Here is a 179,515-nt window from a genome sequence, read left to right on the forward strand (position 1 = left end):
GAGGTGCATGATTATTAAAGAGCAACAAATCAATGAGCAAATTCGCGACAAACAAGTTAGACTAATCGGAGAAGATGGAGAGCAACTTGGTATAATGTCCAGCAAAGATGCTTATGCAATGGCAGTTGAAAAACAACTCGACTTAGTTAAAATATCTCCAAACTCAACTCCCCCAGTATGTAAAATAATGGATTTCGGAAAATACAGATATGAACTAGCTAAAAAAGAAAAAGAGAGCAAGAAAAAACAAAAAGTTATGTCTGTAAAGGAAATAAGACTTAGACCAGCTATAGATACCCACGATTTAAATACAAAGGCAAATATGGCGATTAAGTTCTTATCAGGAGGAGACAAAGTCAAAATATCAGTAAGATATAGAGGCAGAGAGTTAGGACACAAAGAACTAGGTTTTGAAGTAATGGATGATTTCTTGAAAATCATAGCAGAGTATGTCTCGCCGCCATCCAAACCTAAAATGGAGGGTAATTCCTTGGTACTTACGGTAGAACCTATTAAAAAATAAACTGCAAAGATTTTTATAAAATTGGAGGAAAAAACAATGCCAAAAATGAAGACTCATAGAGGAGCAGCAAAGAGATTTAAAATCACAGGCACAGGCAAAATCAAAAGAAACAAAGCGTACAAATCTCATATATTGACTAAAAAATCTCAAAAGAGAAAAAGAAACCTAAGAAAAGCTACCATAATGTCTAAAGGCGATACTAGCCGTATTACACAGCTATTACCTTACAAGTAAAAAATAGTCGGATAAAAGGAGAATAAAAAATGGCAAGAGTTAAAAAAGCACTTAATGCAAAGAAAAAACATAAAAAGATATTAAAATTAGCTAAAGGTTTCAAGGGAGCTAGGTCTAAATTATTCAGAACAGCCAACCAGTTTGTAATGAAAGCCTTAGCTCACTCTTATGTAGGTAGAAAACAAAAGAAGAGAAACTTCAGAGCTATGTGGATTGCAAGAATAAATGCAGGTACAAGGCAATACGGCATGAGCTATTCTACATTCATGCACGGACTAAAATTATCCAACATAGACATCAACAGAAAAATGCTTTCTGAAATGGCTATAGCAGACCCAAAGGGCTTTGAAGCATTAGTAAACACATCTAAAAAAGCACTTAACAAATAAATATGATTAATCAAAAATTAAAGCTAATTTTAACTTTTAACAGTTAAAATTAGCTTTTTTTAATAAGTAAAATCAAGCTGATGATTGATATGGCTCTATAAAGTGATATAAATTTATAGTATGAACATTTATACTAATTTACTTTGAAAATTGTAGCATATATCTTGAAAAGAAATTCATGCTACTACCTTAGTTTAATTAGAGAAATTGTTAGTGACTTAAATAAAATAGACTACAAATATATTCTAAGTATTCATGAAATTATAAAAGGGTTAAAAAAATAGTAATTTTTAGTTTAAAATTACAACAATTATGAATTGCTTAATATGAAAAGACATAAAACATAAAAAAATTTTTTTATTTAAATCAAAGGGGCTGTGGAAGTGAGCGAAAAAATGCTTACTTCTCCTAGTCCCTTTGAGAATTATTGTAATATTTAGATTATCTAAAATTTAACAGTTACTACTATACGTTATTTTCTGTTACATTTGCAAGTAGTATTTGTATCTTCTATATATTAAAATTTTTTAACTTTCATAGTTTTTTTATTGTCAAACTGGGGTTTGCAACAGCACAAAAATCAGATTTAGTAATCTACGAAACCCTATAGTGACCGATAATTTTGCCCCACATTTCAAGAATATCTTCTTCATAATTTGCCTGATAAGGTGAAGAATGGTGCAGCACAAAGGGTATTCCCCTTTTATTTCGGTTATTGGATATAATTCCGATGTGATTTTTCCATATTACAATATCTCCGGCGTGCCATTGGTCTATTATATTATAATCTGTTGTTAAAGGTATTGCGTTATTAGCAAAGTATACTTTTAGATTGACTACTCGCCTAAAATCTATATTCTTATCTATAGTATCAATATTATACATATCAGGGTGTAGCCTGATATCAGCGTCCACTAACTCTCGTAAATCATATCCAGCTCCTAGTAAAGCATTTGCTACCACATCCGTGCAGACACCATACTCATCATCAGGATAGCCGGACGCATAATACTTGCTTTTATATTTGGGTTTACGCTCCAAATATTTGCGGGAGGATAATAAAATATCGCTTTGGTCATCGATACCGTCATTATCCATATCTATAGCACTTTTATATGGCTGTATATTAAAGTATTCGGTGCTATACATCTTGTGAGGGATATAATTAAATCTATAAGAGATAAATAAAACTATTAGCATTAAGGCAATGCAGAAAAATACTATTTTCTTTTTTGGTCTTTTTCGTTTCATAGTAGTAATTCCTTATTTTAAATATTTATTTTGAGAATTTTAAAACAATTATAACATTGATATAGATATTTTAACAAGCGTAAACGTGGGGCAGAAAATTCAAAAAAGTTAAGTCCTATTTGTCATAGACATTTCTTATCCAATTGCTACCAATGTCACAATACAGCAAATAAGTATCATTTCATTTTGTTTACATGAGTTAATTCCTAAGTAAAGTATGTTATAATATAAGTACGTTTTTTAAAATAAAAATTCTATATTAAAGAGTCAAGCTTTTGGTATTAGAGCAGGATTATTTAATCAAAAAAATTAGTCAGCTTGTGTAGGCTAAATGAAAAAAGGCCGAATTTTTTAAATAATATTAAAACACGATAAAATACTTAAATTTTAATTGTAGTTAATTACAACTGAACCCAGCTTGCATCTACAGCTTGATTTTAAAATGTCGCAAGTAATAGGTATTATTGAGAAAGTTAAATAAATAGGGAATATAAAATGGAACAAAATAAACAATTTACCCATCTTCACTTACATACTCCATATTCACTTTTAGATGGCTTTACAAAAATAGACAAGGTGTTGGACAAGGCGAAAGAGCTGGGTATGACAGCGTGTGCCATCACAGACCATGGTGTGATGTTTGGTGCAGTTGAGTTTTATAAAAAAGCTAAAGCAAGAGGTATCAAACCGATAATTGGCTGCGAGGTTTACACTGCGAATAGGACTATAGCAGACAAGGAGTCCATAGATGGAAAATCAGGACATCTGATTTTGCTTGCAAAAAATAAAACAGGCTACCAAAACTTAATAAAATTAGTCTCCATCAGCTATACCCATGGATTTTATCGCAAGCCAAGAGTAGATATGGAGCTGTTAAAAAAATACAGTGATGGACTTATAGCATTATCGGCTTGCCTTGCAGGTGATGTGCAGCAGCTACTGTTGCAAGGAGAGTTTGGCAGAGCTACAAAAAAAGCTCAGGAATTTGAAGAAATTTTTGGGCATGACAATTTTTACCTTGAAATGCAGGACCATGGCATAGAGGACCAAAAAAGAGTTAATCTATTTTTGCGTGAAATATCAAAGCAAACAGGTATACCACTAGTAATAACAAATGACGTGCACTATACAGACAAGCAAGATTATAAATCTCACGACATACTGCTATGCATACAAACACGCAAAAAGTTATCCGATACCGACAGGATGAGATTTCAGACCAACGAATTTTATTTCAAATCCAGACAGGAAATGGAAGAAATTTTTCCAAAGGATTTAGAGGCACTGGACAATACAAATAAAATTGCTGATATGTGTAATTTTGATTTTGAATTCCACACATATCATTTACCAAAATACGATGTGCCGTATGGATTAAGTGCAAAGGAATATTTGCAAAAGCTATGTGACGAGGGCATCAATAAAAGATATGAGGTTGTAGACGAAAAAATAAGGCAAAGGCTGGACTATGAGCTGTCTGTCATAGATAATATGGGGTACAACGAATATTTCTTAATAGTGTGGGATTTTATCAACTATGCCAAGAAAAATAAGATACCGGTAGGTCCGGGCAGAGGCTCTGCGGCTGGCTCAATAGTCGCTTACAGTTTGGAGATTACGGACATTAATCCATTGCAATACGATTTGCTTTTTGAAAGATTTTTAAATCCTGAGCGTATATCAATGCCGGATATTGACGTTGACTTTTGCTATGAAAGACGTGAAGAAGTAATCGACTACGTTAAGCAAAAGTATGGAGTTGACCATGTATCACAGATAATTACCTTTGGTACATTAAAATCAAAAGCGGCTATAAAAGATTGTGCAAGGGTCATGGATTTTAGCTACGAGCTTGGCGATAGCTTGTCAAAAATGATTCCATCTCAAAATAATATTCCTGTAAGCATAGACGAGGCTCTTTCTATGAATAAGGACTTCAAAAAAAGATATGAGACCGAGTCACAGGTAAAACAGTTAATTGACACAGCAAAGACAATAGAAGATTTACCAAGACACGCCTCCACTCATGCAGCGGGAGTGCTTATAGCAGGAGAGCCGGTAGACAATTTTGTACCTCTTTTTGCACAGCAGGACAACGTAGTGGCTCAATTTGACATGAATACGCTGGAGGAGCTTGGACTTTTAAAAATGGACTTCTTAGGATTAAGAACTCTTACAGTAATAAACGATGCGATATTAGATATAAAACAGCGTAGGAATATAGATATAGATTTGCAAAAAATAGATTACGAGGATCAAAAGGTATTTGAAAATATATCAAATGGAAATACCTTAGGAGTATTTCAATTAGAGGCAACTGGTGTAAAAAACTATTTTAAGCAGTTAAGACCAACCCATATTGAGGATATCATCGCAGGAACATCTATTTACAGACCAGGCCCAATGATGTTCAAGGACGTTTATATTGAAAATAAAAAAAATCCGAACTCAATAAAATATCATCATGAAAAATTAAAACCGATATTAAAAGAAAGCTATGGAGTTTTAATCTATCAAGAGCAGGTAATGAGGATAGTTAGAGATTTAGCAGGATATTCCTTTGCAGGTGCGGACTTAGTTCGTCGTGCCATGTCTAAGAAAAAAATGGAGACAATGCAAAAGGAAAGGCAAAAGTTTATCTATGGTGATGAAAAAGAGTGTATAAAGGGTTGTATAGCCAACGGTGTAGACGAAAAAACTGCAAACAAAATTTTTGATGAAATGATTGATTTTGCAAAATATGCCTTCAACAAGTCCCATGCTGCCGCCTATGCCACAGTAGCCTTTCAGACAGCCTATTTAAAGACGTATTATATGCCTGAGTATATGGCTGCACTGATGACATCATATATAGGTGGTACTGAAAGTGAGAAAAAAATCGTACCTTGCAAGCTGGACTGCGAAGAAAATGATATAAAAATATTGACACCGGACATCAATTTTTCAGCAGACAGGTTTGTTGTGCAAGGCGATAATGCAATCAGGTTTCCATTAAGTGCAATAAAAGGAGTTGGCTCTGAGGCAGCAAAACTTATTGCCAAGGAGAGAATAGAAAACGGGCTTTATAAGTCCTTTGAAGATATGGCAAGGAGACTGGACTCCGGCATACTCAACAAAAGAGTAATAGAGGCACTTATTAAATCAGGTAGCCTTGACAGCATTTCCTATACAAGAGCAGATGTGATGGCTCATTATGAGGACATACTAGCATCTGTAAATTCGGACAAAAGAAACAGCATAAAAGGACAGATAAATTTTTTCAACACAGACAAGCTGGCAGATTTTGTGTTTGAAGAAAAACCGAAAATCAACGAATTTAGAAAAGAAATTTTACTTGCTCAAGAAAAAGAAAGCTTAGGATTTTACATCAGCGGCAGCCCTCTTGATAAATATAAAGCTGTAAGAAAAAGATTTGCTAATACAAACACATTAAATATAGATAAAATCGGAAAAGACGAAGAAGAAGTAGATTTTAGAAATATAAAAACAGAAAAGCAAAAACTGATAGCCATGGTAACAGAAGTAAAAGTAATAACAGACAAAAATGGAAATGACATGGCATTTGTAAAAGTATCCGATGAATTTTCCGTACTGGAAATGACAGTTTTTTCAAGTTTATATAAAAATGTAAGAGACTTACTAAAAAAAGATGAAATAATCTATATTGAGGGTAAAGTAAGTGTAGGCTACGGCAACAATGATGGAAATCAGCTACTTGCAGATGTGATAAAAAGTGCAGACGAGCTAAGCCCGATGCTTAAAATATATGTGAGAGTAAAAGATTTTTCTACATCCTTTGAAGTGAGAAAAGTGGAAAGATTTTTCCATTATAGCGGAGATACAAATCTTATATTTTACGATGAAAAAACAAAAATGACCTACACCAAAGAAGGTCAAAACGTATATTACAATGATGAGCTACTTGAGCAGCTTAAAGAAATTTGTGGAAAAGAAAATGTTAAAGTAGTTTAAAATCATTTTAGCTGATGATTAAGGGAGAATTATGAAGAAATTTTTGACTTGTCTTACTGTAGTAGGAGTTATGCTAAGCACTACAGCTTATGGTGAAGTAGACCCAAGTATTCAAGATATTAACAACATGGTAAATCAAAAGGAACAATCTGAGCTTACCAAGCTCCAAACAGATAAAAATAATACAGCTCAAAAAAAAGCTGAAAAAGAAGATATAGAGGCAAGAAAAGATGCCAAGATAACACCGCAAGTGCAAGGTAAAAGCATACTGCAAAATGTGGCAAACACAGCCTATATAGTATCATTAGAGTCTCAGAGCAAGCAAGAGTTACAGATGCTATATGACAGAGGCTTTAGACTTTTTGAAATAAGTGTGTCTGCTACATCTGACTCACAAGTGGTTTTAGCCAAGAATTTTGACTTTTATTTCAAAGAATTTTACGGACTTACAACGGGAAGACCGACCATTGACCAATATTTTTCATACAAAATGCTAAACAGCCAGTCTCAAATGAGCATAGGAGATATCAACCAGTTTTTAAATGCTTATCCGGATGCAAGATTTTTTGTAAAAAGTGATGACCAAGCGGTTGATAATATACAACTGCTAAATGGTTTATCAATAAAAAATAAGGATAAAATTATCCCTGAAATAACTAAGGTATTAAACCCTTATCAGAGCTTTGACAACGTGGCATTAGTAGATTTAAAAGGTGAAAACGACATATACAGCTATGTAGTCAACAACAAAACAAAAGATATATTTCTTTTTTACAAAAATTATGTACCATCTGAAACAGAAAAAAAGCATATGCAAAGCAAAAACGTCAAAATGTATATGACAAATGACATAAATAACGCTACAGTATCAAAGGTTGCACCTACAGGACAGTTTTATACAGCAAGTCAGGCACTTAGTCTAGCTCTTGAGCCGGTAAATCAAGTAGCACCGACTATATATAAAAGACCACAAATCACAAATGATAGATATGTTGCCCATGCAGGCGGAGAAATAGCCGGACTGATAGGCACAAACAGCTATCAGTCATTAACAGAAAACTATAAAAAAGGTGCAAGAATTTTTGAGCTGGATTTTGATTTAACTACAGACAATCACATAGTTGCTGTCCATGACTGGGGTACATTTGCCAAGCTTGCTCAAAGAAGAATGGGAAATTTGTATTTAAGCCTTGAAGAATTTAAAAGCCAAAATCTATTATACGCCCTTAAACAAATGACAATTGAAGATGTCTTAGAGTTTTTAAAGACACATAAGGCTGCATATATAGTTACTGATGTAAAAGGTGATATAGAAGCTCTAAAAGCAATAGCTGAGAAATCAGGAGATTTAAAAAACAGATTTATACCGCAAATTTATAGCACTGACCAGTATCAAGATGTTAAAAACTATGGCTTTGATAACATAATCTTTACATTATACAGGACTAATATGAGCGACTATAATGTAATAGATTTTGCAAAAAGAAATGATTTATATGCTGTAACCATGGACAATACTTACAGAGCAGCAACAAAGCTGCCTATGTTACTTTCGTCCATGGGGCAAAGAGTATATTTCCATACAGAAAATGACGATATGAAAACTATAAGCGATTTTGAGTCAAACCAAGCATACGGAGTATATTCGGACACCATATTGACAGATGACATACTAAGGGCAAATCTGGCTGTTAATACTAATTACCAAGCACTGCTACAAAAAAGGCAGGAGGAACAAGCAGAACAAGCAAATAAACAACAGCTGCAACAGGCTGCATCTAAGCAAGCTAAAAATCCCCAAAATGAAGTTGCCCCTGCCAATATATTTTAGTACAGTAAGCATTTAATATATTTTTACAAAATATAGTAAGGACTGGAAACTTGATAAAAGTAGATTTAAAAGAATTAAAAAAATATCAGCAGGTGCCAAAGATTAACTTTTATCCAATTAAAAGAAAAGACAATCTAGTGTATTTGGTTAAAAAATTAGAAATAGGCACTGGAGAAATCATAACTGATGGCATTTACAGATATGACATAAAAATAAAATCACTAAACAGAATAGACTACGGAGAGCACACAAAAAATCCACATAAATACGAAATGTTTGTGCCTGCCGATATGCAGAGTATAAATATTATAGATGACCAAGATTATCTAGTCTACAGCATAGTTAAAAGAGACGACAAGGATAAGGATTATCAGAGTTTAAAATTTTATACCTTAGATTTTACTGATTATAGGCAGGAGCTGGTCTTTTCGATAAAATTTTCTGCATATGAATACTTTTTCGATGGATTTACCATACTCACACCAAAGTATATATTAGCTGATATAATTAACGCTATGGGAGAAAATCTGCTTGATTACACAAAAGAATATTTAATAGACATAAAAAATACATCAATCACTGAAGTGCAGGATTATAAGCTGAAATATTCTATGGGAATGTTACAGATATCGCCCAACGAAAAATATGTAATATCAGAGGAATTTTATATGCCTGAGGAGGATGAAACCCTGCTACTCACAAACACAGAGTATGAGATTGATGATGAATATGAGATGCAGATGTTTGGGGAGCAGCTTAATCAATACCAAAATTCCATAAAAGCGATAGAAATAGAAAAATTTTTTGAGCAAAATGACACCGCAAAGATTGAATTTTTAGACTTGGACTCAATCCAAGAAGAGGGTATAATTAGAGTAATCCACACCAGCAAAAGCTACGTCTATTATAAAAAGACCAAGCACCAAAGCGTGTTAAAAAACAGCAGAGATTTTAAGGATAAGGTGCTTTTTGGCAAGGAAGAAATATTTAAATTAAATAAAAATAACTTAAAAATAGAATTTTTTACCGCACTTGAAATCGGTGTAGATTTATTTTTTGACCAAGACGAGGCATTTAAGGTTTACAAAGACCAAAGAAAAGTCCTTGTAAGAAACGTAGCAACAGGGCTTAAAGTTGCAGAGTTTACAAGAGATATAAACGAAGACGTAGTAGATTTTTATGAAAAAAGATACCTGCACTTAGTAAACACAGTTACAAATAAAGAAAAGCTAATAGACTCTACAAATGGTATACAACTCAGGGCAGAAGAATTAGAAGTATTTGATGGAATAGTTTTTTATCAATAGGTGAAAAATGCAGACTTTGACCGGTAAATTACAACAGTTAATATATGAGTCCGATGACAGTAGCTATGCTGTAGCAATATTTTTAGCTGATGGAGAAGAAATAACTGTCGTTGGCACGCTGGCTGGTACAAACATAGGTGAAAATCTTGAGCTTACAGGAGAATATACAAATCATTCATTGTACGGCAAGCAGTTTAAAATTTCGTCATATGCTCCAGCGAAAATTGAAGACGAAAAAGCCATAGTAGAGTATTTGTCCTCAGGAGTAATTTCATCCATTGGTGCAAAATTTGCAGAAAAAATAGTAGAAAAATTTGGCAAAAACACCTTCCATATAATAGAAAAAGAACCCGAAAGATTACTTGAAATAGAGGGCATAGGCTCAAAAAAATTAGAAAAAATAATAAAAACCTACAATCAAAACATAGCCGTCAGAAATGTGATAATTAGCCTTTCAAAATATGGGATATCTGCAAATTTAGCTGTAAAACTTTACAACGTGTATAAAGAAAACACTCTTGAGGTCTTATATCAAAATCCATATGTGTTATGCAAAGACGTAAGAGGCATAAGCTTTAGAAAAGCAGACGAAATAGCAAAAAAACTTGGCACAGACCTAAACTCAAAGCAAAGAAAGTATCAGGCAATACTTTTTTGCCTAGAGGAGGCAAGCTACAACGGACATACTTATGTATATTTTAAAAATTTAGCGACAGAACTCAAAAATTTAATAGGCTATGATGATGAGCAAGAGCTTTACGAAATAATAATAGACCTTTGCGGCAAAAAGCTACTAACAGTTTCAGGTGATGTATCAGAGCTAAAGGTTTATCTATATTATTTAGCACAGGCGGAAACCCAAGTTGCAGCAAGACTAATAAAATTAATCACCGGCGAAAAAAAATTTACTACATCAGATAAATCAGACGAAATAATAAAAAAAGAAGTGGGACAAAGCATAATAGAATATTCCGAAGAACAGATTTCCTGCGTTTATAAGGCTGTAGAAAACAATGTGCTAATTATCACAGGAGGACCGGGTACAGGAAAGACGACTACATTATTTTTGTTACTCACAGTCTTTGAAAAGCTGGGCAAAAAAATAAAACTGTGTGCACCAACAGGCAAAGCCTCAAAAAGAATGACTGAAACAACCGGTAAGGAGTCCAGTACGATACATAGACTACTTGAGGTAGGATTTTCAGAGGACAGCGACACAGAAATTTTTGGGAAAAACGAAGACGAGCCAATTGACGCAGATGTGATTATAGTTGACGAAGTGTCAATGGTAGACATCAGACTTATGCAAAGCTTGTTGGATGCAGTAAAAGATGGCACACATCTTGTATTAGTAGGGGATAAAGACCAGTTGCCATCGGTTGGAGCAGGAAATGTACTAAAAAATGTTTTGGATTCAAATATTATTCCATATATAAAATTAGAAAAAATATTTAGACAAGCACAAAAAAGCGGGATAATTGTAAATGCTCACAGGGTAAATAACGGAGATTATCCAATAGTGTCAAAGGAGTTTGACGATTTTTTCATAATGCAAAGAAGTGACATGAACAGTGCAAGAGACTTGGTAGTAGAGCTGGCGTCTAAGAGATTGCCTGAGTATTATAGCATAACACCTCAAGAAATCCAAGTAATTGCACCAATGAAAAAAGGAGCACTCGGCACTTTTGAGCTAAATAATTTATTACAAGATTCGATAAACCCATTTACCCCATTTAAAGGACAATACAAGGATAAATACAGGACATTTAGAGTGGGAGACAGAATAATTCACATAAAAAACAATTACGAAAAAGAGTGGCAGACCGACGACACAAAGGGCAATGGCATATTTAACGGCGAAACCGGCACAATAAAATTAATCGACAAACAAAATTCATTTCTTACAGTAGAATTTGACGATGGCAAAAGTTCTTACTATGATTTTGACGAGCTGGGAGAAATCCAGTTGGCATATGCTCTGACAGTACATAAATCCCAAGGTTCTGAATATAAAGCGGTAATCTTGCCAATACTAGGCGTAGCACCGATGCTCCTCACAAGAAAAATCTTGTATACAGCCATGACAAGAGCAAAAAAATTATTAGTAATAGTAAGCGACCAAAGAAATATAAAAAAGATGGTGGATAACATCTACGAAGAAAAAAGAAATACATCACTGGAAGAAAAATTAAAAATGTTTGATAAGTTTACAGAATAATACTACACTTTCTTATGCAAGTTAGTATAAAAAAGGATTGGCTACAGAAAAAATTTTTCTGCATCCAATCCTTTTGGTTTAGTTTGCGTTAAATACATATTTATCTAATCTATCCATAGCATCTTTTACTAAGCTATGTGGTAGGGCTAGGTTTAATCTTATTGTGTCCGGATTTAAAAAGTCTCTGCCGTCTTGCCAAATTATACCATAATTTACGCCAAGGTTTAAAAGTTCATCCAGTGTCATATTATGTTTTTGTAGCCACTTACTTACATCAAGATATACTAAATAAGTAGCCTCAGGTAATTGTAGTTTTACTCCATCAAAATGCTCGTTTATATAATCGTATACATAATTTACGTTGTTTGATAAGGCTTGTCTAAGCTCGCACATCCATTCATGACCTTCTTCATTGTAGCCGCCAATCAGTGCTGAAACTGAAAGTACATTAGGTTTATTGTAATAGCAAAGGGAGCTTTGTTTTAATAATTTATCACTAAGTGTTTTGTTGTAGACTATGTGATATGCTCCGACCAATCCTGCTAGGTTAAAGGTTTTTGATGGGGCATAAAAGGATACTGTCCTCATTTTTGCATCTTCGTTTATGCTTTGTGCCGGTGTAAATTTGTTGTCATTTATGACTAAATCTGACCAAATACAGTCCTCTATTACAGTTACGTCATATTTTTTATAGATTTCGTAGGCTTTTTCTATTTCTTCTTTAGTCCATGCTCTGCCTGCCGGATTGTGAGGGTTGCAAAAAACTGCGGTATGGATATTTTTTTCTTTTATTTTTGTCTCCATATCTTCATAATCCATTCTCCATATGCCGTCACTATCTATATAAAGTGGTGAATGAACTAGATTAAATCCGCTGTTTTTAAGTGATTTTGTAAAGCCTAGATAGGTTGGCTTGTGGATTAATATGTCACTGCCTGATGCTCCTGATATATTTGCTACTGCTACAACTCCACCTAGTACGCCGTTTTCATAGCCGATATTTTCTTTTTGGAGTTTTACACCGTTATTTTTTGACTGCCAGTTAATAATTGCGTCAAAATATTCATCAGGAAGGTTAAAGTATCCATAAAGCGGATGCTCTGTTCTTTTGATTATTTCTCTTGGAATAGATGGCACTGTCTCAAAATTCATGTCTGCTATCCACATTGGGATTTTTGTAAAAGCTTTGTTTACTGTTGCATTTGGGATTGGAATTTCATCAATTGCTCTTGTATGGGTTGAACTTCTGTCTATTATTTTATCAAAATCATATTTTAGCTGCATTGTGTCACCTCTTATAAATTCATTTTTTTATGCGGATAGCGGTTGGACCATCAGCACCGCCGATTATGCCTATGGAAGATGCCTCATCCGGTATATTGCCACCAGTGGTTAATTTAAACATAAACTGAGCACCTATTTTTTTAGAATTATCTACCAATTCAGTTTTAAATTTTTCGTAAGATTTTTCGTCCATTTTTAATAAGTCTTGAGGATTTTCCGGAGCAGTAATCTCAGGAGACTCTATTCCCACAAATATTTCTCCGGAAAAGTCCATTAATTTGTACCCATCTACTTCTACTGGAATTTGTTCAAATTTAGCTCTAAAGGCTTTTCCTGTTTTTATTTCGCTGAGATTTATGTCATAAGATTTTGAATTTTTTACATTTTTAATAGTTATTACATCGCCGGTGTTGGTGATTTCATTTACAGGTTTTACGTTTTTGAGTGCATCTGCGGCTGCGTGTTCATTGGATAAAATGTTTATAGTCTTGAGGTCTTTTGTGTTTTGCATTTCTATTACGTTTGCAGATTGTTCGTTTTCATCGGTAGCTATGATTGCGATTTTGTCAGTTGTGTTTAATTTTCCGGCTAGATAGATTTTTATGTCACTATTTTCCTCTTCGTTGTTAAATATTACTCCTATTAATTTTTTATCCTCAATGAGGACTGTAGAAGTTACGGTTTCGGGTAAATCCATTGAGTTAATCTGCTCTTTTTGGCTATCTGTTTCTGATTTAAAGCTGTCGTACAAGCTGTCAAATTTATCCTGCTGTACTTTAGCATTGTAGTCTACTGTTTTATTTAAAAGTGCTTTTATATCAGAGGCTTTTATAGTTAGTTCATAAGCAGTCACTTCTTTAGCTGCCCTGCCAAGAGTTGTTAAATCAGAGCTATATGTGTCTGCTACTTTAACTTTTTCAACCTTCATATTTTTAGTAAGTGTATCTATTTCTACTTTTGCATATTTTTTAAAGCCGTCTTCAAGCTCTTTGTTTGAGTTAGGTGTAGCATAAAAATCTACGCTCAAGTTTTCGTCAACCTCTGCACCTGTATTTTCTAAATCTGCTTTTGCAGGTGATGAAGCTAGGTCTTGTCCAAGTGTTTTTAGATTTAATTTTAAGGGTTTAGAGTAAAGTGACGGAGCGTTAAAGTAAAATTCATCACCGAGTGCTATCATATCTGTAGCAAAATTTACTCCGCCTAGGTCAAAATTGAAATTCATCGCTGATTTTTTTGCCTTTGGATTATTTTTGGTAATAAAGTCAATAGTTATTGGCTTGCCACCGTTTAAGTTAGCATAAGTGATGGTTAATTTTGACTGCATATCAGATACGCCAGTTTCGTATGAAGTATTGATAATGTTGCCAAATGCTATTTCCGGAGCAAAATCGTTTAATGTGTTTGTAAATTCTGTTGGCACGCCAGCTAACGCTTTTGCTATTTTGACTTTGGGATTAGATAAAAAACCAATTGCAGCGACCATTGCTCCGATGACAATTAGTGCTGCAATAATCATTAGCAGCTTTTTATTATCTTTTTTTGGAGATTTTTCTATAGTAGTTGAAAAATCGGTATTGATATTATTATTTGAAATAGGTTCTACACCATTTTTGTCATCCGGTAGATTATTGTTAATATTTTCGCTCATTCCTTCTCCTTAAATAGAATATTTTTATAATTAATGAAACAACGATATAATAAATTATAGCTGATTTTTTTTGATTTGAGCTGAATTTCTTGGATATTTTTTTGCAGTATCCTTTATTTTACTAAAAGTTACTATATAATGCTCGTTAACCTTGTCAAAAAGCTCGATTTTATCAACTTTTTCTAATTTTAGTCCAAGGACTTTTATTGCGTTTTTGGAGCTTTCAATTTCTTCTTTTGTCTTTGAGCCTTTTAATAAAATTATCTGTCCGCCAACTTTTACAAATGGGCTTACATATTCTAACAAAACCGGCATATTTGCAACAGCTCTTGATACAGAGTAGTCATATTGTTGTCTGAAATCCTCTTTATTAGATAAATCTTCAGCTCTTGAGTGAAGGGCGACAGTATTTTTTAAATTGAGCAACTCAACCATCTGATTTAAAAATACAACTCTTTTTGCAAGAGAGTCAACTAGAGTTAAATTTATATCGTCTCTTACAATTTTTAGAGGAATACCAGGAAATCCTGCACCAGTACCAATGTCTATAACACCGGAATTTTTTTTGATATTACAAACAGAAAGTAAACTTACGCTATCCAAAAAATGTTTGATAAATACATCATTTTTTTCTGTGATAGCGGTCAAGTTTACTTTTTCGTTATAGGAGACCAAATTTTCGTAGTATATTTCAAACCTTTCGTACAGGTTTTGTGTTACTTCTATATTTAAATTTTTTAAAGAATTATAAAAGCTTTCTTTTGTCATGATTTTCACTTTTTAAAATATACCAAATATTTTTTTGCGGTAGAATGGTTTTAGGTTGGAAGTGATTTCTTTACCGAAGGTCGTGTTGTATTCTAATTGGTCAAGGTAAATCTGATATAAATATGGTTTAGCGATATCAGAAATTTCTCTGAAGGTCTTTTCTTTATCGCCTTCAAAGTCAGTTACCAAAAGGTAGCTTTGAGAGCCCTCCTGCTTGATATAAGTGATATATGCCTTTGAAATATTTTGATTTTTTTCAAAATATTTTTTTAACGCATTTATCATATCAGTAGGGTATAAATCCTCTGAAAGCTTAGATACTTCAATATCATCGGTATCTTTTATGACTACCTTGTGATTTTTTTCCGGGTTCAATTTATTTTCCTTTATGTAGGTGAGCAGCTCCTTATCAATTATTATTTCATCACTACCGGGATTGATAATAAAACCGGAAAATTCACTTTCCTTATTGCATACTATTTCATATAATTCGTTAAAGCTAACTAATGTTTCTTCAAAGCCTGAGCTTTTTTGAGCAGACTCCATTTCATTTACGTCTGTGAATACAGGCAAGTAAGACTCTTGGTCTGCATTTATAGTTTTGAGCATAGTTATAGAAGATATTTTGTTATCCTCACCTTGCTCAAAATCTACCAAAACATATAAATCAGCACCTAATAATTCATCGACAAGTAGGTTTTGATTTTCTTGTGAGTTTTCAGATAAAACTTTTGTAATTACTGATTTTAGATTTTTATTTGTTATATTTTCTTTTATATTGTCTTTTCTTATCATATTTAACAGGCAGAGCCTTCTCCTTTCAGATATGGACAAATATTTTTTTCATTATACCACAAAAATGTAAAATTACAAAATCGTGACAAATTAATATTTAACATTAACAATATTGTTTTGCAATTGAATGTCTAATGATGTATAATAAAGCTTAATATAATTAAGTAATTGACTAATTATGAGGAGTTTTTATGAACGCAAAAAGAATAGTAGCAATTGTTATAGCAGTCATTGTTTTATTTATAAGTTTAGCAGTTTCTGCATTTAAACTTTCAATCAAGGCGAATGAGTGGACAAGCTTAACTAGCTTTGACAGTGCAAATTATGGCAAGGAAAAAGTCATAGAACAAGGTGATGACTTTTCAAAAATTGTAGTTATAGATATAACCGGCGTGATACAAGCTGGCAGATACCAAAATGAAATCATGGACTCTTTGGAAAAAGTAAGAAATGATGAAGATGTAAAGGGAGTAATTTTAAAAATAGACAGCCCCGGAGGGGGAGTATATGAGTCTGCACAAATATCTGATAAGATTAAGCAAATTAAATCAGAAAAAAATATACCTTTTTATGCCTCCATGGGAGCAACTTGTGCCAGTGGCGGATACTATATAGCGGCAAATTGTGACAAAATATACGCCTCAAACGAAACTCTTACAGGCTCAATAGGTGTGATAATGAGCTCACTTAATTTAAGCGGTTTATTTGAAAAATATGGCATAAAAGAAGATGTCATAAAATCCGGCACTTACAAAGATATTGGCAGCACATCAAGACAAATGACTCAAAGCGAAAGACAAATTTTACAGCAAATGGTTGACTCCTCTTACGCTGAATTTGTAAAAGTAGTGGCAGACGGCAGAAAGTTATCGCAAGATTATGTCAGGAGTATAGCAGACGGCAGAGTTTATGACGGCAGACAGGCGTTAGAAAAGAAATTGATTGATAAAATCGGTTATTATGAAACCACTTTAGAAGATATAAAAAAAGATAACAAGCTTGAAAATTCAGCTGTAGTAAATTATAACTACAGAGACTCCTTCAATGATTTGGCACAGCTTTTCAGCGGCATGGCTCAAAATATTTCAAAGGGCTCAATACAAAAAGATTTGGAAAGCGTAAAGGATGCTACAGCTACTCCTGCAAGACCTATGTATCTTTATGGAGGGAAATAAATGAGCTTTCAAAATGAAGTCGATAAATTAATAAATGCTGAGGAATATATTGTATTAAATAAGTACAACAGCTCAAATAGCTATAAATATTTTGAACAAAAAAAGTCATTTAATACTAATTCAAATTTTAAAGAAAATCAAAATACGAATTACAGAGCAAATACAAACCAAATAAGAGCAATAAAAGCAGGAGCATTTTCAAGATTAGTGGCATTTATGATAGATGCTTTGATAGGAAATCTGTTAAATGAAGTATTTACTAAATTTGTGGGGCAGGATGGATTTTTAAATGACAACTCTTGGGTAATTAGTTTTGTAATATATTTAATTTTTATAACATATATAACAAATGGACAGAGCATTGGCAAAATGGCTATGGGCATCAGAATAATCCACAAAAAAGAAAAAAAATTATCCTTTTTGACCACGCTTATTAGAGAAGGTGTGTGTATGTTCTTCCTGTTAAAATTGCCAATACTGTTCATTACACTATTGTTTAGCTCAAAAAATCATTCACTGGCAGATTATTTTTCCGATACAGAGGTTATAAAGGATAAGTATTTTGAGAAAATAAAATAAATATTAAATGTTTAAAAATGCTCCGTAGTAGAGAATAATAAAAATTTTAATACTAAAACCTGATTGAAAGTGCAGTTGTATTTTCCTTTTGGATACTTTTGTTCGCTACGCTCACAGCGTTAGCAATCCCGCTCGTCAAACACAACTACACTTTTTCAAGCATAGTGATTATTTAAATAGATAATAGTATAACTTTGAATGTGAAACGATTTTGATTAATTTTTTTATTGACAAAACCTCATTACAGGAGTAAACTCAATGTGGAAAATGTTTACATAATATTTTCCAAATAACCAAACGGGTACTGTCCGCCAGCCGGATTTTGAGCGAAAAGCACTTTGGTAAAAGGTAAATGAAGTATACTTAATCATAACTTTTACATAATTATGCGTAAAAATTTGCACATATCAGGTGACCGGGGTCCTCTATATTATACAATTAATTTATGGAGGTAGTATTATGAAGTACCAATTAAATGTTCCAACACCACATCACTTTTCTTATGCAGTTCGTGATGTACCAAATGTAACAGTTGAACAAAGAGAAAGGGCTCTTAAATCAACTCATTACAATGAATTTGCTTTTCCATCAGGAATGTTAACTGTAGATATGCTTTCTGACTCAGGCACTACAGCTATGACAAACCAACAATGGGCATCAATTTTCCTAGGCGATGAAGCCTATGGTAGAAACACCGGTTACTATGTTTTACTTGACACATTCCGTGATATATTTGAACGTGGTGGCGAAAAGAACTGGAAAAAGGTAGTAGATTTAGTTCGTACAGACTGTCGTGACGTTGAAAAAATGATGGACGAAATGTACCTTTGCGAATATGAAGGTGGCTTAATAAATGGTGGTGCTGCTCAGATGGAGCGTCCAAACGCATTTATTATCCAACAAGGTCGTGCTGCTGAGTCTGTATTAATGGAAATCGTTAAAAAAATCTTAACAGCCCGTCACCCAGGAAAAGTATTCACTATTCCTTCAAACGGACACTTTGATACTACAGAAGGTAATATCAAACAAATGGGTTCTATTCCGCGTAACCTTTACAATAAAGAATTACTATACGAAGTTCCTGAAGGTGGAAGATACGAAAAAAATCCATTCAAAGGCAACATGGATATAGAAAAACTTGAACAATTAATACAAGGCGTAGGTCCTGAAAATGTTCCACTAATCTTTACTTGTATCACTAACAACCCAATATGTGGACAACCGGTATCTATGGCTAACATCAAAGAAATAAACAGAGTAGCTCATAAATACAATATCCCACTAGTATTTGACGTAGCTAGATGGGCAGAAAACTGCTACTTCATCAAGACAAACGAAGACGGTTATGCCGATAAATCCATAGCTGAAATAGCTACAGAAATGTTCTCTTACTGCGATGCGTTCTGTATGTCAGCTAAAAAAGACGGACACGCTAACATGGGTGGTATGGTTGCATTCAGAGATAAAGGCTTATTCTGGAAAAACTTCTCTGATTTCAACGAAGATGGTACAGTAAAAACTGACGTTGGCGTATTACTAAAGGTTAAACAAATTTCTTGCTATGGTAACGACTCTTATGGTGGTATGTCAGGCAGAGATATCATGGCTCTTGCAGTTGGTCTATATGAAAGCTGCGATTTCAACTACCTAAGCGAACGTGTTGCACAATGTAACTACCTGGCAGAAGGTTTCTATAAAGCCGGTGTTAAAGGTGTAGTTCTTCCTGCCGGTGGACACGCTGTATATATCAACATGGATGAATTCTTTGATGGTAAACGTGGACATGATACTTTTGCAGGTGAAGGTTTCTCACTAGAATTAATCAGAAGATACGGCATCAGAGTGTCTGAACTTGGTGATTACTCTATGGAATATGACCTAAAAACTCCTGAACAACAAGCAGAGCTTGCTAACGTTGTAAGATTTGCTATAGACAGAAGCAGACTTTCTCAAGAACACCTTGACTACGTTATAGCTGCTGTTAAAGCATTATATGAAGATAGAGAGTCTATCCCTAATATGAAAATAGTTTGGGGACATAATCTTCCAATGCGTCACTTCCATGCTTTCCTTGAACCATATCCAAATGAAAGCAAATAATGAAGTAATCAGATAATAAGTGTTTTGATTGATACGTCTTAAACCACCAAATCTATTAGACGTATCAATCAATTACATAAATAAAGGAGGCATCATGGATAATAATAATGTTGAATTACAAAGAGATGGTTTTGCTACCAAATGGGGATTTATACTTGCCTGTATAGGTTCAGCAGTTGGTATGGGAAACATTTGGAGATTTCCTGTAATGGTTTCAAAATTTGGCGGAATGACATTCTTAATCCCTTATTTTATATTTGTTATACTTATCGGTTCTACCGGAGTAATTGAAGAATTTTCATTAGGTAGAGCAGCTAGTGCCGGTCCTGTTGGTGCTTTTGGTATGGCGATGGAAAAAAGAGGAAATAAAAAACTTGGAGAGGCTATCGGCATAATCCCAATAATCGGTTCACTGGCTCTTGCTATTGGTTATACCTGTGTAATGGGTTGGATATTCAAATATACATTTATGGCATTATCCGGCTCTATGTTTGCTATGGGTAGCGACATGGATTTAATAGGTGGAACTTTTGGTGCTACTGCCAGTGCGTGGGGTGCTAATATTTGGATAGTTATTGCCATGATTGTATCATTTGCTATTATGAGTATGGGTATCGCAGGTGGTATTGAAAAAGCCAACAAAATTATGATGCCCGCATTATTTATCCTATTTATTGCTTTAGCTATATATGTATCCATGCAGCAAGGTGCAAGTGCAGGATACAACTATATATTTACAATTGACCCAGCAGGTCTTAAAAATCCTATGGTATGGGTATTTGCTTTTGGTCAGGCATTTTTCTCACTTTCAGTTGCAGGAAATGGTTCTGTAATATATGGCTCTTATCTTTCTAAAGACGAAGATATACCTAGCTCAGCTAGAAACGTTGCGTTCTTTGATACATTAGCAGCTTTGCTTGCAGCTTTTGTTATAATTCCAGCTATAGCTGTAAGTGGAGGACAACTTGACTCAGGTGGTCCAGGGCTTATGTTTATACACCTAGTTAATGTAATGAACGGTATGCCTGGTGGAAGAATAATAGAAATGGTTTTCTATGTCTGCGTTCTTTTTGCAGGTGTAAGCTCTATAATCAACCTTTACGAAGCCCCTGTTGCTTTCTTACAGGAAAAATTTGGACTTAAAAGAATAAATGCAACAATTGTAATACACATTTTAGGAATAATTGTTGCCTTATTAATACAAGCAATAGTATCCCCTTGGATGGACGTAGTATCTATCTACATTTGTCCACTTGGAGCTCTACTTGCAGGTATAATGTTCTTCTGGGTAGCAGGAAAAGATTTTGTACTTGAACAAGTAAATATGGGTGCTAAAAAACCAATCGGCTCATGGTTTTACCCACTTGGAAAATATATATACTGTATACTAGCACTAGTTGCTCTAATTGCCGGTGCAAAGTTCGGCGGTATAGGCTAACCCTATTAAAAAAAGTTTGAATATATTAATCGCATCTTTTATAAGTAATTATAGGAGATGCGTTTTTTATGCTTAGTTGTCAAATTAAATGAAAGTCATGCAATTTTTGCAGGCTCTATAATATTAAGTGGGGGGGGTACAAAGAAAAATATAGCAAAGAAAGGAGTAATAAAAAAAGTCAAATTTAAATGAGAATAGCTGACAATTCTCATTTAGATTTGACAAAAAATTCAAAAAAAGATGCATAAATATCAATTCTGTATTATCATATTTCTTAGCACAAAAATAGAAAGGATTGATATCTATGCAAGAACATTTTAACACTTTTAGACCTGAACTTCAAGGAGTAAAAAACATCAAAACAGTTAAAAATTCAGACTCATATGATGTTTACTGCGTAAAAATCGACAAAAGCCCGCATTGCTGTGGTGTAAAACCACACGTGAAAGACTATAGAACAGTCAACATAACACTGCCTGCTCACAACAGAAAAAATTAACAGCACACGTAAAAAAACAAAGATATGTATACTATATAGTAAAAGAGTTTCATAGGATTATAGATATGAAAAAACCATTATCATTTGAAAGGAGATTGAACGGATTAATAGACAGATTGTCAAAATTAGAAACAAAGCAGTCAAAGAAGTTAAAACTGACACTGCAAAGCTGGAAACAAGAGATAGTAAACATAATAAAACACGGTATTAGCAACGGTTTTGTAGAAGGTAACAACAACAAAATAAAAGTAATAAAACGAATATCTTGTGGATTAAGGGACTATGATAATTTCAGAAAATTGATATTTTTAAGGCTCTATTGATGTTATGTCAATAAGTAGAAGTTTTTTTATCCTCCACCTATTGACAAAGAACCAAAAATCATAAAAATGCAAATCAATCATAAATAAATGGTGTAAAATTCATAAAACAGGAAAACGATCATATATAATACAGGAAAATGTTATATAATAGTCTCATAAATGAACGAAAGATTATTTTTGCTGAATTAAAGCGGATATTGCTATTACATGAGAGGCGGGCTATGAGATTTACAGGCGTGTCAAAAAACAGAAAATCTTTTAAAAGCTTGATGATGTTCGTCATGGTGCTTTGTGTAATCGTACCGATGTTTGTATCGGCAACCATTAACTACAGACTGTCATTACGGGCAAACATATATCAATACGATAAGATGACAACATCGGAAATATTAAAAGTGGATGGATTGATTCGTACATATTTTTCTTCTATTTTGAACACATCAAATTCCTATTCAAAAAATGAAATTCTGCAAAATTTAGATGATTCAATAACCACATATATTGATAAAACAGCCAACACATCTGACGGCAAGGTAAAGATGGATATAGACAAAGCAACCGGCCATGAAAAAGAGATTTGGAACTATTTCAAACAAATCGTTGACAACAATCCGGACATATTCTCACTAACCGTAGGAGTTGAGAAAAATGGCGGCATAATCATGTATCCGGAATCCGACAGAACTCCGGGATATGATTCAAGGCAAAGACAATGGTATAAAACCGGTAAGAATTCAGCTGTAGATACATCCATGACAGATGTATACATATCGTCTAACGGCAAAAAATCCATAGAGATGGTAAGCAGGATATACGACAAAGCGGGGACATTTACAGGAGTAATGACAGGTTCAGTGGTACTGGATACGATAACGGATATTATAGAGCATGAAAATATAGGAAATACAGGCAAAATAATAGTTGTAGATAAAAAAGGTATAATTGTCTCCGATCCTATTGACAAGAGTCGTGAATCCAAAAACATAGAAGCACTTGGCATAAAACAGTTAAACGACATAAACAACATTTCTTATGAAAACACCATAATTGTGGACGGCAAGATATTTCGACCTGTAAAATCATTATCGCAAGATCTTGGCTTTACGTATATAGGTGTTATGGATGAAAGCGAAGTATACGGAGAAGTTAACAGAAATACCGTTCCTGTAATAGTACTTACTGTCATCACAGTGATTTTTTCCGCAATTTTAGCCATGATTTTTTCGAAAAAGCTTACAAGTCCTATACTTGAAGTTTCACATGAGCTTGAGCTGATAGGAAACGGGGATTTTGTATACAGAGAGTTCAAAAATGACTCCAATGAGCAAACGTCAGAGATACATTCGATGATGAATTCCATATTGTCGATGAAGACAAAATTGTCGGACGTTATTAGAAATATATCCGAACACTCACAAAATACTGCAGCTACCGCACAGCAACTTACAGCAACCGCACAGTCGACATCTGATTCTGCAAATGAAGTTGAAACAGCGGTGAACAATATAGCTCAGGGAGCGACGAGTCAAGCTGAGGACACACAAAGTGCCGCAGAGTCCATAAATAAATCCGGTAATGAACTGAAAAAGATGCTGAGTATAATAAAAACACTGGAAAACTCAGTTAAATTGATTGATGATAAAAAGAATGAAGGAAATACAAGCATCAAAGAGCTTATAGAAGCTACGAACGAAAGTTCAAAATATGTACAACGTATAAGTGGAATAATAATGAAAACAAGCAACTCTGCCGAAGCGATATCAAAAGCCAGCGAAATGATTGAGTCGATATCCGACCGGACCAACCTGCTTGCACTCAATGCCGCAATAGAGGCTGCAAGAGCCGGTGAAGCCGGCAGGGGTTTTTCCGTAGTGGCTGAAGAGATAAGAAAACTTGCCGAACAATCTGCCGGATTTACAGAAGAGATAAGAAAAGTAATAGAAGATCTTAAGACAAAATCAGATGCGGCAGTGTCGGAAATAGATGTAGTAGGTGAAATAGTACAAAGACAAATCAAAAAATTAGAGGAGACATCAAGTAAGTTTGGAGAAATAGCAAAAGAGGTGGATAACAGCAAAAGCATAGTAAGAAAACTGGACGATTCATCAAAGAATATAGAAAACGAAAATGACAACGTGACAAAAGTTGTACAGAATCTGTCAGCTATAGCTCAAGAAAATGCCGCTACCACTCAGGAAGCGAGTGCAAGTGTGGACACACAGACGCAGTCCATTTCTGAGATATCCAAGGCCAGTGAGAATTTGGCTCAGATAGCAATGGACTTGCAGTCCGAGATATCGAAATTTGTACTGTAGACGCAAAAAACTTACAAAAAATAAAAGAAAATCAAGAAGATTCTCGCATTGAGATGCAATATGGATTTTTATGTAAAAGTTTTTAAACTATGTTATTTAAAATTTTTGCGGTGTGAAAATTTTTAAATAGTTATTGAAAACATTCAAATTTATCAAAGTTGGAGGAAAAATGCCGAACGTAAATGAAATAACAAGGGAACAATGGATTCTTGACTCTTTTCCAGAGTGGGGAACATGGCTCAATGAAGAAATTGAAGAAGAAATCGTAAAAGAAGGTACAGTAGCAATGTGGTGGCTCGGAAACGTGGGTCTTTGGGTAAAGACTCCGGGAGACGCCAACATAGCCATAGATTTTTGGTGCGGCAAGGGCAAGAGGACAAAAAAAGTAAAGGACATGAAAATAGGTCACCAAATGGCAAATATGTGCGGTGGCAGAAAGTTGCAACCGAACTTGAGAGCATCCGTGTTTGTAATGGATCCTTTCGCAGTAAAGAAAATCGATGCGGTTCTGGCAACACACTACCATCAGGATCACATAGATCCGAACTTTGCTGCGGCAGTGTTGCAAAATGTAAAAGAGGAGATTCCTTTTATAGGACCTCAAAAATGTGTTGACTTGTGGATACAATGGGGCGTACCTGCTGAAAGATGCAAAGTGGTAAAACCGGGAGATACTATAAAAATAAAAGACATGGAGATTGTCGCTACGGATTCCTTTGACAGAACCTGCTTAGTTACAACTGACGGATATCAGGATATAAGAGGCATTTGTCCTACCGATATGGATGAAAAAGCCGTAAACTATGTTATAAAAACTCCCGGAGGAAACATATATCATAGCGGTGACAGCCATTACTCCATATACTTTGCCAAGCACGGAAAAGACTTCGACATAGACGTGGCTTTCGGCTCATACGGAGAAAATCCTGTCGGCATACAAGACAAGATGACATCTGTGGATATTCTTAGAATGGCTGAGGCTCTAAAATGTAAGGTGGTTATACCTATACACTATGACGTTTGGACTAATTTTATGCCTGACTTGAACGAAATAAAAGTACTCTATGACATGAAAAAAGACAGACTTGAGTATAATTTTCATCCTTTCTTCTGGGAAGTCGGAGGGAAATACGTTTATCCTACAGATAAGGACAAGATATATTATCATCACGACAGAGGATTCCACGATTGCTTTGAAAATGAGCCAAACACTCCTTTCAGATCCATTCTTTAATGTAAATAGTACATCTTTGCTTAAATAATCATGTAGGATTGAACAGCTTTGCATTATTTAAGCAAAGAGTATTATAAAAAATATTGTAAGGCTGAAAAATTTACCTTAAGGAGGTGTAAAAAAATGTTAAAGGATTTTATCGAAAACAGACATTTCATATTTGCGGATTCCGTTGAAAACTGGGAAGAAGCTATCAAGCTGTCGTGCAAGCCGTTTATTGATGACGCTACTGCCGATGAGGCTTATGCTCAGGAACTTGTTGAGAGCGTAAAAAAATACGGACCGTATATAGTTTTGATGCCTGGTGTAGCATTGCCTCATTCTCAAGAGGGCAGTGGCAGTGTGCATAAGACATCTATTTCATTTATGAAGTTAAAAAATCCGGTTTCTTTTGACGAAAACGATGCTGATATGTATGCAGATTTGTTTTTTACGCTGGCATCATGTAATCACGACGAGCATTTGAAAAATATGGCAAAATTATCTGAAATGTTGTTGAATGAAGAACTCGTGGAAAAACTTCATAAAGTGAAAAATGAAGAAGATTTAAAAAAGCTATCCGATGAATTTAATATTTAAATATTTCGGATAACTGCCACAGATTAAAAGGAGGAGTTTATTATGGCAGCTTGGCAATTTTTTGTAAACAATATATTGACCAAACCTCAATATATGATAGGCTTGATAGTTCTGATAGGCTATTTGCTACTTAGAAAGCCTTGGTACGACACTCTTGGAGGTACAATAAAGGCGATAGTGGGTTATATGATTTTGTCGACAGGTTCCGGCGGTATGATAGCCACATTCAAGCCTATACTTTATGGTTTAAATGACAGATTCGGACTTAATGCGGCGGTAATCGATCCTTATTTCGGACAAAATGCCGTGCAGGCCGGTGTAGATGCCGGAGATGCCATTGTAGGCGGCAATGCGTTTTCTCAGGTAATGATACTTATGGCTATAGCTTTTGTCGCAAATATAATTTTGGTTAGATTTAACAGGATCACAAAGCTCAGAGCTGTGTTTACTACAGGTAACGTTCAGATACAGCAGGCGTCTACGGCTTTCTGGCTGATACTTTTCGCACTTCCTGTATTAAGAGACAAACCTACACACACTCTTGTAATAATGGCTATTGTGCTTGGCCTTTACTGGGCTGTAGGAAGTAACCTGCTTGTAGGATATGCTCAAAATCTGACTGACGGAGCGGGATTTTCAATAGCTCATCAGCAGATGTTCGGAGTGGCTTTGTTTACATATTTAGCTGAAAAAATGCACAAGGCTGATGAGAAAAAAGGCAAAAAAGGTGTATTCAGCAAAAAAATAGAGGATATAAGTCTTCCGGGTTGGATGTCCATATTTAACGACAACATGGTTTGTACAGGTATATTGATGCTGATATTCTTCGGTACAATATTGGCTCTTTTGGGCAAAGATTACTTTGTGTCTATTGAGCAGTTAAAACCTGAGGCAAGCTTTTTCTTTTATGTATTGACTTCCTGTCTGAGTTTTGCGGCAAATCTCGCTATATTGCAGCTTGGTGTAAGGACGTTTGTTGCTGAGCTTACCGTATCATTCCAAGGTATATCAAACGCATTCCTTCCTTCGGCAGTACCAGGTGTTGACTGTGCGGTTTCATACAGTTTCGGTTCTCCAAATGCCGTTACAATAGGTTTTTTGGCAGGAGCTACCGGACAAATTCTTGCAATTTTGACATTGATTTTAGTGGGAAGTCCTACTATAATAATAGCAGGATTTATACCTATGTTCTTTGACAATGCGACTATAGCTGTTTTTGCAAACAGCAAGGGCGGACTAAAGGCGGCTATACTGTTCCCATTCCTGGCGGGGCTTTGCCAGGTATTCGGCTCGGCATTTATAGCAACTCACGTAGGTCTTGTAAAATACGGCGGCTACTTGGGAATGTGGGACTGGTCGGTTCTTTGGTCAGGATTCACTCTTACTATGGAATTTTTAGGATTTGCAGGATTGGGCTTAGTGATAATATTCCTTGTTGTATTGCCTCAAATCCAGTATAGAAGAGATAAAGAACATTACTTCCTAATCACTGAAGATTATGAAGAGTACAAAAAACAAAAAGGCTTGATTTAACGTTTTGTAAAATTCGGGTTTTGTAATTTAAGGAGAGAAAAAATGGTAAGTATTTTAGCTTGTTGTGCAAACGGTTCAGGTACATCTTTGATGATGAAGATGACATTGGAAAAAGTTGTAAAATCATTAGATATTAAGCTTTCTAAGCAGCATCACTGCTCTTTGTCAGAGGGAAAAAACACTGCGGTCAACTACGACATAGTGCTTTGCCCGCTGAATTTTGTGGATATGTTTAAAGACGCCGAGGCAAAGGGAGTACACGTTGTAGGTTTAAAAAATGTGCTGTCCCAAAAAGAAATGGAAGAAAAACTTTTGGCTACAGGAGTCAATTTGAAATAATGGAATCAAAAAAGGCGGATGAGTATCTGCCTTTTTTGATAAGAGGTTAAGTATGAAAAGAAGCAGAAAACTTCTAAAAAAAAGAAGAAACCATATATTGGAAATTGTCGAAAAATTAGGTGATGTAAAGGTTTTGGATTTAGCTGAAAATTTAGGAGTGTCACCAATAACCATAAGAAGAGATCTGCTGTATTTGGAAGACAGAAAACTTTTGTCGAGATATTACGGCGGAGTGAAAGTAAGACAGGAAGAAAAATTAGACGAAGTAGATGAAATAGAAATCTGCAAGCAAAAAATAGCAAAATACGCAGCGAGTCTTGTAGAGGACGGAGATACTATTTTCATAAACACAAGCAGTACGGCTCTGGCTATGATAGAGTATATAACCGCAAAGGACGTAACAGTGCTGACAAATAACGGAAACGCTATAAATCATCAGAGGTCGTCATCTTTGACTATAATACTGACAGGCGGAGAGCTAAGACATATAAAAGGGACCATGGTCGGAGACCCTGCACTTGACAGTATAAACAGGACTACTGCAAAAAAATCATTCGTCGGTTGCAGCGGACTTTCGGTGGAAATAGGCATGACAACAGAGTTTTTCAATGAGGTGAAAATAAACGAGGCAATGCTCACAAGGGTGGTAGGAGAGGCGTATATTTTGGCGGATCATACTAAATTTTGTAAAAAGAGCAGTTTTACGAGTTGTCCTATCGAAAAAATAAAAAATATAATAACGGACGACCGCATAAGTGGCGAAATTATCAGACAGTACGAAGAAAAAGGAATAAAAATACATCAAGCTGAATCTTAACGCAACACTGATTTGAATTTGAACGCAAGCTCATAAAAATACGTCAGAGTTGTCTTATTTAGAGAAGCTATCGTGCTGAAAATAGGCGAGAAGTATATTAAATGGATGATTTAAGGCTGATGTTTTTATTAAAGAAGATTATTGTAAAATATAATACACAGGAGTTGATAAATTGAAAACAAATCTGATATCATCATACGAACTGGAAAAATGCTACAGCATAGCACCGATAAAAGTGCATGGCAAAAAAAATATTTTGGTTGCAGCTGAAAAAGTAAACAAGTGCATACTGTTTGATACCAAAGGCAAATATATACAGGACGTTTGGGACGGACCAGGCGGAACCATGTCTATGGTCGAGGTACCGGGCAAAGACGCCACATTTTTGGCAACACACAAATTTTACTCTCCAAATGACAGCAAGGAAGCGAAAATAGTTTTAGCCAAAAAATCGGGTGACAGCTGGGAAGTGAGAACAATCAAAGATTTGCCTTTTGTGCATAGATTTGACATCATAAAGAGCAACGGTGTATATTATATAATAGCCTGCACTATAAAATCGGATCATGAGTATAAAGAGGACTGGACTCACCCGGGCAAAATATATGTATGTGAATTGCCCGATAATTTAGACGATTACAATGAGGAAAATCAGCTTAAAATGGAGGTTATAAAAGACGGCTTAACAAGAAATCACGGCTACCTCAAAGCGGTACAAGGTGAGGACAACTACTGCCTTATAGGCTCGCAAGACGGGGTATTTAAAGTAATCCCTCCGGATACAAAAGGCGGGAATTGGAGTGTAGAAAAAATAATAGACGAGCCTACGAGTGATATGGCTCTTAGCGATTTTGACAATGACGGCGAAAAGGAGATCATAACCATAGCCCCTTTCCATGGAGAAAACATAAGAATATACAAGAAAAAATCAGGAAAATACGAAGAAGTTTACAGACCGGATTTTACTATGCCGTTTAGCCATTCCATATGGGGAGGCACAGTGTTTGGGGAAAACAAAGCCATAATAGGTCAAAGAGAAGGCAAAAGAGAAATAGTGGAGTTTTATTTTGAAAACGGAGAATACAAGACCAACGTGCTTGCAAAAGACACGGGTTCCGCAAATATATATCTCTACGAGGATGACGGTAAAAATTATATGGTATCCACAAACAGAGAGATAAATCAGATCGCTTTTTATGAGCTTATAAAGGAATGATATTATGAAAAATTACCAAATAGGTTTATACGAAAAATCAATGCCGAACGAAATGAGCCTTAGAGAAAAACTGGATACAGCCAAAAAAGCAGGCTTTGACTATTTGGAGATAAGTATAGACGAAACCGATGAAAAACTCGCAAGACTTGACAGCAGCATATCCGAGTTTAAAGAAATGTTAAACGACATCATACAGACCGACTTTCCGATTAGGTCTATGTGTCTTAGCGGACACAGAAAATATCCGCTTGGTACATCAGACAGCGAAAAAGAAAAAAGAAGTCTGGACATAATGCTGAAAGCTGTAAAACTGGCTTACGTATTGGGCATAAGGACTATACAGCTTGCAGGCTATGATGTATACTACGAAGAGTCATCGCAAGACACAAAAGACAGATTTTTGACCAATTTGCGAAAAGCGGTGGATATGGCGTCTGAATACGGAGTCATACTGGGCTTTGAAACAATGGAGACACCGTTTATGGATACTGTGCATAAGGCTATGTACTATGTAAATAAAATAGACAGTCCTTATCTTCAGGTGTATCCGGATTGCGGAAACCTCACAAATGCTTCTAAAATTTACAAGACAAGCGTTAAAGACGACATATTGTCAGGCAAGGGGCATATAGTGGCACTGCATCTTAAAGAAACATTGCCGGGCAAATATAGGGAAATTCCGTTTGGCACAGGTCATGTGGATTTTGACGAAATCATAAAGACATCTACCGACATAGGCGTCAGGAGATTTGTGACTGAGCTTTGGAAAACCGATGACAACTGGTATGACAGCATAGTTTTCGCAAGAAAGATGATGAGCGAAAAAATAGAAAAATATTTGTAAATTTATTTTTAATGAAAAAATTTTTAAAAGGAAAAAAACATGCTTGAAAATCTAAAAAAAGAAGTATTTGAGGCCAACAAACTCCTGCCTTATTACAACCTTGTAACTCTCACTTGGGGAAATGTAAGTGCGTTAGACAAAGAAAAAAAACTGATAGTAATAAAACCGAGTGGAGTAGACTATGATGAGATGAAGCCTGAGGATATGGTTGTGGTTGATTTTGACGGCAAAGTTGTAGAGGGCAGTCTAAAGCCGTCATCAGACACACCGACTCACATAGAGCTTTACAAAGCATTTAAAGATATAGGCGCGGTAGTACATACACACTCTGCGTGGGCTACATCATGGGCACAATCGGGGAGATCTATACCATGCTACGGTACGACTCATGCCGACTATATGTATGGAGCTGTACCTTGTGCAAGACCTTTGACAGATGATGAAATAAAAGAAAACTACGAAAAAAACACAGGTCTTGTTATAATAGAAACATTTAAAAACATGGATTACAATGCTGTGCCTGCTGTACTTTGCACAAATCACGGGCCGTTTGCCTGGGGAAAAACAGCTAAAAAAGCCGTGGAAAACTCAGTTGTACTTGAAGAAATAGCAAAGATGGCTTATAGAACAGAGCGTATAAACACAGATGTAAAAGAGGCGAAGCAGTCTATACTCGACAAACATTATTTCAGAAAACACGGCAAAAATGCATATTACGGTCAGTAGATTTGAAAAAACGGGAGTATACTATGGAAAAATTGAAAGTATCAAAAACAGCTTCAAAAGGCATAGCCATTGGCAAGATATACAAATATGAAAAGACTGTACTTACAGCTGATGATTATGATGTGCAAAACATTGATTCGGAAAAAGAAATATTTCAAAAAGCTGTAGGAGAAGTGTCTTCAGATTTGGAAAAATTGGCAAAGGACAGCGAAGTTTTTGAGGCTCACATACAGTTGGTACAAGATCCGATGCTGATTGACGCTGTAACAGAGAAAATAAGTGATTGTAAAAATGCTCAAATGGCTTTAAAAGACACGATAGACGAATTCGTAATGATATTTGAGAGCATGGACGATCCTTACATGAGAGGCAGGGCGGATGACGTAAAAGACATATACCAAAGGCTCCTTAGCAAAATGCAAAATGCAGTACTTAAAGACTTGTCTCAGATAAACACGCCTACAATAGTAATAGCTAAAGATTTGGCACCGTCAGACACGGCGACCATGAATTTTGAGCATATAACAGGTTTTGCCACAGAGTTTGGAGGAGTTACAAGCCACGTTTCCATAATGGCCAGGAATATGAATTTGCCTGTTTTGGTAGGAGTGCATGGACTGTTTGGCAAAGTAAAAGACGGAGATTTTGTAATTATAGATGCCGGAAACGGCGATTTAATTATAAATCCGGACGATGAAACCGTAAAAAAATATGAGCAGATCAAAAAAAATTTTGAGGAAAAAGAGCTAAGACTCAAAGAAGAGGCACATTTAGAGCCTGTAACACAAGACGGCAAGAGGGTTTTGGTGTATGCTAATGTTGGCAATGTTGAAGACGCACAAAAGGCGGTGAAAGCTCACATAGACGGCATAGGACTTTTCCGCTCGGAATTTTTGTACATGGAAAGTGATCATTTCCCGACACAAGACGAGCAGTTCGAGGCATATAAAAACGTAGTCCTTACCTGCAAAGGTGAAGTAATCATAAGAACGCTTGACATAGGAGGAGACAAAGGGCTTTCGTACTATGAATTTGACAAAGAAGAAAATCCTTTCTTAGGATTTAGAGCGATAAGGCTCTCACTATCTATGGAGGATATGTTTAAAACCCAGTTAAAAGCACTTTTAAGGGCGAGCAGTTACGGCACACTGTCTATAATGTATCCTATGATAATATCAATAGAGGAGCTTTTAAAAGCGAACGCTTTGCTTGAAGAGTGCAAAAAAGAGCTGGATAAAGAAGGTATACCTTACAGCAAAGACGTAAAAGTCGGCATGATGATGGAAACACCGGCAGGAGTAATAGAGGTGGATAACTTTGCCAAGTATGTGGACTTTTTCTCAATAGGCACAAACGACCTGACTCAGTATATACTGGCAGTGGATAGGGGAAATGAAAAAATATCTGATATGTACAATTCATTCCATCCTGCAGTGCTTCACAGCATACAAAAGATAATAGATGCAGGACACAAAGAAAACATAACTGTTGGAATGTGCGGAGAGTTCGCAAGTGATGAGAGAGCCTGCAAGATGCTGCTCGGCATGGGTTTGGATGAGTTTAGCGTGGCACACACACAGGTTTCGGCTATAAAGAGCATAATAAGACGCTCTAATTTTGAGCAGTGCAAAAAAGTATCCGAAAAAATCAGAACAGCTTACAGCCTTGCGGACGTGGAAAAAATACTCAAAGAATACAAATAATAATATAGTGATAAATTATGGCTCTATAATATTAAGTGGGGGATACGAAGAAAAATATAGCAAATAGGGGTAAAATAATGCTATCTATAGCTATTACTATGGATTTTAATTTGTTTTTATAAAATTAGCGTAATTTTATTTATTGATGTCAACTGTTTCTTATTTTATTGGAGTGGGAATTTGATTAAACTAACAGTTAATAAAACTTCATCAAAAGGTATTGCCATAGGTAAGGCATATAAATATGAAAAAAGAATGTTTATCCCTGATGCTTATAAATTAAGCTCAAAGGATGAAGAAAAAGCTAAATTTGACAGCTCTGTTGAAAAAGTTGCTCAAGATTTGTCTAAATTAGCTGAAAAAAATGATGTGTTTGAAGGACACTATCAATTAGCAATTGACCCTCAAATAAAAGAAACTGTATACTCTAAAATAGATACAGATGCTACCAACGCTGAGATATCATTAAAAAACACTATGGATGAATTTGAACAGGTGTTTTTATCCATGGACGATGACTATATGCGTCAAAGAGCAGACGATGTAAAAGATATTTATCAAAGGGTATTAGCTGCTATGCAAAATTCTTCTCTTGCAGATTTATCTAATCTTGACCAAGACTCAATCATAATCGCCAAAGACTTAGCTCCATCTGATACTGCTACTGTTGATTACAACAAGGTAATCGGATTTGCTACAGAGCTTGGCGGAGTTACTAGCCATGTATCCATAATGGCAAGGAATAAAAATCTTCCTGCCCTACTTGGTGTCGAAGATTTAATGGATAACGTTAAAAGTGGCGATACAATTATAATAGACGCAAAAGCGGGAGAAATTTTCATAAATCCTGACCAGCAAACGATAGATAAATACAAGGCTAAAAAAGAAAAACAACTGGAAATGCAGGCACAACTAGAAAAAGAAGCCCCTTTAGATGCTGTAACTAAAGATGGCAAAAGAGCATTAGTATATGCAAATGTAGGTAACGTTGATGATGTACAAAATGCAGTAAAATCATATATAGATGGTATTGGGTTATTTCGTAGCGAATTTTTATACATGGAAAGTAACGAATTTCCTAGTGAAGAAGTACAGTTTGAGGCATACAAGCAAGCCGTAGAGCTATGTAAGGGTGAAGTCATAATAAGAACGTTAGATATAGGCGGAGACAAGGAGCTTTCTTATTATGAATTTGAGCATGAAGACAATCCGTTCCTTGGCTTTAGAGCCATCAGACTAAGTTTATCCATGGAGGATATGTTTAAAACTCAATTAAGAGCAATGCTTAGAGCAAGTGCTTTTGGGAATTTATCTATAATGTATCCTATGATTGTATCAATGCAGGAGCTTGACCAAGCTAATAAATTATTGCAACAATGTAAACATGACTTAGATAACGATGGTATTGCTTACAACAAAGATATAAAAGTTGGTATGATGATAGAAACTCCATCAGCAGTGATTGAGGCAGACTCATTTGCTCAAAAAGTTGACTTCTTCTCAATCGGTACAAATGACCTCACACAATATTTACTAGCTGCTGACAGAGGAAACAAAAAGATTTCATATTTGTATGACAGCTTTAATCCGGCGGTTTTACATTCCATTCAGCACATAATTGACGTAGGGCACAAGCACAACATAATAGTTGGAATGTGCGGAGAATTTGCATCTGACGAAAGAGCCTGCAAACTACTTCTTGGCATGGGACTAGACGAATTTAGTGTTTCTCATACTCAGGTAAGTACAGTTAAACATATAATTAGAAATACAACTCTTGAGGAATGTCAAGAAATTGCAAAAAAAATCAGAAATGCCAATACTAAGGAAGAAATTGATAGTATCTTAGACTAAATAAGAAATTTATATTAATATAAAAATAAAATATATCTTAAGGAGTGACAATTTTTGAATAAACTAACAAATGAAATGGTAAACGCAGTCAGGCTTTTGTCAATAGACCAAGTACAAGCTGCAAACTCAGGACACCCCGGTGCACCAATGGGTGCAGCACCAATAACTACAGAGCTTTGGGCAAATCATATGGTCTTTAATCCGAACAACCCTGATTTTTTAAGAAGAGATAGATTTGTTTTATCAGCCGGTCACGCCTCAGCAATGCTCTACAGCTTGCTACATCTTTTCGGTTATGATTTAAGCTTAGAGGAGCTAAAAAAATTCAGACAATATGGCAGCAAAACTCCCGGACACCCTGAATATAAACATACTCCCGGCGTAGAATGCACTACAGGTCCACTAGGAGCAGGATTTGCCATGGCTGTTGGTATGGCAATGTCCGAAAGACATTTAGCAAGTGTATTTAATAAAGACGATGCAACACTAATAGACAACTATACTTATGTATATGCCGGTGACGGCTGCATGATGGAAAGTATAAATACTGAGGCTGCCTCTATTGCAGGTACAATGGGGCTTGGTAAGCTGATAGTATTTTATGATTCAAACAACATCACTATAGAAGGAAACACCGACCTTGCATTTACAGAAGATGTTTCAAAAAGATATGATGCCTATGATTGGCAGGTGCTAAAAGTCGAAGATGGCAACGACACAAATGCAATTGGTAAAGCAATTGAAGAAGCAAAAAAAGAAACCTCTAAACCAACTTTAATAATCATAAAAACTTTTATAGGTTTCGGTTGTGAAGAAAGACAAAATACTGCAAAAGCTCATGGAGAGCCACTTGGAGCTGACAATGTAAAAAAAGTCAGACAATTTTTTAAATGGTCTAGCGAAGAACCTTTCATAATACCTCAAAACATATATGACGATTATAAGAAAATAGCTGATGAAAAAATCCAAAAATGTGATGAACTGCAAAAAGAAATTGATGACTATTTCAAAAAATACCCTGAAATGAAAACTCTTTACGACAAATATTTTGGCGACAACAACTCCGATTATGTAGAAGAATTTGAAAAACTCTATGCTACAAAGCCGGAAAAAGCTATGGCTACAAGAGCAACATCAGGTGATATACTACAAAAAGTTAAAGACTTTGTGCCAAATCTTATTGGTGGCTCAGCAGATTTAGCTCCATCAAACAAATCCGTAATGGAAGGTGAAAGCTACTTCTCAAAAACAACACCAAATGGAAGAAATATTCACTACGGAGTAAGAGAGCTTGCTATGACGGGTATTTCCAACGGTATTTTCTGTTATGGAGGACTTAGAGCTTATCTTGCAACATTTTTCGTATTTTCAGATTACACAAAGCCAATGCTAAGATTGTCCTGTCTTATGAAAGCCCCAATAATTTGTATATTTACTCACGACAGCATAGGTGTCGGAGAGGACGGTGCAACACATCAGCCTATAGAACAGCTTACAGCACTTAGAGCTACACCAAATATAAATGTATTTAGACCTGCTGATTACACCGAAACTGTAGCCGCTTGGGAAACTGCAATTTTATCCAAGACAACCCCTACCCTACTAGTCTTAACTCGTCAAAACCTACCTCAGCAAAAAGGTAGCTCAATCGAGGCTTTAAACGGCGGATATATAATTTCTAACTCTGAAAAACTTGTACCTGATGGTATAATAATTGCTACAGGCTCAGAAGTTGAACTAGCTATCGAGGCTCAAAAAGAGCTTAAACAAGAAGGTATTGACGTTAGAATTGTAAGTATGCCATGCACAAATATTTTTGACAAACAGCCTGACGAATATAAAGAAAAAATATTACCAAAAGATGTTACAAAACGTCTTGCAGTAGAAGCCGGTGCAACTGATGGCTGGTGGAAATATGTAGGATTAAATGGAGATGTCATTGGTATAGACGAATTTGGTATAAGTGCCCCTGCTAAAGAAGTGTTTAAACACTTTGGTATCACCACCGAAAACGTGGTAAATAGATTTAAAAATTTAAAATAAATTTTATATAAAAATAGTCTCTCGTAAATGGGAGACTATTTTTTAGTTTATACTATAAATATTTCTTGACATAAAATAATCAAAGTGATATCATTTTAATATCAAACAATAAATATTTTAAAATTTGCTGCCTATGTATATTGAAATATTTAATAAAATCTAGCAGCATACACATTTTTTTGATTTTGAATTTAAAAGGAGACTTATCATGGAAGTTCAAAATGATGTCAAAGAAAAGATACTTTTAGAAAAAAGCAACGGTGCTTTTATGGCTATTTTTCTAATAATTACTTTTATCGCTACTATCGCAATATTTTTCTTGGGTATAAACTATGAAAGTGGATATCTAATATTATTGTCGCTCTTACTATTGCCAATCGAAATGGTTTCATTAGCAGGTTTTAAGGTATTAGGTCCACAAGAGTCATTAGTTTACACTTTATTTGGAAAATATACCGGCACATTAAAAGGCGATGGATTTTACTACATCAATCCATTTTCTACAGCCGTAAATCCAGCTGCAAAAACCGAGCTTGGGCAAAGTAGCGATGTAAAAACTTCAACTAATGTTTTATCTTCTGCTGCTAACACCACATCAGTTATAAAAAGTAAAAAAATATCCCTTAAAGTTATGACTTTAAATAACTCCAAGCAAAAAGTAAATGATGCCCTTGGTAATCCAGTTGATATTGGTGTTGCAGTGATGTGGACTGTAGTAGATACAGCAAAAGCTGTTTTTAATGTAGATAACTTTAAAGAATATCTTTCTCTACAAACAGACGCCTCTGTTAGAAATATTGTAAAGATTTACCCTTATGACGTAGCTCCAAATATAGATACTACAGGTGATGGTAATCCTGATGATGGAAGTCTTAGAAGTTCAACAACAGTAGTTGCAGAAAGAATAAAACAAGAAATACAAAATAGAGTAGATTTTGCCGGACTAAAAATACTTGATGCGAGAATAACCTATCTTTCGTACTCCCCTGAAATCGCTCAAGCTATGTTAAAAAGGCAACAAGCCGCAGCAGTAGTAGACGCAAGAGCTACCATAGTTGACGGGGCTGTAGGAATGGTTCAGATGGCACTGGAAAAAATAAAAGAAAACAAAATAGTAGATTTAGACGAAGAAAGAAAAGCCGCAATGGTTTCCAATCTTTTAGTAGTTTTATGTAGCAACAATGAAGTTTCACCAGTAGTAAATTCCGGAAGTTTATATTAAAAATTATTAAGATTACTTGCAGTTTAAGGTAAATATGATAATATATTAATGTGCAATAAAATATTAATACTAGAAAAAGTGATACTATGGCAAATAAAAAACAAATACCGCTTAGAATTTCTCAAGAGCTATTTGATGATTTAAATGCTTGGGCGCAAAGCGACTTTCGCTCAGTAAATGGACAAATAGAATATCTTTTGACCTTGTGCGTGAAAGAAAAGAAAAAAAGCGGTAAGTATGTACCTAAAAATTTTAATAATGAAAATAATGAATAGAGTATACTTTTAATATGGTATAAGACTATTACAGAAAAAATATTTCCTATCTAATATAATACTTAAAAAAATAATCACCTTGGATTTAGGATATTATTTAACCTTTTTATCACTTTTGTATATTTAATCTTATAAATAGAAAAACCGCCGGTTAAAGGAGCGTTCAGTTAGGGATTTATGGAAATCGAGTTTAACTGATAGCCTTTAAGCGGGACAAAAGAAATAACGACCATACAAGAGTAGAAATACTCCTGTGTGGTCGTTTTCTTGTGCCTAATTATATCACATACCAAAAAGTATGTGCTCTAATCATAAGTTACAGTATCTTCAGCTACAATCATTAAGGCTTGCTTTGAAGAGCAGAGGAATCAGCATAGTTCAAAACCTTAGGTGTATCTGCGGTAAATGAGCCACCAACACCAAAGAACTTCTCAAAGAATGATTTAAACTTTTCAATTATCGCCTGCTTCTTAGTAGTTCTGTCGCCACCTCCGAAACGAGATATAGGGGGCATAAGCCTATCTATATCCGTACCTGTTGTTTTGATTTCACCATCACAAAAGGCATTCTCAATGAACTTTCTTGTTTCAGCCTCTTTAAGTTTTTCTTCCTTAATAATCAAAGCAAGCTCCTCTTCTCGTTTTTCAGCCACATAATTATGCCATTCAGTCATAACATCCTCAACATCATTGATGCCAGAAATAAAGGTTTCAATAAGTGCTTTCTTGCTACGAAGCTGCGGACTGGCATCAATAGCCTTTTTGATTGTGACAAGTACTTCTTTATCTTCAAAGTGGCTGTCATGATACTTCTTAACAAGCATAAGGATATAGTCGATATTGATTTCTATCTGCTTGATAAGTTCAATTTCAAAGACAATATCATCTATGATATCTGTGCTTTCACCAGATTTTCGTCTTTCATTCCATTCATCACGCAAATCTTGATACCTGCCAAGATAATCCTGCAGGTCACGTTCACAAATCATCTCTTTACCTGAAAATTCATCAAATGCAGACAATAGATTTCTCATGCGTAGAATTGCACCAAATAACGAGATGAAGTCCTTCTGGTTCTGTTCACCTATAATCTGCGGGTCTGAAAGTGGGAATTTGGAAGTTAAGTTATCCATCATATCCATATATCCTGGATACTGCTTTCCATCAATACCTTCATAACCATAGTAGTAATCTTTGAAACCCTTCATCAGAACGATACCTCCTGCATTCTTATCACCGAAAAGGGAAATAGCAGCGTCTACTCGTTTCTGAAGATTTCTAAAGCATACAATATTACCGAAAGTCTTAATGGAATTAAGAATTCGGTTTGTTCTTGAAAATGCCTGAATAAGTCCATGCATCTTGAGGTTCTTATCTACCCACAGTGTATTTAATGTAGTGGCATCAAAACCTGTTAAGAACATATTTACAACAATAAGTAAATCAAGTTCCTTATTTTTCATACGAAGAGATACATCTTTATAATAATTTTGGAACTTGTCAGAGTCTGTCGAATAATTAGTATGGAACATCTCGTTATAATCTTTGATTGCCATGTCAAGAAAATCTCTCGATGACTGGTCAAGTGCTGATGTATCTTCTGAGTTTTCCTCATCAAGGATACCACTTGTACCTTCGTCATATTCGGCCTCATTTGCACCATAACTATAGATGGTTGCAATACGAAGTTTCTTCGTAGGATCACCCTCCATCTGCTTTTTAAATTCCTGATAATATAACTTTGCCATAGGAACAGATGCAACTGCAAAGATTGAGTTAAATCCACTTACACGCTGTTTTTGTTTAATTTCTTCTACAGCACCATTCTTGCCGGATGCAACTTCTGAAATATTGGTAAGGGTATTGTAAATATATGTTTTATCACCACGATATGTTTTCCTATCAAAGCTGTTAAGAATATATTCCGTCACAAGCTTGATACGTTCAGGAGCCATCATAGCCTTTTCGCGAGCAATATCCCATACCTGTTCATCGTCGATATCTTCATCCATATCCATTGTCTTAACATAGTCGACTCTGAATGGAAGTACATTCTTATCGTTAATAGCATCAACAATAGTATAGGTATGAAGCTGATCCCCAAAAGTCTGCTCTGTAGTAAAAAACTGAGTCTTACGGGCGCTTGCTGTATTTGCAGGAAAGATTGGTGTCCCTGTGAAACCGAATAAATGATATTTCTTAAAACTTTTTACAATAGCGGCGTGCATATCACCGAACTGACTTCTATGACATTCATCAAAGATGATTACAACGTGTTTGTTATATACTTCATGTTCTTTATTTTTCTTGATAAATGTTGCAAGCTTCTGAATAGTCGTGATGATAATGTGAGCATTGGTGTCTTCCAACTGCTTTTTAAGAATGGCAGTAGAGGTATTACTGTTAGCTGCACCTTTTTCAAAACGATCATATTCTTTCATAGTCTGGTAGTCCAAATCTTTACGATCAACTACAAAGAGAACCTTATCAATGTACGGAAGAAGTGACGCCTGTCTTGCAGTTTTAAATGATGTAAGTGTCTTACCCGATCCTGTTGTATGCCAGATATACCCGCCACCTGCAACATCGCCATATTTTTTATAGTTATTAGCTATTTCAATACGATTAAGAATACGCTCAGTTGCAGTAATCTGATATGGTCTCATTACCATAAGCATATTTTCAGAAGTGAAAATACAATACTTGGTGATTATATTAAGAATCGTATGTTTTGCAAAGAATGTTCTTGTGAAGTCAATCAAATCAGGAATAACACGATTGTTTGCATCTGCCCAGAAGGATGTAAATTCAAAACTGTTGCTTGTTTTGCCTTTCTTGGAAGTAGCAGCATTTACATCCTTTATAGCATTGAAACGAGTACTGTTAGAATAGTACTTTGTGTTAGTTCCATTTGAGATAACAAAAATCTGCGTATATTCAAACAGACCACTTACTGCCCAAAAAGAATCACGCTGATATCTACCTATTTGGTTGAAGGCCTCACGAATAGCCACTCCTCTGCGTTTTAATTCAATATGCACAAGAGGAAACCCATTTACGAGAATTGTAACATCATACCTGTTGTCGTGCCTTGCTCCGTCAGCCTTTGAAATAATATATTGATTGATTACCTGCAAAAAGTTGTTGTGAATATTTTTCTTGTCAATAAGTGTAATGTTCTTTGTACTGCCATCATCTCTTTTTAATACTTGAACATTATCCTCTTGAATTTTTCTAGTTTTTTCAATAATTCCTTCATTCTTATTTGCAATAGAATTGTTAAAGAACCTATCCCATTCAGTTTCAGAAAAACGGTAAGCATTCAACCTTTCAAGCTGATTACGAAGGTTGGTGGTCAAATCTTTTTCTGTGTGTATATGAAGATACTCGTATCCCTGCTGCGAGAGCATACGAATAAACTCTTTTTCCAGTTCAGCTTCTGACTGATAGTTGTTAGAACGTGCCTTTACAGGCTCGTATTCAGTAACAACTGTATTTTCACTTGTAGCTGCCACAATATTAAAATATGGCATACAGACACCTCCTTAAGAGATTATAACTGTTTAAAAGTTAGCAGCTTATCTCTATAAAATTCATATTGTTTTTGCCTTGCTTCTATTTCAGCAGGAAGCCCACTACTCAAGTCATTGCAGAGTGCGTCGAATCGGTCGAGGATACCTACAATGCGTTTTTGTTCCGCTAAGGATGGTACACTAATTACTGCATCACGAATATTATCATTATATAATCTTGCGATTGTTCCTCCTGTGGATGCTTTCCAAGGTTGTAACTGATAGTAATAGTACAAATAGCTATTGAGAACTAACGACTCATCATTATTGACCCATACTATGTTCGAATCTTGGAAATACGCTGGTTCACCATCAAATACAACAGTTCTTCCAATTGTTCCGGCAGCAGAAATTAGTATGTCACCCTTCTTAGGGTAAGAGTATTCCTTTTTATATTTTTCGAATGTATCTTTTGATATATAGGCATTAGGTTCTCCACCGAATGTTCCAATCTTAAAAAATGGGACATCGCCCGTGGAAGAAGTTTCAGACTTCATAATTCTCTTGCACATCGATATTTTTCCGACTGTTCCAAGAGAAATATTCACAAAACCAAATACATACTGAATAAGCTTAATTATGCTCTGTCTGTCTGTCTGTCTGTCTGTCTGTCTGTCTGTCTGTCTGTCTGTCTGTCTGTCTGTCTGTCTGTCTGTACGATTATGTTGCCGGTTTCAGCAAATGTCAATAGTAAATTGCGATAAAATTCATATTGTTTTTGCCTTGCATCAATTTCAGCAGGAAGACCGATGTTGAGGTCAGAACAGATTGCATCAAAGTTATCTAATACTTTAACTAATCTCTTTTGTGTTTCAATAGGGGGCAATGGAAGTTTAAATTTTCTAATTTTTTCCATTGGAATATTTTTCATCGAAGATGACTGAAGAAGCCTATTAATCTGTGTGTTCCAAAACTGACCACTTTGAAAATAATATCTCATATATTCTGGTATAAGTTTATCTGTAGTGGAGCGTATTAAAGCAACATTTGGTGCTAAATAATATTTATCTTCTTTGTCGATTAATGCCACTTGTCCAATTGTGCCGACATATGTAAATATCATATCTCCAATATGAAGTTTACTGCGTGACAACTTTGATAAATCACTATTATCAATATACTTTACATCGGTCAAATCCAACTTCCCGTTTTTTACATTTAATCCGCGTAATGCTATTATTTTTCCTTCATCAGAGTAATTTACATAGTTTGTAAATTCAAAACCTGCTAATTTTGTGACGGTAGCAATATCTCCTAATGTAACCATAGGAATTGAATGATGAAATTTAAGCAAATCATTTCTATAAAATTCATACTGTTTTTTTCTAGCTGTAAGCTCCGCTGTAAGCTCCGCTGTAAGCTCCGCTGTAAGCTCCGTGAAATTGTCCAGAATACGGACAATTTCACGTTGTACCTCCAATGGAGGTACGGGTATCTGTAATGCTCTGAAATCTCTACCTGTCAACTTTGGTATATTGCCATGTATTAAATGAGTTACACCTATAGTCTGTATATAATGAAACAGATATCGAAGAAGGACATCGTCAATTCCTTCAATGATATGAGCGTGATTGTTTACCCATATTTTCCCTTCTGCCCATGTTACAACTGGCGTACCTGCTTTTGTAATTACGCTTCCATCTTCGCCAACAAGGACAAATTTGCCATCAAAAATATAATCTGAAACATAATCCTGAATGCCGTTTGCACCATAATAGGGGTATTCTCCTGCCTCTCTTGCTGCTTTTGTAACGGGTTTCCTTTTTTTATCAAGAACGGTACAGCAATCTTCAAGTTTCCTATACTCCACCCCATTCGGGCATAACTCTTTAATTAATTCTTCTAATCTGCTCATGCGTCCACCTCGATTTCTGCGATGATCTTATCAATCTCATCACGAAGAATTTGCTCACGAGCGACAATTTCTTTGATTTCTGCATTAAGCTTTACAATATCAATCTTTTCTCTTGTGTCCTCTGCTTCAACATAGGTTGATACCGAAAGGTTGTAGTCATTTTCGGCAACTTCATCATAAGAAGCAAGATGAGAGATATGTTCAATTTCTTCTCGTTTTGTAAATATCTCAACAATTCTATCTATATTAGCAGGTGTCAGCTTATTATTGTTTGTGACCTTGATGCACTCGTTGCCCGCATCGATAAACAGCGTTTTATTATCTGCCTTGTTCTTTTTCATTACCATAATGCAGGTAGCAATTGAAGTTCCAAAGAAAAGGTTAGGAGGCAGCTGAATAATGCAGTCTACAAAGTTGTTATCAATCAGATATTTTCGTATTTTCTGTTCAGCTCCGCCACGGTACATAATACCCGGGAAACATACAATCGCAGCTGTTCCGTTACTCGCAAGCCATGAAAGTGAATGCATGATAAAGGCAAGGTCAGCCTTGCTCTTTGGTGCAAGAACACCTGCAGGAGCAAAACGAGGATCGTTTATGAGTAATGGATTATCATCACCTACCCATTTGATTGAGTATGGAGGATTTGAAACAATAAGTTCAAAAGGTTCATCATCCCAATGTGCCGGAGCTATAAGGGTATCTTCGCAAGCAATATTAAATTTATCAAATCCAATATCGTGTAAAAACATATTTATACGACAAAGATTATAGGTTGTAATATTGATTTCCTGTCCATAGAAACCATTACGAATCTTATCTCTACCAAGTATTTTTTCCGCCTTTAAAAGTAGCGAACCAGACCCACAGGCAGGGTCATAAACCTTATTGATTTCTGTTTTTTGGGCTGTACCAAGTCTTGTAAGAAGCTCTGATACATCAGCAGGAGTAAAAAACTCTCCACCTGATTTACCAGCATTACTTGCATACATTGTCATAAGATATTCATAAGCATCTCCAAATGCATCAATATCGTGATCCTTAACATCTCCAAGATTCATATCTGCCACACCGTCAAGAAGTTTACGAAGTTTTTCATTTCTCTTTGCAACAGTAGAGCCAAGCTTATTACTGTTTACATCAAAATCATCAAATAGACCTGCAAAGTCGGATTCTGATTCACTGCCTTTTGCAGATTCCTCTATGTGACGGAATGCCTTTTCAAGTGTTTCATTAAGATTTTCATTATCCTTGGCTTTTGCCCTTACATTACAAAAGAGTTCAGATGGAAGAATGAAAAAGCCTTTCTCTTGCACAAGGCCTTCTCTTGCCTCTTTGGCCATCTCATCAGACATCTGTGCAAAATCAAAATCAGAGTTCCCTGCTTCAATTTCTCCTTCGTTGATGTAGCTCGCAATATTTTCAGAAATATATCTATAAAACATTGTACCAAGTATATAGTTTTTGAAATCCCATCCATCTACAGCACCACGAAGCTCATCTGCGATTGCCCATATTGCTCTGTGAACTTCATCACGTTCCTGTTCTTTTTTATTATTGGTAGGCATTATCTTTTTCCCTCCACTTCAAAATCAAGCCATGCCTCTTCAACACCTGCATAATCGACATCATGTTCTAGGCAGAACTTTTTTATATTTTTCATAGCATTAAGGTTAGGCTTTGCCTTGCCACCTTCCCATCTATTCACAGTAGAAAATGACACTTTAATTTCTTTAGCAAAGTCTTGCTGCGAAAGAAAGCATCGTTGTCTAATTCTTTTAATTTCATCTGGAAATCTCATTATGCATCTCCTTGCGTAAACATTTCAATAATATAGCGTTATTATAACATATAATCATAGTTTTTACTATCTCCTAAGGCTACCTCATGTAGCTACAGGAGATTTTTATATTTTTAGTGGTTCGATTATACTCATTTCTTCGCTTATAGATACAAGGAAAAATATTTTTTCTAAAAGTGTCAGATTTGTTCATCTCCCAAGGCTACATAGTAGAAGGACAAATTCTACAAAAGTTTTTAGGGAAATTTCAAATTCATGAACTAAAAAACATAACCGCATTTGCAAGAGACCATGAAGATGAATTTGTAGACTTTGTTATGAAAAAAAGTGAAAAGGAACTGGACCAGAAGCTAAAAACTAGTCATAGAGAATCGGAACAAGCAAAATCAAGAATTAGAAAACTCGATACCATTGTTCAAAGGCTTTATGAGGATAACCTTGATGGTAAAATTTCAGATGAAAGATTTATGATTATGTCATCAGCCTATGATAAGGAGCAAGCTGAACCTACCCAGAAAATACAAGCTCTTGAAGATTTCATTTCTGAAGCTACTAAAGATAGTCTAAATGTAGAATCTTTTCTATTTTATAATCTTTATTGGAAGCGAAGTATTCAGCTAGTTGTTTAAGGCTTGTGCCATATTCACCGGTGCTGTTTGCACTACCAGGCTTTGCACCCTTTACATCCATATCTGTATGAGATTTCATAGCATCTGCCAGCATACCCTCAGTTGTTTTAGTATCGCCAAGATATTTCATAACCATAAGTGCTGCTGCGTCACCACAAGACCACTCAGTTGATTACTGATATGTCTTGAATTTTGGAAGTATTGTTAAAGTATCAGAGGATTTCATATTATAAAAATCCGGCGTCTTATAATATGGACAGTCCTTATGGTCTCCTGCAAAATCGGTGGCTCTTGCTCCACCTTTTTCTTCAATTGGCTGTGACAAAATTGTCTTTTCTTTCAGTGCAAGCTGGTTTTTACTTTTAGTTTCTCCTTGTGCAAAGGAAAGTCCTGTGAAAATTGTGGCAAATGCCAAGGTTAAAGCTAAAGTTTTCTTTTTCAATAAAGTGTTCTCCTTTAAAATATTAATTGTGAAATTTATAAATTCAATTGATTATGTCATTTTTGAAAAATATGTTAATATATTTTTAAACCCTTGTATTTATAATGAATACAAGGGTTTAAAGTTATCAAATTTCTAAATTAGAAATTTGTTTTCTCAAATGAAATTTGTATATATTGTGGATACAATTATTTTTTATAACATATGTGCTCTTAGATATTCTCCATCGTGCTTGCTTAACATAGCTATTGGGATATCAAGCACTGTCTTTGCACCATACTGATTTGCTTTTGACAATTTATATGCTGCTCTTGCAAAGGCGATATTTACTGAGGCTGTAAATTCAGGATTGCTTGTCAAGTCCAGTGAAAATCCGTATAGGCTCTTTCCCTCATTACCTGTTTGTCCAAGTCGTAGCACTTCTCCGCCATGAGGTATGCCGCTATGGTCTTTTATCATGGTCTGTTCATCAATGAAATGTACTGTTGTTTCGTAGTCTGCGAAGTAATCCGGCATAGTTTTTATTTGCCTTTCTATTTCATTTTGGTCTGATCCATTTTCTAATACGACAAATACTTCTCTTTTATGAGCGGTGTTGTTTTGATATTCAACATGATTTTTATTTTTTATTTGCTCAACCAGCTCAGTGTTAGGGATTGTATACTGCTTTGCATCTTTTACTCCTTTAATTCTTCTTACTGCGTCAGAGTGTCCTTGGCTTACACCTTTACCCCAAAACGTGTAGGTTTCACCTTGAGGAAGTACAGCTTGTGCTAAAACTCTATTGATTGAGAATAGTCCCGGGTCCCAGCCTGTGGAAATTATTGATACTTTTTTATTTTGTAAAGAAATTTCATTCATTTTGTCAAAATATGCCGGTACTTTTGCGTGGGTGTCAAAGCTGTCAACTGTATTAAAGTCTTTTGCCATTATAGGTCCTTGCTCGGGTATATCAGATTTTGAGCCTCCACACATAATTAAAACATCTATTTTATCTTTGAAATTTGCTAATTCATCTATGTGATATGCTTTTGTCTCACTTTTTACTGTACTTGGGTCTCTTCTAGTAAAAACTCCTACAAGGTTCATATCTTCAGCATTTTTAAGTCCAGTCTCTACGCCTTTGCCTAGGTTACCATATCCTAATATCGCTACATTAATCTTTTCCATAGTGTCTCCCTTTTATTACATATTTAAACAGTCATTCATATTGTAAAGTCCATTTTCTTTTTCTTGTAAAAATAGTGCTGCTTTTATTGCTCCGTTTGCAAATATTTTTTTTGATGAGGCTCTATGTGTGATTTCAAGCACTTCATCATCTCCTGCAAAGATTACAGTGTGCTCGCCTACTATATTTCCCCCTCTTATGGCAGAAATGCCGACTTCATTTTTATTTCTATTGTCATAAAAGCCGGCTCTGCCATCTAATCTTGTAAGGGAGTTTTTTCTGCCATTATTCGCTGAGTCAAAAAGCATTTTTGCTGTGCCTGATGGTGCATCTTTTTTTAAATTATGATGTTTTTCAACTATTTCTATATCAAAATCAGCAAGCATCTTAGCCATCTGCTCTACCACATATTCCATCACATTTATGCCTAAGCTCATATTGCCTGAGTAAACTATAGGTATGTTTTTGGAAATGTCCTTTATTTTTTGCTCCTGCTCCTTGGAATATCCTGTAGTGCAAACAACAGCAGGTGTATTATTTTTTATGCAATAATCCAATAATTGCTCTAAGACTACTGGTGAAGAAAAATCTATTACAGCGTCAGCTTTTTCTTTTACATCTTTAAAACTGGAATATACTGTAAAGTCTGCTTTTACCGGTCTATCTGATACTCCAGCTACTACTTCCATACCTTCTTTATTTTTTATTATGCCGGCTAAGGTTATTCCCATTTGTCCTCCAGCACCTGAAAGTAAAATTTTCATTTTTTCTCCTAAATTAAACCCAAATTTTTCATATTTTTCTTTAACAGCTCCATTGTCTCATCACTTGGCTCACAAAGGGGTAGTCTATAATAGCCTCCGTTCATTCCCATTAGATTAATGGCTGCTTTTACAGGGATTGGATTTGTCTGTGCAAAAAGTGAATTTATCATATCAAGGTATTTTAACTGCATTTGTCTTGATTTTTCTATATCTCCATCAAAAAATGCCTGACACATTTCATGTGTTTCATTTGGTAAAATATTTGCAGAAACTGATATAACTCCGTCTGCTCCCATAGAAAGCATAGGCACTGTCACATCATCATTTCCACAATATATTGCAAAATCATCCGGCAAAATATTTTTAATTTTTGCTGTGTAACCAAGATTGCCTGTCGCATCTTTTATGCCGACAATATTTTTTATTTCTGCTAATCTTTTCAAGGTTTGTGGCTGAATTTCCACTGTAGTTCTTGATGGCACTGTATATAAAATTACAGGTACTGTGGATGCCTCTGCTATGGTTTTAAAATGTCTGTATAAACCCTCTTGGTTACATTTATTATAATAAGGAGTGATTACAAGTATTGCATCAGGGTTTAAAGCTGAGGCTTTTTTCGCAAAGTCGGCAGATTCTCCTGTGTCATTGTTACCTACGCCGGCTATAAGTGGGATTTTGTGGTTTATTTTTTCTACGCAAAATTTTATTACAGCCAGTCTTTCTTCTTCTGTCATAGTAATTGCCTCACCAGTCGTGCCAATGGCAACTATGGCATCTGTCTTGTTTTGCAAATGATACTGTATTAATTTTCCAAGTGACTCAAAATCTACTGTGCCGTCCTCAAAAAATGGTGTGATTAACGCTACTGCACTACCTCTAAATATCATGGTTTCCTCCTATATTTATAAATTAAATTCATCTGCAAAGGCATTTACTAATTTATTTGATTTGCTCTCATCGACTAAATATGAAATGCTTATCTCTGATGTGGACACTTCATAAAATGGCACACTTTCCTTTGATAAAATGTCAAATGCTCTAGCTGCAACACCTACTTGATTTCTCATAGCTGAGCCGATTATTGAAACCTTGCTCAGATTTTCTTTAAATTCACAATCAAGTCCCATTTCATCTAAAACTTGTTTTGTCTTATTTTTAGAAACTAAATTGGTTGTAATTTTATAGCTGACTTCATTTTCCTCCACTATCCTGTTTATCATATCTATATTAATATCATTTTGAGCAAGTTGTTTTAGAGCCTCTGATATTCCAAATTCATTGCTACCCTTTTTAAATATCTTTACCAATAAAACATCATTCTTGTTTGAAATATTTGTAATAATATTTTGCTCCACTATATCTTCCTCCTTGATAATATTTGTCCCATTTAAATCGCCTGTGTTAAGCCCTATAAATAACGGCACGTCATACCTTAGAGCCATCTCAACACTCCTTGGTTCGATTACCTTTGCTCCAAGGTTTGCCATCTCCATAGTTTCTTGATATGAAATATAATCTATCTTTTTGGCAGTTTTTCTTATTCTTGGGTCAACTGTGTAAATTCCGTTTACATCTGTTAAAATTTCACATCTAGCTTTTAATACAGCTGCTATTGCAACTGCTGATGTGTCTGAACCTCCTCTGCCAAGTGTGGTGAAATCTCCATTTTCATTCATGCCTTGAAAACCTGTGACTACTACTATTTTCCCATCGTTCAATTCTTTTATAAGTCTATCAGTTATAACGTTACTAATCTTTGAAACTTGGTGAGAGCCGATTGTCTCAAAGCCTGCCTGAAATCCTGTTAAGGCTACTGATTTTTCTCCTATGGACTGCAAATATATGCTAAGTAGCGATGCGGATACCATCTCTCCTGTGGCAAGGAGCATATCCATTTCTCTTTCTGCTGGGTAAGCTGACAAATCATTTGCCATTTGAATTAGTCCGTTTGTAGTTTTGCCCATAGCCGATACAACTACGACTATCTGTTCGTAGTCTTTTTTTCTGTCAATTATGACTTTTGCTACAGCTTTTATTTTATCAATAGTCGCAACGCTAGAGCCTCCAAATTTAATTACCAATCTATTCATTTTTATACACCTCGTCATTTGAAACCAAGTCTTCAAAGCTCTGTCTTCTTACAGCCAACTTTGCCTTTGCATTTTTTACAAAAACAACTGCCGGTTTGCTGAGCTTGTTGTAATTAGATGCCATAGCATAAGTGTATGCCCCTGCATTTGGTATCATTAGTAAATCTCCTGCACTTGCCTTTGGCAGCATTTCATCTTTTACTAAAATATCTCCTGATTCACAACATTTGCCTGCGATTGTATATTTTGTTGTTGGCTCTTCACTGATTTTGTTTGCTATAAAAGCCTCATATTTTGCCCCATAAAGTGCCGGTCTGATGTTGTCCGTCATGCCTCCATCTACAAAGATATAATTTAAACCTGTTGAGGTAGTCTTAATGACTCCAACCTCATACAGCATAGTGATTGATTGATTTATCAGGCTTCTCCCCGGTTCTATGCTTACAGTTTCTAAATTCATATCTAAGTTTAAAAGCTTTTCTTCTATTTTTTCAGCATATCTTTGTAAAAATGTTTCTAGGTCAAAAGGTTTGTCCTCACTGGTATAATAAACTCCAAAGCCTCCGCCAAAATTCATTTCTCTAATTTTTATATTTAAATTATTTTCAATATCCTTAGCATATTTAAGCATCACTTCTACTTCAAAGAAAAAGAATTTTTCATCGTGAATTTGTGAGCCTATATGACAGTGAAATCCCTTAAAATCAATTTTTTCGTTTTTCGACAATTTTTTAATTAATTCTTTTGTTTCATCAAGATGGACACTCATACCAAATTTTGAGTCGTCTCCGCCGGTTTGTATGTATTTGTGAGTGTGAGCATCTATTGACGGATTTATCCTTAAAAGGCAGGCTTGCACTTTATTTTTTTCTTTTAAAATTTTATCTAACAGCTCGTATTCGCTTTCGTTGTCTATTACTATTGTGCCTAAATCTGCGTCTACTGCTTGCTCTAATTCACTTCTCAATTTATTATTGCCGTGAAAATACAGATTTTTAGCTTTTTCTCCAGCCTTTAATGAAATATATATTTCTCCTCCACTTACCACATCTGTGTAAAGTCCAAGGCTGTCTACAAGCCCTGCCATATAAAGATTGGTAAAGGCTTTTGAGGCATATAATATCCTTGTTTCAAATTTACTTGATTTGAAATTGTCTTTAAATACCTTTGCCCTATCTATAAAGTCCTGTTCGTCTACCACATAAAGTGGTGTACCAAAGTCTTGTTTAAGCCTTTCCAGCGAAACTGAGCCAATGGATACGTTATTTCCATCTGCTACTAAATATTTTGATGCGTTCATTTTTAATCCTTTTCAATAATATTGGTAAGTATCTACCTAAAATGGTTAGCAGGTTTGGCTTTTTTGTCTAAAAATAGGTACAAAAAAACCATAAGCATGCAAAGTTGCCTATGGAAATAACTTTGCCCAGATATGAGAAGCACTTCAAAAAAGAAAAGGACATAAATTTTTCTTTTTCGACAGTACTATGCTTATTCAACATAGTCCCAACGCCATAGACAGCATTTCGGCGGTTGTTCCTTTCAGAAAAAGCCCTACTAATAAAAACCGCGACCTCTATCTCATATCTTATATTTAATTTTTAAATAATTTCACATAATATATCACTATATACTTTTATTGTCAACAACTATTTTTTATACCTAAATTTGTTGTAGTTTTAATAAAGCTTTTTAAGCTATATCCAACTACACAGTAGCTATATTAATACTAATATCCAATTAAGCATAGATAAAAATGCGTTTGAATGTGTTTGACGAAGGAGATTGCTAGCGCTCGCCATAGGCGAAAAGCGCTCCGAGGAAAACACATTCAAAGAAAGCATTTTTATGTACAATTTTAATCGGAGTTAAGTATAAAATATTTATCGTCAAATAAAATAGTACAAAAAAGACAGCATCACTGCTGTCTACACTCTGAATTAATTATATAAATTAATTATCTATATCCGCATTATATCACAAATAATTATCAAATTGCTACATATTTTTAAAAAATTTTTAGATGCTTTTCTAATTCATTTAATTTTGCTTTTGATAGCTGTTTTCATTAGAAAATAAACCCGTATTTTTATACTGTACCATTAAATAATTAAAATAAATAAGGAGACAGCTAAACTTGAAAATAATTCTCTTTTAAATCTATCTTTTGTTTTTGCACTATCTTCTTCATCCGTATTTTTTATTTTTTGTGATAGAAACAAAGAGTATAAAAATAATGTAGCAAATAATACAAATATTATCATATAAGTAAAACCCGAAAATCCAGCAATTCCAATTTTTTTACCATTAAAGTGAAGTACCAGATATTTAACTAATAGAACCAATAAAGGTACAAGCTTTACAAGAATCAATAGCTTTTTTTCAAAAGTGCCTTTATTTTTATTGCTATTTTGAATCTTGTTCATATTTATCTAGCCTCAACTCTATATCCGCTTCCGCAGAAATCACAGCCATTCGGATACTGCCAGCTATAAATTATAACACCGTTACCATTATCAGATGACGATAAGGCTGAAACTGATATATACATCAAAAACACAGGTATTTTACTTTTTGGAATAAAGTATGAAACAGCAGAAATTAATTCGGCAGTGGTTTTTATGGCTTGGACTTGACTATGAGAAAGTTCTCCTACTTTAACCCATTCACCGTTTGGATCCATATCATACGTTCCTATGTACCCATCATAACCATGTCTGTTTGATGAAGCCAGAGATGGAATCGTTGCTAAAGTGCAAGCTAATGTTAATGCTAAAAATAAACTTACAAATTTTTTCATAATGTATGTTCCTTTGCTAAATTAAACATCAATATTCTTACCACAACATAGAACGCTTTCTTGCTCAAAATTATATACCTTATGTTAGTTAATGTCAATAGCGTTATCAACAATTTAAAAAATAATTCTTGCTATTCACATTTTCTTTTGGTATAATACCCCGTTAGGAGGTTGTATAATATGTCAAAAAGAATTTATCAAGTGCAAGAAAAGGTTCCAAATTCACTGCTATTGCCGTTAAGCGTACAGCATACATTTGCTATGTTTGGTGCGTCAGTTTTAGTTCCCCTAATTTTTAATATTGACCCGGGTGTCGTATTGCTGATGAATGGTATCGGCACTTTGTTATTTATTTTAATCACTAAAGGAAAAGCTCCTGCGTATTTAGGTTCCAGTTTCGCTTTTTTAGGACCATCGTCCATAATTATTGCGAACCAAGGTTTCGAATTTGCGCAAGGAGCTTTTGTTACAACCGGGATACTTGGCTGCGTGCTTGCTTATGTCATTTACAAGTTTGGCACTGACTGGATTGATATAGTATTGCCCCCGGCTGCTATGGGTGCTGTCGTAGCGTTAATCGGCTTTGAATTGGCAGCAGCAACAGTTCATGGCGGAGCTATCGGTGCTAACCTTATGACTGACACTGCTACAAGCAAAGACATCATAATATTTTTAGTAACTCTTGGTACGGCTGTTATCGGTTCTGTCGCATTCAAGGGATTTTTTTCTGCCATTCCTATTTTAATCGCAATCATAACAGGTTATATCACCGCATTTTGTTTTGGCATGGTGGATTTATCCGGCATTATGTCTAAAGGGTTAATTACTATCCCAACTTTTCAAATGGCAAAATTTTCATTAAATGCGTCTTTAACAATGCTACCGGTGATGCTTGTCCTTACTTCTGAGCATATAAGTCACCAAGTTGTCACTTCAAACATAGTAGGTAAAGATTTATTAAAAGACCCTGGTCTTCATAGGTCAATTTTTGCTGACAACTTTTCAACAGCTTTATCCGGTCTTGTAGGCGGTGTGCCAACTACTACCTATGGTGAAAACATCGGTGTAATGGCAATAACCGGTGTATATTCTGTGCAAGTAATAGGTGGTGCTGCAATCATTTCTATGCTGATGGCTTTTATCGGACCTCTATCCCAGCTTATCAAGAGTTTACCCGGAGATGTAATCGGTGGTGTCACTTTCCTTTTGTATGGTATGATAGGAACATCAGGCATAAGGCTATTAGTTGAAAAAAAAGTTGATTATTCAAAATCAAGCAACCTAGTATTGACTTCAATAGTTTTCGTAGCCGGTCTTTCAGGTCTGACTGTAAAATTCATGTCTATTGAGCTTAAAGGTATGGTATTAGCATCGGTTGTAGCTGTGTCTGTATCATTACTATTTTATATACTTAAAAGGCTTAACATCATTAACGAATAACCACATAAAAATATCAAATCCAGATGAAGCTTATTTGTGGGATTTTATATTTGACACAATATTTATCTTTATGTTCATATCATTTATTCAAGGTCGTCGTTTAGGAAAATCTTTATAGTCTGTATTACTAAACTCAAAAAAGGGCAGAAATATAAAATTTCTGTCCTTTTTTTATAAATTTATTTATTTTTCTTAGCTTTATCCTGCTCAATAAGTTTTTTTATTGCTTCTATACCTACTTTTATTGCACCTGAAGTGTCTTCTGTCATAGGCATAAACATTCCAGCCTTTTCACGTTCTTGATTCCAAACTACATGGAAACAAGAGCCGCAACGTACATGAAGTGCATCGGCAACTACAAATAATGCAGATGATTCCATTTCACTTGCTTTTACTCCAAGACGTTTCCAGCTTTCCCACTTATTTAATAGTTCATAATATACTGGAGATTTTTCAGGGCTGTGCTGTCCATAAAAAGCGTCTTTACATTGAACCACACCTGTATGAGTATCATAACCCATTTCTTCACTTGCAGTTTTTAATGCTAATGTTATATCAAAATTTGGTACAGCCGGATATTCTATTGGAGCGTATTCCATAGAGGTATGTTCAAAACGAATAGAGCCAGTCGCTACTACAACGTCTCCCGGTTTTACATCTAAATCTATTCCTCCGCAAGTACCAACTCTAACAAATGTATCTGCACCACATTTAACTAATTCTTCCATTGCAATTGACGCTGATGGTCCACCTATACCTGTTGAACAAACTGTGACTTTTTCTCCTAGCAGTGTACCTGTCCAAACATTGTATTCTCTGTTCATTCCTATATGAACCGGATTATCAAAGTGTTTAGCAATAGCCTCACATCGTCCAGGGTCTCCCGGCAAAAGTACATAACGTCCAACATCGCCTTTCACACACTGAATATGGTATTGTTTTTCTGTTTCTTGCATGATAATCTCTCCTTATTTAAATTAATTTTACCAATATATATTGGCTTAAAAAATATAGACTTATATAATTAACTTATTTTAAAAAAGTGTAACAAACCCTACTATCATTGCACTAAGTATACTTACAAATACACCGGACAGCATAGCTCTTAAAACCAAACGGGATAAGGTTGCTCTTTTTTCAGGGCAAAGTACCGCTATACCGGAAACACAAATGCCCAAGCTTGAAATATTTGCAAAGCCGCATAATGATATGGCACTTATCAAACCGGTTCTGTAATCAAGGCTTGCTATTTTAGGACCAAGCTCTGCAAAAGCAACAAATTCATTCAAAATCAATTTGTTTCCAAGTAGTTTTCCCTCCATTAATATTTCTTGTCCTTCTAATCCCATCAAATAACCAAATGGAGCAAAAATATATGAGAATATTTGCTCAAGGCTAATGCCTACTTTACCTAAAAACATATTTATAACTGCTACTATACCTATTATACCCACAAGTGATGCAGAAATCGCTATTACCATTTGCATACCTGTGACTGCTCCCTCAGCTATTGCATCTATAGCATTTGCGTTATTCCCTTTATTATCCATTTTAACTTCTGATATACTCTGAGGGGTTTGTGTTTGTGGTAAAACCATCTTTGAAAGCATAATACTTCCAACCGGCACTAATGCACTTGCAATCAAAAGATAATCCATAGGTATACCCAGTGCATTATATCCACCTAGTATTGATACTGACATACTACCCATACCTGATACTAATACAACCATGATTTCGCTATCAGTCATACTTTTTAAATATTTGCTCACTAGTATGGGGCTGTCTGTCTGTCCAAGAAACATATTCGCAACAGCAACAAAGCTTTCTACTTCTGTTGTTCCCATTAATTTTCCGACTGCTTTACCTATCCATTTTACTATAAAGCCTAATACTCCAATATAGTAAAGTAAGCTAACTAATGCTGAAACAAATATAATGTTGCCTAACACTTGGACTATGAAAAAATATCCAAACTTTGGATTTGTAAGGTCACCAAATACGAAAGATAATCCTGATGCTCCACAATTAATTACTGCTGTAACTCCGTCAGATAGCTTTGATATAATCTTATTACCTATAGGAACTTTTACTAAAATAATAGCTATGATAAACTGAGTTATCAATCCTTTAGCTACCATCTTCCAATCAATATTTTTTCTTTTCCAAGAAAGTATATAACATAGTGCCAATATTATCAATATGCCTAAAATATTTAATATTACTTTCATTTATTTCCTCCGCCTTGTGCTATAATTTCGTTTGCAAAGCTTTCGCCTTCGCATTTATCATTTATTCCAAGCATATCTATTATTGTTGCTGCAATATTGTTAAATCCTTTTCTTACTCCTAAATCCACTGACTTAATTTTTTTGCCCATTACAAGCAGCGGTACATATTCCCTAGTATGGTCAGTGGTTGCAGTGTATGCTGGGTCACATCCATGGTCTGCTGTTATAAATACAACATCATCATCATTAAGTTTATCCATAAATTTTGGCAAAAATGTGTCAAATTCATTTAATGCCAAAGCATAACCCTCCACATCTCTTCTGTGTCCATACAGCATATCAAAATCTACTAGGTTTATAAAACACAAACCGTTAAAATCTTTGTCAGCGTAGTGCATAGCGTGCTGTAAACCATTTGTGTTAGAAGTATTGTGAACGTGTTCAGTAGTTCCTATTCCTGCAAAAATATCATAGATTTTGCCTACTGCTATAGAATCCATTTTGCTGTCTTTTACTTTATCCAACAAAGTTTTTTGCGGTGGCTCAAGTGAATAATCATGTCTATTGGAGGTGCGTTTAAAATTATCTTTAGAATTTCCTACAAAAGGACGTGCAATAACTCTTCCAACTCCATGTTTCCCTTTTAAAATTTTGCGTGCCTTATGACAGGCGTCATATAATTCTTCCAGTGGAATTTTTTCTTCATTTGCAGCTACCTGAAAAACTGAGTCTGCTGAGGTATATACAATCCACTTGCCAGTATCTAATTGCTCCTGGCCATAATCTTTTATAACTTCAGTACCCGAATAAGGCTTATTGCAGAGCACTCCTCTTCCAGTTAATTTTTCAAATTCGTCTATTACTTCTTTTGGAAATCCATTTGGATAAGTAGGCAGAGGATTTTCTGATACTATTCCTGCAATCTCCCAATGTCCAATGGTAGTATCTTTACCCATAGATAATTCAGATAATTTTGCATAACTACCTTTTGGAAAATCTACTTTTCCTAAAAAATCAAGACCATCTATGTTGCCTAGCCCATACTCACGCATATTTGGTATATTAAGCTTTGGACAGCTTGCACATGAACGAAGTGTATTTACTCCGACATCGCCAAATTTTTCTGAGTCCGGCATTTGCCCAGCTCCACAAGAGTCTAAAACAAAAAGAAAAACTCTTTTCATATCTTTTCTCCTTTTTTAATAACTTCTATCATTTTCAAGCTTTTGACCTTTTTCCATAGCTTTAGCTATTTTAACAATTCTAGAAGTTCCCAGTCTATCAGCACCAAGAGATATAAATTTTTCCGCATCTTCTAAGCTTGATATGCCTCCAGCCGCTTTTATCTTAACGTGAGGAGCAATATTTTTGGCAAAAAGCTCAACATCTTCAAAGGTTGCTCCCCCTTTAGAAAATCCTGTAGATGTCTTTATGTAATCAGCACCTGAATTAGATACACATTTGCACAAATTTATTTTTTCATCATTTGTTAAAAGGCAAGCTTCAATTATGACCTTTAAAATTTTATTATTACAAGCCTTTTTAATTTCAGATATTTCAGAAGTTATTTCACTCCACTTTCCCTCTTTTGCCCAGCCAATGTTGATAACCATGTCAATTTCGTCAGCACCGTTTTCAACAGCGTCTTTCGCCATAAATACTTTAGCTGCTGTAGTATCGTATCCGTTTGGAAAACCTATTACTGTGCAAATAGCAAGTTTATCTTCTACATATTGTTTGGCTTGCTTTACAAATGATGCAGGTATACATACACTTGCTGTTGAATACTTGATACCATCATCACATATACTTTTTATTTCTTCCCATGTAGCTGTCTGTTCCAATAGAGTATGGTCACACTTTGATAAAATTTCTTTGAGTTCCATTATTACCTCTCCTTGCTTTAAAGCTATTATTTTGAAAATAATATGCTATAAAATATTTTAATATAATACCAAAATTTTCACTGAAAAAATAATTCAGCAAGCGATTTCATATTTTCTGATAAAAATATAATATTTTTTAAATTTAAAAACAAGGACATATGTCTCTGATTTTGATATTTTAAATTTTTTTATAAATTAGCACGCATTTAATAAAAAAAGCACGCTGTCAAATTAAAAGCGTGCTAATAAAATAAATTTATTAAATTTTCACATCGTGCTTACAATCTTTTCAACCTTTTCTTTCAATTTTAAATATTGCTCACTATTTATAAGTATATTTCGCTTGTATTTTTTTATAAGATTTTCCTCAAGAAAAAGGTTTATAACTCTAGAAATAGTTTTGGTACTAAAGCCTACCTCGTTACTAAGCTCTTGCCTTGAAAGTTTTATAAGTAGTTTACCATCTTTTGAGTCTTGTTCATATTTTTGAATAAAAATTTTCGCCATTCTTTCCGGAGCTGGCAAAAATAAATATTCTCTAGCAAGTAGTCCTTGTCTTAATAGATATTCTCCCATCATTTTTGCTTCATTCCAAATTGCCAAATTATCACTTTCCAGCCACTTTACAAATTCTTGTCTGTTTACCTTGATAGCTATACACCTATTTATGGTCTGAAGTGTCGCAAGGTATTCACTATACCCCATTAAAACTTCCATCGCTCCCATAGAATACGTCTTAGAAAATTGTGCAAAAACATATTCAACTCCATTCATACGATAGTCTATTGCCTTATAAATTCCATCAACTACATAATATATCATGTCTGCTTTGTCAAAGCTGCGAATAAATACAGTTTTTGGAGGTAGTATCTCTACACTCAAAAAATCCATAAGCCACTCAGGTGCAGTATCAAAATATTTTTTTATTTCTTCTTTTCTGTGAGGGGGAATAGTTAAAAGTATTGGATATTTTTTAATAATTTTTTCTACGTCCATAAAAATCACCTCGCCTCCCTTTGATTTTATTTAGTTTTAGCTAACTAAATTCATTACATCAATTGGTTGCGTTTTATATCTAAAGAATTTTAATTTCCACTGTAAAACCGTATGATTATTTTCGCTAATGCTATAATTAAACCCATGTACATCATAATATACATGGGTTTTAACTTTTTTAAATATATATTAGTTAAACTGGTCGTAGCTAGGGTCTTTTGCTTTTCTATCGCTGTGAACAATTGCCTCCATTGAAGAAATTATTGCTAGTTTAAATACATCTTCTTCGTTGCAGCCTCTTGAAAGGTCATTAACAGGAGCATTTAGACCTTGAAGTATCGGTCCTATAGCTTCAAATTTACCAAACCTTTGAACCATCTTGTAGCCTATATTTCCCGCTTGGATATCAGGGAATATAAATACGTTTGCGTTTCCGGCTACTGCTGAATATTCTTTTATTTTTTGTTGAGCAACTGATGGTACGAATGCAGCATCAAATTGTAATTCACCATCTACAATTAAATCAGGATATCTACTTTTTGCAATATTAACTCCCTCAACAACTTTATCTACTAGAGGGTCTTTTGCAGAACCTTTTGTAGAAAAGCTTAACATTGCAACTCTAGGAGATATACCATATTTTAAAGCTGTTTCTGCTGTTTGTTTTGCAATTTCAGCTAAATCCTCCGGTGTAGGATTGATGTTTATTGCACAATCTCCAAACACATAAAGCTCCCCGTCTCTTATCATAAGATATCCGCCTGAAACTTTTTTATACTTCTTGTCAACCTTTATGATTTGAAGTGCCGGTCTAACTGTATCCCCTGTAGTATGGATAGCTCCTGATACAAGTCCGTCAGCTCTATGTGTGTATACTAACATAGTGCCAAAATAGTTTTCATCCTTTAATAGCTCTCTTGCTGCTGCTTCGTCAAGCTTACCTTTTCTTCTTTCAACTAAAGCATTAACAAGCTCATCAATTTCTTCATAATTGTCTTTGTCAATTACTGTAAGATTGGTTGGGTCTGCTCCAATGCTTTCAGCCAAATTATAAACATCGTCTTTTTTGCCTATTACTAGTGGTTCAAGCACTCCTGAGTTTTTAAGTCTTGTTGCCGCACCAACTACTCTGACATCTGTTCCTTCCGGTAAAACTATTTTGTGTTGATATTTTCTGATTTTTCTCTGAGCTTCATAAAAAAATGAGCTTTCCATAATACCTCCTAATTTGTATCAATCTATCAAGTTTTTGATTATCATACATATCATTATAATTATACAGTATGAGCAATATTTTTCAAGGTTAATTTAAATTTTAACTTATATTTCTACAGCTCATCGACATAATTTATATGAGCCTTTATATCCTCAATTTCTTTTTCAAGTAGCTGGACTCTAAGCTCTAAATCCTTTTTGTCATAATTCTTACTTTTGTATATTTTAAGTACAATCACTAGCAATAACAAAGGAATTATAAGCATCAGCAACCCTACTATTATTGAACCTAAACTTATAAAAATTGAAGTCATAAAAATGCCTTTCTTACAAATTAAATATACAATACATTTATTATACAATACTGAGCATATAGGTTCTAAGCTCTTCTACACCGCTTTTATCTAAAGAGGATGTAGGAAACACTTTCACACTGGAGTCTGCTCCTAAAAACTTCCTTATGTCTGCTGCTGCCTTTTGAAATTTGCCTTTTGTAATTTTATCACTCTTAGTAGCTACGATTGTGACAGGTATATCGTAGTGAATACAATAATCATACATTTGCTTGTCTGTCAGTTTCGGTTCGTGTCTTATATCTACAAGCAAAAACAGATGTGTCAAATTTGTAGAGTTTTGAAAATAATCGTCCATTACCTTTCCAAAATCCTCTGTATCTTTTTTTGAAATTTTAGTAAAACCGTAACCCGGCAGGTCAACTAAATAAAATTCATCATTGATTATATAAAAATTTATTGTCCTTGTCTTGCCCGGCGTGCTGGACACTCTTGCTAAAGATTTTCTCATTAGTAGAGAATTTATAAGCGATGATTTACCCACATTTGACCTGCCTGCAAAAGCAATAGACGGCTTACCATCTTGTGGATAAAACTTGCTGGAAGTGGCTGAGGTTAAAATATCAGCAGATTTAATCATTGTTACTCCATTTCAATTTTTTAGCAATTAAATTATAAATTTATTTATTTAATTTTTCACTTTTTGAACTATTTTTAAACATATCTTTCAAAGGATATGTGCTAATAAGTGCATCAAATTTGCACGCATTTATACACTTCATACATCTTATGCAGTCCGCACTATTTGGTGTCTGATAGGTTTTTATCTCCATTGGGCAGGCTCTTTCACACTGCTTGCAAAGTGTGCATTTTTTATCATCGACTTCAAATCTAAAAAATGAAACTCTGTTAAATAATCCATACAATGCACCAAGTGGGCATATATACTTGCAAAAGGGTCTGTAATATTTTATAGATAAGAAAACAAACACCAAAAGCAAAGTTAATTTATTAAAAAATAATAATCCAATTGCATCTCTAAGACTTGTTTTTACTAACAATAGCGGAAACGATGCAAAAAATGTGCCTGATGGGCAGATAAGTTTACAAAAATATGGTGAAGAAAAACCAAATTCATTTACAAGCAAAAGTGGCATTAAAATTACAAAAACTATTAATATTACATATTTTAAATATTTTAATTTATTGTGATAAGGCATATTAAGCCTTTTTTTGACAAAGGGCAGTTTTATTTTATATAACAAATCCTGCAAAAATCCAAACGGACACATAAATCCACATATAAGCCTACCAAATAAAACTCCAAAGCCTAGCAGTGTACCCAGTATATAAAATGAAAACCTGTCTCCTAAACTTGTCAAGGAATTTTGCAGGCTGCCCAGCGGACATGAAAATAGTGCACCCGGGCATGAATAGCAATTCAGCCCTGGCACACATAGCTTTTTCAAATTTCCTTGATAAATATTTCCCTTAAAAAATCCAGCAAAATTTGCATTTGTAAGTGCACAAAATGCAGCTTGAAATTTTGTTCTAAATGATATCTTCATTATCCTATACCTATACACTCAAGGCAGATGTATATAGCCTTATTAAAAACGGGCATCATTTCGTTTGTGATTATTCCATAAATTATAAATGCTATTGAAATAAACAGAATTAAATATGATAAAAAGTATTTTTTTATTTTCATAAATTTATACCTAATTATTCAGCCTTTGATTGTGCATCTTCTATCATTTTTTCAAAAAATTTTAAATCCCTAGAGCCTTCTATATCTTCTAATATGTTTAGCTCTTTGTCTACTATCAATGTCCTTGGTACAGCGTTTAAGTCAAGTTGTGTGAGTAGCTCACTCATAGAGGTATCAAGTTGTATATGAGTGTATTGTGCTCCGGTTTTTTCTATTATTTTCTTAGCCTTAGCAATTTGGTCTTTATCATATCCATTTTGGCTCAATGTATCTATTACAATACCTACTACCTGCAAATTTTTATCTTCATAGTCATCACTTATCTTGCCCAGCTCAGGCATTTCCTGTATACAAGGTGGGCAATATGTTCCCCAAAAGTTGATTAAGGTATAGTCCTTTTGCTTGAATATATCGCTGGAGATTTTATTGCCATCAATGTCAACTGACTCAAATGTAGGAAGTTTATTTGCCGTTTCTTCTTTTGTTCCAGTCTTTGTAGAGGTGATTGCTTGTGCTGTGCTAGTTTGTGATGTTTGTGATTTATAAGCTGTTTGTCCTGAGCAGCCATAGGTCACCAAGGTAGCGGATAAAAGAATTCCAGTTAAAATTAGTTTATTAATTTTTTTCATAATTCCTCTTTGTTCATAATATACAATTTTTAAGTTTACAAGGTATCTTTATCCAATTCTAGGGTTTTTAAGCTATAAATATTTTCCACTTCTTTTGTATAGCTGCCATCTTCCTTGTGAATGAATAAAGGTTCTAACATTCTTAATTCGCTTTTGGCATTTTTGGTAAAGGAAATTAAAACCAAATTAGATGGTTTGCCAACTTTTGGGTAAACCATTTTAAGTTCCTTTGGCTCTAAAAGATATTTTCTCCCTGCCACAAAAATGTCACATAGCCTTGTAGGTCTATGTATCATAAATAATTTGCCACCATATTTTAATAGCTCTGAGGCTGTTTTCATCACATCGTCAATGGTACAGTATATCTCATTTCTTGAGATTTTTTGCATTTCATTGTCGCTGGTGAGCTTGTCCTTTTGCATATATGGTGGATTTGTCACTACTATATCAAGGCTTTGTTTTTCGATATAGTTTGTTGCTTGCTTTAAATCTACATTAAGAACCTTAACTTTATCTTGTATATTATTTAGCTCCATACTCCTTTGTGCCATCTGAGCTATTGGAGTTTGAATTTCAAGGGCATAAATTTTATTTATTTCTGATTTTTCATTTATAAGTATAGGTATTATACCCGTACCTGTGCCTAAATCTGCAATCGTACTATTTTTTTTATATTTTACAAAATTAGCCAGCAAGACTGCATCTATGCCAAAACAAAATCCACTTTTCTTTTGGATTATTTTTTTGCCGTTTAATTGCAAATCGTCTATTTGCTCGTCAGCTTTGATGAGGATATCATTATTTTGTGCCACTAATCCTCCAGCTCCTTGAGCTCATTTTCATCTATGTCATCATATGCCTTTGCAGCTTTTGCACGTTTTATTATATTTATTTCCTTTAAATCATATACTGCAAAGTCTATATCGTCCTCTTTAGAAAAGACAACTTTGACTTTTTCCTTTAATATATCTGTGTCTATTACCTTAGCCGTTCCATCAGGTGTCATGACTATTGAGTCTATTGTAGGCATCTGCTTGATTATGCCCTCATAATTTTCATTTTCATATTTTAGGCAACAAAATAATCTTCCGCATGAACCTGAAATTTTAGTAGGATTTAATGATAAATTTTGTTCTTTCGCCATTTTAATGGTAACCGGTGCAAAATCGCCCATCCATTTTTTGCAGCAAAATTCTCTGCCACAAATGCCATATCCGCCAAGTTTTTTTGCCTCATCACGAACTCCTATTTGTCTAAGCTCTATCCTTGTGCGAAATACAGAGGCTAAATCTCTGACTAAATCTCTAAAATCAACTCTACCCTCAGCTGTAAAGTAAAAAATCAGTTTGCTTTTGTCAAAGGTGTATTCACTTTCCAGCAGTTTCATATCTAGGTTATGCTCTTTAATTTTTTCTTTGCATACTTCAAGTGCATCATTTGCGTCTTTTATATTACAATTATGTCTTTGTAAATCCTCTTCGCAAGCTACCCTAATTATTGGTTTTAGGGGTGTAGCAAATTTTTCTTCGTCTATGGTTTTTTCGTCTAATACAACCGTAGCGTACTCCACGCCTCTTCCGGTTTCTACGATTACTTTTTCTCCTTTTTTAGGTGGCTTTTCAGAAAGTGTTTCAAAGTAATAAACTTTGCTCACTTTTTTAAATCTTACGCCAACTACTTTTTTCATTTATTTGCCTCCATCATGTTGAATAACATGGTTTCTACTGTCATGTTGAAATTTGCATTAGCATCTAGTTTTTTCCACGCCACTTCGGCTATATCAATTACTGATAATAGCTCATAATATCCAAATTTCCCCACAATGTCATGTATATATCTATTTTGTTTATTTGCATCAGGCAGTAGCTTTATACTTTCCTTTGCAAGAATAATATTTCTTGCTGTATCCATTATCTCGCTTATTATGTCCGATGCGTCCTCTTTTTTAGCTTTTATTTCATCAATAAAATCTATCATTTTCAATCTATCTTTTTCAATCAAGATATCAAATAATTTTCTAACTAGTGTGCTGATATCTTCTCTTTCGCATACTACAGCAACCTCTTCGTCAAAAAAGACCTTTATACATCTTGACCTAATCGTATCAAGCAAAAGTGATGAATTTTTAATTATCAAAATAAAGATTACATACTCCGGTGGCTCTTCAAGTGTCTTTAGAAAAGCATTTTGTGTAGGTATATTAAACTCTGACGCATCTTCAAAGACATATACTTTTTTGTCCTTGTAGGGTGCAATTGGTACTTCTGATGAAATTTTTCTTATTGTATCTATTTTCATCATGTCTTTTGTGATTAAGTGATAATCTGTAACCTGAGATAAATCCGATACTGAAAATATTTTTCTCGACAATCCGTCTGCAAGTTTTTTTGCGACTGATAAATCAGAGCTTTCAAATATATACGCATGGGATAGTGTATCTTCCTCAGCCTGTTCGTATAATAATTCTTTTATTTTTTCATATTTAGTCATAGCTGTTCTTTCTTCATATTCGATGTAAAATAATTATTTTACTATCATTAGATTTAATATTTTTTTATGAATTTCATCAATTCCCAGCATTTTACCATCTTTAGTGCAGTCTACCTTAGACCAGCCAAATTTTTCGCATACAAATTTAGCGTTATCGTAGACCTTTTTAAGGTAAGCCTTGTCCTGCTCGTGAATGTCCTTTGATGTACCAGCTTTTAAGTCGTCTTTTTCGTCTCTTTTTTTTAAAAGCTCGTAGGAAATTTCAAAGGGTACGTCAAGATATATCACTAAATCCGGCTTTGGTAAATGAAGTATATTAAATTCAAAATCATAAAGCCAATCTATGAATTTAGTTTTTTGTTCTACGTCTTGATATTTTCCTGCTTGATACACTATATTTGAGGTTGTATATCTGTCTGCAATAATTATGCCGCCATTTTCGTAGTGCTGTTGCAACTCTTTTTTATAGGTGGCATATCTGTCCAGTGCATAAAATGTGGAGGTGACATAAGGGTCTACATCCTCAGGTTTCTCACCAAATTCGCCATTTAAATACATTTTTACAAATGTAGCTGAAACTGAAGTATAATTTGGAAATTCGACCTTTTTTACATCTTGCTTGGACTCTAATAAATATTTGTATAACAGACCTGACTGGGTTTTTTTACCGCTAGCGTCAGAGCCTGACTCTATAACATAAAGCTTGCCCATTAAAACTCCAAAAATTTATTTTTATAAAAACAATATTTGATACAATATGTATACATTTTTTTAAGAAAATGTTAAATTAATTGACTGTAAGTTTAAATTTTGATTGAATACATTATAAATGAAATATTAATAAATGTAAAATGAAATATTCTTTATAATCATTGTATACTTTTTTGGCTTTACTTTGTGTGATATAATATTTTATAAACTTTTTTAAATATTAGGAGAACAGATGCAAAAACTTGCTCTTATTGTTGGAAAAATTATATATAAATTACTAAAGCTCACCGGTAAAAGAGGAGGCTCATTGCCTGGAAAAATAGCAATTAAAATCTGTCCGGATTTGTTAAAATATTTTACCTATCCAAAAACTACCATATTGGTAACCGGTACAAACGGTAAAACCTCCACTACAAATATGATAGCTCAAATCTTTGCTAAAACAGGTCAAAAAACTATCACTAACAGCAGAGGTGATAACATCATAAATGGTATATCCAGCCTTTTAATAAAAAATTCAGCTTTAAATTTTAAAGTAAATGCAAAGATTTTAGTTTTAGAAGTAGATGAGCTGACCCTTGCAAAATATCTACCGATGATAAACTCCAGCGATGTAGTTGTGACAAATTTTTTTAGAGACCAATTAGACCGCTCAGGTGAAATGGAAACAATAATAACGAAAATAGAATTGGCATTACAAAATTATACAGGCAGATTATTTTTAAATCAGGATGACCCAAACGTAAAAAGACTTTTGCTCAAAGCAAAGGCAAATCAAATAATAAGCTTCGGACTTGATTTAAAATCTGACAAGACACAAAAAGATGCTCAAGAGGGAAAATTTTGTCCGGTATGTAAAGCCCCTATAGTGTACGAAAGTCATGTATACTCACACTTAGGTAAATACGCTTGCAAAAATTGCGACTTCGGTTGGAGTGAGCCGGAATTTTATGCAAAAAATATAGACTTACAAAAAATGAACGTAAATGGACAAGACTACTATTTTTCCTTTGATGCCACTTATCATGTATACAATACCCTATGTGCGGTAGCTGTAGCAAAAACCTATTCTATCGAAACCGATTTAATCAATGCTGTAACAAAAAATTTTGCCCTAGGCATAGGACGCATGGAAAAAATTACTATAGCTGGACGTGCTTTACTGCTCAACCTAGTAAAAAACCCTACAGGAACTAATGAAATCATAAAATGTATAGAAAAACACCAAGGCAAAAAAGCTTTGCTACTACTTTTAAACGACAATCACGCAGATGGTACAGATGTGTCATGGATATGGGATGTCAACTTTGAAGATTTAACCGATGTAGAAAAAATTATTACAACAGGCAAGAGGTCTTATGACATGGCACTTAGGTTCAAGCTGTCACAAATTACTCAAAGCATAGACGTTAAAAACGACCACAATGACGCAATTTCTGAGCTTTTGTCCTGCAAAGACTGCGAGCTTTATGTCATATCTACTTACACCGGACTTTTTACACTTAGAGACGAGCTGTTGGCTTTTGATAAATAATTGAAAAATATTTACAATAAAAGGAATATTATGGAATTTAAATTACTACACCTTTACCACGATATAATGGACTTATACGGTGACAAAGGAAATATCAAGACATTAGAATATAGGTTAAACAAAAGAAATATAAATTTTGTCTACGAAACCTGCGGAATTGGAGAAACAAAAAACTTTTCCGACTATGACCTAATTTTCATGGGAGGCGGGGCAGATTTAGAGCAAAAAATTTTAGCTGGCGACTTATTGTCAAAAAAAACGCAGATAAAAAATGCCATGGACAAGGGAGTTAATTTTTTACTTGTTTGTGGTGGTTATCAGCTCTTTGGCTCACATTATATCAATGCCAAAGGAGAAAAGATTGATGGACTTGATTTACTTCCTTATCACACTGAAAGACCAAATGCAAATGTAAGGTGCATAGGAAACATAATTATTAATGCTAAGCTAGGTGAAAAAGAATATGAAGTAATCGGCTTTGAAAACCATTCAGGGCAAACCATATTAGACAATGATAAATATTTTGGCAAAGTCATTTCAGGCAACGGCAACACATTTAATTCAAGTGTGGAAGGTTACATGGACGAGCAGGTAGTCGGCACATATATTCATGGCTCTCTACTGCCAAAAAATCCATTACTAGCAGATTTTATAATAAAAAGAGCCTTGAGCGTAAAAAATCCATATATTATATTAAATGAACTTGACGATACAATGGAAAACATGGCAAGAGAGCAGATAAAAAGCCAAATAAATAGCTCAAAATAATTTCATATTAAAAGCTGAAAGGTCTAAAACAAAATTGTTTTAGACCTTTTTAAATACATTTAATCTTCTAATTCATCCAGTACAAAGCCTTCGTTTTCTAATACAGTTTTCATTTGCTTTGCATAGCTTGCCTCTGCTCCCCAGCTAAAATTAAACAGTCCTACTCCTCCTGCTGAGGAAACTACATCGACTATCTGCTCAACCCCATCGTCTACAACCATAACTGTTGCAGATGCCGAACTGCCATTTCTAAAAAAATATTGTTCAAATACAAAAAGTCCTATTTTAAATGAATTATTCCCTCTTAGCTTTTTAGAGACTAATTTACTTCCACTGTATTGTTCAAAAAATTTTACCAAGCTGTCAAAGTTATTGTCGCTTTTTCTTTTTAACGTAAATGTGTTATATTCCATTGTCCATACCCTTTCTACAATTATAAATTTATTACAGCTTATTTTTTCCAAACTCACCATTTATAAATGGAAGATAGGTATCTTCTTTTTCTTCTATCAATATATTTGCACTGGTCAAGTCCAATAAGTCCTGTTTTGTTTTTTCCAGTCCATCTTCTCTTAAATAGATGTCTATTGTAATATCTTGTAAATACTGCGGCGGTGCTGAAATTATTCCTTTGTTTATAATAAAATTTTGGATTTTACCAATATTATTGTAATTAAAGGCTATTTGAATTTTTTTGTATACCTTTTTTTCAACTATAGTATTTTTTTCAATCGATATTTTTGCTGTATTTGTGTAAGCTCTGACCAAACCTCCAGTACCCAGCTTAATACCACCAAAATATCTTGTCGCAACGACTAGGCAATTGGTTATGCCGATATTTAAAAGATAGTCCAGCATTGGTCTGCCCGCTGTAGATGCCGGCTCTCCATCATCGGAGGCTTTTAATATTTCAGATTTTTCTCCTATTATATAGGCATAGCAGTTGTGAGTTGCATCATAATATTTTTTCTTTATAACCTTAATTATTTCATCGGCAACTTTTTCATCATTGACGTAAAAACTACTGCCTATAAATTTTGATTTTTCGACTACAAATTCGTCTACAGCATTTCCTAATATAGTTTTATAATCTACCATGATTTTCCTTGTCCGTCTCCATTATCTTGATTTGGACGCTCTTGCATCGTAATTACTAAATCGTCTGCATCTCCAATTATGTCGACAAGACCGTCAAAATCCGTTAAGTCATCATCATCTAAAAGTCCATTGCATGAAAAAAACTGCTCTTGCTCCATTGTTTCATCATCATAAAATTTAGCAACATTTTCTTTAAGCTTTTCATTCATGTCCTCATAGTAATCGTCATATGTATCAATCGCCTCATGTGTATGGGCGTTATTGACTGTACCAAGTATTTTGTCTATAAGTTCATTTTTTTTGTCCTCTTGCATATCACTTTTGTATATGTGGCTAATGTAGGCAAATATTCTTTCTTCCAACTCATCATAATCATACCAAATCATCAAAAAAATCTCCAAAATGTTATTTTAAACTACAAAATATTTACAATTTACCCCAAGTTATTGACAAAAGTTCTCAATATTTAGATAATATAATATAGTATAATACTAAATAATTTAGGAGAATTTATGTATATTTCTTATTTGCTTTTTTCCTCCCTTATAGGAGCTATAATATATGAATATTCGGGACTAAGAGGTCTTGGTTTACTAAGAGTTTTTATTTCTTTTGTAATCATTACTATTATAAATCTTATTATATCAAATTCAAACAAAAGATACAAAAAAAATATAACAATATTTACATTATTACTAACTATTCTTGCCATTGCAAATTTAGTCAAGGTAAGATTTAATCTAGCAGAAATTAATACGCTGGACTTTACAATTATAAAAGCCGCAGGAGATGTCGCAGAGCTATTTTTAGATAAACTGCCCTTTGCAAAAATTGGCGTAGTTATTGGAATTTTTATTTTTTATCTAATTATTACAATATATACAAACAAATTTGATAAAAGCTCTGGCAATAAATCCGCAGACTACTTACAAAAAGGCTACACCAAAAGCTTCTTTTCATCAAAAAGGAAAGCTTTCATATCGATTTTTTTACTCATAGCATTTCTATTTGCATCACCATTTTTAGTGTCCTATGGCATTTATTCATCATTTTCTAATCTGATTTCATCAAGTAGAACTATTGCAGAAAATGCTTATTTTTCATCATTAAGCACAGAAAAAATCCAGCAAAATGTGACAAAGATGTATGAAAGTAGCCAATATTCTCAAATAGACACTGCCGATGAGCTGATGACAGACTATCCGTTTAATAAACAAACTGACATGGACGTAATCATACTCCAGTCTGAGTCATTTTTCGATGTAGTAAAAAATCAAAAAAATTTAGGTAAGTCAGGCATTACTTTTGACTACGATATATTAAAAAATTTCCACTACTATCAGGATAACGGCATATCAGGCGAATTGTATGTGCCTACAGTTGGCGGCGGTACTGTAAACACTGAATATGAAGTTCTAACAGGATATGGAGTAAAATATTTCTCAAGAGGAACGATGATATTTACTTCTATACTAAAAGAAAAGACCGACAGCTTGGCATATTTTTATAAAAATAATTTTGAAAATACTGAAACAATAGGTATTCATAATCATACCAAAGAGTATTGGGATAGAGATAGAGTGTATCCACTGCTTGGCATAGACAAATTTATAGATATGACTATGTTTAGCAAGGAGCAACAGCAGGATTTAGTCGGAGCATGGATGAGTGACAAAACAATCTTTGACATGATGATAAAATGTTTAGAAGAAAATCCCGATAAAAATAAATTTATGCTACCAGTAACTGTCCAAAACCATGGGCCTTACGGGCATACAGCTTTTAAAGTGAGTGCAGGCGGACTTACAGACTCTGATAAAGAGGAATTAAACAACTATTTTGGAAATCTAAAAGCCTCCGATGATTACCTAAAAGCTTTAATGGACTATATTGATGCAAGGCAAAAACCAACCATGGTAGTCTTTTATGGAGACCACAAGCCTGACCCAAGCTACGATGTCTTTAAACAGTCAGAATATTACACCAAAAATGAAAAACAAAATATGTTCAGCACAGACTATTTCATATATTTTAACAAAAGTGTAACAGACCCGAAACTACTTTCACTAAAACACAAAACTAAAAACTTATCAGCTACAGCCTTAAATAGATTTATTGAAATGCTTCTTGGTGACGAAAGCAAAGAAAGTATGTATATCTACAACTTTACAAAAAATCCGGAAAATTATTTTAATAAGTTGTATCTATTTGGTGCAAAAAACAGTGCCCATAGATTAATTTCATTACAATTGGTAAACAGATATGTAGAAAAATAAATATTTATAAAATAGTTACAGCACCTTGCTGTAACTATTTTCGTTTTGTAACTTTTTTGTCATAACTTAAAACTTACTTTTAAATAATTTTTGAGATTTTTGGTAAATACATTATTGTTTATATAATATTTTATTCTTTTTGTAATTTTTTAAAGTTTTGTATTCCAAAGTTTATAGTAAAAATCTCTTTATAATTTTACAAAATGTAATTTTTTTTAACCAAAAGTATTGACATATTTTTTAATATAATATAAAATTACAAAGTCGTAATAATCATGAAATAAATTAAATATGTTTTAAACATTTTCTAAAGTGTAAGTAACACTAAAATATATAAATAACTCATATTTACAATTTATATATAAACTAGATAATACCCAAACGGAGGAATATATAATATGCGTAAGAACTTAGTATTAGCAATGACACTTTCTATGACTTTCATAATGGTAGGAGCTGGCTCAGCTTTTGCTGAAAAAGAAACAACTGTAAGCAGTGATATAATATTCGCCCAAGAACAAATTGCAACTGAAACAGTAGGCACAGCTCAGAGCCAAGAAAACAATCAAGAAACAGATAGTCAACAAGTAGAAGTAGCTAAGACAGAAGTAAAAAATGACGAAATAAAAACTATAGACGCAGATAAAATAGATGAGCTCCTTGAAATAAATGATAAAACACCTGTTGAAGTAGAAAAAGAAGAAGTGGCAAAAGCTGCTCCAGTTATAACAGCAGATGCGTCTAAAGTAGATAAGCTTATATCAATCGCAAAAGCGCAACTTGGCAAACCTTATGTTTATGGTTCTACAGGTCCAAAAGGATTTGACTGCTCAGGTTTCACAACTTATGTATTCAGACAAATGGGAATAAGCCTTCCTAGAGTTGCCTCCTCTCAAGCCTACGGTGGTACAAGAGTAAACAAAGCAGACTTACAAAAAGGCGACTTAGTTTTCTTCAACACATACGGCGGTATATCTCACGTTGGCATATATATCGAAAACGGAACATTTATACACGCATCTTCTTATAGCGGTGGCGGTGTTAAAACAGATAACATCAACAGTAAATACTACGCCACAAGATATATTACAGCAGCAAGATATCTATAATTCAAAGGGAAGGTTTTAAAAAAATACATACTTCTGTAAAAAGAATTATGATTTAAAAAATTCTAATTTGATTGCAAAAGTCGGAGCAATTCTTCCGACTTTTATTTTATTTATAGCAATAAATTTTCAAAAATTTGTTTTTGTAATTTTGAGTAATTACTAAAATTATACTTGATTTTATGGGCAAAATATAATATAATACCAAAGGATATTTTATAACACACGAGCCTGATTTTATGCAAAAGGTTGCCACTGGTACTTGCATAGAAAAAGACGGTCTCGGAGGAAAAACCTTAAGGAGGAAATTTAATATGGCAATAGTTAGCATGAAACAGCTTTTAGAGGCTGGAGTTCACTTTGGTCATCAGACTAGAAGATGGAACCCTAAAATGGCAAGATTTATCTTTGCTGAAAGAAACGGAATTTATATAATTGATTTACAAAAAACAGTTAAAAAACTTGAAGAAGCTTACAACGCTATGAGAGAAATAGCAGAAACAGGTAAACCTATCCTTTTCGTAGGTACTAAAAAACAAGCTCAAGACGCTATCAAGGATGAGGCTCTAAGAGCAGGTATGTACTATGTAAACGAAAGATGGTTAGGCGGAATGCTTACAAATAACAAGACTATTAAGTTAAGAATTAATAGACTTTTCGCATTAGAGCAAATGCAAGAAGATGGCACATTTGACAAGTTACCTAAAAAAGAAGTAATCCATCTATTACAAGAAAAAGAAAAACTTGAAAAATATCTTGGCGGAATTAAAAATATGTCTGAGTTACCAGCAGCTATGTTCGTAATCGACCCTAAAAAGGAAAAAAATGCAGTTGCAGAGGCTAAAAAGCTTGGCATACCAGTAATAGGTGTTGTAGATACAAACTGCGACCCTGATGAACTAGATTACCCAATCCCTGGTAATGATGATGCAATAAGAGCCGTTAAGCTTATAGTTGGAGCTATGTCAGACGCTATAATCGAAGCTAAACAAGGCGTTATAGAAGAAGATAATAGCCAAGAACAAGCAGAAGAAAATCAAGAAACAACTGTAGAATAATAAAAATATATTAAAGGGTGAGGGACTTTCCCCTGCCCTTTTGTTTTATCAGTATATTATTAATAAAATTATAATCATTTAGTTTTATTATTTGAAAAAATTAAAAAGGAGATTTAAAAATGGAAATTACAGCTCAAATGGTAAAAACCCTTAGAGAAAAAACCGGTGCAGGTATGATGGACTGCAAAAAAGCTCTTACTGAAGTTGATGGAGATATGGACAAAGCAATAGACCTACTAAGAGAAAAGGGCTTATCAAAAGCAGCTAAAAAAGCTGACAGAATAGCCGCTGAAGGACTAGTAGGACTTCAAGTATCATCAGATAACAAGACAGCATCTATAGTAGAAGTAAACTCAGAAACAGACTTCGTGTCTAAAAACGAAGAATTCAAAACTTTCGTTAACGATATTGTTTCACTAATATTAGAAAAACAGCCAGCTGATATGCCTGCTTTAATGGCTGCGTCATTTAACGGTCACACAGTTCAAGATGATTTAAACGAAAAGATTTCTAAAATAGGTGAAAATCTTAGCGTAAGACGTTTTGAATTAGTAAAAGCTACAAACGGAAGAGTTATAGGCTACGTTCACGGCGGTGGAAAAATAGGTACACTTATACAATTAGATACAGACAGCACTGATGCTAAAATAGAAGAACTTGGTAAAGACATCGCAATGCAGGTTGCAGCCATGAACCCAAAATATATCAGCGATGCTGATGTAGACCAAGCTTACCTTGACCACGAAAGAGAAGTTTTAAAACAACAAGCTCTTAACGAAAACAACGAACTTCCTGAAGATAGAAGAAAGCCTGAAGAAATTGTTATGAAGATGCTTGAAGGCAGACTTAAAAAACAACTTAAAGAAGTTTGCCTACTTGACCAAGCTTTCGTAAAAGAGTCTAAAAAATCTGTTGCTGATGTAGTTAAAGAATACGAAAAAGCTCTTAACACTAAGATAACAGTAGCTAAGATGGTAAGATTTGAAGTTGGCGAAGGCATAGAAAAGAAAAACGAAGACTTTGCTGAAGAAGTAGCAAAGCAAATGGGAAACTAAGCTTATAGTTTAATTCCAATATAAAATAAAATCATTTAAGTCTCAGTCTTTTTGACTGAGGCTTTTATTTTATAAGTTTTTTTATAAATCATTTTGATTATTACAATTCATTAACAACTATATAAATATACATTTTATTGTTATATAATATATTAGAAAACATTTTTTATTTTCCAATATTTTAAGTTATATTTATGTTTTCAGCTATAAAATGTATAATAACAATAATTTGATTAATTTTAAGATTAATTCAAAAACTATTACTATCTAGGAGGATTTATGCTTTTTAAAAAATTTACAGCTGTAGCTTTGTCTGCTGCGATAGCAATGTCCATGTCAGCCGGAGTTGGCAAAGTTTACGCAAACGAAGTGAGTAACCAGTATTTTAATGAATTATCAAAAATTTCAACTTGGGGTAAGGCTACATCAAAAGACACTACTCAAATCAACTACAGTGTTAACTCTACAAAAAATCCTACAGAAAATACTTCCGGCGGATACACAATAGATACCACATCTATGGCAGACAGCAAGACTTTTGACCAGTATGTTTCCATGCAGGCAAAAAATTCAGGCAGTGCTCCGGCTATTCCTGAGATACAGTTATATTTCAACAAAGATGGTAAAATATTCGTCAATAAATCTTTAGCTGATTTTGCTATAAAGAAAACCGGCTTAACTCAACAAACCTTTAATACAGATTTTGTAGAAGTAAAAAGCAAATCTTTCTCAGAGTCATACAAAAATGCTGTAAAATCAATGAGCAGCAACTCAGAAAGCAAAAATAAAGCTATAGAATTCTTAAAAGGACTTGACCTTGGCAAAGTTGACCTAGGTTTAACAAAAGATGGCAACACCTACACAATGAAAATGAATGCTGACCAAATGGTTGACCTTATGAATTCTTATATCAAATCAATTTATAAAAACCCTGACACTATGCTTAAATTATACAAAGAAGGCTTTGGACTTGATTTAGCAAAAGTATCTAACGTTTCTGAAGAAGAAATGAAAAAATCTATGGCTCAGGCTTATGATATGTGGGTTAAAACTGTAGAACCAAAATTGCCAATAGTTAAAACCCTATTAAATGGCTCTAGCATTGAAACAAAAGAAGTATTTGACCAATACGCTAAAACATACACTGCACAATCAGATATAAAATTAAAATTAAACATTTACGAAAATATGTACGCTCTTTTATCTGATGAGGCAACTAAAGATATAAAATTAGGTAATGTAGACGAAACTTTAAGCCTTACAATAAAATCCAACTCAACTACTAAAGCTGTTGAAAAATTAGATTTAAATATACCTACAAACGCTGATGCTTATGATTTAGACGCTGCATTAAACGCAAAACAAGAAGAAATGAAAAAACAAGCTGAGGCAATGTCAAAAATAACTTATAGCGTAAATTTAAAGACTAACAAATTAGTTTTAATGACCGGTAATGGTAATACAATGGATTTTGACTTAAAAGCTGAGCTAAAAAATGGTACTTTAATGGTAGATGCAGCTACATTTAATTCTTTAACAGGAATAGAAACTAATACAAGCGAAAAAATGGTTTCTTTCAAAGATGTTATGACAACAGCCGGCTACACAGTTACATGGGATAGTTCTGCAAAAACTGCAACAGCAACAAAATAATAAAAGCTTAATTTAAGCTTTTATTGATATAATTAGCTTACCAAAAAATTTGGTAAGCTTTTTTATTTTATCCTCTAATCTATTTCAATTTATACCTAGTTATCAGCCGACAAGTAGTGTATAATATGTTTAGATTAGATTTTTTCAAATATGGGTAAATTAGATAAGTAAAGTATGTTTTAAATAAAAACACCATTCTTGAAAGGATGATTATATATGCCAAAAAATACATCAGATACAAAAAGTCTGCCTATAATCCCGCTAAGAGGTCTGACAATTTTCCCACATATGCAGGTGCATTTTGATATAGGTAGAGAAAAATCCGCCCTAGCTGTAGAAGAGTCCATCGACCAAAACATCAAAATATTTATATGCAACCAAACCGTAGGCGAAAACGATGACCCATCTACTCTTGAAGACTTTGAAAAAATAGGTACAATTTGCGAAATAAAACAAACCCTTAGACTACCAAATAATATTGTAAGAATATTAGTAGAAGGAATATCAAGAGGAGAAATTGTTGAATTTAACAATGACTCCACATTTTTTGAGGCAACAATCAGAGAGCTGCCTGACGCTGAAATAGAGCCTACAGACAATCAAAAAGCACTTATGAGGAGCATAATAGACGCTTTTGAAGAATATATCAGCATTGGCTCAAGAATAGCTCCTGAAATAGTGGTAAAACTATCAGACATAAAATACCCCGGTGAGCTTGCAGATATAGTAGCTGCAAATATGATGCTTAGCTCACAAAATAGAAAAACACTACTTGAGGACGTAGATGTAGACGAAAGATTAAAAGACTTATATCAAATCATACTAGAAGAAAACAAAATAATTGCCCTAGAAGTAAAAATCCAAAAACGTATGAGAAAAGAAATGGCTCAGCACGAAAAAGATTACTACCTAAAAGAGCAAATGAAGGCTATAAATAAAGAGCTAGGTTTTGACCAAGAAAATACCGGCTCTGTAGCTGCAAAATACAAAGAGGACTTAGCAAAATTAAAAAATGTATCGGACGAAATAAGAGAAAAAATCACAAAAGAAATAAATAAACTTGCTAATTCCCAAAGAAGCAGCCCCGACGCAGAAACCACAAGAGACTATATAGACACATTTTTCCAATTACCTTGGGATAAATCAACTAAAGAAAAAATTGACCTAGCCGCTGCACAAAAGGTACTTGATAAAGAGCACTTCGGACTGGAAAAAGTAAAAGACAGAATACTTGAATACTTGGCAGTAAGAAAAATTTCCAACAGCAAAAAAGCTCCAATACTTTGCTTAGTCGGTCCGCCTGGGGTTGGTAAAACTTCTATTGCAAAGTCAATTGCAAAGTCAGTAAATAGAAAATTTGCAAGAATTTCACTTGGCGGGGTTCGTGACGAGGCTCAAATTAGAGGACATAGAAGAACTTATATAGGAGCAATTCCGGGCAGAATAATAAATACCTTAATCAGTGCAAAGGTTAATAACCCCCTTATACTATTTGATGAAATAGATAAAACCTCCTCCGATTTTAAAGGTGACGTAGCCTCTGCTATGCTTGAAGTCCTTGACCCTGAACAAAATAAAACTTTTACAGATAACTACCTTGAGTACGAATTTGACCTGTCAAACGTAATGTTCATTACCACAGCAAACTCACTTGATACAATACCATGGGCATTAAGAGACAGAATGGAAATAATTGAGCTTTCCTCATATACAGAAGAAGAAAAATTTCAGATAGCTAAAAAATATCTATTACCAAAACAAATCAAAGAGCATAACTTTACTCCAAAATTCATCAGAATGTCTGACGAAACCCTAAGAGAAATAATTAATTCATATACAAGAGAGGCTGGAGTCAGAGGACTAGAAAAACAAATCGCAAAAATTTGCCGTAAGGTAGCCCGTAAAAAAGTGGAAAATCCTAAGCTAACTCATGTGACTGTTACTACAGAAGAATTGCCCGATTATCTTGGCAAACAAGTATTCAGATACGAAGAGGCAAATAAAAAACCTGAGGTCGGCATAGTAAGAGGTCTTGCATGGACAGCAGTAGGCGGAGATACCCTATCCATAGAAATAAACAAAATGGACGGCACAGGCAAACTTGAGCTTACAGGTCAGCTAGGCGATGTAATGAAGGAATCAGCAAAAACAGCCTTTTCCTTTGTTCGTAGTATCGCACCAAAATATAATGTAGAAAAAGATTTTTACAAAAAATATGACTTCCATATGCACATTCCCGAAGGAGCTACACCAAAAGATGGTCCATCAGCAGGAGTGACTATGGCAACAGCTATACTATCTGCCGCAGCCGATATAAGAGTGCGTGAGGACGTAGCTATGACAGGCGAAATAACCCTTAGAGGTAGAGTATTACCAATAGGCGGACTAAAAGAAAAATTACTTGCAGCTCATAGAGCAAAAATAGACAATATAGTAATACCTAAGGAAAATGAAAAAGATATTAAAGATTTGCCTGAAAATATCAGAAATCTTATGAATATAACCTTGGCAGAAACAATGCAAGACGTGCTAGATGTCGCCTTGGTAAAAGAAGATGTAATAAAAGTTACTAAAACTAAAGTAAGTCCAAGTAAAACAAAAGCAGCTCCTAAGAAAAATACACCAACTAAAACAACCGCTAGAAAAACAACTACCACTAAATAATTATTACTTTTTAATAAACTACCACATAAATAATTTTGTCTAGTAGTTTTTCATATAATATTTGACAATTTTAAAGTTTTGAGAGATACTTTTATTAATGAAGATTAAAGATACATTTTATAAAGCTTTGGGGGGAACAATGTCTAGACAAAAAAATCAAATTAGAAAAGTAAAATTCACTACTAACTTCACAAAATATGCTCAAGGTAGCGTATTGATAGAAACAGAGGACACCAAGGTAATATGCACAGCCTCAGTAGAAGAAAAAGTCCCTCCCTTTTTAAAAAATACAGGCAATGGTTGGATTAGTGCAGAATATTCAATGCTACCGTCTGCGACTAAGCAAAGAAAAATCCGTGACTCAGTAAAAGGAAAAATTGACGGCAGAAGTCAAGAAATCCAAAGATTAATCGGCAGAGCTATTAGAAATGTTGTGGATTTAACAAAGCTAGGTGAAAGAACCATATGGATAGACTGCGATGTTATCCAAGCTGATGGTGGCACTAGAACCAGCTCAATAAACGGTGCATTTGTAGCAGTAGCCTTAGCTCTTAAACATTTATATGACAAAGGCATTATCAAAGAATATCCGGTAAAATCCTTTGTGGGGGCAATCTCTGCCGGCATAGTAAATGGTGAAAGAACTCTTGACCTAAATTATTTCCAAGACAGCTCTGCTGATGTAGATATGAATATAGTTATGAATGACATTGGCGAATTTATCGAAATCCAAGGCACTGGCGAAAAAAATCCATTTTCTATGAATGATTTAAATGCCTTTTTATCACTATGTAAATCAGGCATAGACGAAATAATCCTACTACAAAAGAAAACTCTAGGAGAAGAAATAACTAATTTGATAGAAAATAACAAGCCAAAAAAGACATTTTTAATAGGCACTGCCAACAGTCACAAATTAGAAGAAATCCAAGCTATTTTAGACAAATTTGACATAGTAGCAAAAAGCCTATCCGATTTCAATCTTCAAGACGATGACGTAGAGGAAACAGGCACTACCTTTGAAGAAAATGCTCTAATAAAAGCAAGGCACTACTGCAAAGTTTCAGGCGTGCCTACTATATGCGATGATTCTGGTATAATGGTAGATGCACTAGACGGTGCACCCGGCATATATTCCAAGAGATTTACCAACGAAGAACCTAGAGACAAAAAAAATAACGAAAAGATGCTAAAACTTTTAATGGGAAAAACTTCCGATGAAAGAACGGCACAATTTGTATGTACACTGGCTTTAGTGTATCCTGATGGTTATGAACACACCTTCACAGGCATTTCAAAAGGAAAAATCGGCTTTGAAGAAAAAGGAAGTAATGGCTTTGGCTACGACCCACTATTCATCGCTGATGATGAAGTCGCAAAGGGATTGACCAACGGACAACTCTCACCTGAGCTAAAAAATAAGATTTCCCACAGGGCAAGAGCCTTAGAAAAATTAAATGAATTTTTAAAAAATAATTAGTTCTAAATTTTTACAAGGGGCTTTATGAAAACAACTATTATTTATGAAGAATATTCAGAAGATAAAGAAAGAAGATTTGTAGTATATCATAATCAAACCCGTAACTACTATGAAACATGTATACAGAAAAAAATAAGAGATGATTATATGGGTGATTATTGGTTCGATTATTATGATATAGCCAACGATTATACGCACATTGCAGATACATTTGATAGAGCTGTAGAAATAGGTAGAGAATATTTAAAATAATTATATACTCAAACTCCAGTATAATTTTCGTGTCATTAAAGCTACCAGCCTAGATAGAATACTAAAACCTAATTGAAGGTGCAGTTGTATTTTCCTTTTGGCACTTTTGTTCGCTCACAACACTAGCAATCCCGCTCATAAAACACAACTGCACTTTTTCAACTATAGTGATTTTTTAAATAGATAATAGTATAAATATGTTCAAAGTAAAAGATAGATTATTTTCTATAATTATTCTATTATTTCAAAATAAAAATCCTTGTAATCTAACTGATTGCAAGGATTTTTATTTTATTATTTTACATTTGAGTTGATTATTTTCATAAACTTTTCCGCTCCTACATGGCAGATTGGACATTCTTTTGGCGGCTGGTCTGTCTCTGATATGTAGCCACATACGGTGCATTTCCAAGCATAAACTACTTTATTATCTTCCATTTTAAACTCCTTTTCGCTCAAGCAGAGCTATATTATAAAATATTTTTACTTAAATAATATCTTTAGCAAATTAAATTATTTTTGGGCTAAATTTAGGATTTCAAAAAATTGTTTAGATTTAAGCAGATTTCTTATAATCATTATACATAAAATAATTATTTTATTCAATATTGCCCTTATACTGACATACTTTAAATTTATAGTATAATAAGGTATATTAGTATTATTTTGTATATTTCTAAATTAATCCACAAAAAAAGTGCCAATTTCTTGGCACTAAATTTTTAAAATTTACTTACGTCTGATACGATTACCAATATTTTTATCATTTTGTCCTTTGTCATCAAATGCTGCCCTACCGGAAATATCCTTTTTCTTTCTTTGCTCAAGTGTATTTCTCATCTGTGCTCTCATGCAATCAATGCACAAATTACCTCTTTCAATCAATGCTCCGCACACGCTACATTCTCTGAGCAACGTCTTGGATTTATCAAGCAGGGATATTTTGCCCTGTCTCAAAAACTCCATAATTACAGAGCGTGGTACTGTAGTGGCTTCAGATACTTCAATCGCTGACGCCCCTTGATGGTCATAAAGATATTCCCTCACGACATAATACATCTCATCGTATTCTTCTCTTTGATAATAGCCTTTCTTTTCAAAGACTTTTTCGTTTTTACTGTCGTCTTTCAGTTGTAATCTAGCTGTATATTTTTCATCCATCTAATGATTAGCTCCCTGTTATATTAGTATTTCCCTTATTAACCTCATCAGATTTCTCTTTTTCTATGTCTTGCTTATCCTTTTTGTCTTTTTCCAACTTTTCTTTATCTTTTTCCTTCAAAACATCTTCAAGCTGTTTGGCATACTTTTCTATAATTGAAAGCTTGTCGTCCTTATTTTCTAGCTTTTTATAATCTTTTGCCAATTCATCCATCGTCTTGTTAAAGGTATTGCCTGACAGCTTGTCATCGTTGGCATAAAGATTTTCTTGTTTAAAATCAGTATTGTTGATAGAATTGTTATTTTTTAGCATTGGTAAATCTACCTGACTATTTACAAGTTGTTTTAATACATTGATGTCACTACCATTTTGTGCCTGTTTGTATAGCTTTATGGCATTAATTCTTTGGTCTACATCTTTAGAGTTGTTTATTGCTCTAGTTTCCATAGTGTCAATCATGACATTGTTTATTGCTTTTGATACTTTTGCTTGCTGTTTTATATCTGCCTTATCATAGGGCACAAGGGTATTTATCTTTGATAGCTTGCCATTTCCCAAGCCCAAAGCTACCCTCTTTATTGATGAATATCTGTATAGAGCTCTTACGTCCTTGTATGATACAAAATTAACAGCACTTACTCTGCCTACTCTCATATCAGCACCTCCTGCGTGACGCTTTATATAAAAAATTTATATTAAAGAAGATTAATATTTATCAGGCTCATAAAAATCTTCTTCATAGTCATACTCAAAGTTTTTTTGATTATTTCTAAAAGATTTATTTGGTTTGCCTTTAAACTGTTTCTTTTTGCCTATAAATTCGTCGGTTTGTTCAAATTCGTAGGTTTGTTTTTTTGCCTTCTTATCGGTTCTGAATTTTAGCTTCTCAGACCTTTTTTGCTTATCAGCATTGTATGCTTCGTAGTCAATGCTTTCGTTCATTATTACGTCTTCCAATCCTTTCTATAGATAAAATCTCATATGTATACTTTGCTTAAATTATAAATCATTAATATTTTAAATGCAATAGATTTTCGTTAAATTTTGTGCTATTATTTAAATAAAAAAGTCAGGATAAATCTATGTATAAAAAAATAGAAAATATATATATTGCATCAAACTCTTCAAACAAGTCTAATAAAATCTACCCAATCATTTTTGATAAGCTCAAGCAAAGTGGCTTTAATATCCTAAGTGAATATGATTACAGCTGTGATTTAGTTGTATCTGTCGGTGGAGATGGTTCATTTTTAAGAAACGTGCATGACTTGTCCTATCCAGATTGCTATTTTATGGGTATAAATACCGGTCATTTGGGTTTCTTTCAAGCCGTAATGCCTGATAAGATTAATGAAATGATAGAAAGTATTAAAACTCATAATTTTACAGTACAAAATGTAATACCTCTTGAGGCTACAATAACCACTAAGCTTAGGGAGACGAAAATTTTTGCTATAAATGAATTCGTGATTAAAAGTAGCAAAAATAAAACTGTCCACTTAGATATATGTATCGGTGGAAAACATATAGAAAAATTTTCAGGAGACGGAATAATTGTTTCCTCCACTGTAGGTTCTACTGCATATAACTATTCTGCGTCAGGTAGTATAATTGACCCAAGTCTCACCCTACTTCAAATCACTCCTATATCTCCGTTAAACTCCAACGCTTACAGGAGCCTTACCTCCAGTATAATACTGCCATACAGCTCCACTGTAAATATTTCACCTGAAAATAGATATCAAAACTCTACTCTTGTACTTTCCGACTCTACAGACAACAGCTATGATACTTTAAAATCCATTGAAATCATATATTCCAACAATAAAATAAAATTACTCAACCTACAAGGCTATGAATTTTGGAAAAAAGTTAAAGAAAAATTCCTTTAATTTTGATTTAAGAAAAATAGATTACTATATTATATAAGATACATTTACAAAAATAATAAATATTATATAATTATCAAAATATATTTTTAACCGTCAAATTTAGTGTATATATTTAAAAATGTCTAAATGCGTTATTATTTTAATTTTTTATCAAGAGGTCTTATATGAACATACTAATTGTTGAGGACGAAGTAGCACTAGCTGATGCAATACAAGAGCTTTTAACAAAGGAAAAATATATTGTCGATGTTGTTTATGACGGTCAAACCGGCTACGATTATGCCACATCATTTAACTACGATGCAATAATCTTAGACGTAATGTTACCAAAAATGAATGGCTTTGAAGTATTAAGCAAGCTTAGGGATGAAAAAGTTGAGACACCTATTGTAATGCTAACCGCCCTTTCTCAAACTGATGATAAAATTAAAGGGCTGGACTTTGGTGCTGACGACTATATGACTAAGCCATTTGACACCAAAGAATTACTAGCAAGGTTAAGAGCAGTTACAAGGAGAAAAGGTGAGGTCGTTATTGACACACTAGATTATGGTGACATCAGTCTAAATCTTGACGAAGGAGTGCTCACAGGTCCAAAATGTTCTATGGCACTTAGATACAAAGAATTTAAAATAATGAATTTTTTGCTGTCAAGACCTAAAATGGTTGCCACAAAGGACGATATAATTGTTAACATTTGGGGCGTGGAGTCTGATATAGAAGAAAATAACGTAGAGGTCTATATATCATTTTTAAGAAAAAAACTTGCATTTCTAAAATCAAAAGTCACAATCCAAACCATCAGAAAAGTAGGCTATAAGCTAGATTATAAAGGAAAATAAAGCGGAGTATTAAATGATTAGAAAATTAAAAATAAAATTTGTAGCTATAAATATGTTTCTAGTTTTTTTAGTATTTTGCATAACCTTTTACATCATATTTTCTTTTTACTCCAAAACTTTAGAGTCCCGTAACCTAAGAGAGTTGGAAAATATCATTGATATGTCCATATCAGATTTTGTAAGAATGTCAGAGACAGACACCTCTGAGGCTAGGAGTATACAATTCACCCCTTTATTTATCGCCACAGTTGACCCGAAAGATGGAAATATCATATCTTTAATCAAGAGCAATGTCTCCATAGATGATGATGATTTAAACCATGCAGTCCAAACAGCTGTCAATAATAAAACTAACAGCGGCGAAATAAAATCGTTGAACCTAAGATTTTTAAAAAAAGCTAATCCTGAGTCTATAAAAATTTCCTTTATGGATATATCTAGAGAAACCGCCTCAAAGGCATCTTTGTTATTGGTACTATTTTTTACACTTTGCTTTGCACTATTAGCATTTTTACTGATTAGTATAATTTTGTCCTCCATAGCCTTAAAACCTGTTGCTACCACTTGGAATGCACAGAAACAATTTATTGCAGACGCCTCCCATGAACTAAAGACCCCTCTTACAGTTTTACTTGCAAATATGGACATACTAGAAAACAACAGCCAAGACACCATCAAAAACCAAGAAAAATGGATAAACGGAAGTAAACAAGTGGCTCTAAACATGAAAAATCTAATTGAGGAAATGCTGTTTCTAGCAAAATCTGACGCCGGAAAAATAAACCTTAGTTTAGAAAAAGTAGACGTCAGCGACACCTTAGTTTCCAAAATTCTATCCATGGAGGCAATTGCTTACGAAAAAAATATCTCCATGGACTATGACGATATTGAAGAAAATTTATTTACAAAGGCAGACGAAAAACAGTTATCTCAAATTTTTGCAATACTGATTGATAACGCACTTAAATATAGCTACGAAAATACAACCATAACCTACCACCTGAAAAAAGAGCAGGATAAAATAAAATTTGCCATAAATAATAAAGGCGACATCATTAGTAAAGAGGACTCAAAATATATATTTGAGAGATTTTATAGAGTGGATAAATCTAGAAGTAGAGAAAAAGGCGGCTATGGTCTTGGGCTTTCAATAGCAAAAAAAATTGCTGATGAAAACAAAATCAGAATATGGGTAGAAAGCGACAATGAAAACGGCACTACCTTTTATTTGTCAATGGCTGCAATAAAATCCTAGAAAAATTTATAGTTAACACTTTATATTAAATTTATATATCTTTATATAGTTAGCTTGAAAAAAACATTTATTAGAATTAAAATATATTAGGTGTATTTTAATTTTACATTAAATTTTATAAATACTCATACTGAATTATAAGGAGATTGCACTATATGTTCGGATTTTCAAACAAAAGCGAAAGTAATAAGCTATTTGAAAGAATAAAAAAAGGTACAGTTATACCTATGCTTATTGATTACAAGCCTTTCAAGGAAATGATAAAATATTCAATCAATCCTTCTATGCAATCCCTGATAAAATATATCGAAGATATTACAAAAGAAGAAAAAGCCAAACTTTTAGAAACTGCCAACCTGCAAAAGGAAAAGTCACGTTTTGCTGCAAAAGTATTATATCTTTCAGACCAACTAAACTCACACGGTAGCAGACACGCCGGAGAGCATCTCGATGACATAAAAGAGAAAATGATTGAAATAAATGATAAAATTGAGCAAAATCAAATCTATTTAAGTGCTCTAAGAGTAGAAAAAGAAAATTTAAATTTAGAGTTACTAAGACAAACGCTTGACTATTGCTATGAAAACATAAATCAAGACGAAAAAAATCTTAAAGCACTGCTCGATGAAATTGACAAGATAAGAACTGAATTAGAGAAAAAACGTATAGTCAGAGATACCTTACAAAAAAGAATAAACAGCACATACGGCTTTATCCATGGAGTTATGGGTGCAAAAGAAACATCAAAAATAGACGAAGAAATGTTATCTTAAAATGAATTTACAATTTTTTGGAGGGGAGTCATGGAGTATCAGTCAGATAGGTTAATCGCACAAGTAAATTTAAAAAATATACTACATAACCTAAATGAATATAAAAGAGTAATAAATAAACCAACATTAAAATATCTAGCAGTCGTAAAAGCAAACGCATATGGACACGGAGCAGTCGAAGTAGCTAAATATCTAAGCCCATATGTAGATTACTTTGCAGTCGCAACCCCTGACGAGGCTTTTGAGCTAAGAGACTCTAAACTCAAGCAACCTGTATTAATGTTAGGCTTACCCTTAGACACAGATATCGCCAAATGTGTAGAAAAAGACATCACCTTTAGCGTTGACAGCTTAGAACTGGCAAAAAAAATAAATCTCCAAGCCGAAAATTTAAATAAAACAGCATCTATACATATAGCACTAGATACAGGCATGACTAGAATAGGCTTTTTATACTACGAGAATTACATAGAAGAAATTAAAAAAATAAGTTTACTCAAAAACATTGAGGTTACAGGAGTATATACACATTTTTCAGATATCGAAAATGAAAATACAAAGTACGCTGAAAAACAACACCAAGTTTTTAACAAAATGTGTGATAATTTACAGACATCCGGGGTAAACTTAGGAATAAAGCACATGGCAAATTCAATCGCATCGTTAGTTGACGACTACACATATGATATGGTCAGGATTGGCATAGCTTTATACGGATACAATGAAAGTGACAGAAAGACTAAACAAGTCGATTTAAAACCTACACTAACGCTGATTTCTCATGTCATTGACATAAGACTAATAAAAAAAGGTAGCGATGTCGGTTACTCAAGAATATATACCACACAGCAAGACGAGTATATAGCGACTATACCCGGAGGTTATGCAGACGGTCTTTCAAGAAGTATTTCAGGTAAAGATTTTGAAGTTGTTTTTGAAGATGGAACAAAAGGCACTATAGTGGGCAAAATCTGCATGGACCAGTGCATGGTAAGAGTGCCAAAAAAAATTGAACTTGGAGATAAAGTATATATATTTGGATATGATAAAGCTTCAACTTTAAAATTAGCACAGCTTTCCTCTACTATCGTCTATGACACTTTATGTAGCATTACAAGAGTGAAACGAGTATATATTAAATAAAAAAAGCTAAGTACGGTATATCCAAATGAATTTTTTTGAGGTTTCCAATGAATGATAAAAGGCTCTATAAAAGAGGAGATATATACTATGCTGACCTTAGTCCTGTTATAGGTTCAGAGCAAGGCGGTATAAGACCGGTTGTCATAGTCCAAAATGATATCGGCAACAAATTTTCTCCTACTGTTATAATCGTAGCTATAACATCTAAATTAAATAAATCCAAACTACCAACTCACATAGACGTTAAAGCCGGCGAATTTGGACTGGAAAAAGACTCCGTAATTTTGATGGAGCAAGTCCGCACAATAGATAAAAAGAGATTAAAAGAATACATAGGGTGCGTAGATAATAAGACAATTAAAGCTATTGACCTTGCACTTAAAATAAGTTTTTCCATATAATTATTTACATTTTTCATAAACAAATTTCAATTTCTAGGAGAAAAAATGTCTTATCAAAAAGCATTATTAATTTATAATCCCAATTCAGGTAATAGAAAAATACCTAAAATTTTGGATGAAATAATAGAAATTTTAATCCAAAAAAACATACTAACCACGTCTATAAGACTTGACGACAAGCTATACAAAGACCTAAACGATATACTTAAAACCTATGAATATGATATAGTAATAGCCGCCGGAGGAGATGGCACCATAATGATGGTTGCCCAAGCTATGCTAGACAGTGATGTTAAAAAACCACTTGGAGTTTTAGGTGCCGGCACTTGTAATAACTTTGCACTAAACATAGGTATGCCGGACGACATAATGCAATCTGCCGCTATAATAGCAGAGGGCAAATCCGACTACGTTGACTATGGCTTAGCCAACGATAAACTATTTTTATCTTCAATCGCTGCCGGAGTATTTGCCCAAATATCCTTTGAAACCGGACAAGATATCAAAGAACGCATAGGTCCACTTGCGTATTATCTGCAAGGAATAACACAATTAAATACCATAAAAGTAAATGACTTTGAAATAACTGTAGATGGAGTTAAATACAACAAAAGTGCCTATCTAGTCATGGTCTTGACAGGCAGTAACGTAGGTTCAATGACCGGACTTATGGAGGATGAAATAAAAATCAAGGACGGCATATTTGAGCTATTAGTAGTAAATGAATCCAACCCAATAGATTTAGGTGAGCTTTTACTAAAAGTAATTCGTAACGAGGACATATCCAATTCCCCGTCAATTGAAGTATTTAAAGGTCATGAATTTGAAATAGATTGTAAAAACCCTGACATCGCAGTAAGTATAGATGGAGAAAAAGGCCCTGCCCTACCAATAAAAATCAAAGTACAACAAAAAGCTTTAAATGTACTAGTTGCAAAAAAACTAAAATAAACCATAAAAAGGTACAAGAATTGTATATATAATTCTTGTACCTTTTTATTTAAAGGCAATTTATAATCTAAAAAAGCCTATACCCAACAATTCGTTAAGTATAGGCTCTTTTTTACATTTAAGCTTTAAGAATTTTTAATAGATTTTCTATATTCTTCGCCATCATAGATTTTTACACTAGGATGACATTTCTTAGCAAAATCTATTATGTCCTTAGTCTGTTTGTGTTTAAAATAAAACTTTTTAGTGATATCGCCTTTTGTCACATATATTAGCTCCAAGTCAGGATTGGTCTTAGCTTTTTCATAAGTCACTGCGTCAATGTCCTTCCACTCAATTACCGTGTGACTAGAAGTAAATAACATATCATAAAATATCTCCATACCTCTAGTTGTAAAAGCGGAATATTTTTTCATCAACCTAGCTAAAATTATTAATAACCCTAAGACTATCCCTATCTTATACGGTGTAAAAATGCCACCGAATATTAAGAACGTGCCACCGACAATCGCACCCTTTTCTACCCATGGTTTTGATAAGCTCTTAATAGTTGTTACTATTTTTTTGCCTTGCAAATCTTCCCATGGCAATGTTTTTTCTTTCATATACTATTCTTTCGTAATATTATGCACTAATTTTTGGTATTCTGCCTTCTGCTCTACCTTTTTCTAAAGCTGCCATAGCAATTTTATGTTCTTCTTCAGGTGCTGCCGGTATTTTCTTGAGCATTCTAGTTTTACCTAAAAGATTAGTGTAAGAACCATCTGCCCATATAATATTTCTACCAAATAATGCAGTTATTGCAGCATAAAGCGGGTTAATCAGATTAACAAATGCAAATGGGAAGTATACGAATGGGCTCATGCCAAGTATACCACTTTGATATGCTCCGCAAGCTGTCCAAGGGAACATTACTGCCCATAATGTACCAGCATCTTCTAATGTACGAGATAACATACTTCTAGCAAGACCAAGCTCATCATATTTATCAGAATATAATGGAGCTGGAACGCCTATTCCTAAGAATTGGTCGCACATGAACGCATCACAGAATATAGAAGTAAGCATTGTAGTAATCAATAGAGCAAATACAGAATGAATTCTGTTTTTGATGTTTCCAAATAATCTTTCAACTGTACCGCATTTTTCCAATGCCCCACCATAAGCAACAGCTAGTATGATAAGATTTATAGTCCACATCTGATGGTCCATACCACCTTTTGCTAAGGCTTTATCAACAAATTCATTTCCAGTTTCAACTGTAGGACCAAAGTGAAGTATGCTGAATAGTTTATCCAAACCATTTATATGTTCTCCTATGTATTGGTCAGAAGACTGGAATACAACTGCAAACAATACACCAACTGCAACAGATGCTAAAACCCCAGGTAGACCAGGAACTCTTAGTATCATTATTATAATTATTGCTAGTATCGGCAATAATACTAATGGATTTAAGTTAAATGTTGATGAAATAGATTCTTTAATGCCTAGTGCTATAGATGGGTCGTAGTTAGATACATCTTGGTTCACACCCACTAAAAAATAAAGCACTAGCGAAATTAAAAATACAGGTCCGGTAGTAGATGTCATAGCTGCAACGTGGTCAAATAGTCCAGTATTTGCAACCGCTGATGCTAAGTTAGTAGTATCTGATAATGGAGAGAATTTATCTCCAACATATGCACCTGATATAACCATACCTGCTGTAAGAGCCGGATTAATTCCAAGACCGGAGCCTATAGTCATAAATGCAATACCGATTGTAGCAGTAGCTGTCCAAGAAGAACCGCACGCAAGACCTACTACAGCCGTAAGTATACAACCAACCGGTAAGAATAACTGAGGTGTCAATAAATCAAGTCCATAATAGATAACTGCTGGTATTGTACCGGAAATCATAAAAGATGAAACCAAAAGACCTACACAAAGTAGTATAAGTATAGCTTCCATTGTGGCATTTAGTCTTTCAAGAATACCTGCAAGAAGATAAGAAAACGGTCTGCCGCATAAAACGCCTATAGCACAAGCAACACAGATTGAAACTATCAGTGGCATATGTGCAGCATCATAATTTTCTTCTTTTTTAATACCAAAAACATAAATCATTAAGATTACCATTACAATAATCGGTATTAGGGCTTCAACCAAATTAGGTAATCTGCCCACTTTTTGTTTTTCTGACATATTTTCTTCCTTTCATTTACATATAAGTATTTTAATAAAATAAAACCTAATATGTAGAAACTTTACTGTAAGATATTTTAACTTTTTTCAGGAATATTGTCAAGCGTTTTCACAGAATATAAAATGCAGTGATTTAAACGTAGAACCAAAAAAATATTAATTTAACCTTAAAATTCTAATCATTTAATTTTCGGAAGACTTAAATCTTTTTTAAGTGCATAATATCTTATTAAAAACACAGTAGACGCTGATAAAATCATTACATAATTATTATTTAATAAGTCCATAGTTAAAATGTAAAAAATTGCTCCAGCCAATGACGCTGAGGCATATACCTCTTCTCTAAATATAAATGGAGTTATATCCGCAAATATATCTCTAAGGACTCCACCCCCAACACCGGTTAAAATGCCACAAAAAACCATCAGTGCATAATTTTTGCCATATCCTGCTACAATAACGCTGTTAATCCCTGTAACTGTAAACGCACCAAGACCGATGGCATCAAATATTGCATTGACTTTCTCAAATTTTTTTAGGGTTTTAGAATTAATAAATTCTTTATTTATATAGCATGAAATAAATATTATTAAAGAAGAAATTGCTGAAAGTAGAATGCTATCCGTATTCATAAAAGTTTTTGGCGGATGCACCCCTATAATCATATCTCTGACAATCCCACCACCTACAGCTGTAGTTATACCTAAAACCACTACCCCCATTAAATCCATATTTTTTCTGACAGCTACTAACGAACCTGAAATTGCAAATGCAAAAGTACCAATAAATTCAAGTATTAAATCCAGTTTTTCATATTCAGGTAGAATTGCATCCATTTGTTCTCCTAATCAAAAATATATTTAAATTAAAATCCAGTCCTAAGAATTTAAAATAACCAAACTAATTGCCATTACAGCCATACCTTATATAACACCATATAGTGCAGTGTGATGCTCCCCATATTTTTCAGCTGATGGTAATAGCTCATCAAAAGATATATAAATCATAATACCTGCGATTATGCAAAACACTATTCCCATAACAAAATTATTTAAAAAAGGTAAAAGAAGTAGTCCCCCTATCAAAGCACCGGCAGGCTCTGCCAAGCCTGATAAAAAAGCATACATTAAAGCCCTTTTCTTACTACCTGTAGCATAATAAATCGGCACAGAAACGCAATACCCTCAGGAATAAAGAAACATAAATCATGACACCGGCAGAAAACCCTAGTGCTGCTGAAAGAAATTTTGTATTTGTCTTATCTGCTTTTAAAAGAAATAACCCTCCAAATCCGGTAGACAAACCGGCAAAAAGTGCCAATCCAAAAGCAAGCAAAAATTGTGGTACACTATAATTCATCCTGCTCTACCTTTTCTAACTTTTCTTTATTTTCCAAAAAAGCATCCCATAAAGTTACTAAGCTCTTTAAAAACGGTACAGCCAAAAGCATACCAACCGGTCCAAAAAATCCACCACCGACTAATATAGAAAAAATGATAAATAAAGGAGATGCCCCTACAGTATTACCAAGTATAGTCGGTCCTAGATACCAGCCATCAAATTGCTGTAATATCAAAATAAATATTATGACCCAAAGTGCCTGAATAGGACTATAAAGCAACGTGATAAGTACCGCCGGTACTGCACCCATAAACGGTCCAAAGTAAGGAATCATGTTCAATACTCCGACAATTATACTTAAAAGCACAGCATACCTGATTTTTAATGCAGTAAGTCCAATAAAGCATAAAACCCCTATTATTGTCGAATCAATAAATTTGCCTACTAAAAAGCTGTAAAAATACATATTAACCTTGGAAAAATATGCCAAAATAGCCTGAGATTTTTTGTCTCCTGACAAAGCTATTATCACTTTTTTCATGTAAGAAAGTAATTTTTCCTTATCATATAGAAAATAAATTGAAACAAATGCACCTAAAATAAAATTTAACAGCCCATAAGCCAACGAAATAGTAGCCCCAAGTATAGAAGTGACAGTTAAATTTGATAAATCAACAATACTTCTAAGTATATCCTGAAGATGTGTTTTTACAACCTCTAATAAATTATAACGCACGACAATATCTTTAAAAGGCACAGAATTATAATATTTTTCAAGCTGAGAAAAATATAAAGACGACTTATTATAAAGGTCAATTATATTCTCACTAATCACAGGTATTACGAAAATCAATATAATTGCCACAATACTTGCAAAAATAATATATACTATTACTACAGACAGTATCCTATTAATACCCTTGTGCTTTTTTTCAATAAACATCATTAGAGGATTTAGAATATATGCAAAAGCTAAACCCCATACAAAAGGCATAAGAATACCCACAAACTTATTAAATTGTCCGAAAAAATATGAATAATTCTCTATCAGCTTAAACGCTACAAGACAAAGAACTATGAAAAAAAACTTTTTGAGTTCATCCTTAGAAAACAATTATTCACCTCTAGGCATAAAAGTCAAACATAAACTTTATTATATAAAAAGCATACAAAAATTAGCACGCTTGATTAAAACAGCATATTAATATATAATTAATCATCACCAATTTTAACATAAAACTATGATAATTACAATCAATAAGAGTTTAAGACTGAATATATATGAGGAAAATATGTCAAAAAAAATATTAATACTTACAGCCTCCACTGGAGGAGGTCATAACAGTGCAGCAAGAGCCATAGCCAGTGAGCTGGAAGCCCAAGGTGCAAAGCCAATTATACTAGACGCATTAAAAGATTTAGGCTATATAGGCAAATTTTTTGATGTAATAATATCACAAGGCTATGAAACATCTGCAAAATATACCCCAAAAATATATGGTAGAGCATATGACGTAGCAGATTTAAAACTAGTTAGAAAATCCTTTGACCTAAACCTTATAGTAACCTACATGGAAAAAAATATCTTAAAAATTTTAGAACATGAGCAATTAGACGAAGTCATAACCACCCATCCCTTTGCTGCAATAGCAGTATCAAATATAAAGAAAAAATATCTCAGCCAATTATCCATCACCTGCATAATAACAGACTACACCCCTCATAAATCCTATCTATCAAAGTATATAAACCGCTACATAGTAGCTCATGAAGATACATCTATGTTGATGCAAAACGAAGGCATTGATAAAAATAAAATTTATCCCTATGGAATACCTATACAAGTAAAAAATGAACCGTCCGTAGAAAAATCCGTATTAAAAAGTGCTTACAATCTAAACGATGACTTTACAGTATTAATAATGGGCGGTAGCTTTGGTGCAGGAAAAATAACCAAGACACTTAAACAAATAGAAAACCTTGATGTCAGCATAAATATAATCGTAATCTGCGGCAGAAATGAATCCCTAAAAGAAGCCCTAGACGAAAAACTAAATAATAACCCACCATTAAATAAAACGCTAGTGATTGGATTTACAGATAGGATGAACGATTTTTATAAAATAGCTGACGTAGCCATCACAAAACCTGGAGGACTTACCCTTACCGAATGTTTATACTACGAAGTACCAATGATAGTGCCATATTATATTCCCGGACAAGAAGAGGGAAATAAGGACTTCATATTAAATAATCAGCTAGGCGAAGCTCCAAGTAAGTATTATCCTTTGCCTGTATTAGTAAAAAGTTTGATGTATGATGAACATAAAATGGAAATTATAAAAAAATCCCTTAGAAAAAATAAAAAAACCGATAGTGCAAAACATATTGCACAATTAGTGCTTAGCAACTAAACACTAAGCTTGCAATTATTTAAACTAAAAGGGCACAATGCTCATGTGTTCTTTTAATTTGCATTTTTTTATTCAAAATGAATAAAAAATTTTCACAAATTTTTCATATTTTTTTATAATTTAATTTTTGGGGTACTATTTCTATGTGTAATCATAATTTTTAATAAACCTACAAGGAGATGATTTAAATTGGTTTTATTTCTAATAGGTATAGCTATCCTTATAGTAGGCGGCTATCTATACGGAAACTATGTCGACAAAGTTTTCGGACCGGATGACAGACCTACCCCAGCTAATACCAAGGCGGACGGAGTTGACTATGTAGTCATGAGGTCATGGAAAAATGAACTGGTAGAATTACTTAATATTGCAGGTACAGGGCCTGTACTCGGACCAATCCAAGGTATATTATTCGGTCCAATCGCATTCTTGACTATTCCAATCGGATGTGTGCTTGCCGGTTCTGTGCATGACTATTTTATCGGTATGATTTCAATGAGAAATGGTGGAGCTCAGATACCTAACTTAATCAATAAGTATCTTGGTCCTGGGGTCAAAAAATTTTATAACGTTGTTATAACCTTACTTTTACTATTAACTGGCGTTGTTTTTGTTTATACTCCCGGAGATTTGATTGTAGGGGATATAATGAAAAAGGATGCCTCTTCATCAATTATTTGGGTAGTTTATGGATTTATTTTTTTATACTATTTACTTGCTACTCTATTCCCAATTGATGCAATAATCGGCAGAATTTATCCGATATTTGGTGCTTTTTTGATTATTTCAGCTCTAGGAATATTCGGTGGAATTCTGCTCAGCGGTGGTGCAGGACTGCACGCTCTAACTCAAAGTCCACTACTTGGATTATTTGATATTCACCCTACCGGACAAATGTTTATCCCTGCATTTTTCATTACAGTTGCCTGTGGCATCATGTCAGGTTTTCATGGTTCTCAAGCTACTTTAATATCAAGAACTGTCGGCAACGAAAGAGAAGGAAAGAAAACTTTTTACAATATGATGCTTGCTGAAGGATTTATAGCTATGTGCTGGGCAGGCGGTGCTATAGTTTTATTTAATTTATTAGCTCAAACAAAAGGTGCAGAGGCTTTTGCTACAGGCGCAACACCTATGGTCGGTATAATCTCTAGACATTTCATGGGAAATGTTGGCGGTTTACTTGCTATAGTAGGTGTTATAGTTCTTCCTATAACCTCTGGCGATACTTGTTTTAGGTCACTAAGACTTATATTTGCAGAGCAGTTTAATATCGACCAAAGGAAGGCTAAAAACAGACTTATGCTTTCATCTTTGATATTTATACCTGCAATTTTAATATTGTTCTTTGCAAAAAGTAATAAAGGCGGATTTAATTTACTTTGGAGATATTTTGGATTTACTAACCAATTTGTAGCTGTCTTTGCTCTAGCATTTATCACTGTATATTTAAAGACACATGGAAAAAATTATCTGATGACTTTAATTCCGGGTGCTTTTTATTCATTTATAGTGATGAGCTTTATATCTCACGCTCCAATCGGCTTAAACCTAGAGTCTTTACTAGGTCTACAACAAGCCGGTGCTCCTGATGTATACTCAGTTAGCTATGTAGTAGGTATAATCTTTGCTGTGCTTTTTGTAATCGGAACATTAAAAATCGCAGATAAAAGAAAAGAACTTATACTTAAAGAGGATAAGTAACTATTTATATTTTCCTACAAAAGAGAAAGAATAGATTTTCTATTTTTTCTCTTATTTTTAGAAAATTAAAAATACACTCACGAAATAATTTTTCATGAGTGTATTTTTTTACTTTTTATTAAAATTTTAATACATTCCTGCTTTGCTATCGCTTAGATTTATAATGATATTTTTCATTTGGCTATAGTGCTCAAGCATTACCTTATGAGTTTCTCTGCCTATACCTGACTGTTTATATCCACCAAATGTAGCCCCAGCTGGGAAAGTATTGTAAGTGTTAATCCAAATACGTCCCGTCCTTATGCCTCTAGCTGTTTTTATAGCTCTCTTGATATCTTTGGTCCAAACTCCTCCTCCAAGTCCATAAACTGAGTCATTAGCCATAGCAACTACATCTTCCATGTCCTTAAATTTGATTATTGCACCAACTGGTCCGAAGATTTCTTCCTGTGCTATTCTCATTTTGTTATCTACGTCAACAAATAGTGTAGGCTGCATAAATACACCCTTGTCACATCCGTTTTCTGTGTAGGCTTTACCTCCAGTTAAAAGCTTAGCTCCTTCTTTAAGACCTATTTCTACATAATCCAAAACTTTTTTATGCTGTGATTTATTAATTTGTGCTCCAAGTTGAGTTTTTTCATCAAGTGGGTCGCCAACAACAACTTTTTCAAAAGCCTCTTTTAATTTCGCTACAAAGCTGTCATATATGCCTTCTTGCACAAATATGCGTGAGCCTGCTGAGCATACCTGACCTTGATTAAATAATATGCCAAGCTGTATTCCCTCTATAGCTTTTTCTATATCAGCATCATCATAAATTATATTTGCACTCTTTCCGCCTAGCTCTAATGTAGCAGGTATAAGATTTTCTGCTGCTGAGTGAGCTATTTCTCTGCCAACTTCTGTAGAGCCTGTAAAGGCTAATTTATCCAAGCCTTTGTGTTTTTGTAAATATTCTCCGGATTTTGAGCCTGAGCCTGTAATTACATTAAGCACACCTTTTGGCAGTACATCTTGTAATAATTCTGCCAATCTTAGCATTGTAAGTGAAGTAGAAGAAGATGGTTTAATTACAACAGTATTGCCTGCTGCAAGTGCAGGTGCAAGTTTCCATGCTGCCATCAAAAATGGGAAATTCCATGGCACTATTTGTCCTACTACCCCGATTGGTTCATGGAGTATAAGGTTCATAGTATTTTCGTCTACCATTGTAGCTGAGCCTTCCTCAGCTCTAAGTGCTCCTGCGAAATAATGGAAATGGTCTGCTGAAAGTGGCAAGTCTGCTCCCTTTGTTTCTCTGATTGGTTTCCCATTATCCATGGTTTCAATTGTAGCTAATTCTTCCAAATTATTGTAAATAATGTCACCTATTTTCCAAACTATATCAGCTCTTTCCTGCACCGATGTTTTTGACCAGCTTTCAAATGCAGTATGTGCTGCATTTACTGCTGCATCTACATCTTCTTCAGTTGCTTGTGCTATATGAGATATAACTTCACCTGTGGCAGGATTTTTAACCTCCAATGTTTCTCCACTAGAGGCTTCTTTCCACTCTCCGCCTATGAAAAGTTTATAATTTTCTTTAATATTTACTTTCATATCAGTATCCTTTCAATATAAAAAATAATACTCTGAAATCATCTTAATACAGTTATACCCTTTGTTTTACAAATTAATACAAATTTTGTATAAGTTATTTTTTTAACTAAAAAATACAATCCTCCAAATATTAATAATCTTGGAGGATTGTATAAAACTATTTTCACAAATTTTTAATTTTTAACTTGAATTTTATATGATATATTTTTTACCTTTTTTCCAACTGAATTAAAATAATCTGCTGATAAGGTTATGGACTTTCCTTTAAAATTTGTAAAGTCTACACTTGCATCATATTCTGGAAATGTGCCTTGACCTGCAAATTTGCCATTAATATAATAATCAACCTTAGAAATATCATTTTTTACATCATTTACTAAACTTGTTACTACTTCTTTATTCGGATTCATTTTCACTGATTTAATTAGCTGATAATAATTTTTGCTTTGTGTATTCATGCTTGATAAATAATATTCATCTTTTATGGCATTTTTATATGCACTCAAAGTAGGTGGGTTATCAGATAATTTATAATGTCTGATATTTCCTGCGCCAAGTTCTTGGTTATTGTCCCAATAAAATATTGCTTTTAGTCTTGGATATTTTTTCTTAGCTGATGCGTAGAAACGGCTTATCTCACGTTTAGCTAAATCAGTTGTATCCACATTGTAGGCACGTTCTGCATTAGCCATAGGTGCACCCTCAGAAATATAGATAGGTTTTTTTGCACTATAAGAATCATACACTTCTCTAAATCTATCTAGCCAAGTATTTCCCTGCCATGGCTGTTTTGATGAATTATATGGTGGATAACTTGATACTCCAACCCAATCCACATATTGGTCGCCCGGATAATAAGCATGCTCGCTAGCTATAGGCCAATCATTTGGACACCAACACATTACTACATTTGGCGCATTCTTGTGCATTATATCTGCCACTAATCTAAATTTTTCAATGTATTTTTGCGGTCCATCTTTATGCCAAGCATTTGCGTTGTCATTAAATTCATTTGCAAATCTTAGAAAAATAGGTATATCCGTATCTCTAGCGTCCTGTGCCATTTCAAGTAGTTTTTCATCATTTTGTACTTCATCTAATCCATTTTGAGGTTCTATACAAATCTGCATACCTTTACCTAGTCTTTTTGCCTCAGCATAATGAGATTTATAATGATTAAAATCGTATGAATAAGGCATATATAGCATATACATTGCATGGTCTTTGCCCATGAACTTTGGTACGTTTGTAAAATACCAGCCCCAAGAGTCTGCATTCCAATCATGCACTGCCCTGTCACCCTCTGCAAATAATCCTAAGTAAGCTCCTGTTACTGGCTCATATTTTGCTCCAGTATAATATGTATTTCCTGCAAAATTAGAAGGTCTTTTTACATACATCTCATACTCGGTATAAGTGGCTGCTGTTGAAACGCTATACCCCAATAAAATTGTTGCTACTGTAAGTGCAAGTGTAACTAGCTTTGTTTTTTTCAAAATATCCCCCCAGTTTGTGTATTATAATTAATTTATATGACTATTGTCTTATATAATTTATATTATATCATTTTAAAGGGAGTGTCAAATTTTTTGTGTAAGCTCTTTTAAATTTCTTGTAAAAACAAGTGGTAAATAAATTTAAATTGAATAGTAAACTAACTGATTAAGGCAAGAGGAGCTTGTGCTTCCTACCCTATAGGGGATGAAAATTTCTCCTCAAATTTTCCTTAAATTTCGTCTAGCATTTGCGTCAACTCATACTGTGCTGTTTTGAACCCTTTATGAACCCTTTTGCTAAATGCTCCGCTGTATTTGCTTGCATATATAAATACGTGTTTTTCCAAGGATGCTTCGTTTGTAAACTGCTGCTTACCCTTAGTTTTTCTTTTTAGTTGCTTGTTGAAATTTTCTGTTATGTTGTTGGTATATATGCTTGACCTGATTGAGCTTGGAAACAGCATAAACGTAAACAAATTATCTTTTCCTACTAGGCTTTGTTGAACTTTCGGGTATTTTTTACCCCACTTATCAAAGAATGTATTTATACTAACTTACATAAGAAAATGTAGTATTATTTTTCATTATAAATTTTTTTGTATCAGAGAGCAACACAAATTTCTTTTCAATATTTATACTATAATTTTCAAAGTAAGTTAGTATAAACTAATAAATTTGAGAAAAATACAGATATTATATAACTATAAAAAATAGATTGCAGACTCGATTTGTGTCTGCAATCTATTTTTATTCTTTATAAATAATTTATTTTTAATTATTTAGCTTACATCATTCCTGGCATTCCGCCGCCCATCGGCATAGCTGGTTGTTCTTTTTTGATTTCAGCTACTGCTACTTCTGTAGTAAGTAGTATTGATGCGATTGATGATGCGTTTTGTAGTGCTGACCTTGTGACCTTAGTAGGGTCTATGATACCTTTTTGAATCATATCTACATATTCTTCATGAAGTGCATCAAAGCCTTGGTTTGTAGCAGATTTTTTAACATTTTCTACTATTACTGCTCCTTCAAGTCCAGCATTGATAGCTATTTGTTTTAGTGGTTCTCCAAGAGCCTTGGCGATTATCTGCATACCGACTTTCACTTCAGCTGTTTCGTTTTCAAGTGCTTTTTCTACTGCTTTCATTGCTTCTATTAGAGCTACTCCACCACCAGCAACTATACCTTCTTCTACTGCTGCTCTTGTAGCGTTAAGTGCGTCTTCTATTCTCAATTTCTTTTCTTTTAATTCTGTTTCTGTAGCTGCTCCGACTTGGATTACTGCTACTCCGCCTGATAATTTTGCTAGTCTTTCTTGCAATTTTTCTTTATCAAATTCAGATGTAGTTTCTTCTATTTGATGTTTGATTTGTTCTACTCTTTCTTCTATAGCGGATTTTTCTCCTGCACCGTCAACTATTGTAGTGTTTTCTTTTGTTACTTTAACTGTTGCAGCAGAGCCTAGCATTTCCATAGTAGTTTCTTTTATGTCATAGCCTAATTCTTCAGATATTACTTTACCGCCTGTTAAGATAGCTATGTCTTGTAGCATTTCTTTTCTTCTGTCGCCAAAGCCTGGAGCTTTTACTGCTACTACGTCAAATGTTCCTCTTAATTTATTTACTACTAGTGTAGAAAGTGCTTCGCCTTCGATATCTTCTGCGATTATTACTAATTTTTTACCTTGCTGTACTATTTGTTCAAGTAGTGGTAGGATATCTTGGATTGAGCTGATTTTTTTGTCTGTGATTAAGATTAATGGGTTTTGTAGCACTGCTTCCATTTTTTCTACGTCTGTAGCCATGTAAGCTGATACATAGCCTCTGTCAAACTGCATACCCTCTACTATTTCTCCAAGGCTGGTTTCCATTGATTTAGATTCTTCTACTGTGATAACGCCATCTTTACCGACTTGGTCCATAGCATCAGCTATTAGCTTACCTACTTCTTCATCTCCTGCTGATATAGATGCTACTTGGGATATTGATTCTTTGTTTTCTATTTTTTTAGAATTGCTCTTGATGTTTTCTACGGCGATATCTACTGCTTTTTGGATACCTTTTCTAAGAAGGATTGGGTTTGAGCCTGCTGCTACGTTTTTTAGTCCCTCTCTTGTGATTGCTTGAGCAAGTACAGTAGCTGTTGTAGTACCGTCACCTGCTATGTCGTTAGTCTTTGTAGCTACTTCTTTAACTAGCTCTGCACCCATGTTTTCGTATACGTCTTCAAGTTCTATTTCTTTTGCTATTGTTACACCATCGTTAGTGATTAATGGTGCTCCAAAGCTTTTTTGTAGTATTACGTTTCTTCCTTTTGGTCCTAGTGTTACCTTTACAGCGTCTGCAAGTTTATTTACACCTTTTTCAAGGGATTTTCTAGCATCTTCAGAAAATCTTAATTCTTTTGCCATGTTATAGCCTCCAATTATTTTATTTTTTAATCAATTTTTATTTTAACGTCAATTTATTAAATTTAGCAAAAATCATATTAATAATGTTAATTTTTGTTCTTTATTGACTGGTAATCGTAAGTTTTTACTATTCTACTATTGCTAATATGTCACTTTGTCTAAGTATAGTGTATTCTTCACCTTCTAGTTTTACTTCTGTTCCTGCATATTTAGAATATAAGACTTTGTCTCCTTTTTTAACTTCCATTTTTATTTCTTTTCCGTCTACTACTCCACCAGGTCCAACTTCCATAACTTCTGCCTCTTGTGGTTGTTCCTTGGCACTACCTGTAAGTATTATGCCACCTTTTGTTTTTTCTTCTGCTTCTAATTTTTTTATTACTACTCTATCAGCTAATGGTCTAATTTTCATTTTTTCCTCCTATTTTTATTTAATTATAACCTGTTTCGATGTTAGCACTCAATTTCATAGAGTGCTAACTAAATACTATTATACATTATTTAAATTTTTTTTCAAGTATTTTTAGAATTTTTTTCTAAATTATTCAAAAAAAGATACAAATTTTTAAATCACACTTTTTTTCAATTATCTAATTTTTATATTTTATACCAAGTATCATTTTTCACATCGTCAAATACAATTAATTTTTCTTCTAATCTCAGCATCTGTTTTTTTATTGTTTGAGTTAAATAAAATATAAAAATGAGGAGAAAATTATATCCCCCTCATTTTTATTGTTCATATTCTAGTATTTACTAAAAGCTTTTTATTTCAAGCTTTTGTATCCATCATACTCTTTTAAGAAACCATATTTTAATCCTGTGTCATTGCCCTCTTTATCCGCTGCTGTTTTTACTGCAAATCTATTCAAAAACTCTCCTATTATGTCAATCAACGCTCTTAAAAATTTCAATACATGGTAAAAAATAATTCTTTGTGTTGTTTAAGATATTAGCTAATAAACTTTCAACAATCTGTGATAACTTCAAGTTAAACGATTGTTTTTGATTGTTAAAATAATATTATTTTCTTTTCTAATTGTCAATCTAATTTAATAATATTTTTTTAAACTTGCATATTATTTGAAGTAAAAAGTGCATACTAATCTAAAAATATCGAAACTTACTCAATATTTGCAAAAAGTCTCTTCATCAAATCTTTTTGTTTTTTTCTAGCTGTTTCGATATACATTATGGAGACTAAACAAACTATGCCAATTTCTTCTGATTCATAGTCATATCTTGCAGAAAACACTTCTATTAGAGAATAGTTTACATTCAAGCTTTCGCACAATTTTTTTGCATAATCATCGCTTATTTTCATGTTTGCTAAAAATGTTTCTTCGTCATCAGCTAGGTCACCGTCTGTTATTGTATTTAAATTTATTCCAAGCTTTTCAGGATTTAAAACAAGCTTATATGCTAACGCATCTTCACGTCCGGTAGCTTTTGTAATATCTGTAGCTGAAATTACGGCGTCATCTTTTGACAATGTTTGTCTTAACTGCTCACTGTCATAAACTTTTTGTGCAAATAATTGATACATTGTGTTCTCCTAAAATAGTTATTTATTAATTTAATCAAACAAGTGGGCAAACTTAGTTTGCTCCAACAAAGCATAATCTAAATCCTATTATAACATATAATGGACAAACTTTTTTGTTCGCCCATACATTTTTTTATTTTTTATATCCATTTGGGTGTGTGCTATGAAATCTCCACGCATCTGAAATAATTTTTTCCAAATCATCATATTTTAGGGTAAAGTCTAAAATATCTTTTGCCTTTTGATTAGAGGCGATTAATTTTGCTGGGTCTCCGGCTCTTCTTGGCTCTACTACTGCTGGAATTTCATATCCTGTTACTTTTCTAGCTGTTTCTATTACTTCTTTTACGCTATAGCCTTCTCCGCTGCCTAGATTTATTATGTGACTTTGGTCATTTTTTATCAAATATTGATAAGCCTTATGATGTGCACTAGCTAGGTCCATAACGTGGATATAGTCTCTTATACAAGTGCCATCTTTTGTATCATAATCGTCTCCAAAAATTGAAATGTGTTGCCTTTTTCCAAGTGGTACTTGTAAGATTAATGGGATTAAATGTGTTTCTGTGGTGTGACCTTCGCCTATTTTCCCGCTTTCATGTGCTCCGGCTGCATTAAAATATCTTAGTGACACATATTTTATACCTGAGCCTACGTCAAACCATTTCATCATTTGCTCCATAGCAAGCTTTGTCTGTCCGTATGTGTTTGTCGGCATTGGATAGACATCTTCTTTTATTGGCATCTTTTTTACATCGCCATAGGTTGCGGCGGATGAAGAAAATACTATTTTTTTCACATCATGTTTTAACATAGCGTTTAACAGCATAAGTGTACCATAAACATTGTTGTGATAATATTTAAATGGCTCAGTCATGCTTTCGCCTACTAGTGAATTTGCTGCAAAATGTATCACTGCATCGATTTTATTTTGTTCAAAAACTTCGTTTAATTTTTCGTCTCTAATATCTACTTCATAAAATTTTTCTATGTCAAGGCTCTCCTTATGCCCTGTGGCTAAATTGTCTACTGCTATTACATCTTCGCCCTGCTCTTGCAAATATTTAACTGTATGTGAGCCTATATAGCCTGCTGCTCCTGTTACTAATATACTCATAATCTACTCCATTTTTAAATAAAATTAAAATTTATTTTTTGTATATCTCTCAACCGCATCTTTTAGAACTTGTGCAGTTTCTTCAACTTTCATAGGATTTCCATGTGCAAATGCACCAGTTTGTGAGCTGGCGTTGTATTTTATAGAATTTTTGCCTCTAAGCGGAGGATAAAATTTCACATGAAATCTGTAATATTTATCTGCGTCCTTGTACTTTTGAGAATTTACCGGATACTGGTACACGCACATCATATATGGGAAATCTCTGTCGTATACAAGGTCAAATGAGCCTGTCAATGTCTTTAGAGCTTTTGCAAAGGACTTTTTCATTTTTTCATCAAAATCTGAGAATAAGCCTACATTTTTTTGGCTACAATGTATGCACCGAATGGATATTCGCAAAAAAATGGGATGTATACCGCAAAATATTCGTCTTCAAAAATCATTCTTTCGCCACATTTTTTTCGTCTGTATACATTTGGTCGAAAAGATTTTTGCCGGTTTTTTCATAATAATTTTTGGTATTTTCCAGCTCAAGTCTTAATCTAAATGGCATTTTTGAATAACCGTAGATTTGCCCATGCGGGTGAGGCATAGTAGTGCCTACTTCTTTTCCTTTGTTTTCAAATACGAAAATATATTTAATTTTTTCGTCTGCTTTCATCACATTCGTACGTTCAACCCAAAGGTCTATTAATTTTTCTATATGCTCAATACTTTGCTCGTGTAATTTGCCCGTATGTTCAGGACTGTAAAGGATTACTTCACATTTGCCATAAGACGGTGCTGTTTTGTATAGCTCACTGCCTACATTATCAGGCTCGGATGGATTTTGAGAAAGTATAGGAAAGTCGTTGTCATATTCATATACTTAGTAATCCTCAGGCACTCTTCCTGAGCCTAGGTCAAACGGACACCAGTTTTTTTGCATCTTAGGTCTGTTTGACCGGTTTGCACTTACCATTGTCCAGTCATCGAGTAGTGGGTTATATCTTAGTTCTGCCATTATTTCACCTTTTCTATAATAAATTTACATATGTAAATATATAGGATAATATATTTTAAAACTTTTATAGCTTACATTATAACAAAACTAAAAAATTACAGCTATTAAATTATTTAATAATTTGAAAAAAGTCAATATAATTAAATTTTTTGAATATTTGTTTAAATTAGGCAATTTTATCGTTTCTTTGCAAAAAAAGCCAACAGAATTTTCACTCTGTTGGCTCAAACTAACTTTTAAAATACCACATTGTTTTTATCATACACTTTAACTTTTGCCATTCCATCTTCTTTAAAAAATTCTATGTATCTATTTGGATAAACCTCTCTTACCCATCTGAGAGCTTTTTTATTTGTCGATTGCTCTATCTTATTTTGTGTATCAATGGTCATTTCTGATTAATTTTTATCTATTGCAAAAACTGGTGTTGTCATTACAAAACTAAATAATCCAAGTGCTAATAATTTTTTAAAGCTTAATTTCATTATAATGTTTCTTCCCATTTTGTCCTGATTAATTTGTTATACCTAAATTTCTTTGCAAATACAAGTTATTTTAATATTTTACCTGTAAATCAAATTTTTTTTCAATAGTAACTGTAAAATTTGGCTTTGATATGGAGCATCTACACTACTTAACTATCCAAATAAGCTACATCTGTTATTTATCTTTTTTGGTGTCCAATGTTTTTATTTCGGTATCGTTCAGTTTTTCAAGTGAGATAAGTTGTGTTCTTGCAAGCTTTCTAAGCTCTATCATTCTTTGAACTTGGCTTATTCCTTTTTCGATTAGGATTGCATTGTATGACTCCATATTGGCTAAGACTAGAAGTTCATTTAGACTTGCATAATCTCTCATATTTCCTTTTATGTTCAGATTTTCTTGTCTCCACTGTTTTGCTCTTTTGTTAAATAGGGCAACATTAAGCATATCCGCTTCTCTTGCATATTTATATGATAACTGCTCGTTGGTTAAATCAGCTAAGAGGTATTCATCATGACAAAGAGATGTAACGAATGCGATAATGCTTTACTCAGTGAATATTTTCCCAAGAAGACAGATTTGGCAAAAATATCTACATAAGATCTTATTAAAAATTTAATGGAGCTCAATAACAGACCTAGGAAGTGTCTAAATTATCAAACTCCATTTGATATATTTATGCATGAACTTAGTTTGACTTAAGTGTATCAGTATTATTTGCAATTCATCACAAATAAATACTGGATTAAGTTTTAATACCAACTCTGGTATTGAGCCAAATTTAAAAGTTTAGATTCATGATTAAAAAATTATTCAAGATTTTTTTATTTATCTTTTATTTATCTATAGATAAGATTAATAGCATTTTAAATCTTGTAATTGCAGTCACATTATGGGTTACATTTGCCGGAAATACTATTTGTTCTCCGGATTCAATCTCAACTTCTTTTTCTCCAACAAGAAGCTTTGCCTTACCCTCAAGTGCTATGACAAGAGCATCCCCGGGAGCCTTGTGTGGTTTTAGACCCTCACCTGCATCAAAAGCCATTAGAACAAGCCTAAACCCGTCTTTTGATACAAGGTCAATGTTTGCGATTCCTCCATCCACATAATCTAAATAGTCAACTAGTTTAATTTTTTTCCCCTTGTCAATGTTTTTCATTTCTTCCTCCTCTAAGTTAATTGCGATTTCTAAAAATATACTTTTTCCCCTTGCCTCTATGTCAAAAAGTTTATTTTTTTCAAAAAGTATTAGTTCGTTTTTTATGAGTTTTTCATTATTAAAGTTAATCTCGCCTTTTAAAACAGTATATAATCTTTCCTCAGCATAAAATTCAGGGGAAATGTCCGTGTTTTGGTCAAGACTCATAAGTAAGATGTGAAGATTATATAAATCTACAAGTTTCTTGCTTATAGTTTGATTGTCTTTTATGGGTATGACCTTTTCTATTGTCAATATTTTTCCCTTACTAATATTTTTCATTTTAATCACCTACTATGCTAATGGGTATTATAGTATTATATTCTTCCTTATCTTTTTTTATTTTTTCAAGTATAACCTCTACGCCAAATGCTTCTTTCATATTTCCCTTACAGATAATATCAGATGTCTTGCCTATTTTATGTCTACCATTGTGCATTAACATCAAACATTTATCTGCTACTTCAAGAGCGTGGGCTGGGTAATGAGTATTTATAATAACACTGATATTGTCTATTTTGGATAGTTTTTTGATTAATGAAATTATTTTTAGCTGATTTTTAAAATCAAGGCCACTTTCCGGCTCATCTAATATGATTAAGCTTGGATCTGAAATTAAGGCTCTGGCTATGAGAACCATCTGGAGTTCTCCTCCACTCATCACTGAACATGACTTATCTTTAAAATTTTCTATAGCTAAGCTTTTCATAAGATTTTCTGCCTTTTCATATTCTCTTGCACCCGGTTTTGCAAATGGTCCAATCTTGCTAGCAAGACCTAGAACTACCATATCTATACCAGAATATTCAAAAGAAAATGACCTTTTTTGTGGAACGTATGATATATTGGACCATAATTCCCTTCGGCTAAATGATGCAATATCCTTTCCGTCCAAATAACTTTTGCCAAATTTCCATTTTTCGAAATCACATATACATCTTATAAGGCTTGTTTTGCCAACTCCATTAGGGCCTAAAATAGATAAAACCTGACCTTGATCCAAACAAAAAGATAAATTCTTAAATAATGCATGATTTTTATAATAATGAAATCCTGCATCTTTTACTTCTAATTTAATTGAAACCACCCCCAGTTTTTCTAATTAGGCTTATGAAAATTGGAGCTCCAATAATTGCTGTAAGAACTGATATAGGTAGTTCTATTACAGAAACTGTCCTTGATAAAGCTTCTATTAGTACCATAAGACTTGCTCCTAAAGATATACTAAAAGGGAGGGTGTGGGTGTTATTTGCTCCCACCATCATCCTTGCCATGTGGGGAATTATCAAACCAATCCAACCAACTTGGCCACACATTGATATGGATGATGCAGTTATAAGTGTAGAAGCAAATATAAAAATGAGTCGGGTTTTTCTGACATTTACTCCTAAACTTTTTGCTTCATCTTCCGATAAGCTCATAACATTTAACCTGAATATCAAAAGCCTTATTAAAATAATTCCAAAAATTATTAAGGGTGCTGAAAGCATTAAGTTTCTGTAGGATGATCTTGCAAAAGAACCCATGAGCCAATAGCTAATTGCTGGCAACTTGTCTGTAGGGTCAGCTGTATATTTTAATAAGGATGCTAAGGCGTTTGTTAAGGAAGAAACTACCAGACCTGCTAAGATAAGCATTATTGTAGATGACTTAGTCCTAGTCTTGCCTATATATAGGGTTAATACAACTCCAATTAATCCAAAAACTAAAGCTAAGGCTTGGATGGATAGGGTTGAAAGTGATAGGAGTATGCCGATTACTGCCCCAAGACTTGCAGCTGAACTAACACCTAAAATATCTGGAGTTGCCAAGGGGTTTGAAAAAACCCCTTGAAAGGCAAGACCAGCAGTGGAAAGACCTGCTCCTACTAAAAGACCAGTAATAATTCTTGGTAATCTTACATTTATTATTACTGATTCAAGCATGGGGTCATAGTCCCTACCACTTAGATAAGCATTGAAAAAATCTACAATCTGTCTTATGCTTAGAGGCATTCTCCCAATAGCAAGTGCCAAAATACTGATTAATATTGGTAGACTTATTAGTATCATATATGAGTTTGCTGTTATTTTTTTATCTTTGATAAGGATTTTTTTAATCATATATCAAACATATCCTCAATTTGCTCATCGGTTAATTCATAACTATACCAAGTCTTATAATAATCTTTAATCATTGTTTTAAGGTCATAGTCTTTAAATTCTTCAGGATAGGTTGATTTTGCAAGCCAAGCTAGTACAAGCGGGCCATCCGGATTTGGGGTAAACCAATTCCACATACCAAGCTTAGTGTTATAAACTTTTTTATCCTTGACTGCTTTCATATTTGAAAAATCAATACCTTCTACTGAATTTGCAAATACATCTTTTGTTGTAATGTCAAGAAGACCGGGACCGTCAAGATACAGTATATCTGGATTCCATTGATAAATTTGTTCTACAGAAACTTTAGCAAAACCTTTTGCTTCATCAGCCAGATTTTTGACACCAATTCTCTTTAGCCAAAAATCTCCAAACACTCCCTTACCGGCAACCATTGGTACACCTTGAGTATATTTCCATAAAATCATGCCGGTTGGTTTTTTATTATCATCTATTTTTGCAATTCTTTCTTCAACATCTTTTACAATTTCTTGACCTGCTTTTATAAATTCATCTGTTTTTCCACTTTCACCAAATACATCTTCTAAGAGCTTTAACCATTGTGTGTACCTATCTATTGGATCAGCTGGACCATTTGTACCAACTGTAGCAAATCCTACACACGGAATCCCTGTCTTTTTAAGAGTTTCATAATGTTCTTTATTTGAAGCATTATAAAAAATAACATCCGGTTTAAGCTTCATTATTTCCTCAATATTTATGTCAGATTGACCTTGAACTGTATTTTGACTATCAAGAAGCTCTGGGGCTATATCCTTTAATACTGTATTTGAAATTACTTGCTTAAGAGAACCCGCATAACCAACAATATACGGAGCCTTTCCATGGTGGTAAGCCATATAAGTAGATAAAATAGGAATCTGATCTATTACTATTCTTTCAACTTTCTCCGGAACTTCTACCTTATTACCTGCATGGTCTGTGATTGCCCTAACTTTTTTATTTTCATCCTTAGTTTCTTCTGTCTTTTCTTCCCTTTTCTCAGTTTGAATCACTTCCTTGCTTTCTGATTTTTGTTCAGTTTTCGTATTGCCACAAGCAGTCATGCCTGTTAAGGCAAGCACTGCCAGACATAAAATTAATGATTTTTTTTTAATAGCTTTCATCTAATCCTCCTTTTTACTTGCTAAAACTATATATGAAATGCTTGAATTTTTAGACCTTTCTAACATTTTTGTAAATCTGTCCCTATTTTCTTCTGAATAGGCTTTTTTATAAAAATTTGCAGCCCCAACCGGTCCCTCATCTTTTATGATTGTATCTCTGTCTAAGAGAATCATCTTACCCGTTCTTTGTGAAAAAGGTCTAAAAGAATTTTCTATAAAAACTTTATTCCAATTTTCTAGGGTTAGAGGATACACATTCATGTTTGTAAATTTTGAAAGTTCCCTTCTTATATCTTCACTTTCATTTTCCACTGCAACATCATGAGTTAATAAATAACCGCCTTTTTTTAAAACCCTGTGATAATTTTTAAGAGCCTTTGCTTTTTCTTCATTTGGAAGCATGGTAAGCATTGCCTCATTAATTATTAAATCAAATGTTTCATCCTCAAAATCCAACTTTAAGGCATCCATATTTATAACTTCAATTTCTTTGTCTAAGCCTAGAAGCTTTATATTCTCTAAGGCTTGGTCTATGGCAATTTGGTCGTTGTCTATACCTATTATTTTGCATTTATATTTAGTATAAACTCTTATTAGGTTATCTCCTCTATTGCAAGCAACTTCTAAAACTTTCATATCTTTATCAATCTGTACCTGATCAAGTAACCAATCGGTCATAAGACCTCCACCTGGTCTGAGTCTTGTTCTTCCAAGCATCTTTAAAAAATCATGTCCAAAAATAATTTTACTTTTATCCATTTTCTCCTCTTCTTTCTTGATAATAATTATCATTACGTTTATAATAATAACATAGATAATTTTTATTGCAGTTGCAAAAGCAACAAAGAGGGGGATTTTATGGAAAAAATTATTGTCAAAAGTAAATTATTTTATGGTTTAGACGAAAGTACTATACACCACATACTTTCTTGTATTGATCATAAAATCTTAGTTTTTAGTAAAGGCGGATACCTATATGATTTTTCTAAGGGATTTAAGGCAGGTATAGTTTTGAAGGGAAGAATTGATTTATCTACAATAGATGATGATAAAGAAATTATAGATAGAATTTATGAAGCTTCAGATTCTTTTTCTTTGAATTTTTCCTCCCTAGATGATAGATTCATAGTCGCAAAAAAAAATTCTGAAGTTTTAGCACTTGATGTTAGCAAAATCTTTGAAAAAAATAAAAGGTCTTGTTCAAGCAGACCGATTTTTATGGAAAATATTATAAAATTGTATAATGAACAAATTTCATACTTAACTTACAAATTAGATATATATTCTAAACCTAAGATTAGGGAGAAAATTAATAAATATATAGACAAATATGGTAAAGACTCCTTATTTTCTAATAAATTATCCAGAGAGGATTTGGCAAAATTTTTAGCTTGCAATAGGTCCGCCCTTTCAAGAGAGTTATCTCTTATGAAAAAAGAGGGATTAATATAAAGGTATTACTCATAGGACTGACTAAATATAAATATTACAAAAAATCAATTCTAAGAGAATACGGATTTCATTTTAAACTCAAATGATATCTTTAGCTTTTAAATAAACAAATCCCCATATTACACTAGGTTCTTTTATCCTAAACTTGTACCCTTAAAAATTTTCTTCTGCCTTTTACTTTTTGATTGCAATATCCTTAAGTTTCGTTCTGAAATTATTATAAATGCCGGTTTTTTCCCATTTTAAAAACTCCAGGCTTAACTTTCAAAGCCTTTCAAATAGCTTTTTTGTAATATTATAAGGTCATGCATTTTTACAAAGGCACTACATTTAATTTTTATAATAGGCTGTAAAATAAAATGCGACACAAGTAGTAAATAAAACCTAAACTTGAATTGCTAAGTGTAGAAGGTATTTGATTTTTTCTAAAAATCTCGCATATGGAAATATTTAGAATAATTTTCATCCTTTAGAATCTTATCTACTTCAAATAATAAACCTATCATATAAATAAATGGGAAGCCCTACTAATCTTTCAGCAAGAACTCTCACACATGAATAAACTGCCGTCATCTGCATGGTAGCAAATTCGTCGACATTTCTACCATTTTTTGTTTTCGCAAATAAAAAAGACGATGAAGATATCTGGTTCTATACTAAACAGTGTTGATGGATAAAATCCATTGACACTATTTTTTAGTTTTTAGTGTAAAAAAATAGACATAACTTACACTTTCTCCTAAAATATAGTCATCATCAATCTAATAAGGAGTGGTTTGTTATGTCTATTAGTATTAATTCTATCAGAGATATACTACCTCCTTATAAAATTTATAATCTTTAGTTTTATTGGTATTGTTATGCTACAATAGATTTGTGACAAAAAAGTATAAAAAAAGAAAGCCAACTGATATAATAAGATTTGTAAAAAATAAAAATCAGTAAAGAGGCTTTCTTATGAATAAAAGCATAACAGAAGGAATGAAAAGACGCAAGCAAATAATAGAATATGCAATAAAAGAAAAAAATAATGCAAAAGCAGCAAGAAAATACCATGTAACAAGACAGTATGTACATTATTAGATGAAAAGATATGATGGAACAATAGAATCATTATATGGGGTTACCCGCATATATTGTTAAAAAAAATATGATATACAATAATCAAAATTATATTATAGGCTTTGTGTCAAAAATATTTGACTTGTTTACAATAGCCACTGTTTTTCAAAGTTATAATTCTTTGCATTTTTTAATTCAAGCTATAAAATGAAAATTTGTGGCAATTTTATCATTATTTTTCATTTTATATGTCTGCTATCCTATTATACAGATTATATAGCCGGTAATTTCTTATATATTTTATAATGTCCTTATTTTTATTTTAAAACCTCAACTCATTTCCGTTGAATTATAAAAAAAAATATGTTATTATTACCAAGTGAAGATTACAATGGAGGTCAAGAATGAATCATACTGATGATTTAGTTAAATTAAAATTGATAAACGGGGCATATCTATTGAATGTTTTTTCAGATACTTTAGATAATGCAAAAAATCAAATCAAAAGTAAGCTGGAATCTGATACTTTACTAAAGGATATCACCCTAAACTCCATATCAGCACCTAATCTTAGTAAGTTAGAGCAAAAGCAATTAGCTAATTTTATTACTCAAGATATTGGTATCAAATATGAACAAAAAGCTCTTGAATTAGATGCCAAATCAAGTGGCACTAAAACTAGAGCAAGAAAAAAAGCTGCCTCAGAAAATGGACAGTCTACTGAAAATTTAGATTTTAAGGTTGAAAAATCTCAGCTTTCAAAAAAATATTCTCATACTACAAAAAAGCTTGACTTAGATAAAAACGAATATGAAACTAGAATAATAAAATCCAATCTTAGGTCAGGCACGACTATCAAATATGAAGGAAATATTGTGGTCATAGGAGATGTAAATGCAGGTGCAGAGCTCACTGCAAAGGGTAGTATAATAGTGCTTGGCACTTTGAGAGGTCTTGCCATGGCGGGTTCTGATGGGGACAAGGACTCTTTAATCATTGCTCATAGCATTAAGGCTGCACAATTAAGAATAGCATCAGCTATTGCTATTCCCCCTGCATTTGAAAATAAATCCGGCTCTCAGATGGCTTTTATAGCTGATAAACAGTCAGATGCCATTGAAATTCAGCATTTAGACTAGTTTTTTACAGATGCTTATTCGCTTAATAAAAATTTAATAAATTTTGCTATTATAAATAATATTAGTAGAGTTTGTTTAATTTATATAAATTATTATCTATTAAGATATAAAAACATAAATTTTGGAGGATATATGTCTAGAGTTATAGTTATTACCTCCGGTAAAGGTGGAGTAGGTAAAACCACTTCAACAGCCAATATCGGTAGTGCCCTTGCAACACTTGGCAAAAAAACAGTAATCGTGGATGCAGATATAGGTCTTAGAAACCTTGACGTGGTAATGGGTCTTGAAAATAGAATTGTATTTGATTTAATCGATGTTATTGAAGGCAGATGTAAATTACAAAAAGCCTACATAAGAGATAAGAGATTTGAAAATTTATATCTTATACCTGCCTCTCAAACAAGAGATAAAGACGCTATATCACCTGAGCAAATGAAAAAGCTTTGCGAAGATTTAAAAGCGGAATTTGATTTTGTGCTTATAGACTGTCCCGCAGGTATTGAAAACGGATTTAAAAATGCCGTAGCCGGAGCTGATGAAGCAATTGTTGTAACCACTCCTGAGGTATCTGCTGTAAGAGATGCCGACAGAATAATAGGTATGCTTGAGGCAAATGACATTACCGACCCTAAGCTAGTTGTAAACAGAATAAGACTAGACATGGTAAAATCCGGCAATATGCTGAATGTTGAGGATATGCTGGACATACTAAGAATAGATTTACTTGGTATAGTTCCTGATGACCAAAATATAGTTATTTCTACTAACAAAGGTGAACCTGTAATTAACTATGAAAACAGTCTGGCTGCCAAGGCATACAAAAATATCGCTAGAAGAATTACTGGGGAAAAAGTAGAGTTTCTCAATATGGAAGAGCAAAAAAGTTTCCTAGACAAAGTTAAATCATTTTTTTCTAAATAGATAAGGAGTCTACCATGAATATATTTGACTTTTTCAAATCGTCTTCTGCTCCTTCCAAAGCTGTAGCAAAAGATAGATTAAAATTAGTGCTTATACATGACAGAGGCGACTTTTCTCAGGAAAAAAAGGACGCCATGAAAAAGGACTTAATTGATGTTTTAAGCAAATATGTAGAGATTGACAGCGACAACATTAAAATTGAAATTGTTAGTCAAAAGGATTCAGAGTCCGGAGAACAGCCACAAATTAGTGCAAATGTTCCATTTAAAAGTTTTGTTAAAAGGTAAGTCTAAATGGATGATTCAAACAAAGGTTTTGATAAGGGCTTAATGCTTACTGTAACTGTACTTTTTTTGATAGGTCTCTTACTCATAGCCTCTGCAATACACGTACAAGATGGAGCTAGTCCGAAAAGGCTATTTGTGCAGTCTTTTTCATTTTTAATTGGCTCAACCTTTATATATTTTTTTAAACTAATAAATTATGATGAGCTAAAAAAGTATGCCAAGCCTATTTATATTTTTTCTATCATTTCTATGCTTTTAGTATATATCCCCGGACTAGGTGTCGAAAGAGGAGGAGCTAGAGGTTGGATAGATTTAAGATTTATAGATTTTCAGCCCATAGAGATTGCAAAATTAGGCTGTATAGTAGTTTTTGCAAAATATCTTGAAAAAAATATCGGTAAGCTCAATACCTTAGCTGAGCTTTTTAAAGCCGCATTGATACCTATGCCTATAATTTTACTGCTTATGGCACAACCGGACTTTGGCGGTGCTATGGTATTTTTTTGCATAATTTTCGGTATGGTGTTTGCCGCTGGAATAGACTTAAAATTATTGTTTAAAATTGGAGCTGTATCTATTTTGCTCCTACCTATTATATATAATTATGTCTTGCCTCTAGTGTTACGACCTTATCAGATGCAAAGACTTACTTCATTTTTTTCCTCCTCCAGCTCCACTACAGATGGTGGCTACCAAGTTTTTAGGTCACTGGTTGCTATTGCCTCAGGAGGGATTTTTGGTAAAGGCCCTTTTTCAGGCTCTCAAAATAATCTTGGATTTTTATCTGTCAGTGACTCAGATTTTATTTTTGCAGTTTTAGGTGAGGAGTATGGTGTAATAGGAATGTTTATAGTAATAGCTCTTTATTTCTATATGCTATATAAAATGGTTCAGATTGCATCTACAGCTATTGACACCTATGGTAGCTTGATTGTAGTTGGTGTTTTATCCATGTTTATATACCAATTTTTACAAAATATCGGTATGGCTCTTAGCATAATGCCTGTTACAGGTCTACCGTTGCCATTTGTCAGCTACGGAGGTAGCTCCATGATGATGAGTATGCTTGCAATAGGTCTTGTGCAAAATGTAGCGACTAAGAGAAGGAGAATAAACTTCTAATTTTATGAAAATGTTTGCAATCTTTTTGTAAATATAGTATAATATATCTAGCACCAAAGAGATTTCTAGTTAAAATGCTATTATTACGGTAGCTAAAGGCAGGAAGGAGTAAGATTATGAAAATAATTTTAAGTGCGAAACAGATTAAATTATCAGACAAGCAAAAAGAAGTAATTACAAAAAAATTAGAAAGACTAGATAAATACTTCCAAAACGATGTTATCGTCAGAGCAACTGTATCTAGTAAAAAGAACCATAGCAGTATAGAGGTTACTATACCGGTGAATAAAGCCGTTATGCGTGCTGAAGCAAGTGATTACGATATGTATAGTAGCGTTGATGAAGTTGTCAGCAAGCTTGCTAAACAGCTTAGAAAATATAAGACTAGATTACAGGATAAGGGAAATGAAACTATAAGATTTGAAAATGTCGAAAACTTTGATGAGTTTGCACTTCCTGAGTCTATGGAAGAGTCCAAGATTGTAAAAAGAAAATCATTTGATTATCTTCATATGACTGAAGAAGAGGCTATTATGCAGATGGATTTGGTCGGACATAACTTCTTCATATTTAAAAACCCTGATGACAACAAGGTAAATGTCGTATATAGAAGAAACGACGGTGGCTTTGGCATAATAGAGCAGGCAGATTAACTTCGTTCTCCTTTTTTTAATTACTCAACTTTCCCACCTGAAAATTAAGCTATAACCATTGAATTTTCAGGTGGGAAAGTTGAGTTACGAATTAATATATTTAAAAGTATATAAAATTATTCAAAAAATTAGGAGGAATATTTGGAAAATAATCTAGGTAATACTAAAACTATTAGTTCTACTCCTGCGACAAAAAAACGTGGCAGCTTTACTAACAAGTTACTAATATTATTTCTTGTTATTTCAATTTTACCTTTAGCCATTATGGGCTTAATCTCAGGTAGAGTCATCACAAATAATTCAGTAGAACAGTATAATAACACTATGCAACTAAACGTTGAAAAAACAAAAACAATCATGGATAAAACTATCGCTACCTATGATGCATTAGTAACTCAAATGGCAGAAAGCTCTGAAATAAAAAGATACTACGCTAATCAAACACCTGTGGAAAATACAAGAGCTTTTTTAGCTGAAGTAAAACAAAGCGACCCTTCTATTGAAACAGCATATTTTGGTTTGCAAGATAAAAGATATCTTTTTAACATAGATGACGGTAGAACAGATTATGACCCTACTCAAAGAGGTTGGTACAAAGGAGCAGTATCTACCCCAGGAAAAGTTTATTATCTACAACCAGAAGAAGATTTTCTTACAAAAAAATTATTGATAACAGTATCAAAAACAATACAACAGGGTGAAGCAACGCTCGGAGTAGCATCAATAGATATAACATTAGAAAACATACAAACATTGTTCAAAGACATCAAGATTACTGATTCCGGTTACCTTGAAGTAATAGCTCCTAATAATATAGTTATAAGCTCCCCATTAGAAGATAGGAAAGGCAAAACATTAGACACTAATGACTATATATTATCTAAAATACAAGATTCTGAAAGTGGATTTTTTAATACTACTATTGACGGTGTACCTAAAGTATGCTATTTTACGTCAGACAACGTAAAAAATTGGAAGTATATAGGCATAGTTGACGAATCAGCTTTAAAAGAAAATTCAAATGCAGTAACTAGATTACTGATATTTATAACCATAATTTCCATTATAGCAGTTACAATTATATCACTAGTATTTAGAAAACATCTTAAAGGAATATTCGAAGAGTTAACTAGAACATTTAATATCATGGGTTCTGGAGATTTTTCTGTAAGAAGTACCATTAATTCAGATGATGAATTTGGCGAAATATCAGAAACAATAAACAACGTTTTAGAATCAGTAGGTAATGTATTTGAAAGTGTAACCTCTTCATCATCAGATTTACTGTTAAATTCAAAGGCCATGTCTACAGGTGCAGAGGAATCTTCAAAAGCAGTAGGAGAAGTATCTACCACACTTAGTGAATTTTCTGATGCCAATTCGAATCAAGCAGTTGATTTACAAGACGGAGTTTCCTCTGTAAAAGAGCTAGGCGATAAAATAGAAAATGTAAGAAGTCTGGCTATCCAAATGAAAGAAACATTTAATGAAACTCAAGACCTAAGCAAAAAAGAATCAATAAATATGAAATCAGTAGCTCAACAAAATGAGGTCTCTAAAAAACAATTCCAAAATACTGTTCAAGTTGCTGAAGATATGCAAAATTCTACAGATGAAATCAGCACTATAACAGTCACAATCAATGAAATATCATCACAGACTAACCTTTTAGCATTAAATGCTGCTATAGAAGCCGCTAGAGCAGGAGAGGCTGGCAAGGGATTTTCTGTAGTCGCAGAGGAAATAAGAAAATTAGCAGAACAAACACAAGATGCTACATCCAAGATTCAATCGTTAATAGATGATGTCATAGAAAAATCAAATGACCTTTCTCGTTCCATGCAAGAATCCGAGAAAATGATGATGGAACAAAGCGTATCTATAACAAGATCATCTAAGGCCTTTGAGGATATCACACAAGCGATTTCTAACCTAAGGGATCAAATGACAAGTTTAGAATCTTTTATGGATGAAACAAATCATCATAAAGACATAATCTCATCAAAATTTGAAAATATGTCAGCCATATCAGAAGAAGGTTATGCTTCTATAGAGGCTATCTCATCGTCAGCTGAAGAAATAAGTGCAACTATGGATGATTTTTATAAAACTGCACAAAATGTTAGGAATCTAGCTGAATACTTAAATAATAAGATAAAAACATTCAAATATTAGCAATTTTAAATGGTTCTATACTATCTTTATACTTATTCTTTAGAGGGTAGTATAGAACCAATTTTTTAGCAAATAGTATGAGAATTTTTATAAAGTAAAATCAGGAAAGGGTTATTAATGCATATAATATTTGATTTTGATAGAACCTTACATGATACCATTTGAATATATAAACCCTCTTTTTTAGAGGCTATACAATACCTAAATGATAATGGCTACGAAAAAAAAGAATTTACCGATGAACAAATTGAAGATAACCTAGGACGTACAGTCAAATAAGTTTTGGATATTTATGCCCCGGAAATTGACAAAGAAACCAGACACACTATAAGTGTAATGATTGAAAAATCTATGAATAGACAAATGGAAGAAGGTCATGCAAGATTATATAGAGGAATAAAGCAAGTATTAGAAACCTTATCAAAGGAACATACATTGCTATTTTTGTCCAACTGCCCTACTTCCTATAAAGATATGGCTAGAAAAATTTTTGCTTTTGATAAATACTTTAGTGTCTACTATTGGGCACAAAAGCATCCTCACACTCCGAAATATCAAATTTTTTCCGACTATATATTAAAAGAGCAAGGCGAACATAAATATGTAATGGTAGGCGATAGATTTCATGACATAGAGGTAGGTGTAAAAAATAATATACCTATTATTGCTTGTCTTTACGGATTTGGAAAAAAAGGCGAGCTTGATGATGCCACCTACTTTGCAAAAAAACCGCTAGATATATTAGATATTATTGACAAAATTAAAAACAATTAGTTTATTTTATAACAATGCCTTTTTCTTAAAAAGATAATTGCATTGTTATTTTTTATCTAGAAATATTTTTAAAGCCAATTAGTTTAATTTGATTATCTATATCATAAACAATCAAATCAAGTTTTTCATTGAAAAATCTATATCTTTATTACTCAACTTTCCCAGCATAAATTTCAAAACAAATTATTGATATAACTTGATTGCGAAGCAATCCAATTGCTTAATTGACTTTTTATCATTTCTGTGATTTTCTTCGGTAATTCTGTTGCTATTTCTGCAAACAAAACCATCAAACTTCTTAATGCTGTTATAAAATCCATATCTTGTATATCTTCACAGCAAACATAAAATATTTCACCTTGGCTTTTTAGGTCATTTTCATTTCTTCTAATGTATTCAACTATGATATATCTTGTAAATACAATTGTTGTATGTGCAAATATTGACATATAGTCTCTTACTTGAAATTCTGTTTCTAGTTTCATCAATGATTTGATGGCTTTAAAAAAGCATTCTATAGACCATCTATTACCGTATATCCTTACTATTTCATCGTCTGATAGCGTCATGTCTGTGCTAAGTATATACAAACATTCACTTTTCTTGTTTCTGTTTTTTACAAACACTATCTTTACTGGCATTCCATCTTTTGTAGTTACTCTAAGTGAACCTAAAATATCTGATACTTTGCTAAATCTAACTAGTTTTTGAAGCTGAGGAAGTGTATATAATTTGCCGTTGTACATATATCTTTGTTTTAGCTGTTTTACCATTCCTATTACTTCAAGACCAAAATTGCTCACCTGTTTAATCATAGGCTCATTGGTAAACCATGTGTCCATCAAGACATAATCGGCAGTTATACCGTAGTTTAGCATTTTTTAACAACTCTAATACAGATTCGGGTTTTGACAATGTACTTTGTTTCCTGATTTTATAGCCGTTAGTTCTTTTATCTAAGGTGTCATTTGCTTCTTGATAGCGATTGGACTTTTTGGAAGAAGAAAGCAAATTTAAACCAACTGGTACAAAACTATATCCATCAGTCCAGCCAAGAGTTAACATAGTGAAACCTTTTACAAATGAGTGACCGGCGTGGTCAAAAACTTTAGCGAGAAGTTCTACGTTTTTACTTCGATTTCTTTTAAACACAGAGTCATCTATTACAAACGCTTTAACTCTATCTGGTTTAGTCAAATGTGAAAAGTTAGATATTACTTTGCAACTTAGAAGTGATAAAAACTTAATCCAGTTATATGAATTGTTTGACAAGAAACGATAGTATGTGTTTTTAGAATTAGCTTTATCCTTATCTTTAGAGTTTAAAAATCTAAATAGATTCTTACCTTTGAAGGCAAGTAAAAGAAGAAAGATAAAAACATTAGAAGCAAGAATGCCACAAGACTTAGAAATATTAGAGTTACGAAGAAGTTTAGGAAGTTTCAAATTTTTAACAGCAAGAAAAAAATGTTTTGGGTATTTTCAAATTCATCATTTTGATATATCATAAGATAAGCACCTCTTTTGAGTAGTATTTTTGGTAATCTTATTATATCAAAATGTAGGTGCTTTTTTAATGTCAAGATTGATATTTTTCAATTTATTTTGTTTGAAAATTCAATGGTTATAGCTTAATTTTCAGGCGGGAAAGTTGAGTTAGTTATTATACAGAGGTCTTTTTTATAAAAAAAATCATTTTGTATCTAATATCATTTGTTGTGGTAAAGATGCTGCTTGATGGAATATTTCTTTATTTTTGCGGTGCTACACCGGCAATTATTATTTCTAACTTGTTAAAAAGTGTATTTTGTTAAATTTTTCATAATAAAAAATTGGGTTATTATTTGTTTTTGTGATTGTGTTTTTTTATTTTTATTAGTTTTTTTATCAATGTAAACTATATTTTATTAATACTAAAGGAGACTTACTATGGGATATGATGTAAGTTATCATCCTATTTCGCCTGAAGAGATGGATAAGCTATATTTTTCACAACTAAAGTTATTAAAAGAGACAGGAAAATCCAACATAAGTGAAATTGTCAAACAGAGAGATTTTAAAGGCAAAGAAGAATACGAAGATGTTATTGAAGAAAAATACATAAATGTAATGGACGCTGCGATAAAAGCTGATACAAATGAACCTTTTGAAAAAGAACACGTTTTTTATTTAGCTGTAGTACAGGGACTTTTTCATCCATATTTTTATACTAGAGGAACCGGCTTTTCTATTTTGATTGAAGATATTCCTTCAATGAAAAAATATCTAACTTCATGGCAAGATATCAAGCCAATGGAAATAGTAAATGAGGTAACAAATGGTATTGTAGAAAATTACAGTGGTGGCTGTTACATAGGCTATGATAATGTAGTCAAATTATTAGACGATTACGAAAATGATAAGGAAATAAAAAATTGCATTGATGAATATTACGAACAAAACAGCGTCACATTTATTAAAGCCTTAAATTATGCAAAAGAGCACAAGGTTGGATTGGTTGAGGCAACAGAAGTAATAGAGCCGAACCCACTTGACCTAAAAAATACTACTACTTATAGCAACCTTCTAAATTGTGACATTGAGGGTGCATTGATTTATGAGGAAACAGCATTTAACCAATTTGCTAATGCCCTTAAAAAGGAAAAAGAGCTTGGACTTGAAAAAAATGAAGAAAAGGAAGAAAATGAAAAAAAAGATAATTCTTTTGTAAAAGGGCTCAAAAATTTATTTGGAAAGCATTGATTAAAAACTATCTTTTTGATAATTATATGAATTGCCCCCTAGAGTTAGAGCAAAAATTCTAACATTAGGGGGCATTACACTTTTGTTATTTTGTATGCATGCTTATCTCTAATTAAACAGTCAAATAAAAGCGAAATAGGTTCAGCAAGTGGTTACCGGTGCTTGCCTAAGGTGAAAAGCACCCTAAATATATTATACTTTTAATTAGAAAATAATATTAGTTACGGGTTCAAATTCAGTCTATTTTTTATTTTTATCTAAACAAATCTTTTATTTTTTCAATCAGGGTTTTCTTTTGTTCGTCTTTTTCTGTTTGGGTATTGGTTTGCTCTTTGATTTGTTCATAATTTTGACTGTTTTTTGCCGGTTGTTTACGTTCTTTGCTGTTTGCCAATTCTTCTTCTTTTAGCAGTTTTTCCTGATTTTTTTGTGCAATTTTTTGTTCTTCTTGATGTCTCAAGGTTTTTTCATAATCTTTTTGTAATGCACTTTTTTCATTGGCTCTGAGCATATAGGTTTCTTGCATTGACAGTGGTTCTTTATCACTTTGTATTGGCTGATAGTCTCCGTTTTGGTCTATATACTTAGCATCTATATTATCTGCAAGCTGTGTGAGTAGATAGGTTTCTAATTTTGCTTTTATTTCTTTATCATAGATTGGGCAGGCTATTTCTATCCTTTTTTGTGTATTTCTTGTCATCAGGTCTGCTGATGAAATGTAGATTTTCATTTCATCGCCTTCGCCAAATATGTAGACTCTTGAATGTTCCAAAAATCTACCTACTATTGATACTACTCTCACATTTTCTGTATAGTCTTTCACTCCCGGTTTTATGCAGCAAATGCCTCTTATAATCATTTTTATGTCTACGCCTGCATTTGATGCTGCTGATAATTTTTGTATCAGGTCTATATCTGTAAATGAATTCATTTTGAAAAGTAGTCTGCCTTTTGAGCCTTTTGCTATTTGTTCATCTATTAAATCTGATATGGTTGACTTAAATGTGGATGGAGACTGCAACAAATGTGTATAGTTTCCGTTTGCTATGCCCATATTCATGTTGTTAAAGAAATTCAGTGCATCTTTTCCTATTTCCATATTTGATGTGATAAATGAAAAATCTGTATATAATCTTGAGGTTATTTCGTTATAATTTCCTGTACCAATTTGGGTTATATATTTTATTTCATCGTTTTTTTTGTAGGAAATCATACATATTTTTGAATGTATTTTATATTCTTCAAATCCGTAAATAATATTGCAGCCTGCGTCATAGAGTATTTCGGAGTAGTTTATATTATTTTCTTCATCAAATCTTGCCTTTAGCTCCATACATACGGTTACATCTATGCCATTTTCGGCAGCGTTGCATAGGTGCTGCACCAGCTTAGAATTTTTTGCCAATCTATATATTGTAATTTTTATAGCTATTACATTTCGATTATTTGATGCCTCTTTGATTAAATTTAAAAATACGTTTATGTCTTCATAAGGATATGCTAAGAGTACATCTTTTTTTTCTATTAGGCTAAAATAGGATTTTGTAGTCTCCGGTGGATAAGGATTGTATTGATTAAATTTTTTGTAGGTAATTCTTTCCAAAGTTTCTCTATCCAGCTTATCTTTTATTCTGTTTACAAATGACATATCCATAGGTGAGCTAAAGGTAAATATTCTATTTTTTTCTATGTCTAATTCTTTTAATAAGATTTTTTCTATACCTTGCGAAAGAGGTCTGTTGGTCTCAATTCTGACTGCTTTAAGTCTTTGACGCTGTTTTATTATCTCTTTCATGTATTTTTTATAATCGTCAAATTCATCCTTTATGTAATCTCTATCCACATAATCAAAGTTCCTTGTGACTGATACTGTGCAATAGCTTGACACTGTATAGCCTCTAAATACTTCTGCACCGTAGTGCTCTATTAGCTCATCTACAAATAGAAATTTTATTTCTCCATGGCTTGGAAAAACTACTATTTGATTTAGTTCATCAGCTATTGGTATAATACCAACGATATTTTTGCCTGCTTTACTTGCATTTAAATCAAAAAAGACATATTTTCTCAGATTGCTTAAAAATGGGAACGGGTGCGATTTATTTACTACTAGAGGAGACAAAAGTGGCTGCACCATATTTTTGAAGTAATCTTCAGCATATTTTTTTTCTAATTCATCAAGATTTTTGATTTCCAGTTTTATTATTCCGTAGGCTCTAAGCTCTTGCATTACTTTTTTGTATAGCTTATCTTTACCTGCATATATAGCTGGAAGTGATGCCATCACTGCGTCTAGTTGTTCTTTTACATTCATGCCTGTACGAGCGTCAACGACATCTTTTTTCATATTTTGCAGGTCTGCAAGTGAGCCTACTCTTATCATAAAAAATTCATCTAAATTAGTGGTGAATATTTTTATAAAATTCAATTTTTCAAAAGGCGGCATATATGTTTTCTCCGCCTTATTTAAAACTCTTTCGTTGAATTTTAGCCATGACAGCTCTCTGTTTTGCATATAATCTTTACTCATTTTTTCTCCTCAGGTATAAATTTGAATTTTGATTATATCACAATTCTTGCATCATATTTCGTATTACAAAAGTCCTTCGTTTCTGAGCTTTTCAAATACAATGCCTTCTCTTAAACCAGTTTCGCTTACTATTACTTTTTTTGCATCTAGGCTTTTTGATAGTTGATTAAATATCGTCATGCCGGGGATAAGTGTGTGGATACGCTCCGGTTTAACCTGTAGCACCATCTTTATTGCAGCTGCATCTTGGGCAAGCAGTGACGTGTATAAATTGTCTGCATCAATTGTATTAAAATGTGCACTATCTTTCATTCCATAAAGTTCTTGTGATACGTTGCCTATGGCTCTTATTGTGCCTCCTATGCCTACTATTACCTCTGTATTTCCATTTACTCCGGCGTCTTTTAGTTCTTTTTTTACTGCTTTTTGTATATCTTTTATTTCATCGTCTGTCGGGAAAATGCCTTTTACATATTGGTCATACAAGGACAATGAACCGTGTCCAAGGTTAAACATTTCTACTATTTTTTTATTTTCAAATCTGATTATTTCTGTACTACCTCCGCCAATATCCACTGTAAAGCCATGGTCTATATCGATGCTTTCAAGTATACCGTTAAATCCAAGTCTTGCCTCATCCTTTTGGTCAAGTATCTCTATATCTATGTCTAGCATTTCTTTTACATAGCTCAATACTTCTTGAGTATTTTTTATATTTCTAAGCGATGCTGTTGCAAATACAATTATTTTTTCGTGCTTTACATTATTTATAATTTTACTTAATGATTTAAGAACTCTAATTAATTTTAGTATTCCCTTATATGACAGTGTATTGTCTTGTATATAGCTTACCAAGCCGGCTGTGTTTTTTTTGCCAAAAAGCAGTTTCAGCTCACCCTTTTCATAAGTATATATATTTAACCTTATTGTATTTGAGCCAATATCTATTACACCAACATTCATTTTTACCCCTTTTGTTTATTATATATTATTACAAGATATTATTACAAGATATTATTACAAGTTTTTACTAAAGTTTCACAATTTTTATAATAAATGTAAACTTATATAAAAAATAGTAGACAATTTTATTTTTTCATTGTATACTTCTGTATGTGATTGTTTTACATTTATTTTTATTATATAGGTGATTACATGGAAACTACATTTGAAAAAAAGAAATACAAAACTAAAGATTTACTTTTATGTGCTATTTTTGCAGCTTTAATTTGTATAGGTGCTTACATAACTATACCTCTGCCACTAGTGCCAATAACTATGCAATGGTTTTTTGTAGCAATTACCGGTATGCTACTTGGTGCTAAAAGAGGTGCTGTGAGTACACTACTTTACATGATTATGGGTCTAATCGGTATGCCGGTATTTTCCGGTGGCAAAGGTGGAATAGGTACAGTTTTCTCTCCTAACTTCGGTTATATTTATGGATTTGTAATTTCAGCTCTTGTCATAGGCTTAATAATGCAAAAAAGCAAAAAAACTGTTTTGACTTATTCTATAGCTGGTCTAATTGGCTTGGCAATTACTTATGGTCTTGGTTTTATACATCTTTATATTTTTATGACAGTATTTGCCGGTAAAACTGTAGTGCTATTTGACTTATTTAAATCTGCTGTGCTTGTATTCTTGCCAAAAGATGCTCTATGCACCATACTTTGTGCCTTAGTTGCAGTTAGAATACCAAAAAATTTATTAGATTAATTTTAATTTATATACCCACTAAAAGCTCAAAATAGGCTTACATTTTAATTAATTATAATTTAATTCCAAGAGCCTCTTTGGCTAACTTATCTGCTATCTCATTATATTTCACTTTCGTATGCGACTTGACCTTGCAAAAATGCACTGTCAAGTCTTTTTTTATGCTGTCATAAAATTTTTTGTAGCCTTGGGTAAGGTGATTGTTTGTCTTCCAATCCCCCACTGCCCAGCTTTCAATGCCCATGTAGTCAAAATATATATATAATTCTTTTATACCAAGCTCCAATGCTTTTTTCATCACATACATTGAGGCACTTACTTCACCTGCCACGTTTCTCATGGACGATACTGATTTATCATCAGATGTTATAGAAAAGGTCTGTTTGTCTTTATTTGTAAAATAAATTCCTGCATAGGCAAAAGACTTGCTACTGTCATCATAACTGCCATCTATATAGGCTATCATTGTAAATTCATCTTGTATTTGTGAATATACTTCTTCATCAGAGTTATGGTAATTTTTTTCGTCTGTGGAATTGTTTTTCAAAGAATTTGATGAGCTGTCATTTCCACGATTTAAAAACTCCTCAGCCTCTTCTTTTGTCAAAAAACTTTTATATATAGCGTTTTTATAGCCTATAACACTTTTTTTACATTCATCCCACGTCAAAAATATCCCTGTGGTTCTTCCCTGCCTTACTGCATAATATTTTTTAGGCATAATTCTCCTTAATAAAATCTTTTAGTTTCTGTTTTAAAATATTCGTCCAAATTATTTGGCTTAAATACACCCTTTTCTGTTACTATTGCTTTTATAAGCTCCGGCGGCGTTATATCAAATGACGGATAAATAGCTGAAACTTTATCTAGCGTGTGCATTATCCCATTTGCACTTTTTACCTCATCGGGGTCTCTCATTTCTATTTTTATGTCGTCAAAGCCCTCTTTATCCTTGTCAGGTATACCAGTCACATAATATGGCACGTCAAAAGCATCGCACAAAAGTGCTATTTGATATGTGCCTATTTTATTTGCAATATACCCTTTTTTGGTTATAGTGTCCGCCGCAGAGGTGAATAAATTTATTTTTTCATTTTTCATTAAATAAGCTATCATATTGTCTGTTACAACAGTTGTATCAAACCCCATCTGATAAATGCAGGTAGCTGTGAGCCTTGCTCCTTGAAAGTATGGTCTTGTCTCAGCGGTAAAGACTTTTACTGTTTTATTTTGCTTTTTCAAATTTCTAAAAAGTGTGCCTATAATTGTCTCTCCAAAGCACTGGGTTAAGATTTTGTCACCGTCATTTACTATATCTGCAAGATTTTTGCCTACTATATCCATTGTTTTATATCTTCTGTTTAATGATAAAATAGTGTCCTTGGCTATTTCTTGGTCTGCTTTTTTACCCTCTTGTAAGGCGGTCTCCCACACCTTGATTGCATTTTGTGTGATTTGCTCCATTCTGTTTGCTGTGGTAGGTCTTGCATGACTTATGGTGTAAGATGCGTCATTCATAAATTCTTTTTGCTGTTCGTAGGATAACTCTTTACATTCATAGGCGGCTAGTGCCATGCCATAGGCTGCCGCCGTATATGGTCCTGCACTTTGGGTGACCATATCTTTTATTGCCTGAGCCACTTGCTTGTGGCTTTTACATTTTACAAAATTTATTTCTCTTGGATAAATTCGTCTGTCTAGTATATTTACCTCTCCGTTTTCATAGTTTGCCACATTCTCAAAACGCAGCATAAACGGCATATCGTAGTCCATATTTTTAGTTTCCATTTTTACTCCTAATTTTTATACATTTATTCTACTGCAAAAGCATATTTTTTTGTTAAAAGCTCTACTCCTACTTTAACCAGCTTTCTTTGAAATTTGGTTTTTTCTTTCATATTCTCCAGTCCGGTGAGTTCCACGACTTTACTGTCTCCAACTGACCTTCTAGTCATTTCCATTCCTGCATATTTTAAGCCATCTTTCATTATATTTTTTACATATTTCTTTTTAAATTTAGCTGTATACATTGGTATAGTTTGATTGTTTAAAAGAGCTTTATAAAGTCTTTGCGGCAATTCGTCCACAATTTTTTCCACTACTTCTCCCAAATAATTTACCATTTCATCATTATTTTTCAGCATATTATATAGGTAAGAAATGTATAAATTGCCAATTACGCAGCCCAAATCATAGCCTATAGGTCCATAAAAGGCAAACTCTGAGTCAATAACCTTTATCCCGCTTTCATTTACAAAAATTGAGCCTGTGTGTAAATCTCCATGGATTAAACTTTGGGGAAAATTCATGAATTTTTCTCTCATAATTGCCGCATTATACAAGACTTTTTCGTTTTTGCATAATGTATTTTCTACGAAATCTTCATTTCCTTTATATACAATATTCCTGTTTTTATAATTGTAATATGGTTCTGTCATCACCAAGTCCTCTGTTATATCGCACATATCAACATTGGTGAATTTCTTTATTTCTTCTTTTCTTTGCTTAGCGTCCATATATATGCTGGTTGTAGAAAAATAATTTTTTTCAAAATACTTGATTATTTCTTCAGCTAAATTTTCATAAATTTCATTATTTATCAAACAATATCTTAGATTTTTATAATCCGAAATATCTTCCATGGCTATGACGTTCATAATTTCATCAAAAAAATAAATTTCCGGAGACATTTTGCTTAAATTGTAAATATTTTTTAGTGCCTCATATTCTATATTCGTTCTAGCCTTGTCCAAAGCTCTACCCGATGACCTTAGAGTTTCTGTGCCTTGTTTTAAAATTACCGACTTATCGTCTGATTTTACCCTATAGACGTAGTTTATGTTGCCATCTCCAATTTCTTCGCAATCTAAGTCTTTACCTTCAAAAAAACTACCAAGCTTTTCTTTTGCATAGTCAATAGCTAGTTTTGCGTTCAATAGTACATAGTCATCAAACATTTTTGCCCTCACTTGTAATTTAATATTTAAAAATTTTTTCTAAGTAAAAATTTAAAATCCAAATTATAATTATTCTTTTTTCAATTATATTCACTAAATGATATTTTTTCAAGGACTATTGAATTCTAGGCGTTAATATGATATATTCTAAGAAAATAATTTTCAGATATCGTTTTCATTAAAAACTAAATATTTTATTTGTAATACATACCTTTGATACACTATATCAAAAATTATTTTGATATTTGTATATATATTTTGCATTCATTTTTATCACTACTAGGGGGTTATTATGAACAAAACTGTTGATTTAAACTCTGATTTAGGAGAAGGCTTTGGTAGTTACAAGCTAGGTCTTGATGAAGACATCATCAAACACGTTACAAGTGCTAATATTGCTTGTGGCTGGCACGCCGGAGACCCACTCATCATGCAAAAAACAATTAAAAATTGTATTGCAAACGGTGTAGGTGTCGGTGCTCATCCTTCTTATCCTGATTTATTGGGATTTGGCAGAAGAAAAATGGATATTACTCCAAGTGAGGCTGGAGCATATATCTTGTATCAAATTGGAGCTCTTGAGGCTTTCGCAAAAGAGCAAGGAACAACTTTGCAGCATTTCAAACTGCATGGTGCTTTTTACAACACTGTGTCTGCTGACCCAAAATTAGCTGAGGCTGTTGTAAATACAATTTTGAATTATAACAAGGAGCTTATTATTATGGCTCTTAGCGGCAGCTACATAGCAAAGCTTGCAAAACAAAATGGTCTTAGAGTGGCTCAAGAGGTATTTGCTGACAGAGCCTACAATGAAGATGGCTCTTTAGTAAATCGTAAGCTTGACGGTGCAGTTATTCATGATGAAAATGAAGCAATTGCTAGAACTAAAAAGATGGTTATGGAGGGCAAGGTTACAACTATAGACGGTAAGGAAATAGATATTGTAGCTGACTCTATCTGTGTCCATGGAGACAATCCTGAGGCTATTAATTTTGTAATAAAGATTAGAAAAGCTCTTGAGGATGAAGGCATAAAACTAACAAGCATCAAAAACTTTTTATAGGAGACTAATATGGAAAACGAAAAGAAAAAATCCGACCTGTCCGTTTTATTAGGTGCTGCATTCTTAATGGCTACATCTGCTATTGGACCGGGATTTCTTACTCAGACAGCTAAATTTACTTCTGAGCTTGGTCCAACAATGGGATTTGTTATATTAATCTCAGTAGTTATGTCATGGGTTGCTCAACAAAATGTATGGAGAATAATTTGTGTATCTAAAATGAAGGGGCAAGATATAGCAAATACTGTTTTACCCGGACTTGGACACTTTGTAGCAATTTTAGTTGCACTTGGAGGACTTGCATTTAATATCGGTAACATTGGTGGTGCAGGTCTTGGTATGAATGTTATATTTGGTATAGATGCTAAAATAGGTGCTGCTATATCTGCAATTATAGCTATTGCTATATTTGCATCAAAATCCGCAGGTAAAGCTATGGATAAATTAACTCAGATACTTGGTGCTTTAATGATAATAGTTATATTAGTTGTAGTGTTTATTTCTCAGCCTCCGGTTGGTGAAGCAGTATATAGAACTTTTGTTCCTGATCATTTTCCAGTGCTTGCAATAGTAACACTTGTTGGAGGTACTGTTGGTGGATATATCACATTTTCAGGTGGACATAGATTGTTAGATGCCGGAGTATCAGGAGAAGAAAATCTTGGCAAGGTTACCCGCTCTGCTACAACCGGTATGGGTGTTGCAACTATAGTCAGAATATTATTCTTCTTAGCCGTACTGGGAGTTGTTTCAAAAGGTATGCAGCTAGACCCTAAAAACCCTCCTGCCTCTGCTTTCCAATTGGCAGCCGGTACTATGGGTTATAAGTTCTTTGGTATTGTCCTTTTAGCAGCAGCAATTTCTTCAGTAGTAGGTGCTGCTTACACATCTGTTTCTTTCTTGACAAGTATGTCAAAAGCTGTCAAAGAACGTCAAAACTTATTTGTAATAGCGTTTATAACTGTTTCAACATTAATATTCATATTTATTGGTAATCCAGTAAAATTGTTAATAGTTGCAGGTTCATTAAACGGATTAATTTTACCTATAACCTTGGGTGCTATGCTACTTGCATCTAGAAATAAAAAAATTGTCGGAGATTACAAGCATCCTACTTTCTTATTAATACTTGGCGTAATAGTAGTTGTAGTTGTTGCTTATCTAGGAATTAAATCACTTTCCGGATTATCCAAATTATTTGTACCGGCAAAATAAAAAGGAGAACTTATGTATACTGAAGTTAAATATCTCCCAGCAGGTGACAGAGCCTTAGTCATGGAATTTGCAAATGAAATAGATCCTGCTGTAAACCAAAAAATTAGAGCCAGCATCAAGGCTGTAGAAAAAAGCTCTATTTCAGGTATCCAAGAAATGATACCAACCTATAGGTCTGTATTAATAATATACAACCCACTGCAAATAAAATTTGCTCAGCTGGTTGAGTCCTTAAAAAAAATACAAAGCTCAATCGGCAATGAAAAAGAAGAAACATGCATAGTTTTTGAAATACCTACAGTGTATGGTGGAGAGTATGGCCCTGATATTAATTTTGTAGCAGAGCATAATAATATAAGTGTAGAAGAAGTCATAGACATACACACATCCAAAGACTATCTCATATATATGCTGGGCTTTACCCCAGGTTTCACCTACCTTGGCGGTATGAGCGACAAAATCGAAACCCCAAGACTTGCCACTCCTAGAACAGCAATCCCTGCCGGCTCTACCGGTATAGCGGGTAAACAAACCGGTATATACCCTATACAAAGTCCGGGAGGCTGGCAATTAATAGGCAGAACCCCTGTCAAGCTATACAATCCTTACAACGAACCTCCTGTATTTATGCACGCAGGCGACTATATAAGATTTAAAAAAATAAATGAAAAAGATTTTGAAGAAATATCTAGAGAAGTAGAAAAAGGCAGTTATAAAATAGTTTCAAAAAAGGTAGGTGAGTAAAAATGTCTATAAAAATTACAAACCCAGGTATGCAAACAACACTACAAGATGCCGGCAGATGGGGTTACCAAAATGTCGGTATGACAGTTGCAGGAGCTATGGACCTTTTTGCTCTAAGATGTGCCAACATTTTAGTAGGTAATGACCAAAATGAAGCCTGCCTAGAAGTCTTGATGATGGGACCTACTATAGAATTTGACGAAGACGAAACTATTGCTGTAACCGGTGGTAATTTGTCACCAATGCTAAATGGTCAGCCAATAAATAACTGGGAATCCATAGAAGTAAAAAAAAGTGATAAATTATCTTTCAAGGGTAAAAAATCCGGACTAAGATGCTATATCGCCTTTAGTAAAACTATAGACGTACCCGTTATTATGGGAAGTAAATCTACTTTCTTGAGAGGTAACCTAGGTGGATTTGAAGGCAGAAAGCTTGCCAAAGGCGACGAATTAAAGTTAGGCAGCAAAGCTCAAGCAAAAGCAGGCAAAAAAATCGATGAAAAATATATACCTACCTATAAAAAAGAAGATACTATAAGATTTGTATTCGGACCACAAGACGATGCCTTTACCGATGAGGCAAAAGAAACTATCCAAAAAAATCCATATGCAATTACAGCAGAATCAGATAGAATGGGATATAGACTTGATGGCGAAAAAATAACCCACAAGGACTCCGCTGACATAATCTCAGACGGTATAGTCTTTGGCTCTATCCAAGTACCAAGCCATGGTAGCCCAATTGTCATGATGGGTGACAGACAAACAACCGGCGGTTATACAAAAATAGGTACAGTCATTACACCTGACCTTTCAATACTTGCACAAATGGACCCCGGTTGTAAAGTGCAGTTCAAGGCGATTTCAGTAGAAGAAGCTCAAAAAATTTATGAAGAATATGAAACTGCATTTGAACAGATAAAAAACAGCTTAGTAGAAGTTGCTCAGCCTGTCGATGCTCAGCCATCTCATGCAGAGTCTGAAAAAGCATCTCCAGTATCAGCACCAAAGGTAAATGCTCCTGCAACAAATGTGAAATTTGGAGAAAATTCATATACAACAAGCTTTAATGGTACTACTTACAATATCACTGTTAAACAAGTTTTTTAATTAAATTTTTAATTTAATTATATTTTTATTAACGTCTTAAATAATTTACACGTTTAGAGAGCGATAGCAATTTCACTTCCTAGACAAAAATCAAACCCCCGAAAAATATCTTCGTGGGTTTGATTTTTTATAATTTCTCTTTTTTAAAAAATATTTTAAAACACTAACAAATACTCACTAAAACACCGAAAATATCAAAGATAAAAATTTTCTTAAAAGACATTAAAATGAGCGAAATAGATAAAGCATCAAAATCAATAGAAAAAGAAAATCAGCTAGTTACAAGCGTAATAGAAAACCTATCGGCAATAGCACAAGAAAATGCGGCAACTACACAGCAAGCAAGTGCATCAGTAGATACACAGGTACAGTCAATAGCAGATATATCATCAGCAAGTGAAAACCTATCACAAATCTCTATGGTACTAAATGAAGAAGTATCTAAGTTTATGCTATAGGATTAAATAGCTTACATTGAAAATTTAAAACTAAAAAACCTCCTTTGCTAAACAGTAAGGGAGATTTTTTAGTTTAATTTTATATAAGTAATATTCTATTTTTACTTTCAAATAAACTCTAAGTGTTGTATAATAAATAAATATGTTTACTTTAGTTTAATAACTATTTTATATACGCAATACGCAATTTTTTTTGGAGGATTTGTTGGACAATAATATAAAACTTACACAATATTCCCAAACAGCCGGATGTGCTGCCAAAATTTCTCCACTGGATTTAGCACAAGCTTTACAGAATCTAAAAAAAATCCCAAATGAAAATCTTTTGGTAGGATTTGATACCTCCGATGACGCAGCAGTCTATAAAATAAATGATGAAACTGCAATAATACAGACCTTAGATTTTTTCACTCCTGTAGTAGATGACCCATATACCTTTGGACAAATAGCTGCTACAAACGCTTTATCAGATATATACGCTATGGGTGGAAAACCTGTGTTGGCACTTAACATTGTAGCATTCCCTACTTGCATAGGTTTTGACATACTTGGAGAAATTTTAAAAGGCGGGCAGGATAAAGTCATAGAATCCGGTGCAACTTTAGTCGGTGGGCACTCAATAGTAGACAGCGAGCCGAAATATGGTCTGTCTGTAACCGGCATATGCCATCCAAATTATATATGCAAAAATAATGCAGTAGAAGAAGGAGATTTATTAGTATTAACCAAGCCACTTGGCATAGGTATAATAAATACCGCAATAAAAGGCGGACTCGCCACAAAAGAGCAAACCGAAAATGTTACAAGGATAATGACCCATTTAAATTCATATCCACAAGAAATGATTAAAACCTGCGAAATAAAAGCTATGACAGATGTAACCGGATTTTCTTTAATGGGACATCTTAGCGAAATGGTCAATGGCTCAAATCTAAGTGCTGAAATTAAAATCGGAGACATTCCCTTCATAAAAGACTCACTTGATTATGCAAAAATGGGTATTATACCAGCTGGAGCATATAAAAACAGAGAGTTTTGTATCGACAAAATAGCTTATGAAAAAAGCCTTGGAGCAATGCCGGAATTCGATGTTATTTTTGACCCTCAGACCTCCGGCGGCTTATTAATAGCTGTAAAACAAAAACATTTAGATAGCTTGCTGTCATATCTTAAAGAAACTGCACTTACCAGCTCAATAATCGGACAAATTACAAAAAGAAAAGAAAAAAATATAATATTAATAATGTAACTTTATTTTAGGTTTAATGCCTTATATTTAATAAAGGAGGCGAAATGATAAAAACTGAAATTTACGAAGAATACTTGATGAACTCATACCCATCACCTTTTACATTGTTAGATGCTGGATTTATATTGAGATTTGGCGGTATAGAAAAGCTTACAAATTGTGTTTTCCCTCTTTATGAAAAAAACGATAAATTTTTGACGCAAAAAATTATCGAAATCGAAAATATTCTTGAAAGCTACGATTTACCGGTACTGTATAGGCTGACTTCCAGCGAAACGTATCAGCATCTAGACAGACAGCTTATATCTAGGAATTATGATAGAATTTCGTCCAGCGTGATGATGCGATGCTTACTCAAAGGCAGAAAAGACGAACTTTTTAGATTTGCTAATTTCAATGAAATTGGCATTTATACAGACCAAATGTCTGATGATTTACTTAGAGATTATTTTTACCTAAAGGATTTTGACCAACAAAGTGGAAATATTTTTACTAGCAGTATGGCTACAAACCCGTCAGAAAAATTTTTTCTAACTCTAATTGAAGAAAAAGCATTGATAGGTCAAGCCCTATGTGTAAAGCAGGATGATGTGGTTGTAATACTTGATATCGTAGTAAATCAAAAACGCAGAGGCAGTGGATACGCTACAAGACTTCTTTTAAGTGCTCTTACCTATGCCATAAGAATAAATGCACAAATAGTCTTAGCAGATGTACCAATAAAAAATGAGCCTGCATATTACACTTTTACTAATTCTAATATGTTTGAGCCTGTATATGAGGCTTATTACAGAAAAAAATAGATTTTTATGTTCACTAAAAGAACTTAAAATATACACTAAACTCATGAAAGGAGAGTATGATTTTTCATACTGACAAATATGAATTTTCAAGATATGATTTTAAAACTGCAAGCCTATTGGGCTAGCAAAGGTTGTGTCATGGTACAAGCCTATGACGAGCAAAAAGGTGCAGGTACTATGAACCCAAACACTTTTTTAAGAGCACTTGGCAAAGAGCCTTGGAGGGTTTGCTATGTAGAACCGTCAAGACGTCCAGCCGATGCAAGATACGGCGAAAACCCAAACAGACTTTATCAACATCACCAGTTTCAAGTAATACTTAAACCATCTCCAAATAATGTGCAGGAGCTTTACTTAAAATCTCTTGAACAAATTGGTATTAACCCACTTGAACACGATATAAGGTTCGTTGAAGACAACTGGGAAAACAGCACCTTCGGTGCATGGGGCTTAGGCTGGGAGGTATGGCTAGATGGTATGGAAATTACACAGTTTACATATTTCCAACAAGTTGGAGCTATAGATTGTGAAATAGAATCTGCCGAATTGACTTACGGACTAGAAAGAATCGCCCTATTTTTACAGAAAAAAGACAATGTATTTGATATAGATTATACCGACAAGATAAAATACGGTGACATATTTAAAAAAGCTGAATACGAACATTCAGTTTATTCCTTTGAGGAATCAGACACAGATATGCTTTTCAAATTATTTGATACATTTGAAAAAGAGGCTACCCGCTTAGCAGACGAAGGCTTAGTTATGCCTGCATATGACTATGTACTAAAAACTTCCCATACATTTAACCTACTTGATGCAAAAGGTGCAATCGGTGTGAGCCAAAGAGCCTCTTATATAGCTAGAGTTAGAAATATAGCCAAAAAAATTGCATCAGCCTATGTTGCTCAAAGAGAAGAAATGGGCTACCCTCTGATGGGAAAAATTGATACGGAGGTGGAATAGTCATGAAAAAAGATTTATTATTGGAATTAGGTACTGAAGAAATACCTGCAAGATTTATATCATATACAAAAAACGCAATGAAAAGTTTCTTAGAGAAAAATTTAAAAGAGCTTTTGATAGATTATGATGAAATCATTGTAAAAACTACTCCACGAAGATTTTCTATATTTATAAAAAATCTTGAAGATTCTCAACAGGAAAAAACAGAAACCCTAAAAGGACCATCTGCAAAAATAGCTTATGATGAAGCAGGTAAACCATCTAAAGCTCTTATGGGATTTTTAAACAGCAAGGGACTTACAGAATCTGATATAAAAATAGTTGACAACTACGTTACCGCTCAAAAGACCTACGAATCTAAAAAAACTGTTACCTACCTAAAAGAAATATTTGAAGAAATGATAGACTCTCTTTCTTTTGCAAAGCCAATGCGTTGGGGAGGAAACAAAATTAAATTTATTAGACCTATAAGGTGGATACTTTGCTTGTATGGTAGCGAAGTACCTGAGCTTGAAATGTTTGGACTAAAAGCAACAAACATCACAAAGGGTCATAGATTTTTAAGCCCTGCAAATATAGAAGTAACTGATATTTCCTCTTACGAAAAACAATTAGAGGACAACTTCGTAATCCTTGATGATGCAAAAAGAAAAGCGATGATAGAAAAAGGCATACATGATTTAGCAAGCTCTCTTGGTGCTAAGATTATACAAGACGATGAGCTAATGGATGAAATCAACTATATAGTAGAGTACCCTACTGCTTTATATGGTGATTTCAAAGAAGAATATTTAAAATTACCTAAAGAGGCAATCATTACACCAATGAAAGAGCACCAAAGATATTTCCCACTAGTAAAAGATGGAAAACTTATCAATAAATTTATAACAGTTAGAAACGGCGACTCTAACAAAATAGAAAACGTAAAAGAAGGCAACGAAAAAGTCCTTGATGCAAGGCTTGCCGATGCAAAATTCTTTTATGAACAAGATACTAAAAAGCCACTTGAATCTCACATAGAATCATTAAATACTATAGTTTATCACCAAAAACTTGGCACAATGCACGATAAGACTATGAGACTGGTAAACCTAGCTGCTCAATATGCCAAGCTTTCAGGAGCAGACGTAGAAAAATCAAAAAGAGCTGCCCTACTTTCCAAAGCAGATTTAACCACCTCCATGGTGTTTGAATTTACAGAGCTTCAAGGTGTAATGGGCAGATACTATGCTTTAAGTTCTAATGAAGATAAAGAAGTCGCAGATGCAATATTTGAGCATTATCTACCAAGATTTTCCGGTGAAGAAACTGCAAAATCGCCTGTAGGAGTTTGCGTGTCTTTAGCCGACAAATTTGACTCTATTTCAGGATTTTTTGCAGTAAATATCAAGCCTACCGGTTCTCAAGACCCTTATGCCCTTAGAAGAATGGCTATAGGTGCATTAAATACACTTATAAACTCAAAAATTTCAGTGCCATTAGAACAATTCGTCTCACTTGCACTTGAAAATTATTCAGGCAAAATAGAGTTTGACAAAGATAAAACAGAAACAGAAATCATGGATTTTATGAAACAAAGACTTAAAAATGCCCTATTAGAGCAAGGTCTAAACCATGATGTAATTAACAGCGTATTAGAATCTGATGAGTCCGTTGTATTTGACATTTACCAAAAAGCAAAAGTAATAGAAAACTTTGCTACAAGCTCTAATAAAGAAATATTAGACAGCTTTAACAGAGTTATAAATATTTCAAAAGACAACAAGAACGACGAAGTAAACGAAAGTTTATTTGCTGTTGATGAAGAAAAAAACTTCTACAGCACTTTAAAGACTGCAAAGGATAAATTGAGCGAAACTCTTAAAAAGAAGGATTTTGAAGGCTCGCTGAAAATTTTATCAGCTCTAAAAACACCTATTGACTTATATTTCGACACAGTAATGATAATGGATAAAGACGATAAAATTAAGCAAAACAGATTAAATACAGTAACATTTGCTAAAAATATGTTAAACGAAGTAGCAGATTTTTCAAAACTAAACCTGTAGGAGAATATTATGAAAAAAAACAAAATCGCATTAATTTTAGCGTTAAGTATTGGTCTTGGTATGTCATATGGTCCGGTGATTTCTTTTGCACAAATAGCGTCTTGGGCGAAACCATCTTACGACTATCTAAACTCTAAGAAAATTCTTCCGGTAAAGCTTAGAGATACTGATTTTTCTCAAAATATTACAAGACAAGAATTTACACAGCTTATAACTACATTTTTATTAGCAAACAAATCATACAACCTTGACGATTACTCAAAATCAATATATAAAGATGTCAATGACAAGTTTATAAACCTTGCCAGCTCTATAGGAATTACATCAGGATATACCGATGGTACTTTTAAGCCTGATTTAAGCATTACAAGAGCAGAGGCAGCAAGCATTGCATTTAGAGCAGAAAAAATTCTATCTCCAAATATATCCGGTACTACCCCTTCAGCCTTTAAAGACTATAAATTCATACAAGAATGGGCAGCTGATGCCGTAGGATATATGTCTACTAATAACATTATGTCCGGTTTCCCAGATGGTTCATTTAAGCCTTCAAATAACATCACTAGACAAGAGGCAATCGTACTTACAAAAAATTTAGCTAACAAAAAGTCAAGTACATCACTTACCAACATCTATGACTTTGTAAAAGACGATGAATATATGAAAAAAACAGAGTATGAATTCATATTCTCTAACCTGCCTAGTGGTATCAAGTTTAAGCAAGAACAGATTAAGCAAGCTGTTTTTGATACATTTAAGGAGGAAAGAGACACAATATATAAATCATTTACAGATGACGCGACTGCTAACCATTTCAACGCAAAAACATCACCTAACCTAGCTTTTGCTTATGACAGGTCTTACTATGTATTTGGTATAGAACAAAGAACTAACATCAACGGTAAAACAGAACAAAGAGTATTTATGAGCACTCTTGCAAAACAAGGCGAAACATTCACAATAGAAAAAGAAAAAGCTTATAGCTCTTGGTTTGTTATGCAATAAAAAGACAAAGCTGTAAAATAAAGTTTCATACTTTATTTTACAGCTTTATACTATTATCTATTTAAAAAATCATTATTTTTGAAAAGGCGCAGTTGTGTTTAACAGTGGGATTGCTAACGTGCGAGCATAGCGAACAAAAGTTCCCCGATGAAAATACAACTGCACTTTCAATTATCTTTTATTATTCACTCTAAATCCTATGAGATTAGGATTATTTTTTTGCAATATAATATACAATTTTTTCTAGCATAACCAAAAGAAATTATAAATTTTAAGACATTTTAATTAGAATTAAAATCATATTACTAATATACAATTCTTTATCCATAATTAATTAAAAAACTATTGACTATAACGTAGCGTGATAGCCTATAATTAGTTTTGTTAGGAGGTGACTAAAATGTATTTGATAAAGAAAGTCAGCTACATTAGTGGTGTATCGGTGCGCACTTTGCACCACTATGACGAAATTGGATTACTTTCTCCTCAAAAAAGTGAAAATGGGTATAGGTATTATTCTGACGAGGATTTATCTATATTACAAACAATACTTTTTTACAAATATCTTGGCTTTGGATTAAAAGAAATAAAATTATTGCTAAACAAAAAAGACGAAAGCCTTCTAATACATTTTAAGAAACAGCTCAAGCTTATGGAGCAAGAGCATGACAGATTACTAATGCTAATTGATACGTTAAAAAAGACAATTGACTCACAAGAAAGGGAAATAACTATGTCAATAGAACAAAAGTTTAAAGGCTTTGATTATGAATTTAATAAACAATATGAACAAGAAGCCATTGAAAAATATGGAAGAGATGTTATTGAAAAATCTAAGCTAAAGCAGAAAAATATGGAGCAGAAGATTACCGATGAATTTAACAAAATATTTTTCGCTTTTGCAGAAAACCTGAGCTTAGGAAAAGACCATGCAGCAAAAGAAAATATAGAATTAGCAAAACTATTGCATGAGCATTTATGGAAATATTCCTTTGACTGCACATTGGATATATTTTCAGCAATAGGCAAAGGCTATGTGCAAGATGAAAGATTTAAAGATAATATTGACAAATTTGGAAAAGGCACTGCTAAGTATGTATGTGACGCTATACAAGAATATGTAAGTCCTTTATTATAAAATCGATTTTATTGTTAATTTAAAAGTGCAAATATATTTTATAAAGTAGTATTAAAATATATACCACAAATAAAATATATTTGCACTAGATTTTTGGCTTTAATTAATAAATAATTTTTGCGTATTGGGGAAGTTAAGATTTTTTATTTTATTATATCTGTTCCCATATATGGTCTTAATACCTCCGGAACTGTTACTGAACCGTCCGGATTTTGATAGTTTTCTAGAATTGCGGCTACTGTTCTGCCTACTGCTAGTCCTGAGCCATTTAATGTATGAACGTATTCAGGTTTTGATGCTTTATCTCTCTTAAATCTGATGTTTGCACGTCTAGCTTGGAAATCTTCAAAGTTTGAGCAAGAAGATATTTCAACGTATTTGTTGTAGCTTGGCATCCATACTTCTATATCATATTTAAGTGCGGCTGTAAAGCCTAAGTCTCCTGAGCAAATTTTAACTACATGATAAGGTATTTTTAACAATCTTAGCATTTCTTCTGCATCATCAGTTAATGTTTCTAATTCTGCGTATGAATCTTCCGGCTTTGTAAATTTAACTAATTCTACCTTGTTAAATTGGTGTTGTCTAATTAGTCCTCTTGTGTCTCTACCTGCTGAGCCTGCTTCTGCTCTAAAGCAAGGAGTGTATGCACAATATTTTATAGTTAAATCGTCACCATTTAATACTTCGTCTCTAAATATATTAGTAACAGGTACTTCGGCTGTAGGTACTAGGAAGTAATCAAGTCCTTGAAGTTTGAACATATCTTCTTCAAATTTCGGCAATTGACCTGTGCCTATAAAACTTTGTCTGTTTGCTATAAATGGAGGCATAACTTCTGTGTAGCCTTGCTTGTCAGCGTGAACGTCCATAAAAAAGTTTATTACTGCTCTTTCAAGTCTGCATCCAAGTCCTTTGTATAAAGTAAATCTAGCTCCGGTAATTTTACCGGCTCTTTCAAAGTCAAGTATGTCAAGGTTTGTTCCTATGTCCCAGTGAGCTTTTGCGTCAAAATCAAATTTTGTAGGCTCCATGAATTTTCTGACTTCAATGTTATCTGCATCTGTAAGTCCTCTTGGTACAGATGGATTAGGCACGTTCGGTATTCTTAGCATTTTTTCATAAAGGTCATTTTTAGTCTTGTTTACAAGCTCGTCTAAGGATTTTATTCTATCTGATAAATCTTTTAGCTCGCTCATAAGCTCTGTAGTGTCTTTTCCTTCTTTTTTGTATGCAGGAATTTGTTTGCTCTTAGTATTTTGTTCATTTTTAAGAGCCTCTACTTCTTGTAATAATTCTATTCTTTTGTCGTCAAGCTCGATTACTTCGTCTAGGGAGAAGTCTTTTTCTCCTCTTTTATCCATTAATTTTAAGATTTCATCTTTTTCGGCTTTAATTCTTTTTATATCTAACATAGTTTTATCCCCGTATGATTTCTCATATGTCCCTTCTTAGAATAATAATTTACAAATTTACATTTCTTCTGGGGCAGACATATTAAATAATGCTAATGCTCCTTTTAATGCGTATGCAACGGCCTGTGTTAGGGCTAGATTGTCATTTTTCTTGTTCTCATCATCTGTAAGGATAGGTGTAGAGTGGTAGAATCTATTGAAGGCTTGAGATAAGTCAAGCATATATCTTCCAATGTGATGTGGTTCATATTTTTCTAATGCTCTTTGTAATACATCATCGTAAGATGCTAAGATTTTTACTATAGACATAGCATCAGGATTGCTGGAAAGAGATTCAAGCGTAGCTTTTGAAAAATCAGCTCCATTAGATTTTCTTAATACTGAGCAAGCCCTTGCATGAGTGTATTGTACATATGGACCAGTTTCCCCTTCAAATGAAAGTGTCTTTTCCATTGAGAACACATAGTCTTTCATACGAGAGTTTGATAGCTCTTGGAACAATACTGCACCAACACCGATTTGTACGGAAAGTTCATCTATATTTTTAAGATTTGGATTTTTTTCTTGGATTATTTCTTTTGTTTTTTCAATAGAGTTATTCAAAACATCTTCTAGGAATACAACTCTGCCTTTTCTAGTAGCAATTGTACCACTGGCAAGTGATACCATACCAAACTGGACGTGCACAATTTCTCTTGAGCCATCTTCTCTAGTGCCACGACCTAGTCTTGTCATGATTTCTTTAAGCTGTTTGAAATGTAGTGCTTGCTGAGAGGCTACTACATATAGACATTTGTAATAATCGTAAGTATCTTGTCTATATTTTGCTGCTGCAATATCACGAGTGATATAAAGCGTTGAACCGTCAGACTTGATTATAGGAGCAACACCTAGACCTACATCTTCCATGTCAACAACTTGAGCGCCTCTTGATTCTACTAGAAGATTTTTTGCTTTTAAATCCTCTACAGCTGCCGGCATTTTATCTCCGTAGAAACTTTCACCTGCCCATGAATCAAAATCTACTCCTAATAATTTATAAACCTTGTTAAATTCATTTAGAGATTCCTCTCTAAATATTTCCCAAAGTCTGTATGCCTCTTTGTCACCATCTTCCAATTTTTTAAATTCAGCTCTTGCTTGGTCCTCAAGTGATGGGTCTTTTTCAGCCTCTTCGTGGAATTTGATATAAAGAGCTAGAAGAGTTTTTATAGGCTCTTTTTTAAGCTCCTCTTCATTTCCCCAGTTCCTGTAAGCAACAATTAACTTTCCAAACTGAGTACCATAGTCGCCCAAGTGATTTATAGCTACTGTCTTATAACCCATAAATTTGTATAAGTTAAATAAGCACTGTCCTATAACGGTAGTCCTTATATGACCTATATGGAATGGTTTTGCTATGTTTGGGGAAGAATATTCAACGATTACAGTCTTGTCGTTTGGCTCACCCTTCATGTAGTTTTCTTTTTCTGTAAGCACTCTTTGTAATGTCTGCTTAACAATTACGTTATTTTCTATGAAGAAATTCAAGTATCCAGAAAGCTGTTTGATTTCTGAAATAAATTCAGGCTTGTTGATTTTTTCTGCAAGCTCTGTAGCTATTGCTTGAGGAGCTTTTTTGTATAGCTTACTCAATTTAAAGCAAGGAAATGCAAAGTCACCCATAGCTTTGTCAGGGGGCGTTTCAAGTAGAGATTCTATCTCGCTTTTTTCAAGCTCTTTTATGTTTTCGGATAAAAGAGAGGCAATTTCATGTTTAAAATCCATCATTATCTCCAAAATTAAAAATTATATATTTTTGTAACATAGAAAAAAATATATAAAAATTTTTATAATCTATATACAAAAAATATACGTCAAAATTGTTTAAAAGCTAATTAAAAGTTGACAATTATTATAGCACATACATATTTTAAAGTCAAAAAAATATGCGAATTAACAAAAAATATTTGCAAGAAATTCTACTATAAGGGGTAAATAAAAAATAGATTTTTATATGCTTTTTATAAAATTTTTCTTGACATTTTACTATTATGTTATATAATATATTACGAAGAACCTTATCAGGAGAGGTGGAGGGAAAGGCCCTACGAAACCCGGCAACCGACTTTGTAAAAAGCAAAGCACGGTGCTAATTCCTACAAGTAACTGCTTGAGAGATGAGGAAACAAAGCTGATTATTCGCCTCGTTTCCTAACGAGGCTTTTTATTTTGCAAAAATTTCTTGTATCTCGAGACTTTAAAATTATTTATATTATTTTTGGAGGGGAAAATGAGAAAATTATTTACATCTGAGTCAGTAACAGAAGGACATCCGGATAAAATTTGCGACCAAATATCTGATGCAATCTTAGACGAGGCACTAAAACAAGACCCAAATTCTAGAGTTGCTTGCGAAACTATAGCAACTACAGGACTGGTAACCGTTTTTGGCGAAATAACTACAGATGCATATATAGACATACAAAAAACAGTTAGAGAGACAATAAGAAAAATAGGCTATGACAGAGCTAAATACGGGTTTGACTGTGATACTTGTGCAGTAGTAAATGCAATTGACGAGCAATCAGCAGATATTGCACTTGGTGTAGACAGTTCACTAGAAAATAAGGCAGGAAATAAAGAGGAGGTAATCGGTGCAGGGGACCAAGGCATGATGTTTGGATTTGCTTGTGATGAAACCAAGGAGCTAATGCCGCTACCTATATCACTTGCTCAAAAATTAGCATTCAGACTAAGTGAAGTTAGGAAACAAAAACTAGTAGATTATCTAAGGCCTGACGGTAAAACTCAAGTTACTGTAGAATATGATGAAGCAGGAAATGTAAAAAGAGTTGACACAATAGTAATTTCTACACAACACGATGAAAAGGTTACAAGAGAGCAAATAGAAAAAGATATGAAAGAATTAGTGGTAAAACCTGTAGTTGATGCGAAACTAATTGACAATGATACAAAATACTTTATAAACCCAACAGGTAGATTTGTAATAGGTGGACCTCATGGAGACTCAGGGCTTACCGGCAGAAAAATAATCGTAGACACTTATGGTGGCTATGCAAGACATGGTGGCGGAGCATTCTCAGGAAAAGATGCCACAAAAGTAGACAGGTCTGCAGCATACGCAGCAAGATGGATTGCTAAAAACGTAGTAGCAGCAGGACTAGCAAAGAAATGTGAAATCCAATTGGCATACGCAATCGGTGTGGCAAATCCTGTATCAGTATTAGTAGATACATTTGGTACTGCTACAGTAGACGAGGCAAAAATCCAAAATGCAATTAAAAAGACATTTGACCTTACACCCGGCGGAATTATCAAGAGATTAGAGCTAAGAAGACCGATATTCTCAAAAACTGCAGCATACGGTCACTTCGGTAGGGAAGATGCAGACTTTACTTGGGAAAAGACAGATATGATTGATGAGCTTAAAAAGAATATGGAATAGGTATATTGATGTGTATTTAGACTAAATAATTCTTAGCAATATAACATCAGCTAAGCCCCATTTCCCAAAGAAAGAAAAAATTAAATTACAAAAATACTATACGAAAAAACTAGGCTGTAAATTCATTACGCCTAGTTTTTTGTATTATATTTAGTTTCAAGCAGACAAAAAATATTTTGCGTTATTTAAAAAGTAAGCGATGCAAAATTTCAAGATGTGATTAATAAATTAAATCAATAGACCTAAAAATATATAAGTATACAAATTTTTGTTAAAAGAAAAACTAGGGCAAACTTCATATTTCTTTGAAATTTTAATACAGCAAATAATTAAAAAATTTGATAAAATTTGTAATAAATTATAGCTTTTAAAATGTAAGTCCGTATGATATAATGAACCAAAAGAACTATAAAATTATTATGAGTTGGCGTGGTGGTATTATGCGTAAAACAAAAATAATGACATTTTTCGTTCTAATCAGTATATTGTTTGGGAGTTTTTTGGATAGCAACTCCTTTGCTGAAAGCAGAAATCAAAAAATAAGAGTAGGCTGGTTTGATGCACCTGCATTACACGCAGAGGATGAGGATGGCAGTAAGCAAGGCTACGACTATGATTATTTAGAGGCTATCAGACAATACACAAATTGGGAATATGAATTTGTAAAGGGTTCATTTTCAGATTGCTATCAGTGGCTTGCAGATGGGAAAATAGATATCGTGGGTATAGTCAACAAAAACCCTGAAAGAGAAAAGGTCTTTGCTTTTTCAGATATACCTCAAGGCACTGAATATTGTAATTTACTAACTCTAAATAAAAACGATAAATATCCATATCAGGACTACAAAAGCTTTGACGGTATGAAAATAGGTATAGAAGATGGTACATTCCAGCTTTCACTACTTGAAAATTTTGCAAAAGAAAACGGATTTACATTCAAGAAGAAAATATTTCCGGTGATGTCTGATGCAGCAAAAGCTCTTGAAAAAGGTGAAATAGATGCAATGCTGGCAAGCAATACGGATGCAGTGTCGGCATATATGTCAAAAAATGGCAATTATAAAAAGATTGCACAATTTTCTCCAACGTCATTTTATTTTGCCGTGACAAAGGGAAATACAGAGCTATTGAAAGAATTAAACAGAGCAATGATGGACTTGTATGTTTACAATCCGACATTTTCAAATGACTTATATTTCAAATATTATGGAGCGTATTATTCTGAAGAGCTTACATTTACAGATGCAGAAAAAGAATTTATAAAATCAAACCCTAGAGTATATATAATGTATGATAAAAACTGGCCACCTATAGAATACTACGACAAGAGAAATGAGACATTTAAGGGGATAACTCCGTCTACAATTGCATTGATAAACGAAATCTCCGGATTGGATATAGTGCCACTGGATTTTCAAAACAGCGTGGAAGTATTAAAAGAATTTCAAGCTGGAAAGACAAAAAATTCAATAACAGTGCTAACCTACGATTATAGCTGGGCAAATAAAAACAAAGTATCTGTCACACAGCCATTTGCAACTACGACCATAGTCAACGTGACAAAAGACAGGAAAAAAGTTCAAAAAAAGGTATCGCTTGTAAAAGTTGACTACATAACTGAAATGGTAAAAAAACACTTTCCAAATTTGCAACCGGTATACTATGATAACGTAGCACAGTGTCTACAGGCTGTTATAGATGGCAAAGTCGATTGCACATACATAAACGGCTTTCAATCAGAATACTATATGTCAAAGCCTAGATACAAAGAATTGTATTATCACACAATAGACAGCTTTAATCAGCCACTTTGCATTGGCGTATCAGAAAATGCAGATAAAGAACTTTTTTCTATACTGAGCAAATCCTTAGCCAGTATATCAAAAGAAAACCTAAACACAATCTTATTTAGAAATTCAAATAAAGAAACTGAGCTTACGCTGTATTACCTAATACAGATGCACCCTACAAAAGCAATAATTTGTGCAGGCATAATATTTACAATTTTACTAATCATAGGCTATAAGTTGACCCAAAAGGAAATAAAAAATAAAAATATGTTACTTTTGCAGTACAACAGGTACAACGAGCTTATGGACATGGTAGGAGATATCTTCTTTGAATATGAATATTGTAAAGAAAATATACAGTTTAAAAACCTACCGGACTATTTGGACGCCAGTAAATTAGCCAATAAAAATTGCAAACATGAAAAAAATAATACTTGCATATTTTACTACCTAAATCAGGGCAAAGATACGCAAGTAGACATGTATGTGCCATGTAGTGATGGCGAAAAACGCTGGTTTGAGCTGGACATAAAGGTGATAAAGGACGAGGACGGCAAGAACAGATATGCCATAGGTAAGCTGAAAAATATAGACAAGGACAAAAAAGAAAAACATCAGCTAATAGAAAATGCAACAAAGGATTTGATGACAGGACTATTAAATCAAGCATCGTTTAAGCAGATGACAATGACAGTCATTTCAAAACCCGGAACATTCATAATCATGGATATAGATAATTTTAAATATATCAACGACAATTTTGGACACGATGTAGGTGACGAGGTAATAAAACAAGTAGCTCAAATTATCAAAGAGTCATGCAGACAATACGATGTGTCAGGAAGAATTGGCGGGGACGAATTTGGACTATTCTTACTAGAGATAACTGACCAAGGACAGATAGAAAAAATTTGCGAAAGAATAAATGCAAAAGTATCAGCTATAAAGCTTGAGGATAACTTTAAAAAAGTCACTATGAGCATGGGAGCAACTATAACTACAGGAAACCAATCATATGAGGACGTGTTTAGATTTGCAGACCAACAGCTCTACAGCGTCAAAAAAAATGGCAAGGCAAGTCATCGCATAGCAAAAATTTAGTTCAGCAAATAAATTTTTAAAAATTTAATAAGTTTTTTACTTTACTGAGTTATTGAAATCTCAATTAAAGCTTCTAGTCTTTTTCTTGTATAAGTTAGAGGATTTTAAAACGGATAAAATCTCAAACGTTTTTAAACATTTATTAACTGATGCCGAAATTTGTTAAAAATTTTGTGTAGCTTGTATTATACAATAGTTCATAGCATGAACCTAAGGTTTTTATAGTTTATTGTAACGAATTAATTATATTAAAACCAAAGAGTTCATGCTATTTTTATTTTTGCTAAACCTCAACCTTTTAATCACTTATTGATAGGTTATCCATATTAAAAATCTCAATGTTTGAAAAAGTGAGGTTGTGTTTGACGTGCGGGATTGCTAACGCTGTAAAGTAGAGAATAAAAGTGCCAAAAGAAAAATACAATATCACCTTCAATTAAGTTTTATCATCAAGTGTGTTTTAATCGCATCAAGAGACTTATCGCTAATCACGTGCTCCATTTTACAAGCATCTTTTGTAGCAGTTTGTTCATCCACACCAATAGACATCAGCATTTGTGCCAGCACTGTGTGTTTTTCAAATATATTTTTAGCCTTATTATCGCCTTTTTCAGACAGCGTAATATATCCGTTTGCATCGATATTTATAAACTCCTCTTTTTTTAAAATCCCCATAGCTCTACTAACGCTAGCTTTTGAGTACTTCATATACTCTGCTATGTCGACAGAACGCACAATTGGATTTTTTCTAGACAGAATTAATATAGTTTCTAAATACATTTCACCTGATTCATTCATAAAGCATTTCACCTTTCAAAATAGTAAATTATTTCTTAATGTTTTATCACATATAATAACAAAAATCAAATTATAAATTACAATCATAAATATGATTAAAATTTATATAATAAATAAAGTCAGCGTCATTAGTGATGTTTCGATATCTAATTCGCATCACTATGACTAAAGTTAGATTACTTTACCCTCACTCAATAAAAAGTTGTAAAAGTCCTTTACAATTATGTTAATTTGTAATATAATAGTTCAGCGTGGCTGCTAGTACGTAAAGAAAATACGTTTAATTAAAGGAGGACCTACTGTGGCTAGAACCAGAGGACCTAGATTCAAAGTATCAAGAAGTTTTGGAGTAAATGTTTGTGGTCATCCAAAGGCTCTAAAAAGAGGAGCTAAACCACTTAGAAAAATTTCAGAATACGGCAAACAATTAAGAGAAAAACAAAAACTTAAAGCTTACTACGGCGTGCTTGAAAAACAATTTGCAAGATACGTTGAAAAAGCTCTAAAAGCTAAAGAAAATCCAGGTGAAAAGCTAATCCTTAGACTAGAAATGAGATTAGACAACATCGTATACCGTCTTGGTTTTGCAAACTCTATCAGACAAGCAAGACAGATGGTAAATCATGGGCATTTTCTTGTAAACGGCAATAAAATAGATATCCCATCTTACGAATTACAAGTTGGCGATTCTATCACATTAAGAGAAAAATCTAGAAGCACTCAGTTATTCAAAGATAACTTTGCTGCAAGCAACATAGTTGCTCCATACCTAGAAAAAAATATCGATGGATACACAGGTAAAGTTGCTACTCTACCTCAAAGAGAAGATATTCCTATCGAAATCACAGAATCACTTATCGTTGAGTACTACTCAAAATAAGCCAAAACAAAATCAAAGACCTGCTTGGGAGATTTTATCTTCTTTGCAGGTCTTTTTTATTGGTTCTTTGTCAACTGTTGGGGGATAGAAATTTTATATTTCTGTCCCTCACTTGTTTTTAGGCACTTTTTTATTGTGTCCTTTTTTATTTTGTTTTTTGAGCTTTTTTGCTAGTTTTGGTTCTATAATATCTGTTTTTTTTTGGGGGGGAACCCTCAACAGATATTATAGAACCTTATTTATCTTATAAAAAATTATATGATTTTACTATTTACTACATTAGCTAATTATTTCTATGCAAATTACATTCTTTCATCGTTTTTTTATTTGCATACATTAAATTATCAGCCAAAACTATAACCTTCATCAAATCATCTGATTCGCTACCGGAATAATAGGCATAACCCAAGGCAAAAGACGGCGAGTATTCTCCTCCAATCTTTTTACCGGTTTTACGCATTTCTTCTATGATTTTATCCATATCAGTTTCCTTAGGAATGTATAAAAAAGCCATGAATTCATCTCCGCCGGTTCTAAAGAGATCAGCGTCTTTTGGAAAAGAAATTTTTAAAAGTTCTGCAAAATTTTTAATCAATGTGTCGCCTGCCATATGTCCAAAGTTATCGTTCATCTTTTTCAAGTCATTTAAATCCATAGATAGCACCCAAAAAGCATTATCTCTATTAGTCTCAAGAGTCTCTTCATAAGCAGTTCTACTTCCTAATTTTGTTAGAGGATCAGATAAAGCCATTTTTTTGTATATATCTTTTTCCACACTTTTTTGTTGGACAGATAAGAAGCTTCTACTGTTGGAAAAAAGTTCTAAGGCTAGGAATATATATAAAAGTAGAGTTAAATCCCTTGTGCCAATAAAGTACTCTGTAAAAAAAGCACTAAAACTAGCAATAAATGACATACCTATCATAAGTATAGTTGATGGAACTACCTCTTTCTTTTTCGGATAATCTTCAGATTTTGTAGTGAAATAAATTATCATAACTACGAGAGCTTCCACTATCATAAGTAAAAGCGCACCCTTTAAGTAAAATCTAAATTCTTTATATCCGAGTATAACCGACCATATCATAATTAATAAATAAAAAATCGTGAAATAGAAGAATACATCTATAATGATATTTTTTCTTGGCGAAAATTTTCCACGAACAAATGAAAATAGCAGGATTGGCAACAACATAAGTGTAGTATAATCAATCACATGAAAAATTAACCTACTTCTTGGAAAGAAAAGCTGAATTGAAAAAATCTGCGGGAGTAAGTAAAATGCTAAAATAAAAGTTATAGAACCTAACCTGAAAAAACTTTTTCTGGTATATTCAATCTTACTCAAAATAGCAAGCATAAAACTTATTACTGCAATTATAAATAAGATTAAGTCAAAAATAGAAAGTGACATGTCTTTCCCTTTAAACAAAGTCATAGCTATTTTTAACGGGGAACCGACATACATTTTTTCAAAATTGTAAACATCAATATTTTTATCTTTCAATATCGGAGTAAAATCTATTGTAATATATGAAGTATCTCTATCTTCTGGCAGGTCAATTAGATTTAAAGACCATCCACCTGCTTTTATGTTGGAAAAATTTGATTCATTAAATTGATAGATAACCCTATCATTATCAAGATTCTTATCCATAACAGATACATCAAATTTTAAAAATGTAGTGAATAAAGAAAAACACTTTCTTTCTTCCACCGGCACCTTTGATAAATCTATTATCATTTTAAATTCATCAGTAGTGTATACATTTCCCGGCAGACGGATTTTCTTTTGAGTTGCATTTTTATATATAACTGTAACTTCATCTATCGCCTCTGCCTTGTCTGTATAAGGTTCTAAGGACGGAATTTTTTGCGGGGAATTATACACCATAGCACTTAGTATTAAAATACTAAAGGCTAGAAATAAAAGCACTGGATTTTTTAAATTTAGTTTCTTTATCATCTTAATTTCCTAAACTTTTATAATTAATTATAAACCAAAACTTCAAAGATGATAATCAATTAATAGTCTACAATAAAGCGAAACAATCCGGATTTGTTTATAGAAATAAATTAAAACTTCTGAACTGTCTCATAAGTTTGATTACAGCTTTCTTAATGAACAACCGATAGTGAAATGCTTTCTCATGTCATCATGGGTGACAATGTGCCAAATTCAAGTTCTACATATATAAGCTATGTAAAGATATTTTATTATCAAGTAGATTATTTTGTCAAGTGCAAAAATTATCTATTTATATAAGCCATTTGTTTGGAAAATTATGCCTGGAAAGTTTAGTTATTTAATTTTCATTTATTATAAATTTAATACCATTTTGAAACTGGATTTGTTCCAAATACAACAACAAAATATAACAAAAAATAAGCAGTATAAACAAATCCTCTTATTATTTCAATTTCTTCTTTTAGCTCTTCATACTTTTTGTTGTAATACTTTTGACGTAAAGAAAATAAAAGCTCAAAAAATAGCGTCAAAAATAAAACAACAATTTCCATAATATTTCCCTTCAAATAAATATTACAACATTGTTTATATCCTAATCTTTATTTACAAACTCTGCAACATCCTTCAAATTTTTGTTATCTGTTAAAATTGTAAGATTATCCCCAGCTTTTATCACTGTCTCACCATTTGGCACGATTTCTCCGTGCAATCTTTTTATAGAAACTATTAGTGCATTCCAAGGCAATTTTATCTCCTTTAAAGTTTTATCCACCATAAAAGAGTTGTAGCTGACTATTGAGTGATAAATCACCTTTTCATCATCGTAGTCACCGGATACAAGTTCATTATTTTCAAGCATTCTTTCTAGTAGTGACTCATATATAGGTTTACATCTTAATATTTCTGCCACTAAATATGCAACTATTGCCACAACAGCTAGACTTAAAACGTGCTCAAATGAACCTGTCATCTCAACAACCAGCATAATAGCCAGTATCGGAGAACGCACCACACTAGCCAGCATACCCGACATGGCTAATACAATAAAGTTTACAAAATAATCCTGAGAAATAAGAAAATTAAACTCAGTTGCTAAATTATAATAAACTCCACCAGTCACAGCTCCTATAACAAGAGTTGGTAAAAATATCCCACCTTGAGCCGTAGAGCCATAGCTAATCGATGTAAATAAAGTATTTAAAAGCAAAATCATCACCAAGGTAGTCACTGACACCCTATTTTCTACCAAACGCTCTATAACGCTATGACCTCCACCTAATACATAAGGGAAAGTAAAGCCAAATAAAATCGCAAACATAAACGGAATAATCGGCTTAAATTCATTTTTAATCTTCAGCCTTTTATATAAAGTTTGTATAAAAAGTAGAGTTCTATTAAAAAATACTCCAACTACTCCCACAAATATACCAAGAGCCACGATATGACCATAATCATATAACGACAGTGAATTCTCCACAGAAAACGAAAATGATGGTCTCATGCCAAAAATATTTTTACTGATAAAATCCGCTATTACACTGGCGATTATTGCAGGCACTACTACTAACGGTGAAAAGTTTTTATATACCTCTTCTAAAATAAATATTGTTCCTGAGATTGGTGCAGAAAAAGCCGCTGATAAACCGGCAGACGCTCCAGCACTGATTAGATATCTTTGTTCATTGATATCCCTTCTTAAAAATTTCGCTACCAGCTTACCCATTGCCCCACCAAGCTGTATTGACGGACCTTCTCTACCTAGAGATAAGCCACCAGCCGCAGCCAATGAACCACCTACAAATTTTGCTACGATAGTCTTTTTCTCATCCATATTGAAAACGCCCATCAGTTCGCCCTCAATTTGAGGTATACCGCTGCCACTACTTAACGGAGCATATTTTACTAACCTACCTATAATTATTCCAAATGAGCCCAACCCTAAAATTATAGATAATAAATATCCTAACGTTAATGGCTGAGAATACATATACAGGCAAGTTTTTTCCATTAAAGTCAAAAACCATCTATAAGCTACTGCAACCGTACCTGCTCCAATCCCTACTATTATCCCATCAAATACCAACGTCTTTTTGATATTTTTGTTGTTATATAAAATTTGTTCCGTATCCTGCCTCATTTTAACTCCAATATACAAATTTAAATATAATTTTTAAAACCTATAATAGTCTATGTATAAAGAATACCATATTTTGACAAAAAAATAAAATCATAGTGTAGCTTTATCTAAGTCTTAAATATTTTAAAAAATTTCTTGCATAGTGCCATTTCAAACAAATTTCAATAGACCCTTTAAATTAACCCTATAAACATTTTTTTAATAATATTTTTAAAATATATATGTTTTTTTCTAAATTAGTAAAATATATGATATAATGTATACGTTATCAAATAACTAAATACAGCCTTAATAAACAAGCTGTTTTGTTAAAATATACATTTTACAGGAGGAATTTTAAAAATGAAAAAAATAATTTCTACACCAAATGCACCCGCAGCTATCGGACCTTATTCTCAAGCTACCGCTACAGACAGCCTAATCTTCACATCAGGACAGCTACCTATCGACCCAAAAACCGGCGAGCTTGTAACTGAAATCAAAGCAGCTACAAAACAATCCCTTGAAAACTGCAAAGCAATCCTTGAACAAGAAGGCTCATCATTAGACAATGCACTTAAAGTAACAGTTTACATGAGAGATATCAATGATTTTGCAGCAATGAACGAAGTATATGGAGAATATTTCAAACAAAATTCTCCTGCACGCTCCGCCTTCCAAGTAGCCGCTCTACCTAAAAACGGTATAGTAGAAATAGAAGTAATCGCTACAAAATAGCTTTAAAAAATAAAACTTATAATTTCAAAACGCATTATATAGTTTACATATAATGCGTTTTTTTTATAATTATTTTTAAAATAATTCATATGTTTATGAACTTTATCCGATTAATCTTCGTATTTTATGTAATAATCCACATATTTTGGTATAATGTTTAAGCAATCAAAAAGAAATTTTATAAATTAATATGTGATTTAACAATTAAAGGAGAACAAATGCAAAGAATAGTTGGTACAGTATCAAGAGGATTAAGAACACCAATAATCAAACAAGGTGATGACATAGCAAGGATAGTTACAGACACAGTAATGCAGGCACAAAAACAAGGTGAGCTTGAAATAAGAGATAAGGACGTAATCGCTGTAACTGAGTCAGTAGTAGCAAGGTCTCAAGGAAACTACGCTACAACAGACGACATAGCACAGGACATAAAAAATAAATTCGGTGCAGACACCGTTGGCGTAATCTTCCCAATACTAAGCCGTAACAGGTTCTCATTAATACTTAAAGGCTTTGCAAAAGGCGTTAAAAAAGTAGTATTAATGCTAAGCTATCCTTCAGACGAAGTTGGAAATCACTTTATAACATTTGACGAACTTGACAAGCAAAATGTTGACCCATTCAAAGACGAATTTGACGAAAAGAAATTCAGAGAACTATTTAAAAATCCGGTTCACACATTTACAGGCGTAGATTATATCCAATTTTATAAAGAACTAGTTGAACAAGAAGGTGCTCAGTGCGAAATAATCTTTGCAAATGACCCTAAATCAATTTTAAAATACACAAAAAATGTAATTAACTGCGACATCCACACTAGAAAAAGAACAAAAAGAATTTTGACAAACGCTGGAGCTGAAAAAGTATTTTCCCTTGATGAAATATTAACACAAAGCATCAATGGTAGCGGCTACAACGCTGATTACGGTCTACTTGGCTCAAACAAAGCTACAGAGGACAGCCTAAAATTATTCCCAAGAGATTGCAAAGAATTAGCAGTAAAAATACAAAAAACTATAAAAGATTTAACCGGCAAAAATGTAGAAGCTATGGTATACGGCGATGGTGCATTTAAAGACCCAGTAGGAAAAATATGGGAGCTTGCAGACCCAGTCGTATCCCCAGGCTTTACTGACGGCTTAAAAGGAACTCCATCCGAAATCAAGCTAAAATATATAGCAGATAACGAATTTGCTGATTTGCAAGGCGAAGAGCTGCAAACTGCTATAGAAAAATATATCAGAGAAAAAGACTCCGACCTAGTAGGCAACATGATATCCGAAGGCACTACTCCAAGACAGCTAACAGATTTACTAGGCTCATTATCAGATTTGACATCCGGCAGTGGAGACAAAGGTACTCCGGTAATATATATACAAGGATACTTTGACAATTATACTAACTAATAATTTTTCATGTAATAAAACAGTCGCACGATTGTGCGACTGTTTTATTAAATATTCTTATTTTAACTTAAAAATGCAAATTTAAATAAAACTCCAAGTAAAAAAGAATTAACTATATTTAATGCATTATACACATATATTTCTTTCCTGTTTTTAAAAAAATACATTAACATAAAATTAACAATCAAAGTGACATACATAAACCTTTGATTTGTATATCTACTAAAATACATGCCTAATAAAAACATACTTACGAGGATTATATATTCATAAATCTTTTTTTTCACTATTAAGTCCTTTCATAAACTTTCCCTCCGTATACTTTAGTGTAACAATTTCCATACCTAAGTATAGTATAAAACCCAATTTAATCAATATATTTCATTAATAGCATTTAGTTCATAAAAATATGTATTTCATATTTACATTTTGTATAGACTTAAAAAAATAAATCATTGACAAATAAACTTCCATGCTTTACAATCGATTAATGTAGAGGCACTTTTTATCCTCTTTTTTATCAAGTGCTTGATTTTTGCTAAAAGCAAACTGCTTTTATGTTTAATTATTTTTTATTGCCTAATTATTTAATAACTCTCTTATTTTTGATAATTTTGAGCAGTTATTTTTGGCACAAAAAGGGGGTTTAATATTGGAAGAAAAGACAATAATCGAGCTAAAAAATATCAGCAAGTCCTTTGATGGCAAGGACGCACTAAAGAATATAAATCTCTACGTCAAGGAAAATGAATTTATGACACTTCTAGGTCCTAGCGGTTGTGGTAAAACTACGATGCTAAGGATAATGGGCGGGTTTGAATTTCCTGACAGTGGTGATTTATTTTTTGATGGGCAAAAAATTAACCATGTACCACCTCACAAACGTGCTTTAAACACCGTTTTTCAAAAATACGCCCTATTTCCAAATATGGACGTTTACGATAATATCGCCTTTGGTCTTAAACTAAAAAAACAAAGTCCTGACAAGATTAAGGAAAAAATCACTAGAATGTTAAAGCTTGTCGACCTAAAAGGCTACGAACACCGAGATGTAGAGTCACTGTCCGGCGGTCAGCAGCAAAGAATAGCAATAGCTAGAGCCTTAGTCAATGAGCCAAAGGTTTTACTCCTTGATGAGCCATTAGCTGCTCTTGATTTAAAATTGCGAAAGGATATGCAATACGAGCTAAAAACCATGCAAATGGAGCTTGGTATTACATTTATATATGTCACCCATGACCAAGAAGAGGCTCTTAGTATGTCTGATACTATAGCCGTTATGAACCATGGCGTAATACAACAGATAGGCACACCGGAAGATATTTACAACGAACCTAAAAATAAATTTGTCGCCGACTTTATTGGTGAAAGTAATATAATTGATGGCAAAATGAATAAGGACTACCTTGTTACATTTAATAATGCTACATACGAATGTTTAGATGCAGGTTTTGCAGAAAATGAACCAGTAGATATAGTAATTAGACCTGAAGATATAGAAATAATCAAAGCTGAAAATGCAAAAATAAAAGGCAAGGTAACTGACGTATTATTTAAGGGCGTTCACTATGAAACTATAGTCGTTGATGAGTCAACTAATTTTGAATGGATGATTCATACAATTCATTACCATCCGGTTGACTCTGTAGTAGGTCTTGATTTTATACCTGATGCGATACACATCATGAAAAAGGGGGCTGCTAAGTGAACAATAAAAAGCCAATCTTAGCTACTCCTTATATATTATGGTCAATAATTTTCACCTTAGTACCGCTTGTAATCATCCTTATATTTTCGCTAAATTCCGGAAAGCAGATTGCAAAGCTGGAAACTACTTTTACACTAGATAACTATAAACTATTTTTCGACCCACTTTATATAGATGTTTTTTATAGGTCTTTAAAAGTATCAATTATTTCCACTATAGCCTGCCTAATTATAGGCTATCCTGCGGCGTATATCATCGCTCAGAAAAATGTAAAATTTAGAGATTTCTTGATACTTTTTATAATATTGCCCCAATGGACTAATTTTCTTTTAAGAACCTACGCTTGGATGTTTATACTAAAAGATAACGGTCCTATAAACAGTTTTTTAATGGGCACTGGTATTATCAAGCAGTCACTACCCCTGCTTTATACAGAGGGTGCAGTGATAATGGGTATGATTTATAACTTTTTGCCATATATGATACTGCCTATATATTCTGTAATCTTAAAGATTGACAAAAGATATATCGAGGCTGCCCACGATTTAGGGGCAAACAGCTCTACAACATTCAAAAAAATAATAATGCCACTTAGTATGCCCGGTGTAGTTTCAGGTATAATTATGGTGTTTATGCCGGCTATATCTACATTTGTTATCTCCGACTTACTTGGTGGCGGTCATACAATGCTAATGGGTAACTTGATACAAAATCAATTCTTAGCAGCTAGAAACTGGCAGTTTGGCTCTGCAATTTCTATGATTTTGATAATAATCATGCTAATTGCAATGTTACTTTTAGGTAGATATTCAAATAAGGACGGAGGCGGAGCAATATGGTAAAAAAATCTTCCCCTCTTTCAAATATTTATTTAGTATTGGTAATGCTGTTTCTTTATTTACCAATTATTATTTTGATTGCTTTTTCATTTAATCAATCAAAATATGGCGGCAGCTGGACAGGCTTTACACTAAAATGGTATCAAGAGCTGTTTAAAGACAAAAGCATTATGAAGTCATTATACAGCACTATAATAGTTGCACTGACTACTTGCTTATTTTCTACGATAATAGGCACAATTGCGGCGGTCGGCATAAATGCCATGGGTGCTAAAGCAAAAAAAATCACCTTAAATCTTAGCTATTTGCCTATGATAAATCCTGATATAGTCGTAGGTGTATCTTTAATCTCACTGTATTCAATCTTAAATTTTCAAAAGCTTGGATATACTACACTTATATTAGCACATATCACATTTTGCTTGCCTTATGTAGTTTTTGCGGTACTGCCAAAATTAAGTCAATTAGACCCACACTTGGAAGAGGCTGCAAAAGACCTTGGAGCCACTCCACTGCAAACCTTTTTCATGGTTGTACTGCCACAGATTAAACCGGGCATAGTAAGCGGTGCATTAATGGCAATTACTCTTTCATTGGATGACTTCATAGTAAGTTTCTTCACTACCGGCTCAGGTGTAAGCACATTATCCATAAAAGTTTACTCTATGACAAAAAGAGGACTTTCTCCAAAGATAAACGCTCTTACTACTCTTATGCTGCTTGTGCTGGTTACTCTGATGACTATTATTCAAATTGGTTCAAATAAAGATAAAAAAGATATTCAACAAGAAGATGACTGATAAATTGTATTAAATTTATAAATCAAAATGTAATAACTATTTAGTAAATTTAGAAAGGGTATACTAAAAAATGAAAAAATTGCTCTCAGTATTTTTTGCTCTAGCTCTAACTCTGACCGGTTGTGGCGGAGGTTCAACTGCTCCTGCTAATTCAACAGACAGTGCTGCAAAAGATGTTACCTTAAATGTTTACAACTGGGGAGATTATATAGACCCCGATGTACTGGATATGTTCACTGAAGAAACTGGTATCAAAGTTAATTATGAAAACTTTAACAACAACGAGGAATTACTAGCCAAGATAGAGGCTGGTAGCACAAATTATGACGTACTTTTCCCATCGGATTACATGGTCGGAATTATGAGAGACAAAGGTCTACTGCAAGAGCTTAACAAGGATAATATCCCTAATGCTAAAAATATTGACCCACGTTTTAATAAATTATCATACGACCCTGAGGATAAATATTCAGTGCCATATATGTGGCAAACAGTCGGTATAGTTTACAACAAAGAAAAAGTAACTGACCCTGTAGACACATGGGATTTGTTATGGAATGAGAAATACGCAAGAAAAATTATAATGCTTGACTCTTCCCGTGATACAATTGGCATAGCTCTTAAAAAATTAGGATATTCATTAAATACAAAAAATGACGAAGAAATCCAAAAAGCTAAGCAGTTGTTGATTGAACAAAAACCTTTAGTAAATTCTTATCATGTAGATTATTACAAGACAGCACTGATAGGAGCAGAGGCAGATATCTCCCTTGCATGGTCAGGTGATGCTATGTATATTAAATCAGAAAACCCTGTATATGAATACTCTATCCCAAAAGAAGGTACTAACATATCTATAGACTGTATGGTAATACCAACACAGGCAACCCATAAGCAAGAGGCGGAAAAATTCATCAACTTTATGAATGAACCTGAGATTGCCGCAAAAAATGCCGAATATATTAAATATTCTTCTCCAAACCTAGAGGCTATAAAATTACTTCCGCAAGAGGAAAGAAATAACGTGCTTATGTATCCACAAGGAGACATAGACAAAATAGGCGAACTTTTCGTCGACCTTGGAGATTATAACCAAGTATATGATAAAACTTGGACAGAAATTAAAACAGCAAACTAATCAGTTTTTCAGCAAGGTAAGCTATGCAAAGTGTGGCTTACCTTTTGTTTTTAAACTGTAACTATTTTATTTATTGATTACGATATATAATAGTAGTTAATAGTAATTTAAGTTTCATAATTAAAATATGGGTATAATATATACATATAGTATAGTTTTAACTTGCTATAAGATAAAAAATCCACAGCCCAAATAATAAATTTCTGTTTGAAAATTATTATGATACCGTTATAATATAATAAAGGTGATAAAATGAGCGAAAATAATAAAAAAAATAACAAAAAAAACTTGAAAGTGCCTTCAAAGCAAAGCAGCATATCAATCATAATTCTTATGATTTTGATTGGCTTTATGTTATTTAAAGACTCCTCTATTTTTAGTAACAAGGCACAAAACTCAAACTCCTATGTACCATTTAACGAATTTAACACCATGGTTCAAAAAGAACAAGTAGAATACGTCTTTTTTGAAGATGGAAATAATTCAACCTTGCAGTTCTTACCATCTCAAAGCTACCTTAAAGAAAAAGGTTATCCTATAACAACTGAGTACGCAAATATAACCTTAAATTTATCAACAACAAAAGAAACCACTATAAAGCCCGCACAAATCCCGTCTAATGGTATAATGAAGTTTGTCACTGAAAACCCGGGTTCTGAAAATTACAAGGCAACATTACTTAGCAAAGGTATAAGAGTATTTACAATACAACAGCCAGTAAGTATAACAATGATAGTTTTGTATGCACTTAATATGTTTTTACCATTGATACTTATCGTAGCGTTCATGCTATATTTCCAAAAACGTATGGAGCCAGCAGAAAACGAACTTACAACAGATGTACCTGATACAAAGTTTACAAATATAGCAGGTTATGAAGGTCTTAAAAATGACTCAAAATTCATTTTAGACTTCCTTAAAAAACCTCAGTCCTATGAAAAAATAGGTGCAAGACTGCCAAACGGCGTTTTATTCTATGGTCCTCCGGGAACAGGTAAGACACTTATGGCAAAGGCTATTGCAGGAGAGGCAAGCGTACCTTTTTATAAAGTAAACGGTTCTGATTTCGTTGAGCTTTATGTAGGTCTTGGTGCAAGAAGAGTAAGAAAATTATACAAGACAGCAAGAGAAACAGCCCCTTGCATAGTATTTATAGACGAAATAGACTCCATAGGTGCAGCTAGAGGAAATCACAGAGGCTCATCAGAAGACGATAAGACACTTACAGCCTTATTAAATGAGCTGGATGGTTTCTCAGCTAAAAATGGTGTAATAACTATAGCCGCAACTAACAGACTTGAAGACCTTGACCCTGCCCTAGTCAGACCAGGACGTTTCGATAGACAAGTTGCAGTGCCACTACCTAATAAAGAAGAACGTAAACAAATATTAGAGCTTTATGCAAAAACAAAAAAATTGTCATCAGAAATAGATATTGACAAGCTTGCAGCAAAAACCATAGATTTTAGCCCATCTGAATTGGAAAACCTGCTAAACGAAGCCGCCATAAAAGCAGTAACTAGAGGTAGCGAAGTCGTAGAACAAAAAGATATTGATGACTCTTACCTAAAAATAATAATTAAAGGCGACAAAAAAGAAGACAAAAGCCAAACAGAACACGAGAAAAAAGTCATTGCCTATCATGAGGCAGGACATGCCCTTGTGGGTTATATGCTTGGCAAACCAATATTGGAGGTCAGCGTCATCGGCACTACATCAGGTGCAGGTGGATATACACTTTCTCAGCCTAAAGAAGGTCTTAGGAGTAAGACCGATATGAAAAATGAAATCAAAGAGGCTTATGGTGGTCGTGCCGGAGAAATGATGATAGCAAAAAATCCTGATGACATAACAGTCGGAGCAGTAAGTGATATACAACACGCAACTAGAATAATTGACCGTTACATTAAAGTCTTAGGACTTAACGGTAGCCTGATAAACCTAGAAGAGCTTGGAATAAGACGACCTACAGATGAAATAATTGAACAGGCAAAACAAATTTCAGACGAATTATTTGCTGAAACAGTTGACATCTTAAAGAAAAACAGAAATAAATTGGATAAGCTGGCAGAGCTTTTACTGGAAAAATCTTTAATAGATGGCGTTACATTTGAGAAACTGATGAAAGAAACTAAAGAAGCTAACGAGGACGTATCTCAAGAAAAAGCGATACCTGTACTAAATGAAAAAAATGCAGTCTATGAAGTGCAATCCTCAAACGATAATTTAGTTTTTCAGGGCGATGAAAAAGATAAAAAGTTAAAATCTAAAAAGCAAAAAAAGCTTAAATTAAAAAAGAAACAGAAAGCTAAATTCCAAGAAAATCAAATGCTATAAAAACTAAGGTGTGTAGATAAAATTCTACACACCTTTTTTCGTTGCAGACTAAATATATGTCAGGTGGACTAAGTTGTAGTATACCACTTCACATTATATCCACAACATTATCTGTTTAACCAATTTTAACTACCACACCGCTGTCCTTATTTTTTCTTTCAAAACGTTCAAAACTTTTTGATTATATGATATAATTATATATTATGTTTAAAATTTTATGTAAAATAAATATAAATAAGTCTTACACAAGGAGATTTCATGAAAAACGAAAAAACTGAATTTGTAAAAGATATTACCAACATGGAAGATGACTTTGCCCAATGGTATACTGACGTAATCAAAAAAGCGGACTTAGTTGATTATTCACCTGTAAAGGGATTTATGGTAATAAAACCCTACGGCTACGAAATATGGGAAAATATCCAAAAAAATCTTGATAAAAGATTTAAACAGACCGGACATAAAAACTGTTATTTCCCACTACTTATACCGGAAAGCCTGCTCACAAAGGAAAAAGAGCACGTCGAAGGCTTTGCCCCTGAAGTTGCTTGGGTCACCCAAGGTGGTAATGAAACACTAGGTGAAAGACTATGTGTAAGACCTACCTCTGAGACAATAATCTGCTATATGTATTCAAAATGGTTAAATTCATACAGACAATTACCATTTAAATACAATCAATGGGCAAACGTAGTTAGATGGGAAAAAACTACAAGACCTTTTTTAAGAACTGCTGAGTTCTTGTGGCAGGAAGGACATACACTTCATGAAACTCAGGAAGAGGCAAAAGAAGAGGCATTAACAATGCTTGACATTTACAAAGAAATCGTTGAAGAATATCTTGCAATCCCAGTAATTACCGGTACAAAATCCGAAAAAGAAAAATTTGCAGGAGCTGATAAAACTTACACCATAGAGGCACTTATGCACGATGGCAAAGCTCTGCAATCCGGCACATCGCATGAATTAGGGCAAAACTTTGCCAAAGCTTATGACATTACCTATCAAGATAGAAACTCAAAGCTGGCTTACCCATTCCAAACATCTTGGGGAGTTACTACTAGACTTATCGGTGCATTGATAATGGTTCACGGAGATAACAGAGGGCTTGTAGTGCCACCTAGAATTGCACCAACACAAGTTGTAATAGTACCAATCCAAATGAACAAAGAGGGTGTGCTGGACAAGGCTAATGAAATAAAAAACAGCCTTATTTCAAAAGGCATAAGAGTAGAGCTTGATGATGATACAGCAAATACACCTGGCTGGAAATTTAATGAATATGAAATGAAAGGTATCCCTGCAAGAATAGAAATAGGACCAAGAGATATACAAAACGGCGTAGCAACTATAAGCAGACGTGATACAAACGAAAAATCTACAATAGAACTTGATAAAATAGCTGATGAAATCCCAGCATTACTGGAAGATATCCAAAAAGGATTATTTGAAAAAGCTAAAAAAAGAAGAGACGAAATGACCTTTGTAGCTACAGACTTTGATATGTTTAAGGAAAGAATGGCAAACAATCAAGGCTTAGCTAAAGCAATGTGGTGCGGAGACCCTCAGTGTGAAGAAAATATCAAAAAAGAAACTGCTGCAACAATCAGATGTATTCCTACAGAGCAAGAGCATCTAGGCGATGTCTGCCCATTTTGTGGCAAACCGGCAAAACACATGGTTTATATAGCTAAGGCATACTAAAAATGCGGGCGAACGAAGTTCCACCCTACAAATAAAATATAAATCGAGATAAAATATGAAATATACTAAGCATTTACTATTAGGTGGCATTTTTGCCACCTTTTTAGGAATATTCCTCTATAAACAAAACAATGACATAGAAGTGTCTACTCACGAATTTTATCATGAAAAAATCCCAAAGGATTTTGATAATTACAAAATACTCCAAATTTCCGATTTACATTCAAAAAATTTTGGACGACATAACAAAAAATTGCTAGATATAATAGATGCCCTTTCTCCAAATATAATAGTAGTCACCGGAGACATTTACTATAGTTACAAGGACAAAATAAAACATTCTCTAGCATTATTAAAAAAACTTGCAAAAAAATATCCGGTTTACTTTGTCACAGGCAATCACGAGCAAAGAGACAAAAACTGGAAAATGCACAAACTAAATCTGAAAACATATGGTGTCAATATAATCGATGAAAAAACAGTCAGATTAAAATTTAATAGTGCTCAAATCCAGCTTGCCGGCTTAAAAGACCCAAGCTTTTACCATTATCAACATAGATATAAAATTTTTCCTAAAAAAATAAAAACGCTCTATGCAAAATTAGACAAAAATCTATTCAATGTCTTGCTCAGTCATAGGCCTGATAAAATGGAGCATTATGCACAAAGTGGGTTTGATTTAGTCCTCTCAGGTCACGCCCATGGAGGACAGATAAGATTATTTAATAAAGGGTTAATCGCACCATCAGAGGGGTTCTTTCCAAAGTTCACAAGCGGGCTCTACAAACAAAATCAAACCTCCATGATAGTGTCAAGAGGTCTAGGCAGGACAATATTTTTTACAAGACTGTTCAATAAACCTGAGCTGATTTTAGTTAAGCTTAAAAATTGTAAATAATTGAAAAACTGGGGATGCGTTCCAAGAAAATTGGACACATCCCCAGTTTCATACCCCGAGATTTGTATTTATACTATTATCTATTTAAAAAATCACTATGTTTGAAAAATTGCAGTTTTGTTTGACAAGTGGGATTGCTAACGCTATGTGCGTAGCGAACAAAAGTGGCAAAAGGAAAATACAACTACACTTTCAATTAGCTTTTTCACTTTATGCAAGAGCGATACCTACAAGCTTAATATTATCCCATTCGGCAATTTTATTAAGCTTTTCGTCTGCGTCATAATGATACAAATAGCATGGGTCTTGCCAATTTGCATTAAGCTCAACATAAGCAAAATACTCATCACCATCTTTTTGAATATATTGTGCCTAATATTTTTTACAAGAGCCGCCATTATAGCAATCATGGTTTCATCAGCTTTAATCCTTTCTCCTTTTTCATTTGTAATAACTAAATCTGACAAAAGATTGCTAACCTCATTATTTACTATACTTGCCGAAAAACTTTCTGCTGTTTCTACACTGTATATTTCAACATCATCGGCAGTAAATGCGTCTATTTCCCGCCTTGTTGCGTTTTCATAAATCTCATAATAATTGCTTTTATCATTATCAACAGTTATGATTACTTTAACAACTGAGTAATTTTTAATACCGCAGGCTGAAAGTAAAAAACATACTGCATATATAAATTCAAAATTGTTTAACTATAAAAACCGCAATTTGTAGTTTACTTATTTTTATTCGTTCCATTTCCACAATGAATAGTATCCATTTACAGAAAATTCCACAAAATTCATACTTTCTGCTTGAGTAAATTCAATTATTGCTCCAAATCGGTCACTTTCTATATAACCCTTTTCCTCCATGTATTTATATAATAAGTCACCTGCATTATCCGGCTTTGCAATAATTACTTTTGGATATTCTTGTATTTCTACATATTCAGTATCTGTAAATGTAATTTTATATAAGCCTATAGCCACTGAAAATGGATTTTCTACATTAAATTTCTCTAAAGAAATTAATATTGATATCCCAAATAATGCAAGAAACAATACTGTTATAATTATTACTTTTTTTATATGTTTTTTCATATTTTACAGTAGTCCTTGTATTTTTCTAATTTGTTATTGGTTACCTTCCGTTTGTTTTTCTAATTCAGCATTGCTTTTTTGACTGAATAATAATGTGATTGCGTATACGTGCTCATATTCCTTTTCTTCTAATTTATTCGGTTCAAAAAATCCTGATACCGATTCTGAATATATTTCATTTTTTGAGGTCATAACCTGCAAAGCTACAGGTATCTCCTTATCGTATACTATTTCACTTTTATCATTTAATTTTGTTGTCGCTACTCCAAGATTGCCTAAATCTTCTGCCTCCATAGGTTTATATGAGGTTTTCCCCTTTTGATTTTCAGACTGAGTGGCTGTCCACACTCCATCAGCTATATAGTCAAACCCAAGTGCAATCCTACCTTTCGTATCTTTAAATTCACCTACTTCACTGGACAACACCTCCCATTTGCCATCTGCTAACACGTATGTACTTTTTTTCATAGTCTGTACTCCATCTTGTAGCACAAAATCATATATCATACGATTTTCATTCAAGCCAAGTAGCTCTCCTATATCCTCTTCTGTCTGCGAAAGCTGAGCCGGCTCTATATACATATTTTTATTGACTTTGTCATTTTGATTACCACACGCTGACAACCCTATCAAATAAACAATTACTAATGCTATTGATAATATATTTTTCATAACTATATATCCTCTAAGAATTTATTTTCGTAAATGGTGTAACAAACAAAACAAAACAATCACATAGTCAAAATTTTTAACTATAAAAACTTAGATTTATTGAGTTGTTTTCTCTTGCGAATTAAGCTTCCTATAAAATTCCCAATTAGAGAGATTGAGCCATATATGACAATGTAAATAGTGGCACTATCATTATAAAATATAAATATACTTGGGGCAAATAGTAGCATAATAAACAATGGATATAACAAATTAAACGAATTTTTTATGCCATAAATCATAGAAACTATGTAGCATATCATTGGAATACCAATTAACAGTATAAACATACCACTTCCGGTATCTATAATAAGAAATGGCAATATATAAAAGGCAAAAATCATTGCAAGCAAATATGGTAACATTTTTCTAAATTTTTCCATCACCAGCTCCTCTCTAAAAATTCTAAGTTGCACATACTTTAAACTGCTATTTGTCATCATAATCTTGAAATAGAATTTTTGTAGTCAAATACAACCAAGCCACAAACTTTACAAATAAAGCCATTAAAATCCGTACTAAATATAGCCTTGCTCGCTATCATTACATCGTCCTGATCTTTAGGATTTAGAGACAGCTTATGTCTAGTTTTATTGAAGGCTATAATATTTCCAGCTTGTAAAAATCCACTTTGCATTTCTTTCCCACAATTCGGACAATCCAATATCAACACCTCATTAATTAAAATATTTAATAGTCGGTCAATGTTTTATAACAATTGTGCAGAGTAAATGCCCAAATAAATTGGAAACATTCTAGCATCTGTTTACTTATTTTTTCCTAATAACACTACTGCGATTGCTAACGTAATAACTACCACAACCCCAATCATTATATAAGAAACGCTATAATTTTTAACCCATACACTGGTAGTTCCATCTGCTTTATTTTTATTACTTTCTTCAATAGCCTCAAGCTGAGCTTTTTCATTAAGTTTTTTTATTCTTTCCTGCTCAGCTTTTGCAAAATCTCCATTATTTATATAATCCTCCAGCCTTTTTGTCATATCATATGGGTCTAGTAATTTAATCTTGCCGTTTTCAAAGCTGTCTATTTTATAATAGTAAACATCTGTGTATATGGCTTTATAGTCACTATTTCCAATATCTCCACAAACTATTTGCTCTCCAACAGAAATATTTAACGGCTTTTCACTTACAAATTTATAAGTGTACTCTTTATCTTTAGTAAATTCCCCCTTGAAATTATACTTTTGTATCACTTTCATGCTATCGTCTCTAATTTCTGTAATCTCTCCTATGTAGGTTTGAGACTCTTCCATCATCAAAAGAGCCTCCGGTACATCACCAGCAAAGGAAAAATTCATAAATACCAAGATAAAAACTATAGCCAATAAACCTAAAATTATTTTCTTCATTCTTCTACCCTTTCACTTAAAGCACTTTTCATATTTTTTCTATTCATATTGTTTAGTCTTTTTGTTTTCTAATTTTGATATGATATCTATACAATTGTTTAAGTTTTCTATATACTCTTTTTCGTTATCTAAATGGGTAACGTCAATATTTAAACCTCTTAAAGCTTTAGATAACTTTTTATACTTTTCTAGGTCTAGTGAATTTAGTTCTCCATCTAAAATTTTATGTTTGATAAGCGTTAAGTGATTAATTCTTGCTCTATCAAGATTAGATATAGCATTAAATAAATCCTCAGACATTACTGGCTCGTCCATATTTTTTTGTGCAGTCCAAGCAAGGCTTAAATAAACAGGCGAATACTTAATTACTGCATCTACCCTGCCAAGTATGTAGTCACTGTCTTTGTCCTCTATTATGCCATTTACTATATCTTCATAAGAAAATAAGTCCATAGAATAGTAATAATTAAGGTACGACGAAAATCTGGCATATAGTTGTGAGTCTTTTGTATCTGTTTCTATTTTATCATTTTGACTACCAGTGCAAGAGGTCAAAATAATAAATAAAATAAGGCTAAGAAAAATAATTGGATATCTTCTCTTTTTCATTTTATACCTTTCAGAAAATCTAATACTAAACTGCAACAAGTTATTTTAATTATAATTCTATAAACTTAGGTAAGCAAAGTTGTCCCCTACAGTAGGCATTTATAATTATTATAATACAAATTCTGCGTAGAATTCATATTCGTCAAAATCTCCAGCCTCTCTAAAATCTGTCACTTCTTTTGATATTTTATACCTGCCACTGGATAATTCTCCATAAACCTTTGACCAATCTAGTTTCATTTCGGTTGTATCGTTATTTTTTATTTTATATGCTACATCATTCCAACCTAAATCTGATATTTTTATTTTTACTTTTTCCCAGTTGTTATTTATCAGCTTTTCTATTTCGTAATACTCGCCTGTTATCAGCTCTGCTGTAGGTTTAGCGTTACTTTGATTAAATATTAATGTTGCTCCTGTTTTTGTAGCATTTTTTACAGTAAAGCTTAAGCCTAAATTATTTTTAAGCTCCATGCTGTCCACTATAGCTTTTATATTTTCCAGCGATGTCCTGCCCTCTATAGTGTATTGCACTCCATCAGCTACAAATACTGCTATTTTTTGTGATATATTTTCTTCGCCATTTTTAGATGCTGTATCCTCTACGATATTTACTTTATAGCCCCTAGCTGATAAATAGCTCTCCTTAAATTTATACATTCCTAGATACTCTACTTGCAATCCACTTTCTTTTTGCTCTTTGCTCAGCATTATTGCTACATCAAGTGAAATAGGTGTGAGGTACTCTTCTCCTCTATCGTAGGTATATCTGCTATCGCCTTGAATATACTTATAATTTTTAGTGTCTCCTAAAATAAAGTTTTCACATCTGATTTTAGCGTAGTCTTTATTGTCTGTTTTTAGAGTTGTTACTACATACTGATTGTCTTTAGTCAATTCGCTGTCCAGCAAATTTATGCCCAGCTCTTGTTGAAATTTTTTATAGTAATTGAGTTTTTTTACAGTGATATGACCATAGTCATCAACTACTGCATTGAGCTTGTTAAACTTCTTTACATACATACTATCTAGTTTAGGCAATTTTTCTTGCTCTGCTTGTGACATCGCTATAAAAATATTTTCTGACACTATATGAGCTAACAACACGCTTAATGATATAAGAGCTAATACTGCTATTAAGACAGCTTTCGCAGAATTTCTATTATCACACTTCATTTCTACCCTCCAATGATTATTTTTTTGTGCAACTGTTGATATTTATGCTATATTTAAGTGATTTTGAGCTACTGTTTCTAAGTATTATTTCGTATCTGCTGTTTTTTTCAGCTCTTACCAAAAGCTCTACTTTATCATAAAACATATCTCTATAAATGACGTTTTCTTGATCTAAAATTATTATTTCATACTCAATGTCTGATTTTGACTTTAGGTCACTTATTTTTATTGCAATGTCATCATGACTTTTGTCCATAAATCTTGATGTGTCCAATTTGTACCCTTTATGCCCAAATTCTTCCAGCTTTACATTTTCACAATATTGCTCAACATCTTTTTGTATTAGTGGCTCTATAACTCCTAAATTTAATTTATCGTATGTAGCATTTGTAATTTGTTCTACTTTGCTAGTCAAGACAGGTTGGTATTGCACCGGCTCACCATCTACCACTACTGTATTTTCATCATGTGTCCACACATTCGTAAATGATAGTAGGCTAAGTAACACTACCAAAATTAAAACAATACTGCCTGATAATTTTTCGTGGTATTTTGTGAGTATCTTAGCTCTATCTAATGTAGGGTGCAATTTTAATGAAATGTTGCCATTTTTTTCATCCTCTACTTCAACCAGCTTTAGCATGGACTCAAGGTATTCTTTTTTGTGCTCCTTTGTAATACCAAGCTTTTTTAATACAAGCTTGTCGCAAAGTATCTCTATATCATCTTCTACATATTTTAGTGTAACAAATACAAATGGATTGTACCAATATATACAAGCCACAACATATTTTAAATGACTCCATATTATGTCATATTTGCTTATATGAATAAGCTCGTGAATTAACACATATTTTAATAATTTTTTGTCAGCAAGTATTCTTGATTGCAATATTATTTTAGGCTCAATAATACCATATGTAATCGGTACTTTGATATCGTCATTTAGCATTATTTTGAGCTTACGTTTTATATTAAACAGCCCCATACATTGCTTCATAGTGTCATCATATTCTATAGGTACAGAATTTTTGACAGCTCTTGTCATTTTAACTATTTGATATATCACATAAGGCACTAATAACAGTGCTACAATAACTCTATTTCTAGTGTAAAGCACACTGCCAAGAGTGTATATAACACCCTCGTAATAATATACGAATGAGTCCGCAAGTGCAAAAATACTTTGCCCTATCCCTGTCATATTTTTTTTGTCAATTACCAACAAAAGATTTAGCGGTATTATAAGATACGCAAAAAGTATAGACCACAAAACTATATTTGCATACTTGTTGCTGTTTAGATTAAAATTTTTCCTCACCAGCAGTATCATCGCTATCATAAAAATACTGGTTACGCTTTTATCCAGCGATGTGACAGTAATTAATTCTAAATACATGATATTATCCTATTCATCAATTTTTTCAATAATTTGCTGTATCTCATGCAGCTCCTTTTTGCTAATTTTTTTCTCAGATACGAACGCAGAAAATAGCTTTACAAATGAACCGCTAAATAAATTATCAATAGCCTCCTGCTGTTTATTTTTTAGTGCCTCTTCTCTTTTTACAATAGGCTTTATTGTATATTTAGGATATCTTCTTGTGATTGCACCCTTTTCCAGCAGTCTACCAAAAAATGTATAGCAAGAGGTCTTGCCAATACCATACTTTTCATTAAGTAGCTTTGCCAGCTCCAAGGCTTGTATCTCACCATTTTCGTCCAAGCAATCTCCAGCCCATAGAGTCTGCATCACTGTCAACTCTCCATTTGAAAATTCCATTTTTCCTCCTTATTTGCATTAGATAAATTTGTTTAAGTAATCTTTTTTTTATAATTATTAATTAGAGTAATTATAATTTTGTATATAAAGTTTTTTATTAAATTAGAAAAGGTGATTTTTTTGTGTAAAAATTTAAAAAACTATGCTATTGACACACACGCCCATTTATGGCCTATTGAATATTTGGAAACTTTAAAACGATTAGGCTCAACACAAACTGATATAGCGATAAATGAAGATTGGAACGCTTTTGAAAACAACCCTTTAGAAACTCTAAAGAAAAGTTTTTATTTTGATACCGCAAACTTTTTGGAGGCCGCCTTACTTAATTCAGCAGAAATATTAGGATTTGCCCATCTGTTAATGGGCAGTTATTTTCCGTATTTTAAAGATAAAAAATATATAACAGCAGCAGAATATATATAAGAAACTCACGCCTAAAAGACGAAGAAAAGCTAGCCATTTTATCTGATAATGCTAAAAAACTGGTGTATTATTGATTAGTATTTTACACTATACAATTAACACTATTAGCAATCACATTCTAAACAATTTTATTTTCATTTTGAGTATATATTAATTTAGAAAATTAATCAATAGTTATACTTAAAAAAATTCATTTAAATAATATATTTATGTCAAGTATCCATGAAAAATAATATGAGCTTTATTGTTAATTATTAGCTTAAAACTGAAATATAAACTGATGAAACTTTTAGATTAAATGTATAATAGCTTTATATTAAATACTAATAATGAGCATTAATGCCAGTTATATAGTAAAAGCTTAAAAGGAGAACTAAAATGAGACCTTATGATAAAAAATCTCATGCGGTAGACTATGCTATGCTAAGAAAGACTATTACAATTTTTCAAGGTGATTACGATATAATAAAACAATATGCATACTCCGTTAATCAAAGCTTTTCTGAGGCAATCAGAACTTTGTCTGTAAAACAAATCCAACAGCAGGAAAATGAAGATTTATTGTCATTTCTAAATAATAATTGCAAATTTATTGATGAATACGAACAAAAAGAAATAGACTCAAAAAATCTAGACTATACTAACTTAAATGGATTTGTAAAAGTCGAATTTACTGATTAATCATACAGAGGTATTAAAATGACTTCAACGAAGTACAAGTATGAATTATTCATATCAAAAGACGCTCAGAAGTTTATTAAAAACCTTCCGATTGAAGGTACTAAGTTTTTGAAAGCATTTAGAGAAATAATAAAAGACCATCCACTTTGCTCAAATTATGACATCAAAAAAATTAAAGGTAAAGACGTAGACGACTTATTTAGATTAAGGCTAGGCAAATACAAAGCAATATTTACAGTGGTTGATAATGTATTAAAAGTATTTGTATTGCAAATCGACAGCACAGGAGATATTTACAAAAGTTAAAGTTAAGACGATTTAATTAAGTCTTAGTATAAAATTTTTGAAAAAAGGACTGTTTACATTTTTTTGTAAACAGTCCTTTTTATTTACCAGTTGTAGTCTTTTGCAGTGGCATAATAGAACAATGTGGTCAGGCAGTGTCCAAAAAAATAGGACATAACCCCCGTCACCTTACATCATTAATTTATATATAATTTTTTAAATATTTACTTTCTTCAAATTTTTCTCTTGTTAGCTGCATTTTTATGCAGCTTACGAAGATGCCTCCTCTTTTTACTGTAAAATATTTGGAAATACTTTTATACTTGTCATCACTGAGAGGGTTTATTTCGTAGTTATCAAAGCTTTCTTCGGTAAATTTTAGGGCTTCAAATCCCATTTTTTTGTATATTCTATAAGCTCGGTCGTTATATTTTGCGACTGTAAGATAAAGTTTTTTATATTTTAGTTTATTGAAAAACCATTTAGCAAGTGTGTTTAGTGCATCTGTACCGTAGCCGTTTTCGATTTTATCAGGATTTAGCACTACTCCAAACTCTGCTGTCTTAAAAAAGGTTCTGATTTTTCTTAGCGAAATATAGCCTACCACTTCTCCATAAAAATCTGTTATGGCTACAATTGCCCTATTACCGGTAGACTTTACTTTAAACCACCGGATGATTTCGTCATTTTCAAATTTAGGGAAGTCATAGTCGGCAAAAAGTCTATCTTTATGCGAACCCCACTGTGTCATTTGCTTGACCTGTGATACTCTCATATTTTTTAATTTGACTTTTTTACCCGTCTCATCGATAAAAATATTCATTATGCGACCTTATACTTAATGCTTATATATTTTTTCTAATTTAAATGCGACCATTTTCACTATAAAATATTTAAGTGAAGATAATCGCATTTTATTTTTTATTTTTTATCTTTTTTCACAAAGCTTATAGCGATAAGCTATATCCTTTTTGTTTTACTTAAAAGAATTTTGCTAAATCTGCAAATAACTGATATTTTCCCAGCCACTTTAGCTCTACTGTACCGATTTCACCATTTCTATGCTTAGCCAGTATGACTTCTGTTATGCCTTTTTTATCTGTGTCCGGGTCGTATATTTCATCGCGGTACAAAAACATAACCACGTCTGCGTCTTGTTCGATAGCTCCTGACTCTCTAAGGTCTGATAACATAGGTCTGTGGTTTGTACGTTGTTCAGGTGCTCTTGATAGCTGTGACAAGGCTATTACCGGGCAGTCCAGTTCTTTTGCTAGTATTTTTAGGTTTCGTGAGATGTTTGATATTTCTTGCTGCCTGTTTTCTGTTTTAGTTGAGCCTTGCATCAATTGCAAGTAATCTATTACTACTAAATCCAAGCCTTTTTGCATTTTGAGTTTTCTACAAAGTGACCTTATGGCTGTAACATTTATGCCTGCATCATCGTCTATTTCAATCTTATAGTCATTCATCATGGATATGCCATCAATCAGATTTTTCCACTCGTCCTCAGATATATCGCCTGATTTTATATTTTTCATTTCTACTTTGGATGTAGCTGATAATATTCTTTGTGCCAGCTGGGTCTTACTCATTTCCAAGGAAAATACTGCTACTGAGCCACCTTTTTTTGCGGCGTTCATAGCTAGGTTTAATGCAAAGGCGGTCTTACCTGTAGCTGGTCTTGCAGCAACAAGTATCAGGTCTGTTTTTTGCAGTCCGTTTGTGATGTAATTTAAATCTGCAAAGCCTGTATCTATGCCTGTAAGTCTGCCTTTATTTTTATAGTTCTGCTCGATGGTGTCATAGGTCAAATTTAATACTTCTTTTATTGAAGAAAAGCCTCTGTTTGTCTTATCCTGAGATATATTAAATATGTTTTGCTCTGCCAGCTCCAAAACGTCTTGTATGTCTTTTCCTGACATTGCATAGCCTATGACTTCATTTGACGATTTAATGACTCTTCTCAAATCAGATTTTTCTTTTACTATTCTTGCATAATACTCTGCATTTTTTGAAAAATCCACATTTGTAGACAGTGATGTAATAT

171 protein-coding genes, 2 pseudogenes and 2 riboswitches are annotated in these 179,515 nt (G+C 33.4%); of the genes and pseudogenes, 87 read left to right on the forward strand and 86 right to left on the reverse strand.

Annotation, left to right across the window (positions count from 1 at the left end; translation table 11 throughout):
* Positions 1–7: 7 nt before the first annotated feature.
* The 3 genes from infC to rplT are packed head-to-tail and all read left to right on the forward strand — an operon-like array spanning position 8 to position 1,146.
* On the forward strand, positions 8–523 hold the full coding sequence (infC, locus tag BBG48_RS00315) for a translation initiation factor IF-3 (RefSeq protein WP_068911523.1): 516 nt from the start codon (positions 8–10) through the stop codon (positions 521–523).
* 36 nt (positions 524–559) lie between these two features.
* Positions 560–757, forward strand: a complete 198-nt coding sequence (rpmI, locus tag BBG48_RS00320; RefSeq protein ID WP_068911524.1) for a 50S ribosomal protein L35 — start codon at positions 560–562, stop codon at positions 755–757.
* 29 nt (positions 758–786) lie between these two features.
* Positions 787–1,146 carry a 50S ribosomal protein L20 gene (gene rplT, locus BBG48_RS00325; RefSeq protein WP_068911526.1) on the forward strand — a complete coding sequence of 120 codons (360 nt, stop codon included), beginning with the start codon at positions 787–789 and terminating at the stop codon, positions 1,144–1,146.
* 594 nt (positions 1,147–1,740) lie between these two features.
* On the opposite strand, the gene BBG48_RS00330 is transcribed toward rplT, so the two are convergent.
* Positions 1,741–2,397 (reverse strand): DUF1287 domain-containing protein, encoded by a 657-nt coding sequence (locus tag BBG48_RS00330; protein WP_068911528.1) that lies wholly within the window; start codon positions 2,395–2,397, stop codon positions 1,741–1,743.
* A gap of 495 nt (positions 2,398–2,892) precedes the next feature.
* Here BBG48_RS00330 and BBG48_RS00335 point away from each other — a divergent pair, with 495 nt between their 5' ends.
* From BBG48_RS00335 to recD2, 4 genes are read left to right on the forward strand one after another with little or no spacing between them, the layout of a single operon-like run.
* The gene (locus BBG48_RS00335) at positions 2,893–6,369 is read left to right on the forward strand and encodes a DNA polymerase III subunit alpha (protein ID WP_068911530.1); all 3,477 of its coding nucleotides are present in this window, start codon (positions 2,893–2,895) and stop codon (positions 6,367–6,369) included.
* Positions 6,370–6,400: 31 nt separating this feature from the next.
* Positions 6,401–8,200 carry a glycerophosphodiester phosphodiesterase family protein gene (locus BBG48_RS00340; protein ID WP_068911531.1) on the forward strand — a complete coding sequence of 600 codons (1,800 nt, stop codon included), beginning with the start codon at positions 6,401–6,403 and terminating at the stop codon, positions 8,198–8,200.
* Positions 8,201–8,250: 50 nt separating this feature from the next.
* Positions 8,251–9,507, forward strand: a complete 1,257-nt coding sequence (locus BBG48_RS00345) for a hypothetical protein (RefSeq protein WP_068911533.1) — start codon at positions 8,251–8,253, stop codon at positions 9,505–9,507.
* A gap of 7 nt (positions 9,508–9,514) precedes the next feature.
* Complete coding sequence (recD2, locus tag BBG48_RS00350) at positions 9,515–11,725, forward strand: SF1B family DNA helicase RecD2 (RefSeq protein WP_068911534.1); 2,211 nt, start codon at positions 9,515–9,517, stop codon at positions 11,723–11,725.
* A 78-nt stretch (positions 11,726–11,803) separates the two neighbouring features.
* Here recD2 and BBG48_RS00355 read toward each other — a convergent pair whose 3' ends face one another.
* From BBG48_RS00355 to BBG48_RS00370, 4 genes are read right to left on the reverse strand one after another with little or no spacing between them, the layout of a single operon-like run.
* Positions 11,804–13,009, reverse strand: coding sequence for a MalY/PatB family protein (locus tag BBG48_RS00355; protein ID WP_068911536.1), 1,206 nt, complete (start codon positions 13,007–13,009; stop codon positions 11,804–11,806).
* Positions 13,010–13,028: 19 nt separating this feature from the next.
* The gene (locus BBG48_RS00360) at positions 13,029–14,657 is read right to left on the reverse strand and encodes a hypothetical protein (RefSeq protein WP_068911537.1); all 1,629 of its coding nucleotides are present in this window, start codon (positions 14,655–14,657) and stop codon (positions 13,029–13,031) included.
* A gap of 54 nt (positions 14,658–14,711) precedes the next feature.
* A complete protein-coding gene (gene rsmG, locus BBG48_RS00365) occupies positions 14,712–15,425 on the reverse strand; it encodes a 16S rRNA (guanine(527)-N(7))-methyltransferase RsmG (RefSeq protein ID WP_068911539.1) in 714 nt (237 codons plus the stop codon).
* Positions 15,426–15,437: 12 nt separating this feature from the next.
* Complete coding sequence (locus BBG48_RS00370; protein WP_068911541.1) at positions 15,438–16,220, reverse strand: enhanced serine sensitivity protein SseB C-terminal domain-containing protein; 783 nt, start codon at positions 16,218–16,220, stop codon at positions 15,438–15,440.
* A 191-nt stretch (positions 16,221–16,411) separates the two neighbouring features.
* On the opposite strand from BBG48_RS00370, the gene sppA reads away from it, so the two are divergent.
* The 20 genes and pseudogenes from sppA to BBG48_RS00470 all read left to right on the forward strand — a co-directional run bounded on the left by sppA (position 16,412) and on the right by BBG48_RS00470 (position 39,034).
* A complete protein-coding gene (gene sppA / locus BBG48_RS00375) occupies positions 16,412–17,395 on the forward strand; it encodes a signal peptide peptidase SppA (protein ID WP_068911543.1) in 984 nt (327 codons plus the stop codon).
* Positions 17,396–17,974, forward strand: a complete 579-nt coding sequence (locus BBG48_RS11190; protein WP_068911545.1) for an RDD family protein — start codon at positions 17,396–17,398, stop codon at positions 17,972–17,974.
* A 459-nt stretch (positions 17,975–18,433) separates the two neighbouring features.
* Positions 18,434–20,074 (forward strand): tryptophanase, encoded by a 1,641-nt coding sequence (locus BBG48_RS00385; protein WP_199560368.1) that lies wholly within the window; start codon positions 18,434–18,436, stop codon positions 20,072–20,074.
* 94 nt (positions 20,075–20,168) lie between these two features.
* Positions 20,169–21,512, forward strand: coding sequence for a sodium-dependent transporter (locus tag BBG48_RS00390; RefSeq protein WP_068911547.1), 1,344 nt, complete (start codon positions 20,169–20,171; stop codon positions 21,510–21,512).
* A 304-nt stretch (positions 21,513–21,816) separates the two neighbouring features.
* Entirely contained in the window at positions 21,817–22,011 is a 195-nt protein-coding gene (locus BBG48_RS00395) for a hypothetical protein (protein WP_068911549.1), read from the forward strand.
* A 26-nt stretch (positions 22,012–22,037) separates the two neighbouring features.
* Positions 22,038–22,334: pseudogene (locus BBG48_RS11080) on the forward strand (transposase); the annotation flags it as partial.
* A 221-nt stretch (positions 22,335–22,555) separates the two neighbouring features.
* Entirely contained in the window at positions 22,556–24,649 is a 2,094-nt protein-coding gene (locus BBG48_RS00405; RefSeq protein ID WP_068911553.1) for a methyl-accepting chemotaxis protein, read from the forward strand.
* 169 nt (positions 24,650–24,818) lie between these two features.
* Positions 24,819–25,883 (forward strand): L-ascorbate 6-phosphate lactonase, encoded by a 1,065-nt coding sequence (gene ulaG, locus BBG48_RS00410; RefSeq protein WP_068911555.1) that lies wholly within the window; start codon positions 24,819–24,821, stop codon positions 25,881–25,883.
* A gap of 123 nt (positions 25,884–26,006) precedes the next feature.
* Positions 26,007–26,462 (forward strand): PTS sugar transporter subunit IIA, encoded by a 456-nt coding sequence (locus BBG48_RS00415; RefSeq protein ID WP_068911557.1) that lies wholly within the window; start codon positions 26,007–26,009, stop codon positions 26,460–26,462.
* A 42-nt stretch (positions 26,463–26,504) separates the two neighbouring features.
* Positions 26,505–27,995 carry a PTS ascorbate transporter subunit IIC gene (locus tag BBG48_RS00420; protein ID WP_068911559.1) on the forward strand — a complete coding sequence of 497 codons (1,491 nt, stop codon included), beginning with the start codon at positions 26,505–26,507 and terminating at the stop codon, positions 27,993–27,995.
* A 42-nt stretch (positions 27,996–28,037) separates the two neighbouring features.
* A complete protein-coding gene (locus BBG48_RS00425; protein ID WP_068911561.1) occupies positions 28,038–28,334 on the forward strand; it encodes a PTS sugar transporter subunit IIB in 297 nt (98 codons plus the stop codon).
* A 52-nt stretch (positions 28,335–28,386) separates the two neighbouring features.
* Positions 28,387–29,151 (forward strand): DeoR/GlpR family DNA-binding transcription regulator, encoded by a 765-nt coding sequence (locus tag BBG48_RS00430; protein WP_068911563.1) that lies wholly within the window; start codon positions 28,387–28,389, stop codon positions 29,149–29,151.
* 172 nt (positions 29,152–29,323) lie between these two features.
* Positions 29,324–30,367, forward strand: coding sequence for a hypothetical protein (locus BBG48_RS00435; protein ID WP_068911565.1), 1,044 nt, complete (start codon positions 29,324–29,326; stop codon positions 30,365–30,367).
* Between the two features lie 4 nt (positions 30,368–30,371).
* On the forward strand, positions 30,372–31,211 hold the full coding sequence (locus BBG48_RS00440; RefSeq protein WP_068911566.1) for an L-ribulose-5-phosphate 3-epimerase: 840 nt from the start codon (positions 30,372–30,374) through the stop codon (positions 31,209–31,211).
* Between the two features lie 39 nt (positions 31,212–31,250).
* On the forward strand, positions 31,251–31,937 hold the full coding sequence (locus BBG48_RS00445; RefSeq protein ID WP_068911568.1) for an L-ribulose-5-phosphate 4-epimerase: 687 nt from the start codon (positions 31,251–31,253) through the stop codon (positions 31,935–31,937).
* Positions 31,938–31,960: 23 nt separating this feature from the next.
* Entirely contained in the window at positions 31,961–33,640 is a 1,680-nt protein-coding gene (gene ptsP / locus BBG48_RS00450) for a phosphoenolpyruvate--protein phosphotransferase (RefSeq protein ID WP_068911570.1), read from the forward strand.
* A 180-nt stretch (positions 33,641–33,820) separates the two neighbouring features.
* Positions 33,821–35,494: a phosphoenolpyruvate--protein phosphotransferase gene (ptsP, locus tag BBG48_RS00455; RefSeq protein WP_068911572.1), complete on the forward strand. Its 1,674-nt coding sequence runs from the start codon at positions 33,821–33,823 to the stop codon at positions 35,492–35,494.
* A gap of 75 nt (positions 35,495–35,569) precedes the next feature.
* Positions 35,570–37,537: a transketolase gene (tkt, locus tag BBG48_RS00460; protein ID WP_334294068.1), complete on the forward strand. Its 1,968-nt coding sequence runs from the start codon at positions 35,570–35,572 to the stop codon at positions 37,535–37,537.
* A 208-nt stretch (positions 37,538–37,745) separates the two neighbouring features.
* Positions 37,746–38,759, forward strand: a complete 1,014-nt coding sequence (locus tag BBG48_RS00465) for an SPFH domain-containing protein (RefSeq protein WP_068911575.1) — start codon at positions 37,746–37,748, stop codon at positions 38,757–38,759.
* Positions 38,760–38,845: 86 nt separating this feature from the next.
* Entirely contained in the window at positions 38,846–39,034 is a 189-nt protein-coding gene (locus tag BBG48_RS00470) for a PTS ascorbate transporter subunit IIC (RefSeq protein ID WP_068911577.1), read from the forward strand.
* 340 nt (positions 39,035–39,374) lie between these two features.
* On the opposite strand, the gene BBG48_RS00475 is transcribed toward BBG48_RS00470, so the two are convergent.
* Genes BBG48_RS00475 through BBG48_RS00495 form a run of 5 tightly spaced genes read right to left on the reverse strand, consistent with a single transcriptional unit; the run spans position 39,375 to position 46,261 of the window.
* Entirely contained in the window at positions 39,375–42,566 is a 3,192-nt protein-coding gene (locus BBG48_RS00475) for a type I restriction endonuclease subunit R (RefSeq protein ID WP_116170921.1), read from the reverse strand.
* A 20-nt stretch (positions 42,567–42,586) separates the two neighbouring features.
* Positions 42,587–43,153, reverse strand: a complete 567-nt coding sequence (locus BBG48_RS00480; RefSeq protein WP_274541812.1) for a restriction endonuclease subunit S — start codon at positions 43,151–43,153, stop codon at positions 42,587–42,589.
* A 29-nt stretch (positions 43,154–43,182) separates the two neighbouring features.
* The gene (locus BBG48_RS00485; RefSeq protein ID WP_116170922.1) at positions 43,183–44,460 is read right to left on the reverse strand and encodes a restriction endonuclease subunit S; all 1,278 of its coding nucleotides are present in this window, start codon (positions 44,458–44,460) and stop codon (positions 43,183–43,185) included.
* The gene (locus tag BBG48_RS00490; RefSeq protein ID WP_068911583.1) at positions 44,457–46,028 is read right to left on the reverse strand and encodes a type I restriction-modification system subunit M; all 1,572 of its coding nucleotides are present in this window, start codon (positions 46,026–46,028) and stop codon (positions 44,457–44,459) included. The genes BBG48_RS00485 and BBG48_RS00490 overlap by 4 nt, the downstream gene beginning before the upstream one ends.
* Positions 46,028–46,261, reverse strand: coding sequence for a helix-turn-helix domain-containing protein (locus tag BBG48_RS00495; protein ID WP_068911585.1), 234 nt, complete (start codon positions 46,259–46,261; stop codon positions 46,028–46,030). The genes BBG48_RS00490 and BBG48_RS00495 overlap by 1 nt, the downstream gene beginning before the upstream one ends.
* A gap of 185 nt (positions 46,262–46,446) precedes the next feature.
* Between BBG48_RS00495 and BBG48_RS00500 the strand changes: the two genes are divergently transcribed.
* Positions 46,447–46,890 (forward strand): hypothetical protein, encoded by a 444-nt coding sequence (locus tag BBG48_RS00500; protein ID WP_068911587.1) that lies wholly within the window; start codon positions 46,447–46,449, stop codon positions 46,888–46,890.
* On the opposite strand, the gene BBG48_RS10870 is transcribed toward BBG48_RS00500, so the two are convergent.
* The 9 genes from BBG48_RS10870 to BBG48_RS00540 form a co-directional block, all read right to left on the reverse strand.
* Entirely contained in the window at positions 46,814–47,026 is a 213-nt protein-coding gene (locus tag BBG48_RS10870; protein ID WP_147292817.1) for a hypothetical protein, read from the reverse strand. The genes BBG48_RS00500 and BBG48_RS10870 overlap by 77 nt on opposite strands.
* A gap of 36 nt (positions 47,027–47,062) precedes the next feature.
* Positions 47,063–47,332, reverse strand: coding sequence for a hypothetical protein (locus tag BBG48_RS00505; protein ID WP_068911588.1), 270 nt, complete (start codon positions 47,330–47,332; stop codon positions 47,063–47,065).
* Positions 47,333–47,527: 195 nt separating this feature from the next.
* Positions 47,528–48,502: a diaminopimelate dehydrogenase gene (locus BBG48_RS00510; protein ID WP_068911589.1), complete on the reverse strand. Its 975-nt coding sequence runs from the start codon at positions 48,500–48,502 to the stop codon at positions 47,528–47,530.
* A 15-nt stretch (positions 48,503–48,517) separates the two neighbouring features.
* Positions 48,518–49,264 carry a 4-hydroxy-tetrahydrodipicolinate reductase gene (gene dapB / locus BBG48_RS00515; protein ID WP_068911590.1) on the reverse strand — a complete coding sequence of 249 codons (747 nt, stop codon included), beginning with the start codon at positions 49,262–49,264 and terminating at the stop codon, positions 48,518–48,520.
* Positions 49,265–49,272: 8 nt separating this feature from the next.
* Complete coding sequence (dapA, locus tag BBG48_RS00520) at positions 49,273–50,151, reverse strand: 4-hydroxy-tetrahydrodipicolinate synthase (protein WP_094754330.1); 879 nt, start codon at positions 50,149–50,151, stop codon at positions 49,273–49,275.
* A 15-nt stretch (positions 50,152–50,166) separates the two neighbouring features.
* A complete protein-coding gene (locus BBG48_RS00525; RefSeq protein ID WP_068911591.1) occupies positions 50,167–51,354 on the reverse strand; it encodes an aspartate kinase in 1,188 nt (395 codons plus the stop codon).
* Positions 51,347–52,654 (reverse strand): diaminopimelate decarboxylase, encoded by a 1,308-nt coding sequence (lysA, locus tag BBG48_RS00530; protein ID WP_068911592.1) that lies wholly within the window; start codon positions 52,652–52,654, stop codon positions 51,347–51,349. The genes BBG48_RS00525 and lysA overlap by 8 nt, the downstream gene beginning before the upstream one ends.
* 130 nt (positions 52,655–52,784) lie before the next feature.
* Positions 52,785–52,941, reverse strand: a riboswitch (Lysine riboswitch).
* A gap of 515 nt (positions 52,942–53,456) precedes the next feature.
* On the reverse strand, positions 53,457–53,780 hold the full coding sequence (locus BBG48_RS00535; RefSeq protein ID WP_068911593.1) for a hypothetical protein: 324 nt from the start codon (positions 53,778–53,780) through the stop codon (positions 53,457–53,459).
* 2 nt (positions 53,781–53,782) lie between these two features.
* Complete coding sequence (locus BBG48_RS00540; protein ID WP_068911595.1) at positions 53,783–54,154, reverse strand: hypothetical protein; 372 nt, start codon at positions 54,152–54,154, stop codon at positions 53,783–53,785.
* A gap of 180 nt (positions 54,155–54,334) precedes the next feature.
* On the opposite strand from BBG48_RS00540, the gene uraA reads away from it, so the two are divergent.
* Positions 54,335–55,594: a uracil permease gene (uraA, locus tag BBG48_RS00545; protein ID WP_068911596.1), complete on the forward strand. Its 1,260-nt coding sequence runs from the start codon at positions 54,335–54,337 to the stop codon at positions 55,592–55,594.
* 179 nt (positions 55,595–55,773) lie between these two features.
* Here the strand turns inward: uraA and udp are convergent, their stop codons facing one another.
* The 15 genes from udp to BBG48_RS00615 all read right to left on the reverse strand — a co-directional run bounded on the left by udp (position 55,774) and on the right by BBG48_RS00615 (position 67,756).
* Positions 55,774–56,550 carry a uridine phosphorylase gene (udp, locus tag BBG48_RS00550; RefSeq protein WP_068911598.1) on the reverse strand — a complete coding sequence of 259 codons (777 nt, stop codon included), beginning with the start codon at positions 56,548–56,550 and terminating at the stop codon, positions 55,774–55,776.
* A 78-nt stretch (positions 56,551–56,628) separates the two neighbouring features.
* Positions 56,629–57,825 carry a NupC/NupG family nucleoside CNT transporter gene (locus BBG48_RS00555; RefSeq protein WP_068911600.1) on the reverse strand — a complete coding sequence of 399 codons (1,197 nt, stop codon included), beginning with the start codon at positions 57,823–57,825 and terminating at the stop codon, positions 56,629–56,631.
* Entirely contained in the window at positions 57,822–59,009 is a 1,188-nt protein-coding gene (locus BBG48_RS00560; protein ID WP_068911602.1) for a phosphopentomutase, read from the reverse strand. The genes BBG48_RS00555 and BBG48_RS00560 overlap by 4 nt, the downstream gene beginning before the upstream one ends.
* 15 nt (positions 59,010–59,024) lie before the next feature.
* On the reverse strand, positions 59,025–59,711 hold the full coding sequence (gene deoC / locus BBG48_RS00565) for a deoxyribose-phosphate aldolase (RefSeq protein ID WP_068911603.1): 687 nt from the start codon (positions 59,709–59,711) through the stop codon (positions 59,025–59,027).
* A gap of 267 nt (positions 59,712–59,978) precedes the next feature.
* Positions 59,979–60,707 (reverse strand): Crp/Fnr family transcriptional regulator, encoded by a 729-nt coding sequence (locus tag BBG48_RS00570; protein WP_068911605.1) that lies wholly within the window; start codon positions 60,705–60,707, stop codon positions 59,979–59,981.
* 189 nt (positions 60,708–60,896) lie between these two features.
* Positions 60,897–61,922 carry a phosphate acetyltransferase gene (pta, locus tag BBG48_RS00575; RefSeq protein WP_068911607.1) on the reverse strand — a complete coding sequence of 342 codons (1,026 nt, stop codon included), beginning with the start codon at positions 61,920–61,922 and terminating at the stop codon, positions 60,897–60,899.
* A 113-nt stretch (positions 61,923–62,035) separates the two neighbouring features.
* Complete coding sequence (locus BBG48_RS00580) at positions 62,036–62,236, reverse strand: hypothetical protein (protein ID WP_243446716.1); 201 nt, start codon at positions 62,234–62,236, stop codon at positions 62,036–62,038.
* 40 nt (positions 62,237–62,276) lie between these two features.
* Positions 62,277–62,855 carry a ribosome biogenesis GTP-binding protein YihA/YsxC gene (gene yihA / locus BBG48_RS00585; protein ID WP_068911608.1) on the reverse strand — a complete coding sequence of 193 codons (579 nt, stop codon included), beginning with the start codon at positions 62,853–62,855 and terminating at the stop codon, positions 62,277–62,279.
* Positions 62,856–62,895: 40 nt separating this feature from the next.
* Positions 62,896–63,783, reverse strand: coding sequence for a 4Fe-4S binding protein (locus BBG48_RS00590; RefSeq protein ID WP_068911610.1), 888 nt, complete (start codon positions 63,781–63,783; stop codon positions 62,896–62,898).
* On the reverse strand, positions 63,783–63,926 hold the full coding sequence (locus BBG48_RS11535) for a CD1871A family CXXC motif-containing protein (protein ID WP_094754331.1): 144 nt from the start codon (positions 63,924–63,926) through the stop codon (positions 63,783–63,785). The genes BBG48_RS00590 and BBG48_RS11535 overlap by 1 nt, the downstream gene beginning before the upstream one ends.
* Before the next feature lie 14 nt (positions 63,927–63,940).
* Positions 63,941–64,555 (reverse strand): TlpA family protein disulfide reductase, encoded by a 615-nt coding sequence (locus BBG48_RS00595; protein ID WP_068911612.1) that lies wholly within the window; start codon positions 64,553–64,555, stop codon positions 63,941–63,943.
* 35 nt (positions 64,556–64,590) lie between these two features.
* The gene (locus tag BBG48_RS00600; protein ID WP_330410056.1) at positions 64,591–65,367 is read right to left on the reverse strand and encodes a tRNA1(Val) (adenine(37)-N6)-methyltransferase; all 777 of its coding nucleotides are present in this window, start codon (positions 65,365–65,367) and stop codon (positions 64,591–64,593) included.
* Positions 65,367–66,242, reverse strand: a complete 876-nt coding sequence (locus tag BBG48_RS00605) for a PSP1 domain-containing protein (protein ID WP_068911614.1) — start codon at positions 66,240–66,242, stop codon at positions 65,367–65,369. Before BBG48_RS00605 ends, BBG48_RS00600 begins: the two co-directional genes overlap by 1 nt.
* Positions 66,239–67,045 carry a DNA polymerase III subunit delta' gene (locus BBG48_RS00610; RefSeq protein WP_068911616.1) on the reverse strand — a complete coding sequence of 269 codons (807 nt, stop codon included), beginning with the start codon at positions 67,043–67,045 and terminating at the stop codon, positions 66,239–66,241. Before BBG48_RS00610 ends, BBG48_RS00605 begins: the two co-directional genes overlap by 4 nt.
* A 33-nt stretch (positions 67,046–67,078) precedes the next feature.
* Positions 67,079–67,756 (reverse strand): dTMP kinase, encoded by a 678-nt coding sequence (locus BBG48_RS00615; RefSeq protein ID WP_068911618.1) that lies wholly within the window; start codon positions 67,754–67,756, stop codon positions 67,079–67,081.
* Between the two features lie 232 nt (positions 67,757–67,988).
* Between BBG48_RS00615 and BBG48_RS00620 the strand changes: the two genes are divergently transcribed.
* Both BBG48_RS00620 and BBG48_RS00625 read left to right on the forward strand, forming a co-directional pair.
* The gene (locus tag BBG48_RS00620) at positions 67,989–69,290 is read left to right on the forward strand and encodes a MurT ligase domain-containing protein (protein ID WP_068911619.1); all 1,302 of its coding nucleotides are present in this window, start codon (positions 67,989–67,991) and stop codon (positions 69,288–69,290) included.
* A 30-nt stretch (positions 69,291–69,320) separates the two neighbouring features.
* Positions 69,321–70,058, forward strand: coding sequence for a type 1 glutamine amidotransferase (locus BBG48_RS00625; RefSeq protein ID WP_068911621.1), 738 nt, complete (start codon positions 69,321–69,323; stop codon positions 70,056–70,058).
* Positions 70,059–70,117: 59 nt separating this feature from the next.
* Here the strand turns inward: BBG48_RS00625 and BBG48_RS00630 are convergent, their stop codons facing one another.
* The 3 genes from BBG48_RS00630 to BBG48_RS00640 are packed head-to-tail and all read right to left on the reverse strand — an operon-like array spanning position 70,118 to position 71,542.
* Positions 70,118–70,471 carry a DUF6054 family protein gene (locus tag BBG48_RS00630; protein WP_147292818.1) on the reverse strand — a complete coding sequence of 118 codons (354 nt, stop codon included), beginning with the start codon at positions 70,469–70,471 and terminating at the stop codon, positions 70,118–70,120.
* A 31-nt stretch (positions 70,472–70,502) separates the two neighbouring features.
* Positions 70,503–71,156, reverse strand: coding sequence for an IMPACT family protein (locus BBG48_RS00635; RefSeq protein ID WP_068911624.1), 654 nt, complete (start codon positions 71,154–71,156; stop codon positions 70,503–70,505).
* Entirely contained in the window at positions 71,150–71,542 is a 393-nt protein-coding gene (locus BBG48_RS00640) for a hypothetical protein (protein WP_068911625.1), read from the reverse strand. Before BBG48_RS00640 ends, BBG48_RS00635 begins: the two co-directional genes overlap by 7 nt.
* A gap of 126 nt (positions 71,543–71,668) precedes the next feature.
* On the opposite strand from BBG48_RS00640, the gene BBG48_RS00645 reads away from it, so the two are divergent.
* The 8 genes from BBG48_RS00645 to BBG48_RS00680 all read left to right on the forward strand — a co-directional run bounded on the left by BBG48_RS00645 (position 71,669) and on the right by BBG48_RS00680 (position 82,700).
* On the forward strand, positions 71,669–73,432 hold the full coding sequence (locus BBG48_RS00645; protein WP_068911627.1) for an LTA synthase family protein: 1,764 nt from the start codon (positions 71,669–71,671) through the stop codon (positions 73,430–73,432).
* 398 nt (positions 73,433–73,830) lie between these two features.
* Positions 73,831–74,541, forward strand: a complete 711-nt coding sequence (locus tag BBG48_RS00650; RefSeq protein ID WP_243446717.1) for a C40 family peptidase — start codon at positions 73,831–73,833, stop codon at positions 74,539–74,541.
* Positions 74,542–74,852: 311 nt separating this feature from the next.
* Complete coding sequence (rpsB, locus tag BBG48_RS00655; protein ID WP_068911629.1) at positions 74,853–75,596, forward strand: 30S ribosomal protein S2; 744 nt, start codon at positions 74,853–74,855, stop codon at positions 75,594–75,596.
* Positions 75,597–75,715: 119 nt separating this feature from the next.
* On the forward strand, positions 75,716–76,651 hold the full coding sequence (gene tsf, locus BBG48_RS00660; RefSeq protein WP_068911631.1) for a translation elongation factor Ts: 936 nt from the start codon (positions 75,716–75,718) through the stop codon (positions 76,649–76,651).
* A 279-nt stretch (positions 76,652–76,930) separates the two neighbouring features.
* A complete protein-coding gene (locus BBG48_RS00665; RefSeq protein ID WP_068911633.1) occupies positions 76,931–78,304 on the forward strand; it encodes a hypothetical protein in 1,374 nt (457 codons plus the stop codon).
* Positions 78,305–78,520: 216 nt separating this feature from the next.
* The gene (gene lon, locus BBG48_RS00670; protein ID WP_068911634.1) at positions 78,521–80,968 is read left to right on the forward strand and encodes an endopeptidase La; all 2,448 of its coding nucleotides are present in this window, start codon (positions 78,521–78,523) and stop codon (positions 80,966–80,968) included.
* Positions 80,969–81,107: 139 nt separating this feature from the next.
* The gene (gene rph / locus BBG48_RS00675; protein ID WP_068911636.1) at positions 81,108–82,448 is read left to right on the forward strand and encodes a ribonuclease PH; all 1,341 of its coding nucleotides are present in this window, start codon (positions 81,108–81,110) and stop codon (positions 82,446–82,448) included.
* A gap of 24 nt (positions 82,449–82,472) precedes the next feature.
* Positions 82,473–82,700, forward strand: coding sequence for a hypothetical protein (locus BBG48_RS00680; RefSeq protein WP_068911637.1), 228 nt, complete (start codon positions 82,473–82,475; stop codon positions 82,698–82,700).
* Between the two features lie 294 nt (positions 82,701–82,994).
* Here the strand turns inward: BBG48_RS00680 and BBG48_RS00685 are convergent, their stop codons facing one another.
* From BBG48_RS00685 to BBG48_RS00700, 4 genes are all read right to left on the reverse strand, one after another.
* Positions 82,995–83,138, reverse strand: coding sequence for a rubredoxin-like domain-containing protein (locus BBG48_RS00685; RefSeq protein ID WP_116170923.1), 144 nt, complete (start codon positions 83,136–83,138; stop codon positions 82,995–82,997).
* 291 nt (positions 83,139–83,429) lie between these two features.
* Positions 83,430–83,861, reverse strand: a complete 432-nt coding sequence (locus BBG48_RS00690; protein ID WP_068911639.1) for a hypothetical protein — start codon at positions 83,859–83,861, stop codon at positions 83,430–83,432.
* A 7-nt stretch (positions 83,862–83,868) separates the two neighbouring features.
* Positions 83,869–84,516 carry a hypothetical protein gene (locus BBG48_RS00695; RefSeq protein WP_068911641.1) on the reverse strand — a complete coding sequence of 216 codons (648 nt, stop codon included), beginning with the start codon at positions 84,514–84,516 and terminating at the stop codon, positions 83,869–83,871.
* Positions 84,517–84,567: 51 nt separating this feature from the next.
* On the reverse strand, positions 84,568–84,804 hold the full coding sequence (locus BBG48_RS00700; RefSeq protein WP_068911643.1) for a hypothetical protein: 237 nt from the start codon (positions 84,802–84,804) through the stop codon (positions 84,568–84,570).
* 140 nt (positions 84,805–84,944) lie between these two features.
* Between BBG48_RS00700 and BBG48_RS00705 the strand changes: the two genes are divergently transcribed.
* From BBG48_RS00705 to BBG48_RS00735, 7 genes are all read left to right on the forward strand, one after another.
* Positions 84,945–85,754, forward strand: coding sequence for an NAD(+)/NADH kinase (locus tag BBG48_RS00705; protein WP_068911644.1), 810 nt, complete (start codon positions 84,945–84,947; stop codon positions 85,752–85,754).
* 164 nt (positions 85,755–85,918) lie between these two features.
* The gene (locus BBG48_RS00710; RefSeq protein ID WP_068911646.1) at positions 85,919–86,596 is read left to right on the forward strand and encodes a response regulator transcription factor; all 678 of its coding nucleotides are present in this window, start codon (positions 85,919–85,921) and stop codon (positions 86,594–86,596) included.
* Positions 86,597–86,609: 13 nt separating this feature from the next.
* Positions 86,610–87,851: a sensor histidine kinase gene (locus BBG48_RS00715; protein WP_068911647.1), complete on the forward strand. Its 1,242-nt coding sequence runs from the start codon at positions 86,610–86,612 to the stop codon at positions 87,849–87,851.
* 155 nt (positions 87,852–88,006) lie between these two features.
* Positions 88,007–88,624: a coiled-coil domain-containing protein gene (locus BBG48_RS00720; protein WP_068911649.1), complete on the forward strand. Its 618-nt coding sequence runs from the start codon at positions 88,007–88,009 to the stop codon at positions 88,622–88,624.
* Between the two features lie 30 nt (positions 88,625–88,654).
* The gene (gene alr, locus BBG48_RS00725; protein ID WP_068911651.1) at positions 88,655–89,767 is read left to right on the forward strand and encodes an alanine racemase; all 1,113 of its coding nucleotides are present in this window, start codon (positions 88,655–88,657) and stop codon (positions 89,765–89,767) included.
* Positions 89,768–89,814: 47 nt separating this feature from the next.
* The gene (locus BBG48_RS00730) at positions 89,815–90,168 is read left to right on the forward strand and encodes a type II toxin-antitoxin system PemK/MazF family toxin (RefSeq protein WP_068911653.1); all 354 of its coding nucleotides are present in this window, start codon (positions 89,815–89,817) and stop codon (positions 90,166–90,168) included.
* A gap of 45 nt (positions 90,169–90,213) precedes the next feature.
* A complete protein-coding gene (locus BBG48_RS00735; protein ID WP_068911654.1) occupies positions 90,214–91,119 on the forward strand; it encodes a diacylglycerol/lipid kinase family protein in 906 nt (301 codons plus the stop codon).
* Between the two features lie 125 nt (positions 91,120–91,244).
* On the opposite strand, the gene BBG48_RS00740 is transcribed toward BBG48_RS00735, so the two are convergent.
* From BBG48_RS00740 to BBG48_RS11540, 4 genes are all read right to left on the reverse strand, one after another.
* Positions 91,245–91,724 (reverse strand): hypothetical protein, encoded by a 480-nt coding sequence (locus BBG48_RS00740; RefSeq protein ID WP_068911656.1) that lies wholly within the window; start codon positions 91,722–91,724, stop codon positions 91,245–91,247.
* A 19-nt stretch (positions 91,725–91,743) separates the two neighbouring features.
* On the reverse strand, positions 91,744–93,306 hold the full coding sequence (gene nhaC, locus BBG48_RS00745) for a Na+/H+ antiporter NhaC (protein ID WP_068911658.1): 1,563 nt from the start codon (positions 93,304–93,306) through the stop codon (positions 91,744–91,746).
* Between the two features lie 179 nt (positions 93,307–93,485).
* Positions 93,486–94,142, reverse strand: a complete 657-nt coding sequence (locus tag BBG48_RS00750) for a trimeric intracellular cation channel family protein (protein ID WP_068911660.1) — start codon at positions 94,140–94,142, stop codon at positions 93,486–93,488.
* A gap of 87 nt (positions 94,143–94,229) precedes the next feature.
* Complete coding sequence (locus BBG48_RS11540; protein ID WP_068911661.1) at positions 94,230–94,433, reverse strand: ZIP family transporter; 204 nt, start codon at positions 94,431–94,433, stop codon at positions 94,230–94,232.
* Positions 94,434–94,513: 80 nt separating this feature from the next.
* Between BBG48_RS11540 and BBG48_RS11545 the strand changes: the two genes are divergently transcribed.
* Positions 94,514–94,660 (forward strand): hypothetical protein, encoded by a 147-nt coding sequence (locus BBG48_RS11545; protein WP_330410058.1) that lies wholly within the window; start codon positions 94,514–94,516, stop codon positions 94,658–94,660.
* Here BBG48_RS11545 and BBG48_RS00760 read toward each other — a convergent pair.
* Positions 94,655–95,761, reverse strand: coding sequence for an AI-2E family transporter (locus tag BBG48_RS00760; RefSeq protein ID WP_068911662.1), 1,107 nt, complete (start codon positions 95,759–95,761; stop codon positions 94,655–94,657). The genes BBG48_RS11545 and BBG48_RS00760 overlap by 6 nt on opposite strands.
* 178 nt (positions 95,762–95,939) lie before the next feature.
* On the opposite strand from BBG48_RS00760, the gene BBG48_RS00765 reads away from it, so the two are divergent.
* Positions 95,940–97,061 carry an MGDG synthase family glycosyltransferase gene (locus BBG48_RS00765; protein ID WP_068911664.1) on the forward strand — a complete coding sequence of 374 codons (1,122 nt, stop codon included), beginning with the start codon at positions 95,940–95,942 and terminating at the stop codon, positions 97,059–97,061.
* Positions 97,062–97,250: 189 nt separating this feature from the next.
* The gene (locus BBG48_RS00770) at positions 97,251–98,765 is read left to right on the forward strand and encodes a carbon starvation CstA family protein (RefSeq protein WP_068911666.1); all 1,515 of its coding nucleotides are present in this window, start codon (positions 97,251–97,253) and stop codon (positions 98,763–98,765) included.
* A gap of 126 nt (positions 98,766–98,891) precedes the next feature.
* On the opposite strand, the gene BBG48_RS00775 is transcribed toward BBG48_RS00770, so the two are convergent.
* The 16 genes from BBG48_RS00775 to BBG48_RS00845 form a co-directional block, all read right to left on the reverse strand.
* Positions 98,892–100,367, reverse strand: coding sequence for an aldehyde dehydrogenase family protein (locus tag BBG48_RS00775; RefSeq protein WP_068911667.1), 1,476 nt, complete (start codon positions 100,365–100,367; stop codon positions 98,892–98,894).
* 173 nt (positions 100,368–100,540) lie between these two features.
* Positions 100,541–101,863: a glycosyl hydrolase gene (locus tag BBG48_RS00780; protein ID WP_068911669.1), complete on the reverse strand. Its 1,323-nt coding sequence runs from the start codon at positions 101,861–101,863 to the stop codon at positions 100,541–100,543.
* Between the two features lie 230 nt (positions 101,864–102,093).
* The gene (locus tag BBG48_RS00785; RefSeq protein WP_094754332.1) at positions 102,094–102,411 is read right to left on the reverse strand and encodes a transposase; all 318 of its coding nucleotides are present in this window, start codon (positions 102,409–102,411) and stop codon (positions 102,094–102,096) included.
* Positions 102,412–102,647: 236 nt separating this feature from the next.
* Entirely contained in the window at positions 102,648–104,273 is a 1,626-nt protein-coding gene (gene groL / locus BBG48_RS00790; protein ID WP_068911672.1) for a chaperonin GroEL, read from the reverse strand.
* A gap of 127 nt (positions 104,274–104,400) precedes the next feature.
* Positions 104,401–104,685: a co-chaperone GroES gene (groES, locus tag BBG48_RS00795; protein ID WP_068911673.1), complete on the reverse strand. Its 285-nt coding sequence runs from the start codon at positions 104,683–104,685 to the stop codon at positions 104,401–104,403.
* Positions 104,686–105,396: 711 nt separating this feature from the next.
* On the reverse strand, positions 105,397–105,819 hold the full coding sequence (locus BBG48_RS00800) for a hypothetical protein (protein WP_068911675.1): 423 nt from the start codon (positions 105,817–105,819) through the stop codon (positions 105,397–105,399).
* Positions 105,820–105,952: 133 nt separating this feature from the next.
* Positions 105,953–106,936, reverse strand: a complete 984-nt coding sequence (gene galE, locus BBG48_RS00805; protein WP_068911677.1) for a UDP-glucose 4-epimerase GalE — start codon at positions 106,934–106,936, stop codon at positions 105,953–105,955.
* 24 nt (positions 106,937–106,960) lie between these two features.
* Positions 106,961–107,266, reverse strand: coding sequence for a hypothetical protein (locus tag BBG48_RS11400; protein ID WP_308593649.1), 306 nt, complete (start codon positions 107,264–107,266; stop codon positions 106,961–106,963).
* A 112-nt stretch (positions 107,267–107,378) separates the two neighbouring features.
* Positions 107,379–107,780, reverse strand: a complete 402-nt coding sequence (locus BBG48_RS11405) for a DUF4931 domain-containing protein (protein ID WP_319946248.1) — start codon at positions 107,778–107,780, stop codon at positions 107,379–107,381.
* A gap of 27 nt (positions 107,781–107,807) precedes the next feature.
* The gene (locus tag BBG48_RS11410) at positions 107,808–107,942 is read right to left on the reverse strand and encodes a hypothetical protein (protein WP_308593650.1); all 135 of its coding nucleotides are present in this window, start codon (positions 107,940–107,942) and stop codon (positions 107,808–107,810) included.
* Between the two features lie 660 nt (positions 107,943–108,602).
* The gene (locus BBG48_RS00815; protein ID WP_330410059.1) at positions 108,603–108,872 is read right to left on the reverse strand and encodes a hypothetical protein; all 270 of its coding nucleotides are present in this window, start codon (positions 108,870–108,872) and stop codon (positions 108,603–108,605) included.
* Positions 108,873–109,260: 388 nt separating this feature from the next.
* Complete coding sequence (locus BBG48_RS00825; protein WP_068911679.1) at positions 109,261–109,908, reverse strand: cupin domain-containing protein; 648 nt, start codon at positions 109,906–109,908, stop codon at positions 109,261–109,263.
* Between the two features lies 1 nt (position 109,909).
* Complete coding sequence (locus BBG48_RS00830) at positions 109,910–110,713, reverse strand: ABC transporter ATP-binding protein (RefSeq protein ID WP_068911680.1); 804 nt, start codon at positions 110,711–110,713, stop codon at positions 109,910–109,912.
* Positions 110,700–111,728, reverse strand: a complete 1,029-nt coding sequence (locus BBG48_RS00835) for a FecCD family ABC transporter permease (protein WP_068911682.1) — start codon at positions 111,726–111,728, stop codon at positions 110,700–110,702. The genes BBG48_RS00830 and BBG48_RS00835 overlap by 14 nt, the downstream gene beginning before the upstream one ends.
* On the reverse strand, positions 111,725–112,894 hold the full coding sequence (locus BBG48_RS00840; protein ID WP_068911684.1) for an ABC transporter substrate-binding protein: 1,170 nt from the start codon (positions 112,892–112,894) through the stop codon (positions 111,725–111,727). The genes BBG48_RS00835 and BBG48_RS00840 overlap by 4 nt, the downstream gene beginning before the upstream one ends.
* The gene (locus BBG48_RS00845) at positions 112,895–113,653 is read right to left on the reverse strand and encodes a class I SAM-dependent methyltransferase (protein ID WP_068911686.1); all 759 of its coding nucleotides are present in this window, start codon (positions 113,651–113,653) and stop codon (positions 112,895–112,897) included.
* Positions 113,654–113,752: 99 nt separating this feature from the next.
* Between BBG48_RS00845 and BBG48_RS00850 the strand changes: the two genes are divergently transcribed.
* The 9 genes and pseudogenes from BBG48_RS00850 to BBG48_RS00895 all read left to right on the forward strand — a co-directional run bounded on the left by BBG48_RS00850 (position 113,753) and on the right by BBG48_RS00895 (position 122,482).
* Entirely contained in the window at positions 113,753–114,346 is a 594-nt protein-coding gene (locus BBG48_RS00850; protein ID WP_068911687.1) for a Crp/Fnr family transcriptional regulator, read from the forward strand.
* A 957-nt stretch (positions 114,347–115,303) separates the two neighbouring features.
* A pseudogene (locus tag BBG48_RS11355) lies at positions 115,304–115,426 on the forward strand (IS481 family transposase); the annotation flags it as partial.
* A 386-nt stretch (positions 115,427–115,812) separates the two neighbouring features.
* On the forward strand, positions 115,813–116,547 hold the full coding sequence (gene minC, locus BBG48_RS00865; protein WP_068911689.1) for a septum site-determining protein MinC: 735 nt from the start codon (positions 115,813–115,815) through the stop codon (positions 116,545–116,547).
* A 132-nt stretch (positions 116,548–116,679) separates the two neighbouring features.
* Entirely contained in the window at positions 116,680–117,471 is a 792-nt protein-coding gene (gene minD, locus BBG48_RS00870; protein ID WP_068911691.1) for a septum site-determining protein MinD, read from the forward strand.
* Between the two features lie 14 nt (positions 117,472–117,485).
* Positions 117,486–117,758, forward strand: coding sequence for a cell division topological specificity factor MinE (minE, locus tag BBG48_RS00875; protein WP_068911692.1), 273 nt, complete (start codon positions 117,486–117,488; stop codon positions 117,756–117,758).
* Between the two features lie 6 nt (positions 117,759–117,764).
* The gene (locus BBG48_RS00880) at positions 117,765–118,880 is read left to right on the forward strand and encodes an FtsW/RodA/SpoVE family cell cycle protein (protein ID WP_068911694.1); all 1,116 of its coding nucleotides are present in this window, start codon (positions 117,765–117,767) and stop codon (positions 118,878–118,880) included.
* A gap of 116 nt (positions 118,881–118,996) precedes the next feature.
* Positions 118,997–119,533 (forward strand): ribosome hibernation-promoting factor, HPF/YfiA family, encoded by a 537-nt coding sequence (hpf, locus tag BBG48_RS00885; RefSeq protein WP_068911696.1) that lies wholly within the window; start codon positions 118,997–118,999, stop codon positions 119,531–119,533.
* Positions 119,534–119,674: 141 nt separating this feature from the next.
* Positions 119,675–121,708, forward strand: a complete 2,034-nt coding sequence (locus BBG48_RS00890; protein WP_068911697.1) for a methyl-accepting chemotaxis protein — start codon at positions 119,675–119,677, stop codon at positions 121,706–121,708.
* A gap of 282 nt (positions 121,709–121,990) precedes the next feature.
* Entirely contained in the window at positions 121,991–122,482 is a 492-nt protein-coding gene (locus BBG48_RS00895) for an HAD hydrolase-like protein (RefSeq protein WP_068911699.1), read from the forward strand.
* A gap of 173 nt (positions 122,483–122,655) precedes the next feature.
* Here BBG48_RS00895 and BBG48_RS00900 read toward each other — a convergent pair whose 3' ends face one another.
* Together BBG48_RS00900 and BBG48_RS00905 are read right to left on the reverse strand one after the other, a co-directional pair.
* The gene (locus tag BBG48_RS00900) at positions 122,656–123,360 is read right to left on the reverse strand and encodes an IS4 family transposase (RefSeq protein ID WP_094754333.1); all 705 of its coding nucleotides are present in this window, start codon (positions 123,358–123,360) and stop codon (positions 122,656–122,658) included.
* Positions 123,302–123,928 carry a transposase gene (locus BBG48_RS00905; protein WP_094754334.1) on the reverse strand — a complete coding sequence of 209 codons (627 nt, stop codon included), beginning with the start codon at positions 123,926–123,928 and terminating at the stop codon, positions 123,302–123,304. Before BBG48_RS00905 ends, BBG48_RS00900 begins: the two co-directional genes overlap by 59 nt.
* Before the next feature lie 483 nt (positions 123,929–124,411).
* Here BBG48_RS00905 and BBG48_RS00910 point away from each other — a divergent pair, with 483 nt between their 5' ends.
* Entirely contained in the window at positions 124,412–125,224 is an 813-nt protein-coding gene (locus BBG48_RS00910; RefSeq protein WP_068911701.1) for a hypothetical protein, read from the forward strand.
* 253 nt (positions 125,225–125,477) lie between these two features.
* Here the strand turns inward: BBG48_RS00910 and ppk1 are convergent, their stop codons facing one another.
* Both ppk1 and BBG48_RS00920 read right to left on the reverse strand, forming a co-directional pair.
* Positions 125,478–127,754 carry a polyphosphate kinase 1 gene (gene ppk1 / locus BBG48_RS00915; RefSeq protein WP_068911703.1) on the reverse strand — a complete coding sequence of 759 codons (2,277 nt, stop codon included), beginning with the start codon at positions 127,752–127,754 and terminating at the stop codon, positions 125,478–125,480.
* A gap of 63 nt (positions 127,755–127,817) precedes the next feature.
* Positions 127,818–128,717, reverse strand: a complete 900-nt coding sequence (locus BBG48_RS00920) for a Ppx/GppA phosphatase family protein (protein WP_068911704.1) — start codon at positions 128,715–128,717, stop codon at positions 127,818–127,820.
* 192 nt (positions 128,718–128,909) lie between these two features.
* Here BBG48_RS00920 and BBG48_RS00925 point away from each other — a divergent pair, with 192 nt between their 5' ends.
* On the forward strand, positions 128,910–129,473 hold the full coding sequence (locus BBG48_RS00925; protein WP_068911706.1) for a biotin transporter BioY: 564 nt from the start codon (positions 128,910–128,912) through the stop codon (positions 129,471–129,473).
* Between the two features lie 52 nt (positions 129,474–129,525).
* Here BBG48_RS00925 and BBG48_RS00930 read toward each other — a convergent pair whose 3' ends face one another.
* The 3 genes from BBG48_RS00930 to mtnK are packed head-to-tail and all read right to left on the reverse strand — an operon-like array spanning position 129,526 to position 132,430.
* On the reverse strand, positions 129,526–130,194 hold the full coding sequence (locus tag BBG48_RS00930; protein ID WP_068911707.1) for a ribonuclease H1 domain-containing protein: 669 nt from the start codon (positions 130,192–130,194) through the stop codon (positions 129,526–129,528).
* Positions 130,195–130,202: 8 nt separating this feature from the next.
* Positions 130,203–131,261 (reverse strand): s-methyl-5-thioribose-1-phosphate isomerase, encoded by a 1,059-nt coding sequence (locus BBG48_RS00935; protein ID WP_068911709.1) that lies wholly within the window; start codon positions 131,259–131,261, stop codon positions 130,203–130,205.
* A 23-nt stretch (positions 131,262–131,284) separates the two neighbouring features.
* A complete protein-coding gene (gene mtnK, locus BBG48_RS00940; protein WP_068911711.1) occupies positions 131,285–132,430 on the reverse strand; it encodes an S-methyl-5-thioribose kinase in 1,146 nt (381 codons plus the stop codon).
* A 292-nt stretch (positions 132,431–132,722) separates the two neighbouring features.
* On the opposite strand from mtnK, the gene BBG48_RS00945 reads away from it, so the two are divergent.
* From BBG48_RS00945 to BBG48_RS00995, 11 genes are all read left to right on the forward strand, one after another.
* Complete coding sequence (locus BBG48_RS00945) at positions 132,723–133,493, forward strand: LamB/YcsF family protein (RefSeq protein ID WP_068911713.1); 771 nt, start codon at positions 132,723–132,725, stop codon at positions 133,491–133,493.
* A 9-nt stretch (positions 133,494–133,502) separates the two neighbouring features.
* Complete coding sequence (locus BBG48_RS00950) at positions 133,503–134,708, forward strand: NRAMP family divalent metal transporter (protein ID WP_068911715.1); 1,206 nt, start codon at positions 133,503–133,505, stop codon at positions 134,706–134,708.
* A 12-nt stretch (positions 134,709–134,720) separates the two neighbouring features.
* Positions 134,721–135,452: a 5-oxoprolinase subunit PxpB gene (gene pxpB, locus BBG48_RS00955; protein WP_068911716.1), complete on the forward strand. Its 732-nt coding sequence runs from the start codon at positions 134,721–134,723 to the stop codon at positions 135,450–135,452.
* A 2-nt stretch (positions 135,453–135,454) separates the two neighbouring features.
* Complete coding sequence (locus BBG48_RS00960) at positions 135,455–136,564, forward strand: 5-oxoprolinase subunit C family protein (RefSeq protein WP_068911718.1); 1,110 nt, start codon at positions 135,455–135,457, stop codon at positions 136,562–136,564.
* A gap of 227 nt (positions 136,565–136,791) precedes the next feature.
* Positions 136,792–137,022, forward strand: a complete 231-nt coding sequence (locus tag BBG48_RS00965) for a hypothetical protein (RefSeq protein WP_068911720.1) — start codon at positions 136,792–136,794, stop codon at positions 137,020–137,022.
* Between the two features lie 202 nt (positions 137,023–137,224).
* Positions 137,225–138,271, forward strand: a complete 1,047-nt coding sequence (selD, locus tag BBG48_RS00970) for a selenide, water dikinase SelD (protein ID WP_094754335.1) — start codon at positions 137,225–137,227, stop codon at positions 138,269–138,271.
* 44 nt (positions 138,272–138,315) lie between these two features.
* A complete protein-coding gene (locus tag BBG48_RS00975; protein WP_068911721.1) occupies positions 138,316–139,074 on the forward strand; it encodes a GNAT family N-acetyltransferase in 759 nt (252 codons plus the stop codon).
* 78 nt (positions 139,075–139,152) lie between these two features.
* Positions 139,153–140,040 carry a glycine--tRNA ligase subunit alpha gene (gene glyQ, locus BBG48_RS00980; RefSeq protein WP_068911723.1) on the forward strand — a complete coding sequence of 296 codons (888 nt, stop codon included), beginning with the start codon at positions 139,153–139,155 and terminating at the stop codon, positions 140,038–140,040.
* 2 nt (positions 140,041–140,042) lie between these two features.
* The gene (gene glyS / locus BBG48_RS00985; RefSeq protein ID WP_068911725.1) at positions 140,043–142,088 is read left to right on the forward strand and encodes a glycine--tRNA ligase subunit beta; all 2,046 of its coding nucleotides are present in this window, start codon (positions 140,043–140,045) and stop codon (positions 142,086–142,088) included.
* A 9-nt stretch (positions 142,089–142,097) separates the two neighbouring features.
* Entirely contained in the window at positions 142,098–143,093 is a 996-nt protein-coding gene (locus BBG48_RS00990) for an S-layer homology domain-containing protein (protein WP_068911726.1), read from the forward strand.
* 400 nt (positions 143,094–143,493) lie between these two features.
* On the forward strand, positions 143,494–144,231 hold the full coding sequence (locus tag BBG48_RS00995; RefSeq protein WP_068911728.1) for a MerR family transcriptional regulator: 738 nt from the start codon (positions 143,494–143,496) through the stop codon (positions 144,229–144,231).
* Positions 144,232–144,374: 143 nt separating this feature from the next.
* On the opposite strand, the gene serS is transcribed toward BBG48_RS00995, so the two are convergent.
* Entirely contained in the window at positions 144,375–145,646 is a 1,272-nt protein-coding gene (gene serS / locus BBG48_RS01000) for a serine--tRNA ligase (RefSeq protein WP_068911730.1), read from the reverse strand.
* A 57-nt stretch (positions 145,647–145,703) separates the two neighbouring features.
* Positions 145,704–147,413 (reverse strand): arginine--tRNA ligase, encoded by a 1,710-nt coding sequence (argS, locus tag BBG48_RS01005; protein ID WP_094754336.1) that lies wholly within the window; start codon positions 147,411–147,413, stop codon positions 145,704–145,706.
* Between the two features lie 290 nt (positions 147,414–147,703).
* Positions 147,704–147,812: riboswitch (SAM riboswitch) on the forward strand.
* Between the two features lie 106 nt (positions 147,813–147,918).
* On the opposite strand from argS, the gene metK reads away from it, so the two are divergent.
* Positions 147,919–149,094, forward strand: coding sequence for a methionine adenosyltransferase (gene metK / locus BBG48_RS01010; protein ID WP_068911733.1), 1,176 nt, complete (start codon positions 147,919–147,921; stop codon positions 149,092–149,094).
* Positions 149,095–149,534: 440 nt separating this feature from the next.
* Positions 149,535–151,985, forward strand: a complete 2,451-nt coding sequence (locus BBG48_RS01015) for a diguanylate cyclase domain-containing protein (RefSeq protein WP_068911735.1) — start codon at positions 149,535–149,537, stop codon at positions 151,983–151,985.
* A 432-nt stretch (positions 151,986–152,417) separates the two neighbouring features.
* On the opposite strand, the gene BBG48_RS01020 is transcribed toward BBG48_RS01015, so the two are convergent.
* Positions 152,418–152,783, reverse strand: a complete 366-nt coding sequence (locus BBG48_RS01020; RefSeq protein WP_068911737.1) for a metal-dependent transcriptional regulator — start codon at positions 152,781–152,783, stop codon at positions 152,418–152,420.
* A 301-nt stretch (positions 152,784–153,084) separates the two neighbouring features.
* Between BBG48_RS01020 and rpsD the strand changes: the two genes are divergently transcribed.
* Positions 153,085–153,663, forward strand: a complete 579-nt coding sequence (gene rpsD, locus BBG48_RS01025; protein ID WP_068911739.1) for a 30S ribosomal protein S4 — start codon at positions 153,085–153,087, stop codon at positions 153,661–153,663.
* A 283-nt stretch (positions 153,664–153,946) separates the two neighbouring features.
* On the opposite strand, the gene BBG48_RS01030 is transcribed toward rpsD, so the two are convergent.
* From BBG48_RS01030 to BBG48_RS01040, 3 genes are all read right to left on the reverse strand, one after another.
* A complete protein-coding gene (locus BBG48_RS01030; protein WP_068911741.1) occupies positions 153,947–155,629 on the reverse strand; it encodes a GGDEF domain-containing protein in 1,683 nt (560 codons plus the stop codon).
* Positions 155,630–155,991: 362 nt separating this feature from the next.
* Positions 155,992–156,183 carry a hypothetical protein gene (locus tag BBG48_RS01035; protein WP_068911743.1) on the reverse strand — a complete coding sequence of 64 codons (192 nt, stop codon included), beginning with the start codon at positions 156,181–156,183 and terminating at the stop codon, positions 155,992–155,994.
* Positions 156,184–156,224: 41 nt separating this feature from the next.
* Positions 156,225–157,769 (reverse strand): ClC family H(+)/Cl(-) exchange transporter, encoded by a 1,545-nt coding sequence (locus BBG48_RS01040; protein ID WP_068911744.1) that lies wholly within the window; start codon positions 157,767–157,769, stop codon positions 156,225–156,227.
* Positions 157,770–158,111: 342 nt separating this feature from the next.
* Here BBG48_RS01040 and BBG48_RS01045 point away from each other — a divergent pair, with 342 nt between their 5' ends.
* From BBG48_RS01045 to BBG48_RS10875, 10 genes are all read left to right on the forward strand, one after another.
* The gene (locus BBG48_RS01045) at positions 158,112–158,486 is read left to right on the forward strand and encodes a RidA family protein (RefSeq protein WP_068911746.1); all 375 of its coding nucleotides are present in this window, start codon (positions 158,112–158,114) and stop codon (positions 158,484–158,486) included.
* 218 nt (positions 158,487–158,704) lie between these two features.
* Positions 158,705–159,895: a coenzyme F420-0:L-glutamate ligase gene (locus tag BBG48_RS01050; protein WP_068911748.1), complete on the forward strand. Its 1,191-nt coding sequence runs from the start codon at positions 158,705–158,707 to the stop codon at positions 159,893–159,895.
* 652 nt (positions 159,896–160,547) lie between these two features.
* Entirely contained in the window at positions 160,548–161,603 is a 1,056-nt protein-coding gene (gene potA / locus BBG48_RS01060; protein WP_068911751.1) for a spermidine/putrescine ABC transporter ATP-binding protein, read from the forward strand.
* Positions 161,600–162,445 carry an ABC transporter permease gene (locus BBG48_RS01065; protein ID WP_068911753.1) on the forward strand — a complete coding sequence of 282 codons (846 nt, stop codon included), beginning with the start codon at positions 161,600–161,602 and terminating at the stop codon, positions 162,443–162,445. Before potA ends, BBG48_RS01065 begins: the two co-directional genes overlap by 4 nt.
* Complete coding sequence (locus BBG48_RS01070) at positions 162,439–163,242, forward strand: ABC transporter permease (RefSeq protein ID WP_068911754.1); 804 nt, start codon at positions 162,439–162,441, stop codon at positions 163,240–163,242. Before BBG48_RS01065 ends, BBG48_RS01070 begins: the two co-directional genes overlap by 7 nt.
* 70 nt (positions 163,243–163,312) lie before the next feature.
* Positions 163,313–164,380 carry an ABC transporter substrate-binding protein gene (locus BBG48_RS01075; protein ID WP_068911756.1) on the forward strand — a complete coding sequence of 356 codons (1,068 nt, stop codon included), beginning with the start codon at positions 163,313–163,315 and terminating at the stop codon, positions 164,378–164,380.
* A 252-nt stretch (positions 164,381–164,632) separates the two neighbouring features.
* On the forward strand, positions 164,633–166,717 hold the full coding sequence (locus BBG48_RS01080; RefSeq protein WP_094754338.1) for an AAA family ATPase: 2,085 nt from the start codon (positions 164,633–164,635) through the stop codon (positions 166,715–166,717).
* 258 nt (positions 166,718–166,975) lie between these two features.
* Positions 166,976–168,421, forward strand: coding sequence for a proline--tRNA ligase (gene proS / locus BBG48_RS01085; RefSeq protein WP_068911758.1), 1,446 nt, complete (start codon positions 166,976–166,978; stop codon positions 168,419–168,421).
* Positions 168,422–168,476: 55 nt separating this feature from the next.
* Positions 168,477–169,319, forward strand: a complete 843-nt coding sequence (locus tag BBG48_RS01090) for a metallophosphoesterase (protein WP_068911759.1) — start codon at positions 168,477–168,479, stop codon at positions 169,317–169,319.
* Positions 169,320–169,466: 147 nt separating this feature from the next.
* Positions 169,467–169,907 (forward strand): hypothetical protein, encoded by a 441-nt coding sequence (locus BBG48_RS10875; protein WP_147292819.1) that lies wholly within the window; start codon positions 169,467–169,469, stop codon positions 169,905–169,907.
* Positions 169,908–170,062: 155 nt separating this feature from the next.
* On the opposite strand, the gene BBG48_RS01100 is transcribed toward BBG48_RS10875, so the two are convergent.
* The 9 genes from BBG48_RS01100 to BBG48_RS01140 form a co-directional block, all read right to left on the reverse strand.
* The gene (locus tag BBG48_RS01100) at positions 170,063–170,419 is read right to left on the reverse strand and encodes a hypothetical protein (RefSeq protein WP_068911763.1); all 357 of its coding nucleotides are present in this window, start codon (positions 170,417–170,419) and stop codon (positions 170,063–170,065) included.
* 33 nt (positions 170,420–170,452) lie between these two features.
* On the reverse strand, positions 170,453–171,091 hold the full coding sequence (locus BBG48_RS01105) for a hypothetical protein (RefSeq protein WP_068911764.1): 639 nt from the start codon (positions 171,089–171,091) through the stop codon (positions 170,453–170,455).
* 80 nt (positions 171,092–171,171) lie between these two features.
* Positions 171,172–171,513: a hypothetical protein gene (locus tag BBG48_RS01110; protein ID WP_068911766.1), complete on the reverse strand. Its 342-nt coding sequence runs from the start codon at positions 171,511–171,513 to the stop codon at positions 171,172–171,174.
* 56 nt (positions 171,514–171,569) lie between these two features.
* The gene (locus BBG48_RS01115; RefSeq protein ID WP_068911768.1) at positions 171,570–171,794 is read right to left on the reverse strand and encodes a PF20097 family protein; all 225 of its coding nucleotides are present in this window, start codon (positions 171,792–171,794) and stop codon (positions 171,570–171,572) included.
* Positions 171,795–171,896: 102 nt separating this feature from the next.
* A complete protein-coding gene (locus BBG48_RS01120) occupies positions 171,897–172,508 on the reverse strand; it encodes a hypothetical protein (RefSeq protein ID WP_068911770.1) in 612 nt (203 codons plus the stop codon).
* A gap of 39 nt (positions 172,509–172,547) precedes the next feature.
* Positions 172,548–173,117 (reverse strand): hypothetical protein, encoded by a 570-nt coding sequence (locus tag BBG48_RS01125; RefSeq protein ID WP_068911772.1) that lies wholly within the window; start codon positions 173,115–173,117, stop codon positions 172,548–172,550.
* A gap of 108 nt (positions 173,118–173,225) precedes the next feature.
* Positions 173,226–174,293: an immunoglobulin-like domain-containing protein gene (locus BBG48_RS01130; protein ID WP_068911774.1), complete on the reverse strand. Its 1,068-nt coding sequence runs from the start codon at positions 174,291–174,293 to the stop codon at positions 173,226–173,228.
* 16 nt (positions 174,294–174,309) lie between these two features.
* On the reverse strand, positions 174,310–175,692 hold the full coding sequence (locus tag BBG48_RS01135) for a M56 family metallopeptidase (RefSeq protein WP_094754339.1): 1,383 nt from the start codon (positions 175,690–175,692) through the stop codon (positions 174,310–174,312).
* A 9-nt stretch (positions 175,693–175,701) separates the two neighbouring features.
* Positions 175,702–176,076: a BlaI/MecI/CopY family transcriptional regulator gene (locus tag BBG48_RS01140; RefSeq protein ID WP_068911776.1), complete on the reverse strand. Its 375-nt coding sequence runs from the start codon at positions 176,074–176,076 to the stop codon at positions 175,702–175,704.
* 120 nt (positions 176,077–176,196) lie between these two features.
* Between BBG48_RS01140 and BBG48_RS01145 the strand changes: the two genes are divergently transcribed.
* The 3 genes from BBG48_RS01145 (at position 176,197) to BBG48_RS01155 (ending at position 177,489) form a co-directional block, all read left to right on the forward strand.
* Positions 176,197–176,502 (forward strand): hypothetical protein, encoded by a 306-nt coding sequence (locus BBG48_RS01145; RefSeq protein ID WP_068911778.1) that lies wholly within the window; start codon positions 176,197–176,199, stop codon positions 176,500–176,502.
* Positions 176,503–176,880: 378 nt separating this feature from the next.
* A complete protein-coding gene (locus BBG48_RS01150; protein ID WP_068911780.1) occupies positions 176,881–177,183 on the forward strand; it encodes a hypothetical protein in 303 nt (100 codons plus the stop codon).
* A gap of 18 nt (positions 177,184–177,201) precedes the next feature.
* Complete coding sequence (locus BBG48_RS01155) at positions 177,202–177,489, forward strand: type II toxin-antitoxin system RelE family toxin (RefSeq protein ID WP_068911782.1); 288 nt, start codon at positions 177,202–177,204, stop codon at positions 177,487–177,489.
* Between the two features lie 181 nt (positions 177,490–177,670).
* Here BBG48_RS01155 and BBG48_RS01160 read toward each other — a convergent pair whose 3' ends face one another.
* Positions 177,671–178,291: a GNAT family N-acetyltransferase gene (locus BBG48_RS01160; protein WP_068911784.1), complete on the reverse strand. Its 621-nt coding sequence runs from the start codon at positions 178,289–178,291 to the stop codon at positions 177,671–177,673.
* A 157-nt stretch (positions 178,292–178,448) separates the two neighbouring features.
* Positions 178,449–179,515, reverse strand: a 1,067-nt coding sequence (dnaB, locus tag BBG48_RS01165) for a replicative DNA helicase (RefSeq protein WP_116170925.1), incomplete at its 5' end; no start/stop codon positions are given.

The organism is Criibacterium bergeronii (assembly GCF_001693775.2).
Classification (GTDB): Bacteria; Bacillota; Clostridia; order Peptostreptococcales; family Filifactoraceae; genus Peptoanaerobacter; species Peptoanaerobacter bergeronii.

What these genes read in the sequence shown, in the direction of transcription:
- infC (WP_068911523.1), top strand. Translation starts at nt 8, where the DNA reads ATGATTATTAAAGAGCAACAAATCAATGAGCAAATTCGCGACAAACAA.
- rpmI (WP_068911524.1), top strand. Translation starts at nt 560, where the DNA reads ATGCCAAAAATGAAGACTCATAGAGGAGCAGCAAAGAGATTTAAAATC.
- rplT (WP_068911526.1), top strand. Translation starts at nt 787, where the DNA reads ATGGCAAGAGTTAAAAAAGCACTTAATGCAAAGAAAAAACATAAAAAG.
- BBG48_RS00330 (WP_068911528.1), bottom strand. Translation starts at nt 2,397, where the DNA reads ATGAAACGAAAAAGACCAAAAAAGAAAATAGTATTTTTCTGCATTGCC.
- BBG48_RS00335 (WP_068911530.1), top strand. Translation starts at nt 2,893, where the DNA reads ATGGAACAAAATAAACAATTTACCCATCTTCACTTACATACTCCATAT.
- BBG48_RS00340 (WP_068911531.1), top strand. Translation starts at nt 6,401, where the DNA reads ATGAAGAAATTTTTGACTTGTCTTACTGTAGTAGGAGTTATGCTAAGC.
- recD2 (WP_068911534.1), top strand. Translation starts at nt 9,515, where the DNA reads ATGCAGACTTTGACCGGTAAATTACAACAGTTAATATATGAGTCCGAT.
- BBG48_RS00355 (WP_068911536.1), bottom strand. Translation starts at nt 13,009, where the DNA reads ATGCAGCTAAAATATGATTTTGATAAAATAATAGACAGAAGTTCAACC.
- BBG48_RS00360 (WP_068911537.1), bottom strand. Translation starts at nt 14,657, where the DNA reads ATGAGCGAAAATATTAACAATAATCTACCGGATGACAAAAATGGTGTA.
- rsmG (WP_068911539.1), bottom strand. Translation starts at nt 15,425, where the DNA reads ATGACAAAAGAAAGCTTTTATAATTCTTTAAAAAATTTAAATATAGAA.
- BBG48_RS00370 (WP_068911541.1), bottom strand. Translation starts at nt 16,220, where the DNA reads ATGATAAGAAAAGACAATATAAAAGAAAATATAACAAATAAAAATCTA.
- sppA (WP_068911543.1), top strand. Translation starts at nt 16,412, where the DNA reads ATGAACGCAAAAAGAATAGTAGCAATTGTTATAGCAGTCATTGTTTTA.
- BBG48_RS11190 (WP_068911545.1), top strand. Translation starts at nt 17,396, where the DNA reads ATGAGCTTTCAAAATGAAGTCGATAAATTAATAAATGCTGAGGAATAT.
- BBG48_RS00385 (WP_199560368.1), top strand. Translation starts at nt 18,434, where the DNA reads ATGAAGTACCAATTAAATGTTCCAACACCACATCACTTTTCTTATGCA.
- BBG48_RS00390 (WP_068911547.1), top strand. Translation starts at nt 20,169, where the DNA reads ATGGATAATAATAATGTTGAATTACAAAGAGATGGTTTTGCTACCAAA.
- BBG48_RS00395 (WP_068911549.1), top strand. Translation starts at nt 21,817, where the DNA reads ATGCAAGAACATTTTAACACTTTTAGACCTGAACTTCAAGGAGTAAAA.
- BBG48_RS00405 (WP_068911553.1), top strand. Translation starts at nt 22,556, where the DNA reads ATGAGATTTACAGGCGTGTCAAAAAACAGAAAATCTTTTAAAAGCTTG.
- ulaG (WP_068911555.1), top strand. Translation starts at nt 24,819, where the DNA reads ATGCCGAACGTAAATGAAATAACAAGGGAACAATGGATTCTTGACTCT.
- BBG48_RS00415 (WP_068911557.1), top strand. Translation starts at nt 26,007, where the DNA reads ATGTTAAAGGATTTTATCGAAAACAGACATTTCATATTTGCGGATTCC.
- BBG48_RS00420 (WP_068911559.1), top strand. Translation starts at nt 26,505, where the DNA reads ATGGCAGCTTGGCAATTTTTTGTAAACAATATATTGACCAAACCTCAA.
- BBG48_RS00425 (WP_068911561.1), top strand. Translation starts at nt 28,038, where the DNA reads ATGGTAAGTATTTTAGCTTGTTGTGCAAACGGTTCAGGTACATCTTTG.
- BBG48_RS00430 (WP_068911563.1), top strand. Translation starts at nt 28,387, where the DNA reads ATGAAAAGAAGCAGAAAACTTCTAAAAAAAAGAAGAAACCATATATTG.
- BBG48_RS00440 (WP_068911566.1), top strand. Translation starts at nt 30,372, where the DNA reads ATGAAAAATTACCAAATAGGTTTATACGAAAAATCAATGCCGAACGAA.
- BBG48_RS00445 (WP_068911568.1), top strand. Translation starts at nt 31,251, where the DNA reads ATGCTTGAAAATCTAAAAAAAGAAGTATTTGAGGCCAACAAACTCCTG.
- ptsP (WP_068911570.1), top strand. Translation starts at nt 31,961, where the DNA reads ATGGAAAAATTGAAAGTATCAAAAACAGCTTCAAAAGGCATAGCCATT.
- tkt (WP_334294068.1), top strand. Translation starts at nt 35,570, where the DNA reads ATGGTAAACGCAGTCAGGCTTTTGTCAATAGACCAAGTACAAGCTGCA.
- BBG48_RS00465 (WP_068911575.1), top strand. Translation starts at nt 37,746, where the DNA reads ATGGAAGTTCAAAATGATGTCAAAGAAAAGATACTTTTAGAAAAAAGC.
- BBG48_RS00470 (WP_068911577.1), top strand. Translation starts at nt 38,846, where the DNA reads ATGGCAAATAAAAAACAAATACCGCTTAGAATTTCTCAAGAGCTATTT.
- BBG48_RS00475 (WP_116170921.1), bottom strand. Translation starts at nt 42,566, where the DNA reads ATGCCATATTTTAATATTGTGGCAGCTACAAGTGAAAATACAGTTGTT.
- BBG48_RS00485 (WP_116170922.1), bottom strand. Translation starts at nt 44,460, where the DNA reads ATGAGCAGATTAGAAGAATTAATTAAAGAGTTATGCCCGAATGGGGTG.
- BBG48_RS00490 (WP_068911583.1), bottom strand. Translation starts at nt 46,028, where the DNA reads ATGCCTACCAATAATAAAAAAGAACAGGAACGTGATGAAGTTCACAGA.
- BBG48_RS00495 (WP_068911585.1), bottom strand. Translation starts at nt 46,261, where the DNA reads ATGAGATTTCCAGATGAAATTAAAAGAATTAGACAACGATGCTTTCTT.
- BBG48_RS10870 (WP_147292817.1), bottom strand. Translation starts at nt 47,026, where the DNA reads ATGGTTATGAAATATCTTGGCGATACTAAAACAACTGAGGGTATGCTG.
- BBG48_RS00510 (WP_068911589.1), bottom strand. Translation starts at nt 48,502, where the DNA reads ATGGAAAAGATTAATGTAGCGATATTAGGATATGGTAACCTAGGCAAA.
- dapB (WP_068911590.1), bottom strand. Translation starts at nt 49,264, where the DNA reads ATGAAAATTTTACTTTCAGGTGCTGGAGGACAAATGGGAATAACCTTA.
- dapA (WP_094754330.1), bottom strand. Translation starts at nt 50,151, where the DNA reads ATGATATTTAGAGGTAGTGCAGTAGCGTTAATCACACCATTTTTTGAG.
- BBG48_RS00525 (WP_068911591.1), bottom strand. Translation starts at nt 51,354, where the DNA reads ATGAATAGATTGGTAATTAAATTTGGAGGCTCTAGCGTTGCGACTATT.
- lysA (WP_068911592.1), bottom strand. Translation starts at nt 52,654, where the DNA reads ATGAACGCATCAAAATATTTAGTAGCAGATGGAAATAACGTATCCATT.
- BBG48_RS00535 (WP_068911593.1), bottom strand. Translation starts at nt 53,780, where the DNA reads ATGAACAAGATTCAAAATAGCAATAAAAATAAAGGCACTTTTGAAAAA.
- BBG48_RS00540 (WP_068911595.1), bottom strand. Translation starts at nt 54,154, where the DNA reads ATGAAAAAATTTGTAAGTTTATTTTTAGCATTAACATTAGCTTGCACT.
- uraA (WP_068911596.1), top strand. Translation starts at nt 54,335, where the DNA reads ATGTCAAAAAGAATTTATCAAGTGCAAGAAAAGGTTCCAAATTCACTG.
- udp (WP_068911598.1), bottom strand. Translation starts at nt 56,550, where the DNA reads ATGCAAGAAACAGAAAAACAATACCATATTCAGTGTGTGAAAGGCGAT.
- BBG48_RS00555 (WP_068911600.1), bottom strand. Translation starts at nt 57,825, where the DNA reads ATGAAAGTAATATTAAATATTTTAGGCATATTGATAATATTGGCACTA.
- BBG48_RS00560 (WP_068911602.1), bottom strand. Translation starts at nt 59,009, where the DNA reads ATGAAAAGAGTTTTTCTTTTTGTTTTAGACTCTTGTGGAGCTGGGCAA.
- deoC (WP_068911603.1), bottom strand. Translation starts at nt 59,711, where the DNA reads ATGGAACTCAAAGAAATTTTATCAAAGTGTGACCATACTCTATTGGAA.
- BBG48_RS00570 (WP_068911605.1), bottom strand. Translation starts at nt 60,707, where the DNA reads ATGGACGTAGAAAAAATTATTAAAAAATATCCAATACTTTTAACTATT.
- pta (WP_068911607.1), bottom strand. Translation starts at nt 61,922, where the DNA reads ATGGAAAGCTCATTTTTTTATGAAGCTCAGAGAAAAATCAGAAAATAT.
- BBG48_RS00580 (WP_243446716.1), bottom strand. Translation starts at nt 62,236, where the DNA reads ATGACTTCAATTTTTATAAGTTTAGGTTCAATAATAGTAGGGTTGCTG.
- yihA (WP_068911608.1), bottom strand. Translation starts at nt 62,855, where the DNA reads ATGATTAAATCTGCTGATATTTTAACCTCAGCCACTTCCAGCAAGTTT.
- BBG48_RS00590 (WP_068911610.1), bottom strand. Translation starts at nt 63,783, where the DNA reads ATGAAGATATCATTTAGAACAAAATTTCAAGCTGCATTTTGTGCACTT.
- BBG48_RS11535 (WP_094754331.1), bottom strand. Translation starts at nt 63,926, where the DNA reads ATGAAAATAAAAAAATACTTTTTATCATATTTAATTCTGTTTATTTCA.
- BBG48_RS00595 (WP_068911612.1), bottom strand. Translation starts at nt 64,555, where the DNA reads ATGAAAAAAATTAATAAACTAATTTTAACTGGAATTCTTTTATCCGCT.
- BBG48_RS00605 (WP_068911614.1), bottom strand. Translation starts at nt 66,242, where the DNA reads ATGAAAAAAGTAGTTGGCGTAAGATTTAAAAAAGTGAGCAAAGTTTAT.
- BBG48_RS00610 (WP_068911616.1), bottom strand. Translation starts at nt 67,045, where the DNA reads ATGACTAAATATGAAAAAATAAAAGAATTATTATACGAACAGGCTGAG.
- BBG48_RS00615 (WP_068911618.1), bottom strand. Translation starts at nt 67,756, where the DNA reads ATGGGCAAGCTTTATGTTATAGAGTCAGGCTCTGACGCTAGCGGTAAA.
- BBG48_RS00620 (WP_068911619.1), top strand. Translation starts at nt 67,989, where the DNA reads ATGCAAAAACTTGCTCTTATTGTTGGAAAAATTATATATAAATTACTA.
- BBG48_RS00625 (WP_068911621.1), top strand. Translation starts at nt 69,321, where the DNA reads ATGGAATTTAAATTACTACACCTTTACCACGATATAATGGACTTATAC.
- BBG48_RS00630 (WP_147292818.1), bottom strand. Translation starts at nt 70,471, where the DNA reads ATGGAATATAACACATTTACGTTAAAAAGAAAAAGCGACAATAACTTT.
- BBG48_RS00635 (WP_068911624.1), bottom strand. Translation starts at nt 71,156, where the DNA reads ATGGTAGATTATAAAACTATATTAGGAAATGCTGTAGACGAATTTGTA.
- BBG48_RS00640 (WP_068911625.1), bottom strand. Translation starts at nt 71,542, where the DNA reads ATGATTTGGTATGATTATGATGAGTTGGAAGAAAGAATATTTGCCTAC.
- BBG48_RS00645 (WP_068911627.1), top strand. Translation starts at nt 71,669, where the DNA reads ATGTATATTTCTTATTTGCTTTTTTCCTCCCTTATAGGAGCTATAATA.
- BBG48_RS00650 (WP_243446717.1), top strand. Translation starts at nt 73,831, where the DNA reads ATGCGTAAGAACTTAGTATTAGCAATGACACTTTCTATGACTTTCATA.
- rpsB (WP_068911629.1), top strand. Translation starts at nt 74,853, where the DNA reads ATGGCAATAGTTAGCATGAAACAGCTTTTAGAGGCTGGAGTTCACTTT.
- tsf (WP_068911631.1), top strand. Translation starts at nt 75,716, where the DNA reads ATGGAAATTACAGCTCAAATGGTAAAAACCCTTAGAGAAAAAACCGGT.
- BBG48_RS00665 (WP_068911633.1), top strand. Translation starts at nt 76,931, where the DNA reads ATGCTTTTTAAAAAATTTACAGCTGTAGCTTTGTCTGCTGCGATAGCA.
- lon (WP_068911634.1), top strand. Translation starts at nt 78,521, where the DNA reads ATGCCAAAAAATACATCAGATACAAAAAGTCTGCCTATAATCCCGCTA.
- rph (WP_068911636.1), top strand. Translation starts at nt 81,108, where the DNA reads ATGTCTAGACAAAAAAATCAAATTAGAAAAGTAAAATTCACTACTAAC.
- BBG48_RS00680 (WP_068911637.1), top strand. Translation starts at nt 82,473, where the DNA reads ATGAAAACAACTATTATTTATGAAGAATATTCAGAAGATAAAGAAAGA.
- BBG48_RS00685 (WP_116170923.1), bottom strand. Translation starts at nt 83,138, where the DNA reads ATGGAAGATAATAAAGTAGTTTATGCTTGGAAATGCACCGTATGTGGC.
- BBG48_RS00690 (WP_068911639.1), bottom strand. Translation starts at nt 83,861, where the DNA reads ATGGATGAAAAATATACAGCTAGATTACAACTGAAAGACGACAGTAAA.
- BBG48_RS00695 (WP_068911641.1), bottom strand. Translation starts at nt 84,516, where the DNA reads ATGAGAGTAGGCAGAGTAAGTGCTGTTAATTTTGTATCATACAAGGAC.
- BBG48_RS00700 (WP_068911643.1), bottom strand. Translation starts at nt 84,804, where the DNA reads ATGAACGAAAGCATTGACTACGAAGCATACAATGCTGATAAGCAAAAA.
- BBG48_RS00705 (WP_068911644.1), top strand. Translation starts at nt 84,945, where the DNA reads ATGTATAAAAAAATAGAAAATATATATATTGCATCAAACTCTTCAAAC.
- BBG48_RS00710 (WP_068911646.1), top strand. Translation starts at nt 85,919, where the DNA reads ATGAACATACTAATTGTTGAGGACGAAGTAGCACTAGCTGATGCAATA.
- BBG48_RS00715 (WP_068911647.1), top strand. Translation starts at nt 86,610, where the DNA reads ATGATTAGAAAATTAAAAATAAAATTTGTAGCTATAAATATGTTTCTA.
- BBG48_RS00720 (WP_068911649.1), top strand. Translation starts at nt 88,007, where the DNA reads ATGTTCGGATTTTCAAACAAAAGCGAAAGTAATAAGCTATTTGAAAGA.
- alr (WP_068911651.1), top strand. Translation starts at nt 88,655, where the DNA reads ATGGAGTATCAGTCAGATAGGTTAATCGCACAAGTAAATTTAAAAAAT.
- BBG48_RS00730 (WP_068911653.1), top strand. Translation starts at nt 89,815, where the DNA reads ATGAATGATAAAAGGCTCTATAAAAGAGGAGATATATACTATGCTGAC.
- BBG48_RS00735 (WP_068911654.1), top strand. Translation starts at nt 90,214, where the DNA reads ATGTCTTATCAAAAAGCATTATTAATTTATAATCCCAATTCAGGTAAT.
- BBG48_RS00740 (WP_068911656.1), bottom strand. Translation starts at nt 91,724, where the DNA reads ATGAAAGAAAAAACATTGCCATGGGAAGATTTGCAAGGCAAAAAAATA.
- nhaC (WP_068911658.1), bottom strand. Translation starts at nt 93,306, where the DNA reads ATGTCAGAAAAACAAAAAGTGGGCAGATTACCTAATTTGGTTGAAGCC.
- BBG48_RS00750 (WP_068911660.1), bottom strand. Translation starts at nt 94,142, where the DNA reads ATGGATGCAATTCTACCTGAATATGAAAAACTGGATTTAATACTTGAA.
- BBG48_RS11540 (WP_068911661.1), bottom strand. Translation starts at nt 94,433, where the DNA reads ATGTATGCTTTTTTATCAGGCTTGGCAGAGCCTGCCGGTGCTTTGATA.
- BBG48_RS11545 (WP_330410058.1), top strand. Translation starts at nt 94,514, where the DNA reads ATGACACCGGCAGAAAACCCTAGTGCTGCTGAAAGAAATTTTGTATTT.
- BBG48_RS00765 (WP_068911664.1), top strand. Translation starts at nt 95,940, where the DNA reads ATGTCAAAAAAAATATTAATACTTACAGCCTCCACTGGAGGAGGTCAT.
- BBG48_RS00775 (WP_068911667.1), bottom strand. Translation starts at nt 100,367, where the DNA reads ATGAAAGTAAATATTAAAGAAAATTATAAACTTTTCATAGGCGGAGAG.
- groL (WP_068911672.1), bottom strand. Translation starts at nt 104,273, where the DNA reads ATGGCAAAAGAATTAAGATTTTCTGAAGATGCTAGAAAATCCCTTGAA.
- groES (WP_068911673.1), bottom strand. Translation starts at nt 104,685, where the DNA reads ATGAAAATTAGACCATTAGCTGATAGAGTAGTAATAAAAAAATTAGAA.
- BBG48_RS00800 (WP_068911675.1), bottom strand. Translation starts at nt 105,819, where the DNA reads ATGTATCAATTATTTGCACAAAAAGTTTATGACAGTGAGCAGTTAAGA.
- galE (WP_068911677.1), bottom strand. Translation starts at nt 106,936, where the DNA reads ATGAGTATATTAGTAACAGGAGCAGCAGGCTATATAGGCTCACATACA.
- BBG48_RS11400 (WP_308593649.1), bottom strand. Translation starts at nt 107,266, where the DNA reads ATGAAAAAGTCCTTTGCAAAAGCTCTAAAGACATTGACAGGCTCATTT.
- BBG48_RS11410 (WP_308593650.1), bottom strand. Translation starts at nt 107,942, where the DNA reads ATGGCAGAACTAAGATATAACCCACTACTCGATGACTGGACAATGGTA.
- BBG48_RS00815 (WP_330410059.1), bottom strand. Translation starts at nt 108,872, where the DNA reads ATGCTTAATGTTGCCCTATTTAACAAAAGAGCAAAACAGTGGAGACAA.
- BBG48_RS00825 (WP_068911679.1), bottom strand. Translation starts at nt 109,908, where the DNA reads ATGAAAAATATTAGTAAGGGAAAAATATTGACAATAGAAAAGGTCATA.
- BBG48_RS00835 (WP_068911682.1), bottom strand. Translation starts at nt 111,728, where the DNA reads ATGATTAAAAAAATCCTTATCAAAGATAAAAAAATAACAGCAAACTCA.
- BBG48_RS00840 (WP_068911684.1), bottom strand. Translation starts at nt 112,894, where the DNA reads ATGAAAGCTATTAAAAAAAAATCATTAATTTTATGTCTGGCAGTGCTT.
- BBG48_RS00845 (WP_068911686.1), bottom strand. Translation starts at nt 113,653, where the DNA reads ATGGATAAAAGTAAAATTATTTTTGGACATGATTTTTTAAAGATGCTT.
- BBG48_RS00850 (WP_068911687.1), top strand. Translation starts at nt 113,753, where the DNA reads ATGGAAAAAATTATTGTCAAAAGTAAATTATTTTATGGTTTAGACGAA.
- minC (WP_068911689.1), top strand. Translation starts at nt 115,813, where the DNA reads ATGAATCATACTGATGATTTAGTTAAATTAAAATTGATAAACGGGGCA.
- minD (WP_068911691.1), top strand. Translation starts at nt 116,680, where the DNA reads ATGTCTAGAGTTATAGTTATTACCTCCGGTAAAGGTGGAGTAGGTAAA.
- minE (WP_068911692.1), top strand. Translation starts at nt 117,486, where the DNA reads ATGAATATATTTGACTTTTTCAAATCGTCTTCTGCTCCTTCCAAAGCT.
- BBG48_RS00880 (WP_068911694.1), top strand. Translation starts at nt 117,765, where the DNA reads ATGGATGATTCAAACAAAGGTTTTGATAAGGGCTTAATGCTTACTGTA.
- hpf (WP_068911696.1), top strand. Translation starts at nt 118,997, where the DNA reads ATGAAAATAATTTTAAGTGCGAAACAGATTAAATTATCAGACAAGCAA.
- BBG48_RS00900 (WP_094754333.1), bottom strand. Translation starts at nt 123,360, where the DNA reads ATGCTAAACTACGGTATAACTGCCGATTATGTCTTGATGGACACATGG.
- BBG48_RS00910 (WP_068911701.1), top strand. Translation starts at nt 124,412, where the DNA reads ATGGGATATGATGTAAGTTATCATCCTATTTCGCCTGAAGAGATGGAT.
- ppk1 (WP_068911703.1), bottom strand. Translation starts at nt 127,754, where the DNA reads ATGAGTAAAGATTATATGCAAAACAGAGAGCTGTCATGGCTAAAATTC.
- BBG48_RS00920 (WP_068911704.1), bottom strand. Translation starts at nt 128,717, where the DNA reads ATGAATGTTGGTGTAATAGATATTGGCTCAAATACAATAAGGTTAAAT.
- BBG48_RS00925 (WP_068911706.1), top strand. Translation starts at nt 128,910, where the DNA reads ATGGAAACTACATTTGAAAAAAAGAAATACAAAACTAAAGATTTACTT.
- BBG48_RS00930 (WP_068911707.1), bottom strand. Translation starts at nt 130,194, where the DNA reads ATGCCTAAAAAATATTATGCAGTAAGGCAGGGAAGAACCACAGGGATA.
- BBG48_RS00935 (WP_068911709.1), bottom strand. Translation starts at nt 131,261, where the DNA reads ATGGAAACTAAAAATATGGACTACGATATGCCGTTTATGCTGCGTTTT.
- mtnK (WP_068911711.1), bottom strand. Translation starts at nt 132,430, where the DNA reads ATGTTTGATGACTATGTACTATTGAACGCAAAACTAGCTATTGACTAT.
- BBG48_RS00945 (WP_068911713.1), top strand. Translation starts at nt 132,723, where the DNA reads ATGAACAAAACTGTTGATTTAAACTCTGATTTAGGAGAAGGCTTTGGT.
- BBG48_RS00950 (WP_068911715.1), top strand. Translation starts at nt 133,503, where the DNA reads ATGGAAAACGAAAAGAAAAAATCCGACCTGTCCGTTTTATTAGGTGCT.
- pxpB (WP_068911716.1), top strand. Translation starts at nt 134,721, where the DNA reads ATGTATACTGAAGTTAAATATCTCCCAGCAGGTGACAGAGCCTTAGTC.
- BBG48_RS00960 (WP_068911718.1), top strand. Translation starts at nt 135,455, where the DNA reads ATGTCTATAAAAATTACAAACCCAGGTATGCAAACAACACTACAAGAT.
- BBG48_RS00965 (WP_068911720.1), top strand. Translation starts at nt 136,792, where the DNA reads ATGAGCGAAATAGATAAAGCATCAAAATCAATAGAAAAAGAAAATCAG.
- BBG48_RS00975 (WP_068911721.1), top strand. Translation starts at nt 138,316, where the DNA reads ATGATAAAAACTGAAATTTACGAAGAATACTTGATGAACTCATACCCA.
- glyQ (WP_068911723.1), top strand. Translation starts at nt 139,153, where the DNA reads ATGAATTTTCAAGATATGATTTTAAAACTGCAAGCCTATTGGGCTAGC.
- glyS (WP_068911725.1), top strand. Translation starts at nt 140,043, where the DNA reads ATGAAAAAAGATTTATTATTGGAATTAGGTACTGAAGAAATACCTGCA.
- BBG48_RS00990 (WP_068911726.1), top strand. Translation starts at nt 142,098, where the DNA reads ATGAAAAAAAACAAAATCGCATTAATTTTAGCGTTAAGTATTGGTCTT.
- BBG48_RS00995 (WP_068911728.1), top strand. Translation starts at nt 143,494, where the DNA reads ATGTATTTGATAAAGAAAGTCAGCTACATTAGTGGTGTATCGGTGCGC.
- serS (WP_068911730.1), bottom strand. Translation starts at nt 145,646, where the DNA reads ATGTTAGATATAAAAAGAATTAAAGCCGAAAAAGATGAAATCTTAAAA.
- argS (WP_094754336.1), bottom strand. Translation starts at nt 147,413, where the DNA reads ATGGATTTTAAACATGAAATTGCCTCTCTTTTATCCGAAAACATAAAA.
- metK (WP_068911733.1), top strand. Translation starts at nt 147,919, where the DNA reads ATGAGAAAATTATTTACATCTGAGTCAGTAACAGAAGGACATCCGGAT.
- BBG48_RS01015 (WP_068911735.1), top strand. Translation starts at nt 149,535, where the DNA reads ATGCGTAAAACAAAAATAATGACATTTTTCGTTCTAATCAGTATATTG.
- BBG48_RS01020 (WP_068911737.1), bottom strand. Translation starts at nt 152,783, where the DNA reads ATGAATGAATCAGGTGAAATGTATTTAGAAACTATATTAATTCTGTCT.
- BBG48_RS01030 (WP_068911741.1), bottom strand. Translation starts at nt 155,629, where the DNA reads ATGATAAAGAAACTAAATTTAAAAAATCCAGTGCTTTTATTTCTAGCC.
- BBG48_RS01035 (WP_068911743.1), bottom strand. Translation starts at nt 156,183, where the DNA reads ATGGAAATTGTTGTTTTATTTTTGACGCTATTTTTTGAGCTTTTATTT.
- BBG48_RS01040 (WP_068911744.1), bottom strand. Translation starts at nt 157,769, where the DNA reads ATGAGGCAGGATACGGAACAAATTTTATATAACAACAAAAATATCAAA.
- BBG48_RS01045 (WP_068911746.1), top strand. Translation starts at nt 158,112, where the DNA reads ATGAAAAAAATAATTTCTACACCAAATGCACCCGCAGCTATCGGACCT.
- BBG48_RS01050 (WP_068911748.1), top strand. Translation starts at nt 158,705, where the DNA reads ATGCAAAGAATAGTTGGTACAGTATCAAGAGGATTAAGAACACCAATA.
- BBG48_RS01070 (WP_068911754.1), top strand. Translation starts at nt 162,439, where the DNA reads ATGGTAAAAAAATCTTCCCCTCTTTCAAATATTTATTTAGTATTGGTA.
- BBG48_RS01075 (WP_068911756.1), top strand. Translation starts at nt 163,313, where the DNA reads ATGAAAAAATTGCTCTCAGTATTTTTTGCTCTAGCTCTAACTCTGACC.
- BBG48_RS01080 (WP_094754338.1), top strand. Translation starts at nt 164,633, where the DNA reads ATGAGCGAAAATAATAAAAAAAATAACAAAAAAAACTTGAAAGTGCCT.
- proS (WP_068911758.1), top strand. Translation starts at nt 166,976, where the DNA reads ATGAAAAACGAAAAAACTGAATTTGTAAAAGATATTACCAACATGGAA.
- BBG48_RS01090 (WP_068911759.1), top strand. Translation starts at nt 168,477, where the DNA reads ATGAAATATACTAAGCATTTACTATTAGGTGGCATTTTTGCCACCTTT.
- BBG48_RS01100 (WP_068911763.1), bottom strand. Translation starts at nt 170,419, where the DNA reads ATGAAAAAACATATAAAAAAAGTAATAATTATAACAGTATTGTTTCTT.
- BBG48_RS01105 (WP_068911764.1), bottom strand. Translation starts at nt 171,091, where the DNA reads ATGAAAAATATATTATCAATAGCATTAGTAATTGTTTATTTGATAGGG.
- BBG48_RS01110 (WP_068911766.1), bottom strand. Translation starts at nt 171,513, where the DNA reads ATGGAAAAATTTAGAAAAATGTTACCATATTTGCTTGCAATGATTTTT.
- BBG48_RS01120 (WP_068911770.1), bottom strand. Translation starts at nt 172,508, where the DNA reads ATGAAGAAAATAATTTTAGGTTTATTGGCTATAGTTTTTATCTTGGTA.
- BBG48_RS01125 (WP_068911772.1), bottom strand. Translation starts at nt 173,117, where the DNA reads ATGAAAAAGAGAAGATATCCAATTATTTTTCTTAGCCTTATTTTATTT.
- BBG48_RS01130 (WP_068911774.1), bottom strand. Translation starts at nt 174,293, where the DNA reads ATGAAGTGTGATAATAGAAATTCTGCGAAAGCTGTCTTAATAGCAGTA.
- BBG48_RS01135 (WP_094754339.1), bottom strand. Translation starts at nt 175,692, where the DNA reads ATGTATTTAGAATTAATTACTGTCACATCGCTGGATAAAAGCGTAACC.
- BBG48_RS01140 (WP_068911776.1), bottom strand. Translation starts at nt 176,076, where the DNA reads ATGGAATTTTCAAATGGAGAGTTGACAGTGATGCAGACTCTATGGGCT.
- BBG48_RS01150 (WP_068911780.1), top strand. Translation starts at nt 176,881, where the DNA reads ATGAGACCTTATGATAAAAAATCTCATGCGGTAGACTATGCTATGCTA.
- BBG48_RS01155 (WP_068911782.1), top strand. Translation starts at nt 177,202, where the DNA reads ATGACTTCAACGAAGTACAAGTATGAATTATTCATATCAAAAGACGCT.
- BBG48_RS01160 (WP_068911784.1), bottom strand. Translation starts at nt 178,291, where the DNA reads ATGAATATTTTTATCGATGAGACGGGTAAAAAAGTCAAATTAAAAAAT.